This is a genomic window from Aureimonas frigidaquae (assembly GCF_001463905.1).
GTDB lineage: Bacteria > Pseudomonadota > Alphaproteobacteria > Rhizobiales > Rhizobiaceae > Aureimonas > Aureimonas frigidaquae.
This window is the reverse complement of record NZ_BBWR01000008.1, coordinates 110,504-337,435: the sequence shown is the minus strand read 5'-3', so window position 1 is coordinate 337,435 and position 226,932 is coordinate 110,504. Positions and strand designations below refer to the sequence as shown.

The window sequence follows — 226,932 nt, the reverse complement described above, 5'->3', positions numbered from 1 at the left end:
CGGCACGACACTCGGCATCGCGGCAGCGGCTGTGCTCGGCTCCATGCTGATAGGCGGCTGCCTTGGCCTCGTGGCAGGCTACTCGCGACGCTGGTTCGCGCAGGGTATCATGCGCCTCGCCGACGTCATCATGAGCTTCCCATCACTGTTGCTGGCCCTGATCGTCCTCTATCTATTGGGCCCGAGCGTTACCAACCTGATCATCGTGCTGGCCATTACGCGGGTGCCTATCTATCTACGCACCACGCGGGCAGAGGTGCTGGAACTGCGCGAGCGCATGTTCGTGCAGGCTGCACGGTCGATGGGGGCAGGTCACGGACGGATCCTGTTTCGTCACATTGCCCCGCTCACGATACCGACGCTTGTAACGATCGGTGCGATTGATTTCGCCGCGGTAATACTGGCGGAATCAGCGCTGAGCTTCCTCGGCCTCGGTATTCAGCCGCCGGCCTTCACTTGGGGCGCCATGGTCGCCACGGGACGCGGCTACCTCCAGACGGCGTGGTGGATCGCCTTTTGGCCAGGACTGATGATCATGCTGACGACGCTTTCGCTCAACATCGTCGCAAGTTGGGCGCGCGTGGCGTCCGATCCACACCAGCGCTGGCGCCTGCAATCGTTGAGGAGAGCGCCCAGATGACGTCGATCAGTCCTCCAGTTCTGGAGATCCGCGACCTGACCGTGGATTTTCTGTCGGACGACGCCCCGGTGCGCGCGGTGGACGGGGTCAGCCTCTTTGTGAATCGGGGCGAAACGCTGTGCATCCTGGGCGAAAGCGGATCAGGCAAGAGTGTCAGCTCGGCCACCGTTCTCGATCTTCTCGACATGCCGCCGGCAGAGATCGTGTCCGGGCAAATTCTGTTCGAAGGGCGGGACTTAGCTGAAATGACGTTCGATGAGCGACGGCAGATCAACGGCCGCAAGGTCGCGATGATCTTCCAGGACCCCCTCGCCCATCTCAACCCGGTCTATACCATTGGCGCGCAGATCTGCGAGGTGTTCCGCGCGCACCGCATCTGCGATGGCGCCGAAGCCCGGCGGCGAGGGTTGGAGCTTTTGAAGCGTGTCGGCATTCCTGACCCGGAAACGCGCTTCGACCGCTATCCGCACGAATTCTCGGGAGGCCAGCGCCAGCGCATAATGATCGCCATGGCGATTGCCCTCGAGCCCTCCCTGTTGATCGCCGATGAGCCCACAACCGCGCTCGACGTCTCCATCCAGGCACAGATCCTCGAGCTGCTCCTGGATCTCCAGCGAGAGTTCGGAATGGCGCTCGTGATGATCACACACGATCTCGAAGTTGCCGCCGCGATGGCCGATCGCGTCATCGTCATGCGGCGTGGTCGTATCGTCGAGAGTGGCGAAGCCCGTGATGTCTTCACTGACCCGCGCGACGACTATACGCGTCGTCTGATGGCTGCCATCCCGTCGCACGACGTTAATGATGGTCGTCGGTCGACGGTGCCTGCAACAGAAAATCTTCTTGATGTGCAGGGGCTCACCAAAGTCTACCAGATGACCAGCGGCATTTTCTCCCCGCCCCGCAGCGTGGCCGCCGTGGAGGGCGTATCGTTTCAGGTCGGACGCGGCGAGACACTTGGAATTGTCGGCGAGTCGGGATCGGGCAAATCCAGCGTGGCGAAGATGCTTATAAGGCTCGTCGAACCGACTGCCGGGCGAGTGTTGCTCCACGGCGCCGACATCTACGCCCTCGAAGGGGCGGATCTCATGGGCCTGCGTCGAAAGGTGCAGATGGTCTTCCAGGATCCGTACAGTTCGATGAACCCGCGCATGACCGTTGAAGCGATCATCTCGGAGCCCTGGCGCATCCATGGCGATATCCTACCCAGGAGTCGGTGGCGCGGCCGCGTGCACGAGCTCCTCGACCTGGTCGGACTGAACCCGGACTGGGCAACCCGCTACCCGCATCAGTTCTCCGGAGGCCAGCGCCAGCGCATCGCGATCGCGCGCGCGCTCGCTTGCGACCCCGAGCTCATCATCTGCGACGAGGCAGTTTCAGCGCTCGACGTGTCGGTACAGATGCAGGTGATCGATCTCCTGGCGAACCTTCGGGACCGGCTTGGCCTCGCCTACGTCTTCATCACCCATGATTTGCCGATCGTTCGAAACTTCGCCGACCGGATCATTGTCATGCGCGGCGGGAAAGTTGTTGAAACAGCGGAGACGCAGACGCTCTTCACCGCGCCACGTCATGATTACACAAAATCTCTGCTCTCCTCCTCACCACGGCCAAAATGGGAACGAATGAGAGAGCAGGCGTCGAACGCTTCCTGACCGCCTTCATTGACACACGCGGTCAAGCAGCCTGCCGATAGCGATCGGCTGCAAAAGGGAGTGAGTGCGGGAAACCGACTCACCGGAGCGTAGAAGAGGCAGGGCCTCGCCACACATCCGCGCCAACCGATTTTAGAAGCCATACGAGATCATCGTGGACACGCTCGAAAGCAGTTGGTCGAGAAATCCCTACTTCAGCACAGCTGCGATCGCATATGCTGCCAATCGCGCGGTAGTTACAAGTTGGTCGAGGCTGTGTCCGTTGCGAGCCTTTGCCGATAGACCGAACATGGTAGTCGCCACAAAATCGACGATGCTGGCGGCGCTTTCCGGATGGCGTGCCGTGACAAAGTCCCGGATCTCCGCTTCCGCTGCAATGTTGTAGGCTCGGGCTGCTTCACGGGCCTCGGCATCGTTGCATCGCGTCCCTTCGACGACGAGGCAACCGGAAGCTTCTGGATCTTCGGCGTAGCGGCGTGCGGCCTCCTCCAGGAGCGCTGCAAGGCACTCGGCCACAGATCGATCAGATCGCAGGATGTCGGCTAGGGGTACAGCACGGGTTATCGCGTAACGGTCAAGAACGCGGCCGTAGAGCCCGAGCTTGCTTCCGAAGGCCGAGTAGAAACTCGGCGGATTGATGCCGAGCGCATCTGTCACGTCGGCCACGCTCACAGCGTCGTAACCACGGGAATGGAACAATTCTCCGGCAATCACGACAGCTTGTTCCGGATCGAAGCGACGGGGACGGCCGCGCGGACGTACTGTTTTTGTATCAGACACTAAATAACTCGTTGACAGTCATAGCTCGTTTATTTATGTAGCTCTTCATACATTATTTTTAAAGGGTGCGAAATGGCTACCTTCGGTGACAAAACCGTCTTGGTGCTCGGCGGAAGTCGGGGGATCGGCGCTGCGATCGTGCGACGCTTCGCAGCTGATGGCGCTGCCGTCACTTTCACCTATGCAGGCTCGAAGGAGGCAGCCAAGCAGTTGGCTTCGGAAACTGGGAGCAAGGCGGTGAGAACCGACAGCGCCGATCGCGACCAGGTGATTGCGACAGTCCGTGAAAGCGGACCAATTGATGTTCTCGTGGTGAACTCGGGCTTCGCGATTTTCGGGGATGCCCTTGATCAGGATCCGGACGAAATCGACCGCCTTTTCCGGGTCAACGTGCACGCGCCTTACCATGCGTCAGTCGAGGCAGTCCGGCAGATGCCGGAGGGTGGACGAATTGTCGTGATTGGTTCGGTGAACGGTGACCGCATGCCCGTCCCCGGCATGGCCTCTTACGCGTTGAGCAAGTCAGCCCTTCAAGGCCTTGCCCGCGGACTTGCGCGCGACTTCGGTCCCCGAGGCATTACGATAAACATCGTGCAGCCGGGACCGATCGACACTGACGCCAACCCGGCGGACGGTCCGATGCGGGATTTGATGCATAGCTTCATGGCTCTGAAGCGCCACGGGCGACCCGATGAGGTTGCCGCGATGGTCGCGTGGCTGGCAGGGCCTGAAGCTGGCTTCGTGACCGGCGCGATGCATACGATCGATGGGGCCTTCAGCGCCTAGACCTCGCATTGGCGGATCATCGCCTCGTTTTGTTCGGCCGACGCCTTTGGTGCAGCGACGTTGGACGTTCCCAGTTGATGTACCTGTCCGTTACGGCGGCCGTGATCTGGGCCTAGATCGTGACGCGCCACACCAGCTAAGACGTAATGGTCGATAGGTTTTGACCCCTTCCAGACCACTGCAAGCTGCACGGGGTCGCCAGAAAGCGGACATCGGCGCGCCCGCAATGCTGTTATGCTGGATCACGCCGTCGCGTTGCCGATGAGCGCCCTTAAGCGCTCGGCGTCCGCAGGGCTAGCGGGGTTGTATACGATCATGCCGAGTTCGGGCCGCCCCTCGACCGCGAAGGACGAGAACTCCAACTCTAGCGAACCTGCTTCCGGGTGGTGGATGCGCTTTACGCCCTCGCCGTGTGCGACTACGTTGTTGTCCTGCCACAGCGCCTCGAACTCGGGGCTTGTCCGGCGAAGATCTTCGATGAGCGCCGTTGCTTCAGCACTGCCGCTTGCCCCCGCTCGAGCCACGTCCGCCCGAAACGCGCCCACCACGAAGCGAGCGACGCTTTCCCAATCCTCCTGCTTGGCGCGGATGCGCGAACTGCTGAACATTAGACGCAGGATGTTGCGTCCCTCCCTCGGCAGCTTGGAGTAATCGGTCAGCAAAGCGGCGGCAGCACGGTTCCAACCGACCACGTCCCACATCGCTGTCTTGATGATGGCGGGACTGAACCGCATCGCGTCCAGCACGCGTTGCAGCCGCGGGCTGACGCCATCGACCGGCTGGTAGCTTACCTCCGGCGGGCGGCCCAAACCCAGCATATAGAGATGTTCTCGCTCGGGTGCGGTGAGCATCAGCCCTTTGGCGATCCGATCAAGCACGTCGGCCGACGGAGCGCCGCCGCGCCCCTGCTCTAGCCAAGTATACCACGTCGGACTGATATTGGCACGCGCGGCGACCTCTTCGCGGCGAAGCCCAGGCGTGCGACGTCTGCCGCCGACAAAGCCAAACGATGCTGGGTCGAGGCGGGTCCGCCGATCGCGCAGGTAAATGCCGAACTCGTTTGTCGACTTTTCAGGCATGACCGGTCCTGTTGAAATCTATACCCCGATAAGATCACTACTTTAACATGCTGAAGTCCGCAGCGACATTCCTCCCCTCAAACAGGAGGTTTTCGTGCGCGTCTTCTTGACCGGGGCAACCGGCTTTATCGGTTCCCGTATACTGCCTCAACTGCTCGCCGCCGGCCACCAGGTGATCGGCAACGCTCGATCCGAGGCTGGCGCCCGTCGGTTGGAGCAGGCTGGCGCCGCTGTGCACAGCGGCAACCTTAGCAATCCGGAGAGACTCGCCAAAGGCGCCGAGACTGCCGATGCCGTGATCCACACGGCGTTCGATCACGATTTCTCGCGGTACGCCGAGAATTGCGAGAAGGATCGGCGTGTCATCGAGGCGATCGGCGACGTGCTCGTTGGGTCGGATCGACCCCTACTCATTACCTCGGCCATCGGCATGGGGAGCCCTGGAGTCGGGCAGTTCGCGCGTGAGGACGTGCTTGACCGCAGCCACCACATGCCCCGCATCGCTAGCGAGCTCGCGGGTTTGACGGTCGGGGAGCGCGGCGTCTCCATGGCGGTCGTTCGATTGTCGCAGGTCCACGATCCAGTAAAGCAGGGGCTGGTCTCGCCCTTGATAGCGCTTGCTCGGCAAACGGGCGTCTCGGCTTATGTCGGGGACGGTAGCAACCGTTGGTGCGCCGCCGCCGTCGAGGACGTCGCCCGCCTGTACGTGCTTGCGCTGGAGCGACATGAACCCGGTGCCCGCTGGCACGCAGTGAGCGAGGAGGCCCTTTCCTTCCGCTCTATTGCGGAGGCGATCGGCAATGGGCTGAACGTGCCGGTCACTTCATTGACGGAAAGTGAGGCCAAGGAGCATTTCGGGTGGATGGCGGGCTTTGCGGCCTTCGACATGCCTGGCTCGGGTGCTATCACCCGCGAACGGCTCGGTTGGGTGCCCGAAGGTCCGACACTCTCAGAGAACCTCGCGAAGATGGACTACTCCGCTACTCCTGCCTGAAGGCAAAGCAGCAACCTCGCTCTGAGCTGCCGGCATCGAACCAAGTCCGCCAGAACTCGGCGGCAGCTTCGAGATCGCGGGTCCATAGAGCAATATGTGCAAGTCGCATGAAGTGGTCCCCTCAGGTGTTGGAGGTGGTCGCGGCCCGGGCGCAGAGCGGCACGACGAGCAGGAGACCAGCGAGGAGCCAGAACGACGTCGCAAGCCCGACGTGCTGGGCCACGAAGCCGATCCCGGCGGGACCGACGAGGATCCCGGCGTAGCCGACGGTGGTGATCGCGGCGACCGCGAGCCCGGAGGGCATGGCCTTCTGCGAGCCCGCAAGCCGGAAGAGCACGGGCACGATGTTCGACGCGCCGAGCCCGACGAGGACGAAGCCCGCCAGAGAAAGCCAAGCCGCCGGCGCGGCCAGAACGACACCCAATCCGAGAACGGCCGCGATCCCGCCGAACAGGATCGTTCGACGATCGCCGAGGCGAGCCGTCACCGCGTCTCCCACGAGACGGCCAGCGGTCATGGCGATGGCGAACAGCATGTAGCCGAGCCCGCCCTGCGCCGTCTCGACGAGGCCCGCTTCCGTGATGAGGAGCGCGCTCCAGTCGAGGACGGCGCCCTCGACGAGGAAGGTGATGGCGGCGAGCGCCGCCAGGAGCAGGACGATGCCGCGCGGCAGCGCGAATAGCGGCCCTTCGCCCGCCTGGGCGGAGCTCAGGAGGCCCGGCCATGCAACTATCATGGCGAGCGCCATCGCGGCCGAGGCAAGCATGGTGGCGGCGAGAACGCCCATCGCCGCGGACAGTAAGAGGGTCATCAGCGTCGCACCAAGGAACCCGCCGATGCTGAAGAGGGCGTGGAAGCCGGACATCAGCGGCGTTCCGGCCGCCTTCTCCACCTCCACGGCGTGGATGTTCATCGCAACGTCGATCGAACCGAGCGAAGCGCCAAAGGCGAGAAGGGCAAGGCCCAGCGTCAGTGGCGTGTCGGCCACTGCCAGGATCGGCAGAAGGACCGCCAAGCCGAAGCCGCCGACGAGGATGACCGGGCGACTCCCGTAACGAGCGCTCATCGGCCCAGTCGCCAGCATGGCGGCGACCGAGCCGAGGCCGATACACAGAAGCAGAAGCCCGAGCGTAGCGTCGTCCACACCCAGCCGGGTCTTGGCGAACGGCACGAGCGGCGCCCAGCAGGCGATTACGAATCCCGCCACGAGAAACGACAGTCGTGTGGCGAGGCGGGAGCCCGGCCGATCGGCAGACAACATTGAAAACTCCGGAGAATGACGGCTTAGGCCGGTTGCACTTGCGCCGGGATGGCACGCAGCATCGTCGCGCCGGCGTCGGACAGGGACTGGACCTCGCCGTCCGGAGCGTCGGGCTCGACCACGATCGCGCCGACCTCAGCAACATCGGCCACGCGGTGACGAGCGCTGGTGCCCAGCTTCTCCGTCGTCGCGAGAACGAGGGTCTGGCGGCTTCGCGCCAGCAGGATGCGCTTGAACGTGCCGTCGTCGAAGTCGTGGACCGACAGACCGTTGATCGGCGAGATCGCGCAGGCGCCGAGAAAGCATCGGTCGAAGGTCATGCGCTCGACCTGCGTCGTCGCAGATGCGTCGACGCAGCCGCCGACCGGAAGGTTCACTTCCCCGCCGACCATGATCAGCCGAAGATCCTGCCGGGCGATCACCTCCGCGGCGATGGGGATGGAGTTCGTGACCACGGTCACGTCGGCGTCTTCGGGCAGGTGCCCGACCAGCGCGAGGTTCGTGCTGCCGCTGTCCAGGAACACGAGTTGGCCTGCCCGCACCGTCGAGGCGGCGAAGGAGGCCAGAACCTCCTTCCTGCCACGGTCCTGATGGATGCGCTCGGTCAAAGGGGCCGTCGCCGGCGTGACAGGCAGGGCGCCGCCGTAGACGCGGCGACACCGCCCCTGCGCGGCGAGCGCGCGAAGGTCCCGGCGGATGGCATCCTCGGAGATCGAGAACTCCGCAGCCAGCGCGGGGGCCGAAACGGCTTGTCCGGCTTCGAGCCGGCCGGCGATCAATTCGCGTCGGGCGATGGGTAGGTCTACGGTCATACCCTTCTATATCATGAACAAACGTGCACGCAAACAAGCTAAATCGTGCAAGAGTGTGAAAAAAGTTAATTCTGATGTAAGCGGTAGAGCTTCGTTGGGTGCTATCGTGCAAAATCAATGATCAGCGTGGACTGGGCGCCACTGCCGGGCGGTGCCGGAAAGCGTGGGACTTCTCAGCCTCGGCTTGCGAGGACGGCCGTCGAGGATCATCGAATTGAGAATGGTCCATGCGGGTTCTCCTCGGCCTTGATTGGCTAGGAGAGAAACGCTGTCGACCACTGGCAGCGAAGGGGCCGGAAGCGGACCGGCAACTTCCGGTTGGTAACCGTAGGAAGCTGCCCTGCCTAATACGACCCCCTTGAAGTTCCTCCATCTGCTTGGCGTGCTAATAGCCGACGTCGCGGTCTTCCTGCGTTCCCACCTCGCAGCTTTTTGCGAATGTCCTGTAGTATCTCAAGTTCAGTCTCCCGAGACCATTAGGTTCGGGGTCTTGGCAACGTATCGATCATACGCCGTCAAGCCTGACGCAAACATCGTTCGTGGAAGACGCCGTTGCGACAGGCGGTGTCATGCCGAACCACGATCACGAGGACGTATTTCGCTTATTTACGCAGGGTATGTGAAAAGCGCTAACACCCATCGTATTGGGAGTTCAAATCGGTAACATTTGGAGTACGGCCGCGTTGACTCGTCTACTCTCGCTTCCCGCTTGATCCGGCGAGACGTGGATATTGCTAGGCGCTGCCGGCCAGCACCGCCGACCCGACACGGCCGATATCACCGTCGTCCGTATCGCTTGCTCCGCCAACGCCGACGGCACCCACGATATGGTCTCCGAACTTCAGGAGTACCCCTCCATCCAGCGGAATTCCATTCGGAATGCAAAGGAGAGCAAAGCGACCCTTCCCTTCCACGACATCCTGAAAATCACGTGTGTCGCGTCGGAACAGAACGGCTGTGCGTGCCTTCAGCGTTGCGATTTCCACACTGCCTACCTGAGCCATGTCGTCGCGCTGGAGATAAACGAGGTGTCCGCCATCGTCCACGATCGCGATGACGATACGCAAACCGCGCGAGCGGGCTTCGGCTTCGCATGCGGCGGCGATGTCCTTCGCGGCGTCGAGTGTCATTGCAGGCTTTGTGGTCAGCATCGCAGGTTTCCGTGTTGATGTTCGGTTCGTTCGCTTTCACAAGCGTTTACGCATATCGGCAATGGGCATGTCTGCCTGTGCGCCGCCGGCGAGTTCGTCCTCCACATGCACCCGGATGATCTCGTCGAAAGAGTTTTCCGCCTTGAAACCTAGGTCTTGCGCGCGCCGGGCATCGAAACTGCGCGGCCAGCCGGAGATTATCCGCGCGACATCCTCGTCCCTTTCCTGGCTGATCAGGTCGACGGCACCGCCGCCGGCATAGCGGCCGAGCGCGGCGATCTGGTCCTCGACCGAGGCAGCCAGGCCCGGCATGGTCAGCGTCCTGCGTGTGCCGAGGCGCGCCGTGTCGAGTTCCGCGGCATGAACCAGAAAGGAGACTGCCGCACGCGGGCTGGCAAACCAGTGCCGTACGGTCTTCTCCACGGGCAGGTTTGCCGGCAGTCCGATCAGAGGTTCGCGCAGGATGCTGGAGAAAAAGCCGGAGGCAGCCTTGTTCGGTACGCCCGGCCGAATGGTGATGGTGGGAAGGCGGATGCCGATGCCGTCCAGTATGCCCCGCCGGGAATAATCGGCCAGAAGAAGCTCGCACATCGCCTTCTGCGTGCCGTAGCTGGTCTGCGGCGTCAGGCATTGATCGTCCGAAATTACATCGGGCAAAGGGCTGCCGAACACGACGATCGATGACGTGAAGACAACTTTCGGGCAATAGGGTGCAGGGGCGTTTCGGATCGCCTCGAACAGCGCACGCGTTCCATCGAGATTGACCCTGTACCCTTTTTCGAAATCGGCTTCCGCCTCGCCCGAAACGACGGCCGCGAGATGGAAGATGACGTCCGGCCGCCGCGAGATAAGCGCCTCCGCCACGCCGGGCTGCGAAAGGTCGGCCGCGCTACTTTCCACGCTTCCGTCGAAATGAGGCTCCTTGGGCGCGACGACGTCGGCCAGCATCAGGCCGGAAATGGACGTCTCACACAGCGTCCGCTTGGCGATAAGCGCTCGTGTCAGCTTCTGTCCGAGCATGCCTGCGGCACCGATGATCAAGATTTTCATGCGATCGCATCCCCTTTTGCCCTGTTGCTTTTCCGGACGGGATCGGCGCCCGGGGATTTCCCGCCGTCAACAGCCTTCGATGTGTCGTGAATACGTCGAATGTGGTCGGCAAAGGCGGCCGATACGGCCTGCGGGTTCCGCATCTTCAGCGCACGCACGATAAACGCGTGGTCTTCCAGGCTCTTCTCGATCGCGCCGGGCTGCCCCATGGCAATGCGACGGTGGTCGAGCATGTAGGTGTAGAGATCGACGACGAAGTCGGCCAGGAGGCGGTTGGGCGATGCGTAATAGATAGCCAGGTGGAACTCCCGATCGCAGATCAGGAAGCGTACCGGGTCGTTGCGCGCCTCCGTCTGGGCGGCGATCGAGTTTTCAAGGCGCATAATATCTGCCTCGCTCAAGTGATGCGCGGCATCTCCCACGACGGCGGTCTCCACCAGCAGGCGCGCCGCATGGACCGCCTCCAAGCTGTAGCCATTGATGGACGAGGCGTTGGTGACGCCGATCCGCTGTCCACTTAACTGCACATCGTCGCCGGTGACGCGTGTTCGCGCCCCTTGCGAAATATGCACGATGCCTTCCTCGCCCAGTTGCTGGACAGCACTGCGTACCGTCGCTCGGCTCACCGACAGCATGGATGCAAGATCGCGCTCGCTGGGAAGCTCGTCCCCGATCTGCAGGATTCCCGACGCGATCATGGAGACAACCTTCTCGTAGACCATGTCCCTGGCCGTCGGTTTTTGGATCGTCTCGCGAAGCGGAGTGAGAGGAGCAGACATTGATCACCAACTGGACTGATATAAAAACCAGTTACCCTACTGTATCGAACCTGTCACGTCCCTGCTTTCTTGCCAAGGCTGGTTCTCAGTAAGGTAGTGATAGCCAAATCAGCGCAAACGCAGCAATTCACACAAGAAATTGCTGCATGGCACACAGGACAGAAAAATTCCTCGGGAGCCGGACTGGTTCACTAAAAATACCAGTTGACAAGCATTTTGCCCAACCGTAGCGTTTGGTCACAAGGGCGGGAACCAACCTGCCCGGATGGTCCGAAACGGTCGGACCGGGCTCTGGGAGGGATCGGCATGCTGCATAAAAGCGCGGTTTCGCGTGCGCCTGGCCATGTCGATCGTTCGTCATGAACGTCGCCGCTCGGATAGGTGCCGGACACGACACGCAAAGTGTCCTCGTGGCACAGGGAATAACCAAGTCGTTCCCTGGCGTGCTCGCGCTGGACAATGTCGACTTCTTCGTCCGGCCGGGCGAAGTGATGGCCCTGTTGGGCGAAAACGGGGCGGGCAAGTCGACCCTCATCAAGCTGATGGCCGGCTTCTATTCCCCCGACGCGGGGTCGATCCTGGTGGACGGCATGGCACTTGTGGCCGATCCTGCCGCGGCACACCGTGCGGGCGTCGCCACGATCCACCAGGATGCCCATCTGGTGCCCGCCATGTCGGTGGCCGAGAACATTTTGCTCGGCCGGTGGCCCACAAACGAATTCGGATGGATCCGGCGCCGGGACCAGAAGGCGCGCGCCGCGGCTGCGCTGGCCCGCGTGGCTCCGCATCTTAGCCCGTCTACCCTGGCTGGGCGGCTGTCTTCGGCGGACCAGCAGCTCGTTGAGATAGCAAGGGCGATTTCCGAGGACTCCAAGGTCCTCATCATGGACGAACCGACCACATCCCTGTCCCCACCCGAAATCGACCGTCTCTTCGAGGTCGTAAACGACCTGAAGAGCAAGGGCATGGGGATCGTCTTCGTTTCCCACTGGCTAGAGGAAGTGTTCCACATTTCCGACAGGGTCACGGTTCTGCGCGACGGCAAGCTGGTGGGGTCTCGTCCGATCGCGGAACTGGACCACGACACGGTCATCCGCATGATGGTCGGCCGCGAGGTCCGGGCGACGGAAGTACCCAAGCGGCCCATCGGTGATGTCGTTCTGCGTGTGCAGGACCTCTCGCGCGAGAACGTGCTGGAGAACATCTCGTTCGAGGTGCGTGCCGGCGAGATCGTCGGCATGGCGGGCCTTGTGGGTGCCGGGCGGTCGGAGGTGGCGGCCTGCATCTTCGGCATCGACCCTTATGACTCCGGCACCGTCGAGTTGGCCGGTAGGACCGTGCGCCCGAACGATCCGAGTTCCGCCATCGGGGCCGGTATCGGTCTTGTTCCGGAAGATCGACGGCAGCAGGCACTGGTCGGCCTTCTCAGTGTCCGAAGCAATGTCACGCTGAGCCTCCTGGACCAGTTCTCGACATTCGGTTTCCTGTCCATGGCGAAGGAAAGGATGATCGCGGATCGGGAAATCAAGGCCCTCTCCGTCAAGACATCCTCTCCGGCCACGCGAGTGTCGACGCTATCAGGTGGAAACCAGCAGAAGGTGGTTCTGGCGCGATGGCTTGCGCGCAAGCCGAAGCTGCTGATCCTCGATGAACCGACGAAGGGTATCGACATCGGCGCGAAGGCGGAGATCAGCGAGTTGATCCTGCGGCTCGCCGAAGGCGGCATGGCAATTCTGCTCATCAGTTCGGAACTGCCCGAAATCCTGACTCTGACCGACCGCGTCCTGGTGATGCGCTCGGGCCGCATTTCCGCTTCGCTGGATAAGGCCGAAGCGACGAGCGAAGCCATCATGAGCTTCGCCACGAAGGGATGAAGTGCGGGACCCCGCACGACGCGTTAAAGAAACGGACCCTGCACGAACCCTGACCGGGCGCGCGAGGGCATACCGGGGAAAATCTCCCATGCTGGAAAACACGGCAATGTCGCAACCCCTAGCCAAAAGACAGCGTATCGGTGGGTGGCTCGGCCGCATCTCCGTTATCGATTTGGTGCAGAGTCTCGGACTCATGGCGGTCATCCTGCTGGGAAGCGCTGTCATGTCCGTGCTCAGCCCAGTCTTTGCCACGACACGCAATATCGAGAACGTGCTGCAGTCGGCAACTATCATAGCCGTGGTGGCGATCGGCCAGACCTTCGTCATCCTGGTGGCCGGCATCGACCTCTCGGTTGCATCTGTGGTCGTGCTGTCTTCTGTGCTTGCGGTCGGCCTGGTCCAGTTTCAGGGCCTGCCTCCGGAAATCGCGCTCGTGCTGGCACTCGCCGCCGGAGCCTGCATAGGCCTCCTCAACGGACTTGCGGTTACCAAACTTCGTATACCTGCGCTCATCGCTACCCTGGCTACGATGACCATCGCGCGCGGCCTGGCCTACATCTACTCGGGCGGAACCAATATCGCGCCAGTGCCGAACATGTATGTGCAACTCCAGGCCGGCCGCGTTCTGGGCGTGCCGGCGGTGATCGTGCTGACGCTGGTTCTGGCGGCCGTAGCGCAAATCGTGCTCTCACGGACGCGGTTTGGGCGCTCCGTCTACGCCACGGGCGGCAACCCCCTCGCCGCCCGCCTTGCCGGCATTAAGACCGAACGTGTGGTCATTCTGTGCTTTATGATCTCAGGCTTGATGGCCGCCATCGCGGGACTTCTCATAACCGCGCGGTTCGAGGCTGGCGCGGCGACGGCCGCACAGGGGCTCGAGCTTGCCGTCATTGCAGCCGTCGTCATCGGCGGGGTCAGCCTGTTCGGCGGCGAAGGCAACATGGGTTCGATGCTGCTTGGCGTGCTTTTGCTCGGCCTGGTGCAGAACGCTGTGAACCTCTTGAACGTGCCGCCAAACTGGGACTCGGTCGTCAGCGGTTTGGTCATCGCCGCCGCCGCTGCGCTGGACGTCTATCGCAGAAGCTACATGGAGGCCGGCATGCGCAAGAAGGTCATAAGCAAGAAGGCGGCCGCCGCCACAAGCAAGCCGAACTGAGAAACCGTTTCTGGACGCGTCCCTGCCAAGTATCCGGGGGCCAACGGGACAGGTATGTCTGCAAGAGATTGAAAATCTAACGGGAGGTTATAATGGGTTTTCTTAAAACGACGCGTCGCATATTCCTCGGTTATGCTGCCGGGGCCGCTTTGATGATCGGCGCGGGCGCGGCGGCCCCGGCACTGGCGCAGGACAACGTCCTGGACGGCAAGACGCTGGCCTACATCGCCTTTGGTCTCCAGTACGAATATCAGGTCACGCTGGTCGACCACGTCAAGAAGCTCGCTGCGGACAAGGGCATGAGCATCCAGGTCTACGACGGCAAGGGCGACGCAAGCACTCAGACGACCCAGTTGCTGGATGTGATCAGCAAGCAACCCGACATCATCTTGCTCAATCCCGTTGATGCCACGTTGCTGCAAGGTGGCGTGCGCAAGGCCAACGAGGCCGAGATTCCCCTGTTCATGCTCGAGAACCTTCCGCCCGAAGGCGAATGGGTCGCCTACAACACGTTCGACGACGTAGCGGGTGGCTCGGCCGCGGCAGACGCGGTCGCCAAGGTCACCGGCGGCAAGGGTCGGGTCCTGGAAGTGCGTGGCGCCATCGGCTCCGGTCAATCGGAAAAGCGCTACAAGGGTTTCCACGACCAGATGGATGCGAAGTACCCGGACATCGCCATCGATACGCTCAAGGCGGAATGGACTGCGGAGAACGCGCAGACCCTGACTGTCGACGCCTTCACACGGGACCCGAACGTAGCGGCCATCTGGGCGCACAATGACGAGATGATCCGTGGCGTCGTATCGGCCTTGCGGCAGATCGACCGCCTGAAGCAGCCGGGAGAGGAAGGCTATATCCCCATCATCGGCTTCGACGGCACGCCACTTGGCCTGCAGCGCATCCGCGAGGGACTGCAAGAGGCGGATGTGGGGCAAAACCCGTTCTCCATGGGTACGTCCATCGTAGGCGAAATGGAAAATCATTTTGCGGACCGCCCTGTGGCGAAGGAAACCCTGATCCAGCCCGTGATGATCTGGAAGGCCAATGTCGACAGCCCGGAGAACTGGGGCAACATGGTTAAGTAACGATAGCCGACGACGAGGCGCGCCACGTCGGCGCGCCGACCCCCCAACTCACCTGGAGAAGCAGCTTGTCCCTTACCGAACCCGTCGACCACGCCTTTAACATGCGGCTCATCAGCCAGAGCGATCAGGGCGGCCGCGCCGATGGCATACAGGTCATGGTGGAAAACGGTTTCGCCTATGTCGGACACCTGTTCAGCGGCGGCTTTTCGGTCGTGGACGTACGCGATCCCAGGAATCCGAAACCCGCAGGGTTCCACCCTGCCCCGCCCAACACCTGGAACGTGCATCTTCAGGTCGCGGATAATCTTTTGCTGGTGATCCACGGCAAGGATGTCTTCGCGGACGCGGCCTTCGCGGACGAGGCCAGCTACTACAAGGCCGCCGCGGGCAGCGCCCTGGGCACCGTAGCGCCGAAGGCCGAACGCGATTGGGACGCGGGGCTTGCCGTTTACGATATCTCGACGCCCGGCCACCCACGCCGTATCGGCTTCATGCCGGTTTCGGGCGGTATCCACCGCATCTGGTTCACGGGCGGTCGATGGGCCTACGTCTCTGCCTTGCTGGACGGCTATACGGACTTCATCTTCATGACGGTAGATATGTCCGAACCGGCCAACCCGCGGGAAGCCGGGCGTTACGCCCTGCCCGGTATGCACCAGGCCGCAGGTGAAACGCCGAGTTGGCCCCCCAGCCGAAAATACGGGTTGCATCATGCGATCGTCAGCGGTGACATCGCTTGGGGTGCATGGCGCGATGCCGGGCTGGTGGTGATGGATGTGGCAGATCGTGCCTCGCCGCAGCTGATTACCCATGTGAACTGGTCGCCCCCGTTCCAGGGCGGCACGCATAACTGCCTGCCTTTAACCGAGCGCGGTCTGCTTGTGGTGCTGGATGAGGCGGTGCTGGACGATTACGAGGACGGTTTGAAGAACATCTGGATCTTCGACGTGAAGAATCCTGCCAATCCCTTGCCGCTTTCGACCCTGTGCGCGCCAGCGGACGCTCCTTACCCGACGAAAGGGGCTCATTACGGACCGCATAACTTGCACGAGAACCGCCCCGGAAGTTTCGTCAGCGATACGCTCATCTTCTCCACCTGGCAGAATGCCGGCGTTCGGGTTCACGACATTTCCGATGCCACGCAGCCCCGTGAAGTCGGCGCGCTGGTGCCCGCGCCGCCAAGGCAGATGATGGACAAGCGGCCCGGCAAGAAGCCGATCATCCAGAGTTGCGACATCTTCGTAGCGGCCGATGGGCTGATCTACGTCACGGACTACAACGCCGGCCTCTCCATCATGGAATACCAAGGCTGAAGCCCGGCACATCGAATTAGAAGGGAGTGCAGCATGCAATTATTCGGCTCTTACGACGTCGTCGTGACCGGCGCCGGCTCGGCCGGCATCGTGGCAGCGATCCGTGCCGCCCGCGAAGGCGCATCGGTGCTGCTTGTGGAAGGAACCGGCTTTCTAGGTGGTCTCATCACGGGCGGCCGCTTGACTAAACCGACGGGATTGATCAATTCGCCGGTTTTCCACGAGATGCTGGATCGCTGCGTCGGGTATAAGGGCGCCGACGGCCGGGTTCGCGAAAGCTACTGGGGTAAGTATACCGGTACGTTCGATGCCGAAGTCATGCAGCGCGTAATCATCGAGATGGTGGAAGAAGCGGGCGTCGAGGTGCTGCTGCGCGCAAGCGTCGTCCAGACCGTCATGCAGGACGACGCAGTGTGCGGTCTTATCGTGCGCGCCAAGTCCGGAGAAAGTCTCGTGCTGGGCAAGGCATTCGTGGATGCGTCCGGCGACGGCGACGTGGCCGCCCTTTCGGGAGGACACTTCAAGCTGGGCCGAGAGGCAGACGGGCTCACCCAGCCAATCACCTCATACTTTCGCGTGCTCAATGTCGACGTTCCGGCGCTGATCGCCGATTGCGAAGCCCATCGCGACGACATGTGGGAAGTTGTGTATCCCGCCGAGGCGACACTCAACGAAGACTTCGCCATGGCCGTTCTACTTACCGGCTTTCAGCAGCGCATCAAGGACAAGGTGCGTGAGGGGTTCGACTGGATCATCCCGAAGGATCACATCACGATGAAGACCGGTTTGATGCCGGGCGAAATCAGCGTCAACGTGACCCGCTACCAGGGCAACGGCCTTAACGACCGCGACCTGAGCCGCGCGGAGATCGAGATCCGCAAGCAGGCCTACTGCGCGTTCGACTTTCTTCAGCGGTATGTCGGAGGATTCGCGGATGCCATCTTCCTGGAAGTCGCTCCCAAGCTGGGAGTCCGCGAAACGCGGCGCATCGTAGGCGCTTACGAGATCACCGAGGCGGACGTGCGGGGCAATCGCCGTTTCGAAGACGGGATCGGCTTGTGCAACTCGCCCGTCGACGTGCACGAACCGGGCGGAAGTCGGGCGATCATGGATCATGTCGGCGTGGGCTACGGCATTCCTTATCGGGCGATGATACCTCAGGATATCGACAATCTCATCATCGCCGGGCGCTGCATTTCCGCAGACGCCATCGCCTTCGGCTCCACACGCAACGTGCCGGCCTGCACCATGACCGGCGAAGCCGCTGGCATCGCAACCGCATTGGCTGCCGGACAAGGCCAACGAACGAGTGGAATTCACGTTTCGCAGATCCAGGCTCGGCTGCGGGAACTTCAGGTTTGGCTGGGCACCCCGGACAGCGACGTCCCAGCTATACTAGCGACGACGACGGGATCGGTATCTGTTGAAGCTACTCACTTGTAATAAGGAGCGACTGCGGTAACCAGCAGCCCATAGTGACAGGGAGTAACCGGAGCATTCGTATCCGCTGAACGAAGACCAATTAAGGTCACCCAGTCATCTGCGAAGCGTGCGTATCGCCTCGTGCTCATATGGCGGGAGTGATCGAACTGGCTCGGGAACACATAGTCTTCGATAGAGCCCCACGAGGGCTGCCGCTGCGGGCCGACAGCGGACTGACCGGTTTCAGCTAAGAATTAAGGAAAGCGGCCGTTCAGCAACCGACCCCAAGTCGGCCAGTCGGCGGCACGCAGAACCATAACGAAAGCGGACACACCAATTATGCGGCCAATCCGCTTGAACAGGGGCATACAAGCAGCCAGCGGCATGTCCGTGCTCGCGGAGTAGTGGTTGGACCGACAAACTTATGCCAGGGCCACTTTATTGTCATTGACAGATGTAGCGATGTGGATGAAGTCTTAGTCCCAGTAGGCAGCATACCATTCAGCGGTTTCTTACACTTCCCACGGAGTGCTGGCCGAAAGGAACCTAGGCGACCAAAGTTGGTCCTTATCAAACTGTCGACAGCGCAGCTTTGCTTGCTATTGCAAGCAGTCTTCGGAGCACATCAAGCATTCTGCATCGCGTATCGAGGCATCGACACGTAAGAGGGGGCCGTAATGATTCGTCTTGCTCTGATGTTCGTTTGTGGCTTGATGTTGACCACGCCAACGCAAGCACAGTCGCGCTATTCCGATCAGGAAGTAAGCGATTCCTACATATATCTGCTTGGCCGTCTTTTAGTAGCGAGCCGCCAGCAGCTTGACTTCCAGGAAGGCTTTCACTGGAACCAAATCGTTCACCGCAAGCCCGGTGCGGTGGACTGGCCAAACCCCAATCTCGACGTTGCCTATTCCGAGGCTTGGGTCGCAGTTGACGAGACAAGCTGCACGATTGTCGGCGTGCCGGAGATCAAGGACCGCTACTTCACGGTACAGTTTCTGAACGGATGGGGCGAGACGCTGGCCAACATCAATGAGCGGGTCTTTCCAAATAAGCCGTACGGAGAGTTCGCCGTCTGCCTCAAAGGCGCGTCCGTCGATCTTCCCACAAATCTGACGGCGCGAATTGATCTGCCCGTCAAGGTTTCTCGTGTTCTCTCCCGTGTTGCCCTTGGGGATGACTGGGACGCAGCCACGGCCCTCCAGCAGCAATTCACCCTGACGACGACCGGGTCGCCGTTGCTGCCTGAGATGCCGACAACCCCAGTGCTCGAACCTCAGGAACTTCCTGGTGTCGAAGCTTTCGAAGCGGCCGCTGCGGCCCTCGACAGCGAACCCGACCTCAACCCGGGTTTGGAGCCTCTCACGAACACGGCTCGTGCGATTGGGGAAGCCGTGAAGGATCCGGTGGAGCGTCAGCGTATCGATGGAATTATTCGCGAACGCGCGCTATCCGACTTTGCTAAGGCGGGTCCACCGATCGGCCACGGCACGGTCATGAACAACTGGGCGCGTCCGGCAACCATTGGCGTCTACGACATCGACTATCTTACGCGGACTTTGGTGAACTACGGCGGGATCTGGGCCAACATCGCCCCAGAGGTAGTTTATTACCGAGCCAGCATAGATGCCGACGGTGCGCACCTAACGGGCGACAATGCCTATTCCATGACTTTCCCAGCGGACGCCCTGCCAGCGCGGTTCGCCAAATACTTTTGGTCGGTGATCGCGGTCGACACTCAGCACTTCCGTGTGCTTCCGAACCCGACGGGACGGTATCTCTTGAACGCCGAGACCAAGCCCGAATACGGGTCGGATGGATCGCTCACCCTCCATTTTGCTGCCGAGAAGCCGGACGGTATTCCGGACGGCAACTGGCTGCCGACGCCGCGCGGCTCCGTCTACCGCCTTACGTTCCGCTTCTATGGCCCAATCGACGGCGTCTCCAATGGCACATACTGGCTTCCGGCCGTGACCAAGGTGAACTGACCAGAATTTGCTGAACCGGCCCGCCGAGGAGAAGGCACCCCCATGATCCCGACACACGTCAATCGACGCACCCGCCATTCTCCAGTGCTCGCCACCGCCGTTTTGCTGGCTCTGATGCCGCGAGCCTTTGCGCAGACCGACCCGCTGCCTTCGTGGAATGAGACCCCGGTCAAGCAGGCTATCGTTGATTTCGTGCGCGAGGCTACGACGGAAGGGCAACCAGGCTTCGTCCCCACCGACGAGCGCGTGGCGGTGTTCGACATGGACGGCACCCTGGTTCCCGAACGACCGGTTCCGCTAGCGCTTGTCCCGGTCCTGGACGACATCCAGCAGGCGGTCGAGGCAAAACCTATGCTAAGAGACAGGCCTGCCGTCGCCGCCTTGCTGAAAGGCGACGTCGCAACGCTGCATGCGGCGGGCGAACAGGGCATCGTTGATCTAGTCGCGGTGACGACGGACGGCAGGACCACGGAGGAGATCGTTCAGAACGTCCGCCCGCTGATCGAGGGGAAGACGGCCGAGAGGTTCGGTGTTCCCTACTCGCAGGCCGTCTACCAACCGATGCGCGAGGTCCTTGCTCTGCTGGAGGCAAACGGCTTCACGAACTGGATATGCAGCGGCAGTCCGCTCCTCATCACTCGTGAAGTGTCGCAAGGCATGTTCGGCATCCCGCCTGAACGCGTCATGGGCAGCCATGTCGGCACGCGGCTCGACGAGCGCGACGGTCGAACCGTCCTTCTATTCGACGGGACGATCGGGCGATTGAACGACGGCGAGTTCAAGCCTGTCACCATCAGCCTCGCAATGCCGACGCGCCCCGTCTTCGTCGCCGGCAACGAGGGCGGACGCGGGGACATCGCGATGATGCGTTGGTCTAAGGATCGAGACGGCGCGAGCTTCCAGCTATTAGTCAACCACGACGACGCCGCCCGTGAGTTCGAATACGCCGAACCGGACGAGTACTCGCTAAACGCGGCGCAGCGGTACGGCTTTCACGTTGCGAGCATAAAGCATGACTGGAAGACCGTCGTAGGCACGGTTGAGGGAGAACAAAAATGACGCGTCTCGCACTCGTTCTTGCATCCGTCCTCGTTGGGTCGTCCACGCTCGCCGGTGCTGCCGGATTGAACCCGCAACCGCTGCCGCCTTCGCCGAATTTTGCAGCGGCTATGCCGCCCGGTCCGGACGCGCGCGTCAAGATCACCGAAGCCTACGTGCGGGCCGTTGTTCGGGATGCGTACTTCTGGGCGTGGCCGATCATCAACATGCACAACCGGCGTGGCGCGATGGCGCCCATCGAGGACTTTGTGAGGGCTGGTCCTGCCCCTTCCGCACCGCTGAACAGGCTGGCGATGCTTACCGACTACATCGCGGCCGACGAGCGGATCGTCGCCTGCCCGAACCAGGACGTGGTCTATGGTGTCGGCTTTATGGCGCTGGAAACGTCACCCGTCGTTGTTCAAGTGCCGGATTTCGGCGATCGCTTCTGGATTTATCAGATCGTCGATGGGCGAACCGACGGTTTTGCGACGCTCGGCAAGATGTACGGCACCACTCCCGGCTTTTACCTAATTGTCGGCCCTGACTGGCATGGCGAGGTGCCCAAGGGCATCAAGCAGGTCTTCCGCTCTTCGACACAAACGGCCTTCGTCGGGCCGCGTCTGTTCATGGACGATACGCCGGAAGATCGCGCTGCCGTGCAGCCGCTTCTGCACCAAATCATGGCCTATCCCCTCGCCGAGTTCGACGGCACAATGAAAGAAACAGACTGGTCAAAGATCCCGGTTCTTGAGCAACAAGAAAAACAAAGCGAGGGGGAAACCCAATGGGTCTTCCCCGAACGGTTCATCGACCAGTTACCGGAGGCGCTGCGCCTCGTGCCGCCGCTGCCCGGTGAAGAGGCGCGGTATGCACAGGTCTTAGCGGTCGTGGAGGCTGCGAAGGGCGACCCGGCTTTCCGAGCAGCGGCAGCAGAAGCCGCGCAGGAGGCTGAGCGCGAGCTGGTTGCGCCGCTTTTCGAATTCCGCAACTACGGCATTTCCTTGCCGGATCATTGGACCACGATCGCCAATGGCGCGGCCTTCGGAACCGACTATTTCACACGCACGGCTGCCGCAAAATCCAATATCCTCGTCAACACGACGCTCCAGGCGCAGTACTTCTACCAAGACCTTGATAAGGCGGGCGACCGTCTGAACGGCACCAATGGCTATTCCATCACCTTTGCAAAGGATGCCCTCCCGCCGGTCGAGGGGTTCTGGTCGCTGACCCTCTACAACGACCAGCACCTGTTTGCACCCAACGAACTCGGCCGCTATTCACTCGGCACCAAAAACAAGACGTTGAAGTACAACGCCGACGGTTCACTGACCATCCACGTACAGGCCAGGTCGCCCGGTGCCGACCACGAGGCGAACTGGTTGCCGGCGCCGGGCAATGCGGACTTCTCACTCTACTTACGTGCATATTGGCCAAAGACGCCGATCATCGACGGTTCATGGACGCCTCCAGCTGTCGAGCGCCGAGGCTGACGACGATGGTGCAAGTGATCCCGAATGTGATTTGAGAGGCTCGGCAAATGCTGAAGCTACCCATGTTCGCCGTGTGGTCAGCCGTAGCACTGGTTTTAGCCGTAGGTGGCTCTATTCCGGCGAGTGCCCAGTCCGCTGATGAACTCGCCAAGAAGCTCGCCAATCCGGTAGCCAATCTGATTAGCGTGCCAATTCAGAGCAACTTTGACTACGGTGCGGGGTTTTCAGAAAGCGGTTTCGCATACACCGCCAATATTCAACCTGTGATCCCGATCCCCCTCAACGACGACTGGCTTATAATCTCACGGACGATCATTCCGATCGCCTACCGTGATTACGTGCCGGACGGCGACGTCGGCGGTCTCGGAGATATCAGCGCAAGCTTCTTCCTTTCACCGCGCGCACCGAACCCGAGCGGACTGATCTGGGGCTTCGGGCCGATATTCCTTCTTCCTACTGCGACAGACGATGTCTTAGGATCCGGAAAATTTGGCGCCGGTCCTACGGGCGTTCTTGCGCTACAGGATGGCTCTTGGACGGTTGGTGCATTGGCAAACCATCTGTGGTCAGTGGCTGGCAGCAGCGGCCGACAGGATGTCAGTCAGACGTTTCTACAGCCCTTCGTGTCCCGAAGCATTGGCGGTGGGCGAACAATATCAGCGAACACCGAAGCAAGTTACAACTGGATCGACGGGCAATGGACGGTGCCTATAAACCTCGGCGTGTCCCAGATAATTAGGGTAGGCGAGCAATCAATAAGCTTTCAGGTCGGCGGCCGTTACTATGCTGAAGTGCCAAGAGGCGGGCCCGAATGGGGGTTTCGAACGAGTCTTACGTTTCTGTTCCCACAGTAAGTCTCAGACCCTCATCGCTCCAGGTAATGGGCTACGCCAATCCATATGCATCATCGTCGTTCCCAATCTTAATTAGAAACGTGCGACGACCCCGAGGATGGGCCCATGCTGAATGACGTCGAATACAAAGCCGTCGCCGTTGCTGTAGTCCACTCCGAGTGCGCGGTAACCTAGGACCGAAGAGAAACGGTCGTTTATGCGGTAACCGAGCCCGGCGGCCACGTCCCAATCAAGGTCGGCCTCGCCTGCGCCAACCAGTCCCCAACCCGTCATGTAAAGCCGCGGGGTGAAATCGTATCTGCCACGGATCCCGGCCAAACCGTCGACCCAGGTGTCCCCATCTGAAACGGTGCGACCGTCGAGAAGCCCGCCATAAAACGACAATTCGGTATCGACCGACCAGAGCCGGGCTCCGATGGCGACATCCAGGAACCCTGCGTCCGATTTGGCGATGGTGTATCCGCCACCGAGCAGACCAGCGAATGTCGTCGACTTGGCGTTGATAGTGCCGGCCAAAATACCGAGCGGCGTCGTCGCGTCGGAAGAAACCTTGCCATACTGAAGGTCGTTGAAAAAGCTAAAGTTGCCGTTGCGAGCCTCGGCAATCGACATGAAACCAACATCAAAGTTCTTGAGAATATCGGTGAAACTCTCGTTGACCTCAACGACTGGCGAGCCAAACTGCGCAATATTCCCATCCAAGCCCGCGACCCAAAGGTAAGGGGAGATGGCGAAACTCCAACCCTCATGTTCAGTCAAATAAGTCACTGGCGCCATCGGTGCTACGGCATCAGCTGCCATAGCTGTACCCAACCCGCCGGCTGCCAGCAGAATCCCGAGTAACAAAGCTTTCATGCCGGCCCCCAACTGCTTAGGCAATGACTGTGCCAGCTCTCGTGCGCGAGCAAGCTGAGCGTATGTCAGCTTTTAAGGGTCGGCAATCCCAATACAGACATTCTGCTTCCCACCCCGTTCAAGCCATAAGGCTCGTCTGGTTCGGAGCCGACAGCGGACTGACCGGTTTCAACGAAGAGGCGGGAAAGCGGCCGTTCAGCAACCGACCCCATGTCAGTCATTCATCTGCTCGTGAGTAGTCCCTGAAAGCTGCCAATCGGTTGACTTCGCCTCTGGCACAATTGGAGCGGAGAGCGGCATGTCCGCTTCTAATGACATGCTGCATTCTCTTTGGGCGTCTCAGCTCTCAATTAGTTGTGACACGCTTCGGTCAACTGCAGTCGCGAATTAGCCTGACTGCGTATCCGCCGCTTAAAGCCAATACTTTCATGTTAGCTCAGCTTAGGAGCCGGTGTGATTAGGCAAAATTTTCTGTAATGCTCGGCAAGATTGCATCGCATCGATGGGGGCAAGATGTTGGACGACGAAAACCGCCGCCTCATAATGGATCGGCTTGGCGGGGCGGTGGATGAGCTCGTAGCGGACTTGTACTCAGACACCGCAGGCGGTGTCAGTATGGTGCAGGAAGCCGAGATCACGTCGCGATTGTGCCAGCGCCTGGAAGACAGGCTGGATAACTCGCAGGTAGGAGAATATGTCTTTCGAGTAATAGCCCAGTCATTGCCGGATCGCGGCCCAAACTCGATGGAAAAGCTTTTCGGCGCGGACCTTTTCCTGTCGATCTCGCTCGATGGAGCTGACGGCTTTGACAAAGGCATTTTTATCCAGGCGAAGTATGACCGCAACATCGACCGGACGGAACTGAAAGATGCTTGCCGCCGTATGGAGGCATTAGCAGAACGCCAAGGCGTTTACGTCTGGGTGTATGAACCTGATGGCGTCAAAGTGCTGTCATCGCACCAGGTGGGTCAGATGAAGCAAAACTCTCTCACCGGAATCCAACCACGGACGATGACCGGTTTCACTGGGCGCATCTTGGATTGTTATGCGGGCAGTCGAGCTTGGGGAATTCCGTCTACTGGAAACCGACGCAAATTGGTCGCTGAGCGTCTACTTCAATCGAGAGCGAGCAATCTCCTGGACATCAAACTGAAGAAAAATCGATGCTAACGACCGAAACGCCCGGTCGCCCTGACGGATAAACACCATGCTTGTCGATATTTTTGCTCGCCGATACGAAGGGGTTCAGCTTCGTGCAGCGTATGAGGAGCGGGACATTCGCCTGCTTGTCCAATCGTTCCGCATCCTGGCGGAGGACCTAGCGCCCTATTACCTGGATGGCCAGGAGAACCCTGCATCCGTCAGTTTCTGGACGACGCTTGAAAGCAGCCTGTCACGCGAACTTGGCGTGAAAGAGCTTTCCCAACACTGGTCGTCCTATACCACCAACGGGCGATTACAGACGTTCAAAAATACCCTGCTTTCGGTCTGCGAGAAGTGGCTGACCCAGCCCCCTGCCGGTTCACCAGATACCCACTTAAAAGAGCGCTTGAGCCTCATCGAACTTGGCTTCCGCGCAAAGGAAACCGAAATTGCAGCAATGAATGCGAGGGATGTAACGGATGGCGAGAAGCTACTTGCCTCGCTCACCCGCCCGGGACTGAGAGTGCCTGGAAATCCGGAAGACGGTGCCCGCGCTCGACGCGCTATGCGAACAAACGCATTTCAAACCGCTGTAGACGAACTGAACACTCGCGTCCGCCAAGCCAGATACCCTTTGAATTACCATAACGGCTTCATTCAGATAGTGACCGACGATCTGGTGCAGATCGAGGTTGAGACCCCCTTTTGGTCTCTCCTGACAGCCCCACAATGGCAGAACGTTGATATCGACATGAAAGAGGCGCTCGACCTCCGCGACAATGACGGCAGGGACCCTGCTTTTTATGCGGCACGAGCGTTGGAAAGCACCATCAAAATCATCTCCGACACCAAAGGATGGACGCACGGAAAAGAGAGGGGTGCCCACAATTATATTGATAACCTCTGTTCTAAGACAAATGCCTTCATAGCCCCTTGGGAGAGCGTATCGATCAAAGACTTCTTCACCCACGTTCGAAATCCATTCGGGCATGGGGCTGGTAGCTCAATCATGCCGTCGCTGACGAGACCACAAACAGAATGGGCAATCGAGTTCAGTATGAGCTGGATAAAGAACCTAATCCGGCGCATGTAGTGGTGCATGTCGGCTTCCGTATCTCCGCAATTGGCGCTTTCCTGAAGGAAACAAAGCGGCGGCTCTCAGGCGATGACGCCTATTGCTTCAACGGCAGACATGAGGGCGCGCTGCTGTCAGACTACAGCACATATTCCAACGTCGCCTTTTACACTGATGCCGTCCAATACCGGACAGTCTCCTTCCCACCCCATCGAAGCCATTTATGGCCCGTCTGGTTCGGGGCCGACAGCGGACTGACCGGTTTCGACGAAGAATTGGGGAAAGCCGCCGTTCAGCAACGACCCCATCGCGGTCGTTCGGTGTGCTTCCATCGCCGCCGGAAACCTGCCGTTCCTGCAGCGCCGTCAAATGGCAGACTTAGGGCTGGAACCCGAAGGATTGTTTCGGCGAGGCGATCGCGCGCGCAGAGCGCGGGTGCAGCGACCTCGTCTTTTGGAAAGGCCATGTGGCGATCCTCAGACCGCGTTACCGCGATCCATGCCAATGGCCACACAATGACGGTTGCCCGCGGAGCGCTCGACGAAGCGATCCGCTGCATTGGCGTGGACTTTGGCGAGCCGACTGGGTGGCGGCGGGTTTAAGGCGCGTCACGCGGCTGGGCTCTAGCAGTTGTCACTTGGCAAATGATCTTCGCTCGGCGGCCTGGAAAACCAGATGATTGCGATGATCGTGCCAATGGGGGTGAAGAAGGCGACGAGCTGGAGCCAGCCAGACCGGTTGGAATCGTGCAGGCGGCGGGCGCTGATCGACAGGAGCGGCAGGAACAGGACGAGGTAAAGGATTGTAGCGAATATATCGGGCAGGCGGAGAAAACCGACCAGGAAGAAAAGCACGACATAGAACAGCATCGCGTACCAGAATTCCGACCGGCTCGCGCGATCACGGAAATTCACGTAATTGGCAAAGAAGCGCTTCACCGCCTCGACAAAACCGGCCGGTGCCGCAGGCGGACCGAACCGATTGGGGCCTTCCGGCACACGGTAGCGCAGGAACAGAAGCGGTGCTGCCAGAAGCAGCAGCAAGATGACCCAGTGCCATATGGATATGCTCACGGTCTCTCCTCACAACCGGGCCGCGCGGACAAATGTGCAGCGATCGAGAAACCATGAATAAAGGCTCGGCGCGCCGAACAGAACCCAATGGGGGTCATTCTTGGGGGGGGTAGCTCGGAAGCCGCCGCTGATGGCGATCGTTCGTTTCAAAAGCGTGCCTAATGACCCCAATACGTCAACGTCCGCAACTTGGGAGGTGCTGCACAATCGCTAGCGCAGCTGCCTCATTGAATTACCCGCAACGTTCCCATCTCAACTTCGGGCATTTGTGCTCTTCATAAAAGTTGGCGTGTTTTCACGTTGTGATTGGCGCCTTGGAATTACAAGTTCCGCCGGGCGATGGCGGGGAGAGTGCTGACGATCGTCTCTTCCTCATCGACGGAGCCACCCGAGTTCCTTAACGGGACGCAGCAGTTCTTTAGGGTGATACAGTCGGACAAGCCTTGCACAAAACTCGCGGAAACGCCGTGCTGCATTACATGGAGCCGGGTTCGACTTGGAGAGTTGAAGCCGGCTCCAATTTTTGAAGACCTAGTTTAGGCAGCCGCAGCTGGCTCAGCGATTCTGATACTGCAGGATTAGGTCAAGAATTGCAGTGCCGACGCGAGCTCCGTGCTCACCGTCGCGCCAACCTCTAGCGCCGCCAGGATATCGCTCGCTGCTTCCAGCTCCACCGGACACCTGCTGCAGCTCATCTTGGGAGATCGTTCTCATCCGTAGTTCCTTTCGTTGACGCATGTGAAGATACGGACGAGCGACTGCTGAGCTATCGTACAAGTGTACAGCCGCTTTGACGTGCGACAGCGTGGGCTGCCTGTCACGCGACACCTCGTCTGCGATCGGAACGCCATGACGGCAACTCCCGTTGGCAGGTAATCCACTAGGAGCCTGCCAATGACCAGCCCGTCCCGCCTAAAGCCCAACCATCCCGACTATGTTCTGGAGTGTGAAAAGGCGATGGATTTCGCCTTTTACGAGGTTGGATACCTTGCTGAAGCCGCCGGCTGGACTCCGGAAGCGGTAGATGCCGCAATGCTGAGCCTAGCCAAGAACAGGTCCAAGGCGCGCAAGACGCACGTGAAGACTGACGCGGCGGTGAGATTGTTCAGTCCAGACCCATAAGTCACTGGTTAACCATCCTGCCTTTCGCCCTGCGCTACGTGACCACGAATGCAACTAGCCGTTGCTGGCGGCGTGTTGGCGAGGCGCGTATCCTCGCAAAATGATTGACCCGCCCCACCTCCCGGAACATCACCCTGATTACGTTTTCGAGTGCGAACAAGCGCTCGAGCAACTGGTGAACGCCATCGGCGACGACGCAATCGCTGCTGGCTGGCACGATGCTGCAGTGGATACTGCTTTGCTGATGATCATTCGGGAGCGGGTCTTCGGCCGAATTTAAGATGTCCGTGCATCCGCAAAGCCGATCTGAAAATGCGATGGGACGTCAGGTGACGCCCCATTGAGAGACTAGCCCGCTGAAACAGTTGGCCGCCTCTCGGTGCTCTTGGGTCGCGGCTTCGGTCCGGGCAGCAATCCCTCTTTTTGAGCATGCTTGCGCTGCAGTTTGCGCGCTCTACGGATCGCCTCAGCCTTTTCCCTAACGCGCTTTTCAGATGGTTTCTCGTAAGCGCGCCTCGCCTTGAGTTCGCGAAAAATACCTTCGCGCTGCATCTTTTTCTTGAGCACACGAAGTGCCTGATCGACGTTATTGTCCCTGACGATGACCTGCAAATTTTCTCCTGAATAAGCGCCAAACGCTTTGTCAACGCGAGACGACGGCCGTGTCGCGTACGAGGCAAATGGTCATTTTTGCGATTTGGGAAAGTGTGGCTGCAAGGTTGGGTGATTGCAAACGGATCTAGGCTGCCCGTATGTCTCGGAGCAGCCTCGACATATGTCACCCGTGCCAAGATGCCGCCATTGCTGATTTAGATCTACGGCTTATATTTTGATTCAGCAACCATTGCATCCGGGTTTTCCACGCAGTTGCGTGACTAGATCAAGTACCCGGCGTGAAAGCTCCAATGAGAAACCTAATCGATCAGCGACATCTCGCTGAGAGCTTGTTTCGTCCGATCGCAAGTTCGAACGGCGCGAGCTCAATTTCCGTCGCTTCTGCTACAGTTCAGGTTGGTGACAAGAGCGCAAGGTTAAGGGTATTGCGCTTAGCGGCTGACGCCGAGGAACGTGCCCGCAAACGTCAACCTAGGTGAGCCGGGCGCCTACTTGGCAGCTGGACTGGTGGCGATCGATCACTCTCGTGGGCTTGGTGGCGACTTGCGTTCTGGCCAGCCAACTGATGGCCATCTCCTGATACCGAAGAAGAGGTCGACAGATGCCGAACCCGGCAACCAGGTTAGCAGCACTACTGAATAGACTGCGGCAGTCACAGGGTGCGGGGCTGTTTCTTTCGGCTATTGAGCAGCGGGATATGAATGCGCTCGCCAGCCTTCATGAGAGTGGAACGATAACGCTCATTGGAGGTCCTGGAGAGGACACAACTGTCCTGCTCGCCGCGGTCAGCCCACCAGCGAACTGACTGACAATTAATCGCGGTTAAGCCCAGGTATCCGCGATAGCATGTTACAGCGTTTGGAGAAGCGACATGACAGGTTTTCATTTGAAGCCAACGATACACGCCCATTTGCATGTCGTTGTGAGTGGTCCGCGCTATCTATTTCCACCAATCAAAACCACAGAGAAAAGTATACCGGTGCGCCAGCGCATGGAGCGCATGGCGCGGGAAGACGAAGCCAACTGCTTGCCTACCCCGAACCTTACTTAAGGAATATTCCTATGATGGCTATGACCCGACAATTCTGCCTCGACCGTGCTGATGAGTGTCATCTCGCTGCCAAGAGGGCCGTGCTGGCAGAGGTTAGGCATAAGTTTATTGTGGCAGAGACGAATTGGCGTGACATTGCCACGAAGGCTGTGGATCTTAAAGGTAGACTCTCCAGCAAAGCTGACAAGATCGGGTAATTTGTAACATGCAGTCCATTTCGGAGGTTTGAAACTCCGCTCGGCTGCTATTCGCTTTCATCAACGGCGGCGTTTGCATCGCCAAGTTGTTTGCTATCCGCTGGAGAAATCTGCTTGCCACCTTTCTCAAGGTGGTCCTGATGTCAAGACGTCAAGTTGAATCACTGTGTCGAAGATCCCCACGATCCTGTATTTATGAGTGCTCTTGGGGATTGCGGCCTTAAGCAGCAACGAGCTCACACGAGGCCATGATGGATTACGAGGCGCCCGCGGAAGTGACATGGAGGGGTGGCCGCTCACGGAATCCCACGGCACTGAGGCGCAAGTCGTTTCCGCATCTGTGGCAAGCGGTGCAGTTCGTCATAGGAGATAAGACAGAACTGCGGGGGATGTGCCGCATACGGTCTAAAGGCGTCAGCTACACGGGGGAAGCAATCGAAGCCTTGTACGCTCGATTTGATTTCCCAGATCGGCAAATCCAACATATCGTTCCGTCCGGCTTCATGGATCGGATGCTAGGGGCTGGAGTTCCGAAATACCGCTTGCTTAAAGACAAGGATAGTAGCTGGTCGGTGATGTGCATCAATACTGAGCTGCCAGTTGAGATCAACGGGGTCCGTATGACCCGTATGGGCCTCAAACAAGCGGAAGAAATGCTCAGGGTTTTGAACGGCCCAGGGGAAGCCGACATGCTGGCACTGGGGCCATGACCCACAGATTTTAGCGCTGGCACCGTCGCTTCATCAAATTCTTACGCTATTATTTCCCGCTCTATGTGATGAAGCCTGGTTGTAGGTTACGTTTTCATCACCACATAACCTCCAGGCGTCGAAGAAGAGTCTTGGCCAGCTACTTGGCCCAGAACCAGCCTCCGGCACTTCCGCCTACTGGAGATCCTCCGATGTTCGGCTATCGAGGCGGTGAGTCGAGCGACACAGTCGTTCGCAAACGCGAGTATATGGTGGACGCTATGAAGCGCTGGCCATTTTTAACTCGATATGATGTCACGACCATTCACAACCAGCAACAGCTCGCAACTTTAGTGAGAGATCGTTCAGGTCGGTCCAAAATCCACACTGATCGCGAGGTCAATGACTGGATGATTGGTAAGACCTTCTAGCTCGCATGACGGTGCATTCCCGACAGCAAGAGCAGCTTGTGCAAAAGCTGCGGTCGGAAATTGTTCGCCTTGGAAGTCATGATCAACAGATGGCGAGCCGTTTTAAAAGACGGATGTAATGTGTCGAGCGCCGATCGCGTGACGGCTGCTAACTGAAAGATATGTCATGTCCACGAATTTCATCTCTTCGGACAACGGTAAACAAAACAGCTCCTATGAGGGCGATGCCATTTCCCGCCCCGACCAGGAGGCGAAGTCCAACGAAGAAAGTGTTCTGCCTGCACTACGAGAACGCGACAATCTGGGCGGGCAATCGGTTGATAGAGACATGGTTCCTGGCTGTCAGAGCGACAATATCAGGAAGGAAGGGTTGGTCGATACCGAGACGTCTAAACCCAAAAAGGACTTGAGGCTTTCCGTAAGCGAAGCCTTTGGTATCGACGAACGCAATCTTCATCAGAAGCATGATGACGGATCTCTGGCGCGTGCTGTAGCCGATCTCGATTGACCCTGCTGCAATCGATCGGGAGTCTGAGTCAGATACTCAATCTAGCGAGGCCTAGCATTGTGAAGCGATCGACCTTTCTACTCGATAGTTGGCATAAGCGCGTTTCTGCGGCCCTTGCCAGCTCCATCTCGACCCACTCAGCATCCGAGGAGTTGCCGCTCAAAAGCTGGCACTCTGCCGCTGGGCGACCTCATCAGGCCTCTCTCAAGGCGCTGAGGAAAAATTCTCCTGCGATAGCTGCCGGCGCCGAATTTGGCCTGACCCAACATCGGTCGGTGCACGGCCAGCGCGCCTATCGCCTGTATGTTCCCGCGTCGGCCCCACCTGGGCCGCGACCACTTTTGATCATGCTGCACGGATGTACCCAGAATTCTAAAGACTTTGCTTTGGGCACGCGCATGAATCAGGTTGCGGAAGAGAAGGGCGTAATTGTCGCCTATCCCGAGCAAGCGCGTTCTGCCAATATGTCTTTATGTTGGAACTGGTTTCAGCCGACTGATCAGGCCCGTGGTTCAGGTGAACCGGCGATCCTGGCGAGTATCGTAGCTGAGATCATGCATGAGCATGACATAAACAGCCAGAAGATATTTGTGGCGGGGTTGTCAGCTGGTGGAGCGATGGCCGCGGTTCTCGGCGAGACATACCCTGACCTTTTTCAAGCCGTGGGAGTTCATTCGGGACTGCCATACCGCTCAGCCCACGATATCGCCTCTGCAATCTCCGCAATGCGAATGGGTAAGACGAGCGGCGTTGTGAAAAACAGTATCCCTAAGATCGTTTTTCATGGGGCTAACGATGGGACCGTCCATCCCGAGAATGGCGTTAACTCAGCCGGCTTGGCTGAGGCTTCTGAGGTCAATGTTGAGTGCGGTACTTCAAACAGCAGACGTTACGTGCGAACGACGGCCCGCAAGATTGGTGAGGTTCCTGCCGTCGAGCATTGGAGCATTCAACATTTGGATCACGCTTGGTCAGGCGGTGACCCCAGAGGGTCATTCACGGACGCGCTTGGGCCAGATGCATCGCGTGAAATGATACGTTTTTTCCTTGATCGCGAATAAGATCAGAACTCGTTCGCTATGCTATGGCCAATCCGAGGCTCATAGCACAGCATTCTCTCTATGATCTTCCTTTAGGTTTTTTCTCTACCTGGAGTTCGAGTCCAGCCGGGATTGGAGGACGGACAGTTGAAGCAGAAACGATTTACGGAAGAGTAGATCGTCGCGTGTGTCGTGCTAGCACGAGGCGGGTGCGAAGGCGGCCGACTTGGCCCGCAAGCACGGTGTCAGCGAGGCGACGCCGTATAACTGGAAGGCGAAGTATGGCGGCATGGACGTGTCCGGTGCCAAACGCCTGAGGGCTCTGGAGGACGATAACGCGAAGCTGAAGAAGCTGCTCGCCGACCAGATGCTGGAAGCCGCGGCGCTTCGCGAGCTTCTGTCAAAAAACCGGTAGGGCCGCCGGTAAGCGCGAAGCCGTCGCGCATCTGCAGGCCGTCATGGGCCTGTCGGAGCGTCGGACCTGTTCCTTCGTCAGTGCCGATCGCAAGATGGTCCGCTACAGGTCATGCCGCCCGCCAGAGACGGATCCGCGCGGCAAGCAGCGCGACCTCGCCAACGAGCGGCGACGCTTTGGCTATCGTCGCTTGTTCATTCTGCTGCGACGAAAGGGCGAGCCGTCTGACATTACCGCATCTATCGGCTCTACCAGGAGGAAGGGCTGGCGGTGCGCAAGCGCCGGGCGCGGTTACGGCGTAACAGAAACATCCGAAGCTCTAATCGCCACTGAATGAAGGTTCAGTGGTACGTCAGACGAACAGATAAAAAGCGACCGACCCGTTAGATCGCGTGCGGGCTATAACGAGCGTCGCAACGATCAGCTCGCATCTTGACTGGGAGAAGAACGCGAGGAGACTTGTTGGCGCCTTGATAACCGGGCTGAGGCAGAACCCATCTGCTTAAGGTGCACACTTAGAGCATTGAACCGCCAATGTCCGCCTTGCTGATCCTGATTCACAAAACAGTCAGTCCGCAAACCACCCCAACATAGCCAGCGCAACCCATTGTTCCTCATGCCAATAGCAGCCACCCGCGCTTTTGTCGGATGGCCGCCCAATGTCATATTTCGGTTCGTTCGGCCAAGAGCAGTGCGTCCTCTACGTCAACGCCCGGATAGCGCACTGTGTTCTCAATCTTGGTGTGACCGAGCAAGATCTGCATGGCGCGTATGTTGCCCGTCGCCCGGTAGATCATTGATGCCTTTGTGCGACGAAGCGAGTGGGTTCCAAACTCCTCCGATCGCAGACCAATCGCAGTCACCCATTCGTCGACCAGGCGCGCGTACTGTCTAGTGCTCATGTGGCGGGAGTGATCGACCCGGCTCGGGAACGCATAGTCTTCGATGGAGCCTCCACGGCGCTCAAGCCAAGCTAGAAGGCTGGCTCTGACGTCGCTGGTGATCTCGAACTGGACCGGCCTTCCCGTCTTTTGCTGAACGACGATTGCGCGAGTACGAATCTCTGGCCCAGCGACGACATCGCGGATCCTGATTTTGACTAGGTCACAGCCACGAAGCTTGCTGTCGATTGCTAGATCGAACAGCGCTCTATCCCGAATCCGTCTTTCGCGATCGAGGAAAAAGCGAATTGCCCATATTTGCTTCTGAGTGAATGGACGCTTGGTACCGACCTTCTTGCCTGCATTCCAGGCTGCATGCTCGCGGATAGCGTCGTCGAATCGAGAATGGCCCATTTGACTTCTCCTCGGCCTTGATTGGCCAGAAAAGAAACGCTGTCGACCACTGGTGGCGAAGGGGCCGTAACCAGACTGTCAGGTATTTGGCGGAGTTTGACGGAAAGCTGCCGTTCGACAATCGCTCTCATGTGTGTCGTTCCGTCTTAGGAGAGGGGATCCACCGTACAGTTTGTCACTCTCTTGACGAGATTATTGCGACCAAATTGTCAGTTATCCTCGGACGTGGCCGGATCTTGTCCATTCCGACAATCGATGTAGGCAAGGCAGCTGGCTGGCAAGTGAGACTGGTCCGCTTAGGGAACCGTTGATCCCGCATCGATGACCCAGCCGGCACCGTTCACGTGCACGGCCTTGTCGGACAGCAGGAACGCAACGGTTTCGGCCACGCTCTCTGGCGGAATTGGTTGGTTGTGTCCCGCGCGCTGGATGCTGCGCCCTGCTTCAAAAGCGCGTTCGTCGATGGCGTGGATCATCCGCGTATTCACGGGGCCAGGTAGAAGGGCGTTCACACGGATCGTTGTACCGGACATGTCGAGTGCGGCACTGCGCGTGAGACCGAGCACGGCATGCTTCGCGGCGACGTACCCGGCCAGCCCCGCCCGTCCCCTGATGGAGGAAGTGGAAGCAATGTTCACGATCGATCCGGAGCCCCTGCTTCGCATTCGCTTCAAGCCGTGGCGCAGGCCAAGGAAGACGCCACGTATGTTGACAGCGAGGACGCGGTCAAACACGTCCTCCGGATAGCTGTCGATCGGCGCGAAGGCCCCCTCGATACCCGCATTGTTGACGAGCATGTCGACCGGACCGAATTCAGCCTCGGCCGTATCGAGCGCGGCCGACCAGTCGTCCGAGCGGGACACGTCCGCTCGTATCGCTTGCGCCCGTCCGCCGAGGGCGACTACGGCGCGGACGGTTTCGTCAGTCGCCGCCGTATCGATATCGACCGCCGCGATGGCCGCGCCATCCGCCGCAAGGCGCAGGGCGATGGCGCGGCCGATCCCGCCGGCCGCTCCTGTGATAAGCGCGGTGGTCACGGCACGAGCCGCTTGACCAGCCGCCGGTCTTCCTTGCCGAAGCCCCCGGCGTAGACGTCGGACACCATGAATTGGGCTGAGAGCACCTCAGGCTGCAACTCGGTCAGGGGATCGAACTCCGACTCATGCAACTTCAGTTCGATGCGTCCCCCCGCCGGTGCGCTGTAGGGAAGTGGGAACGCACGATAGACCACGTCGGCGTAAGCGGTCTCGGGGCGCTCGGGATGGGGAATGCGACGCACGTGGATTTCGCCATGCGGCTGCTCTTCGCCATCGACAAGCCGGACGACGGGGGTTGAGGCGTCGGGGGTGAAGGAGAAGTCCGCAACCGGTCGCGTACGTCGATTGACCCAACCCGAGATCGAGCCGTTTTCCTTTTCGTCGAAGGCGAATGTGCAATCCTTCTTCGTGTAGCCGAACAGTTCGCGTCCTGCGGCGATGCCCATAGGGTCCGAGCAGAACATATAGAGGTGGGTCTGGGCGAATAGCCCCTCGTAGCGGACAGCGGTCGTGACCATCAGGTCAAACATTCGGCCATTGTGATAGGAGAGCGTGTGCCCTGGAGAGGCCATGAAGCGGAACGCGACGCGATCATTTACGAGCTCGAACGGCGTGTGCGACAGGAGTTCACGCAGCTTGGCTTCGTCGACCTTAGTGACAACCTCTAGGTTTCGCAGGGTGCACTCCCATTCCAGTGGATAGGCAGGTGCGTAGGGCGGCATGACGCCGCTGTTGTCGTGCATCTTGTAGTTACCGAACATTTCTGGCTCCTTCGGTTAGGGGGTAGTGGACTGACGGAACGGGTCACGGCCGCCCGCAAGGATGGATGGATCGACGTCTTTGATGTCCGTGACGCCGCACAAGGCCATGGTTATGTCGAGCTCGCGATGGATGATCTCCAGGCAGCGGTGCACACCGGCTTCGCCCATGGCGCCGAGACCGTAGAGAAACGGCCGCCCGATATAGGCTGCGTGCGCGCCCAGAGCTCTTACGCGCAGCAGGTCCTGCCCGGAGCGGATACCGCCATCCATGTGAACCTCGGCCTGCGCGCCGACGCGCTCCACGACCGCCGGAAGCGCACTGACGCTCGACGGGGCGCCGTCGAGCTGGCGGCCGCCATGGTTCGAGACGATCACCGCGTCGGCGCCGTGGTCGATCGCCGCCTGTGCATCGTCCGGGGTCATCACGCCCTTGACCACGAGCTTACGGTCCCACAGGCCTCGCAGCCAAAGGACATCCTTCCACGACAATGTCTGGTCGAACTGCTGAGACACCCAACCCGCTAGCGACGAAACGTCGTCGGTGCCCGCGACATGGCCGACGATGTTGCCGAACGTGCGCCTTTTGGTGTTCGCCATGCCCCAACACCACCGGGGCTTCGTCGCAAGGTTGATTAGGTTCCTCAGGGTCGGCTTGGGCGGTGTAGACAGGCCGTTCAGGATATCCTTGTGGCGCTGCCCCTGGACCTGGAGATCGACGGTCATGACCAAGGCGGTGCAACCGGCCGCGTGTGCCCGCGCAACCAGACGCTCGATGAAGGCGCGATCCTTCATGACATAGAGCTGGAACCAGAACGGCGATCGCGTGGCCTGCGCAACGTCCTCGATCGAGCAGATCGACATGGACGACAAGGTGAAGGGTACCCCGAACCGTTCTGCGGCGCGGGCCGCGAGAACCTCGCCATCCGCATGCTGCATCCCCGTCAGCCCTGTGGGCGCCAATGCCAGCGGCATCGTGACGGGCTGGCCAAGGATGGTGCCGTTCGTCTTCCGATCGGAAATGTCGATACCCACGCGCTGGACAAAGGTGAGGTGCGCGAGATCACGTTCGTTCGCCCGGTATGTCGCCTCTGTGTAAGCTCCGGCATCGACATAGTCGTAGAACATGCGCGGCACGCGCCGGCGCGCGAGCTGGCGTAGATCATGGACGCAGGTGATCATTTCGGGTCGGCTCATGAATTCTCCCCGCGATATGGATCGACCATCCGATCAGCGCCCCGTCAGCGCGAGGCTGAACCAGGGGACGAAGATGATGACGATTGTGAAAGCCAGATAGCTCAGGATGAAGGGTATGATGGCCCGCATGAACTCGGAGAGCGGGGTCCTGGTGATCGTGCACGTTGCGAACATGATCGTTCCGACGGGCGGAGTTATACCCCCCAGATGCGCCATCAGCACAAAGATCACCCCATAGTGCACAGGATCGACGCCCAGTTCGGTTACGACCGGCAGGAAGATGGGCCCCAGGATAAGGATGAGCGCCGTTCCGTCGATGAAGGCCCCGGCGATGAGAAGGAGCAGACCGACCAGGAGAAGCATGAGATGGGCGTTAGCCGTCAGTCCCAGCATCGCTTCCGCAACGGTTTGTGGTACGCGCTCGAAGGTCAGGATCCAGCTCAAGGCGGCCGAAGCCGCGAGGATCAGCAGGATCGCAGAAGTCGCCACGACCGTCGACTTAAGCGCGGCGAGCACCTGACGCCAGTTGGCCTCGCGGTAGGCGATGACGCAGGCAGCGGTGTATATGACTGCCACGCTGGCGGCTTCGGCGGGCGTGAAAACGCCGCCACGAATGCCGATGATAACGATTGCCGGCAGCAGGATCGCAGGCAATGCTGCAACGAACGCCCGGCCCAGAGGGATGTCCGGCGGGCCTTCTTGCGGCGGCTCCCAGCGATTGCGCCTGCTTGTGACCGACGCCTGGACCATCAACATCGCCGCCAGGAGAAAGCCGGGGATGATCGCACCGGCGAAAAGCTGGCCGATCGAGACATTGGTTACGAAGCCGAAGAGGATCAGGCCGATCCCCGGCGGAATCATCGGAGCGATAAGAGAGGTGACGGCAGTCAGCGCCACGGAGTATCCGCGCGGATAGCCGCGCCGCAGCATTTCGGGGACCATGATCTTGGCCTGCATGGCCGCATCGCCATTCGACGAGCCTGACATGCCCGCGAGGAGCGTGCTCAACGCGACGTTCGTCAGGGCCATGCGCCCCCAGAAGCGCCGTGTCAGAACACCTGCAAACGCCATGACCCGACGGCTGATGCCGGAAATGTTCATAAGCTCGCCCGTCAGGATAAAGAGCGGCACCGCGATCAGCGGGAAGCTCTGCGTTCCGACGATCAGCCTTTGTGCGTAGATCACGTCGAGTACCGCCGGTTCGAACAGCACGTAGACCAGCGACAGCATGATCAGGATCAAGCCGACAGGAACGCCAAGCAGCAGCAGGACGACGAACAAGATTGCGATATAGCCTAGCATGGTCAGACCTCGCCTCGCATGAAGCAGACGCGAAGCAGGCGACCAAGATACGATAGGCTCAGCAGCCCAAAGCCAATGGGCAGCGCCATGTACAACCAGCGTGCCGATATGCGGAGCGAGGGGATCTGATTGCCGGAGCGCTCGACCAGGCTAATGCCGATCCGGCAAAGGTAGATGGCCGTTGCCAAAAGCAGCGCGTATCGGGCCGTCACAACCACCCGGCGCAGCCAAACGACGGGAACCCTGTCGATCGCGTCGATGCCCATATGGGCCCCGTCGCGTTCCGCTACGATGAGGCCCAGGAAGATCAGCCAAGCGAATAAGAGCGTCGAGATATCGTAGGAAAAGACCATTGCACTGTTGAAGCCGTATCGCATGACGACGGCCGTAAAGACGATGACGACAATTGCGAGAAGCGTAAAGATCGCTACGGCAGTGATCGCGCAGACGATGGCGTTCTCAATACGGTTCAGCCAGCGAATGGCTCCGCGTTCGGTGTTCATGGCCTGATGTCCCGTGGATAGGCTGCGGACGTGCAACGCATGCGCACCGCACGGGCCGATGGCCCGTGCGGTGCGCAGGCCGTTTCTATTTGCCGTCGATCACGGCGCGGGCGCGGTCGTAAAGCCCCGGCGTCCACTCTGGGAAGGACTCGGCGATGGTCCCGGCGCGTTCGGCGAAGGCTGCGCGGTCCACGTCGTTGATAATCGTCATTCCGTTCTCGCGCAGCGTGGCGATTCCGGCCTCGTAGCTAGCGATCGAAGCGGCCGACATTGCGTCGCACGCAGCGTCGGTCTCCGCCTGGAGGATCTCCTGATGCTCTGGACTCAGCCGGTCAAACTGCGCCGCGCTGATGACGAGCGGCACGACATCCTGAATATGATTGGTCTGGATCAGGAAACGGGCGTGCTCATAGTGGCGCTGGTCAATGATCGACAATGGAGGAGCCTCCGCTGCGTCGATCACCCCTTGTGCGAGTGCGGAATACACTTCGGGCCAGGGAATGGGCGTGGGCGACCCGCCCATCACGCGCTCGACCATCTCGGTGTAGATGGTCACCGGCTGGACACGGATGGCCATATCCTTCGTATCGGCCGGGGAGCGCGCTTCCCTGCTTCGGGTGTAGAGGTCGCGTGTTCCATAGTGCAGGTAGCACAGGACCCGTAGATTGTTGCCCAGCACCTGCTCATTGAGCTCCTTGACGAGATCCGATCCGATCAAGCGCTCGACGTCTTCGATTCCGCCGTACATGAACGGATAGACGAGGATTGAGTAGTCGGGGACGTAATCTGCCAGATTGCCGGCCTGCACCTGTCCCATGAGATCCGCGCCGAAGGACATCTGCTCGACCAGTTGCGCACTTTCGCCGAGCTGCCCTGACGGAAACAATTCGATGCGAACCTCTCCGTTCGTGCGCTCGCGGATGCGATCGGCCAATGCCGCAGCCTCGGTATGAACGAAGTGCGACGCTCCGTTCATGTGCGCGAAGCGGATAACCTCCTCCGCTTTCGCAGCGCCGACGCAACCCATCAGCGCCGCAGCGCAGGCAACGATCTTTCTTCTCATATCCGGCCCTCCCAACCCGTATAATAGAGCGTAGGTCTATTGTACATTGCACCCATTGTGCAATAGGGAAGTGGTGGGCAGTTGGATTCCTCCTCGGGGGCGAACCGGCGAGACCCCGAAGGGAGCGAGTATTGGACGCCAATCAGACCACCAGCCTTTCCGACCAGGTACGCGCACGGCTCCATGATCTTATTCGAAGCGGCGCCGTGCAGCCGGGCGAACGCCTCGTCGAGTTGCAACTAGCCCGTGTCTTCGGCGTCAGCCGGTCGCCCGTTCGGCGTGCGCTCGCCCAAATGGAGGCCGCGGGTCTGCTAACGTCGCAGGGACGTCGGGGGTATCTCGTTCGGGGTGAGGCACGACCCGCAGCCGGCGTGGGCGCCCATCTCGACGACATCAGCCTCGACCAGTCGCGTCAGTGGGAGCGCATCTACACCTCCGTCGAACAGGAGGTCCTGACGCAGATGCTGTACCAGTCGGTTAAGATCAACGAGGTCCGGTTAGCCGATCATTTCGAGGTTAGCCGCACGGTTACCCGTGACGTGCTTGCGCGTATGCATGGCCTCGGCCTCATTGCAAAAAGCCGCAGTGGCACTTGGATCGCGGGTCGACTTACAGAGGATTGGATACGCGATCTTTTCGAGTTGAGACAGCTGCTGGAGCCGCGAGCACTGATGCTGGTCGCTCCGAGACTTAGGTCGCCGCAATTGGAGCAAGCTGAGATCCGGATACGCGATCTGCTTCGCAACGATTTAGTGGACAGTGACAAATTCGACCAGATCGAGCGTGACCTCCACATCGACATCCTCGGAGGATGCCCCAATCGAGAAATAGTCATGGCGCTGAAGCGAACGCACGTGCTGTTCGCACCCACGCGGCATCTGTTTGATCCCGTACTCGGCATTCCGCTATCGCAAATCAAGGACGCCCTCATTGAACACCTCGAAATCCTGGAGCAACTGCAGAACGTGAATTGGAACGTTGCGGCCGACCAACTGGCATCACACCTGATAGGTGCCATGGATCGATGGCTAGGTAGGCTCGAACAAGCAGGTCCGCGCTGCGTCATCGCGATGCCGCCATATCTGTCAGCAGCAAGTTGAAGTGCACCGGGTTTGCCGGACACGATTGGCTCAAGTTTGGCGGTGATAGCCAGCGTGTCTGTCATGGAGTTAGTACGCTTCATCAAGATCTCGGATGCAGATGACGAAGCTTCCGCCATAGGATGTTCGACCATCTTTAATAAAACGGCATCTGGCACGGAGCGTGAAAGCGTGTCAGGCTCGCCACGATCATCGACTCCCGTCGTCCAGACGGCGCCATGTTGGTGACCCGCCTTAATTGGCTTGGCCGCTACACGCGTGTCTGCTTGTGGCAAGACAGGATTAATAGTTGCCGTGCGCCTAATGACTGACCTGATGGCATTCGCGTGACGTTCCGTCCGGTCCGCTTTAAGCATACCTCAAGAGGACCATTCGATCCCGAACACGAAACTGGGACAAAGCTGCTTTGCGCCCATCTTAGCCGTTCGGATTGATCCCGCGCGATCCTGAAACCTGCCGCTCGTGAACTGAGTTCGGAACGGCGGTCAGAGCGACTGGCGTTGGGACAAAGCGGTCTTTATCAAGGAATGTGCTCAACGGGAGCTTGCTGTCGCTGGGCTGACATTCCGCGTCCGCCCGTTCGGCAGGGTATTGGCGACAGACAGCACCTGGGAACCCGCGGCGCACAGCTAGGCCGCAATCGCGCGATCCTCTTCGAACGTGAACGCGCGAGGCGTTGCGACGGCATGCCCCGCAAAATTTCGCGTGATCTCGACAGCCATCAGGCTGTCTCCAGGGAAGGCTGGGCTCAGTTCCAAAGTCAGGTAATCGAACAGAGCGCGCTCGTGGACCGCGATAATGACCTGCCGATTCATGCCTTTTGCCAATGTCCGCAGCAACGCTGCAAACTGCGCCGTGTGGACATCATCCATGGACTGAACGGGATCGTCGAGCACCAGCCAAGGCATCCGCACCGGCACCGAGAGATGAAGGGCCAAAAACAGCGTCAGCGCAGCGGTATTTAGATTGCCCTGACTGAGCATCGCTCCGGGGGATCCGGAAGCCTTGCCAGACCGATGCAATGTTTCCAAAATAGCTTCGACCTTACCGCCGGAACCCGTCGGCAGTCGAAACGCCGGCACAAACTGCTCGGACGGGGCCAGCCGAACAAACAAATCGCGCCAGACCTTATTCAGCGACCTGCTGAAAACCTTCTTCACGATCTTCGAGCGGACCGCATCAGCGGCTGCCGATACTTTCTTCGCGTGCCCCCTGCTGATCTCGACCTTCTTGAGCGCCTTTTCGACATCGGTCAGTCGCTTCCGATCGCGGTCTCGCTCAGACTGCAATGTGCGCAGCTTCTCCAAGTCGCGAGTGCGGCTATCCAGTTCGGCGATCGCTTCGATGCGAAGTGAGCTCACCCGCTCGGCCGCTGCTATCTTAGCTTCGGTGGCCCGAGCGGCTTCATTGAGTGCGTCTTCTATTTGGGGATACCCGCTTGGCGATTGACCCAAGGCGGCCTGGACTGCGGTTTCGATCTCGGGGAGCATCGATACCGACAGTTCGTCACGGCGCCTCGCAAGCACCAAGGTGTGGCGGGCGCTAGCAGATGCGGCGAGCAAGCGGACGCCTTCCTGAGCGACCGCCTCAAGATACCGCAGTTGCTGGATCAAATCAGCCATCTGCGACTTGCGGACCGTATGCGCCGCAACATCGTCAGGGCTCAGTTGGCCATTGCCCGCACCCAGAAGGTCGCGCTGCGCTGCGGATAAGCGTGCGCTTTCTTCCGCTCGTGCGGTCGCAAGCGCCTGCAAACGACCAGCCTCGCTGGTGAGAGACGCGATCTTGGCCGCGATATGTGACGATAGCGGTCCGACGTCCTGTTGGGCGAAATCACGATCGCAGACGGGGCATGTCTCGCCGTGAATATGCGGGACGACCCCGGCCAGTGCCGTGGCGAGCGATCTCGCATCTTCCGCAGAACCGGCTAGGTCTTTGTTCAATTCCTCGATGCGGCTCGTGGAGCGCTGCACGACGGCGTTTAGCTTCTCGATGTTTTCGGTGGCCGCTGCGTGTGTGGCGAGGAGCGATTCCAAGCGCGTTTCTTCGCCCGCGGCGCGGCGCAAAGCTTCGCTTCGGGCCTTTTCTGCTCCATCGTCCAGCGACGGTACGTCTGAAAAGGCCGACCGCGCAGTGTCGATCGCTCGATCCAGTGCATTCCCCGTTCGCACGTCGGATCGCCAAGCAATGAATGAATTGGACGCGGCTTGGTCGGCTCGCTCTTTCTCAGCAAGATCGCGGCTGGCATCTTCCGGGGGCAGCGACTGCCACCGCTCGAGCAATCCCCGCAGTTCCGAACGCTGCCGGCTGAGGTCGCTCAGGCCGCGATCTTCGTCCTGCGCCGATCGAATATCGGCACGCATCGCGCTCAGATCGGTCTCGTCCGTGACAATCAGTGGTGTGTTGCCACCGACATTACTTTGAATCTCGTTGATTCTGGCGCGACGAGCCTCGGCCTCCGTTGTAGCTGCAGCGATGGCGCGATCCGTCTTGTCTACCTGCTCCTGCAACGATGTATTCAACATCTCCGCACGACGGTAATCTGGCGCGATCCGGCGAACGCGCGTCACGTTGAACGCCGGGTCCAGGCCATCAACCAAGGCATCTAAAGGATCGAGGCCGAGCAGTTCTTTGACGAACAGCGTCAAAGGCGACGTGCTATCGGCCTTCTGGTCGTCATAGATTTCGAGCAGGCGACCCAACGTCGCTTGGGGCAGATAGCAACGCTCCGCGAAGAAGCGGCCATCACGCGCATCGAGCAATGGCGTTGGCGTAAAAGTCCCGTCGTTGAACTCCAGGGTGCCTTCTGTCCGTCCACCCTCGCAATGCGGTGCCGAGGTAGCGAGTGAAATCATACCGCCGCCAGTATCCAGCGTAGTCAAGTACGATTTGTAGCCCTCTCCATCCGCCGCCAGGTGAGCAATTTTTCCCGTGAGGCCCAGTTCGAGCGCGGATAGCACACTGGTCTTGCCCATACCGTTGGTGCCGTGAACGAGCACAACTTGAGCATCGAGCGGGATCACGACCTTGCCACGCAGACTCCGGAAATTCTCGATGATCAGGCTCTTCAGCCGCGGACCGGTCATTGCCCGTCTCCTTCGTCATCGAGGATAACCTTGACGCTGGTGGTGATATCGTTCGCCAGCACCGCTTCGACGGCAGCTTTCCCGCGAGGTGCCGCGGCCACGAAGGCATCCATCAACGGAGCCTTGGCAGTGTCTGGAGTGACTGCGCGCAGATCGCCTTCCCAATCAAGCATGGTGTCGACGGCCGTAGGCTGTGTCAGCGGCAGAAGGATGGATAGCCAGTCGCGCACGGCCTCGACCGCATCAGGCCCTGCCGGTGCGCCGACGGGGAGGACACGACAAACCCGGCTTATGGATTGCACTGTCTCCGAGCGTGGTTGCCCCGATGTCAGCACGGCCGTAACAGGCCGTCTTGAGCGCTGGACATCGAGGGCGCGAGTGAGCGCCAAGACTTTCCGAATAACAGCTTCGTCGGCGGTATCTCCTCGTAACTCGATGACGATCACGAGGTCATTGGCTCGCTCGCCAGCGACGAGAGCGTAGGTGAAATCGAACGATTGCGAGCCCACTTTGAACGGCTTCGGCAGCGGCTTGTAGCCGCCCTCTTGGGTTAGGATGTCGACGACGCGATCACTCGTACTCACAGTCCGACCTCCCCGCGAAAGCGATCACGGAGGTCCTCAAGATCTGCTGCCTCCGAGAGCATCGGGCCAAGGGCGATATAACGTGGGCCAATCGAGCCGTCTCTTCGATCTCCGCTTGGGCTTCGTTGCTGACGCTCAGCGACGCGTCCGGAGCATATCACCACCGCATCGCTATCTGCTTCATCAAATGCTCCGCAGTCCAAAAGGTTGGTGATGTTATCGTCGTTGGCGGCAAGGAACACGCGAGCGCTCGCGCCGGAGGAAGTTAGGCGAAGTGCCCCCGATCGCGGGTCTGCGGGATCGTCTACGGAACTCGTCCAGGCAATAGCCTCTTCGAGGCCAACCAGCCCGAGCGCGACGGCGGCCTCCCGTTGGCCGGAACTCTTGAGCGCGGGCTTGCCTTGCATGAGATGTGCAGGTTGGTCGTCCAACGGAAAATAGCGTTGGACTCCGGCGGCGCTCGTACCATCCTGCAATTGATGTCGTGCCCGGGCCAAACCCGCCGCAATCGCTCGTGCTAGGCTGAGGCGATCCCCGTTACCAGCGTCGGCGACACGGTCGCGCAGTACCTTGATGCCCGCTGAAATCGCTGTCCGGGCAGCCGCGTCGAGATTCGGGGCATGGGCGTCGCTGGCGAGCACCTCAAGTTTGGCAGCGAGGACATTCAGCACGAGCGCCAAGAGCAGAGGCTTGGCATATGCCTGCAGCCGCGCTTCGCTGCAGATACTATCCCGATGCGCCTCGTATTCTTGCTGACCGTAAACAACGATGAGTAGGTCTCGCTGGTCGTCGCCGATCTTATCGGCTGAAAAGACAACCGGCGTTGGCGCGTCCGTCCACTTCCAACCATTCTGCTGATTCACCTTGGCGAAAAGGTGCTTGATGTTCTCGTCTTGCGCAGACATCCCGATCATCAACGTGCGCTTGGCTTGAACAAGCGCGTGGAGCTGATCGCGAACGATCGTGAATCGATTATCAGCGTTCCACCCGGTAATTTGGGCCGAGCGCGCGATCAGGAGGGGACGATATGTACCCTCCTCGGCAATTGCCCTCAAAGCGCAGCCGTGGAATTTGTAGAGCTTCGCCGCTGCGGCCGGATTGCGGAGATCTTGGCCGGTCACCGTGATCCGGTAGAAGGTCTCGTCATATCCGAGTTCCCTCATGGCGGCTTCGAGGAGCCCATCCCAATTTGCCGTCGCCAGATCGGTGACGGCCCCCTCAAGCGCCAGCACGCCTACAGCTAGATGTTCAGCATCGGCTTCTTGCGCCGCGAATGTTTCGGGGAAATCGAGGCCATCCCATAGAAGATAGTCCAATGGTTCACCGGAAATTTCGACCGACAAGACTGCAGAATATTGGCTCCAGAGCCGGCCAAGAATGGCCTTTATGCAGGCCCACTGACCGCTGGGGACGGTAAAGTCGATCTGCGCGCGTTCGGTCGCGTCAGGAGCGGCCATGTCGATGATCTTGTTAAGAGCGACGCGGTAGCCGCAATCAGCGTGCGCCGTCACTTTGCTTCGCAAGAATTCTATCAATTTCGCGAGCACGCCATCGAGGCCGATAACGCGGTCTCTTGAGATGCCCGAGCCAAGCCAAAGCGCATAGGAACCTTGGGCAATGCCAGTTCCAAGGCTCGAATATTGGCCATCGAGAAGTACAAGCGTATCTTTGATCGAAATAGACGCAGCAGGTGACAAGCGCGATTCTCCCAAGCCCCAGCGGCGACGTTATTGCATCGCGGAGCCGGTTGCCTACCAATTCTTACGCAAGAATGAATAGTGCGATCGTGTGTCGTCGGAGGCGGGCGGTGGCTCACGCGGCGGCTACTACCGTGACCCACGCCCTATGTTTGGAACCGGGCGGTTTCCAAACAGGAACCACCTGACAGTGCGTTGCGACCGAAATAGGCAGCATTGTCAAACGGGAAAGTCATACGAGCCGACGGTGGGTTCCAGCAAAAGCTGCCGGTCACTTCAACGATGCCACATCTCTCAATTTGGTCGGCAGCCGACGCTTGCCAGCAGTGCTCAATGACGGCGGCTTTCACCTGTCGACGACCAGAAAGCGGCCAGCCCGGTTTCGGCCCGTCTTCGCCTGTCCTTCGGATCCGTCAGTCGCATCCTCACCGGTGCGTTTTGAGTGTGCCTTTCGCAGACAGCGCCATCCGCGGTCATCCAAGTATGCGGACGACACGTAAAAAGGACCGAAGGCCGAGAGACTACCCAAAGCGGACCGAGCCATGATTGTCCTCGAGCATGTCTGGTCGAGACCTTCATCGTTGAGCGAAATTTCGCAAAGCTGGCCCGATGTCCGCTTCCAGGAATTTGAAGGCGTGCCGTGTCCGACCGAGATGGGGGCGCAATGCTGACGACGCATATCGCTCCCCGCAGTGTCTCGGACGATGAGGTGCCAAGCGAGGCCCAAATTGCGGTGATGCTGATCGCAATTTCGGAGATTTTGGTGTCGTCGGTGGGACTGGAGCGGGCGAAAACCGAGCTCGACAGGATCGTTGAGGGCATTAGAGGCCGGATGTGGATGAGCTCGGTGGAGGGTTCGATCCACTGATACTATAATACCTCCAGTTTTCGATCTTGAGACAGGCACCGGGCTGAGGCTAGGGTCTGCATCAAGATCAGCCAAGAGAAAAGGCGGGTCGAGTGGTCCGGATTTCTTACGTCTGGAGAAAATGCCATACTATACGTTATGGAACCAAAGTTAAAAGTCAAAACTTTTGTCTGGCTACTGCACATGGTCGCTTGTTTACGTCGAATATCTGGGACTCAATCCACCACGAGGGATTTATACGGTCGATGTAGAACTGCAACATAGACCCTTTACGTTCGCCAACGATCAATGTGTCAGTAATTTCTACGATACCCCAGGACTCCGTCTCTGAACCGTATCGTGGGTTGTAGTCTACTTTGGTGATCCGCTTGCGGCCGTAGTCGACCGTTATGTCCTGGTAGATGCCTTCTCGAAGGGCGGAGTTATGTGCAGCGCATCGAAGTTGGACAGTCTCAGCAACAGCAGTTGTGGCTGAAGCGAGCAGCAGTGCGGGAAGCAGGTAACGCAACATGGTCTGGGAGTGGTCCTGATGATTAGAATTGGCGTGTCTTTAAGCGGCAATTACGTTTTGTGTCGGCAGTCCCCACCGTTTCTACGGTGGAATTATATCGATCGAGCCGGATACTGAGGCCTCCGCCTTTGGGATGGGCTGCTATGATTTCCGCGTCAGTGGCACGGGTGATGCGGTAATTCAGTTCGAAGCTACGGTCGTGGAGAACCACGCTCCAGTAAATGATGCCGTCGTTGAGACTGATATCGAAGTTCTCCCACAGCTCCGAGCTGGGCACCGAAACGACCGACAGGCATTGCAAGCGAATAATGTCGGCCGATGCCGGTGATGCTAAGCCTATCATCACCAGCGGTAGCAGGTAGCGAAGCATGGGCCGGTCCTGGAGGTGGGTCTGGACCTGGATCAGAGCACGCGCAGCGGGCGATTTCCAGCGGTAGTTGCTACTGCAATGGTGGAATTGGCTCTTGAAACAGGCTGTTTCTATGTAGGAGGTACTATTACATAAAAAGTGCAAAATTTTTTGGCGGCGTGTGTCTCTCCATTGCGCCCAATACCACAGCAAAAACAACAGTTTAAGGTGTACTCCTTCCCCCTTCCGGCCCCGATTGGGCCATGGGATAACAGATTTGCCGGTGGGGAGGGCCTCACCGGGGGGCAGGCCGAGGGCCTTAGCCTCTGGCCATACCTGCGACCTTTGCTAGCCCCGCGCCTTGAGCGCACCGGCGAAGCTATGCCCACCGGCAAGGTTGTTAGGCTCTAACAAAACGGGGTTTTGAAAATGAGCGGTTTCACGGGAACGGAAGCGGTCAAGCGTCTGGCAGAGAAGACCGGCAAGGTGCAGGTGCAGATGACGGCGCTTGTCCTCATGGCCAAGTTGAAGGGCAAGACGAACAAGGCAATCCGGCTTGGATTGGGCGACAACTGCCCATCATGGATTTCCAAGGTCTTCACCATGGCCGACAAGATCATGGCCAGCGCGATCTCCTCGCCTGAAAAGCAGGCCGAAATCGGCGACATGAGGGTCGCCGCGGCCGAAACGGAAGTCGTCCGCCTCATGGAAGCGCACATGACGGCGCTTGGCGTCGGCAACTCATTCGAGAAGTACGGCAAGGTTTGCCACTTCGTCGCCGAATGCCCCAACTCGATCGCTCTTCTCAATCCTCCGAAGGATGAGGACAAGCCAGCGGAAGCCGCACCGGCTGCCGAGACTGTTACGGAAGCCGCGCCGGAAGGGGCAGTCGAGGCGGCCGATGAGCCGATCGTCGGGGTGGACCTTATCATGCGCCAGATCGAGGGCCTGTCCGACGCCGAGTTGCTGGAGCTGTCCAGCCGCCTGCAGACGATGATGATCGAGCGTAACGAAACCGCTCAGCTGATGGCGGCCTAAGGGCCACCATCACCGGAAGCCACCCGATCGGGTGTGCTTCTGCGCGTCTTTCATGACGCGCGCCTCTAGTCGGTTCTGAGCGCCTCCTCTTAGTGGCGCGAGCCGCTGAATTTCAAAATCTGATCGAGGAGCAGGTCATGAGCCTGAACGAGAACGTGCGCCATTCATCCGGCGGCCGGGTGCTGGTCGACACCACGCAGACACCAATGGCGCCGCAGTACCGTGGCCGGTCGATGTACCTGGCCCGCCTGCGCGAGAGCCACGACGACATGCTGGGCTCGGGTCAGGCGTCGAAGGATTGGTGCTCCAACACCCAGATCCACACACTCGGCCAGGAAGAGGCGCTGGCGCGTGTTTCGGCCTCGCGGAGTCCGATGTACCGCGAACGCCCCAAATCGCCGCCAGTGCGGCTGTATCGGCCCAAGGATCAGCTTTCAGCTGAGCACCACAGCCTGTTTGCGGTCGTGGACCGGCAGACGGACGTAGTTCTGGCCCGGGTCAGGGGCTCGCTGGAATGGGTGGGCCGCGAGGCTCGCAAACTGGTCGCTGCCTACGGCGCCCGCATGGCTGACGTTCGTATCGTTCTGGAGACCGAGCAATGATGGTGCCCTTCTTCCTGCTGCTGGCGGTCGTTCTGGCTCTGGCCGCGCTGGTGCCCCAGCGTGAGACCGACATCACCGCCGGCGGGTTCGTCGCGCTGGTCGCGATCGTCTTCGCCAACATGGGCTAGGGCGCCTGCGCCTGCGCCAGAAGGTGCGCGCAAACTATCGATTTCCCGATCCAGATGCAGTGCCTTCGCCTCGCCTTGGGTTTTGAGCGGGCGCGGGCGCTGGGTCTGGCCCCGACTTCCTCGAAAATTTGGAGGCTCAAGCCATGCAGATCACTCCCGACGTTCGCCTCAATATGCTTCGCGATGCCAGAGCTCTAATCGTGAAAGGCTGGACACAAGGCGAGTATGCCCGAAACAGTGAAGGGTTGGACGTTACGCCGTCGTCGGATGAGGCCGTTTGCTTCTGTGCCCTTGGTGCTTGGCATGCCGCCGCTGATGAACAAGGCTTCGATCTTTCCGTCACCAAGCGGGCCAACAAGATCCAGCATCTGGAGAAAGAGCTGAGCGAGCTCTTCAGCATGACAGACATTGCCGAATGGAACGACAAGCCAGGACGGACCAAGGAACAGGTCCTGGCCCAATTCGACGCCGCCATTTCGGCCAGTATGCCGGTGAGGGTCGAGGATGGAGTATTATAGTATGTCGGACCTAAGTGTCTGAAATCATTCACTTTTTGCACTATTATATATAACTTCTTTCTTCTCTCCCCCTCGGGATACGCGGAAGAGTTAAAGGGACCACTATTTGTTTCACAACTGCTTCCGTGGGATTTTTAGGTACTATAATACTAAAAATACCATAAGGAAACGAGTTGAGCACGGATTGTGGTCCCTAGAACTAGGAGACCCTCATTGGCCCGACCCAAGCGCCCTCTGGCCGAACGCATCGATCGCCTTGCCGAGTGGGATGAGAACCATCACCACCACGTCTGGACCGGCTCCACCCACCACGGCAGGCCCAGACTCAAACCCGAGGACAAGCACCCGGTCCGCATCCTGCTCCAGGTGGACGATCCCCGCCTCTTTGTCAGGCGTGTCTGTAGCCATCCGCTCTGCATCAACCCGGACCACTTCAAGGTCCAGGTCACCTACGACCGCAAGTACGACGACCGCCCGCCCCCGGTCTGGGTCGATCCAAGAACCAGCGACAGCGACAGCTTCACGCCGCGAGAGCTGGAGGAGATCCAAGAGACCGTCCAGTTCCTGCTCAAGGACGAGGGCACGTTCGAGGAGCTGACCGAATACCACTCCGAGGAAATGCGTCAGGAGATCCACAGACTATGGATGCACAAATCTTCGCCCACGCAGCTCACCAAGCCATAGGCCATCGCCGGCGATACACCGGCGAGCCATACATCCAGCACCTCGCCAACGTCGCAGCTCTCGTCGGCGACGACCCGCTCGCCATCCAGGCCGCCTGGCTGCACGACGTCCTCGAAGACACGCAGGTCCAGATCGACGACCTGATCCTGTTCTTCGGCCCGATCCTGACCCGGATCGTGATCGAGCTGACCGACACGCCGCCGGCACCGAACCTGAACCGCCAAATGCGCAAGGCCGCTGACAGAGCCCGCCTCGCCGAGGCTTCCTCGACCGCCCAGACGGTCAAGCTCGCCGACATGATCGACAACATCCCCTCGATCGCAATCCACGATCCCGAGTTCGCCCGCGTCTACCTTGCCGAAAAGGAGGCGCTTCTCCCATGCCTCCGGCGCGGGCACCCCACACTACAGGACAGAGCCCATGAAACCCTTCGAAAGTATTCAGCAAGTATTTGCTATCGTATTCAAGGGCTTGCAAAGTCAACAATTCCGCCAGTCACGGGACCCCGGCGTGGGATGCCTCTACCGCCACAACGACCTCAAATGCGCCGCGGGGCACCTGATCCCCGACGACCTCTACGATCAGCACATGGAGAACCAGGGGTTCGCGGACCTGTGCGAGGCTTTCCCTGACGTCCAGCAACTGATCCCGACCGACGAACTGCAGAACTTCACAGCCAAGCTGCAGAGCATCCACGACAGCAACACCAATCCCAAGGAAATGGAGCACGACCTCCGTATCCTCGCCCGCCAGCACGACCTGACGGTCCCCCTCCCCTAACACCGCCACCAAATCCTCCCCGCCCTCTATCACGGGCGGGAATGCCCGTGTCAGCACGGAGCATTCGCCATGCAGACCCAGAACCCTGTCGGCCTCTTCTTCTTCCGTCATCACAACATCTACGGCGCCCTCGATCAGCGCTTGTTCTACACCGAGGACTCCCGCCGCGACGTCGAACAGAGCGTTCGCGCTCATCTCCTCGACCCAGATGCGCCCCTGATCGAGGTCAAGGCCCGGGACGGTGTCGATATCAACACCTTGCTCGAAGAGGTCAGGACCCCGCTCACCACGCCCTGGGCGGAACACCAATTCTTCATGCACAACTACGACCGCTGGGTGCTCCACATGCCGACCCTGTCGGTTAAGCACCCCGGCCTCGTCTCCTACTACCAGAGCGAGGAGAAGCGCGGCCGCAACATCCGCACGCCCATCAAGCCGGGTCGCTACCTGAAGAAGTTCTTCGGCGAGCTCCTCGACGAGGAAACGATCCAGAGCCTCGCCATCGAATGGGAGACCTGGGCGACCCCGCCAGAACTGAACGTCACCCAGGACGCCGACGAGATCGAGACCGTCTACCGGGACGGGCCGCACTCCTGCATGGCCTACAGCGCCAGTCACTTCGAAGGCTGCTGCCACCCTGCCCGCGTCTATGCAGGACCGGACCTGGCCATCGCCTACATCGGCCCCAAGAACGACGCCGCGGGCCGCGTAGTCGTCTGGCCCGAGAAGAAGATCTACTCGACGATCTACGGCGACATCCACCGCACGAAGGCGGCCTTGCATGCCGCCGGCTACAAGGAGATCGAGAACAACGAGGAGTTCGACGGCGCCCGTATCCGCTCGATCTACGATAGCCGGCTCGGCTGTTACGTCGTGCCTTACCTCGACACCCACGACTACGCCGAAGACGCGGGTCAGTACCTCGTCCTCGACGACAGCGGAGGCATTCACTGCCGCTGGACGAACGGCACCAATGTGGAAGATCCCGAGCCGTCGTCCGATTGCGACGAGTGCGGCGACAACACGCCGGACAGCAATCTCAGCTACGTCCGCGACCACGGCGAGTTCTGCCCGCACTGCGTCGAGACCTACACCTTCCTCTGCGACGAGACCTTCAATCGTCATCACACTGACGAGCGCAACGAGGGTCCGCAGGAGCAGGAATACGGGCCGGACGCGAACACCTTCTACTGCGATGCGACCGACACCTTCTACCTCGCCAGCACCCGTCACCCTCACCGCCGGACCTACTCCTCCGTCGCGATGAGCAACGGCGAGACGTGGGTCGACTTCCACTTCGACGCCCACGGCTACCACGACGCCGTGACCGGCGAGAACCACCCCTACACATCCGAAGAAGAAAGGCTGGCGGCATGAACACCGACGAGCGCACCATCATGTCCATGTTCAGCTACATGCGGCCCACCGAGAGCAAGCATGAGCAGTTGTTCGTCGACCGGTTCCTGACACCGCTCGGCTTCAAGCGGGACCGTTTCCAGAACCTCTTCCTGCAGATCGGCGACAACCCCAACATCCTGTGGTCGTCCCACGTCGATACCGTCCACCGCCACGACGGTATCCAGACCATGCACTACGATGGCCAGGCCCTGAGCCTGTCCAAGAACGCCAAGAAGCGCTCGACCTGTCTGGGCGCCGACTGCACGGCGGGTGTCTGGCTCATGACCGAGATGGTCCGCCACAAGATCCCCGGCGTTTACATGATCCACCACGCCGAGGAGTCCGGCTGCGTCGGATCCTCGGCCCTGGCCGAGGACTGCCCGGAGTTCTTCACCGGGATCGAGGCGGCCATCGCCTTCGACCGCATGGGCTACCGATCCGTCGTCACCCACCAGTGCGGCGGCAAGACCGCCTCCGACAACTTCGCCTGGAGCCTCGCCCACGCCCTCGACTTGGACTACCAGCCCGACGACGGCGGGGTCTACACGGACACCAACGAGTATGCCGAGCTCGTTCCGGAATGCACCAACATCTCGGTGGGCTACTTCAACCAACACACCCAGGGCGAGGTGCAGGACGTCCAGTTCCTGATCCAGCTTCGTGACCAGCTGCTGAAGGCCGACTTCAGCAACCTCGTCATCGAGCGCAAGCCAGGCGACAACGGCTTCACCAGCTACAGGTGGAGGCGCCCCAAGTCCACCACCCCCATCTTCGCCGACTACGACGGGATGGAGGGCTACTGCCGAGCCTACCCCGAACTCGCCGCCCAGCTGCTCGAAGCCTACGGCTGCTCCGAACGCGACTTCGCTGACAATCTCTACGACCTGTACGGCGAGGTCGCGTGAGCTACCTCCTCGTCACCATCCTCATCGGCGGACTGCTCCGTGACTTCGAGCCCGTATCCACGGTCTGGGCGCCCACCCCCTCGGGGCTGGGCCTCAACTTCGTGTACGGCCTGCTTGTCGTCTACCCGGTCGCAGTCTTCGCCCTCTGCCTCTCCTACTTCACGGGTGGACTATGAACCTCGCCAACGTCCAACGGACGATCGACCTGCTTCGCACTCTGCCGCCGGAGGGACCCCGCTTCGAAATGAACTTCTTCGTGGTGGTCGGCAACAACCGCGGCGTCCATCGAATGGTCGACCTTCCCAAGCAGCCGACCTGCGGAACGTCGGCCTGCATCGCCGGCCACATCGCCCTCGCCTTCCGTGACGAGCTGCCCCACGACGGCAGCATCTCCGACGCAGCCGGCGACTTCCTCGGCCTGACCGACGTCCAGCGCACCCACCTGTTCATGGGGTACTTCACCGACAAGCGGATGGACGACATCACGGTCGACGAGGCCGTCGAAGCTCTGGAACAGATGGCGGGCTTATAACTGCTTCCACTATCTACACGCAAACCCTTCAAGCCGCTCGACCACGTTGCCCGACCGACACGGATTGTAGGAGCGCATAGGGTCCGAGAAAGGCTCGACCCTTATTGTCCGATATCGAACTGTACATTCAGACCCACAAGAATTTGCCATCGTGGGTTGCCGACACCTTCATTAAAGACTGTGTACTGCGGCTCGATGAAAGCGTTAAGTGTCGTATGCTCGCTTGGCTTGAACACCTTGCCTATACCGAGGCCAACCGGGACGAAATAATCCCCCGTGTCCAAATCAAAATTCGCTGTAGCGGTCGATCGCAGATAGAAACCATCCTTTAAGTTGTAATTTATGACAGGCTCAACGGTTAGCAGAGAGACATCGTCTCGGTCGCGATCGCCAGCGAACGAAGCTTGGTAAGTGACAAGCGCGCCCAAAAGCCCCCACTTTTGCGGTGCGATCGCAACGCCTGCAGCGCCAGCTTGCCACTTTCCTGCTCCGAGGCTGTCATCCGTAGCGGTTGGAACTACGAGCAGTGGACCAGCGCCGAACGAAACCGTCTCACCTGGAAATAGCAGGATGTCGAGAAGCGTTAGATCACCGAGCCCAGTTTCATACCCAGATGGGAACTGCGGTGCAGTTGCAATCGGCAAGGTGTAGCGAAACAACTGCGGCTGTCCGAAGAAGTCGGCCGGGATCAATCCACGCAGGAGAAACGCATTGCTCTGCCGTCCTCCCAGCCCGACGATGTCCGGTGTATAGAAGTTTTGAAAGTTGAGCGTAATCTTTGGCGTTAGTGGATTATTCGCCGCATTGACATCCTCATGGGCCTGAGCCTGAGCCTGAGCCTGTCCGCTTGCGAAGCAAATAGCAAGGCTGACCAATGCAGAAAGACCAGCAATGGCTTTGGTTCGCGCGCAGCTTCCGCTCATGTTCACTCTCTTCATCTCCACCCAACGAGGCGAGGCAAACTGCTGCATCGATTTTGGAACAAATCTGCTATAGTTGATCTTAGATTTCAGCGCACAATAATGCCGTGGGAGAAAACGATTTCAGCCCACAGCAAATATCGCATCAACGCTACATCTGTATACGGAAGTTTAGCAAGGAAAAATATTTTGACGTCTCCCACTTACAACGTCGATTTTTCTATGCCCTTATCCGAGGGATGCGTGATTATCAGCCCCTATAAAAATCTCGGAGAATGGGAATGCGGAAGCGCTTCATCAGCCTTGGTATGGCGCTTGTTGTTGCGGAAGGGGCGCTCCTTGCCCCTGCCGGAGCTCAGCAAGCCGACCCGCCGAAGGCAGTCTACGACACCAGCGCCTTTGAGTACTGGCACCTCAACGGAGAGACGTTGAAGGAAGGCCTTCCCGCTCAGTCGAAGGAATTGGATGACGCCGTTAGAAACTACGCCTACACCCTGGCCGTTCAGGCCACAGTGTGGGGCACACCAGCGGTGACGCTGTACGGTCTCCGCTATAATGACGCTCTGCGGGAAGGCGCGAACGCAAAGCCAAACGCTTTCTGGCGAATGGAAGACGTTTCCACACCAGAGCTTTCCGAAAAGTCCGGATACGTTTCGCCGAATGTGAATACGGTTTATGGGTTCGGCTTCATGGATCTCGGTCCAGAGCCAATAATTCTTACCGTGCCGAACTCCAACGGTCGATATTACATGGTCGAGATTCTCGACATGTACACTAATGCATTCGCCTATGCAGGCGGCGTTGCGACAGGCTATGAGGGTGGCACATTCGCGCTAATTGGCCCAGGATGGAAAGGCGACCTGCCTGCTGGGGTGAAGCGCATTTACTCCCCGACACGTTGGGTGATGCTCCAACCGCGTGTTCATATCAAGAACCCCTCTGATCTAGAAGGGGCACGGGAGACGCTCAGCGCAATCACGGTCACCGGTACATCTGAGTATCTGGGCAAAGAGCCGCTCGCGCCCGTCGATTACGACTACCCGGTACCGGAATACAGTGACCCAAAACTCCCGGTAAGCATCAACAGTTTCAAGGATCCACTGCAATTTTGGGAGATTCTCTCGAACGTTATCAACGAAAATCCGCCGCCTGAGGCCGAGGTGAAAGCGCTGCTCCCACTGTTCGCCCCACTGGGGTTGGAGCTTGGCAAGCAATGGGATCGTTCGAAGGTCAATCCCCTATTCCTAGACGCGATGAAGCAAGCGGCGGAAGAAATTAGCACGAAAACCCTGCCAGCATTCCCCCCGGGCGGACTACGGAACGGCTGGAACTGGTTCTGGCCGTCGACAGGCAATTTTCGTACCGACTATTTGAACCGCGCACTGGTTACCCGCTGGGGATTGAGCGGTAACACCCTTGAGGAGGCGATCTATGTTGGCTTGTTCCTCGATAGCGAGAACCAGCCGACTATGGGAGAGAACAAATACACAATCACATTCCTCCCGCCGCCGTTCAAAGAGCCCGGTTTTTGGTCCTTCACAATGTACGATGCATCAAACCTGTACACGGTTCCCAATCCCCTGAACCGCTACACGTTGGGCAGCGACAACGACCTGATTACGAACGATGATGGTACGGTCACGCTGTATCTGCAGCACGAGTCGCCAGGCAAGGATAAAGAGGCCAACTGGTTGCCCACGCCGGCGTCAGGCCGCTTTCTTAGTGGCATTCGTGCATACGCTCCCGACCAACAGCTGATCGAAGGGGTTTATGATCGAGCGATCTACGACCTTCCGCCCGCGATAAAAGTCGAGTGAATACAAGCCTGCTTCGCAAGCGTACAATTTTCTGCCAGAAAGGTCGGAGCCTAAGCTCCGGACTTTCTGGTTTTCTGTACACAAGGGTGGTCGCTGCGGCGTCACGGTAATAGCAAGAGCGAGCCGCACTCGTAAACGTGCCTCGCCCGCCTTAGAAACCTTAAGCTGCGTTAAAAGTGCGCCACTACGCCCAATATTGGACCATGCTGAATGACGTCGAATACAAAGCCTTCGTTATTGCTGTAGTCAACGCCGAGTGCTCGATACCCGATTATTGAAGAAAAGCGCTCATTAATGTGAGATCCCAGTCCTGCTGTAACGTCCCAGTCGAGATCGGCTTGCCCAGCACCGACTAATCCCCATCCAGTCATATACAACCGTGGGGTGAAGTTATAATTGCCACGGAACCCAACTAGCCCATCTATCCAAGTGTCGCCGTCTGACACTTTCTGACCGTCGAGCAGGCCGCCATAAAAGGTTAGATCCGTATCCACAGACCACAGCCTGGCGCCAACAGCAACGTCGATAAACCCTGCTTCTGAGCTCGCGACCGTGTAGCCTGCTCCTAACAACCCAGCAAACGTGGTAGACTCGGCATTTATGCTAGTTGCGAGAATACCAAGCGGCGTCGTCGCGTCGGACGAGACCTTACTGTATTGTAGGTCATTGAATATGCTGAAATCCCCTTTGCGAGCCTCTGCAACGGACATGAACCCAACGTCGAAGTCTTTTAGGATGTCGCCAAAGCTCTCATTCACGTCGACAACCGGCGATCCAAACTGGGCCATTTTACCGTCGAGACCAGCAACCCACAGGTACGGGGAGAACGCGAATTGCCAGTTATCGCGATCTGTCTTGTAGGTCACCGGAGCCATCGGCGCCACTACGTCGGCAGCGTTCGCAGTTCCTATTCCTAGCATTCCTACGATCAGTGTCGGAAATATTGCCCTCATGCCCACGCCTCAAAAAAGTTGGGGTTTCTGCTCAGGCTAGCGAAGGCTGCAGCCACCACTAATGGTATGCTGTCCCTGAGATTGTATGGTCGTACTTCTCGACGGACACGTCAATGACTAGAGTAGAGTGCGCTCCAGCTCCCGTTGCCCCAAATAGACCGTTAACCTGATCACCCTATACAATCCGCGTTTCGAGGGCGAAGCAGCAAGCGTCGTGCCAGCCCGGCGCTAACTGCGGAGGATGAGCCGCCGCAGCTGTGGCAACAGGCTTGCCCCTCGAAAGGAGTGAGAGCTGATGGTTATGCCATTTGTGATCACGATTACTGTAAGGAAAACCCGGAGTGGCTGGCGTGCCAAACTCCGGGTTGCATTCCTGAACATGTAGTCGAAATGGGGTCGGGTGTTAGCGCACCCGGCCTCACTCCTGTAAGATAGCCCCAGCCATTGGGGATATCAAGCGATGACCAAGACCCCTAGCGAAATCATAGCCCGCGCATTGTGCCAAACGAAGGCCTTGCCCGAGAACACCCGCTTCGAAGGTCGATCTATGTGGGAGAGCTTTCTGCCCGAGGCAGACGCAATCCTGACGGCCCTGACTAAGCATGGATACGTGGTCGAGAAGACCACCTAACCACCACCCCATTCCAAAGCCAACCCTGCCCCTGGAGGAGCCACGATGAAGCTCGCCCCTATTCCGACGCTGAACATTCCGTTCGCCGATGACGGCGCCAATCACCTCACCACCGATGACACCGCTACGCTCCAGTCGGCACTCCTCATCGCGGCCGAGAAGTTTGAGGAGAATGCGAAGGCTTTCCGACGCTACCTTCCAGCCCCCGATGAGCATGCGGTTATGAACATCGATCGTACCACAGCCATGCGGCTCGCCGAGCAGTTCGACAAGCAAGCGAACGAAGCCCGCGACCTGCTCGACGCCATCCACCAGGGCAACGGCCTGATCATTCTGAACGTCCAGCCCGAGGAGGATGACCTTGCAGCTGCAGCCTGAACTGACCCTCCGCGAGCTCGCCGTCCACCACCGTGAGCTCGCCCTCGACCACCACTGCCGAGCTCGGGCCAACAACTGCCCCGAGCATGCCGAGCTCGCGGTGATCCACCTGCGTGAGGCTGAGATCCTGGAAGCCTCGCTCCGCTAAAGCCTTATCAGCTCCGCGCGTTTCCAGCCGCGCATCGTCTTCTCGCTCCAGACATGGATGGTGAGATCTCGGCTGCCGCAATTGCTGCAGACGAACTGCACATCGCTGATCACCTCAACCCATGGCTTCTTCCGACGCAGCGTATCGACACGCAGCGCGCCCTGACGTGGGCATCTCATGCACACGACGACCAGGCACAAGTCCTTCCCAACCATATCCGCGATGCGATCCATCGCCGAACAAATAGAGAACACTCAACCATGCGACAAGTCGCTACCCTCAGCCGAGTAGCTGCATGCCCTGACCTCGCCCCCGCCAGCACATGGCGGTGGCGGGACCGGTATGGCAAGCCCTACCACCCGAGCGAGATGGAGACGCGCCACGTCTTCTTCACCCTGCGGATGATCTGGAACCACACGATGCCGCGCGGTGCGCGGCTTCACCCCTACCGCCCCTACAACTTCGGCCCGTTCTACTCCCGCGACTATTTCGCGAAGGCGATCGAGGCCCTGGTGCCCGAGCTCGAACGCCGTGAGGACCTGAAGGCCTCATGGCAAGCCGACCTGCAGTGGATGCAGGACTGGCTCGCGAGACAGCGCCCCCAATTGGAGCTTGCAGCATGACCATCTCCCTGAAAGGCGTCGTCGTCCGCTTCAGCAAGCTGACCAAATACACGGTCGTGCGGCTGACACCGAGGATGACAGGACTGGCCGCCGACCTGATCCTCTCTCACGAACATGCCAAGGACCTGGAGGACCGGCTGCGCAAGGAATACTCGCACCTTGAAATGGAAGCCGCGCTCTGCGTCTGGGAGGAGCTCAACCAACTCACGGACCGGAAGCAGCCGGAAGTCTGCCGGGTGCGGGAGAACATCGGATCAGTCGAGCTGCGACACGCTTCGATCGAGATCGGGAAGCGCGCGCTGGAGATCTACGACCAGCTCGATCAGGATCTGCTCGACGGCATCGCCTACGACTGGGAGTTCATTCCGGATGTGGTCGACATGATCGACTGGGAGCAATTCCCAAACGGTCATCTGCCACCAGCAAAGCCGGCGGCGGACTCGCTGCGTGAGCGGTACACGCTGAAACAGTGGCGGTGGGGCGTCGAAGCTGCGCTTCAACCATACGCCCTAAAAATGGAAGACCTCGGCCTGGAAGAGACCGAGGTCAGGAAGCATGCCAGGGACACACCGGACGCGAAGGTATTCGTGGCCTGGTGGGTCGAGAAATACGGGCTCGACCGCGCGGCTTAGTGCGCGGTCGTCTTCCGCTTCCAGCCCCGCTGCCGGAACTTCGGCAGCTTCTCGTCGCTCTCGACGCCGTACTTCACCATCTCAGCGCGCAGTTTCATGTAGTCGGCGATCAGCTCGTTCTGCTTGTTGATCGTCGCCTTCTCGCGCGCATTCATCACCGCCTCGTGGATAGCGTCCAGCTCATCCATCGACCGGTCCGTGAAGTCTAACGACTCTCGCTTGGCCATCATTGTCATCTCCAGCAATTCAAGGTCTCCTTAATGGTTCAAAATCGCGTTCGTGTCTATCTCACGGAGGTGGTCACCCATAGCTTCGTCATCGATCAACCGACAGACGACGACGAGACTCTGGCGGACGCCGCAGACGGCGCCTTCACCCACTGCCTGGCCGAAGAACTCGAAGGCTACAATGTGGCCTACAACGATCGGACGTTCACACACGCCGAACCCGCATAGAAATCAACTCGCACTATAATACCCAACAGACAGCCCGTTCAAATTGGAACAACGGAGCGCCAATACAATACCTGCGGACGATCAATCTGAAAGGTATCGCCCATGACCCCAGCCAAATCCAGCTCATGCTGGAGATCCAGACCAGCTCAATGCCGATCATCAAGGGACCGGCGCTGCGAACCCTTGCATCCCTGCGCGGCTCCGGCTTCGTGCATGAGCGAAACGTAAAGCAAACGGAGTTCTCGCCTTGATGTCCGAAACAGTTGACCGAACGATGCAGCACTACTGGGTCGCGATGCGTGGCTTACAAAGCGCCAAAAGCGACGGAAGGCTAGATCGATATGTACGAGGGCATTTCAGCCTCGCCCTGCGATTGGAGAAGGATGTGAAACTCCGCAGACGACTCCTTGCCGCTTTATCACAGTCCCCAGTCGATTGATGAACAATTCCCGTGGTCACAGCGCTCCCGGCTAACGATTGCAGCTCAGCTGGTGCCGGTGGTCCGCAGCCGCCTTCTTGGACAGCGCATCAGTCCACGAGTTGCAGAATGTGCTGGCGCACGTACCATCAAGCAGGCTGTCGAATACGAGTAAATCTAATGTACGAAGGCGTCAGTCTCCGCGACTACCAGATCGCCGACCTCGCCTATTACATGGCGAGCCCGAAATGCCTCAACCTCAGCGACCCCGGCACCGGCAAGACGCCATCGGTTTGCGTCATGCAGTGGTGGCTATGGTCCCAGAAGGGCGTCGGCACCGTCTGGGTCATGCCCAAGTCGCTCCTCAAGAAGAACAAGGATGAGCTCCACCGCTTCACCGATTTCGAGGACGACGAAGTCGTGATCGTCGACGGGCTGAAGCCACTGTCGCCACCGCAGTTCAAACTAATTGAAAAGCTGCGGACTTGGCGGGGCACCAGCAAGTTCGAGCCATACAAGAGTGAGAAAGTTACGCTCCGAACCCTGCAACGCCTCCAGATTGTGGACGACGCATGCACGGTCGACGAACACCGGGCCGCCGCCTACGGCAAGATCCCTCCCCAACTCGTCAACCCGGGACGAGCCAAAGTCTTCCTCATGGGCTTCGACCGGTTCGCATCGGACTGGAACAAGCTGCCCTCCTTCGTGAAGGCGGTCCACGTCGACGAGATCCACAAGGGCTTCAAGCGCGACAGCTCCCGTCGCACCCAATCCTTCTACCGCTGCATGGAGCGGATGGACTGGTTCATCGCCATGACCGGCACGCTCGTGAACGGCCGACTGGACTCGGCCTACCCCGCAGTCCGGGTGATCGAGCCCCGCTACTACCCATCCTACAACAGCTTCTACTACTACCACGCGGTCGAGGACCCCTTCACCGGGAAGCTCGATCACTGGCGCAATCACGAGAAGCTGTCGGAGATCTTCGGCCGCCACGGCATCCGCCGGACGTTCGAGATGGTGTACGGGCCGGAGGCCAAGGTCATCATCCCCGAGTACGTCCAGATGAACGCCAAGCAGCGCGAGATCTACGACAAGTTCGAGACGGACGCCCTCGTCGAGCTGGAGAAATTCTACCTCGACGGGACCGAGCCCGGCACCTCGTTCATTCGAGCTCGCCAGATCATGGAGCACCCCAACCACTTCCCGGACCTGTCCGATCCGGAAAGCGACCGAAAGGTCGACATCATGCCAGGTGAGCGCTCAGGAAAGGAGGAAGCGCTCGACATCCACTTCGAAGACCACGAGCGCACCGGCAAGCCGCTCATCGTGTACGCCGCACTCGTCCCGCAGCAGGAGGCCATCGCCAAGCTGGCCATGAGCTACGGCCTGAAGGTCGGCATCCTGAACGGTAAGGTCTCGACCAAGGAGCGCGGCCGGATCGACGAGGATTTCCGGGCCGGGAAGCTTAACTGCATCATCGCCTCGCCGGCGGTGGCCGACGTCGGCTTCAACTGGCAGTTCTGCGGCGACCAGGAGGTCGATCACATGATTTTCGCCTCGCTGGACTTCCTCGACACTACCGTCCTGCAAGCCTACCGGCGCGCAATCCGAGGCAAGCGCAACACGCCGCTCCGGATCACGGTCCTGCTCTACGAGAAGTCGCTCGATCGACGCATCACCTGGATCATCTACGATAAATCGTTGAACGCCCACAAGGTCGACAACACGCAGCCGGTCCTGAAGCTGTTCGAGCACAACACCAACAACGAGGAGGATGAAGACCTCCCGGCCGGCATCAAGGAGGCCGCCTGACTTAGGAAATCAATATACGCGGTATTATATTACAAGAACACGAGGCCCGGTGTAATAACCGGGCCTTTTGCTTATCTCAAGCTCACCGCACGACGGTGAACAAGAACCAGAATAGGAACTGACACATGACCGGTATTGACGCAGCAATCCAGGCAGCCCAGGCCGCAGCAGCTAACGTCGCCCCCGCACAGACGGGTACGGCAGTTGCTCCCGCCGCAGCCCCGTCTGCTATCGCTGTCCCGCAGGCTGGCGCCCCGATGGGTCTCCAGGATGCGATGAACGGCACCCATGTCGTCGACGAATGGCTGAAGGTGAACGAGCACGGGCTCGCCATCGGCACGAACAAGCCGCTTCTCGAAGACGTAATCGTCACGCTCGACATGAGCGAGATTGCCTACACGGAAGCCGTCAAGTTCGGCAACCCGGCGACCTACGAGAAGACTTACGACCGCCAAGTCGCAGTGTCCGGCAAGCCGTGGCCGCAGGCCCTGATCGACGCCCGCAAGGTTGCTCCAAACGCCTTCCCCTACAAGTCGGCGGACCTGACCTTCGAGCTGGTTGACGACCTGGAGCTGAAGAACGTGACGATCGAGGCCGGCACGGCCCTTGGTCACTCGCTCTCCACCACGGGTTGGAAGGAGTTCGCGAAGTTCGTGAAGGCTCTCCAGAAGGCCGGCATCGATCCGCAGACCGCCGAGGTGAAGATCAAGGTGGGCTACAAGGAGCGCACCGGCAACGGCAACACCTGGGGCGTCCCGACCTTCGAGCTGCTTAAGAACTAAAGTTATTCCAAGAATAAATAGCAGTACGAGGGCTGGCCCCGGGCCAGCCCTTTTTCTTTGCCCTGATCCAGAGTGCAACAGCGGTCACTTACGTGCGCTCAGTTTAGTAACGACAGCAGGATAGCCAATGCGAATTGAACTTCTCGGTGCCCAGGCAGAACTCCTGGGCGATCCGCACCTCGGCCGCCAGTTCATCAATGGCGTGCCACTCCACCGGCGAAACGACCGGGAAGCATCCGTACTGGCAGACTTCAAGGCCTCTCTCGCGAAAGCGGGGGAGGTCGATCTGCATGTGTGCATGGGCGACCTCTTCGACAAATGGTACGTGCCGTACACTACCATCGCGACTGCTGCCCTCGCCTACCTGGAGGCAGCTCGCAGCGCACCGGGCTGCACCTTCATCATCCTCGCCGGCAACCACGACGTCTCGCGCGACATGGAGAAGAAGGGCGGCTTCGATCTCTTCGCGATGATCGTGGCCTCGGTCCCGAACATCGTGATCGTTCGAGACAAGCCGCACTACGAGGTTTTGGACGACGGCACCGCCGGCTTCTTCCCCTATCACCTGACCGAGACTGCCGCCTCGCTCATCACCCAGCCGCTCGACGCAGCCTTTGGCCACTGGGACACGATCTTCGGCGACGGGAATATGATCCCGACGAAAGAGCTCGCCGACATGGGGTGCGCAACGGCCTACACCGGCCACGTCCACCTGCCCGAGCGGTTCAAGCGCCACAACGTCGACGTGGTCGTCGTCGGATCGCTGCAGCCCTACGCCCACGGCGAGGACCATGGCGAGATGTACGTCACGCTGACCAGCGATGCCTTGGAGGGTCGTGACCTCGCAGACAAGTGCGTCCGCATCCAGCTGAAGCCAGGCGAGGTCTTCGACCAGACGGTCGATTGCCTGCAGCTCACCTTCAAGCGCCCAGAGACCACCGCCACCGAAGAGGTCGAGGTGTCGATGGGCGATTTCAACATGGCCGCGCTGTTCGCGCAGGCCTTCGACGAAGAGGACGTGCCGGAGAAGATCCGCACCGCCCTTCTCACCAAGTTCGAAGAGGCACGCGTTAAGGAATGAACGTCTCCCCCGCACAGATCGAAGCAGCCATGGACGAATGGCTGTCCACCCCCAGCCTGACCGCTCCGGAGAGCATCATGATCCGGACGCTGAAAGAGGCCCTGAAGAAGGGCGTCGACGAGTTCCGGCTGTGCGCCAAGCACATCTCCGACCTTATGCCGAACACCGTTCAACCCGCAATCGAGAAGGCCCGCACGCAGGGTCTCTGTCAGGAGTGGCCCAGTGCTTAAGACCCTCGAATATTCCGTAACCTTCCCCTCCACCGGACGAGCCCTTGAGGGCTCGTTTCATTTTGAGCGGGGCTTCGGCGCCATCGTTGGCCCGAACGAAGCGGGCAAGTCCGTCATCCTGGAGATGATCCGGTTCTGCCTCTTCGGCACCGCCGCCCTGCGCGGCCAGACGTCCGACTACAAGACCCTGAAGGCCGCCCTCACCTTCCAGGTCCGCGACGAGACGTTCAAGGTCGAGCGGCGGATCGCCTCGGCCAAGCTCCTGCGCGACGGCACCGAGGTCACGAACGGCGTGAAGGCGGTCAACACCAAGGTCGCCGAGATCCTTGGCTTCGGCATCACTGTCTTCGACGTGGCCTGTGCGGCGAACCAGGGCGACATCGAGAAGCTCGGCGCCATGAAGCCCACCGAGCGTAAGCAGATGGTCGACAGCGTGATCGGCCTGTCGGTGATCGACGACCTGACCGCCTGGTGCAGCAAGGAGGCTCTCGGCCTCTCCCGCATGATCGAGGGTTTGGAGCGCGGCCTCCAGGAGCCGAAGGAGCCGGTCATACCGAAGGGCTACCGGCTGTCGGCCGAGCTGCAGCCAGTGATCGTCGAGCTGAACCTCCAGCGCGACGAGCTGAACCAGATCGACGGCTGGCTTGCCCAGGAGAAGACCGCGCCGGTCGAGCCGAAGGCCACCGTCGAGCACACCGTCGAGCAGCTGGAGGAGCAGATCGAGCAGGCGCAACGGGTCGCCGCTGCTCGGAAGGAACTCGGTTCCCTCCCAGAACCCACCGAGTTCGATCCTGCTTCCTTCGAGCATGAGCACGACGCCTACGATCTGTGGCAGGAGCGCAAGGCCTTCCTTCGCAACCACCCGCGGTCCATGACGGCCGAGGCGATCGCCAAGGCCGAGGCCGAGTACCAGACCCACCAGGAGTTCCGGTCGCTCGATCTCTTGCAGGGCAAGTTCGACGCCCTGACCGCATCGAGCGCGCAGAATTGCTGCCCCTCATGCAACCACACCTGGCCGGTGGAGCTGGCCGAGCTCGACAAGCTGGAGGACCGCCTGGAGGTGGCCCGTGACGCCGTTGCCGGTAAGGAGCGCGTCGACGAGCCGGACATGCGTCAGGTTGCGCTCGCCAAGAGCCAGCTGGAGGCATGGGACAAAGCTGCCGACAAGTGGGGACGCCTGAAGGACGTGCCCGAAGCTCCCGAGCCGCGCTTCACTCGGCGCGAGCTGGCCCATATGCAGGTGGCCAAGGATGCCCAGTCCAAGCGACCAGGTCTGGAGGCGATCATCGCCGAGGGTGGTGGAGATCCTGTCGAGCTCAACCGGCAGCTGCGTGAGCGGCTCTCCTACGAAGCTGCACTGAAGGCTTATAGGGCCGCCGTGACCGAGTACGAGGCCTATGTGGCCGAGCGCGCGGTGAAGGTGGAGCGGGCCAAGGAGCTCCGGCCCAAGGTCGCAGACCTTCCGGACCTTTCGCAGAAGCTGTTCGAGGCCACGGCCTACGAGGCCGAGCGTGTGCGTTACGATGCGGACCTTGCCGCCTACGTCGAGCGTGTGACCGAGATCGCCGCAACGCAGGCCGAGGAAGAAGCCTACCGCAAGGGCAAGGCTGCGCTGATCCTCCTGCGCAAGCTGGTCAAGCAGCACCTGATCCCGTCCCTCAACCGGGTCGCAAGCCATCTGATCAACCAGATGACCGGTGGCCAGCGGCAGAAGGTCGAGGTCAGCGACGAGTTCGAGATCATGGTCGACGACCAGCGGCTCGACACGCTGTCTGGCTCCGGCAAGGCAGTGGCCAACCTGGCTCTGCGGCTGGGTCTGGGCCAGGTCCTGACCAACGGTCAGCTGTCCGTCTTCCTCGGTGATGAGATCGACGCCTCCATGGACAAGGACCGTGCCCAGAATACCGCTCTTACACTAGAATACCTGAAAGAACGGATCTCGCAGATCCTGCTTGTCAGTCACAAATACCCTTCAGCCGACTACTACATCGAGCTGGGGAAAAATGAAAAGCAAGTTGATTGACGAGCAAATCCGGGAAGAGTTGAAGAAGTCGGGCGGCAACCTATCGCGTGTCGTTCGAGTTCTCAGCATACCTTTCTACAACGTCGCGAGCCGTTACGGCCAAACAAATATTGGAAGGCTTGCAAGTTGGCCTTCCAATTCACGGAAAGACTTCTGTTGTCGCGGAGGTCAGGCAATTGGCTGACGTGCTCTGTCCCCGCACCCTAGCGATCCGTTGGGGCGTCTCTGAACGCCACGTACGCAACATGATCGCCCGAAATGAGATCCCCTCGTTTCGACCGGGCGGCAAACTTCTTCGAATTAGATTAACTGACGTGGAGGCCTACGAGTGCCCGATTGGAAAATACAGCGATACCGAGGAAAGTTCGCGCTTGTCTTCGAAGCAAACGGAAAGCGCCAGCGACACACGCTCGGCACTTCTGACGCGCGCGAAGCTGAGCAATTTGCGCCATCGCTCTACGCCGAGCTGAATAGGCCTCTGGGCAAGTCAGTACGCGCGCTTTGGAAGGGGTTCGAGGACGCCCGACAAGGTCGTGCGGTGCTGGAAACAATGAAGCACACCTACAAGGCTCTGGATTCTCGCTTCGGTGATATGGAAGGTGATTGCATCACTTTGGCTGATTGCCGGGCCCACACCCAAGCCAGGCGTAAAGCCGGCATAAAGGATGGCACAATCCATACTGAGCTTGGGCACCTTCGTATGGTCCTACTATGGGCTGAAGGGGAAAAACTGATCTCTGCGGCTCCAAGGATCGAGCGGCCTTCGAAGCCTGCCCCAAAGGACCGTCACCTGTCACGTAGCGAAGCAGTGCGACTGATACGAAGTGCAAAAGCGGATCATGTCAGAACAGCGATTCACCTGCTGCTGGGTACCGGCGCACGCGTTTCAGCCATTCTAGAACTGACTTGGGAGCGGGTCGACTTTCAGCGAAGGCAAATCCATCTCCGCGATCCCGATGACAAGGTGCGTCGCAAAGGTCGTGCGGTTGTTCCAATGACCGACACTTTGTTTGTTGTCTTGAAGCAAGCCCGGGCTGCAGCCATGACGGATCACGTGATCGAGTGGGCAGGCAAACGGGTTCGAACAATCAAACGCGGCATCTCGAGTGCAGCGCGTGCGGCAAACGTTGAAGCCGTTACCCCTCACGTGTTTCGACATACTGCGGCTGTGTGGATGGCAGAAGGAGGTACTCCCATGAGCGAAATCGCACAATACCTCGGGCACTCCAACACGTCGATGACAGAGAGAGTTTACGCACGCTATTCGCCTCAGCATCTCCGAGGAGCGGCATCCAATCTTGAGCTAGAGCTAACGTAGTTCCCGGTAGGTTCAATGAACCTCAAAGCGTTCCGAAAACGACCCAAGATAGCCTCAGGTTCAAATTTATAGGTTACCGCTTCCCCAGAATAAATGGCATTACATGATGGTTACTTCATTGACATCGTAGGGGTCACAGGTTCAATCCCTGTCACGCCCACCATTCGATCCCCCCCTTTTGTTCGCAAGCAGCAACCGCGGTTGGGCGGACTGCAGTCGTCAGCGGCTGAGATCATACAGCGCGGTCGCAATCACCTGAGCACGATCACGTCGTGCATCTGCAGTGCTCGCGCGGCTGTAGACCAGCGTCAGCTTCGGTTCGGCGCGTGACCGGAAGAATGTCGTGACGATGCCACCGGTCGTCTCAGTGGATGTCGTGTCCCATCGTGCTCGAAAGGCGGCGGTGGCGATCGTGTCCTCGGCGGTTGGCTGAAGATCGACAGACCCGCCGCCAGTGATGTGACACATCGGGATATCCGACGATACGACCAGCGCGTAACCCGTTTCCTCGCCTGCTGCGATCCTGAAGTAGCGATTGCCGCGTCGAAACTCTTCCGGTGGAAGCAAGGCAGCCGGAAGGCTGTCGGTTTCAGAGATGAGCCCTCCAAGATCGACGACGGCGAGGAAGGGTGCGAGGCCATCGGTCCAGCTCGCAGGTTCCAGGATCCAATGCTCACAGGCGCGCAGTGCACCTTCGAGGCCCAGTTGCAGGCGATCGCTGCCGGACTGTGCCGAAGCGCCTGAGACCGTCAGGAGCGAGACGACTGTTAACGCTCTCATGGATATCATGCGCTTGCACCTGAACCGGGGAGACAAAGCTGTGCTCAAGAATGAGCAGACGGGTTTGGTTGCGATGACCATACGCGACTTTTGAAAAGGCCCCACCCTCGCCTATCGCGAATCGTACAGCCTCATGGAAGTATCCCGGACAGGATCGATGCGGAGCTGGCGATGGGCATTCTCGACGGACTGATGGGCCATGGGTCGATTGTGGATCCGGCCAAGCTGGCGAAGCACATGGACGGCGTTCTGATCGAAGGTGAGACTGTTCGGATGTCCTATCGCGTGATCCGGGACTTTTTCGTCTTCACGCAGAAACGCTTGATCCTGGTCGACGTTCAGGGGCTCACCGGCAGCAAGGTCGATTACACCTCGATACCATATCGCGCCATCACGCGCTTTTCGGTCGAGACGGCCGGCACGTTCGACCTCGATGCGGAGCTGAAGATCTGGGTTTCCGGATCCCCTCAACCGGTGTCGAAGACATTGAAGAAGGGAACGGACGTTCGCGGCATCCAACGGGCGCTTGCTCAAGGTGTCTTGCTATGAAGCCTGCCGGCAGGGCCTAGGATCGCGTACGGCTTGTGCCGTCTTCGACCTGGCCCGTTCACACCTTGGCATAAGCGCTTGAAGCGGAGCATCTGTCAGTCGATTGCCAGGCCGCAGGACCATCGCGGTCATGCTTTATGGCAGCAGAAAGGCTGACAGCATATCGTCCCTCTTTTTCGTGACCCAGGCCTCGGCACCATCCTTTCCCAGGTTGGGGTACGCGGTCGCGGCAAAGTTGCCCCATGCGTCCCGGTATTTCAGCCAGACCCTTTGAACGTTCTGAATATCGGCTTTCGTCACCGTGCCGTCGAACGCGTCATCGGGCAGAGCCTGCACGGCCTTGTACGTTTTGTTCAATTGGGCGTCGGCGGCCTTCAAATCACGCGATCCGAGGTTGGGCATGTTGCCGCTTTCAAGCTGCTGCAGCATCTCCACGAAATCCTTGTCCTGGAGGCGCTCCGCGTCGATGACGAATTGCTGGGCCGCCGTGCCGTCCATGCTGATCTCGTGTTCCGCGCGTTCGGTCGACCACTGAGCCTGGGCAGACTTCAGGGCATCGAAGCTGGCCGCGGCCGGGCCGGATAGGCGTGACGCGAAGTTGTCGAGGAAGGTTCGATTGTTCTGGTCGTCGATGCGCTGCTCATGTGCCGCGCAGGCGCCGCCCGCCACGCCGCTGGTGATGTTATCGCACCAGGAATAGTCGGAACCGTTCCAGGACGATTGCTCCTTCTCGAGCAGGTTGGCGACCCTGGCATCGTATTCCGCCGGAGCCGCATCCGCTTCGCATGCAAGACGGATCGCGTATTTCAGGTTGCGCTGCGCGCCCACGCCATTGGCATAGATGGCGCTCAGCATGTCCCTGCCGGAGAAGCCCATTGCCTGGTCTGCATCATCCCGACCCAGTTGGGAAAGGCGCAAAGGCGCGCCTGCGCCGGATCGGCGGGACGTCCAATTCCGTAGAACAAGGCTTCGGCATCACACCCTTCGAGCGACTGCATCTGCGCCTGCGTGGGCTTGTCCGTTGCCGGCGGCTCCACGGTGGAAACGGCCTGGCACGCCGCTGCCGTCTGCGGCAGCGAACCGGGCTCCGCGCGCGCGGACGAGGCAAGCGCGACGGCTAGAACGAGCCCTGGAAACAGTGCACGAGACATTCCGGCTTCGATGCTCATCGATCCTCCTTTGCATTCTTGAGTTCTCATCACATGGCGGCGATATCCGTATGATGACAGCCAACCGCGTCACCGTCACAAGCGGCTCTATGCACTGCCTGATATGCACCCCGCTTTATGGGGCGATTGCGTAGAGGGGCCCGGTCACGGAGCCGTCCGTTGGAAGGCTTTGCCCATCGATCAGCTGGAAGATGCGTTTTCCCAGAAAGAACGGTGCACCCCACACGAAGGCGGGGCTGTCCGGCTGCGCCTTGACCGCCAGACTGTCGGATGCACCAACATTGTTCGCGCGCTGCGTTTGATAGTTCCCGACCTTGAAGGTCATCGGAATGGTCGCCTGGTTCCGCCCTACCATAGTCGCGTCAAGCGTGGCTGTCGGCTGCAGGCAATAGCCCGCGGTCTTTATCGGACAGGTGGGGAGTTGGTCGTCCGCAAACGCGTATGTCGCCGTGCCGGAATCGATGTAGCTGCCGGGATAGGTGCGGCCGTCGTAGAGGGTCGTGAAGAGCCCGTTGGGCCCGAGCATCAGGCGCTGCGCCGAACCCAGCCGATTGTTGTCTGCCGTCTCGACCCCGAGCGTCAGCGTACCCTTTACCGCCGCCGCACCGCCGGCAGGGGCGTCGGGAAATTCGAGGACGATGCCGTTGCTGTGCACGTTGAAGCGCGTCACCGGATTGGGGAGCCGGTAGGCCTGGTCGACAGAGCCCTCGAGTGGCGCGCAACTTAGCGCGTCGCAGGTATAGATGAGCGGCATCCGCGCGCTCGCGGTACAGGCGCCCGTGCAATCGAAGGGGCGTATGCCAATGCCCAAGGTTCCGTTTGACGTCGGGGCGCTGGCGGATGGCGGGCAATCGTCCGGTCGCGGACGTGTCGCATCGCCAATCACCTGGATCGGCAGTTTCTGTGCGCTCATGCCGCCCAAGGTCAGATCGGCATGGACGACGCCACCCCAGGCCCGGCTGCTGACGAAGTGCAGGCACTCGGCCAGGGGCTTTTGGTCGGGCCCCAAGGCGTCGGGCAGTGTGAAGCCGGCCGGCAGCGCAGAGGCCTGAAGCCGCAGGCCGGTCGAGCCGGTATCGATCATCACGTCATCGACGGTCACGCATTGCGACGTTCCGGGCTTGCAGATTTTGACGCTCACCAGGATTCGGTTGAAACCGCCATGCGGGGGCAGGCCCATACGGACCGGTACGACGTTTTCCGCCGCCCCCGCCGTTCCGGGCAGGAGGATGCAGCCGAGCCACAGAAGGACTGCGCCCAACGCGGCGCGGCCAGGAACCCTTTTTAACGAATGCGCGAGGCCTTGGAATTTTCGGAAGCTGAAAGCTGCTGCCAGCGGTCGAATACCGTGATTGATCGCGCGCACGCGCATCGCCTCCCATGCCTGTCCGCACCGAACTTCAATCGGAACTCACACACTACCGGGGGGCGAAGCCCCCCGGCAACGCTGCATTGAACGAACCCGAAAGTATTCTATCGCGCGTCTGTGACAGAGCCGATGGTCATTGGCCTGGGAGTGGCCAAGCAGACCGCGATCAGGCTGAGGCAATCGCCTTCTCGATGTCGTCCGACGTCTGACCCGTCAGATCCTTCGGGATCTCCCCGATCAGAACGTCCTTCAACTTGGCATGGTAGTGCTTCCGCATCTCACCCAGGGCGCGCGGCGCCGCGATGACGATGAGGCCGCTCAGCTTGCCCGTGACGGCCTGCTTGTTGAGAAGCTCCACCACCCCGGACACGAAGCCATCTTCATCCTGGGTATTGTCATCGGGGTTTGCCGAACTGCTCGCATGGCCCTTCCCGCCACTCTTGTTGCTCGTATCCACGGAGCCCAGTTCGAATGCACTCAATTTGGGGTTCGCCTCATCGCCGGTATTGCGAAAGACGCTAAGCTTGGCGCCATCAACGACGGCGACCGTGGCACCGTTGGAAATCTTCATGCGCAGTCTCCTGTAGGCTGGCCGTCGTGTTGCGGCCGATCCTACGCTCAACGCCCAAACCCGCGTTTGGATGCTCACTACAGGATGCAGCGTGGCGCAGATCGGTGATAGCTCGGCGGATGACCGATCTTGCTTCTGCGGACTGCAGACATGAGCGCGTCGTGAAAATCATATAACCCGTCGACAGATTACCTCGTTCGACGGAGTGGTTCATCCTATCGTGTGACACCGCTTTCCTTATGCGTTGTATGATGACGCCGCGCGGCCCGATACGGTTTCTCTGTCAATCTGGCGGAGAAGATCTCATTCACGCATTGCCGTTACATGACCGTGGCCTGTCGCAGCAGCCCCTGCGCGGCCCCTACGATGCCATCGTCGTCGGGAGCGGGGCGGCGGGCGGCGTCGCGTGTCATGAGCTGACCCGCGCAGGACTGCGCGTTCTGGTGCTCGAGGCAGGTTGGGAGCCGACCTCCCCGCGCGCCGGCATCAATGCGCCCTCTGCCAGGATCGTCTCCACCATCACCAATGGGCTGCGCCATCGCGCCATCCCGCCAATGCTCAACACATTGGGCATGAAGGCTCTGTCAGCCTTCGGCAGGTTGCGGCAACCCGTCCAGTCGCGGTGCTTTGCCTGGAAGCTGTCTCCCGGGTCGCTGGTCGATGATCGCGACTGCCCGTATGAAACCGCGCCGGGCACGGAGTTCAACTGGTTCCGCTCCCGCCAGCTCGGCGGCCGGATGACGGTGCCGGGCCACGGGCGGCAATATTATCGCCTCGCCCAGACCGATCTGGAGGGTGATTCCTATGGCCGGCCCGCATGGCCGTTGGAGCATGCGGAGCTCGATCCATGGTACGCGGGGATCGAGGAGCAGCTGCGTCTGCGCGGCGGGGACGACCTGTTCGCCTTCGTGCCGGCCAGCATGCTCAGCTTCGTCCATGCGCCGACGCCGGACGAGGCGGAGACGATCGCGGCGCTGCGTGATCGCTCGCCATCCCTCTGGCCGATCCTCGGGCGCTATGCGCCGCCCCTCGACTGGATCGCGATGGCCGCGAAGACCGGGCGCCTGACCGCGAAGACGGGGGCCATCGTCGACCGCGTGTCCATGGACGGCAGCGGCAAAGTGACAGGCGTTCGCTGGATCGATGGCCGGACCGGTCAGCGCCAGGCGGCCGAAGCGCCGATCGTGTTTCTGTGCGCCTCGGCCTTCGAGTCCACGCGCATCCTTCTGATGTCGCGTGACCCTTTAGTGCGGGAGCGGGTCGGCCTGCATTCGGACGCCCTCGGGCGCTTTGCCATGGACCACGCCGTGGCGAGTTGCGCCGGCTATGTGGCTGCCCGCCGCGCGGATGCCGCTGCCGAGGCCGAGCACGGCCGCTGCATCTACGCACCGGCCATCGCGCGCACGCAGGACCCGGCCACCGGCGAGCGGCTGGAGAGCCCGTTCGGCATGCAGCTGCATCGTCAGCCTGCGGGACGCGACCGGTCGCGCATCGACATTGTCGGCTTTTCGCCGATGCGCCCGGATGCGGAGAATCGCGTGCAACTGTCCGCCCGCAAGGACAGGTTCGGAATCCCGGTTCTCACCATCGCCTGCCGCTACGGCAATGCGGACCGCGCCATCGCGCATGAGATGCTTGGGAGCGTCCGGCAGGCAGCGGAGGCGCTTGGCCTCGATGTCGAATATCTCAGCCGCGACATCGCCCCTCCGGGGACAGGCATCCATGAATGCGGCACGGCGCGCATGGGCGCCGATCCCTCGACATCCGTTCTCGACGCGCATGGCGAGTGCTGGGATGTGAAGGGGCTCTATGTGACCGATGCAGCCGCCCTGCCCTCGCTCGGCGCGCAGAATCCGACATTGACCATCATGGCCCTGACCGCACGCGCCGCGGCGCATGCCGTGTGCGGGCTGAACGCGCGACCCGCGGAGGCGGAGCGCGCACCGGCGCTGGCACTGAACTAGCGCGCGATCCCTCTGGCGACCCGGCGCATCACCGCCGAGGGATAGGTCATGCCCAGGTTCACCACGCAGGTCCGGTCCAGTATGTCGAGCGTGCGCAAGCACATGTCCTTGTCGTACCGGATCTCCCGATTGGCCCAGGCCCATGGGTTAAACTTCGGGTGGGAGGTGCGCTGCGCCAGAATGGGCTCCCAATTGGTGTAGACATGCTTGGAGCTGTCGCGCAGGCGGTTCCAGACCCCGCGGCGACCCTGCAGCTGGACGGCCGCCTCCTTTGTCGGGGCAAGGATAGTTAGGCTGACGGCGTTGTCCGCGTCGTTATGCGGCGTCACGCGGAACTCTGAACTGCCGGACAGGATCTCTGCCATCATGGCTCTGCGTCGGCGCATGCGCTCCAGCATCGGGCCGAGCTTGCGCAGCTGCACCGCCGCCATCGCGGTCTGGATCTCGGTGACCTTGTAATTGACGCCGATGATGGACGGCTCCGACAGCCCGCCCTCATGATCACGAATGAGATCGCCAAGGTCGTGATAGCCGCGCGCCCGGACGAAATAGCGCTCATCGCTGGTCAGGACGGCGCCGCCCTCCCCGATGTTCATGTTCTTCATCTTGTTGAAGCTGTAGGCCCCGAGATGACCAATCGTCCCGAGGTGCCTGTCCTTGTAGCGCACCCCAACGGCCTGGCAGGCATCTTCGATCACCAGCAGCCCATGCCGGCTGGCGATCCCCATGATCGCGTCCATGTCGCAGGGCGCGTTTCCCATATGCACTGGCATGATGGCGCGCGTGTAGGGCGTGATCTTGGCCTCGATATCGCCCGGGTCGATGGTCAGCGTCTCGTCGATGTCGACGAAGACCGGCACGGCGCCGACCATGACGACGGCCGTGGCCGTGGCCATCCAGGTATAGGCGGGAACGAGCACTTCATCGCCGGGTCCGATTTGCGCGGCTGCCAGGGCAGAGATGAGCGCTGCCGTGCCCGAGCTGACGGCCAGCGCATGCGTTGCACCGGTCGCCTGCGCCAATCGCTTTTCGAAGCAATTGGTGTACCGCGCCTGCTTGCCGTAGCGGGACAAGTGCCCGCGTGCGATCGCGCCACCGGCGGCGATCCATTCTCCCATTCCGATACGTGGCACGCACTCTCCTTCGGCAAAGCTGCCTGTTCGGTTCAGGCAGGTGACACCATGCCTGACCCGTGCCGATCGCCACACGGGAACTTGCGTCCCGCCCTTCGGTAATTAGGCGTAGGAGCAACTGTCGCCGCCAGCACCCCATCCGTGCGACCGGTGCCAGGCCGCGCAGGATTAGGCCGGAATCATGGTGGGGCGGTGGCGCAAAGCGAAGAGAATTTGCTTGTGGCTGGAGATGCGGCGATCGGCCATGGCCAGAGCGCGGCCGGGCACCTGGCGCGCGTCAGCTCAAGACGATACCGCCGTCCACGTTGAGGGACTGTCCCGTGACGAAGGCGCTGTCGTCGGAGCAGAAGAAGGCGACGGGGCCGACCACGTCTTGCGGATCGCCGATCCGCGCTGCCGCCGTCTTGTCCTGCCAGGCCTTCCGCACGGCCATGTCGTCGAGGTTGACCCGCCCCATATCGGTCAGGATGATGCCGGGGCAGACGCAGTTGGCCGTGATGCCGAAGGGGCCGACCTCCTGCGCCAGGACCCGCGTGAACCCCATCACGGCGGCTTTGGAGGCGGAGTAATGGGCCTGTTCGGGGGCACCGTGCTTGCCGCCGATGGACGAGATGTTGCAGATGCGCCCGTAGCCTTGCGCCTTCATGATCGGCAGCACGGCCTGCACGACCAGGAACGTGCCCTTGGCGTTCACGTCCATGACGCTGTCCCAGTAATCCTCCGGGCAGGTTTCCACGCTCGCGGCTCGCAGGATACCCGCATTGTTGACGAGGGCATGGATGGCGCCGTGCTCAGCCAGCGCGTCGCCCAGCATCCGGCGCACGGCGTCACGGTCGGAGACGTCGGCAAGAAGCTCCTGGACGCCAGCGCCATGAGCGCGTGCCTCTGCGGCCGTATCGGCCAGGGCACTGGCCTGCGCGGCGATATCGTTCAGCGCCAGGTCGAAGCCCCGCTGCGCGAGGCCCAGGGCGATGGCCCGCCCGATACCGCGGCTTGCGCCGGTGACGAGGGCGATGCGTCGTGTGTCGGACATGATGTTCCCTTCGCGGTGGCGGTCCATCAGGACAGGGCGCCCTTCAGGGCGGGATAGAGGGCGCGGTAGCGCTGGTAGAGTGCTTCGTAGCGTTCCGTCTCCGCCAGGCGGGGCTCGATACTCGTGCCGGGCCGGACCATCACGCCGATCCCCTCGTCGATCGAGCCGAAGCGGCCGGCGCCGTAAGCAGCCAGGACGGCCGATCCGGTCGACGGCGCGTCCGGCGATGCCGGGATGCGCACCGGCAGGCCGGCGGTGTCGGCGTGGATCTGCATCCAGATCGGCGAGGCGGTGGCGCCGCCGCCCACGGTGATTTCCGTTGAGGCGTAGCCGCCGGCGCGGAAGGCATCCAGAATGGCGCGGGTGCCGAAGCCGATCCCCTCCATGATGGCGCGAAAGACGTGATGCGGCTCGTGCGCCAGCGTCAGCCCCACGATGGCGCCGCGGCTGAGCGGATCGGTATAGGGCGTGCGGTTCCCCTGGAAGTGATCCTGCACCAGAAGCCCGTCGGCGCCCGGCTCCAGCGCTGCTGCCTTGGCATTCAGCGCCGCAAGGTCGAGCGAGCCGCCGCAGAAGCGGCGCAACCAGTTGATGATGGAACCGGTCGAGGTCTGGCCGCCTTCGACGATCCAGCGGTCCGGATAGACGATGTCGGGATAGGCGCCCCAGACGCCGGGCGCATGCAGCGGCGCCTGCGTCACGCCGAACTGGAGATGCGAGGAACCGGTGATCAGCGCGAGTTGGCCGGGCTGTGACACGCCAAGGCCGATCATCCCGATCAGCGCGTCGGCCCCACCCTGGACGAGCTTGACGTGCGTCCGGAGGCCGAGGGCCCGCGCGGCGGCGCTGGTGAGCGTGCCGATGACCTGTCCTGGCGCGACGACGCGGGCCGGCCACTTCTCTTCCAGGTCGGCAAGATCCAGCGCCTGCAGCATGCTCCGGGCCCAGCCGCCGTTGCGGCTCGAATAGTGCCAGCGCAGGCCCGCATTATCGAGGCTCGCGCAGCGTTCCCCCGTCAGCCGCAGCGTCAGGTAATCCTGATACTCGCAGATCGTATGGGCGGCGGCGTAGATGGCGGGCTCGTTCCGCCGCAGCCAGAGCGCCTTGGGGATCATCCACTCGGCCGAGACGGGGCCATGGCCGGCGCCATTGATGGCGAGCGCGCTGTCGCCCGTCGCCAGGACGGCATCGGCCTCCGCATGGGCGCGCACGTCCATCCACAGGAGTGCCGGGCGCAGCGGCCTTCCCTCCGCATCCAGGGCGACGACGGTACAGCAGGTCGTGGCGCAGCACATGGCCTCGATGCCGGCGGGATCGATGCCCGCATCCGCAATGGCGCCCGCCGTCGCGGCGACGAGAGCGTTCCACCAGTCTTCCGGCGCCTGCTCGGCACGGGCACCGGCCGAAAAGGCGGTTTCGTACGCCACCGCCTTCTGCCCCAGGCAATGCCCCGACAGATCGTAGATGCGGGCACGCAAGCTTTCCGTCCCGCCGTCGGCGGTCAGGTAATAGGCCATCTGTTCCTCCCCTGTGGCCGTGCGATGCGGGCCTTCAGCCCAGGTTGCGGAAGGCCTCCAAGGCCTTGCCCGCATAGATCACCGCCGGCCCTCCCCCCATTTCAACGGCCACCTCCAGCGCCTCGACAAGCTCGGCTTCCGAAGCGCCATGCCGCCGCGCCCCGTCCAGATGGAACAGGATGCAATCCTCGCAGCCCTTGGCAACGGCGATCGCCACCGCGATCAGCTCCTTCTGGGCAGCCCCGAAGGCTCCGGCGGTGCTGGCCTGCCGGCTGACCGAACCGAATGCCTGCATCAGGGCCGGGCTGGCCTTGGCGAAGGCGGCGAGGCGGGACTTGGCGGCCGACAGATCGGCTTTCGCATCAGGCATGGGCAGCTCCCGTCAGAACGATATCGGCCAGTTCACGCGGCGCGTCCCATTGCGGCATGTGACCTGTCGGCAGGAAATGGCTGGCAACGCGGAAGGGAAGGTTCATGGCATCCTGTGCATCCACGATCCGATCCTGCGTTCCGAAAATGGCAGAGACCGGCACCGTCACGGACAGCGTGTCCAGCGCGCGGAGAATATCCACGCGCTGCCGGCCGTCCTGGCTGGTGACGAGCGGCGCCAGCGCCAGCAGGCGACCGGCCTTCAGCTGCGCCGCCATCTGGTCCAGCGCGGCGGCCGACAGGGCGCCGCCCTTCGGGCCGAGAAGGCGCAGGAGATGCGCCACCTCCCCCGCGCTCTGCGCCTGCGCCATGCCGAGCACGAAGTCCGCGCCGATCCGCGCGCCGCAGCCAGCCGGCGTGATGAGGACGAGGCGCTGCAGCCTGGTGCGCAGGCCCTGGGCGGCTTCCACGCAGGCGACGGCGCCCAGACTGTGCCCGACAAGGGTCAGCGGCCCGGCAAAGGCTGCCGCAAGATCGGTCACCGCCTGCGAAAGGGCCGCGATCGTCCCCCCCTCGGCCTGCGTCGCGCCATGGCCGGGCAGGTCGAGTGACACGGCGGTGTTGCCGGACCGCGCAATGGCAGAGGCGAGCTGCGCATAGGCGGTGCGTTCCCCGGCAAATCCATGAACGAGCAGGTGGACCCGCCCGCCCGTTCCGGCAACGCTGTAGGCGATGCGCCCGGCCGGGCTGTCGATCCAGCGGGTACCCTCGCCGGCCGCCACGGCCGACACGCCGTTCGACGCCGCCAGTTCGACATCCCGCGCCTCGATCCGCCCGCGCCGCCCGGTCCCCTCAAGGTTCGACAGGGGAAGGTTCGCGCGGCGGGCCAGGCGCCGGGCGAGCGGTGTGGCCCGGATGGCGCCGGATGTGGCCTGGCGGGGTGCCTCGATCTTCGCCGCCGCCGCCGGGGCGGCGGCCACCACGGTGGGTTGCGGCGCCTGTGCCGCGCCGTCCACCTGCCCCTCCACCTCGGCGATGGGCGCACCGACCGGCAGGCGCTCGCCGGCCTGGGCGAGAATTCGCAGAAGGCGGCCTTCATAGAGGGCGGGAACTTCGGCGACGGTCTTGTCGGTCTCCACCTCCAGGATCGCGTCGCCGCGCCCGTAAGTCGCGCCTTCGGCCAGGAGCCAGCCGGCGATGACGCCTTCTTCCATCGTCTCGCCCAGCTTGGGCATGCGCAGGATGGAGACTGCCGAGGGCGCATCCGCCACGGCCTCGTCCTCGGCCTCGGCCGGCGGCGGGGCGGCATCGGTCCAGTCGGCGGGGTTGGCAACGCTCGCCTTGGCGATGGGCTGGCCGACGGCGACGCGGTCGCCGGGACCGGCCAGCGCCGTGTCGATCACGCCGTCGCCGAGCGCCGGATACTCCACCACCGTCTTGTCGGTTTCCAGCTCCAGGATCGGCTGGCCGCGCTTGAAGGGCTCCCCCGGGGCCACGAGCCAGCCGACGATCTCTCCCTCGTCCATCGTTTCGCCGAGGCGCGGCATGGTCAGGGTCAGCGTGCTCATGCAGCGATCCTTGAGCGCAGCATCCGCCGGGCCGTGTCGGCGATGAGCCCGGCCCCGGGCACCGAGCCCGTCTCCAGCACCGGCGAAACCGAGATCGGGATATCCTCGCCGGCCACGCGCAGAACGGGCTCGTTCAGAAAATCGAAGCATTCCTCGGTGATGCGCGCCGACAGTTCGGCCGCCACGCCTGCCGTCATAGCCCCTTCGCTGACCACCATCACGCGGCCGATCCGCTCGACATGCGGCCGGATCGTTTCGAAATCCAGGGGATTGAGCGTCCGCAGATCGATGACCGTGGCCTCGATCCCCTCTTTGGACAGGCTCGCCGCCGCCTCCAGCGCGTAATGGAGCTGGCGCGAATAGGTGATGATGACGAGATCGTCCCCCGACCGCCGGACGGCGGCCTCCCCCCAGGGGGTGGGCGCGGCGGACAGGTCCACCGTCTCCTTCATCGTATAGAGCGCCTTGTGCTCGATGAAGACAACCGGGTCGGGCTTGGTCAGCGCCATGCGCAGGAGGTGATAGGCGTCGGACACCGTCGCCGGCATGGCCAGGCGAAGGCCGGGCGTATGCATGACATAGGCCTCGAGGCTCTGGCTGTGCTGCGCGCCGGCCGAGCGTCCCGTGCCGCCCTGCGTACGCAGCACCATCGGCACGCCGATCTGGCCGCCGAACATGTAGCGGATCTTGGCGGCCTGGTTGCCGAGCTGGTCCATCGTCATGCCGATAAAGTCGACATACATGAGTTCGGCCACCGGCCGCAGGCCGGCCATGGCCGCCCCGACGGCCGCGCCGATGATGGCCGGTTCGGAGATCGGCGTATCGATGACCCGCTCCGGCCCGAATTCGCGGATGAGATCCTTGGTCACGGCATAGGCGCCGCCATAACGTCCGACCTCCTCGCCCATGATGATGACATCGGGATTGTCGCGCATGGAGTCGATCAGCGCCTGACGCAGAGCGTCGCGGTAGGTGAGTTCCTGCATTGCCATAGCTCGCTCCAGCCTTTCAGTCAGACGCCAGGACGCGGTCGATGCGGGTCCGGACGGGTTCCGGCTCGGGTTCGTCCGGGGCGTAGACGTCCCTGAACATGGACGACAGAGGCGGCTCCGCCTGGCCAACGGTAAAGTCGATCGTGGCGTCCATTTCGCGGTCGATCTCGGCATCCAAGGCGTCGAGCTCACCCGCTTCGGCCAGCCCGCTGTCCAGGAGCGCGCGGCGGGCGTGAAGCACCGGGTCCTTCTGGCGGCCGGTCTCTTCCTCGGCGGCATCGCGATAGGGGGATTTGTCCTTCCGGGCATGGCCGTAGAAGCGATAGCAGTCGATCACTAGGAAGGCCGGCTGCCCGTTGCGCGCGCCGTTGACGAGCCGTTCGGCCGCATCGGCGACGGCTTCCACATCCAGCCCGTCCACGGTTTCGGCCGCCAGGCCGAAGGCCAGGGCGCGCTCGTGCAGGCTGGTATTGGCCGTCGCCTGGTCGATGCGCGTGCCCATGCCGTACTGGTTGTTGATGCAGACGAAGACGCAGGGCAGTCGCCAGAGCGCCGCCATGTTCATGCTTTCGTACAGGATGCCCTGCCCGGTCGCGCCATCGCCGAAGAAGGCGACGGAAACATTCGGCTTCTTGTGATGGCGAATGGCGAGCGCGGCCCCGACAACGGCCGGAATACCGCCGCCGACGATCGCATTGGCGCCCAGATGGCCAAGGCCCATGTCGGCAATATGCATGGAGCCGCCCTTGCCGTGGCAGTAGCCCGCCTCCTTGCCGCCGATCTCGGCCATCATGCGGGCCGGGTCGGCGCCCCGCGCCAGGAAGATGCCGTGCCCGCGATGGTGTGTGGTGAAGGTATCTCCGTCCCGCATGGCAAGGCAGGTGCCCGCCGCGGCGCTCTCCTCTCCTATGGACAGGTGCAGCATGGAGCCGGCGGACTGGCCGCGCACGAAGAGCTCGCCCACCCGCTCCTCGAAGGTGCGGATACGCCGCATGGTATGATAGAGCTGCCGAAGCCGGGAGTTCGGCCGGGCCGCCGCGGCGGTGCTGGCCTCGATGTTCATCATGCGTGGCTCCGTCGATTACAGAAGGTTGAGCTTGGTGCTGCGCGACACGATCGCCACGGCAACGAGGATGATGACGCCCTTCACGATGGACTGGATGTAGGTGTCCATGCCCATCAGGTTCAGGCCGTTGTTGATGACGCCGATGAAGAGCGCGCCGAAGAAGGTGCCGAGCACCGTCGCCGTGCCGGGCCGCAGCATGGTCATGCCGATGAAGACCGTCGCCAGCCCGTCCAGGAGGTAGCGCTCGCCCGCATTGGGCTGGCCCGAGCCGAGGCGCGCGGCGAGCAGCGTTCCGGCCACCACGGCAAAGAGCGAACAGACGACCAGCGCGGCCGCGCGGTAGCGCTTCACCTGCACGCCCGACAGTTCGGCGGCCTTCTGGTTGCCGCCCACCGCATAGACGTACCGCCCGAAGACCGTCCGTTCCATGACGAACCAGGCCAAGAGCACCGCGCCGAGCATGAAGAAGGCCAGCACCGGAATGCCGAGGACGCGCCCCTGGCCGAGCCAGAGGTAGGATGCCGGCAGGCCGCCATAGATGGCGCGCCCGCCCGTCATCAGGAAGTTGATGCCGAAGAGGATCGAGCCGCTGGCGAGCGTTGCGATGAGGGACGGAATGCCGATCACCGTCACGAAGAAGGCGTTGAGGCAGCCGACCACGAGCCCCGCGCCGATCCCGGCCAGGAGTGCCAACGGCAGCGGCACGCCCGCCACGAGAAGCAGCGGGACGAGGACGCCGGCCAGCCCCACGGTGAAGCCGACGGACAGGTCCATCTCCCGGGCGGCGAAGCCGAAGGTCAGCCCCGCGCCGACGATGGTGAGCATGGAGATCTGCTGTGCGATGTTCAGAAGGTTCTGCGAGGTCAGGAACCGGTCGACGCCCACGCTGAACAGAAGGAACATCAGGATCAGGACGACGAGCGTGCTGTAGCGCTGCACATGATCCTTGCGCACGAGGCCGAACAGCCTGTCATGCGAGGGCGCTGCCGTCGTGGAGGCCGAACCGCTCATGCTGCAACTCCTGAAATGGCGGTGATGAACTGGCTTTCGGAAAAGTCCCGCGCGGCGATCTGCGGCCCCGGCCGCTGCCGCACGAAGGGCACCACGCGGTGCGCCACGGATTCGATCTCCAGAAGGTCGGACGAGGCGATCAGAATACCGACGCCCTGGGCGGCGAGGCGCCGCATCTCGGCATAGATTTCCGACTTGGCGCCGATATCGACGCCTTCTGTCGGCTCGATGAAGATCATGACGCGGTAGCGGTCCGCCGCGCCATAAAGCCATTTGCCGATGGAGATTTTCTGCTTGTTGCCGCCCGAAAGCTCCCGCAGCGTCTGGCGCGAGGAATAGGCCTTGACGTTGAGAAGCGACATCACCCGGCGCGCTTCGAGCTCCTCGCGGCGCGGCGACAGGACGCCGGCCCCCAGCGTTCCGTGCTGCGGGTGGACCATGGCGAGGTTTTCCCGCAGCGTCCATTCGCCGATCAGCGCATATTCCATGCGATGGTCCGGCACGAGCGCCACGCCGGCCGCCTGCATGTGGCGCGGCGGGCCGGGCCGCACGGATTGGCCGGCCACGGACAGCGCCGCGCAGCGCACGCCGACGGGGTTGTGCAGCGAGCGCGCAAAGCCGAAATGCCCCGCGCCCGTCAGCCCGATCAGCCCGACGATCTCGCCGGCATGGAGCTTGAAGTCCGGAACATGCACATGGCCGGCATGCCAGTCCCGCACCTCCAGGACGACGTCCCCCTCGGCCGCTCGGTCGGGGCTTGCTGCACGCAGGCCGGCGCCACCGCTGCGCCGCAGCATCAGTTCGACGAGCTGCTCCTCCGACAGGGCATCGGCCGGCTCGGTACAGATATGGCGCCCGTCCCGCAACACGGTGATGCGGTCGGACAGGGCTTTGATCTCGGACAGGAAATGGCTGATCAGCACCACGCCGACGCCGCGCTCCGGCAGCATGCGGATGATCTGCCAGAGCTGCTCCTTCTCGCGCGCGGGCAATGTCGCGGTGGGCTCGTCCAGGATAACGAGGCTCGGGCTGCCGCGCAGCGCGCGCACGATCTCGATCACCTTCCGGTCTGCCATGGGCAGGTCCGCGACGGGCCGGGCAAGGTCGATCTCGACCCGGGGGAACCAGCGCCGCATCAATTCGTCCGCCTGCCGCATCAGCGCGCCCTTGCGGATGACGACGCCGGCCAGCCGGGGCTCGAAGCCGAGCATGATGTTTTCCGCGCCGTTCAGGCCCGAAACCAGGCTGCCTTCCTGGCTGACATGCGCGATGCCCTGCACGAGCGCGTCATGCGGGGATGCAAGCCGGACGGGCTTGCCGCCGATGGCGAGCTGGCCGGATGTTGGCTGCAGGCTGCCGCCGAGTATGTTGACGAGGGTGGACTTGCCGGCCCCGTTCTCGCCGATCAGGCCGTGCACCTCGTCGGTCCGGAACGTGGCGCCGACCCCGTCCAGAGCGCGCGTGCCCGGAAACTGCATGACGATGTCTGTCAGCCGTACATCCATCCCGCACATGCTCCCGAAATGGCCGTTGCGATAGGCAGGCTCCGCCCGGTCGTCCGGGCGGAGCCGCACGAGGTGTTACTTCAGGTATTCCTGGCAGTTCTGCTTGGTGATCAGCGGCGCATCCATGTAGACCGTCTTGGTGGGGATCACTTCGGCGGCAGGCTTGCCGTCGACGACGATCTCCTGGATCCAGTCGGCGATCTGCCCGCCCATCTTTTCGAAGGGCTGGGACACGGTGGCGATCATCTGGCTTTCCGGCTTGCAGACTTCGGCGATGGCCTGCGGGTGACCGTCGATGCCGATGACCTTCACATCGGTCAGGCCAGATGCGTTGAGCACGTTGACGACCGCCTGGGCCGGCTCGTCCCAGGGCGCCCAGACGGCGTTGATCTCGGTCCCGAAGCGGGCCGCGAAATCTTCCATCGTCCGGGACGTGTCTTCAAAGAAGGCGCGGTAGTTGATGTTGTGCTCGGCCAGCACCTTCACGTCCGGATATTCCTTCAGCACCGCCTGCATGACATCGCCGCGCTTGCGGGTGCCGTGATGCTCGGCCATCCGGTAGAAGATGAGATTGCCCTGTCCGCCCATCTGGTCGAGCAGATAGACCGAGACGTCGGAGGACATGGCCCAGTTGTTGGTCGTCACGTCCACGACGACACCGTCCACATAGCCGGAATCGGCCGCAAAGACGGGAATGTTGGCGGCCTTGGCCGCATCCAGCGCCGCGCGGCTGGCGCGCAGGTCCGCCATGGTCATGACGATGGCATCGACGCCGCGGCTTGCCGCATCCTGAATGTTGGCGGCCGTCGTCTCGCCCGATCCGCCGCTGTCCAGGTAGCTGACATTCCAGTCGGACTTGCCATTCTCGGCGATCCAGGCTTCGAAGCCCGCCTTGACGCGCTGGTCGGACTGCGCCGCCGCGTTCGAATGGACCATGGCGATTTCCAGCGCCTGTGCCGTACCGGCTGCGCCCACCATCAGGGCAGCGAACGAACATGCGCCGACGACACCGAAAATTCGGTTCTTCATCTCAAAACTCCTCCCGAGCCAGCTTTCTGGCATGCCCGACCGGTTGCTGGTCTGGGCGTCGTCCCATCGACGCTCCGAAACTGCGCCGATGCATTACACTTGTCAAGCGGCGTTACATTTGTCACGTTCGCTGCGGAGGAGAGGTTTCATGTCCAGCGTTGAAGGGCGATTGATCGAGGACGATGTCCTGATGGCGCGGGCCGCCTGGCTCTATTATGTCGGCGGGCTGAACCAGGAGGCGACGGCAAAGCGGCTCGGCACGACACGCGCCCGGGTGAACAAGCTCCTGTCGGATGCGCGCGAATCGGGGCTGGTATCGATCACGATCAACTCGACCAATGTCGGCCTGCTGCCGACCGAGGAAGCGCTGCGGGACCGCTACGGCCTGGATTTCTGCATCTGCACGCCGGCCCTGCGCCAGGATCCCGGCCATGCCGGCGATGACGCGTTCCTGGCGCCCTTCGCCTTTCGGGCGGTCGGCACGGCGGCGGCGACCCATCTGCGCCGGCACCTCCTCGACAATCCGCACGCCGTGGTCGGCACGGGCTGGGGCCGGACGCTGGAACAGATGACGTTGCAGATGGCCGGGACCGTCGCGCCGAAGGCGCGCTTCATCAGCCTGATGGGCTCACTCACCGCCAACTCGGCCTACAACCCGTTCGAGGTGGTCCATTCACTGGCCAAGTCGTCGGGCGCGGAGGGCTACGTTCTGCCGGCGCCCTTCATCGCCGATACGGCGGAGGCCCGGCAGATCCTGATATCGCAGCAGTCGGTGCAGATCGCCCTGCAGCTCGCGCGGCAGGCCAGCATGGCCTACATCTCCCTGGGCGAGCTGCACGAGGATTCGCTGCTGCGCCGCCAGGGCATGATCACCAGCGCCGAGTTGCGGGAGCTGCACGATCTCGGCGCCGTGGGGGATACGAACGGCCTGTTCTTCGACGCACATGGCGCGGCCGTCGACCACCCGCTGAACCGCCGCACCATCGGCATGGGGCTGGAAGATCTGCGCGCCTTTCCCACCGTCGCGCTCGTGGCGGGGCGCTCCAAGGTGCAGGCCGCACGCGGCTTTCTGGCCAGCGGCATCGCCCGCGGGCTGATCATCGACGGCGATACAGCGCTGGAACTGGCCGCCATGGCCTGAAACTGGGCATCAAACGCGGCCTTACGGCCGAACCAGTGCCTCGTAGAAATGCGGCTGGCGCATCAGGACGAGGTCCTTGCGGCGGACGACATGGGTCGGGTACGGCCCGCCGACATGGCGCGTATCGACCGCGCAGGAGACGAGCGGATCATTGGGCCCCGCGATCGCCTCCTGGCGCGGAAAGGCGAAGGTATCGGGACCGAAGACGCCGCTCAAACCGGGATAGCCTTCTTGCGCGTCGACGACGTTGGCGAAGGCGAAGTAGCAGTTGTTCTCTCCGCCCCGCACGCGATACTGGTGCCAGTGCATCGGATCCGGCCCGGTGGGAATGGGGTCCGGCTGGGTGATCTGCGTTCCCGCGTGGGCGGCATGGAACCGGCCCTTTACCGCCGCCGGGCAGGCCAGGATGTCGGCGCCCCGCAGGGCCAGAATGCGGCCGGCTTCGGGAATGCTGGCATCGAAGCCGACGAGAAGCCCGATCCGGCCGAAATCCGTATCGACGCAGACCCAGTCTTCCCCCGCACTGGCCCAGGCTTCGTCCTCACCTGTCAGGTGGATCTTGCGGTACAGGACGGGCGCCTGTCCGGGCCGCAGGCAGGCCGCGCTGTTGTGGAAGAGCGCGCCGCGCCGTTCGGCAAAGCCGAAGACGAGGCACAGCCCGTCCTTGTCCACCGCCGCCTGCAGCGCGGCGAAGGCCGGATCGCTGCAATCCACGGCATGGGCGGCTGGGTCCTTCAGGCCCGTCAGGCAGAGCTCCGGCAGGACCAGGAGGTCCGCGCCGGTGGCGCTGGCACGGCCGGCCAGCTCCAGCATGGAGGCAAGGTTGCCCGCGATGCGGTCCGTTGGCGCGAACTCTGCCACCGCAAGCCGTGCGGGGCGCCCGTCCGGCATCGGCTCGTGGCCATAGAGGCCGAAAAAGTCCCGCGGGTTCCAGGCGAAAGTGTTGGTCATCAGCTCGGCGTAGAGCTCGGGCCTGCGCCGCGCCATGATCGGCTCGCCCCACAGGGTCCGCGCGCGTGCGCGGGCCGGATCGATTTCGGCCAGCACATATCCGTCGCCCCGGTCGAGACAGGCGAGGATGTCGCCTTCGGGGCCGATGATGCAGCTTCCGCCGGAAAACTGGACGCCCCGCTCGAGCCCCCAGCGATTGCTCTCCACCAGGTAGCAGCCATTCTCGAAGGCGCGGTTGATCCAGTAGGGCGCGGGCGTGCGCTCGGCGAGCCAGTTGGAAATGTGGCAGATGACATCCGCGCCGCCCAGCGCCGCCAGCCGCGCCGTTTCCACGAAGTGGATATCCATGCAGATGAGCAGGCACAGCCGGCCCAGCGGCGTCTCGAACACCTGGTGGCCGAGATTGCCGCTGGCGGCCCATTTGGGCTCCGAAATGTAGGGATGCGTCTTGCGGTGCGTGCCGATCACCCCCTGCGGCCCGATCAGGACGGCGCTGTTATAGTAGAGGTTCGTCGCCGGATCGACCTCCGGCATGCCGACCAGCAGATAGACGCCGCGCTCGGCCGCCAGTTGTGAGAAGCGCTCCGTCGTCGGGCCGGGAACCGGCTCGACATGGGGCGCGACCTCCTGGCGGTCGTGCCAGCAATAGCCCGTCGTGCCCATTTCCGGCAGGACGATCAGGCTGGCGCCGTCATCGGCGGCATCCCGCGCCAGCGCCAGCAGCGCGGCAAGGTTGCGCTCCTTCATGGCCAGTTGCGGCTCGAACTGGACGGCGGCTGCCGTGAAGCTGGCGGGCATGGGATCGACCTCCGTCGTGTCAGCGCGGCGTGCCGGCGATGGTCTTCAGGACCGAGGCGCCCAGCGTGTATTTGGGGTCCACCATGTTGCCGAGGCGGATGCGCCCGCACTGGGTCAGCAGCATGTAGGCATCGACCTCGTCGAAGCCGAAATCGGCCGCCATCCAGCGGATAAGCTCGCGATAGGCGCCGCGGGCCGCGTCCTCCATGGGCCGGGCCGAGCCGATCGTCATGTAGAAGCGGTCATTCTCCAGCCGGGGCGAGCGGATCGTCCAGCCCTTGATCAGGTCGACCTGCACCGTCGTGACCGTCGGATGCTCGATGGCAACGCCGCACAGCTCGCCATCGCCCTGCGCCGCATGGCAATCTCCCAGGTAGAGATAGGCCCCTTCCGTATTGACCGGCAGGTAGACGACCGCACCCGGCGCCACGTCCGGAAGGTCCATGTTGCCACCGTAGTAATCCGGCACGAGCGATGAGATGGCCTCGATCTCCGGCGCGGTGCCGATGGTGCCGATGAAGGGCTCGTATGGCAGGGTGATCCGCTCGTTCCAGACGACGCCGCCCTCGGGCGTGACGTTCAGCTTGCGAACGGTCTCGGGCAGCGGCGCGGTCAGCATGGCGGTATCGGCCGTGGGGACCAGTCCGCCGAATTCGGGCATGATGACGGTGGTGCCGACCGGCTGGGGCCCGCGCGGAACGACGCTGTGGATGTAGACCGCCAGGCAATCGCCCTTCTGCGCGCCGTTCACATAGATCGGCCCGTTCTGCGGGTTGAGATAGGGAAAGTTCAGGATCTCGCTCGGGCGGTCCGTCTCGTGCCGGATCTTGCCTTCGAAGGCGTCATGCGTTTCGGCCACGATGACGGCGCCCGGATCGACGGTCAGGACGGGCTTGGGGAACGGGCTGTAGACGTAATGATAGGTGCCCTGCTCGGCCTCGGTGATCGTGTGGGTCTGTCCGGCCTTGCCGCGCGCAACGCCTTTCTTGGCCATGATGGAATCGTCGAACCAGCTCATTGGATCCTCCGTTTGGGTGGTTTCGTTGGAAAAGGGTCAGACCGCCAGGAAGCGCCGGACGGCGGCGCGGTCTTCCAGGACGTGCGGGGCGATCTCGTCGGTGATGCGGCCCTTGTCCATGACGTAGCAGCGCTGCGCCATGATGCGGATCATGTCGATATTCTGCTCGACGAAGACGATGGTGACGCCCGTCGTCGCGTTCAGCTCCACCATGATGCGGGCGATATCCTGGACGATGTTGGGCTGGATGCCTTCCGAGGGCTCGTCCAGCAGGATCATCGAGGGGGTGCCCATCAGCACCCGGCCAATGGCGAGCTGCTGCTGCTGCCCGCCCGACAGCGTGCCGGCGCGCTGCCCGCGGCGCTCCGCCAGGATGGGGAAGTAACCGAAGATCCGGTCCATGAGGTCCTTCGGCGCGGCGCGGCCGCTGATCGATTGCCCGACAAGCAGGTTTTCGAGCACGGTCATGCGCGGGAACACGTCACGCCCCTGCGGAACGTAGCCGATGCCCAGCCTTGCGCGCCGGTTCGCGCCCAGCCTGTCCACAGACTGGCCGCGATAGGCGATGGAGCCCTTGGCCGTCGCGATCAGGCCGATCAGGCTCTTCATCAGGGTGGACTTGCCGACCCCGTTGCGGCCGATCACGGCGACGATCTCGCCTTCCCGCACATCCATGTCCACGCTTTGCAGGACCGGCTTGCCGCCATAGCCGGACCACAGCCCGCGCGTCGTCAGTATGGAGCCGTCAGTCATGGCTCTCTCCCAGGTAGATGGCGGCGACCCGCTCGTCGGCGACGATCTCGTCGATCGTCCCCTGCGCGAAGATCTTGCCGAAGTGGAGCACGGTCACGCGCTGGGCGATCTGGCGCACGAAGGCCATGTCGTGTTCGACGGCCAGCACGGTGACACCCTCGCGGTTCAGCGCCTGGACCATCTCTCCGGTGGCGAAGGTCTCGTCGGGCGTCATGCCGGCCGTGGGCTCGTCCAGCAGCAGGAGCTTGGGCCGCAGCCCGACCGCCATGCCGATTTCAAGCCACTGCTTCTGGCCGTGGCTGAGATTGCCGGCAAGCTGCCGGTCAGCCTGCGAAAGGTTCAGGAACTCGAGGAGACGGTCCACCTCCTCGCCCAGATGCGCCGGGGCATGGTGATCCTGCAGGGCGATGACGAGGTTCTGGCGCACGCTCAGCGCTTTGAAGATCCCTGGAACCTGGAACTTCACGCTGATGCCGCGGCGGATGCGGGCGAAGGGCTTGGCACTCGTGATGTCGTGCCCGTCGAAGTGGATCGAGCCGCCGCTCGGAAGATGCTCGCCCAGGATCAGCCGGAAGAAGGTGCTCTTGCCGGCCCCGTTGGGGCCGATCAGGCAGTGCACCTCGCCCGCCGGCAGCTCGAAGTCGACCTTGTCGGTGACGTGCAGGCCACCGAACCACTTGTCGAGTGCGCGTGTTTGCAACATGGCCATTACACCTCCTCCCGCGCCTTGACCTTGCGGCGCAGCCGCCCGGAAAACAGGGTTGCCAGGCCAAAGATGAGGCCATTGGGTGCGGCCAGCACGGTGACCACCAGAAGTGCGCCCATGACCACGAGTGCATACTGGCTGCCATGCACGGTGAGCGCCTGGAAGCCGACGAGCACGGCCAAAGTGCCCAGAAGCGTGGTCGTCAGGTCGCTGCGGCCGCCGACGGCGACCCAGACGATCGGCAGCGAGGCCGCCGTCATGCCCATCGAGGCCGGGGTGATGTAGTTGCCCCAGGACGTGTAGAGCACGCCCGAGAGCCCGGCGAGCGAGGAGCCGATCACAAAGGCGACGAGCTGATACCGGCGGATGTCGTAGCCCAGCATTTCGGCCCTTTGCGGATTTTCGCGGATGGCCACGAGGACGTTGCCAAAGCGCGAATTCACCAGCATCCGCAGCGCCAGATAGACGATCACGAGCAGCGCCAGCGTGAGGTAATAGAGCGGCACGTCCGGGTAGAGGGCGATGTCGCCGCCGAACCAGGGCACGGTCAGAGACGGCATGCCGCCCATCCCGTTGAAGCCGTTCAGCCGCGCCGCGCCGATGCGCCATTCCGGGCCCGCCGTCTGGGCCATGAAACGCTCCAGCACCAGCGTGATCGACAGGGTGACGATGCCCAGGAAGACGCCGCTGATCCGGCCGAAGAACAGGAAGTAGCCCAGGATCGCCGCAAAGAGCGCCGACACGCAGACCGCCGCCAGGAGCGAGAAGAGCGTCAGGCCGTAAGCATCGCCCAGATTGATCGACAGGACGCCGTAGGCATAGGCCGCGACCCCGAAGAAAGCCGTCTGGCCGAAGGAGAGCGAACCGCCATAGCCCCAGATCAGGCTGAGCCCCAGCGCCATGAAGAGCCAGTTGAAGAAGTAGACGTTGTTGCCGACATCGTAGCCGTCCGCAAAGAGCGGATAGGCGCAGGCGGCCGCGACGACCAGGGCAAAGAGGCTCCAGAAGCCAGGCCCCTTCCCGAGCGTCTGCGGACCTTCGAGGAGGGCGATCCAACGGGGTTTGGAAGTGGAAGCGGTCACGTCAGGCCCTTTCCCGCAGGATCCAGCCGGAGATACCCCGCGGCAGGACCCGGATGACGATGATCACGGAGACGAGCAGCCCGATCTGGCCGGCCAGCTGCCCCTGCCAGGATGTCAGCGCCGCCTTCACGATGCCGAGGATCGCCGCTGCCGGCGCCGTGCCGAGGAAGATGTCCGCGCCGCCGACCACGACGGTCACGAAGGCCTCGACTACGAAGGCGCTGCCCATGGTCGGCACCAAGGTCATGGTCGGTGCGTAGAGGCCCCCGGCCAGTCCGGCCAGCGCCGCGCCGAGGCCGAAGGTCAGGCTGTAGACGACGCCCGTATTGACGCCGAGCGCCCGGCTCATATGCGGAACCTGGATCGTGGCGCGCGCCAGGAGCCCGAACCGTGTCTTGGTGAAGACGAGCCACAGGACGGCCAGAAGCGCCAGCGCCGAGCCCATCAGGACCAGCCGGTAGAGCGAATAGGAATAGGGCCCCACGGTGAAGCTGCCGAGCGGCGTGCCCGTCCCCGGCATGGTGGAGCCGAGCAGGATAAGCGTGCCTTGCGTTGCCATCATCGAGATGCCCCAGGTGGCGACGATCGTGTCGAGCGGACGGTCATAAAGGTGGCGGATGATGAGACGCTCCAGCACCATGCCGACGAGCCCGGCCACCACGGCGCCGGCCAGGATGGCCAGCGGCAGGGGCAGGCCCATGCGGGCGGCGCTGGCGGAAACATAGGCCCCGCACAGGATGAACTCCCCATGCGCGAGATTGATGACGCCCATCATGCCGAAGATGATCGCAAGACCGCAGGCGGAAAGGACCAGGAAGGCGAAGGCATCGCCCGCCTGATAAAGGAAGCTGAAGGCGGCGTAGAGGACGTCCGTCACGAAGCGTCTCCCGGATGGAAGGGAAAAAGGTGCCGGGGCTCCGGCGCCGCCCAGGGGCGGCGCCGGGTCCGGAATGGATGCCGGGATCAGTTGGCGGCGGGCGGAGGATTGCTCGGCGTGTACTGGGCGCTCGGATCGGACTTGGTCAGATCGCAGCCGGCTTCACCGAGCCAGTAGGGCTTGATGTTCTCCCACGAGGTCGGGAAGCTGATCGAGTGATCCTCGTTGACCTTGGCCAGGTAGATATTGTGCGACATGTGCTGGCTCTTGGGGTCGAGGCACACATTGCCGGACGGTCCGTCGAAGCAGACATCCCCCTTCGCGATCACCTTGCGCAGCTCTTCCCGGTCGGTGGAGCCGCCGGCCCGCTCGACCATGATCTTGTAGAGATTGAGCGCGATGTAGGAGTTCGCCGCTTCCTGGTTGATGTAGGGCTCGTCCGGGAACTTGGCCTTGAACTTTTCCACGAAGGCCTTGCTGGCCGGGGTGTCGACCTCTTCGATGTAGTTGGTCGTCACGTACATGTTGGCGAGCGAGGGCGGCGTGAAGCGCTTGTGCTCGTAGCCCTGGCCCACATTGACCGACGAGGCCATGGGCAGGTTCAGGTTGGCGGCGGCGGCCTGCTCGTAATAGGAGGCCTGCGCCGTGCCGACCAGGAGCGTCACGACGACGTCGGGCCGGGCGTTCTGGATGTTCTGGATGGTCTGCGAGAACTGCGACACGCCGAGCGGGATGAACTCCTCGCCCACCATCTCTCCACCGTTCTCGGCCACGATCTTGCGCACCCATTCGGCCGAGATCTGGCCGAAATTGTAGTCCGCCGCGATCGTGTAGATCTTCGGGCCGTATTCCTTGATCATCCAGGGTATGAGCGTGGAAAACTGCTGCTCGGGAACCGCGCCGGTGACGATCATGTTGGCGTCGCAGACGCCGCCCTCATACTGGTTGTTGTAGAAGGCCAGCCCGTCGAACTGGTTCACGATGGGGCGGTACGCCTCCCGCGAGGCAGAGGAGAAGCCGGCGAAGACGACATCTGCCTTGTCGCGCTGGAGCACGCGGCGCATGAACTCCTGGTAGCGGGTATTGTCCGACTGCGTGTCGTACTCGATCAGCTCGATCGGACGCCCGGCAATGCCGCCGGCAGCGTTGATCTCGTCCGCGGCCAGCTCGATGGCGTGGACCTTGCCGATGGTGGCGGCGGCGAAGTCGCCGGACTGATCCTCCAGAACGCCCACCTTGATGGGCTCCTGAGCGAAAGTCGGGGCGGCAAGCATCGTGCCGAGCGCCACTAGGGCGCCGGTTGCGCATGTCCTCATTGAAACACCTCTTTGGGTCAGACTGTCGTTTCCGCGCCGGCCTAAAGGCCTGTCGCTTTCGCTTCGCGGTCGGCTTGCGTCGTGCAGCGTTGGACGACGATTTCGCAGTATGTCTCGATCGGCACCCGAGCCTGCATGGCCAGGCGCCGAAGCTTCTGGAAGGCAGCATCGTCGTCGAGCCCGTCCATCCGCATGACGAGCGTGACGGCCTTGATGACGTGGCGCCGCTTGCGGCGGCGCATGTCCAGCTCTTCCACCGTTGCCTCCAGGCTGAGCCGGCGCTCATGCTGGCAGGCCGCAAGATACAAGGCGGAAAAGACGGAACCGGAATGGATAGGCTTGGGCAGGAAGGCTGCCGTGCCAAGGTCCACCAGCAGGCGCAGGCGGCTCGGCGCTTCGACGCCGATGAGGCCGATCACCGGCATGGGCGGAGCGGCATTGTCCGGTCCGAGCCGCAACTGCCGCAGGTCGGGCAGATCACCATCCACGAAGACGATGTCACCCTGCGGAACCATGGGTTGCAGACCGCCCTCGGCCAGCGAAAGCCGCGCGACATGCATGCCGAACTTCGGCAGCATCGTGCCGAGCGCCGCCATGGCGCGCTCGTCGGCGGTCGCCACATGGGCGCATTTGCCGCTGAAATTCTGGATCGGACGCACCTGGCTCATGATACGACCCTCAGGCGCGGACGACCGCGCGGCAGCGCAAGCCGGCTCGTCGTTTCGACAAGGTAGGGATCCGGCTTCATCGGCTCGGCGGCCTCGAAAAGGATGTCGAACTGGCCGTCCGCCCGGGACAGGCCGATCCGGGGGGTCAGATGCGCATGGAGCGTCGCCGGATCGAGCCAGACGGCGCCCTGTGGCGCATCCAGTCGTTTGCGCGGCGCCGCGTCCCGTACGGCGGCGATGTCGTCGGTGCCGGCCGCGGCAATCGCCTCGGCCAGGAGCCATGTCGCCAGATAGGCGGCTTCGGCCTCGGCCGAGACGGCAGGACCGGATGGATAGGCCGCGTCATAGGCCGCCACGAAGGCCGCGTTGCGCGGCGTCCTGATCGACGCGAAGTAGACGCTCGCGCTGACATGCCCGTCCCGCGCGGTGGGATCGATCGCCAGGAGTTCGGGTTCCGACAGGTTGCAGCTTGCGATCGGGAAACGCTGCGCCTGGTCGATCCCGCGCGCCCGGCACGCCGCCCGGAAGCTCTCGAAGAAGGCATAGGCCGAGCGGCCGATCAGCGTGTTGAAGACGACATCGGGCTGATGCTGCAGGATCGCGTCGATCACGTGATCGAGGTCCGTATCGCCGACGGGAAGGTAGTGCTCCGCCAGGACCGTGCCGCCGCGCTCCGACATGGCTTCGCGCATCACGCGGTTGCTTTCCCAGGCCCAGATATAGTTGGAGCCGACGCAGAAGACGCGGGTGGCATGGCGGGCGACCAGATGGTCGATCAGCGGCATCATGTGATGGTTGGGGGCCGCACCCGTGTAGATCACGTTAGAGGCGCTCTCGAAGCCCTCGTAATGCGTCGGGTACCACAGGAGCGCGTCGCGCTTCTCGACGATGGGGATGATGTCCTTGCGGCTCGACGAAGTGTAGCAGCCCACGACATGCCGGGCGCCCTGGTCCAGCATCGCGCCGATGGCCGGCGCATAGGCGGAAAGTTCGCTGCCGGGATCGGCTTCGATGGGGGCCAAGGCAAAGGCGAAGCGCGGATCGCGGTTGATTTCGTCACAGGCCAGGAGGGCGCCGTTGCGCATGGTCCGCGCGACAGCCCCGTAGGACCCCGTTGACGAGAAAAGTATACCGACCGGGTAGGTGCGCATGACCTGCCAAACCAAAAATACCCCCGCGCCGAAAGGCCGGGAGGGCTCCGATGCCCAGACAACAAGGATTGATCAGCTGGCGATATAATAGGCAACGCTGCCCATCGCTTAATTATTATGCTTGCGCAGCTTGGCGCAGATGTCAAGCGCTGATCACGTCGCCTTCGGCGCAAATAGACACGTCATCCCCGCAGCGCCGCGAAGGCCGCATCCAGAATTTTCTGCGCATCGTCGGGTTCGGTGAAGCCGCCATCCACAAGTCCGTTGCGCCACCCGTGCCAGTAGGCGCGCGAAACCTCGGACAGAATGCAGGGTTGGCCACTTAACCCGTCGAGGTAGCCACAAAGAACATCGCCCTCATCCAAAGAGCGAAACTCCGCAACTGAGGTGACGGGTTGAAATAGCTGCATGGGCAATCGTCCCCTTCTCAAATGGGATAGCGGTCCGTGCCGGGGGTTTCACCCACCCCCTGGCGACCTCACAATAAACCCGCGGCCGCATCATCCGCACCCGGCGCCCCGACGCGCCCGGGCTCGGAACGGTCGCCTGTTCAACCAAACGAGGTCCCTTCATGAACCATACACTTGCACAAATTTCGACCGAAACGGATTTGCACCCGGCGCCCGCCGATCCGTCCTCCTCCAAGACACCGCCGAGCCGGCGCGTCCGTTCCACCACGCGGCCCGACAGCTACGTGGCGCGGCTTGCGGTCAGCGATGCCGTGCGGGACGACGCCTTCGACGTTCGCTACCGCTCCTATGTAGCCGGCGGCCATATCCAGCCCAACGCGGCAGAGCGCTTCCGCGACAAGTATGACGACATGCCCAATGCCAGCACGATCGTCATCTACGATGGCGCACGGGCCATCGCCTCGGTGCGAACCTGCACGCTCGCCCGCGGCACCGACCTGACCTCGCCCGCGCGCGATGCCTTCCGGGACGAGGTCGATGCGCTTCTGGCAAAGGATCCTTCCGGTCCCTTCTCCGGCCGCGGCATCGAGGTGACGCGGCTGGTGCGCAGCCCGGAAGCCGAGAACAACCAGGGGCTGGTCTTCCTTCTGTACCGCATGGCCGGTTACGTGGCGCTCTGCGCGCACAGCCAGGTGCACCTGGCCTGCGTGCGCAGCAACCACGCACCCTTCTATCGCAGGCTCGGCTACGAGCCGGCATCGGCGCTCAAGCCCTATCCGGGCCTTAGCTGCCCGATGATGCTGATGGCCAGTGACCGCGCACGCTACGACAAGGTGCGTCAGGCCGTCCCGGCCATGGATCCCCTGGCCGGCTCGACCACCAACCTCGACGGCTTCTTCAAGGGCGAGGCGATGATTCTGTCGCTGAAGGGAGCGTGACATGGATACCATCCTCATCATCATCCTTGCCGCCGTGCCGCTCGCATCCTTCAGCTGGGGGCTGCAGAAGCACTTCCGCTCGGAAGGCGGGATGCCCCCCGGCATGCGCGCGCTGACCATTGCCAGCACTCTTGCGGCACTGCTTTTCCTGACCCTGGTCCTGCAGCGAACGGTCGGCGCGGTGGACCTGGCGGTCTTCGCGCTTCTGGCGGGGGCTGCGAGCGCACTGTTCTGGTGGGCGGTGGCGACCACCCGCCGCAAACCGCCGCAACTGGCCCATTCCCGGTCGGACCCCGATTCCCTGCACGAGGAAGGGCCCTATGCCTTTGTGCGCCATCCCTTCTATCTGTCATACTGCCTGTTCTGGCTCGGCTCGGCCGTTGCGGCGGGTGGCTTGCAATGGCTTGTCGCAGCCGTCCTGATCCTGTGGTATTTCGCCATTGCAAAGGCAGAGGAAGCGCGGTTTCTGAATACGTCGATGGCGGCGTCCTATGCCCGGTACCGACATCGCACGGGAATGATCGTTCCAAGAGTACACAGGATGCTGCGGCGGTGACGGGTTGGAGTTCTCTGCAAACACGAAGACGGGAGGGCGCAGCCATGCTGCGCCGCCTCATACGCCTCAAACCGCCGACCTCCCGCCAGGACAATGAAACTCTCCGCGACCAGGCGATCCTGCTCTTCTATCTGTCCTTTCTGTTCGCGGCGACGGGCAGCGGAAACGTCCTCTTCATCGTCCTGAATTTCCGCCCCATGGAGCGGCCGATCCTGCCGCTGATGGGCGCCGCCATTCTGGCGATCTACGGCTTCATCCTGCATGCGGCGCTGCGCTGGCGCCGCAGCAGCCGGAGTTACGACTATCTGCGGCGCGCCTGCTGGCTCTACGCCATGCTCGGCATTGCCTGGGGCGCGCTCATCAATGCCCTCAGCTATTACGGAACGCTCGACCGGCACGCCCTCATCATCGGCCTTGCGCTCGGGGTCATTTCCACACCGATCATCTGCGTACCGGCGATCGTCGCCTTCAGCTTCTTCCTGCCCGTTGCGGTCCTGTCGGTGCTGGCCATCACAGTTCTCGGCATGGTGGATTCCATCACGGGCGTCGCCTTCGCCTCCTATACGCTCTACGCGGTCGTCGGCATCATCTGCACCAATGCCGCTTTCGACGGGCGCTCCAGGGCGCAGGCGGCGCTGCGCCGCGAGGTGGCGACCGTCAACATCTTCCTGCGAGAGTACCAGCAGGGTTCTTCGGACTGGCTGTGGGAAACCGATGCTCTCGGCCGCATGCGCGTCGTCCCGGCGCATCTGAAGAGCATCGTGCGGCAAAGCGGCACCCGGCCGGTGGATCAGCGGCTCGACACGATCTTCCGGGCCCGCCTGGACGTGGCCGCCCATCCGGAGCTCCAGCGTCAACTGCAGGAAGGGCGCGCCTTCCGCGACCTCACGGCGACGGCGCGCAGCGACGGGCGGCAACGGTGGTTCTCGCTCACCGGACATCCGGTCTATGGCGATGACGGAAACATCGTCGGGTTTCGCGGCATCGGGCGCGACATTACCGAGCGATACGAGGCCGATCTGAAGCTCGCCTATCTGGCGCGGCACGACGGTCTGACGGGCCTTCTCAACCGGAAGGCTTTCGTGGCAGAGATCGAGGCCGCCTGCGCCCAGGCCCGCAAATTCGTCCTTGTGACGATCGATCTCGATGACTTCAAGACCATGAACGACACCTATGGCCACCACCTGGGCGACGAACTCCTGGTGACGGTCGCCGCCCGGATCGGGGAGGTCCTGCGCACGGGGGACGCAGCCGGGCGCCTGGGCGGCGACGAATTCGCCATTCTGTTGATGGATCTGGACCTCGATGCCGGCTACGGCGTCGCGCAGAAGCTAGCCGAGCGGGTCGCCGAGCGCATGGCGCTGAATGGCCGCAACCTCAAGACCAGCGCCACCTTCGGCGTTGCGGCCCCGGAATCCGATACGCCGGACGCTTCGCGGCTGTTCTTCATGGCTGATCTGGCGCTCTACAAGGCGAAGGAGGACGGCAAGGCCAAGGCGCGCCGCTTCACGCGCGAACTGGAGGACGAGTACCACGCCCGGCTCCTGCAGGAAGCGGACCTGGCCGAGGCGATCGAAAACGGCGACATCACCGTCGTCTACCAGCCCATCGCCGACCTCTTCACCGGCCAGGTCCTGTGCCTGGAAGCCTTGGCGCGCTGGACCCATCCGGAGCGCGGCGCCGTGTCGCCGGCCAGCTTCGTGCCGGTGGCGGAGGCGAGCGGCCTGATCGACCCATTGGGGGAGCTGATCCTGCGGACCGCATGTGCGCGCGCCACCCAATGGCCCGACCGGCTGCAGGTCAACATCAACCTGTCGCCGCAGCAGCTTGCCAGCGGGCGCTTTCCCACTGTCCTGGCCGACATCCTGGAGGAAACGGGCCTTGCTCCCGCCCGCGTCGGCATCGAAATCACCGAGAACATCTTCGTCGATTTCTCACGCTCGGCGCTCGAGCAGCTCGCCGCCATCAAGGCCCTGGGCGTCCGCCTGGTGCTGGACGATTTCGGCACGGGCTATTCCTCGTTGAGCTACCTGCGGACCATCAGCGTCGACGGGTTGAAGATCGATGCCAGCTTCCTGCGCCAGCTTCCGGACCGGAAGGTGGAGGCGATCATTCGGACCGTGACCCGGCTGACGGCTGATCTGAACGTCCATCTTGTCGCCGAGGGCGTGGAGAATGCCATGCAACTGCAATGGCTTCGCCAGAACGGCATCCATTTCGGACAAGGGTTCCTGCTGGGCCGCCCGCGGGAAGACCCGCCGCTCGACCAGATCGACATTCTGCCCTGACATCCGCCCCGCGGGCTTTACGGCGCATCGTCTCACCCTCCAAACTGCCGGTTGTGGAATCAACCGATTCAGAGAGGATCTTCATGTCACGGCTTCATGCTTGCCTATGTTCGACGGCTTGCGCCATCCTTCTGGCTGCCGCAGGGCAGGCGCAGGCCGACACGGGCGCCTCGCGCCTGGATGAGGTTCTGGAGCGCAAGGTCCTGAACATCTGCACGACAGGCGATTACCGGCCCTTTTCCTATCGGCCGGACGGCGCGAACGACTTCGTGGGGATCGACATCGATCTCGGCCGCGACCTTGCACAATCCCTCGGCGTCGAAGCCGTCTTCATCCAGACGCGGTGGTCCGATCTCATGGCGGACTTCAAGGCCAAATGCGATATCGCCATGAGCGGCATTTCCGTCACCCTGCCGCGCCAGCGCGAGGCCTTCTTCTCGGACATGTATCTGGTCAACGGAAAGGCGCCGATCGTGCGCTGCGAGGATGTCGGACAATATCAGACGATCGAGGCAATCAACCGCCCGCAGACGCGGGTCGTCGTCAATCCGGGCGGCACCAACGAAACCTTCGCCCGCGCGCGGCTCGGCGATGCGCAGATCGCCCTGTTTGCGGACAATCGCGTGATCTGGCAGGAAATCGCCGAGGGCCGCGCCGATGTGATGGTGGCCGAATCCGTGGAGGTGATGCTGCAGGAAAAGCTCCATCCGGGCCTGTGCGCGGTCAATCCCGACCAGCCGCTCCAATATGGCGAGATGGGCTTCCTGCTGCCCCGGGGCGATGGCGTCTTCAAGGCCTATGTCGACCAGTGGCTGCACCTGACCAAGGCCTCCGGCGCTTTCGAGGCGATCTTCAACGCCAATATGCGGTGAGCCTGCAGGCTGCCCTTTTCGGAGCGAAAGCCGGCCTTGCGCGTTGCACCTGTCCAACGGAGACTTGCGACATGGCTGCACCCAAGAACCTCGCCCAGTTCCGCATCGAGCCGAACGACAACGGCGAGACCGCGCAACTGCATATTGAGGATGACGGCGGAAACACCCTCGAGCTGACCGCCACGCGCGACCAGCTCGACCTTCTGGCCGATACGCTGGACGAGATGCTGTCCGAAACCGAGGAAGCGGACGAGCTGTAAGGAGACGGCCATGAACACGACGAAGTTCACGGACGGATCGAACGACCGTCCCAAGAACGCCCCGATCGGCCAGACCGGCGAAGGCCTGCCGGACGATAGCAGCACCCCGGTCCAGGTGGACGAGAGCGAGGTGGAACGCGTGCGCCGCAAGCTCGTCGGCGATGGCGGCGAGGACGAGGCCGAAGGCCACCCGTCCTGACGCGTCGGCGCTATGACGCAACCGCCGGTCGGGCGACACCCCACGGCGCCAGGCACGATGCGATGCTCGCGGCCACGGCCGCATAGGTTTCCTGGCGGGGCGCGGTGCTCCGCCAGACCATGGTGATATCACGCACCGGCGCGCCCGATGCCAGCGGACGGGCCAGGACGAGCTTCTCCCGCAGGACGTCCGAGCGCACATAAAGGGCCGGCAGGAGCGTGATGCCCAGCCCCGCCGACACCATCAGACGCAGCATGTCGAGCGTCGTGCCGGAATAGTCGCCGGCGATCACCGCCCCGACCGAGCGCGCCAGCGCGGCGATGGGACGGTTCAGCCCGTGCCCCTGCTCCAGGGTCAGGATGGTTTCCCCGCGAAGATCGCCTGGCACGATACGGTCCCGGCTGGCCAGGCGGTGATCCGCCGGCACGACCACATGCAGCGGCTCATGCAGGAGAGAATAGGTGACGACCTCTCCGTCCGCCGGCGCTTCGGGCAGAAGCAGCACATCGTGCGAACCGTCGAAGAGGTTGCCGGCAAGCCGGTCTGCCGGGGCTTCCCGGACTGCAAAGCGCATGTGCGGAAAAGCCGTCCGAAGCTCCGGCATGGCCAGCGACAGGACATAGGCCCCGACCGTCGGCTCGACACCGAAGGTCAGCGTCGCCCGCGCCGTGTCCTGGCCCTCGTCGCGGGCGATATCCTGAATATCCGCGAGCTCGGCCAGGACCCGGCGCGCCCGTTCGGCAATGCGCGCGCCCGTCGGTGTCATCAGGACGCGGGTGCGGCTGCGCTCCACCAGGAGCGTGCCGAGCCGTTGCTCCAGTTCCTTCACCTGCATGCTGAGGGTCGGCTGCGTCACCCTGCACAAACGGGCCGCATGGCTGAAGCTAAGCGTATCGGACAGGGCGACAAGGTAGCGTAGCTGCTGGAGTGTGAGCATCCCATGGTCTTATAGAGCGCATCTATAAGACACAACGGCACTTTCGATTTGCCTTTATGCTGCCCGCATGGATGCTGGTGTTCGATCTGACGGAACAAGGCATCGCGGTGGGATTCGCCCTCTACATCCTGTTGGCCATCCCCCTCGCTGCGGCCCTCGTCGCGCGGCCGGTCATGATGCGCTTTCCGCGGGCCGGGGGCATGGCGCTCGGACTTGTGCCGGCCGGGCTCATGATCGCTTTTGCGGCGCTGGGCGCGAGCGGGCCGCAGGCGGCCTCCATCGAATGGGTGCCTTCGCTCGGCGTGTCCCTGTCGCTGCGGCTTGACGGCTTCTCCCTGCTTTTCGCTCTGCTCATCACGGGCATCGGTGCGCTCGTCGTCTTCTATGCGGCCGCCTATTTCGCGCAGGCGCCGCGACGGACGGCCGGCAACTTCATCACGCTCATCTTCGCCTTCATGGCGGCGATGCTGGGCACGGTCCTTTCGGACAATCTGATCCTCGCTTATGTCTTCTGGGAAGCGACGAGCCTGATCTCCTACCTGTTGATCGGGTTCTCGTCAGAGGATGCGAAGGCGCGCAAGGCCGCGCTCCAATCGCTCATCGTCACGGCGGGCGGCGGCCTCGCCCTCTTTGCGGGGATTCTGCTGATCGGGCGGGTGCTCGGCACCTATGATCTGTCGCAGATTGCAACCCTTGGGCCCGAGCTGGCGGCATCCCCCCTGGCGCCGGCAATCCTCTGCCTGTTCCTGATCGGCGCGTTCACCAAGTCGGCGCAGTTCCCGTTCCACTTCTGGCTGCCCAATGCCATGGCAGCCCCCACACCGGCCTCCGCCTATCTTCATTCGGCAACGATGGTGAAGCTCGGCGTCTATCTTCTGGCGCGGCTGGACATTCCCTTTTCTGCCATGCCGGCCTTCGGACCGATCCTCATCATCGTCGGCGCGGTGACGCTTCTCGTCGCAGTGTTGCGCGCGCTGACGCAAGGGGGCTTCAAGGCCATACTGGCGCATTCGACGGTCGGCTCGCTCGGGCTCCTCGTCCTTCTCATCGGGCTCGACGGGCCGGTGGCAAGCCTTGCCGTGGTGCTCTTCATCCTGGCCCATGCGCTCTACAAGGCCGCGCTCTTCTTCTGTGCGGGCACGGCCATCCACGCCACCCATGCCGCCGATATCGCCGCCATGCGTGGGCTGGCCCGGCCCCTGCCCTGGACTGCCGCGGCCTGCGCCCTCGCCGCCGCGTCCATGTGCGGCCTGCCCCTGCTGATCACCTTCCTGGCCAAGGAAACCATCTTCGAGGCGCTCCTGGACGGCGGCGCGCACGCGCTGCTGGTTGCGGCCGTAGTCCTCGGCAATGCGGGTTTCGTGATGATCGGGCTGACGGCGGCAGTGCGCCCCTTCCTGGCGGGCTATGGCCAGCCAAGCCACACGCACCACAGGGAAACATTCGGCCTCGTCTTCGGGCCGATGGTCCTTTCGGTGGCGGGCCTCGTCCTCGGCGTTGCGCCGGGCCTTGCCGCGCCGCTGGTCGCATCGGCCACGAGTGCCCTCATCGGCGTCGAATTTTCCTTCGCGCCCGTGCTCTGGCACGGCGTCACGCCCGTCCTTGGCCTCAGCCTCCTGGTTCTGGGCCTGGGCATCGCGCTTTTCGTCGCCTGGCCGCGTGCGGTCATGATCCTCGGCCGCCGGCGCAGCGTGGACCGCCTGCTCGGCGATGCCGGTTACAACGCCCTCTTCGACGGCACGCTGGCGCTGGCGCGCTGCGCGACACGCATGCTGCAGAATGGCGATCAGCGCCGCGCCACCGGCATCGTCATCCTGGCCGTCATCGCCATCGCGGCCGGGACCCTCCTCTTCTCGGGCACCGCGCCACGCCTCGATACGTCCATGGGAGAGCTGCGGATTCTCCCCACTGCCATTCTGGCGCTGATGCTGGCGGGCGGGCTGGCGGCCGTTCTGACGCGCTCGCTGATCGTCTCCATCGTGGCCATGGGGATGATCGGCTTCGGATCGGCCATCCTCTTCCTCGTCAATGGCGCGCCGGACTTGGCGCTCACGCAATTCTCGGTCGAGGTGCTTGTTGTGCTGATCCTGACAGCGCTTCTCCTGCGCGCGCCGATCCGCGTCTGCGCAACGCGCAGCAGTGGCGAACGGCGCTTCGACGCCGTCCTGGCCGGCGGGTTCGCGCTCCTGGTCTTCCTGGCGCTGGCGGCCCTGCCTTTAAGCCCGCTCGATCTGTCCCTCTCGCAATTCTACGGCAAGGTCAGCTACGAGGCCGCCTTTGGCCGCAACGTCGTCAACGTCATCCTGGTCGATTTCCGCGCACTCGACACGATGGGAGAGATCGCCGTCATCGGCTTTGCGGCCATCGGCGTGTGGGGCATGCTGCGGCGGCGCACGGCCAGCCGAAAGGGGCCTGCCCGATGAACTCGCTCGTGCTCTCGGCCCTGTCGCGCATTCTCTTCGGCATGCTGATGGCGGCTTCGCTCTTCATTCTGTATCGCGGCCATAACTTCCCCGGCGGCGGCTTTGTAGGCGGACTCATGGCGGCTTCGGCCTTCTCAATACTGGCCCTGTCCGATGGGCCGTCGGCCGCGCGGGCCGCGCTGCGCCTGCACCCCATCTCCATCCTCGGCTGCGGCCTGGCGCTTGCGGTGGCGAGCGGCGTGCCGGGCCTTCTCACGCAAGGCTCTTACCTGACGCATTGGTGGCTCCATCTCGGGAGCTTCCACACCGGCACGGCGCTAATTTTCGATATCGGGGTCTATCTCGTCGTCGTCGGGGGCGTCGTCGCCATGGTCCTGCGCTTCTACGAGGATGATGCGGCATGAACCTCGTCTATGCGCTGGTGATCGCTGGCCTGTCCGGTTGCGGCGTCTATCTTCTCCTGTCGCGCCATGTGGTGCGCATCATCATCGGTGTTGCCATCCTGTCGGCGGCGGTCAATCTCGTCATCCTCTATAGCGGGCGGATCGTCAGCGGCGTTCCGCCCGTCATCGCTGCCAATGGCGCCACGCTGGGGGCCGAGGCGGCCAATCCGTTGCCGCAGGCGCTGATCCTGACCGCCATCGTCATCGGCTTCGCCCTGACCGCCTTCGCAGCGGCGCTGGCCCTCCAGATCCTGCGCTCCACCGGCACGCTCGACATGCGCGATCTGCATGATGCCGAACGTCTCGGCAGCCCTTTCGACGTTAAGGACCGGTCGTGATCTCCGGCTTCGTCTTCGGCAACGCCATCCTGTGGCCGGTGCTCATTCCCCTGGCGGCCGCAGCGGCGACGGCCATCCTGTGGAACCGGCCGGCCCTGCAGCGGATCGTTTCGCGGTCCGCCGCCGCCGGCCTGTGCGCTGCCGGGCTTCTGCTCTTGTGGCAGGTGCTGGACCGGGGCGTCGTGGCGGTGCAGTTCGGCGCCTGGGCCGCGCCCTTCGGCATCAGCTTCGTGGCCGACCGGCTGGCGGCCGCCATGGTGGCGATCACCGGCATCATGGCGCTTTCGACCATGATCTTCGGCATGGCGGATATCCGTCGGCGGGAGGAGCGCGCCGGGTTCCATCCGCTGCTTCAGGGCATGCTGGCCGGGGTAAATGGCGCCTTCCTGACGGGCGATATCTTCAATCTCTATGTCTGGTTCGAGATCATGCTGATCACGGCCATGGGGCTCATCGCTATCGGCCGCACGCGTGCGCAGCTCGACGGCGTGCTGCGCTACGCCGTCCTGAACCTCTTTTCCACGCTCCTGTTCCTGATGGCCGTCGGCATGCTCTACGGCGTGGCGGGCTCGCTCAACATGGCGGACCTTGCCCTGCGCCTGCGCGGCGAAACGCCATCCTTCACCTTGGCCGTCAGCGGCATTCTTCTCTTCTGCGGCTTCGGCATCAAGGCGGGCTACTTCCCGCTCTTCTTCTGGCTGCCGGCCTCCTACCACACGGCGTCGATCACGGTGGCCGCCATCTTTGCCGGCCTTCTGACGAAGGTCGGCGTCTATGCCTGTTTCCGCGTCTTTACGCTGATCCTGCCCATGGAGGTTTCGGGGCTCGGTCCGGCCATGGCGGTGGTGGCGGCCGGCACGATGATCTTCGGTGTCTTCGGTGCAGCCGTGCAATGGGACGTGCGGCGGATCCTGTCCTTCCACATCGTCAGCCAGATCGGCTACATGCTGCTCGGCCTTGCGCTGGCGACGCCGGCGGCCCTTGCGGGCGGCATCTTCTACATCGTCCACCACATCATCGTGAAGGCGAACCTCTTCCTGGTGGCCGGCGCCATGCACCGCGCATCGGGCAGCTTCGATCTGCGCCGCAGCGGCGGGCTCATGCGCAGCCATCCTGCCCTCGCCGCCCTGTTCCTCGTTCCCGCTTTGTCGCTCGGTGGCATACCGCCTTTGTCCGGCTTCTGGGCGAAGTTCCTCGTCCTCGACGCAAGCCTGCGCGCGCAGGCCTATGCATTGGCCGGGGCGGCGCTCGCCACAGGGCTTTTGACGCTCTATTCGATGAGCAAGATCTGGTCGGAAGGGTTCTGGAAGCCCGCGCCAGCCTTCCGCCGCAGGGTGCGCACGGTGCCGGCGCCCTTCTACGCCGCCATCGCGCTCCTGGCCGCTCTGACGGTGTGCATGGGTCTTTTCGCAGAGCCCTTCGTCACCTTCGCGCACGCGGCGGCCCGGGACCTTGCCGACCCGACGCCCTATATCGAGGCGGTCCTTCGCATGAGGCTCGGCCGATGAACCGCACGCCAATGTCCCGAACAATCGCCGCGCTCGGCCTCGGCTGCATCTTCCTGAGGGAACTCCTCCTGTCCTCCATCGCCGTGGCGCGGGCGGCCTTTGCCCGCCGGCCCGAGACGCGGTCGGCCATCGTGGCCGTACCGGTGCGTCTGAAGACGGATCACGGCATCGCCATGCTGGCCAACATGATCACCCTGACGCCGGGGACATGCTCGCTCCATGTCAGCCCGGACCGGCGCTGGATCTATGTCCATGCGCTGGATGCGCCGGACCCGGAAGCCCTCGTCCGGGATATCTCCACCACCTTCGAAGCCCGCATCGCCCGGATCGAACCATGAGCCTGCAGCTGGATGCCATCGCGGACATCGTCACCGGCGGGCTCGTCGCCTTGCTGGCGGTTCCGCTCGCCATGACCTTCTGGCGCATGGTGCGGGGCCCAAGCCTGGCGGACCGTTTCGTGGCCGTAGACATGCTGACCGGGATCGCCGTCGCCATCGCGGCGCTGACGGCCTCCCTGACGGCTCGGCGCGAATTTCTGGATGTCGCCATCGGCATCGCGCTCATGTCCTTCGTGGCCACCTGCGCCTTCGCCGCCTTTCTGGAACGGAAACGCTGATGCCGATCCTGTCGCTCGCGGCGCTTGCCTGCCAGATCGTCGGTGCAATCTTCATCTTCGCCGCGGCGCTCGGGCTCATCCGCTTTTCCGATCCCTTCCAGCGCATGCATGCCGCCACCAAGGCCGGAACGGTGGGGGCGATCTTCACCGTCCTCGGCGCGATCCTGTCCTTGCAGACGGTGGGTGCCACCATCGTCGGCCTTTTCGTCATCGCCTTCCTGATCCTGACCGTGCCCATTGCCGGCCATCTCCTCGGCCGCGCCATCTACGTATCGGGGGGCGACATGCAGGGCCTTGCCGGGCCGGACGCGCTCGACGGCGTCCTGCCGCGCCAATCCCAGCCACTGGAAAACCGGTCCGGAACGGAGCACCACGACGCCTGATCGGCAAAACGTGATTGTCCCTGACCGAATGATTGCTGGCACAATCGCTCCGACTGGAACTTGGGAGGGGATACCAGTGCCGCAATTTGCCCTGTTCGCCATGGCACTTCTGCCCATCGCCATCGTGCTCGTGCTGCTCGTCATCCTGCGACGCTCGGCCAAGCTTTCCATGCTCGTGGCCTATGTCGTCACGGTGGGTCTGGCCATGGCGGTCTGGGGGCTCGACCTGTCCGTGGTGGGCGCCGCGACGGTCAACGGCCTGGTCACCGCCCTGGCGCTGCTCTTCATCATCTTCGGGGCGATCCTCGTCCTGGAGACGGTGCAGGAGAGCGGGGCGGTGCGCGCCATCCGCGATGGCTTCACGGCGCTGTCCCCCGACCGGCGTGTCCAGGCCATCATCATCGCCTGGCTCTTCGGCTCGATGATAGAGGGCGCCTCCGGCTTCGGAACGCCGGCGGCGGTCGCCGCGCCGCTCCTCGTCGCCATCGGCTTCCCGGCCATGGCCGCGGTGCTCGTCACGCTCATCATCCAGTCGACACCGGTGTCCTTCGGCGCGGTCGGCACCCCCATGCTGGTCGGCGTGACGACGGGCCTGTCGAACAATGAAGGCGTCGCGGCCAGCATCGCGCCGGTCTCCCTGCCCGAATACATCGTCATGCTGGCGGCCAATGTGGCGCTCGTCCATGCGCTGGTCGGCTTTATCATCCCGCTGATCATGGTGGGCATGATGACCCGCTTTTTCGGCGCGAACCGATCCTTCCGCGACGGTTTCGCCGTCTGGCCCTTCGCGCTCTTCTGCGGCTTTGCCTTCACCCTTCCCTATTACCTCGTCGCGCTCCTGCTCGGCCCGGAATTCCCATCGCTCCTCGGCGGGCTGATCGGCCTTCTGATCGTGGTGCCCGCCACGCGGCGCGGCTTCCTGCAGCCCACGACGAGCTTCGAGTTTCCCAAGCGCGCCGGCTGGAACGAAAGCTGGTTCGGCACGCTCGCACCGGCGCAGCTGCAGGCGGACGCGCCAGGCACCCGCCGGATCGGACTGCTGCGGGCCTGGTCGCCCTATTTCGTCATCGCGGTGCTGCTCGTGGCCACCCGCACGATCGATCCGTTGAAGGCGGCGCTGACCTCGGCCGCCGCCACGCTGTCCTTTCCCGACCTCTTCGGCTCCGGCATCAGCGCCAATGCCGAACTCCTCTATTCGCCGGGCACGATCATGATCGTCACCTCGCTCATCGCCTTCTTCGTCTTCGGCATGAGCGCGAAGGCCTATGGCCGGGCCTGGAGCAATTCGGCGCGCACCATGGTGGCGGCGGCGCCGGCCTTGCTGATCGCCGTCCCGATGGTGCAGGTCTTCCTGAATACGGGGCGCGGCAGCCTGGATTCCATGCCCCTTATCCTTGCGGAAACGACGGCGGGCGCCACCGGCGCCTTGTGGCCGCTCTTTGCGCCGCTGATCGGCGCCCTCGGCGCCTTCATCGCTGGCTCGAACACCGTTTCGAACATGATGTTCTCGCTCTTCCAGTTCTCTGCGGCCGAGCAGATCGGACTGACAGGCCTTGCCACGATCGGCGTCGTCACGCTGCAGGCCGTGGGCGGCGCGGCCGGCAACATGATCTGCGTCCACAATGTCGTGGCGGCCTCGGCCGTGGTCGGCCTGACCGACCGCGAAGGCGATATCATCCGCATGACGCTGATCCCCATGGCTTACTACACGCTCCAGGCCGGGCTCATCGGCATGGCGCTGATCGCCGGCGGCCTGTGGTGGGCCCTCGCCGCCATCTGGCTGGCAGTGGTGCTGGCCGGCATGTTCGCCAATAGCGGGCGCAGTGCGCGGTTGCAGAGCGCCTGAGCGGCCCGCCGCTTTGCAAGCGTGATGCAATCTGCCGCAGGGCCGATTGCGGGCATTTGCGCGGTGGCGCACCATCTCTCGGGCATGGCTGTTGTGACGGTATGGTATGACGGGTCCTGCCCCCTCTGCAGTCGGGAGATCGCGCTGATCCGGCGGCTCGACCGCCGTGGATCGATTCGCTTCGTCGATGTGGCGCAAGCCGGCCCGGCCGCCTGCCCGATCGGGCGCGAGGCGCTTCTTGCACGCTTTCACGCCATGGAGAACGGACGGCTGCTCAGCGGCGCAGAAGCCTTTGCGGCCATGTGGCGTGCCGTACCGGCTCTTCGCCCCTTCGGCCGGCTCTTCGCCCGCCCCTTCGCTCTCATCGTGCTCGAGCGCCTCTACCGCATGTTTCTGCGCCTGCGGCCCGGCCTGCAACGGCTGGCGCGCAAAGGGGAGCCAAGGCGATGAGCAAGCGCGAAGACAATAAGCCCGGCCGCGCGGTGCCGAGCGGGCGGCTGTCGCGGCTGGGGCAGTTCGGCCGGCTGGCGGGCGGCCTGGCCGGCGGCATGCTGGCGGAGGGCGCCCGGCGGCTTGCCGACGGGCAGCGGCCACAGATGCGGGATATGCTTCTGACGCCGGGCAACCTCCTGCGCGTGGCCGACCGCCTGTCGCATCTGCGCGGAGCCGCCATGAAGCTTGGGCAGATGATCTCCCTCGATGCGGGAGATGCTCTGCCGGCAGAGCTTTCGCAGATCATGGCGCGGCTGCGCGCCAGCGCCGACCCCATGCCGCCCGCCCAGCTCGAGCGGGTGCTGACCGCCGAATGGGGGCGGGAATGGCGCCTGCGCTTCCAGCGTTTCGACGCCAGGCCCATTGCCGCGGCCTCGATCGGGCAGGTTCACCGCGCCCGCACGCAGGACGGGCGCGATCTGGCGATCAAGATCCAGTATCCCGGCGTGCGCGACAGCATCGATGCCGATGTCGACAATGTCGCCACGCTCCTGCGCGTCTCCGGCATCCTGCCGCCGACGCTCGACATTGCACCGCTCCTGGCCGAGGCCAAGACCCAGCTCCACGAGGAAACCGACTATCGGCGCGAAAGCGCGCAAATGGAGGCCTATGGCCGCCATCTGTCCGGCAATGACGCCTTCGTCGTTCCCGTTCCGGCGCCCGATTTCACGACCGACAACGCCCTTGCCATGTCCTATGTCGAGGGTGTCCCGATCGAGTCGATGGCCGAGGCCGCGCAAGGGGAGCGCGACCGTATCGCCGGGCTCCTCATCGAGCTGGTGCTCGATGAACTCTTCCGCTTCGGCATCATGCAGACCGATCCGAACTTCGCGAACTTCCGCTACCAGCCGGACAGCGGCCGGATCGTTCTCCTGGATTTCGGGGCGGCGCGCCCCGTCGCGCCGCAGACGTCGGAGGCCTATGCCAGGCTTCTGACCGCCGCCCTTGCCGGGGACCGCGCCGCGGTCCGGCGGGCTGCCGTCGAAGCCGGCTTCCTCGGCGAGGCGGCCGTGCGGCGGCACGGGGCGCTCGTCGACCGGATGATCGACATCATCCTTGCCGAGACGTCGCGCCCGCAACCTTTCGACTTTGCGGATCGGCGCTTCCTGGCCGTCGTGCGCGAACAGGCCGCTTCGGTGGCGAGCGTCCGGGAATCCTGGCACATTCCGCCGACCGATACGCTGTTCGTGCAGCGCAAGATCAGCGGCATGGCGCTACTGGCGGCGCGCCTGCGCGCAAGAGTCGATGTGCGCCCTCTGGTCGAGACGCGGCTTGGAACGGAACGCGTGGCCGACTGACGACCCCGTTCCCTCAATGCACCGCCAACCGCCCGCGCCCACCCTCCCCGCCGGGGATCGCCGCCAACAGCGCGCGCGTATAGGAATGCTGCGGATCGGCGAAGAGTTGCGCCGTGGGGGCGATCTCCACGATCCTGCCGCGCTGCATGACGGCGACCCGGTCGCAGACCTGCGCCGCCACATGAAGATCATGAGTGATGAAGAGCATGGCGAGGTTCAGCCGCGTCTTCAGAACGGCGAGTTCCTTCAACACCTGCGCCTGCACCGTCACATCCAGTGCGGAGACGGCCTCGTCGGCGATCAGCACTTCCGGATCGAGCGCCAGCGCGCGGGCAATGCCGATGCGCTGGCGCTGGCCGCCGGAAAAGGCGTGTGGCAGGCGGGAGCTGGCCGCCGCCGACAAGCCGACCAGTTCCAGGAGCTCGGCTGCCCGCGCCAGCGCCTGGCGGCGGGGCACGCCCCGCGCCATCGGCCCGTCGGCGATCGACAGGCCGACAGGCCGCCTTGGGTTCAGGGAGGCGTAGGGATCCTGGAACACCATCTGGATGCGGCTGCGGCCCTGCCGCAGGGCAGCGCCGGACATCTGCGTGAAGGAGCGGCCGGACAGATGGATGGTGCCGGCATCGGGCTCGACGATCCGGGTGACCAGCTTGGCGATGCTGGATTTGCCCGAACCCGATTCCCCCACAAGGCCCAGCGTTTCGCCGCGGCAGATGGAAAAGCTCACATCGTCGACCGCCAGCACTTCGCGCATCGGCCCCATCAGCCCGGCGCGTGTCCGGTAGGTTTTCCGCAGCCCCTCGACCTGCAGGGCCACATCGGCGCCCCGCGCCAGCGACGGCGCGGCGGGCACGCCCGTCGGCACGGCGGCCAGGAGCGCGCGCGTATAAGGGTGCTGCGGCACCGAGAGGACCTGCGACACCGGCCCCTCTTCCACCACGATGCCGCGCTGGAGCACCAGGACCCGATCGGCGATGTCGGCCACCACGCCGAAATCATGGGTGATGAACATCACCGCCGTGCCGCGCCGCCTCTGTATGTCGCGCATCAGCTTGAGGACCTGGGCCTGCGTCGTCACGTCGAGCGCGGTGGTCGGCTCGTCCGCGATGATGAGATCGGGCTCGAGCGCCAGGGCCATGGCGATCATGGCCCGTTGCCGCTGCCCGCCCGAAAGCTGGTGCGGATAGGCGTTCAAGAGGTTCTCGGGATCGGGAAGATGCACTTCCCGGGCAAGGTCCAGGCATCGCGCGCGGCGCTCGGCCGGCGTCAAAAGGTCATGCGCCTCGAAGACTTCGGCGATCTGGTCGCCCACCCGCATGGACGGGTTCAGCGCCGTCATCGGCTCCTGGAAGATCATGGAGATGCGGGCCCCACGGATGCGGCGCATCTGGCCGGCATCGGCCTTCAGAAGATCGATCCCGTCATAGATGGCCTGCCCACCCTCCACCGCGATGACCTTGGGCAGAAGGCCCATGAGGGCCTGGGCGCAGAGCGATTTGCCGGAGCCCGATTCCCCCACGATGCAGACGATTTCATCACGCCGCAGCTCCAGGTCCATGCCTTTGAGGGCAAACTCCCTGTCCGCGCCGATGGGAAGGCGCAGGCTCAAATCCCGGATCGATACGACGCTCGTCTGGCTCATGCTCAATACCCCAGTGCAACACCGTCCTTGCGATGGTCCGAAGCGCCCCACAGGACGCCACGCTCCCGGTCGATCCAGATGGCCTGGCAGCCGCCGAGCGGTGCGTCGGCCCAAAGCGTGTGGTGCCCCCGCCGCTCGAGCTCCTGCCAGACCGTCTCCGGTATGGTCGTCTCCAGCGTCAGCGCCCCGTCCGTATAGAAGGTGCGCGGCTGATCGCTGGCCATCTGGACGTCCAGCCCATGATCCAGGATCTGCGACAGGATGTGGACGTGCCCGAGCGCCTGGTACTGCCCGCCCATCACGCCGAAGCTCATGACAGGCCGGCCGTCCTGCAGCACCATGGCGGGAATGATCGTGTGGAACGGCCGCTTGCGCGGGCCGATGACATTGGGATGGCCCGGCTCCAGCGAAAAGCCGCAACCCCGGTTCTGGAACAGGACGCCCGCCTCCGGCGCATAGAGCCCGCTGCCAAAGGCAAAGAAGATGGAGTTGATGAGCGACAGCGCGTTGCCATCTGCGTCCACCACCGTCACATAGACCGTATCGCGGTGCACGGGCATGTCGAAGCGCTCGGGCGGCGAGGCCCGGTCCATCCGGATCTCGGCGCGCAGCGCATCGATGAACCGGTCGGACAGAAGATCGTCGGCCGACAGGCGCATATGGTCGGGATCGGCGAAGTACAGGTCCCGCTGGCGGTAGGCGGCCTTGGTCGCCTCTGCGAAAAGGTGGATCCGGTCCGCCTGCGACAGGTCCGGCGCGGCAAGGTCGAACCCGTCCAGAATCCGCGCGATGATCAGCGCGGCGAGGCCCTGCCCGTTGGGCGGGCACTCGACGAGCTCGTAGCCGCGGTACGGGGCGGAAATGGGCGCCGTCTGCGTGGCGCTGTAGCTGGCGAAATCCTCCAGCCTGTGCAGCCCGCCCAGGGCCTGCAGCGTCTCCACCATGTTGCGGGCCACGGGGCCTTCGTAAAAGGCGCTGCGCCCCTCGCGCGCAATGGCGTCCAGCGTTCGCGCAAGGGCCGGATTGGCGATCCGCTCGCCGATGGCGGGGGCGCGGCCCTGCGGCAGGAATTGCGCCTGCGTGGCCGCATCCGTGCTCAGGCGGTCGGCATAGCGGGCCCAGTCGAGCGCCACGCGCGGCGTGATGACGAAGCCCTCGCGCGCGGCCGTGATGGCGCGTTCCAGAATGCGCGGCAGGCCGATCCGGCCATAGCGCGCGCTGAGCTGGCACCAGGCATCCACGGCACCTGGAATGGTGACCGCATGGACCGAACGGTCCGGCACGCTTGCAAGGCCGAGCGCGGCAAGGTGCTCGCAGGTGGCGGCGGCGGGCGCCCTGCCCGATCCGTTCAACGCGACGGGCACCCCGCCGGCCGGGCAGTAGAGCGCGAAACAATCCCCGCCGATGCCGGTCATGTGCGGATCGACCACGCCTTGCAGCGCCACGGCGGCCAGGCCGGCATCCACGGCGTTGCCGCCCGCTTCCAGGATCGCCAGCCCGGCGAGCGTCGCCTCCGGATGCGAGGTGGCGATCATCGCCTGACCGGCCACCGCCACGGACTTTCCGGGCTGCATGAAATCCCGCTCGATGATGGTTTGGCCGATCATGTCGTCTCCTCAAGGCGTGACGCCGCCGCGGCGTCGCAGACGACGGTGACGTCGCCATGCAATTGCAGGAACGAGGCCGGGCACGCAGGGCCGACAGGTCCGTCGAAGGCCCGCGCCAGACTGTCGGCCTTTCCGGCCCCGATGGCCAGAAGCACGATCGAACGCGCCTCAAGGATCGTGCTTATCCCCATGGTCACCGCATGGGTGGGAAGCACCGCGCCTTGCGGAAAGTCGCCGGCATTGGCGCGGCGGGTCGATTCCTCCAGCCGCACGATGCGCGTGCGGCTGTCACGCGCGGCGCCCGGTTCATTGAAGCCGATATGGCCGTTGCGCCCGATGCCGAGGAGTTGCAGCCCGATGCCCCCGGCCCGGGCGATCTGCGCCTCGAAGGCGTCCGGCGCCTGTGGGTCCGGCAGGTGGTAGCGCCCCGGCGCCATGTCCACATGGTCGAAGAGGTGGCGGCGCATATAGCTGGCGAAGCTGGACGGATCCTCTGCCAGCAAGCCGCAATATTCGTCGAGATTGAAACTCTCGGCCTCGGCGAAGCTCAACCGGCCCTGCACGAAGCGCTCGCGCAGCGCGGCATAGACGGGCACCATGGTGCGCCCCGTCGCAAGGCCGAGAACGGGCCGGCTTTCCCGCGCCAGATACGCCGCGATCCTCTCTGCCACATGCGCATCGGCCAGCGGCGCGTCGGGCATGACGAGGATGCGGGGGCGATGGGTCGCAACAGACGTGTCGATGCGTTCGCTCATGGCCGCCCCACCCGTGCGGGCTCGACGTTCAGGAGCTGCGCGCGCAACAGGTCCTGGCTCTGGCCGATCGTGCCGAGCAGCCCGGCCCGGCGGCCGAGCGTGCTGATCACGCATTCCGGCGGCGTCGGTGTGGCGAGCGCGACAAAATGGCGGATCATATCCACGAGTTCCTCCCGCTCCCCGATACTGCCGCCCATGACCACACGTTGCGGGTCCAGTATCGCACAGGTGGCCACGATCCCGAGCGCGATCTGGCGGGCCGCCTCGGTCAGGACGGCCGTGGCGATGGCATCCCCCTTCTGGCTGGCGGCGAAGATGTCACGCATCGTGCTTCCGGGCGCGCCACCCGCGCCCTCGTAGCGCTCGCACAGGGCAATGCTGCCGACGCTGCGTTCGAGCACGCCGGCGTGAAAATTGCGGGCGTCGAAAGCATCGCCGCCGATCGGCAAGGTCGCAACCTCTCCGGCCGCGCCGCGCGCGCCGGACAGGATCCGCCCCTCGTTGATGATGCCCATGCCGATCCCCGTGCCGAGGGCAATGAACACGAAACAGGCAATGTCGCGCCCCTCGCCCTGCCACATTTCTCCCTTGGCGGCCATGTTCACATCATTGTCGACCCGCAGCTCGAAGCCGAGCTTCTCCCTCAGGTCGTCCTCGATCGCATAGCCGTTCATGCCGGCGATGTTGGGCACCATGAAGAGCTTGCGCGCGGCCTTGTCGAAGGCCCCGGGAATGCCGATGGCCCCGGCGGCGATGCGATCGCGCGATTGTCCGGCCATCTCCGTCAGCCGCCGGCAGCACTCCACGAGCTGGTCGGCGAAGGCATGGGGCCCGTCCTGCGTGGTCGGCACTTCCAGCTCCGCCAGGACGCGGCCTTTGGCATCGGCCAGGGCGGTGTGGATCTTCGTGCCGCCCACATCCGCCCCGAACAGAAGCGCGCGCGACGGGGCCAGTTCATAGACGGCGGCGCTGCGGCCGACCGTACCGGAGACGCGGCCGGCCAGCGCCAGCCAGCCGTCTTCCTCCAGCTCGCGGAACACATCCGACATGGTCTGCTTGGACAGGCCGGACAGGCGAGCCAGTTCTGCGCGGGAGACCTGATCATTGTCCATTGCCGCCAGGATGACCGCCCGCTGGATCTGCTGGCGCGAGGAAAAGGTCTGATGGGCAAGGATCATGAAACACCGGCTTAGTTCGCACGCTGGACAAACTATCGGGAGAAGTGACCGGGTCAACCGAAAATCCGCAGTTCGCAGCGGCCTTTGGACAAAAATTCGGAAATGTTAGTTCGCGAACTTTACAATTGCCGCTGCGTATAGTTCGCTACCGCAGATTGAGCCATGCTCCGCGAGAGGGACGATGACGAAGACCGTGCGAACGCTTTCCATCCTGGCCGCCATGATGCTGGCCGGCATGTCCTGCGCCAGCGCAGCCACGCTGCGGGTTGCCTTGCAGGACGATCCCGATGCGCTGGACCCGGCCCAGGGTGGCACCTATACGGGCCGCATCGTCTTCGAGGCACTGTGCGACAAGCTCGTCGACATCGATGCCGAGCTCGGCATCGTGCCGCGGCTCGCCACCGCCTGGCAGTGGAACGATGCCAATACGGAGCTGACGCTGACCCTGCGGCAGGGCGTCGTCTACCATGACGGCACCCCGTTCGACGCCCAGTCCGTCAAAGCCAATATCGAACGCATGAAGAGCCTTGCGGAATCGCGCCGCAAGGCGGAACTGTCGCCGGTGACGGAGGTCGTCGTCGTCGATCCGCAGACGGTGACTCTGAAGCTCGACGCACCCTTCGCACCGCTCCTGTCGGTGCTGACCGACCGGGCGGGCATGATGGTATCGCCCAAGGCGGCGGAGGCGGCGGGCGACGGCTTCGCGGCCGCGCCCGTCTGCTCGGGGCCGTTCAAGTTCGTCTCACGCAGCGCGCGGGACTCCATCGTGGTCGAGAAATTCGCCGATTACTGGAATGCCGATGCGATCGGCTACGATCGCGTGGAATATCTCATCCTGCCCGATTCCACGGTGCGCCTGTCGCGCCTGCAGGCGGGGGATCTGGATGTGGCCGAGCGTATCTCTCCCACCGATCTCGCGACGGTGCAGGGCGACGACCGGCTGGCGATCCACCAGTCGCCGGGGCTTGGCGTATCGCATCTCTTCATCAATATGCGGCCGGACACGGGCGGCCCGCTCGCCGAACATGCCGAGCTGCGTCAGGCGCTCGAAGCCTCTCTCGATCGCACGGCCATCAACCAGGTGGCCTTCAACGGCGCCTTCACGGCCGACAATCAGATGCTCACACCGCTGAGCCCCTTCCACAGCCCGAACCATCCCATGCCGGGGCGGGACATCGCCAAGGCAAGGCAGCTGATCGAGGCGACGGGCGTGCCCGCGCCGACGCTCGAGATCACCTATGAAAACTCGCTGACCGATGGGCGCGTGGCGCAGATCATCCAGGCGATGGTCGCGGAAGCGGGCTTTGCGGTGGAGCTACTGCCACTGGAAACCTCGTCCGCGATCGAGCGCTACCAGGCCGGCAATTTCCAGCTCTATATCGGCAACTGGAGCGGCCGCGCAGATCCCGATCCGACGCTGAACACCTTCTTCAGCACCACCGGCAGCCAGAACCTCAACGGCTACGACAACGCAACGGTGGACACCCTTCTGACAGAGGCGCGGCAGGCCGTCGGCCAGGAAGAGCGCATCGCGCTCTATGAAAAACTAACCGGCATCCTCCTGACCGATCTGCCGACCATCCCGCTCTATCATCCGTCCTGGATCTATGGCGCCAAGGCGGACATCGAAGGCATCGCCATCTATCCGGACGGGCTCCTGCGCCTGACCGGCGTCAAGCCCGCCAACTGAACGGCTCCATCACGGCGGTGCGGGACTGGACCCGCCCCGCCACCGACCCGGCTTCTGCGACAAGGCCCCTGGCATGGCGATGCTGAACTTCATCCTGCGGCGGCTTCTGGCGGCGGTCCCGACGCTGCTGATCCTGTCGGTCTTCGTCTTTCTGCTCTTGAAGCTCCTGCCGGGCGATCCGGCGCTCGCTTTGGCGGGCGAAGACCGCGACCCGGCCGTGATCGAAAGCATTCGCGCCAAATACGGGCTGGATCAGCCCCTGCCCGTCCAGTACGTGACGTGGCTCGGCAACCTCCTGCAGGGTGATTTCGGGACCTCGATCCGCACCCGCCTGCCAATCGGCGAGATGCTTTTGCAGCGCCTGCCGGTCACGCTGCAACTTTCGCTCCAGGCGATCCTCATTGCCATCGTGATCGGCGTTCCGGCCGGCGTCTACGCCGCCATACGGCGCGGCAGCATCGCCGATGTGGCCGTCACCACCATCGGGCTTGCCGGTCTGTCGGTGCCGAGCTTCTGGCTCGGCATCATGCTCATCATGGCCTTCGCCGTTTCGCTCGGCTGGCTGCCGAGCGGCGGCTTCGTTCATTTCACGCAGTCTCCGCTCGACAATCTGCGCCATACGATCCTGCCGAGCCTTGTCCTCGGCACGGCGGCGGCGGCCATCATCATGCGCCATACCCGCAACTCCATGCTGACGGTCCTGCGCCAGGATTACGTGCGCACCGCGCGCGCCAAAGGGCTGAAGGAGCGGGTCGTCATCCTGCGCCATGCCCTGCGCAACGGTCTGACCCCCGTTGTCACCACGGGAACGCTCCATCTGGGTGAGCTCCTGTCCGGTGCGGTGCTGACCGAACAGGTTTTCGGCATACCCGGCTTCGGCAAGATGATCGTCGATGGCGTCTTCAGCCGGGACTACGCCGTGGTGCAGGCCGTCATCCTGTGCTCGGCGGCGATCTTCCTCCTGCTCAGCCTGATCGCCGACATCCTCTATGTGAAGCTTAGCCCGAGGCTGCAACCATGAGTCTCTCGGCAGACCCGGCCGCCCTTCCCCCTGCCGCCGCGCGCGGCAACGCCTTCTGGCGGCGCGTCCTGACCCAGCGCAGCGCGGTGATCGGCCTTGTCATCATTCTCTTCTTCGTGGTGCTGGCCGTCTTCGCGCCGCTGATCGCACCTTACGATCCGCTCGCCTCCGACTGGCTGAACGTGCGCAAGGCACCGTCGGCCCTGCACTGGATGGGAACGGACGATCTGGGGCGCGACATCACCTCGCGGATCATCTATGGCGCGCGCGCCTCGCTGCTCGCCGGCCTGATCGCGGTCGGCATCGCCATCCTGGCCGGGCTGCCGCTCGGCCTGATCGCGGGCTATTACGGCGGCTGGGTCGATACGATCATTTCCCGCTGCACGGACGCGCTTCTGGCCTGCCCGTTTCTGGTCCTGGCCATTGCGCTCGCCGCCTTTCTGGGCGCGAGCCTCGAAAACGCGATGATCGCCATCGGCATCTCCGCCATGCCCATTTTCATCCGGCTGGTGCGCGGCCAGGTGCTCACCATCAAGCACGAGGATTTCGTCACCGCGGCCCGCGGCCAGGGCATGCGGGACCGCAGCATCATCCTGGCGCATATCCTGCCCAACGTGGTCACGCCCGTCGTGGTGCAGGCCACCATCACCATGGCCGTCGCCATCCTTGCGGAGGCGAGCCTCGCCTTCCTGGGCCTCGGCCAGCGGCCGCCCGCCGCCTCCTGGGGCAGCATGCTGGACGTGGCGCGCCAGTTCATGACCGACGCGCCCTGGATGTCCGTCTGGCCGGGCCTGGCCATCGTGACCATCGTCCTCGGCTTCAACCTAGCTGGCGACGGGCTGAACGATGCCATGAACCGCAAGGACTAGCGCCCGGAGTTGCAATCTCACTTGCCCTCGTGCGGCATGTAGCGGGCCAGCGCATGGGCAAGCTTCGGCACGGTCAGCGTCTGCAGCCAGACCCGGCCGGGGCCGGTCAACTGCGCCAGGAAGAGCCCGTCCCCGCCGAAGACGACATTGCGCACGCCGCGGATTGTCGTGATCTCGAAGGAGACGCCATCCTCGAACATGCCGACATGGCCCGGATGGACGGAGATCGTCTCGCCGGCGGCAAGGTCGCGCACCACCGTCTCACCGCCGAGTTCGACCCAGGCCGTGCCGGTCCCCGAAAGCTTCTGCAGCACGAAGCCATCGCCGCCGAACATGCCGGCGCCCAGCGATTGCTGGATGCCCGTGGACAGGACGACACCGTCCGTTCCGCACAGAAAGCCGTCATGGTGGATCAGGCAGCCGCGTGCGCCATGCAGCGGCACCTCATGAATGGCACCCGGAACGCGGGCGGCGAAGGCGACCGACCCGCCGCTGCCACCGGCCTCGAACTCGGTCAGAAACAGCCCGCCGCCGGAGACGGCCCGCCCCACCGCGCCCCAGAAGCCGCTGCTGCCAGCCGCCGCCGTGGTGGTGCGCATGTCGATCGTGCCCTGCATCCAGGACAGTTGGTCCGGCTCGGCGACGACCTTCTCGCCGGGCTGCAGGTCGAGTTCCAGAACGGGCAGCGTGGTTCCGGTCAGGGTAGCCTTCATAGGGGTGCGCTCCAGGGAGTGGGTCAGTTCGCGGTGTATCGCTTCGTCAGTTCGTCCGTGCGCGCCAGCGTCATGGCGAGCACGCAGGCCTTTTGCGCCGCATTGGCGCCGCTGCCGGAATTCCATTCCGCAACGATCAGGTCGAAGGCGCAATTGGCATCTCGGAAGGCGATCCAGGCTCGCTGTGCCGCACGCAGCTCGTCGTGCCAGGATGTCTTGTCCGCCGGGATGTCCTGCGTGGCGTCGATGTAAGCACCGGCCTTGGCATAGGCGGCGTTCAGCGCCGCGTCGGCTGCGGTGTTCGCATCGTTCAGGCAATTGTCGAGTTCGTACCCGCCATACTGGTCGCAATCTGTCGACGGCGCCCATTGGGCCCGGGCCGGCTGGGACCACGCGCCGACGGCCATCAGCACCAGGCCGGCCCCCGCGAGAGAGAGGATTTTGCTGCGCATGAACCTGCCTCATGAAGGATGGACGGTTGACGGGAGCAAATTATGGAGCGGCACAGGCGGCCCGGAAAGGCCTCCCGTTCACAATGTCATGCCGCCTCCGCCGCCCGTGCGACCCGCCGGGACAGGTGGACGCCGGCCAGCATGCAGCGCACGGAGCCGCCGGCCAGCTCGATGGTCGCGACATCGAGCGCCAGGATGGGCAGAAGCGCTTCGACTGCCGCCCGTTGGTCCGGCCGCAGGGATGCCGCCGCGCGGGACGACATGGCCAGGAAGCGCCCATCGCGCCCTTGCAATTCCAGCGCATTGCCGGCGAAATCCTGGATCTGCCCGTAATCCAGGGCAATGACACGGCGCCCCGTTTCCTCCAGCCGGGCGACGATCTCCGCGCGGCGGGCTGGATCGTGAATCGTATCCAACCCGACCAGAGCGAGCTCGGTGCCCACGCACATCACGACATTGGTGTGGTAGATGAGCCGCCCGTTCGGATCGGCCGCTTCGAAGAGCATGGGCTCGAAGTTGAAATGCGTGCAAAAGCGCTCCAGCGCGACATCGTTCGTCCGGTTCGATCGGGCCGCATAGGCGATGCGCCCGATATGATCGAGGACCATCGCCCCCGTCCCTTCCAGGAACACTTCGTCCGCTTCCAGGCCGGAATAGTCGATGACGTCCTGAACCCGGTAGCGTGCCTTCAGCATCTCGATCACGTCGGCGCGCCGCTCGCGCCGCCGGCTTTCGTTGAACATCGGGAAGATCGCGACATGCCCGCCCGAATGGGTCGAGAACCAGTTGTTCGGAAAGACCGAGTCCGGCGTCTGGCGGGTTTCGTCCTCGAACAGGTGGACGCTCACGCCGGCTGCGCGCAGGCGCTCGGCCATGCGCGTGACCTCGTCGAAGGCGTCTGCCGCGATCTCGCCGGCCGTGCGGTGCCCGTCGCCCGACTGGAAGACGTTGTCCGCCTCGGTCTCTGGATTGGGGGTGAAGTGGTGGGGCCGCACCATCACCACGCTGGCCGGAGCCTGGATTGCGAAACCGCGCATGGGGGAAACTCTCATCTGTCTGTCCTGGCCTCGTGCTGCGAGGATAGTTTGTCGTTCTGTCGGCTCAAACGCCTATGCTATGCATTTTCGCAGGCTGGAGCCGCCAGACTGCGCGGGCAAAAGGAGCAGATTGCATGGTCGCACTGGATGATCTGGACCGGCGCATGATCGCCATCCTGCGCTCCGACGGGCGCGCCCCGATTTCCAAGCTGGCCGCCATGCTGGGTGTGACGCGCGGGACGGTCCAGGCGCGGCTGGACCGGCTTCTGGACAGTGGCGCGGTGCTGGGCTTCACCGTGCGTGTCCGGCAGGACCATGATCACGACGCGATCCGCGCCGTCATGATGATCGAGGTGGCCGGCAAGTCCACCAGCGCCATCATCAAGCGCCTGCGGGGCCTGCCGGAACTCCACTCGCTCCACACGACCAACGGCGCCTGGGACCTCGTGGCCGAACTGCGCGCCACCTCCTTGCCGGACTTCGACCGCGTCCTGCGGGAAGTCCGGCAGATCGACGGCATCCTCAACAGCGAGACGAGCATCCTCCTCTCCTCCGTCTGAGACGCGAAACACGCCAAGCCGTCAGTCCGCCTGGCGCGCCAGAACGCCGAGCGCGGTGGTGATGACGCGTGCGACGGCGAGCGCGCCCATGCCATCGATATCGCGCTCGGGCATGAACTCGACGAAGTCCATGGCAGCGATGCGTCCACGCTGTGCCGCGCCGCGGATCAGGTCCACCGTCTGGTCGTAGCTGAGGCCGCCGAAGGAGCGTGCGATCACGCCGGGCACGATGGAGGGGTCCAACGCATCGGCATCGATGCAGATGATGATCTCGCTCCCCTGCGGTATGGCCGCCAGCGCCGCCTCCACGCCCTCACGGTGCAACTGGCGCGCCGGCACGAAGGTGACGCCCCAGGCGCGGGCGGCCTCGTAATCCTCTGCCGCTGCGGAGCCGATGCCGCGCGCGCCCACCTGCACGATCCGCTCGATATGAGGCATTTCCGATGCCCGCCGCATGGTCGAAGACAGGCCGAGCCGCTCATCCATGTGCTTGTCTCGCCAGTCGATATGCGCGTCGATCTGCAGGATCGTGTAGCGCTTGTTCCCGGGCGCCTCCCCGAGCGCCTGGATCATCGGGATGGGGATGGAATCGTCGCCGCCCAAGAGCACCGGAACCGCCCCGCGCGCCACGACGCGCGCCACCGCCTGGCGGATCGCCTCGCGGTTGCCTGCGGCATCGGCCTCGTCGAAGGGCAGGTTGCCGCAATCCACCGCGCGCCGGCCGGCATCGGGAAAGACCGGGCCGCCGCTGTCGAAATCGTAGCGGTCGATATTGGCCGTCAGCGCGGCGGTGGCCTGGCGCAGCGCGTCGGGCGCGTTGCGGCAATAGGCGCCGACCGCGCGGTAGGGTGTCGCACAGGGCGCGCCGATGAGCGCGATGGGCGCCGTCAGGGCGGACAGGTCCGTGCAGGCCTCAAGCCCCAGGAAGGTGGAGGTGCCGGCCGCACCGAACAGGGCGCCGAGATCGGGATTGTGGGTCATGAATTCCAACGTCGATGATGGGAAGGCGGTCAAGGTGCGCGCACTCAGGCGCGCAGGTAGCCGGCCCAGCGCGCCTGGGCGAGCTGGAACAGGAGGACGAGCACCAGCGTCATGACCAGGTAGATCCCGGCCGCGGTCACATAGGGCTCGAACATGATGTAGTGATTGAGCGTGATGTTGCGGGCGACGCCCGTGACCTCCAGGAGCGTCACGGTGCTGGCGAGGGAGGTTGCATGCAGCATCATGATCGTCTCGTTGCCGTAGAGCGTCAGCGAACGTGTCAGCATGGCGGGGATGAGGATGCGCCGCGCCCGCGTGAGCGGCGACATGCCGTAGGCGCGGGCGGCCTCGATCTCGCCCGGCGGCAGGTGCCGCAGCCCGCCGGCGAAGATTTCGGTCGTATAGGCGGTGGAATTGAGCACGAAGGCCAGGATCGCGCAGATGAGCGGGCTGGACAGCCACGGCCACAGAATGCTCTCCCGGATCCACCCGAACTGCGCCAGCCCGTAATAAATGAGGAAGAGCTGCACCAGAAGCGGCGTGCCCCGGAAGATGAGCGTGTAGAGGGCGATGGCATTGCGCAGCACGCCATTCTGCGCGTTGCGCCCGAGCGCGAGCGGCAGCGCCAGCACGAAGGATATGGCCAGCGCGCTGAGCGTCAGGATGAGCGTCAGCCGCGCTCCGGTGGCGAAGAGGCCGAGATTGTCGCCGATAACGTCCCAGCTCATCGGCCCAGCACCTTCACGCCGGCCTCGAAGCGCCGGGCGATACGCGTCAGGACCCAGAGCGAGAGGGCGGTGAGCGCAAGGTAGAAGGCGCCCGCCAAAAGATAATAGGTGAAGGGCTGGCCCGTCGCCTCCGCCGCGCCGCGCGCCCGGAACATGACGTCCTGGAGCCCGAGCAGCGATACGAGCGCTGTCGCCTTGGCCAGGACCAGCCAGTTGTTGGTGAAGCCCGGCAGGGCAAGCCGGGTCATCTGCGGAACCTCGATGCGCCAGAAGATCCGGAAACGTCCAAGGCCATAGGCCCTCGCCGCCTCGATCTGGCCCTTGGGAATGTTCATCAAGGCGCCCCGGAAGGTCTCGGCCATATAGGCGCCGAAGATGATTCCGAGCGTCGCCGCGCCGGCGACGAAGGGGCTGAACTCGACATAGGCATCGATATCGAGCGCCAGCAGCGCCTCGTTCAGGAGGGCGGGAAGCGAGTAGAAGACCAGGAGCATCATCACCAGATCCGGAATGCCCCGGACGAGCGATGTGTAGAGCGCGGCGGACCAGCGCAGCGCCCGTGACGGGGACAGCTTGGCCAGTGCCGCCGCAATGCCGATCAGGACGGCCAGGACGAGCGACAGGAACGCCAGCGCCAGGGTGATCCACCCTGCCGCCAGCACCGACACGACATAGCCGGCCTGCATGGCTTATTCCTCGCCGAAATACTTGGCGTCGAGCGCGGCGAGCGTGCCGTCCTCGCGGATCTTCGCCAGGCCGGCATTGATCTTGTCGACCAGCTCGCCATTGCGGCGGTTGATGGCGATGGCCACGCCCTCACCGAATTCCGGCGCATCGGCACCCGTCAAGCGCGGGCCGACCAGTTCGAAATCCTGTGCGCCCGCCCCCTTCAGGAAGCTGTGCGTGATCTGCGCCTCGTAGCTCATATGCAGGTCCGCACGGCCGGCCGTCAGTTCCAGATAGGGGGCGCTGCCGCCGTCATAGCGGCGGATGGTCGCCTGCGGATAGGTTTTGGTCACGTAGGCATCCATCGGCGTGCCGGTCTGCACGGCAATGACCTTGCCGGCCAGCCCTTCGGGCGAAACGTCCAGATCCGCGCCCTTGCGGGCGACGAAGCGGAAGATGGGCCGGCTGTAGACATCGCTGAAGGCCATGATCTTGCGGCGGGCTTCCGTCACGGTGAGCTGCGAGATCAGGGCATCGTACTTGCCGGCCTGCAGGCCGGGGATCATCCCGTCCCAGGCGGCCGCGATGATATCGCAGTCGAGCGCGGCCGCCGTGCAGACGGCGTCCATCAGCTCGATGTCGTAGCCGACCAGCTTGCCGTTGGCGTCGACGGATTCGAAGGGCGGAAAGGTCGCGTCGGTGGCGATGGTCACGGTCTGCGCATGCGCCGGCATGGCCAGTGCCGCCAGTGCAATGAGGCTGCTGCCGATGAGGGATGTAAAACGGTTCATGGAACGTGTCTCTCTTCTTGTGGAAGGGTGGAGCATGCGTTTCGACGCCGGGCCCAAGCGCCGAAATCCCTGTGCCGGGCGCCGCGCTCAGGCGTGCAGGCGGCCGGCGAGAAACTGTTGAAGGCGCGGGCTTTGTGCGCGGGAGAAGAGGTCGTCCGGGGTTCCCTCTTCCTCCACCGTGCCGGCGTGCAGGAACATGACGCGCGACGACAAATGCCGCGCAAATCCCATTTCATGCGTGACGACGACCATGGTGCGCCCCTCCTCCGCCAGCGCCTGCATGACGCGGAGCACCTCGCCCACAAGTTCCGGGTCGAGGGCGGAGGTCGGCTCGTCGAAGAGCATGACGTCGGGCTCCATGGTCAGCGCGCGGGCAATGGCCACACGCTGCTGCTGGCCGCCCGAAAGCTGGCTCGGGTAACGATCGAGCATGTCCGGCCGAAGCCCGACCTTTTCCAGGTTGCGGCGCGCCCGGTCGACGGCATCCCGGCGCGCCAGGCCGAGCACGCTGACGGGCGCCTCCACCACATTGTCCAGGATGGTCATGTGCGACCACAGGCAGAAATTCTGGAACACCATGGCCAGCCGCGCCCGCATGCGCTGCAACTGCGCGGGCTTTCGTGCGCGGAGCGTCCCGTCGCGGCGGTCGGGGATCAGTTCGAGCGCCTCTCCGTTGACGCTGATCGTGCCCGCATTGGGCCGCTCCAGAAGGTTGATGCAGCGCAGGAAGGTGCTCTTGCCCGAACCGCTGGATCCGATGATGCTGATGACATCGCCTGCGGTGGCGGACAGGTTGATGCCCTTGAGCACCTCCGTTTCGCCGAACCGCTTGTGGATGCCACGGATGTGAAGCTTGTCCATGGACCTGTCCGCCAGAGGGTCTGTCCGCCCGCCGCTCAGGCGGGCGGCGGCACGATCGTCCAGAGCGTCACGCAGGGCTCGCTCTCGGACGGGTTGCGCCAGGTGTGGGGAATCTTCGGGTCGAAGCTCAGCGTATCGCCCGATGTCATGTGGTAATCCTCGCCGCCGACGGAGATGTCGAGGCAACCGCTGATCACATGCACGAGGTCGAGGTCCGCACGCAGCGAATAGGGCTCCGGCCCCGAGCCGCCGCCCGGCGCCACGACGGAATGCAGCGCCATCATGTGCTCGTTGCCCACGCCGCCGATGATCCGCTCGCGCATGCCGATGCCGCCCAGATTGATCGGGGCCCCCTCTCCCGCCTTGACGAAACGCGTCGCCGGCGGATCGAAGATGGCGCCCGGGCGCACGTCGAGCGCGTCGCAGATGCGCAGGAGCGAGGCGATGGACGCCTGGACGAGATCCCGCTCGAAGCGGCTGAGAAAGGATTTGCTGACACCCGCGCGCTCGGCGACCGTGTCGATGGAAATCCGCTTCTGCAGGCGAAAGGCGCGGAGCCGGGCACCGACATTGAAGCCGTTCGGCGAACTCGTCGCGGATGGGTCCGCCGTGTCCGCTCCGCTCTCGAAGGGCTTTTCTCGCGCTACCATGAGTGCCTCAAGCTGTTTCTCTACAGGCAACATTATCGATTCCGATGCGCGAGAAAAGCCTTTTGTTGTCGAGTTTGGGAAGAAATCGAAGTTGCATAATGGGCAACCAGATTTGTGCCCACTGAAGATGCAACCTGCCGCCCGAACGCGCAGAGCAGTGGGCTTCCGCAAACGCAGATCGGGCCGCGACGCTCCTCCAGCATCGCGGCCCGATTCGGTCTGTCCCTGAAACGGCGTGTCAGGCCGCGGCGCGCAGCAGCATGCCGAACAGGTCTCGCGGCTCGTCCGGATCGGCCAGAAGGTCGAGGTCCTCGTAGAACTGCGTTCCGTGAAGCCGGTCCCGCACGAAGCGCAATGCGGAGAAGTCTTCCGTTGCAAATCCCACGCTGTCGAACAGCGTGATCTCTGCCGGATCGGCGCGCCCGGCGTCCAAGCCGGCGATGACGCGCCAGAGTTCGCGGACAGGGTAGTCGGCCGGCAGCTGCTGGATCTCGCCCTCGATCCGCGTCTGCGGCGGATACTCGACGAAGATCTGCGCGCGGCGCAGAATGTCGGCGTGCAGTTCCGTCTTGCCCGGGCAATCCCCGCCGACCGCATTGATGTGGACGCCGGCGCCGACCATGTTGTCGGTCAGGATGGTGGCATATTGCTTGTCGGCCGTCACGGTCGTGACGATATCGGCGCCTTCCACCGCATCCTCCGCACTTGCGGCAACATGGATATCGAAGCCGAGGCCTTTCAGATTGCGCACGCACTTCTCACTCGCCGTCCGGTCGATATCGTAGAGCCGGAGCCGGTCGATGCCCATCAGCGCCTTGAAAGCCAGCGCCTGGAACTCGGCCTGTGCGCCATTACCAATGATCGCCATGCAACGCGCGCCCTTGGCCGCCAGGTGCCTGCCTGCCACGGCGGAGGTCGCCGCCGTGCGCAGTGCCGTCAGGATCGTCATTTCGGTCAGCAGCAGCGGATAGCCGTTGGACACATCGGCCAGGACACCAAAGGCGGTGACGGTCTGACGGCCGTCCCGGGTGTTGCGCGGATGGCCGTTCACATATTTGAAGCCGTAGGCCACGCCGTCGCTCGTCGGCATCAGCTCGATAACGCCCTCCGCGCTGTGCGAGGCGACGCGCGGCGTCTTGTCGAAGGATTCCCAGCGGCGGAAATCGTCTTCCACATAGGCGGCAAGGCCCGTCAGAAACGCCTCCACCCCGATGGAGAGGACGAGCTTCATCATATTGTCGACGCTGACGAAGGGGACGATGTTGAGGTTCGGCTGCATCAGAAGCTCCGGGTGGGACGGTCGAGGATGCGGCGGCCCAGAAGGCTCGCTGCAAGATCGACCATGAGGATCGCGGTGCGCCCGCGCTCGTCGAGGAAAGGGTTCAGTTCCACGAGGTCCAGGCTGACGACGCGGCCGCTGTCGTGCAGCATCTCCATCGCCAGATGCGCCTCGCGGAAGGTGGCGCCGCCGGGCACCGTCGTGCCGACGGCCGGCGCGATGCCGGGGTCGAGAAAATCCACGTCCAGGCTGACGTGCAGGAGCCCGTCGGCGGCGGCGACCCTGTCGAGAAAGCCCTTGAGCAGGGCGGCCATGCCGCACTCGTCCAGCGCGCGCATGTCATAGGCCTCGACGCCCGCATCGGCCAGCGCCGCGCGCTCGGCAGGGTCTACGCTGCGCAGGCCGATCATGCAGACATTGGCCGGCGGGATGGCCGGCCCCTGCGCCGGCAGCGCATCGCCGAAGCCGGGGCGCCCGGTCGCATAGGCCATCGGCACGCCGTGCAGATTGCCGCTCGCCGTCGTCTCCAGCGTATGGAAATCGGGGTGCGCATCCAGCCACAAGACGAAGAGCGGCCGGTCCTCGCGCGCGGCATGGCGGCTCAGGCCGGCGATGGTGCCGGCCGAAAGGCTGTGATCCCCGCCCATGAAGATCGGGAAGCCACGGCCCGCCGCCCCTTCCGCCGCATCGGCGATGGCCGCGTTCCAGGCGCGGATTTCGCCCAGATGGTGGATGGCGTCGTTGGCGTGGGCAACGGGGTCCACGGCGCCGATCCGCACGTCACCCAGATCCTCGACCTCATAGCCGAGCCCCGACAGCGCCGCCGGCATGCCCGCGGTGCGATAGGCGCTCGGGCCCATCTCGCAGCCCAGCCGCCCGGCCCCGTCCTGCACCGGAATTCCCAGAATGACGCAACGTTCGCGTTTCAATGATGCCCCCGGCCTGCTCGTAAAGACCGGAGCTTAGCGGCTCGCACTGCGCGGATTGAAGGGCATGAACGCGCATTTCAGATGGCTGAACCATGCGCTTTGTAAGGTATAATCGATCATTCTGTATCCCGACGCGCGCCGGCTCTGACGGCGCAGCGGCTGCCGCGGCGCAGCATAGGTCGGCATGGACGGGAGGGTTTGGGCAGACTAAGTTCGGGCCAACGTGTGGCAAAGGGCCGCCGGAGCGTCGGTACGGGAGGAGCGCGCCGACACCCTGAGAATTCCCCTTTGCCGCCGGCAGCGATCGGGAGGATGGCTTGCAGGCAGAAATGAACCAGCATGTCGCCGTGGTGGAAAATGCCCTGGCACGGGGCGGTGCCGCGCGCTCGGCGCTCGTCGCCTCCTGGCAGCGTTCCATGAACCTCCATCGCCTGCGCCCGGAAGCCCGGACCCCGCCGCACCGCCTCGGCGCCTGGGAACTGGCCCGCATTCGCGAACCGCTGGAACCCTTGATCGATGTCGCGCAGGATACGCTGGACAGGCTTTACATGGCGGTCGGCGGCATTGGCTGCTGCGTCCTCCTGGCCGATCCGCAGGGCATCCCCGTCGAGCGCCGCGGCGCGCCGGCGGACGATCGGACCTTCGAGGATTGGGGCCTGTGGACAGGCACGGTCTGGAGCGAAGAGGCGGAGGGCACCAACGGCATCGGCACCTGCCTGGCCGAGGAACGCGCCGTCACGATCCACCGCGATCAGCACTTCCTGACGCGCAACACGCTTCTGAGCTGCACCACGGCGCCGATCTTCGACCATGAAGGACGCCTGGCCGCCGCCATTGACGTATCGTCCTGCCGGTGGGACCTGACGGCGGAGTTCGCCCAGTTGATCGCCCTGTCGGTGGGCGAGGCTGCGCGGCGGATCGAGACGGACCACTTCCGCGCCGTCTTCGCGCAGCATCGCATCCTCGTCACGCCGGCCTCGGACAAGGGTCCGGGCGGGCTCATCGCCGTGGACGGCGACGACATGGTGGTGGGCGCGACACGCGGCGCGCGCCTGGCGCGGGACATGTCGGCGCTCGGCGAAGGGCGGCCGCTGCCGGCATCGCTGGCGCTCGGCCAGGCCGAGGAGGGCTTCGACGCGGCCGAGCGCGCCATGCTGCTGCGGGCCCTCGCCCGCCATGGCGGGCAGGTTTCGGCTACGGCGCGCAGCCTCGGCGTCAGCCGCGCGACGCTGCATCGCAAGCTGAACCGGCATGGCATACGGCGCGGCGCCTGACGCCGCCTTTGCGGGCGAAGCTGTCGCAGCTTTGCGACAGTGTGCACCGCAGCTTTGCCGGACCCGGCATGACAGGGCCGCATTGGACGGCCACATTCGGTGCCTTGCCGCCTGACGGCAGGCAGTCTTCGGGAGGAAGAACATGAACAAGATCGAATTCTACCGCACCCACAAATCCCCTTACGCCGAGTCCTACGGCAACTTCATCGGCGGCAAGTTCGTCGAGCCGAAATCGGGCCAGTATTTCGACAACACCTCGCCGATCAACGGGCAGGTCCTCTGCCGGGTGGCGCGCTCCAATGCGGCCGACGTGGAAGCCGCGCTCGATGCCGCCCATGCCGCCAAGGATGCCTGGGGCCGCACCAGCCCGGCCGAGCGCGCTTTGCTCCTGAACCGCATCGCCGACCGTATGGAGGAGAAGCTCGAACTCCTGGCCCGCGCCGAAACCTGGGACAACGGCAAGCCGATCCGCGAGACGACCGCAGCCGACCTTCCGCTCGCCATCGATCACTTCCGCTACTTTGCCGGCGCCATCCGCGCGCAGGAAGGCGGGCTGTCCGAGATCGATCACGACACGGTGGCCTACCATTTCCACGAGCCGCTCGGCGTGGTTGGGCAGATCATCCCCTGGAACTTCCCGCTGCTCATGGCCTGCTGGAAGCTCGCCCCCGCGCTCGCCGCCGGCAATTGCGTCGTGTTGAAGCCGGCCGAACAGACCCCGGCCTCGATCATGCTGTGGATCGAGACGGTCGCCGATCTTCTACCGCCAGGCGTCCTCAACATCGTCAACGGCTTCGGCCTGGAAGCCGGCAAGCCGCTCGCCTCTTCGCCGCGCATCGCCAAGATCGCCTTCACGGGCGAAACGACGACCGGCCGGCTGATCATGCAATATGCCAGCCAGAATTTGATCCCCGTCACGCTCGAGCTCGGCGGCAAGTCGCCCAACATCTTCCACAAGGACGTGACGGCCGAAGACGACGATTTCTTCGACAAGGCGATCGAAGGCTTCGTCATGTTCGCCCTGAACCAGGGCGAGGTCTGCACCTGCCCCAGCCGCGCCTTGATCCACGAATCCATCTATGACCAGTTCATGGAGCGCGCCATCAAGCGCGTCGAGGCGATCGTGCAGGGTGACCCGCTCGATCCTGCAACCATGATCGGCGCGCAGGCATCCAGCGAACAGCTCGAAAAGATCCTGTCCTACCTCGACATCGGCCGCCAGGAAGGGGCTCAGGTCTTGACGGGCGGCGGCCGCGCCGAGCTGGCGGGCGATCTGTCGGCCGGCTACTATGTGAAGCCGACCGTCTTCAAGGGTCACAACAAGATGCGGATCTTTCAGGAGGAGATCTTCGGCCCCGTCGTATCGGTCACCACCTTCAAGGACGAGGACGAGGCGCTGTCCATCGCCAACGACACGCTCTACGGCCTGGGCGCCGGCGTATGGAGCCGCGACGGCAACCGCGCCTACCGCTTCGGACGCGCCATCCAGGCCGGCCGCGTCTGGACGAACTGCTACCACGCCTATCCGGCTCATGCGGCCTTCGGTGGCTACAAGCAGTCGGGCATCGGCCGTGAAAACCACAAGATGATGCTCGATCACTACCAGCAGACCAAGAACCTTCTGGTCAGCTACAGCCCGAAGAAACTCGGATTCTTCTGATAACAGGCGGCCCGGCAGGTACGCAGCCTGCTGGGCCGCTCCCTTTTGAAGGAAGGCACTCCATGAACAAGGTCACCGCAACGCCAGACGCGCTGGCGCTTCTTCAGGAGATCATGGCGGATCATGGCCCCGTCCTCTTCCACCAGTCCGGTGGCTGCTGCGACGGCTCCTCCCCCATGTGCTACCCGCAGGGCGACTTCATCGTCGGGGATCATGATGTCCAGCTAGGAGAGATCGGCGGCGCGCCCTTCTATATCAGTGCATCGCAATTCGAGGCCTGGAAGCATACGGACCTGACCATCGACGTCGTGCCCGGGCGGGGCGGCATGTTTTCGCTCGACAATGGGCGCGAACGGCGCTTCCTGACGCGCTCGACCCTTTGCGCCGTGCCCGGGGCGGCCTGAGCGGGGCGGCCTGAGCGGGGCGGCCTTCGATCAGGCGCCACCTTCCATCTGCCCGCGCCGCCAATAGGCCATGGCCAGATGCTGCTGGCGCTTGAGCCCGCGCCGCTTGCGAAACTCGGCCCGCAGCGCCGTATAGGCCGTAAATTCCGTGCCGCTGAAGGCAAAGACGCTGGCGCCCGCCGGCGGGCCGTTGAGTGCGGCCACCGCCTCGCACAGGCGCGTGCAAAGGCCCGCCGGAACGCCCCGGCGATACAGCCAACGCACCCTTATGCCGGCCGGTCCCGGCAGGGCGATTTCGTCGGCTTCGTCCTCCACCTCGATCAGCGCATGGCCCTGCGTGGCGGCCGGCAGGGTCTCCAGTGCGCGGGCGATGGCCGGCAACGCCGTTTCGTCGCCCGCCAGAATGACCCAGTCGGCCGGCGGCACCTCGCCCCCGCCCGGGCCCATCATGCCGATCGGCGCGCCAAATTCGCTTGTCGCCGCCCAGCGCATCATGCGCCCGGCCGGCTCGTGCATGACCACATCGATCGCCACGCGCCCCTTTTCCGGCTGGACATGGCGCAGCGTATAGGTCCGCAGGTCCAGGCGGTCGGGCCCCTCCGGCCAGACCGGCAGGGCCCCCGGCCCCGCATGCGGCCAGATGGGCGCCCTTCCCTGCGGCGGCAGGAGCAGGCGGACATGCCATCCGCCGCGGCTGAAGCGCGTCAGGTCGCTCCCCTCCAGCCAGATGCGGCAAAGGCGCGGTGCAACCCACTCGCGCCCCGCCAGCACCATCGGCCGCAAATGCGGCAGGACGGGCGAACCCGCGCCATCGCCCGTCCAGACGACGGAGGCCCGGTCCGTCCCGGGCCAGTTCTGGGCCTGATAGGCAATCAGACCTTTCAGAATGCCAAGATCGCCCGCATCCGCCGACGTCACCGTGACGGACACCCGCCCGCGCTCCAAGTGGAACTCAGCACTCGCCAGTCCCATGATCATGCGTCCCGCCGCGCGGTCGAACCCGTCCGGATAGGCTCTGGCCAGATGGCGTAGAAAGCCTGCGCCATCGCCGATGGCGATGCCGGTGGTCGCGCGCAGAGGGGACCCATCACTTAACTTGTCCATGCCGCTCCACTATTGCGGCGCGGCATATGAGGTCAAGCCGTGCCCTTGCAGCGCCGGTGGATTGGACAAGCGGCAGCGTTTGTGGTGGATGCACCGATCAGGTGACATGACGAATGTGGGGTTTCGATGCGGCGGCTGACGGCCATTCTGGCATTCGCGCTGGCGGCGTTCCTGGGGAATGCTCACGCAGCACCGCGCAGCGATGTCGTGATCGGAATGAGCATCGAGCCGGCCGGGCTCGATCCGACCGTGGCAGCGCCGGTTTCGATCGGACAGGTCGTCTGGCAAAATCTCTTCCAGGGGCTCGTGCGCATTGCTGAGGATGGGTCCGTGCGGCCGCAACTGGCGAGCGACTGGACCATCTCTCCCGACGGGCTCACCTACCGCTTCACGCTGCGCCAGGGCGTGACGTTCCACAATGGCGCGGCCTTCTCCTCCGCCACGGCGCGCTTTGCGCTGGAGCGCGCCCGGGGCGCGGATTCGGCCAACCCGCAAAAGCGCTTCTTCGAAACGATCGAGCGTATCGAGACACCCGATGCCGCGACGCTGGTACTGCACCTGACGCGCCCGACCGGCAATCTCCTTTACTGGCTGGGATGGCCCGCCGCCGTCATGGTGGAGGAAGGCTCCGCCGCCACCAACCGCACGCAGCCTGTCGGCACCGGCCCGTTCCGCTTCGGCGGATGGACGGCCGGTGACAGCGTGCGGCTCGTGCGCTTCGATGGCTATTGGGATGCGGCGTCCCGGCCGGCGCTCGACAGCGCCACTTTCCGCTTCATCAACGATGCGCAGGCGCAGATGGCGGCGCTCCAGTCCGGGCAGGTCGATGCCTTTCCGGAATTCGCCGCCCCCGAACTCTTCGGCAGGCTGGAGGGGGATGCCGGCTTTACGACCGTCGTCGGCAATACGGAACTGAAGGTCGTCGCGGGCATCAATGCCCGGCGCGCCCCCTTCAACGACCCGCGCGTGCGGCGCGCGCTCATGATGGCGGTGGATCGGCATGCGCTCGTCGCCGGTGCCTGGTCCGGCTACGGCACGCCCATCGGCAGCCACTACACACCGAACGATCCGGGCTTCGTCGATCTGACCGGGACCATACCCTACGATCCGGCCGGCGCCCGCGCGCTCCTGGCGCAGGCCGGTCTTGCCGACGGCTTCGAGGCCACGATCAAGACGCCGCAAATGCCCTATGCCACCCGTTCCGCAGAGATCCTGCAGGCCTTCCTGGCCGAGATCGGCGTGCGCCTGACGATCGAGCCGACGGAGTTTCCGGCCGCCTGGGTTGACCAGGTCTTCACCCGGCACGATTTCGACCTGACCATCGTCGCCCATGCCGAGCCCATGGACATCGATATCTACGCCCGGCCGAATTATTATTTCGGTTACGCCGACGCAAATTTCGACAGCCTGATCGAACAGGCCGAAACTGCCACCGATCCGCAAGCCCGCGCAGCCTTTTACGCGGAAGCGCAACGCAAGCTTGCCGGGGACGTGCCGGCGCTCTTCCTTTTCGTCATGCCCAAGCTCGGGGTCTGGCGGGCCGGGCTGGACGGTTTCTGGCACGACGAGCCGATCCCCTCCAACGACCTGACAAATGTGCGCTGGGTGGAATGATCGGCATCTGGGCCCTGGCTGCCCGGCGCCTCATCGGCCTGGCGCTGACGCTTCTGGCGGTGTCCTTCCTCGTCTTCGCGCTGACATCCGTCCTGCCGGGCGACCAGGCCGCCATCATGCTCGGCACCTCTGCCACGCCTGAAACGCTGGCGGCGCTGCGGGCCGAGCTGGGGCTCGACCAGCCCATGCTCTGGCGCTACGCCGCCTGGGCGGGCAAGGCCGTCACGGGGGATCTCGGAACCTCCGCCACCTATGGCATTCCGGCGTCCCGGCTCATCCTCGAGCGCCTGGCGGTCACGGGGCCGCTGGCGGCCCTCGCGCTGGCGCTGGCGCTGTGCCTCGCCCTGCCGCTCGCCATGCGGGGCGCCCGCGGGGACCGCGGTGCGGAGCTTGCTGGCACGCTGGTGGCGCAAACGGGCATCGCCCTGCCGAACTTTTTCATCGGGCTCATCCTGATCCTCGCCTTCGGCGGCATCCTGCCGGTGGGCGGCTTTGCAGGGTGGTCCGCGATCGGGCCGGCGATCCTGTCGCTGATCCTTCCGGCCGTGGCGCTCGCCCTGCCGCAGGCGGCGGTGCTTCTGCGCCAGGCGCGCGCCGCCCTGAAGGTGGCATGGCACGCCGATTTCGTGCGGACGGCGCGCGCGAAGGGCCTAAGCGAGCCGGCCATCATGCGCCGGCATGTCCTGCGCCATGCAGCCGGGCCGATCCTCGCCTTGATCGGGCTGCAGCTATCCTATCTCGTTGCGGGCGCCGTCCTGGTGGAGAATGTCTTCGTGCTGCCGGGCCTCGGCCGCCTCGCCGTCCAGGCGCTGCAACAGCGCGACATCGTCGTCCTGCAGGCCTGCGTCCTGTTTTTCGTCGTGCTGGTCATCCTCGTCAATGCGCTGATCGACCTCGTCATCCTGGCCTTGGATCCGAGGCAGCGCGCATGAGCCGGCTGACCATCGGCGCTGTGCTTCTTGGCCTTATTAGTGCGGCTGCCCTCCTGTCCCTCGTCTGGACGCCCGCAACCGCACCCCTTGCGCTCGACATCGCCAACCGGCTGTCGGCCCCCGGGCCGGGGCATGTGTTCGGAACCGATCAGCTCGGCCGCGATACGGCGTCTCTCGTCATGCTCGGCGCCGCCAACGCGCTCGTCATCGCGGTGCCGGCCATGCTGATCGCCATGCTCATCGGCTCGGCGGCCGGCATCTGGTCGGGCGTGCGGGGCGGCTCCGGCGCGGCGCTCGCCATGCGGGCGCTGGAGATCCTCTTCGCCTTCCCGCCCGTCCTGTCGGCCATGCTTCTGGCGCTGACGCTGGGGCCCGGCCGGACGAGCGCCATCCTGGCCATCGGGCTCTTCGCCGCGCCTGTCTTTGCCCGGGTGAGCGCGGCGGAGGCGCGGCGCATCATGGCAAGCGAACATGTGCTGGCCGCCCGCGCGCTCGGCGCCGGCCCGGGCCGCATCCTGCGGGCGCATGTCCTGCCCGCCCTCGGCGGGCTGATCGCCGTCCAGGCCTCCATCCAGTTCGGGCTCGCCATACTGACGGAGGCCGGGCTCGGCTATCTCGGGCTCGGGACGCCCCCGCCCTCGCCGAGCTGGGGGCGCATGCTGGCCGATTCGCAGACCTATTTGCAAAGCGCGCCCTGGCTGGCGCTCACGCCGGGCATGGCCATCGCCATATGCGTGCTCGGCGCAGGCCTTTTGGGTGACGGGCTGGCGGCGCGGCTGGATCCGCGCCGCGCCCGCACCCGTACCCGTACCCGCAGGGGCTGACGGTTCAGGCGCCCGGCAGGAAGACCGTATCGGCGGCATCGAGCGCGCGGCGGATGCGCGTCACGTTGAGGCTCTCGTCCGGGGCGCAATTGTCATAGGTCAGAAGCTCGCCCGCCCGGATGGGTCGCGTCACGCGGGAATGCTCCGCAAGGCCCAGCGGCAGCGCGCGGCGGGCTCGCCCGTCGGCCCAGGTCAGCGCGTAGCCGCGATAGTCTTCCATGCCGATGCGCGCCAGGATCTGCCCGGCGGCCAGATCGCGCTTGGCGAGCGCACCGCATTCGGCGACCGGCCGATCCAGAGGGACCATGTCCGGCCGCCCGTACATGACGGCCCGCACGGCCGACAGGGGCGTCTCCAGGCTGGTCAGGTGGAAGGGCCGGGTCAGCGTGAAGCAGGGGCCGGGCCCGACTTTCAGATCGGCCATGCGTTCGATGGCCCGCTCGTGCCGGGGCTTGACCACGCAGAACACGCCGGGCGCCACGCCCTTGCCGATCGTGTAGTCCACGCGCCCGGCGGCCGACAGGATGCCGCCATCCTCCCGCGTGCAGAGGATCTGCGCCAGGTTGTCGAGCGTCGCGGCGGGGCCGTGCATGCCCGGCACATCGGGCAGAAGGCCCGTGCAATTGGCGATGGCCGTCATCTCGACCATCGTCTTGGAGCCGTCCACGAACTCCACCAGAATGCGCGCATTCATGTTGCGGGCACGCGCTTCCTCTTCGAAGTCGGCGGGCACGGCGTTGAAGTCGAGCGCGTTGTTCTTGCCCTTGCCGGCCGCCACGATATCCATGCCGAGCGCCTGCGCCAGGGCGATGAGCTCCAGCGTGGCGGCCGGCTCGTCGCCCGCCGAACCCGTATAGACCACGCCCGCCTTGCGCGCCTCTGCCGCAAGGTGCCGGCCGACGGTGATGTCGGCCTCCACGTTGAGCATCACGATATGCTTGCCGTTGCGGATGGATTCCAGCGCCAGGAGCGTGCCGATCTCCGGGCTGCCCGTCGCATCCACCACCACGTCGATCCGGCCGGCGCGCGTCAGGGCCGTCAGATCGTCGGTGATGGCGATGCGCCCCGCCTCGATCGCCTGGTCGATCCCCGCATCCGTCGTCACGATCGACCCGGTATCGGCACTGTGCCCGGCCATGGCGATGGCTTCGAGCGGGCGGATGGGTCGGCTCGCCGCAATGGCGCCGATCCGCACGCCCGGCATCAGGGCGGCCTGGACGACGATGTCCGTGCCCATCTGGCCCGCGCCGGCCAGGCCGATGGTCACGGGGCCATGCCGCTGCGCATGTGCGGCAAGCTCCGCGGCAAATCCGATTGCGTCGATGCGTGTCATTCAGGCGCCTTCATCTGCGGATGGCCGCTCGCTCGGGTGCCATCGTCGTTTCCGTTCTGTCTATCGCGAATCGCTTGGCGGCGCGACCTCACGGTGTCACCGCACGCGGTCACCGCGGCCTTGCCCCGTCATCGTGGCGAGGATGAGTTGCACATCGCCAAGGAAGGTGGCGCGGCGGGCATAGGCCCCGTCGATTTGCGCCAGGCGCTCGGGCTCGGACATGTCCACGCCTTGCACCTGCGCCGGCCCGGTAATTCCCGGGCGGACGGCAAAGACGCCGCGCTGGCGCCGCGCCTCGATGAGCTGCGTCTGGACCGGCAGGCAGGGCCGCGGGCCGACAAGGCTCATGTCGCCGCGCAGGACGTTCCAGAGCTGCGGCAGTTCGTCCAGCTTCCAGCGGCGCAGGAAGGCGCCGAGCCGGGTCACGGCCGCACGCGGCGTTTCGTGCGATGCGGCCGAGACGGTTCCCGCCACCATGGTGCGCAGCTTGTAGCAGGTGAAGACCCGCTCGCCGCGCCCGACACGCGGCTGGCGCAGAATTCCCGGCCCCGGCGTGTCGAGCCGGACGGCCAATGCCAGGATGGCGATGAGCCATCCGCTCAAGATGAGACCAAAAAGGCTCGCCGCGATGTCAAAAACACGTTTCATGCGCCAAGCGATTGCCGCAAAGCCCCATATTGGGCAAGGAGTAAAAGCAGTTCCAAGTTGCAACCGGAGACATCGCGGTTCCGCACATGCGCATACTCGTCACGGGTTCCACGGGCTTTGTCGGACGCCGGCTCGTCGAACGACTGGCCGATGAAGGGCACGACGTCCTCATCCTCCTGCGTGAGGATGGGGTTGCACCCGATTCGCGTGCGGAAATCCTTCATGCGCCGCACGATCTGGCGCGTCTTCGCTACCAGGAGGATTGGCCGGAAGGGCTGGACATCGTCATCCATCTGGCCGCGCTCAATCCCGAACGGGGCGATGCAGCCATGGACGATGCCGTTGCACTCAAGCGCGCCAATGCCGAGGGAACGGCCGCCGTGGCGCGCGTGGCCGCGCGCATGGGGGCGCGGCGCTTCGTCTTTGCCAGCACGGCCAATGTCCATGCCATGAACGGCGACAAGCCGATCATCGAGGATGACCGCCCGCAGCCCATGGACCCCTACGCCGCCTCCAAGCTGGAGGCGGAGCGGCGCCTGCGCGCCGAGCTGGAGGAAACGGGGACGGACTTCACCATCCTGCGCCTGCCTGCCATCTACGGTCCGGGCGGACGCGGCGCCATCGCCAAGCTGGAACGGCTGGCCGCCACCCGCCTGCCCCTGCCGCTGCGCAGCGCCCACAACCGCCGCAGCGTCCTGGCTGTGGACAATGCGGTGGAGGCCATGATCGAGGTCATGGACCATCCCATGGCCGCCGGGCGCACCTTCCTTCTGGCCGACAGCGAGCCCGTCACCATGGCCGAACTCGTGGCCGGCATGCGCGCGGCGCGCGGACGCAAGCCGGGCCTCGTCCCGCTGCCGGTGCCGCTCCTGCGCTTCCTGGCCCGGATCACCGGCCGCAAGGACATGGCCGACAGGCTCTTCGCCGCCTTCGTGGTGGATACGTCGAAGATCCGGCTGCGCACGGGCTGGCGGCCGCGCCTGACCACGCAGGAGGCGCTTGCCCTGTACGGACGGCAGGAGGACACAGAGGCATGAGTGCGCATACACCGGTCGATCCGGCCAAGATCGAACGCCAGAAACGGCTGGAGGAAACGCTGCGGGAGAACCTGAAGCGCCGCAAGCTCCAGGCGAAAGCCCGCAAGACGGGGTCCGCCCCTGCCGATCCGGATGATGCGCCGGAGCCGGACGCGGACTGATTCGTCTGCCGCAGGGCGTGATTCGCCCGCGCGATGCGGAATGTGATCATCGCATTGATTCAAAGCATGGACTTGCGCGTGGCCTGATTTTAGAAACCCTCTCACGAAGGAGTTTCGGATGATCGACTATCAGAGCCACTTCAAGTCCGCGATCGAAGCCCTGCACGCCGAAAAGCGCTACCGGGTCTTTGCCGATCTGGAGCGCATCGCGGGCGAGTTCCCGAGCGCCATCTGGCGCCATGACGGGCAGGCCGAACGCATCACCGTCTGGTGCTCGAACGACTATCTGGGAATGGGCCAGAACGAGAAAGTGGTCGATGCGCTGACGGCAGCCGGCCGCAGCATGGGCACGGGCGCGGGCGGCACGCGCAACATTTCCGGCACGAACCATCCGCTGGTCGAGCTGGAGCGCGAACTGGCGGACCTGCACGGCAAGGAGGCCGCGCTGGTCTTCACCTCCGGCTTCGTGTCGAACGAGGCGTCCATCTCCACCATCGCGCGGCTGCTGCCCGATTGCCTGATCCTGTCGGACGAGCTGAACCACGCCTCGATGATCGAGGGCGTGCGCAAGGCGGGCGGCAAGAAGCAGATCTTCCGGCACAATGACGTGGCGCATCTGGAGGAGCTTCTGGCCGCCGCGGAGCCGAACCGCGCCAAGCTGATCGTCTTCGAGAGCGTCTACTCGATGGATGGCGATGTCGCGCCCATCGCGCAGATCTGCGCCCTGGCAGAGCGCTACAACGCCATGACCTATATCGATGAGGTCCATGCCGTGGGCATGTACGGCGCGCGCGGCGGCGGCATCAGCGAGCGGGACGGCGTGGCCCACCGGCTCGACGTCATCGAGGGGACGCTCGCCAAGGCCTTCGGCGTCCTGGGCGGTTACATCGCCGGATCGCGCGACGTGATCGACGCCGTCCGCTCCTATGCGCCGGGCTTCATCTTCACCACGGCCCTGCCGCCTGCCCTTGCGGCTGCGGCCACGGCGTCGATCCGCCATTTGAAGGCGTCGGGGCTGGAGCGCGAAGGCCAGCAGCGGCAGGCGGCGCGCACCAAGCAAGTCCTGTCGAGCGCCGACCTGCCCGTCATGCCCTCCGATACGCATATCGTCCCGATCCTGGTGGGCGATGCGGAGCTGTGCAAACAGGCGAGCGACCGGCTTCTGACGCGGCACGGCATCTATATCCAGCCGATCAACTACCCGACGGTTCCGCGCGGGACCGAACGCTTACGCGTCACGCCCACACCCCTGCACGGCGATGTGCTGATCGACACGCTGCGCGATGCGCTGGTCGAAACCTTCCAGGCGGTCGGCATCCCCTTCGCCACCGAACGGCGCAATCTTCCGCAAGCGCCGGCGCAGGCAACCCCGCTCTTGGTGTCGAAGGCCGGCGGTTAAGTTTCACGGTCCTCAAGGCTTCCGGCGGCGTTCAGGTGGCGGACAGGGCATGGATTCGATAACGACGGCGCTGGTCCTGCTTCTGGCCGTGGTGGTCAGCGGCCCGCTGACGCGGGCGTCGCCCCTGCCCGTTCCCCTGCCTTTGGTGCAAATCGGCATCGGCGTCGGCATCGCCATGAGCGCCGACCTCAGTGTCGTGCTGCAGCCCGAAGTGTTCTTTCTCCTGTTCCTGCCGCCGCTGCTCTTCCTGGATGGCTGGCGCATCTCAAAGGAAGGCCTGTTCCGCGATGGCGCGACGATCCTGGCGCTGGCGCTGGGCCTCGTCGTCTTCACGGTTCTGGGCGTCGGGCTGTTCATCCACTGGTTGATCCCGGCCATGCCGCTCGCGGTCGCCTTCGCGCTGGCCGCCATCCTGTCGCCGACCGATCCGATCGCCGTCTCGGCTATCGCCAACCGTGTGCCCATTCCCAAGCGCCTGATGCACATTCTGGAGGGTGAATCCCTCCTCAACGATGCATCCGGCCTGGTCTGCATGCGCTTTGCGGTGGCGGCCGCGCTCACCGGCAGCTTTTCCCTGATGGATGCCATCGGCACCTTCGCCTGGCTGGCCGCCGGAGGCATCGCCATCGGCGTCCTTGTCGCCATGGCGGTCATCTACACCAAGAACTACGTCTCGCGCCGCTATGGTGAGGAAACCGGCTCCCAGATCCTGATCAGTCTGCTCATCCCCTTCGCGGCCTATCTGGCGGCCGAGCATCTGGAGAGTTCGGGCATCCTGGCGGCAGTGGCTGCCGGCATCGCCATGAGCTTTGCCGAACAGCGCGGCCAGACGGCCGCACAGACCCGCATCCGCCGCGCCTCCTTCTGGGACACGGTGCAGTTCAGCGCCAATGGCGTCGTCTTCGTGCTCCTGGGCGAACAGCTTCCGCGCATTGCCGACGGTGCCGCCCGGGCCGTGCGGGAAACGGGGCATCTGGAGCCGATCTGGCTTCTCGTCTACATCGTCGCCATCAACGCGGCGCTGATCGGGCTGCGCTTTCTGTGGACTTTCCTGTCGCTGCGCTTCACCCTGTTGCGGGCCGCGCGCCGGGGTGTCACGGTCCATGCGCCGAGCCGCCGCCTGGTGGCGGCCACGGCCCTGGCGGGGGTGCGCGGCGCCATCACCCTGGCGGGCATCCTGACGCTGCCGCTGACCATGATGGACGGCACCCCTTTTCCCGCGCGCGATCTCGCCATCTTCCTGGCGGCGGGCACGATCATCGTATCGCTGCTGATCGCCAGCTTCGGCCTGCCAGCGCTTCTGAAAGGGCTGAAACTTCCCCCGGAGCCCACCCATGCGGCCGAGGAAGACCATGCCCGCAACCTGGCCGCCAGGGCCGCCATCCATGCGATCGAGGCCTTCCAGCACGATCTGGGCAAAGGCCGCGCGGATGCCGATCTGTATGCCGAGGCGGCCGCCCGGGTCATGGAACTCTACCGCCTGCGCCTCGACCATGCATCGCAGACGGGCGAAGCGGCGGACCGCGTGCGGCGGGCCGACGATATCGAGAAGGCCCTGCGGCTGGCCGGCATCCAGGCTGAGCGAGACGTCTATTTCAGGCTGTCACGCGAGCGGCGGCTCGATCAGGATACGTCCCGCAAGCTGGTGCGGGAGATCGACCTTCACGAGACGCGCCTTCTCGGCTCCTGACGGGGCATCAGCCGCGATGCCCGCCGCCCTGCCCATCCTCGTCCTGGCCGCTCGCCTCCGTATCGCGGGCGGCGGCGGGCAAGGCGCCCTCGGCCCGGGCGGCGTCGGAAAGGGTCGACGGCCGGCGCGGCAGGCGCCGCGCCAGGAACGGCACCAGCAGCGCAATGCCGACGAAACGCACCACGTGATGGGCGGCCACATAGGCCGGATCGATGTCGAACTGGTAGGCGAGCACCGTCAACGCCTCCAGCGCGCCGGGCGCATAGGCCAGCGACACGCGGCCGATATCGAGCCCCAGCGCCCAGATGGCGACAATGCCCGACAGGGCAGACACCGAAATGCCGATGGCGAAGGCGCCGACGGAGGCCGGTAGAAGCTGCGGCAGGACGGACCGGTCTTCCCGGCGCAGGCGCGAACCGATCAGCGCCCCGATGGAGATGAGCGCCGGCACGGCCACGACATCGGGAACGCCGGCCGAGACGATATTGGCCCCGTGCAGGACGGCGCTGCCGATCAGCGCGCCGAGGATCAGGCCGCCGGGAACCCGGCTGAGCACGCCCAGCCAGGACAGGACGGCACAGACGGCAATCATCAACGGGTAATCGAAGGGCCCGCCGGGTGCCGCGCCGCGCCCCTCCGCCACCACGTCACCGCCCTCCAGCCAGCCGAGCAGCGGCACCAGGCAGGCGATCAGGAAGAACAGGCGGACCGTCTGCAGCACGGTGATGCGTGTCATGTCCGCGCGGGTTTCCGACGCCGCCGCCAGCACGAAGGACAGAGCCCCCGGCAGGGAGGAAAACAGCGCCGTCTCGCGGTCCCATTTGAAGACGCGTTCCAGGAAGAACATCGTCGCCAGGCAGACGAAGACGACGCCGATCATCTGGATGGCGAAGGACAGGGGCCAGATGGCGAGTTGCCCGATCACGGCCGGCGTCACGCCCGAGCCCGCCTGGACCCCCAGGATGAAGAAGGTCAGATCCCGCAACCGGTTGGGCATGACCACCTGGAAACCGGCCAGGACAGCCGCGAGCGTCGCCAGCATGGACCCCAGGAGCCAGCCGGCGGGCAGGCCCGCCGCATGCGCCACGGCGCCGCCGAGCGCTCCGATGATAAGCGTGATGAGAAAGCGGACCGGCCTCGGCAGCCGGTCGGTCTTGTGGCTGAAACCCGTCACGCCGCCTGCTGCACCCAACGGGCAATGCGAGAGGCCGCCTCCTCCACCTCGTCCAGCCGGCGGTGGTAGCAGGCGCGCAAATGGCCGGGTGCGCCCGGGCCGAAGGCGGCCCCCGGCGCCAGGCCCACATTGGCCTCGTCCACGATGCGGATGGCGGTGGCGCGCGCATCCGGGTGCCCGTCAATGGCAAAGAAGGCATAGAAGGCGCCAGCCGGCGGGATCATCGACACGCGATTGGTCGCCAGCAGCGTTTCGCAGAAGATCTCCCGCGCCTTGCCGGCCCGCGCGATCTGCTCGGTCACGAAGGTCTCGCCCTCCGTCAGCGCGGCGACGGCGCCGCGCTGAATAAAGGTCGCCACGCCGGAGTTGGAGTACTGGATCAGGTTCTCGATCACGTCGCCGAATTCGGCCGGCGCCTCGATCCAGCCGATGCGCCAGCCGGTCATCGCCCAGTTCTTGGAAAAGGAATTGACGAAGATCACCGGGTCGCCCGGATGCATCACGTCATGGAAGGACGGCGCCCGCCCGCCTTCGTAGTGGAAGCGGGAATAGATCTCGTCGGCGATGATGAATGTGTGCGTCTCGCGGGCGATCTGGAGAATCGCGCGCAGGGTTTCCAGATCGGCCGTCCAGCCCGTCGGATTGTTGGGCGAGTTCACGAAGATGGCCCGGCAATGCGGCGTGACCTTGGCCCGCAGCGCCTCGATGTCGAGCGTCCAGCCGGCATCGGTCGGCTGCAGCAACACTTCCACCGCACGCGCATGCGACAGGTTGGCGGCGGCGGCGAAATTCGGCCAGAGCGGGCCGACATGGACGAGTTCGTCGCCCTCTCCGCCCAGCATGGCAATGGCCGTCTGGATGGCATGCATGCCCGAACCGGTCACGAAGAAGCGCTCCGGCCCTTCCGGGTAATCGTAGAGCGCCTGCGTGTAGCGCGCGAGCGCCTCCCGCAGCTCGGGAATGCCGCGTTGCCAGGTGTAGAAGGTTTCGCCGGCCTCCAGGCTGCGACGGGCCGCATCGGTGATGAAGGACGGGGTCGGCATGTCCCCCTCTCCCACCCAGAGCGGCAGGAGGCCGGGCCGGCCCCGCGCATAATTGATGAGTGAGACGATCCCGCTCTCCGGCGCGGCGAGCGCGCCCTTCCGCAGGCGTGACAGATGGGTCATGACACGTCGATCCCGTAGCCGATGAGGCCTATCCGACAGGCCCGGTCGCGGTGCGGGATTGCGCTATTGTGGGCCCGTCGTCAAGGCCGGAGGGGGGCCGCGGCGCTTGCCGCGGCACCCGTCATGCGCCGGTATGAGGGCTTTAGAAATCGGTTCCGGGAATGCGGCCCGACCCCGGCGTCGCGCCCGGGCGGTTGGGATTGCCGGCCGCCAGGATGTCGCGGATTTCTTCCAGGAGCTTTTCGTCACGCGGGACTTCGGCCACCTCGGCGGGCTTGGCCTCTTCCTTGCGCTTCAGGCGGTTCATGCCCTTGACCACCATGAACAGCACGAAGGCCACGATCATGAAGTTGATGAGCAGCGTCAGGAACGCGCCATAGGCAAGCACCGGGCCCTGCTCGCGCGCCTGGGCAAGGCCGGCTGCCGTCACATTGCTGCTGAGCGGGATGAACAGGTTGGAGAAGTCGACCCCGCCCCCGGTGATCAGGCCGACGATGGGCATGATGACGTCGGCGACGATGGAATTGACCAGCCCCGAAAAGGCCGCACCAATGATAATACCAATGGCCAGGTCCACCATATTGCCCTTGAGGGCAAATTCCCGGAACTCCTTGAGCATTGACTATCCCCTCTCGATCATCGGGCTGCGGACACGGCCCCGTGATGCACGACAATGTTCAAGCCTTCCGGCAGATGCAACTTCAAATTGAACGGAGGCGGAAAGCGATGCCGCTTTGCCACGTGCGCGAGTTCAGGTAGAACGGCGGGACTCTGGCGTAAGCTGCATGAGGACACATGGCGGGCCATTCCATCGTCATCGATCGGGCAATGTTCGACGATGCGCTCATCTCCGACGAACTGGCGGAGCTGAATTCTTCCATCATCTCCTTCCAGAAGACCCGCCCAGGGCCCTGGGATTTTCCGGAAGAGGTGGTCCGCCAGGCGCGGCGCGAGGGCAAGGGCGTCTTCCCACCCTACCGCGCGGACGAGAATGCGCGGCTGATCGTGCTGCGCGGGCGCGACGGCCACGAAATTCCGGCACGGATGATCGTCCCCACGGGGCGCCCGGCGCGTGGAACCTACCTGCATCTGCATGGCGGCGGCTGGGTCTTTGGCGAGGCGATCGAACATGATGGCGCGCTGCGCCAGCTGGCGGAGGCGACGGGCCTCGTCACCCTGGCCATCGACTACCGGCTTGCGCCCGAACATCCCTTCCCGGCAGCGCCGCAGGATTGCGAGGACGTGGCGCTCGCCCTTGCGGCCGGCGCGATCGACGGCGCACCCACCGGCTTCCTTGCCATCGGCGGCGAGTCGGCGGGCGCGCATCTGGCCGTCCTGACGCTGATTTCCTTGCGCGACGGGCATGGCATGACGCCCTTCCGCGCGGCCAATCTGAATGCCGGCTGCTATGATCTGTCTCTTACGCCCAGCGTGCGCAACGCGGGCGAAGAACGCCTCGTTCTCAATACGGACGACGTGAAGGAATTTGTCATGCGCTTCGTGCCGGAAGACCGCCCCTTGCGCGATCCGGCCGTATCGCCCCTCTATGCCGATCTTTCCGGGCTGCCGCCCGCGCTCTTCACCATCGGGACGAAGGACCTGCTCCTCGACGACACGCTGTTCATGGCATCGCGCTGGACGGCGGCCGGAAACATCGCCGACCTGTCGGTCTGGACCGGCGCCTGCCATGTCTTCCAGGCCTTCGAGCGCAAGGCGGGTGAGACCTCCCGCCGGGAGATGGCCCGCTTCCTGTCCCGCGCCGCCGACACGGCGCTTGCCGCCACGGGCGAGCCCCGTTGACGCCCCCCATGATCGCGGACGCATGATGACCCGAGACGACACCATCTACAAATTGCTGCCGGCCGCTCTGTGGCAGAAGGCGGTCGATGCCGGCCAACTCGATGGTGCGCCGGTGGACCTCCAGGACGGCTTCATCCACTTCTCGACCGCCACGCAGCTGCGTGAGACGGCCGACAAGCATTTCGCCGGCCAGGCCGATCTCATCCTCCTTGCGGTGGATGCGCGCGCGCTCGGCTCCGAGCTGCGTTGGGAACCCTCCCGGGGCGGCGCGCTTTTCCCTCATCTGTATGGTCCCCTGCCGCTTGCGGCCGTGCTCGATGCGCGCCCGGTCGAAACGCTGCAGGACGGCCGCCATGTCTTTCCGGAGACTGTCCGATGAGCGTCGCCTATCGCTGGGCAAAGCCCCTTCTGTTCAAGCTGGATCCGGAACGCGCCCATACGCTGTCCATCCGCGCCTTGCAGTCGGGACTGGTGCCGAGGGTAGAAGCGCCGTCCGATCCACGCCTGCGCGTGAGCCTGGCGGGTCTGGATTTTCCCAATCCTCTGGGGCTCGCTGCCGGCTATGACAAGAACGCCGCCGTGCCCGATGCATTGCTGCGCCTGGGCTTCGGCTTCGTGGAGGTCGGGACGGTCACCCCCGTCCCCCAGGAGGGCAATCCCAAGCCCCGCATCTTCCGCCTGCCGGAAGCGGGCGCGATCATCAATCGCCTCGGCTTCAACAATGAAGGCCATGCGGATGTGGCCGCCCGGCTGAAGAAGCGGGTCCGCAAGGCGGGGATCGTCGGCGTCAATATTGGCGCGAACAAGGATGCGACCGACCGGATCGCCGACTATGTGGCCGGCATCCACTGTTTCGCGCCGCTCGCCAGCTACCTGACCATCAACATTTCGTCGCCGAATACGCCGGGCCTGCGCAACCTGCAGAAGGGCGGCGAACTGTCCGAGCTTCTGGACGCGGCTTCCGCCGCACGGGACGGCGCCGCGGCGCTGGCGGCAGTCCCGCCCTGCCCGATCTTCCTGAAGGTTGCGCCCGATCTCGACCTTGCGGAGATCGGCGCCATCGCCGACGCGGCAAGGAAGTATCGGCTCGACGGGCTGATCGTCTCCAACACGACCGTCTCGCGCTACGGGATCGAAGGGCGTGCCCATGCGCTGGAAGCGGGCGGCCTGTCCGGCCGACCGCTGATCGGGCGGTCCAGTTTCGTGCTGGCGGCCTTCCGCAAGGCGCTCGGGCCCGATTATCCGCTCATCGGCGTCGGCGGGGTGGAAAGCGCCCGTACGGCGCTGGCCAAGATGGAGGCCGGGGCCGATCTGGTTCAGCTCTATACCTCTCTCGTCTATGCCGGGCCGCGCCTGCCGCTGCGCATCCTGAACGGGCTCATGCATTATCTCGACAAATCGGGCGCGCCGAACCTGAAGCGCATTCGCGATACGCGCATCGACGAGATCCTGCAGCGCGGCCCGCCGCCCGCGCAATAGGCCTGCCCGCCACGCCCCCGCTCGTTCACCACCCGGCCTATGATGCCCGGTTCGAACCCGGCCATCGCTTTCCCATGTCGAAATTCTCGCGCATCGCAGAGATTCTGGCAGAGGACGGCATCGTCGGGCCGGCCGGCTTCCACCCGGCCGTACCGGCGTCCGAAAGCTGGCTCGAGCGGGCGCATGATCCGGCCTATGTCCAACGCATCCTGACGGGCACTGCCACGCGGGCCGAGGAGAAGGCCATCGGCTTTGCGGTGGATGCCCGCGTGACGCAGCGATCCCTTCATGCGACCGGTGGCACGGTGGTGGCCGCCCGGCTCGCGCTGGAACATGGCCTTGCCTGCAACACGGCCGGCGGCAGCCATCATGCCGGCCCGCATGGCGGCGCGGGCTTCTCCGTCTTCAACGATGTCGCCGTGGCGGCCGCCACGCTGATCGCCGATGGTGATGTGCAGCGCTGCCTCGTCTTCGATTGCGATGTGCACCAGGGCGACGGGACGGCGCGTATCTTTGCGCAGGACCCGGCGGTCTACACGCTGTCCATCCACTGCGCCCGCAATTACCCGACCGACAAGGCCACGTCCGACCGGGACGTCGCCCTGCCCGACGGGGTCGTGGATGCAGCCTATCTTGCGCTGCTGCCGGCCCTGTTGACGCAGTCGTTTGCGGCCGCCGCCCCCGACATCGTCTTCTACAATGCCGGGGTGGACCCGCATATGGACGACCGGCTGGGCCGCCTGTCCTTGAGCGATGGCGGGCTTGCCGAGCGTGACCGGCGGGTCATCGGCTTCTTCCGGGAGCGTGGCATCCCGGTGGTGGGCGTGATCGGCGGCGGCTACAGCCGCGATATCGACGCTCTCGCCCGCCGCCACACCATCCTGCACCGCGTTGCGACGGAGTTCCGCTAGGGCCTGGAGGGACCTACCGCGAAACGCGCAGCAGGAGCACGCCGAGCAGGGTGACGAAGGAGGAGCAGATCCGCCGCCAGTCCATGCGCTCGCGCAGGACCAGCGTCCCGATCAGCACGGCGAAGACGATCGAAATTTCGCGCAAGGCCGACACCATGGCGATGGGCGCCTGCGAAAAGGCCCAGGTCACGAGCGCATAGGCGATGAAGGAGACCGGCCCACCCAGATAGAGCGTGCGGCCGGGATGGCGGATGGTGGCCGCCAGCGCCTTGGGCTGGCGCACCGCGATGACGATGGCCAGGAGCGCGGCATTCAACGTTGCCGATGCGCCATAGAAGGAGAAGCTGTTGCCGGCCAGCCGTGCGCCGACCCCGTCATTGAGCGAATAGGTGGCGATGATGACGCTCGTCGCAAGCGCCCAGAACAGGCCCGCCCCGGTCAGGCTGCGGCCGCCGCGCCCGGCAAAGACGAGGCTCATGACCCCGCAGGCGATCAGAAGCACAGAGCCGCTCTGCAGCGGCGAGAGCACTTCCCCGATCAGCACCGCGCCGGCCACCGCCGTGATGACGGGCGCCGCGCCGCGCGCAATGGGATAGACCTGCGTGAAGTCCGCGACGCGATAGGCGTTGAGAAGGCAGATGTAATAGAAGGTGTGGATCAAGGCGGAACTGACCACGTAGGGCCAGCTTTCCGCGGCCGGCAGGCCGAACCACAAGATGGCCGCGAGGCCGAGCGGCACGCCGCCCAGTGCCACGCCGAAGGCTCCGGCATATTTGTCGGACTGCGTCTTCAGCATGGCGTTCCAGGTCGCATGCAGCAGCGCCGCGCAGAGCACTGCCGCAAAGACGAGCGGTGTCATGTCAACGCTTTCCCATCTTGGCAAAGCGCGAGATCAGGAAGATCGGCACCACGATGACGGCGCCCAGCAGGAAGTAATCGAAGGCCCGGTTGAGCGAACCGAAGACCGAGAACCAGAGATAGCGGACGAAATCCACGACCCAATCGACCAGTTCCATCGGCCGCAGGTCCAGCCAACTCATCAGGATGCCGACCAGAAGGGAGATGATCGCCAGCTTGACGATGACCGCCAGCGGCGAGCCGCCGAGGAAATTGGAAACGGAACCCGACATCGGCAACCTCTCAGGGCGGGGCAGGCTTTTCCGGCCGGTGCCGGCAGCCCATCATAGCGCAGCGGACGGCCGTGGCCATCCTCGTGCCCCGCAGTTAGGCGCCCCGTGCGGCGCTGGCAAGGCGGATCAGTCGAGCATGGCGATCAACGTATCGATGCGGTCGGCTTCGAAGGCCGGCTTGTCCCAGCGCAGGCGCGACACGCGCGGAAAGCGCATCGCCACGCCCGAACGGTGCCGCGGGGAGCGCTGCAGCCCCTCGAAGGCGACTTCGATCACCAGCCCGTGGCCCGGCTCGGCCCGCACCGCGCGCACCGGGCCGAAGCGCTCGGTCGTATTGTCGCGCACATATTTGTCGAGCTGCTTCAGCTCCGCATCGGTGAAGCCGAAATAGGCCTTGCCGACGGGGACGAGCTCGGGCGCATCGTCCGGACCGCTCCAGACGCCGAACGTGTAGTCGGAATAGAAGCTGGACCGCTTGCCATGGCCGCGCTGCGCATACATCAGCACCGCGTCGATGACATGCGGATCCCGCTTCCACTTGAACCAGGGCCCTTTCGGCCGCCCGGCCAGATAGGGCGAATCGACCCGTTTGAGCATCACCCCCTCGATGACCGGATGGGGCGGCGCCATGCGCAGCTTCTCCAATGCGTCGAGATCGGCATAGGCCACGTTGGGCGACAGGTCGAAGCGCGTCGGATCGAGCCGTTCCATGAAGGCCTTCAGCCGCGCGCGCCGCTCGGCATAGGGCAGCGCGCGCAAATCCGTAGCGCCGTCCTGCAGAAGGTCGTAGGCGCGCACGAAGACTGGGTGCTTCTTCATCACCGCCGCGCTGACCGCCTTGCGGTTCAAACGCTGCTGCAGGTCCGAGAAGGTCCCGGCGACAATGCCGGCCGCGCCCTCGCCGCGTGCCGCAAGGCCGGGTGCGGCAGCCCGCGCGACGAGCAGTTCCCCGTCGATCGCGCCCTCATAGTCCATCGCATCGATCAGATCGGGAAAGGCTGCGGAAATATCGTCCCCCGTGCGGGAATAGAGCCGACGGCTGCCGCCATCGCTCGTCGCCTGGACGCGGATCCCGTCCCATTTCCATTCGGCGGCATAGAGTTCGGGATCGATCCGGGGATAATCCGGCGCCTCCAGCGCATGCGACAGCATGACCGGGCGGAACGGCGCCAGCGCCGCCGAGACGGGCTTGTCGGCGCGCCCCTCCAGCCAGGCGAAGAGCCCGGCATAGGGTGGCCGCAACCCGTGCCACAGCTCCTCGATCTCGGTCACGTCCCGGCTGCCGAAATCGGCCAGCGCCTGCTTGGCGAGCCGGGCCGAAACGCCGATGCGCATCGACCCCGTCACGAGTTTCAGAAGAGCGTAGCGGCCGGTGGAATCCAGCCGGTCCAGCCATCCCTCCACCAGGCGTGGCCCCTCGCGCCGGCTGGCCGTCTCCAGCGCCGCCACGATGCCGGACAGGGTCAGGGCCTCGTCTCCCGCATCCACATCCGGACCCGGCCAGACGAGCGCGATCGTCTCTGCAAGGTCCCCGACATAATCGTAGGAGTAGCCGAACAGGACCTCGTCCATCCGCTCCGTCATGAGCGCCCGCAGCATGGCCGGCTTGACGCTGGAAATATCGAGCTCCCCCGTCAGCGCCGCCAGCGCGTAACCGCGCTCGGGGTCCGGCTGGCGCCGGAAATGATCCACCAGAAGCCGCAACTTGCCGTTCCGGCTCGGCGTCAGGAGCAGACGATCCAGAAGTTCGGCAAATTCTTCCATGCGCGCTGCGCCCTTCCCTGCCCGGCTGTCCCTTTTCGGGAAACTAGGGCCGGGACGGCCGGAGCGGTAGGCTGCCTGCACGCGCCAGCGCCACCATTCCGCTGATCCGCATTTTTCAACACGCAGGAACGATCATGGATACTCTACCGATCCGCGAATGACTTCTTTATGTCTTGGAGGGTGGCAGACGCGACCACCAAAACCGCCCCGCATTGGATGACGCATGGACGACGAGCAGACAGAGCCCAGGCTGAGAGGGAAACACCCGATCGAGGATCTGATCTACGACCGGTTGGTCGACGCCATCATCGACAAGCACCTCCGGGCCGGGGAGCATGTCAACGAGGTCAAGCTGGCGGAAGCCTACGACGTGCCCCGCTCCAGGGTGCGGCGCGTCCTGGAGCGCCTGCGCGACGAGGATGTCGTGGTGTTCGAGCTGAACCGTGGCGCCTTCATCAGCCGTCCGACGGTGGAGGAAGCACGCCATGTCTATGAGGCGCGCCGCGAACTGGAACTGATCACCGTCCGGCTGGCCTGCGAAAGGGCCGGCCCGGCCGACCTCGACCGCCTGCGCGCCCATCTTCGCGTCGAGCGCGATGCCTTCGATAAGCACGATCCCGGCGTCAATCGAATCGCCGGCGAGTTCCACTACCTGATCGCATCGATCGCCGGAAATCCCGTCATCGAGAAGATGCTGGCCGTGCTGATACGGCGCGGCGTGCTCATCCAGTCCGTCTATGAGCGCAAAGGCGGCATCTTGTGCCTAACGCATGAGCATGAACGCATGGTGGAGCATATTGCGGAGCGCCGCCCGCAGGATGCGATGGACGAGATGCTCCATCATTTCGAGCATATTCTGGCGAGCCTCGACCTGTCGGAAACCCGCCGCCTGGAAGCCGATATCTACGAATTTCTGCGCGACTGACCCTCCGCCCCGGGTCGACTGGCCGCAGTAAAACGCGGTTTGGCACGCGCCTTGCAACTCCCTCAGATATTGCACGCAATCATGCTGGCAATAGTGGAACGGGTTGTTGCAATGGGAAGTTCGACACTGCACCGGGACCTGATCGGCTACGGATCCGCGCGTCCGGGCGGGCGGTGGCCGAACGGCTCGCGGCTCGCGATCAATGTCGTCGTCAATTACGAGGAAGGGTCCGAACGGTCCTTCGCCATGGGGGATCCCGACCAGGAAGCGATGACGGAATGGGGAAGCTACCCCTTTCCCAAGGACATCCGGAACCTGGCGATGGAGTCGATGTACGAATACGGCTCACGCGTGGGCATCTGGCGTATCCTCGACGCCCTGAGGGGATCGAACATCCCGTCCACCTTCTTCGCCTGCGCGGTCGCCTTCGAACAGAACCCGGAGGTCGCCCGGACCGTGGTGGCCGACGGCCATGAGGTCTGCAGCCACGGTTACCGATGGGAGGAAGTCTTCCGCCTGACCGAGGAGGAGGAGCGCGAGCATATCGCGCTGGCCGTCCAGTCCTTCGAGAAGACCTGTGGACGGCGTCCGGTGGGTTGGTATTGCCGGTACGGGCCGAGCGTGCGCACCCGCCGGCTGATCACCGAGGAAGGCGGCTTCCTTTACGATTCCGATGCCTATAACGACGACGTGCCGTATTTCGTCGAAGCGGCCGGGCAGCGCCGTCTCGTGGTGCCCTATACCTGCGACGTCAACGACATCCGCTTCTGGAACGCACCCGGCCTCGTGCAGGCGGACGATTTCTACCTGTACATGAAGGAGACCTTCGAGGTCCTCTATGCCGAGGCCGCGACCGGCCCGCGGATGATGTCGATCGGCCTGCACCCGCGCATGATCGGCCGCCCGGGACGCATCCGGTCGCTGAAGCGCTTCTTCGACTTTGCCGGCCACTATGCCGACGTCTGGTTCGCAACGCGCGAGGATATCGCCCGGGCCTGGCTGGAACGCGAGGATGGCGGCGATGCATGAGATCGTCGCGGCCCCGATCAGCGCCCATGCCTTCGAACCTTTCGGAGACGTGCTTCTGGAGGATGCAGGCTCGCTGACGCCCTGGAACGGTCGATCGAGTGCCGAGGGCGTCCTCGAAAAGCTGGCGGCCGCCCGGCCGGCTCATGATGGGCGCCACGTCCTCACCCTCCTCGAGCGCCACGTCCATTCGACGCAGGCTTTCTTCCCTCTCGATCCCGAACCCTATCTCGTCGTCACCGCGCCCGATGGGCCGGAGGGTGGCCCGGATCTGCAAGGCCTCGTCGCCTTCGTCGCCCCGGCGGGGGCGGTGATCCAGTACCGCCCCGGCGTCTGGCACGCACCCATGACGACACTGGGGCGCAGCGGCCGCTTCGCGATGCACGTCTTCAAGGACGGCTCCGATGCCGATTGCGAGTTCCTGCCAATTCCTCCGGCCGCGGTGCGGCTGGAGGCTGCCCAGCGCGCACATGTCCCGCATCCCGAATCCGGACCGGCGCCGACCTTTCCCACCACACTCATCAAGGAGTGACTGTCGATGCGCATGAAAACATGGTCATCCACTTTGTCCGCCATGGCGCTCTGCCTGGTGGCGGCAACGTCCCCCGCACTGGCCCAGACGGCGAGCGAAACGCTCATCGTGGCGGGTCCCCGGACACCGGAGTCTCTCGACCAGGAATATCCGCCGACCGAAGCGGGCCACGAGGCGCGCCGCAACATCTTCGAGCGGCTTCTCATCTACGGCATGAAGGCCGACGAAAGCGGTGCGCAGGTCGAGGACTTCTCCAAGATCGAAGGCGCGCTTGCAGAAACCTACGAATTGTCGCCCGATAACAAGTCGATCACCTTCCACCTGCGCAAGGGCGTGAAGAGCGCCGCCGGCAACGAGATGACCGCAGACGACGTCATGTGGACGTTCGAGCGCGGCTGGAACATGAAGGCGACGTTCCACTGGTACATGACGCAGATCCTGAAGATCGAGAGCTTCGACTCCTTCCAGAAGGTCGACGATTACACGGTCAAGGTGACGATCCCAAAGCCGTCGCTGCTCCTGGCACGTCTGTGGATCAACAACGATCTCGGCATCATCGACTCCGCCGAGGCCAAGAAGCACATCACGCCCGAGGATCCCTGGGCGGCGCGCTTCCTGTCGACCGACAGCGCCTCCTTCGCGCCCTATCACATCGCCAAATTCTCTCCCGGGCAGGAGGTGATCTACGAATCCAACCCCAACTACTATCGGGGCGAAGCCAAGCTGAAGAAGATCATCTTCCGCGAGATGCCGACCTCGTCCAACCGCGTCGCCGCGCTCCAGGCCGGATCGATCGACGTGGCCGAGTGGCTGACCCCGCGTGAGATTTCGCTGGTCGAGAAACTGCCGACGGTGAAGGTCTGGAAGGTCTTCGGCAACTACACGCACCGCCTGGAAATGAACAATTCCATGGCGCCCTTCGACAAGGTGGAGGTGCGTCAGGCACTGAACTACCTGGTGCCGCGGCCCGAGATCGAGCAGAGCGTGTACATGAACACGGCGCGCCCGACCAAGAGCCCCGTGTCGGAAATCTACCCCGCCTACAGCGAGGCGGCCTTCGCCTATGACGACAATCTCGACAAGGCCAAGGAACTGCTGGCGAAGGCCGGCTATCCCGACGGCTTCAAGACCGAACTCGGCTATCGCACAGGCGAGCCCCTGGAAGAGCAGATGGCGGTGGTGCTGAAGACATCCTTCGCACGGGCCGGCGTGGAGCTCGAACTGGTGAAGCTGCCGGCATCGAGCCTGGTGGAGCGCTACTCCAAGGGCACCATGCCCATGTTCTTCATCCGCGACATGGCGATCGTTCCGGATGCGGCCTACGTCGCCAACCTGTTCATCAACAGTCAGTCGATGGTGAACTTCTCGAAGTACAAGAACACGGAAGTCGATGGGCTCATCAACAACGCGCTCACTTCGACCGACGAGGCCGCCCGCGAGGCCGACATGAAGAAGGTGCAGGACATCGTCGTCCAGGAAGCGCCCTGGGTCTTCCTGTTCAATCCGGGTTACCAGCTTGCCGTCAGCAGCAAGGTGAAGGGCTTCTCCTGGTACACGCCCAACAGCAACAACTGGTACGACTTCAGCAAGTAAGCTGGAGCCCGATCCCAAGCTAGGCCCGGCCGGGAGCCCTTCCCGGCCAGCTTCCCTGCCAACCCGCAGACGCTCACGATCGCGGAGATCCCCGATGTTCATCGCAGCCCGCAAAGGGTGGCAAATCTTGCCGCGCAGCCTTCAGATCGTCCTGGCACGGCTGGCGCTGGTGATACCCCAGATGTTCGGCGTCCTGTTCGTCACCTTCTTCCTGATCCGCCTTCTGCCCGGCGATCCGGCCGTGCTTCTGCTCGGCAACATGGCGACGCCCGAGGCCGTGGCGCAGCTGCGCGACAGGCTGGGCCTGAACGACAGCATCTGGACGCAGTTCGTCACCTATTGCGGCAATGTCCTCAACGGCGATCTCGGCATTTCCATCTTCACCTCCAATCCGGTGACGGTCGATCTGATGGAGCGCGCGCCCGCCACGCTGGAACTGATCTTCTACGCCATGATCCTGACCGTCCTCATCGGCGTGACGGTCGCCATCATCTCCGTCGTGCGCGCCGGCGGCCCGGTCGACATCGCATCCCGCGTCTACGGGCTGGCGGCCGGCGCCATTCCCGATTTCTGGATCGGCCTGATCCTGGTCTACGTGTTCTTCACCATGCTGGGCTGGGCAGCGCCGCCCTTCGGGCGCATCGACGCGCTCCTGAGCGCACCACCCTACGTGACCGGCTTCTACACGATCGACGCCCTGCTGGCCGGCGACATGGAGGCCCTGCGATCGGCGGCCGGCCGGCTGGTGCTGCCGGTCATCACCATCGCCATGGTCAATGCCGGCGCCTTGATGAAGATGACGCAGAGCATCTTTGCCGGCGTGTGGCGCAGCGATTTCGTGCGGCATGCGCGCGCCTGCGGCGTGCCCGAACGGGTGATCGTGCGCGCGGCGCTGCGCAACAGCCTGCCGCCCATCATCACCATCGTCGGCTTCCTGGTCGGCTTCCTGCTGGGCGCCGCCGTCCTGGTGGAGACCATCTTTTCATGGGGCGGCCTCGGCCAATATGCCGTGCAGGCCGTGATGAGCAGCGACTACCCGGCCTTGCAGGGCTTCATCCTCGTCGCCGCGGCCTTCATCCTCATCGTCTACCTCGTCGTCGACATTCTCTACGAACTCGCAGATCCGAGGATCAAGGTATGAACATCGTTCCCGTGCCGCTCCGGCGACCGGCGGCAATCGTCGGCCTTTCGCTGCTCTTTCTGCAGATCGTGGCGATCCTCTTCGCCCCGGCCTTGAGCCCTTACGACCCCGTGCAGGCAGATCCCCTCGCCTCGCTCATGCCGCCATCGCCCGAACACTGGTTCGGGACCGACATCAACGGCATGGATGTCCTGTCGCGGATCATCTACGCCACGCGGATCAACCTTCTGATCAGCGTCTCCTCCGTCCTCCTGGCCTTCGTCATCGGCGTGCCGCTCGGCCTGCTGATCGGCTATTACCGAGGCCTTCCCTCGAACCTCGCCATGCGCCTCTTCGACTTCATCCAGGCCTTCCCGATCTTCGTTCTGGGCATGGCGCTGGTTTCGGTCATGGGGCAGGAAATCTGGAATGTGGCGATCGTGCTTGCCATCCTGTTCATTCCGATCTTCGCCCGCCTGATCCGCGCCGAGATCCTGTCGCTGCGTGAACGCCCCTTCGTGGCAGCGGCGCGTTGCAGCGGTGCCACCGATCTCGACATCATGTTCCGGCATCTCCTGCCGAACGCGTTGATGCCGGCCATGGTGCAGGTCTCCATCTCGATCGGCATGGCGATCCTTCTGACCGCCGGTCTGTCCTTCATCGGCGCCGGCGTTCGCATGCCGGTGCCCGAATGGGGCCTGATGGTTTCGTCCGGCGCGCAGCAGATGATCCTGGGCGTGTGGTGGGTCTCTCTTTTTCCGGGGCTTGCCATCGTCATCGCCGTCCTCTGCTTCGCGCTTCTGGGCGATGTCGTGCGCGACCTGCTCGACCCGACCAAGGCCGCCCGCACCGGCGGCGATCCGGCGCTGCTGCCCCTGGACCTGCCGATGGGAGATGGCCGATGACCACGCCCGCCCTGCACAAGGAGCCGGCGCTCCTGAAGATCGAGGGCCTCAACGTCGCGGGCCTGTCCGATGCGGGCGAGCGGCCGATCCTGCGGGATTTGGATTTCGAGCTGCGCCGCAACGAAATCCTCGGCATCGTGGGCGAAACAGGAGCCGGCAAGTCGATCCTCGCCCGGGCCATGATCGATCTTCTGCCCCCGGGCGTTCGCCGCACGAGCGGCGAAGTCTTCCTGCGGGGACGGCCGATCAGCCAGCTCACCGATCGTGAACGCCGCGCCATGCGCGGCGGCGACATCGCCCTGATCGGCACCAACGCCAAGGCGCTGCTGGACCCGGTCGAGATGGTCGGCAAGCAGGTCGTCCGGGTGCTGCGCAGCCACCGCCGCATGTCGCGGGGGGAAGCATGGCAACGTGCGGTGGAACTTCTGGCCAGCGTCGGGATCGTCGATCCCGAGCAGCGTGCCCGGGCCTATCCGCACGAGCTTTCGGGCGGCATGGCGCAGCGGGTCGTCATCGCCATGGCGCTGATCACGGAACCGAAGATCGTCCTTGCCGACGACGCCACGCTCGGCCTCGACGCGACGGTGTCGGTCCAGGTCCTCGACATGCTGGTCGACCGCGCCCGCACGCTCGGCGTCTCCGTCGTGCTCATCACCCACGATCTCGGCATCATCGCGCATTATTGCGACCGCGTCGCCATCATGCGCCAGGGCCGCATCGAAGAGATGGACAAGACGGCCGCCTTCCTGGCCGGCCCGCAGACGAGCTACAGCCGCGAACTCCTGGAGGCGGCGAAAGCCCGTCCGGTCCCGGCGCTGCGGCGGACCGGCAGCCAGGACGCGCCGCTCCTGGCGGTCCGCAACCTCACCAAGCTGTTTGCCGGCAGCAGGCCGGGCGAGATCGTCCGCGCAGTCGATGATGTCTCCTTCGACATCGCCCGTGGCCAGACGCTCGCGCTCGTGGGGGAAAGCGGCTCGGGCAAGACGACGATCGGCCAGTGCCTGGTGCGGCTGATCGAGAGCACATCGGGGCAGATCCTCTTCGACGGAGAGGATGTCACCAAGGTTCCGGAAGGCTCCTTCCGCAAGCTACGCCGGCGCGTGCAGATGGTGTTCCAGGAGCCCTATGTCGCCCTGAACCCGCGCTGGCGGGTGCGCCACCTCGTCGACGAGCCGCTGCGCATGCTGGAGCGCATGCCCTCTGCCGAACGGCTGAAACGCGTGCACCGCGTGCTCGAACTGGTGAACCTGCCGAGCCGCTATGCCGAGCTGTTCCCCCATGAGTTGACGGCGGGGGAGCAGAAGCGCGTCGGCATGGCACGGGCGCTCGTGACCGAGCCGGATTTCGTCATCTTCGACGAGCCGACGACCGCGCTGGACATCCGCGTCCGCGCCCAGATCATCGATCTCGTTCGGGACCTGCAGTCGCGCATGGGCCTGTCGGCCCTTTTCATCACGCACGACCTGAATTCGGTTCGCTCGCTCGCGCATGATGTCGCGGTGATGAACCGGGGGCGCATCGTGGAGACGGGGTCCATCGACGACGTGTTCCGCCAGCCGCAGGATCCCTACACGCGCAAGCTCCTGTCTGCGGAACTGGCCGTCGAGCATGAGGCAGCGGCCCACGGGGTCGCTGTATCCAGGGTGGAGGTCACAGGATGAGCGACGCAACCATACTCGTAACCGGCGCTTCCGGCCTGATCGGCCAGCGCCTCCTGGCCCGGCTCTTGGCGGATGGCCGCGCGGCGCTCGGCATCGACATATCCCGCAAGGCCGGGCATGTGCCGGTGGAGATCGCGGATGTGGCGGACATCCACCGCCTGCACGCGCTGGCGTCCAGGGCTGGGGTGACGTCCGTCATTCATTGCGGCGCCGTCTCCGGCCCGATGGTGCTGATCGACAATCCCTACGGCATCGTGCAGGCGAATGTCGTCGGCACGGCAAACATGCTCGAACTCGCGCGCATCCGGGGCATGCGGCGCTTCGTCTTCTGTTCCTCGACAAGCGCCTACGGGCCGACGCCCGAGCCGGGGCCGGGTGCCTCGGCCATCCTCGAAGACGCGCCGCTGCGCCCCTCCAGCGTCTACGGCGCCACGAAAGTGGCCGGCGAACAGCTTTTGGCAGGGTACCGCAAGCAGCACGCGCTCGACGCCGTGGCGATCCGCCTGTCCTGGGTCTACGGCCCCGGCCGCACGACGGACTGCGTCATCCGCACGATGATCGAGGATGCCCTGGCCGGCCGGCCGACGCAGCTGCCCTATGGCGGCTCCTTCCCCCGGCAGTTCATCCATGTGGACGATGCCGTGGACGCGCTCATCGCAGCCCATGATGCGCCCGCCTGCCCGCGCAGCGTCTACAACGCCACCGGGGGCAGCTTCCTGACGATCGACGCCATCGCCGGCCTGGTCGAAAAGCAATTTACGCAGGCGCGGATCGAGGTGCCCGAAGGCCCCGACCCGCTCGACGATTACCAGCACCGCTTCGACATCACCGCCATCGCGCAGGACCTCGGCTTCGTTCCGTCCCGCACGCTGGACGAGGGTATCGCCGCCTATGCGGACTGGCTCGCGCACCGCTGACACGATGACAATGGAGACGAGCATGCAACAATTCGATCTGACCGGGCGCACCGCCCTTGTGACCGGCGGCAGCCGCGGTATCGGCGGCGCCATCGTCGAACTCTTCGCCGCCCAGGGCGCGAAGGTCGGCTATTGCCAGTATGGCGACGATGCGAATGCGGCCGACCTGGCAGCGCGCATGGCTCAGAAGGGAACGCCGGTCTTCCACACCATATGCGACGTTTCCAGCCCGGCCGATGTGGAGGCCTTGGCAGAATGGAGTGCCGAAGCGCTCGGTCATGTCGACATTCTCGTCAACTGCGCGGGCATCGGCGGCGACCTTCCGTTCGAGGATATCTCGCTTCAGGACTTCGACGCCGTCATGGGCGTCAATCTGCGCGGGACCTTCATGGTCACGCAGAAATTCTATCCGGCAATGGCGGCGCGCGGCTGGGGCCGGATCATCAACTTCGCATCGCAGCTCGCTTACAAGGGTGCGCCGGGCCTGACCCATTATTGCGCGGCCAAGGCCGGAATCGTCGGCCTGACACGCTCGCTCGCCTATGAAGCGGCCCCGAAGGGCGTCACCGTCAATGCCATCGCCCCCGGCCCTGTCGAAACCCATATCCTGATGGGCCTCAGCGACGAATGGCGCGCGATGAAGAAGGCGCAACTGCCGATCGGCCGCTTCGGGCGCGTCGACGAGATCGCGCCGACCGCGCTTCTTCTTGCCTCGGAGGCCGGGTCCTTCTTCATCGGCCAGTCCCTGTCGCCCAACGGCGGCGACGTCCTTCTCTAGCCCGCACGGAAGTTCTTCATGTTCGATATGGTCATCCGCAACGGAACGGTCGCCACGGCGTCCGATGTCTTCAAGGCGGACGTCGCCATCCGCGACGGACGCATCGTCCAGGTGGGCGAAGCGCTGGGTGAGGCGGCCAAGGTCATCGACGCGGCCGGCCGGCTGGTCCTGCCGGGTGGCATCGACAGCCATGTCCATCTGGCGCAGCCTTCCGGCGACGGCATCGTCATGGCCGACGGCTTCGAGAGCGGGACGCTGTCGGCGCTATTCGGCGGCAACACGACGGTCATGCCCTTCTGCCTGCAGGAAAAGGGCAGCTCCCTGCGTGAGGCGCTGACGCAGTATCATGCCCTTGCGGAGGGCAATTGCTACACCGACGTCTCCTTCCACCTCATCGTCTCGGACCCGACACCTGCCGTGCTGGGGCAGGAACTCCCTGCCCTCGTCGCGGACGGCTACTCCTCCTTCAAGGTCTTCATGACCTATGAGGGGCTGCGGCTGAACGATGCGCAGATCCTGGAAACCATGGATGTCGCGCGCCGCACCGGCGCGCTCGTCATGGTCCATTGCGAGAACGAGGATGCAATCCGCTACCTGATCGGCCGCCACGAAGAGGCCGGGACCGTCGCGCCCAAAGCCCACGCCACGACGCGCCCCGTCGTCGTGGAGCGGGAGGCGACCCATCGTGCCCTGTCGCTCGCCGAGGTGGTGGATGTGCCGGTGGTCATCGTCCACGTGTCCAACGGCGCGGCCATCGAGGAAATCCGCGCGGCACGCGCGCGGGGCCTGAAGGTGATCGGCGAGACATGCCCGCAATATCTGACGCTGACGGCGGACGATCTCGACGGAATGGATTGGGAGGGCGCCAAGTTCGTCTGCTCGCCACCACCCCGCACGGTGGAGGAGCAGGCCAATTGCTGGCGCGGCCTGGAAACGGGGTTGTTCGACCTCTACTCCTCGGACCATTGCCCCTTCCGCTACGAAGATGACAAGGGCAAGCTGAACCCGAAGGGGCGCTTGAGCTTCCGGCACATTCCGAACGGGATTCCGGGCGTCGAGACGCGTCTGCCGATCCTGTTTTCGGAAGGGGTGATGACGGGCCGGATCGACCTGCCCCGCTTCGTCGCGCTGATCGCCACGAACCACGCGCGGGTCTATGGCCTGGAGAAGAAGGGTTCGATCACCGTCGGCAAGGATGCCGACATCGCCATATGGGACCCGAACGAGACGCGCACCATCCGCCATGCGGAGCTTCACGACGGGGCGGATTACACCCCCTACGAAGGCCTCGAGATCAAAGGCTGGCCGACGACCGTCATCTTGGGCGGCAAATGCATGGTAGAGGACGGCCAACTTGTGGGCGCCAAGGGCGATGGGCGCTATCGCAGCCGCACGGCGCCGTCCATGCCGACCCACGCCCGGTAGGCGCGCAACGCGGCGCTGCCGGCCAATCCGGTCACAGCGCCGCGACCACCGGGCCCCGCGTCATGCGGGCGATCATCTCGGCCCGGCGGCGCTTCAGGTGATAGCGGGCGGTAAAGGCGACATCGGCATCCATGTTGGGCTGGCCGGTAACCCATTCCAGGTAATCGGTCGGCACCTCACCCAGGCGGCTACCCTTGTGCTTGCCGAAACGGAACTTCGCCAACAAGGCAGGCTCGGTCGACACGCGCTCGGCCCGCTCCAGGAAATCCGCGCCATCCTGGCAGCGGGGGCCGAGCTCGCCCGCGATGCGGCGCAGGAGCACGGCCGTGCAGAGCGCGTCATAGAGGGCGCGGTGCGGGTGCAGGCCTTCTAGCTGGCCGCTCACCTCCGTCAGGTCGAGCGGCAGATACTTCACCAGCGACTGGAGCCCGTGGGACCGCACCGCCGGAAAGGCCCGCAAGGCGAGCTTGTAGGTGCAAAGCCAGCGGCCGGTGAAGCGCAGGCGGTCACGATCGAAGCTGGCGCGCTGGGCAGCATAGGTCCCGATGCCTTGCGTGAAGGCGGGAGCGGCATCGGCAAAGCGCGGCGCGCCGGCCAGCATCTCGTCGGTGATCCGGTGCACCCGCCGCGCATGTTCGTTGATCGGAATGCCGGCCGGATCGACGAAGCTCTGCATGGGGTTGAAGATCCGCCCCGTCGACAGATCGAGATCGACCGAGCCGATCTCGATCACCGCATCGTCCTGAGCACGCGGCTGGCCGGCCGTCTCGGTATCGATCACCCGGACGATCATGTCGGGCGCGGCGGCAAAGAGCGACAGGGTTTGGGGAACGGGCGGGAAAAGATCATCCATTGCGCCGCACAGAATGATCCTCCGTGCGGCGCAATTCAAGCAGAATCAACCGCCTACGACGAGGGCCTGGAAGAAGGTCGGATCCTCCGCCTCGAAGCCGCGCTGCTCGGACGAGAAAAGATAGAGCCGCTTGCCGCGCTGTGTCGCCATGCCGACCATATTGCCGAAATTGGCATTGCCGGCATTGGTGGGGTTGGCGGCGTCATAGGCGCGCTCCTCCTGCTCGGCCAGGTAGTTGCGGCCGATAAAGGCGGAGAAGCCGTCCGACAGCGGGCGGATTTCCGCGCGCAGGCGCTCCCCGGTCGTCTTTTCGACCAGCAATGCGCCGCCTTCGAGCTGCGCCACGGTGCAGGTGTGGCGGCCGACAAGCTTCGCGCCCTCGTTGAGGAAGCCGTAATAGTAAACCGAGCAGGGCTGCTTGCCCGTCACCGCGGTGCTGCCGGGCGCCGTCAGCTCGTCCGACGGCGTGCCGGCGACGAGCTCGCTGAAGGACAGGGCGACATCGCGGACGGCATCCACATCGGCAACGCCGGAGGGCTCGGGCTTTTCCAGAATGGTCTGCGCGATCACCTGCGGCAGGCCGGTCACCTTGCGCTGGTCTGCCGGATCGAGCAGCGAGAGCGTCGCCTCGCACTCCTCGCTGCACTGGCCGCCGAAAGGCGCGGCGCGGCCGGCGCCGGTGCCCCGATCGCCGGCGGCAAGGCGCGCTTCCGTCCCGCGGCCGGGCGCGACGCTCGTCGCCAGATCGAGCGGGCCGGACAGTTGCACCGCCTTGGACTGCTTGTCATAGACGCACAGGACCGAGCGCACATTGGTCGTGTCCTTCTCCATGCCCGTCATCAGGGCCATGCCGTAGGATTCCGACCCGAAGGGATCGACCACGATGGCGGGGGATTCCAGCGTCTGCGCGCCCTGCGCCAGGCACTTGTCCTGAACGTCTGCGCGGAACGCGTCCCAGGCCTCGTCACTGGCCGCAAAAGCACCCTGCGCGCCGAAGAGCAAGCCGCATGTCACGGCCGAGCCCATACCCATTCCACGGAAAACCGAAGCCAAGCCCATCTTTCCCCCAATCTGTCGCCCATGCGGGTCGGTGCATGCTGAACATGCCTGCCATGTCGCCCCTGTGGCCCCCCTTTGCAACCCTGTCGCGGGCGGCCAGTTCCCGATCTCGATGCCATGACGGCATGGCAATGTCTTGACCTTCACGCCCGATAACGGCTTCTGTAGGTGCCAGCTTACGTTAACGTCAATCATAGGACCGACGATGCCGCTGCCGACCATCATGAAGGATCGCGTCCGTCTTCCCGCGATCGCCGCGCCGCTTTTCATTCTGTCCAATCCCAAGCTGGTCCTGGCGCAGGTGACGAGCGGAATGGTCGGTGCCTTCCCGGCCCTGAACGCCCGCCCCCCTGAATTGCTGGATGCCTGGCTCGACGAGTTGGCGGCGGGAATCGCGGCGCATGACGCGGCCCATCCGGACCGGCCGGCGGCCCCTTATGCGGTGAACCAGATCGTCCACCGGTCCAACACGCGGCTCGACAAGGATCTGGTGTGCTGCGTCCGGCACAGGGTGCCCATCGTCATCACCTCGCTCGGCGCGGTGGAGGAGGTGAACGCCGCGGTGCATTCCTATGGCGGCATCGTGCTGCACGATGTCATCAACGACCGCTTTGCGCACAAGGCCATCGAAAAAGGCGCCGACGGGCTGATCGCCGTGGCTGCCGGTGCGGGCGGCCATGCCGGCGCACTGTCCCCCTTCGCGCTCGTCCAGGAGATCCGGCGCTGGTTCCACGGTCCGCTTTTCCTGTCGGGCGCCATCGCCACGGGCCGGGCCATCCTGGCCGCCGAGGCCATGGGCGCCGACGGCGCCTATATCGGCTCCCCCTTCATCGCCACGCCGGAAGCCAACGCCTCGGACGCCTACCGCCAGGCCATCGTGGACGGGCATGCGGAGGATATCGTCAGCTCGAACTATTTCACCGGCGTCTCGGGCAACTATCTGCGCGCCTCCATCCTCGCCGCCGGCCTGGACCCGGACGCCCTGCCACAGGCCGACAAGACCAAGATGGACTTCGGCGCGGCCGCCGGTGACAAGGCCAAGGCCTGGAAGGACATATGGGGCGCCGGCCAGGGCATCGGCGCGGTGGACGCCATCGTCCCCGCAGCCCAGCGCGTTGAGCGCCTGATCCAGGAATACACAGAGGCCCGCGCAAGCCTGTGTTCGAGCCGCGGATAAAAAACGCCTTTCGATGAAATCCGGCTTGTACAAACCGGCAGGAGCTTGTATCAGGGCGCCGTTCCCGCAAGGAATAAAGCCGCTTTAGCTCAGTTGGTAGAGCACATCATTCGTAATGATGGGGTCGCGTGTTCGAGTCACGCAAGCGGCACCACAAAACCAGGAATTGAGCTGGTTTTGTGCGCTTCCGGCGAACAGCTCCCGCACGAATTGAGCCAGACCGAGCCGCGCTTCTGCTGGACACAGCCGAACCGCTTTGTGACTGTTCGCCTCTGCGCCGCGCAGCCATCGAGAAGCCATGAGAGCCGTCGGGGACGGCGAAGCTGTGATCCGGCTGGACATGGCTGCATCCGACGCGCAAGAGGCGCAGATTGCCCGGTCTGTCGAAGACATTCGCATGGTGCTGAAGGCCGTCGATCAGGGCGGCTACAGCCGAGGTCCGTATGAAGGACCGAGCCGGTTGCCAGCGCTATGCAGTTGACGTCGCTTGCCATCATGCGGGACGCCGCCAGCACCGCGCTCTTGCACCTTCATCCTGGCCCGCAGAGCCGGCCAGGATGTTTCGTGTCGCCCGTGCTGCGCTCCGCGTATCAACCGCCGTTGGTGCGGCTCAGGCGGTAGCGGTCGAGGGAGACGGCGCAGATGATGACGAGCCCCTTCACGATGTATTGCCAGACATCGGAGACGCCGACCAGGATGAGCCCGTTGGACAGGACGGCGATGATCAAGGCGCCGATGAGGGTTCCCCAGATGGTGCCGACGCCGCCCACGAAGCTCGTGCCGCCCAGGATCACCGCCGCGATGGCGTCGAGTTCGTAGGACTGGCCGAGTTGCAGGCCGTTGGCGGCCAGGAGGCGGGTGGTCGACATGACCCCGCCCAGGGCGGCCAGGAGGCCCGAGGTGCAGTAGACGAAGAGCAGCACCACCCAGACCTTGATGCCCGCCAGCTTGGCGGCCGCCTCGTTGCCGCCCACCGCATAGATGCGCACGCCGAGGACCGTGAAGCGCAGGATAATCCAGGAGATGAGGATGACCGAGAAGGCGATCACGGTCAGCCAGGAAATGCGGAAGAAAGCATCGCCGCTCAGCCAGGCATAGGAAAGATCGGGGTTGAAGACGGTCTTGTCGTCGCCGATGACGCGGGCCAGCCCGCGTACGGCCGTCAGGGAGCCGAGGGTGACGATGAAGGGTGGCAGCTTGGCGAAGGCGACCAGCGCGCCGTTGATACCGCCGAGGACGAGCCCGAAGGCCAGCGCGGCGGGTACGCCGAGATAGGCCATATCGGGGTTGAGGGAGACCATCACGGCCACGACGGCCGATGCCGCCAGGATCGAGCCGACGGACAGATCGATGCCGCCGGTCAGGATGACGAAGGTCATGCCCGCAGCCAGCACGGTGTTGATCGACACCTGCTGCAGGACGATGGACAGGTTCTGCACGCTGAGGAACCGCCCCGTCGACCAGGCGTCGACGAGGTTCCCCGACTGCACGTAGCCGCTCATGATCTGGAAGGCGATGCCGATCAGAATCAGGATCGGCAGCATGCCGAGCGCCTGGAAGGACGCGCGCAGCGCCTTGCCACGCTTGGCCACAGGCTGATCGTTGGTGATGATCGTCATGGTGTATCCTCTTGCAGGGTGCCGCGCCCCGTCGATCCCGTCGCGATCGAGATGATGGCCTCGGAGGTGATGTCATCGCCGCGAACCTCGCCCTCGATGCGGCCATCCCGCATGACGACGACGCGGTCGCTGATACCGACCAGTTCGGGAAGATCGCTGGAGATGACGAGAATGCCGACACCGCTTTCCGCCAGCGCCTCGATCATTTCGTAGATCTGGGACTTGGCGCCGATATCGACGCCGCGGGTCGGCTCGTCCAGGATGATGAGCTTGGGTTTGGTCTGGAGAAGGCGCGCCAGGAGCACCTTCTGCTGGTTGCCGCCCGACAGCGTGCCGACCTTCACCTGCCGGTGCGCCAAAGCGATGCTCATATCGGCAATGGCCTTGTCGGTCCGCGCCCGGGCCTTCTGCGCATTCAAAAAGCCGAACGGCCGGCTGTCGAGCCCGATCGCCACGGTGTTCACGTTGGAAGACGCGCTCATGTCGAGGAAAAGCCCGTCATGCTTGCGGTCTTCGGTCAGGTAGACGATGCCCGCCCGGATGGCGTCGAGCGGCGAGGCGATGGCGACGTCCCTGCCCTCGATCGCAAGCGTGCCACCGACACGTCGCTCCATGCCGTAGATCAGCCTGGCAAGTTCGGTGCGTCCGGCACCCACGATGCCGCCGAGGCCGAGCACCTCCCCACGGCGCAGCTCGAAGGATACGCCCCGCACCTTTGCCCCGTCGCGCAGGTCGTTGACGGACAAGAGGACCGAACCGGCATGGCGCTCCAGCGCACGATCCTTCTGGTAGAAGCTCGTCAGATCCCGGCCGACCATCATGCGCACAAGGCGCTCCTCGGTCAGTTCGGAGCGAAGAATCGATCCGATGTATCGCCCGTCCCGCAACACGGTGACGCGATCGGCCAGCGCATAGACTTCATCCATGCGGTGGCTGATATAGATGATGGCGAGCCCCTCGGACCGCAGGCGGTTGACGACCGCAAAGAGGCGCTCGCTCTCACGCGCCGACAGTGATGTGGTGGGCTCGTCCATGACGAGGATCCGGCAATCCGCCAGAAGGGCGCGGGCAATCTCGACCTGCTGGCGCTGCGCGAGCGACAGCGTGCTGACCTTGTCCGTCGGCTGAAAGTCCACGCCCAGCTTGTCGAGGACCGACCGGCAGGCCGAAATGCCCGCCTTGCGGTCCAGGAACCCATGGCGGGACCGCTCGCGACCGAGCAGCATGTTGTCGGCGACCGTCAGGTTCGGCGCGAGGGCGAGCTCCTGGTAGATGATGGAGATGCCGATGGCCTGCGAATCCGCCGGCCCACGGATCGCCACCTCCCGCCCCTCCACCTCGATCGTGCCGGAGGAGCATTGATGCGCGCCGGACAGGACCTTCATCAGGGTGGACTTGCCGGCTCCGTTTTCGCCCATCAGGGCATGCACCTCGCCGGGATAGATGTCGAGATCGACGCCCGCGAGCGCGACCGCCTGGCCGAACGTCTTGCGGATCCCGCGCATCCGGAGAAGCGGCGAGGCTGTTTGCGGGGTCTCAGATCGCATCGCTGACGGCATGGCGTCCCTCGTGGATGACGGTTCCTTGGAACCGCCGCGCGAGCGCGGCGGCGACGGGGTCACGATTGCCAGACCGGTCCGTCCGGAAAGCGGTGTTCGGCAAGGCTGGCGGGCTTGATCTCGATGGAGAAACCGGGCGCGGCGGGCAGCATGAACCGCCCGTTGCGCATGGTGATCGGGTTCTCGAAATGCTCGTGCAGATGGGCGACATGCTCGATGAACCGCCCTTCGCTGTCCCCGCTGATGGCGATGAAGTCGATGAAGGACAGATGCTGGATATATTCGCACAGGCCGACGCCACCGCCATGCGGGCAGACCGGAATGTCGAACTTGGCGGCCATCAGCATGACGAGCAGCGCCTCGTTGAGCCCGCCCAGCCGGGCGACGTCGAGCTGGCATACGTCGAGCGCGCCTGCCGCGAACATCTGCTTGAACATGATCCGGTTCTGGACCTGCTCACCGGTCGCCACCCGGATCGGAGCGATGGCGTCCCGGATCGCTTTGTGGCCGAGAATATCGTCCGGGCTGGTCGGCTCCTCGATCCAGTAGGGATCAAGCTCGGCGAGCCGGCCCATCGCCTCGATGGCAACTGGCACCTCCCAGATCTGGTTCGCATCGAGCATCAGGACGCGGTCGGGACCGAGCTCCTCGCGGAAGATGCGGCCGCGCCGCAGATCGTCCTCGACACTCGCCCCGACTTTCTGCTTGAACGCCTCGAACCCCTCGGCCCTCGCCTCTCGGATCAGCCGGCGGATCTTGTCGTCATCATAGCCGAGCCAGCCGGCCGCCGTCGTATAGGCAGGAAAGCCCTTCTCCTCGAGCAGGCGCACCCGCTCGGCCTTGCCGGCCGCCTGCGCCTGCAACATGCGCAAGGCCTCGTCCGGCGACAGGACGTCGGTGACAAAGGTGAAGTCCAGGCAGGCGACGAGCTCTTCCGGGGTCATGTCGGCGACGAGCTTCCAGACGGGCTTGCCCTCCTGCTTTGCCCACAGGTCCCAGAGTGCGTTGACGATGGCCGCCGCCGCCAGGTGGACCGCCCCTTTGTCCGGGCCGATCCAGCGCAGCTGGCTGTCGCCGGTCAGCGATTTCCAGAAAGCGCCCATATTGGCGGTAATGGTGGAGAACTCCACGCCCACGACGAGCGCAGAGAGCGAGCGGACGGCCGCGACGACGATCTCGTTCCCCCGGCCGATGGTGAAGCTGAGGCCGTGCCCGGTCAGCCCGTTCTCCAGCTCCAGGATGACATAGGCCGCCGAATAGTCGGGAGCCGGGTTCATCGCGTCCGAGCCGTCGAGCTGGCGGGACGTCGGGAAACGCAGGTCCGTGACGTCGAGCCGCGTGATGCGCCCCCCGCGCGCGGCGCTGCGTGTCGGCGCGCCCGCGGCATTTTCGTCCCGGCCGCTCGCCCCCTGCCCGCTGGCTGCACCCTTCAACATGGTCATCGATTATCTCCCAAGGCCGGCGCGACCAGGCTGCGCGCGACATGTCATGTGTTGGACGAGTATCCGCCATCCACGGGAAGCGCGGTCCCGGTGATGAAGTCCGATGCCGGGCTGGCCAGGAAAACCGCCGCGCCCGCCAGGTCGTCCGGCTTGCCCCACCGCTTCTGCGGGGTACGGTTCAGGACATTCTCGTCGAGCCGCGGGATCTGCACCTTGGCGACGGCGGTCAGATCGGTTTCGATCCATCCGGGCAGAATGGCGTTGACCTGGATATTGTCCTCGGCCCAGGCCTGCGCGAGGGACTTCGTCATCTGCACGATCCCGCCTTTCGCCGCGGCGTAAGGGGCGGCGCGTGCATTGCCGAAGATCGACAGCATGGAGCCGATATTGATGATCTTGCCGCCGCCGGAGCGCGCCAGATGCGGATGGGCAGCGACGGAGACGATGAAGGCGCTCGTCAGGTTCACGTTGATGAGGCTGTTCCACTCGCTGAGCGAATAGTCCTGCGGCAGCTTGCGCTCGTTGGTGCCGGCATTGTTGATCAGGATATGCAGGGCGCCATGCTCGGCCATCACCGCATCGAGGCCGGATGCCACCGACCCTTCGTCCGTCACATCGACCTCGACGGCGGAAACCTTCACGCCCAGTGCGGAAAGCCGTGCCTGTGCGTCCTCGTTGCGGTCCTTGCGGCGACCGAAGATCGCGATTTCGGCGCCTGCCTTGGCAAGACCCGTCGCCATGGCAAGGCCGATGCCGCCATTCCCGCCGGTCACCACGGCCACACGCCCACTCAGATCAAACATGATGCTTCCTCATTCCAGGCAGGTGGGTGCCGGTTTACGGCCGGCACCCGTTGCAGCGAAGGCTCAGCCGCCCCAGCCCTTGTACTGGTCCACGTTCTCACGGGTGACGAGCTTGGGCGTGACAAGCATCTTGGGTTCGGCGACCGGCTTGTCGTTCATCAGGTCGTAGCCCATCTTCACGGCCGTGACGGCCATGCCATAAGGGTCCTGGCTGGCGGACGCCTCGATGAGCGTATCGGACTTCAGGGCTTCGACGATATCGGGCGCACCGTCCACCGAGGTGATGATGATGCCGTCGCGCTTGAGCTGGCGGGCGGCGAGATCGCTGCCGATGGCCTGCGGATCGCAGCAGGTGAAGACGCCCTGAATGTCGGGGAAGCGGGTCAGATCCCCCAGCATCACGTCCATGCCACCGTCGCGCGAGCTCTTGCCGTCCTGATTGTCGGACAGGATGGTGATGTCGGGATACTTTCCGAAGACTTCCTTGCAGCCGACGACGCGGTCGATCACGCCGGAGTTCTGCGGGCCGTTCTGGATGATGACATTGCCCTTGCCGCCGATCTTGTCGGCGATGTACTGGCAGGCGATGGTTCCGGCCGCGACGTTATCGGTGGTGACGATCACGTCGGCATTGTCGACGCTGTTGTCCACCGCCAGGACCTTGATGCCGGCAGCCTTGGCCTTGGCCACGGCGGGCTCGATGGCCTTCGGATCGGCCGCGCTCATGACGATCATGTCGACGCCGGCGGCGATGTAATTGTCGATCTGCTCGACCTGCTTGTTCAGGTCACGCTCGAAGCCGAGCGCCGTCACCTTCACATTGGGGTTGATTTCCTTGGCCGCATGCTCGGCGCCGGCCGCGAGGGCAACATAATACGGGTTGCCGAGCGAGCCGACGCTGATCCCGACGGATGTCAGTTCCTTCGCCTGCAGCGGGCTCGTCGCGAGAACGCAGCCAACGAATACAATTGCCGGTTTCATCATCTCAACTGCTCCTCTTGGGGTTCCCGCAGGCGGTCATCACCGGCGGGTTCTGCCTGCACCAGGCAAGAACTTCAGGGCTGCCATCCGCGCCGCCGCCATGATTGGGCGGGCTGTCGCACGGGGGTGGCTCCATTACGGGGTGGGCAAGGTCTCGGCGTCGGGCTGCCGTGGCATATCCTGCTCGAGCCGGCGACGGGCTGCGTCGGTTCCGGCCTGATCGATCTGGCCGGAGGGCGACAGAAGGACGCCGAACACCGTCTCGGCCACACTGGCGGTCAACAGACCTTCCCGGATATCGCGCAGCACGGCGTCCTGGCTGCGATGATGGGGGCGTCCGTAGCCACCGCCGCCGGACGATACGGAGACGATCGTCTCGCCCGGCTGCAGCCAGACGCCCGTGCAGGCGGGCTGCGGCGTAAGCTGCCCGTCGCGACCGCGCTTGAGGGCCTGAGCGGGTCCGCCCGTTCCGCCCCCCAGCACGCCTTTGGCGACATTGATCATACCGTCGGCATTGTAGAAGACCTGGATCGGCGATGCCTCGGCAGGACCGAATTCGACCCGGATCGACGGTGCGCCGCATGTCTGGCCCGGGCCCGCCGTATCGGGAAGCAGGCGCCGCTCATGGATCGCAACTGGGTAGGCGAGTTCGTCCACTTCCACGCAGTCGTGGCGGCACAGGCCCCCATTGCCGACATGGATCAGTGTCAGCCAGCCATCGTGCTTGGGCGTCGCGGCGCCGCCGCTGATGCCGAGGTGAACCTGGTTGACGAAGGAGACATCGTTCTGTCGCGGATCGCGGCCCGAAATGACGCCGCCGGCCGGGGGAAAGATCGGCCCGCCCTCGGCCATGCCGTAACCCGGCGAGATGATCGCCAGGGCACGCTGCACGGGGCTGGCCACGCGATCGGCCAGGTTGGTCGTCGCCACCGAGCAGCTATAGGGATGCGTCGGGATGCCGACCACGCAGTTCTGCCGCAGATCCACGGTCAGACGCCGGAACGATCCGGCATTGGCCGGAATGGTATGATCGCCCAGCGCGTTGAAGATGCCGACGAAGGCCGAGCTGCGGGCCGTCCCTTCCGTCAGGTTCAGGCCGCAGGGAAGGCAGTCGGGATTTTCGGTCAGATCGACATGGATCGTCCCCGCATCGGGATCGACCTGCACGCCGACCGTCACGAGGATACCGTCCTCGGCGCCGGGGAAGGGATCGTGCATGCTGTGAACGCGCGCGTCACCCTTGTTCATCTTGCCGATGGCGGATGCGATGCGGCGCTCGGAATAGTCGAACCAGGCTTCCACATGGGCGTCCAGCCGGTCCCACCCGACCTCGCCCCCGAGCGACAGGAGCTCCCGCTCGCCGATCCGCACTGCGCCGAGCGAGGCGAGATAGTCGCCCCACCAGATTTCCGGCACGCGGATGCGCGCCTTGCACATGCGCACGATATCGTCGATGTCCTTGTAGTCCCTCTGGATCTGGACCGCCGGGAAGATCAGCGCGCCTTCCTCGTAAACATCCACGGCGCTGCCGATATAAGTGGTGGGCTTGGAGTTTCCGCAATCGGCCTGATGGGCCTTGGCAAGGACGGTGAAGCGGTGGACGCCACCATCGTCGAAGACCGGCACGACGAGGCAGTGATCGGCCGCATGCGAGTTGCCATGATAGGGGGAGTTGTGGAGGAACGCGTCCCCCTTGCGCATGTCCGGATGCATTTCCTTGACGTAGCGGGCGATCTCGTCCGGCCCTGACATCACATGCGCCGGAAGGCTGATCGCCCCTGCCACGAGCCGGCAGTCCGCCGTCAGCACCACGCAGGAGAAGTCGTGACCGCTGTTCAGAACGCCCGAACGTGCGGTTCGGAACAGCGTATTGGCCATCTTGCGGGCGATGCTGTCGATGCGGTTGGCGAGGATCGCCATCTCGATCCCGCGGTCCTGGTTGGTCGACGTCATATCACATTCCCCCGTTCAGGCTGACGAGCAGGCCGCCACCGATCGTCCGCTTCACGACCGCGCCGGGATCGATGACCGTCGTGGCGAAAGGAGACTCGACCAGGGCCGGGCCCGCGAAGGTTTCCTCGCTCGGCATCGTGTCGGTGCGATAGACGGGAACCTGCGTCCATCCACCGTCGCGCAGGAAGATCGGCCGGCGGTGGTGCTCGGCGGTCTGTGCGCCGCGCTCTTCGCTGAAGACATGCTTTTCGCGCAGGCGGCACCGGACATAGGCCCGCCATGCGATCACCTCGATGCCCGAATGGTCATCGCTGATCTGGAACAGTGTGCGATGCTCGGCGTGGAACGCCTCGATCAGCGCGTCCAGCGTCCCGGCCTCGTCGAAGTTGGGATTGCGCACGGGAATTTCGATTTCCCAGATCTGCTTGGGGTAGCGGGCTTCCACCGCGAACTCGATCGAATGATCGATCGCGCCCTGCCCGTATTCGGCTATGAAAGCTTCGCAGTCGGCGCGCAGCCCGGCGATGATGGTGCTGGCTTTGGCGGGATCGAACCGGTCGCTCGTCATGTAGCTGACGCGCGTGAACTCTCCGTAGAGTTCCGACATCAGTGCACCCACCGCGCTCAATGTCGCTCCCGTTTCCGGGATCAGGACGCGCATGCAACCGAGCCTCTGGCCGACCGCGACCGCGTTGAGGCCGCCGGCTCCGCCACCGCCGATCAGGACGGCACGGGACGTGTCCACGCCCTGGTTGACGGCGATGGTCTCGATCGCGCCGACCATCTTTTCCGTCGTGAGCGACATGACGGCGAGTGCGGCCTCTTCGACGCTGACACCCAGCCGGGCACAGACTTCCCGCTCCAGCGCCGCGCGCGCCGCAGCCACATCCAGCTCCATGCGCCCGCCCAGGAAGAAACGCGGGTCGATATGGCCGAGCACGAGCGCGCAATCGGTGACGGTGGGCTTGTCGCCCCCCCGGCCGTAGCAGACCGGGCCGGGCGTGGAGCCTGCGCTCTGCGGACCGACATGCAGGAGCCCGCCTTCGTCCACCCAGGCGATGGAACCCCCGCCGGCGCCGACGCTCGTCACGTCGACCGAAGGGAAGCCGGTCATGTGCCCCTGGAAGGGCTGGCCGATCCAGCTTTCCTTCGTGCGGGGGATCCGCCCCTGCCGCACGATGGACACGTCGTAGCTGGTGCCGCCCGTATCGGCCACGATGGCAAAGTCACTGCCCGCATCGCGCTCGGCATAGAAGCGGCCCGAAACCGGGGCCATGGCCGGACCGGAATTGAGGGCGTGGATCGGCGCAGCCGCGACGACGGCGGAGTCCATCACGCCGCCCTGGGAGGTGACCATCAGAAGCCGGCCTTTGAAGCCGCTGGCCGCCAGGCGGCTGCGCAGCCCGGTCAGATAGGCGTTCATCGTCGGCTTGAGCGAGGCGTCCATACAGGCCGAGGACGCCCGCCGATACTCGCGAAGCGTAGGGTTGAGCTGATGCGAGAGCGTGAAGGGAACATCGGGAAGGATCTGCCCGATCAGCTCGCCCAGGCGGCGCTCATGCGCATCATTGGCGATGGACCAGAGAAGGCACACACCGATCGCCTCGATGCCGTCGGCCTTCAGCTTGTGCAGCAGCGCGACCGTGGCGTCTTCGTCGAGCGGCACGTGCACCCGGCCGTCGGGCCCCATACGCTCGGTGATCTCGTATGTGTCGGCGCGTGCGATATAGGGTTGCGGATAGGGCTGGGAGAAGTCGAAGGGGTCCGAGCGCCCCCCTTCCCGTATGACCAGCACGTCGGGATGCCCGCGGGTCGTCAGAAAGGCCGTCCGGGCCACATTACCGGTGAGCACGGCATTCAGCGAACGGGTCGTGGCGTGCAGGAAGGTCGTCACCTGTGACAGGAGCTCCTGGCTGCTCTTGCCGTAATGTTCTGCCGCAACCGCCACCGCATTCAGGATGCCCTCGATGGGATCGTGCGGCGTGGTCGAACTCTTGAAGATGAGAATCCGGTCGCCATCCTCGACCGCCAGGTCGGTGAAGGTTCCACCCGTGTCACAAGACATTCTCATTCGTACATTCCTTGAGCATAAGTACAATTCATATGCACATGACGCCATAGCGCAGTCGGGAGCGACTGCCGGCGCACATCGATCAATCAAGAACCGCCCCTGAAAACTACTGACTGAAGCGATTCTGGATTCAACGCGCACAGATACTGACAGGCCGGAAGCTTATCTTCCGGCTAGCGCAATTTCTGTTTTGTTTTTCATGCAATTGTTGGCAGGTGATTTCAATTCATCTGCCGTAATCGAAACGTCACCTAAATTTGAAAGGCCGTCAAGAAGGATAATTCCAGAAAATGCGATAAATGATCAAAAAGCGAAAAATGTCTCAGCGATTTCAAAGACAGGCTTACAAAAGAATCTGCTCTTGGTTGCCCGTACCGCCTTCGCATGCATATTATTCACAGGCGGGACGGCAGCTCGCATCGCAGCGCAGCAACTGCCGGGAGGGCTGGCTTGGATGGGCAAAGCAACGGTTACGCCGGACCCCGTCGTCCGACTCACGCTCAAGGACACGGTCTACGAGAAGCTTCGGGACCTGATCCTGAATGGCGGCATCGAACCCGGTAAGAGCGTGACGATCCAGAGCCTGGCCGATGCTTTCGGGGTCAGCCCCATGCCGATCCGCGAAATCCTGCACAGGCTCGTCGCGGAAAAGGCGCTGACGCTCATCGAGGGGCGTTCGGTCGGCATCCCCCGCCTTACCGTGGACCGGCTGGCGGATCTGCGGCGTGTGCGCGTGGAACTTGAATCCATCGCGACAGGCTGGGCCATCCGCCATCTGAACGCTTCCGACTTCCAGCAGCTCAGCGAGGCAATCGACCGGATGGACGCCGCAATCGCGCAGGGGGACCGCGCGGGCTATGTGTCGGCGAACCGGGCCTTCCACTTCACCATCTATAATTGTGGAGGCTCCCCGTCCCTCCTGTCCATCATCGAAACGCTCTGGCTCCAGATCGGCCCATATTTCAGCCTTCTGGACACGAGCGGAAACTGGAGCATGGCGAACGGACACCACCGGGACCTTCGCGATGCGCTCATGCGCAAGGACGTCCGGGCGGCGCGGCGCGCGCTCCAGGCAGACATAGAAGGCGGCATGGGCGTTCTGCACGAGATGCTGCTGGAGCGCAGACGCACCCTCGGAGCTTGAGGCCGGCGCACGGGCCGGATGCACCATGGCCTCAGCCATGGTGCATCCGTCGAACAGCGGGAGCGGACAGCATCGCACCCTTTGCCACTCGCCCGCCCCTTTCATTCAAGACCGCGCCGCTAGCCGATCAGGCCGATGGCGCGCCCCATGCCGCCGGTCGCACCCTTGAACTTGTGCGGAAGAAAGATGAACACGGCCCCGCGAACGGGCAGCTCACCCAGATTGGTCAGGTTCTCGGTCGCGTACATCCCGCGCCCGAGCGCCGCCCAATGCGGCGTGTTGTCGTCCTGCATGGCGCCGATCCCGCGACCATCGATGCCGATATGCCGAACGCCCTTGTCGAACAGATATTCGATCGCCTCGGCCGTCGGCGCGGGGTGCGAGCGGTCGTAGGCAAAACCTTCGGGCAGTGGCTTGTAGTGGCGGTCCGACCAGTCGGAACGGAACAGAACGATTTCGCCGGGCTGGAAGGCGCCATTGTCCTGCGCCCAGCTTTCCAGATAGTCGCGGGTGATCCACGGGCTCTGAGCCAGATGGGTCTTCTCCCCCTTGGGGGCGGCCTCGACCAGGGGGCGCACATCCACCACGACGGCCGGCCCGATGAGCCGCTTCAAGTCGAGCTGCTCAATGGTGATCGAGCCATGCTCCGTCGCGTGCGGCAGGCCGGTCTCGAGCGCCGGAGTGAAATGCGAGGGCGCGTCGATGTGGGTTCCGGTGTGATCGTCATGGATCTGGACATATTCCAGGAACATGCCGCGTGGGTCGGTATAGGTGTTGAAGAGATACTGCGCCATGCGCTGCCCTTCGGGCGGCGAGCAGGGCATATCAGGCCCCGTCGTCACCGAAAGGTCGACGATCCGGGCTTCCTGCAACACTTTCCACAACTGTCCTGATGCGCTCACGCTTGCGTCCCCTCGGTAGCCGATCAATGGCCGGCCAAGTATGAAACTGCACCGCGAGTTGTCAATTGTTTCTCGTATGAAACTACGCGAAACTTCACGCCGCTACGCATTATGGATGCGCGCGCGCCTTGCTACCCTTCTCCGGCCTCACCGGCGCTCAGGCGCTGGCGCAGAATATCGCGCAGGGTCTGCGCCAGGTTCGGCGTGGCGCTGGAACAGGTGATGAGCAGACGTGCCGGCGCGCCGCCGGTCGCCAGATAGGCGTGCTCCATCGTACTGTCGAAATAGGCGCTGTCCCCTGCCTCCAGCACGCTGTCCTCATAGAGCGACGTATGCAGGGTGATCGCCCCTTCGATGACATAGATGAACTCTTCCCCGACATGGCTCCAGAGCCCGTCGATCCGCTCCATCGCGTCGGCCTTCACATCGACGATCATCGGAACGATGCGCTTATGGGCGATGTCGGTGCAGAGGTAGACGTACTTGTAATTGTCGTCCTGCATGGTCAGCCCGTCTTGCCGACGGTTGATGCTGCGACGCCCCGTGACTCTCGGTTGAATGTCGTTCTGTGGATTGGGCGCGATGAGATCGCCGATCTCGATATCGAGGCCCGTACAGAGCTGGATGATCGTCTGGTAGGAGGGGGAGATCAGGTCGTTCTCGATCTTCGAGAGGGTCGATTTCGAAATGCCCGTCTTCTGCGCCAGGTCGGCCAGCGTCCAGCCATGATATCCCCGCCTCTCACGCAGCACCTGTCCGATCACCGGGAATTCCCGCGGGCTATTGCCGCCCCCATTGGAACGCTTTCGCTTGTCCATACTCTCACTCTGGTTTCACATCGGGTGCGGGGACGCCGGCAACGGCCCGGTGGGCGCGCAGCACACCATGCAACGCAACCCTACCCCTGCGCCACCCCGCAGATCAGCATGGCTCATTGAGAATCGACCCCGCCTGCATGCGCTGACCGGTTGGAATGGCCCTGACTTGATTGACAAGCCATCAGTTGCACAGCCAAGTACATGGACAAAGACATGTCGGCGGACCGACGCCGCAGAAGGACAGGAGGGGCGAACATCGGAATGCGTCGCGTCTGGCTGCCCATACTGGTTCTTTTCTGGATCTCTCCCGCGCAGGCTGTGCCGGGCGCACGGGACAAATCCGCCAGCCCCGCCACCGAGTTGCCCGCCGCCCTGGAGCCCCTGCGCTTTGCCCAGCGTCGAAGCTGCAAGGCGGTCAGCACGTGCCGGGAAGCCGTGGAAATGTGGTGCGCGGGCTATGCGCGCGCCGATGGCGACAATGACGGCATCCCGTGCGAAAACGTCTGCCGCTCCAAGGCGGAGGTGGACGAGATCCGTGCGGAAATCGGCTGCTGACCCCCGCACGCCGCCTCCGATGCCCGGCATGACGTGTCGGCTCTAGCTGCGCAGTCCTGGCGCTTCCTGGCCCGTCCGCGCGACATATTCGGTGTAGCCGCCGCCATAAAGGTGCGGCCCGTCCGGGGTGAGCTCCAGGACGCGGTTGGACAGGGCCGCCAGGAAGTGGCGGTCATGGCTGACGAAGAGCATGGAGCCCTCGAAGCGTTCCAGCGCTTCCACGAGCATCTGCTTGGTGGCGATGTCGAGGTGATTGGTCGGCTCGTCCAGCACCAGGAAGTTCGGCGGGTCGAACAGCATCAAGGCCATGACGAGGCGCGCCTTCTCACCCCCCGACAGAACGCGGCATTTCTTGTCCACATCGTCGCCGGTGAAGCCGAAGCAGCCGGCCAGGGCGCGCAAGGGGGCCTGCCCGGCCTGCGGAAAGCTGTCCTCCAGCGATTGCAGCACCGTGCGCTCGGCGTCGAGCGATTCCATGGCGTGCTGGGTGAAGTAGCCCATCTTCACGCTCGGGCCGCGCGTCACGGTGCCCGAATCGGGCTCCGATGCGCCGGCGATGAGTTTGAGGAGCGTCGACTTGCCGGCGCCGTTCACGCCGAGCACGCACCAGCGCTCGCGCCGCCGCACCTGGAAGTCGAGCCCCTCATAGATGACGCGTGCGCCATAGCGCTTGTGCACGCCCTTCACGCTCGCCACGTCCTCGCCGGAGCGTGGCGCCGGCTTGAACTCGAAGCGCACCGTCTGTTGGCGCTTGGGCGGCTCGACGCGTTCGATCTTGTCGAGCTTCTTGACCCGGCTCTGCACCTGCGCGGCGTGGCTGGCGCGCGCCTTGAAACGCTCGATGAAGGCCACTTCCTTCGCCAGCATGGCCTGCTGGCGCTCGAACTGCGCCTGCTGCTGCACCTCGGCAATGGCGCGCTGCTGGCGGTAGAATTCGTAATCGCCCGAATAGGAGGTCAAGGAACCGCCATCGATCTCGATGATCTTGTTGACGATGCGGTTCATGAACTCCCGGTCGTGCGACGTCATCAGCACCGCGCCGTCGAAGCCCTTGAGGAAGCTTTCGAGCCAGATCAGGCTTTCGATATCCAGATGGTTGGATGGCTCGTCGAGCAGCATGATATCGGGCCGCATCAGAAGGATCTTGGCCAGCGCCACGCGCATCTTCCAGCCGCCCGACAGGGCGCCGACATCGGAGTCCATCATCTCCTGGCTGAAGCCGAGGCCGTCCAGCACCTCGCGGGCGCGCCCGTCCAGAGCGTAGCCGTCGAGTTCGTCGTAACGGGCCTGCACATCGCCGTAGCGCGTGATGATCTCGTCCATCTCGTCCGCGCGCGCCGGATCGGCCATGGCCGCCTCCAGCTCCGCGAGCTCGGCGGCCAGCGCGCTGACCGGCCCCACGCCGTCGATCACCTCCACGACCGCGCTGCGGCCGGCCATGTCGCCGACATCCTGGCTGAAATAGCCGATGGTGACGCCGCGATCGACGGAAACCTGCCCTTCGTCGGGCAGTTCCTCGCCGGTGATCATACGGAACAGCGTCGTCTTGCCAGCGCCGTTCGGGCCGACGAGGCCGATCTTCTCACCCCGCTGCAGCGCCGCCGAGGCTTCGATGAAGACGATCTGCTTGCCGTTCTGTTTGCCGATGCTCTCGAGGCGGATCATGCGTCTGTTCCGGGTGATGGGGTGATCAGACCCGCGTCAAACCATTCCCCCGGCCGCCGCGCAAGGGCGCGGCCGGGCTCCGCGCCGGGTTGTTGCCGCCGGGCGACGCTTGGTGCATCTGTTCAAGGACCCTGTGGAACGACCGGATGGACGGGTGGGACATGCGCGACAAGATCGACCGGATCGATGCGAAGATCCTGACGGAGCTCCAGAAGGACGCCTCCCAGTCGCAGCGGGACCTGGCCGACAAGGTGGGCCTGTCGCAGAATGCATGCTGGCGGCGGATCAAGCAGCTGCAGGAATCCGGCATCCTGCAGGGCCAGGCCGCCCGGATCGACCGTGAGGCCATCGGCCGCGGGCTGGTCGTCTTTGCCATGATCCGCACACGCAACCATTCGGCGGACTGGCTGAAGCGCTTCCGGGCGCATGTGACGTCCATCCCGGACATCACCGATTTCTACCGCATCGGCGGCGATTACGACTACATGCTGAAGATCGTCACCACCGACATGAAAAGCTATGACGAGGTGTATCAGCGCCTCATCGAGAAGCTCGAGTTGGAAAACGTGACCTCCTACTTCGCCATGGAAGCCATTCTTGAGAACCGTCCGCTGGAAATCTGACATGTTGTCAAAATGATCGTCATATTGGCAATCGTTCGATCATATTTCTCGATTCTTTCCCGCCCTGCCCTGAATTAAGATCAAACTTCGCTGCTACCGCGCGTAATCTCCCCAGATCGATTAAGCGGTTGGGAAGGCGTTGCGCGATGGGGATTTTGGCAGAGTTCCGGGATGGTCTGGCAGGCGATGACGCGATTGCGCGCCTGCGCGGCGGGCTGATCGGCAACGGGGTCGAATTCGACGGCGGCTTCGGTCCGCGCCGTCTTCTCTATGCCGATTATGTCGCATCCGGGCGCGCGCTCGCGCAGGTCGAGGAGTTCGTGCTCCGGCAGGTCCTCCCCTTCTACGCCAACAGCCATACGGAAGCCTCGCACTGCGGCGGCACCATGACACGGCTGCGCGGCGAAGCACGCGGCGAGATCGCCCGGCTGACCGGCGCCGGGGCCGATTGCCACGTCGTCTTTACCGGCTCGGGCGCGACGAGCGGGATCAACCGCATCGTCGGCCTTCTCGACATTGCCGGCCAGCGGGCAGCGGGGCGGCGCGTCACCGTGCTGATCGGCCCCTATGAGCACCATTCCAACATCCTGCCCTGGCGCGAAAGCGGGGCGGAGGTGGTGGAGATCGCCGAAGCGAGCGATGGTGGCGTTGACCTTACGGCGCTGGATTGCGCGCTTCAGGACTGCCGTGGGGCGGATCTGGTGGTTGGCGCCTTTTCGGCCGCCTCCAATGTCACGGGCATGCTGACTGACGCGGGTGCCGTGACACGCCGCCTCAAGGCGGCGGGCGCGCTGGCACTGTGGGATTACGCGGCCGGTGCGCCCTATCTGCCCATGTCCATGGGCGCGGGCGACGCGGCGCTCGACGCCATCGTCTTCTCGCCGCACAAGTTCCCCGGCGGGCCGGCGGCATCGGGCGTCATGGTCGTGCGGGACACGATCGTGCGCCGCGCCACGCCGACTGTGCCGGGCGGCGGCTCGGTCACTTTCGTATCGCCCTGGCGCCACGCCTACAGCCAGCGCGTGGAAGCGCGCGAGGAAGCCGGAACCCCGGACATTGTGGGCGATATCCGGGCGGCCCTGTGCCTGCTCGTCAAGGAAGCGGTGGGCGAGGATCGGATCTGGGCGCTGGAGGAACGCCACCGCGCGGCGGCGCTCACCGCCTGGTCCGGCCAGCCGGGCATCGAGCTTCTGGGCCAGCGCCCCCATGCCCGCGCGCTGCCCATCTTCTCCTTCCGCATCCGCGATGGCGAAGGGCGGATCGTCCATCATCAGATGTTCACACGCATGCTGAGCGATCTCTACGGCATCCAGGCGCGCGGCGGCTGTGCCTGCGCCGGCCCCTATGCGCACCGCCTGCTCGGGCTCGACCGGGCGGCATCGGACGCGCTCTTCGATGAACTCGAGGCCGGGGCCGAGACGCAGAAGCCGGGTTGGGTGCGCCTGAACTTCAGCTACCTGCACAATGATGACGAAGCGCGCCGCATCATCGAGGCGGTGCTGGATCTGGCGCGCCGCGCCGCCGACCTTTCGGCACTCTACGAAGTGGACAAGCGGACCGCCCGCTTCCGGCCGAATGCGCAGGCCTGCGCCTCCGCCGCGGCGTAAGCCATCGGCGCCGGAAAGCTGAGCCCCCAAACGAAAAGGCGCAGAACAAAACGCTCCGCCGCCGGTTCCGGCGATGAACCGGCGCGGGGTGCGGCACGCATGATGCTGTCGCCGCCGGTGGATCAGGGCGGCGAGGTCGACCATGGCCGAAAGGCAAGAACTTCTGTTCGGAGCACTGCAGAACTGCTTCCATCTCTGCGTGGACATGCAGCGCATGTTCGCGGAGGAAACGGATTGGCACGCCCCATGGGCCGCGCGTGTGACACCGCGGATCGCACGGATCGTGGCGCACCGGCCGGAGCGCACCATCTTCACGCGTTTCGTGCCGGCGCAGCACGCCGGGCAAGGCCAAGGCACCTGGCGCCGCTACTATGAGCGCTGGAGCACCATGACGATCGATCGGCTGGGGGCGCCGATGATCGACATCGTCGAACCTCTGGCACGCTTCGTTCCGCCGGCCGCGGTGCTGGACAAGACGGTCTACTCGCCCTGGCTCGACGACCGGCTCGATCGCATGCTGAAGGCCGGCGGCGCCGAAACGCTCGCCATCACCGGCGGCGAAACGGATGTCTGCGTTCTGGCCGCCGTGCTTGGGGCCGTCGACCGCGGGTTTCGTGTCATCGTCGTCAGCGACGCGCTTTGCAGTTCCTCCGACGAGACGCATGATCGCCTGATGGATCACTATCGCCAGCGCTTCGGCCAGCAGGTCGAAACGGTGGATACGCAAACGCTCCTGGAGGCCTGGGCCTGAGGGCCGCTTCACGGCGCGATCACGATTTTGCAGCCGCCTACCGAATGCCGCGACGGGTTCCTATCTCCCGCCAGCGAACGATAATGCTCCTGAGGAGAGAGCGATGAGCATGAATGATGACGAACGACGTCTGATCGAGGGCCTGTTCACCCGGCTCCGTTCGGTCGAACGGGACGCTTCCCCGCGGGATGCGGAGGCGGAAGGATTCATTCGCCAGCAGCTTTCGGCACAGCCGGCAGCCCCCTACTACATGGCGCAGACCATCATCGTGCAGGAACAGGCGCTGGAGGCGGCACAGGCACGCATCCAGGCGCTGGAAGAACAGTCACGCCAGGCCGGACAGTCCGGCGGGGGCGGCCTTCTGGGCAGCCTGTTCGGTGGCGGCCAGCGTCCCGCCGGCCAGGGATCGGGCCGCGAAGGCGCGGCCATGCCGGCCGGCTCGCCCTGGGGTGGACGCGGCGCACAGGGCGGCCAGCCTCAGGCACAGCCGGCGGCCCCGCGCCAGGGCGGCGGCTTTCTGGCCGGCGCGGCGCAGACCGCTGTCGGCGTTGCCGGCGGCATGATGCTCGGCTCGATGCTGGGCAGCATGTTCGGCGGCGCCGGTGAAGCCCTGGCGGGCGAGGCCGGCGAGGCCGTGGACGGCGTCGCCGAGGATGCCGGCTTCGACGGCTTCGACGATGGCGGGGACCTCGGCGGCTTCGACGATATCTGACGCACAGGCAAGCACCCCCGCGGCGCGGTCACGCGTGCCGCCGGGGCCAGCGCCCGCGGTCCCAGTCAGGCCATCTGCAGCATCGAGACGGTGATCCATTGCGCGTTGAGGGCCGGCTTGGCCGAGCCCTCGATCTCGACCGACGCGTCCCATGTCGACTGAATGGTGACGGCCCGCTCCACGAGCCCCTTCAGCCGGAAGCTTCCGCGCACCCGTGCGCCGGAGCGGACCGGCGACAGGAAGCGGACACGGTCGAAGCCGTAATTGACGCCGACGGTCGAGCCCTCCACCCCCGGCATCGCATCATAGGCGAGCCGCGACAGGAGCGAGAGCGACAGGAAACCGTGCGCGACCGTGCCCCCATAGGGCCCCTCCGCCCGCGCGCGCTCCACGTCCACATGGATGAACTGATGGTCCAGCGTCGCATCGGCGAAGCGGTCGATCATCGCCTGATCGACGGTCAGCCAGTCAGACAGGAACGTTTCCCCATCGATCAGGGCGCGGTAGGATTCGAGCGGCATGAGCCGCTGGCGCAGCCGATCCTCCGATGTTTCGGGCATGGTCGGTTCCTTCCGCTGTATGGTCGCGCAGCGGTCGGGTCCGGCCACGCGCCGCAGACCTATGCCCCACCCCCCGCACGATTGCAAAGCCCCGACCGGGGTAGGCTTTCCGGACATGCGGCCTATCTAACGCGCCGAGCCCCAACCAGACCCGAAAGTGACAGGAAGAGATCATATGTGCGGAATCTGCGGCGAAATCCGCTTCGACGGCAAGATGGCGTCTCCGGAGCGGATCGAACGCATGGGCAACTGCCTGGCCCCGCGCGGCCCCGACGGCGCGGGTCAGGTCGTGCGCGGGAATGTGGGCCTTGGCCACCGCCGATTGAAGATCATCGATCTGTCCGAAAAGGCGCAGCAGCCCATGGTCGATCCGGACCTGGGGCTGACCCTGGCCTTTAACGGCTGCATCTACAACTATCCGGAGCTGCGCGCCGAACTGTCGGGCATGGGTTACCGCTTCTTCTCGCATGGCGATACGGAAGTCATCATCAAGGCCTATCATGCCTGGGGCCCGGACTGCGTGAAGCGGTTCAAGGGAATGTTCGCCTTTGCCATCCATGAGCGCGACAGCGGGCGCGTCATGCTGGCGCGCGATCGGTTCGGCATCAAGCCGCTCTACCTGTCGCAGACGCCGCAGCGGCTCTACCTTGCCTCCTCATTGCAGTCGATCCTGAAGACGGGCGATGTCGATACGTCGATCGACCGTGAGGCGCTGCATCATTACATGACGTTCCATGCGGTCGTTCCCGCACCGCTCACCATCGTGAAGGGCGTGCGCAAGCTGCCCCCGGCGACCATCCGGCTGATCGAGCCGGACGGCGCCTACCGGGACGAGGTCTACTGGCAGCCGCGCTTCGGCCTGCAGCCGGGCGACGAGGCGATGACGCCCCAGGACTGGCGCGACGCCGTCCTGGAAAGCCTGCGCCAGGCGGTGGAGCGCCGCATGGTGGCCGACGTGCCGGTCGGCGTCCTTCTGTCGGGCGGCGTCGATTCCTCGCTCATCGTCGGGCTCCTGGCGGAAGCCGGGCAGACGGGCCTCAGCACCTTCTCCATCGGCTTCGAGGACGCCAATGGAGAGGTCGGGAACGAGTTTGTCTATTCCGACCTGATCGCCCGGCACTACGGCACGCAGCATCACAAAATCTTCGTGCCGGGCAGCGAGCTCATGGAGCATCTGCCGGGCGCCATCGCCGCCATGTCGGAGCCCATGGTCTCCTACGACAATATCGGCTTTTACCTTCTGTCCCGTGAAGTCGCCAAGCACATCAAGGTCGTCCAGTCCGGCCAGGGCGCGGACGAGATTTTCGGCGGCTATCACTGGTACCCACCCATGGCCGGAGCCAGCGATCCGCTGAGCGCCTATTCCGGGGCCTTTTTCGACCGGAACGATGCCACGCTGCGGAGCCACCTGTCGCCGCAATGGCATGCGGAGGGGGATGTCAGCCGCGATTTCGTGCGGGATCACTTCGCCATGCCGGGCGCCGAGGATCCGGTCGACAAGGCCCTGCGCCTCGACAGCCAGATCATGCTGGTGGACGATCCCGTCAAGCGCGTCGACAACATGACCATGGCCTGGGGGCTGGAAGCCCGGGTTCCCTTCCTGGACCATGAACTGGCCGAGCTGGCCGCGCGTGTCCCCTCCGCCGAGAAGCTGAAGCAGGGCGGCAAGGGCGTTCTCAAGGAAGCGGCCCGGCTGGTGATCCCCTCGGAGGTGATCGATCGGCGCAAGGGCTACTTCCCGGTGCCGCAGCTCAAATACATTTCCGGACCCTATCTCGACATGGTGCGCGGCGCTCTGACCAGCCAGAAGGCCCGGGAGCGGGAACTGTTCCGACCGGAATATCTGGACGATCTTTTCGCCCATCCGACGGATCGCATCACGCCGCTCCAGGGCTCGGAGCTGTGGCAGGTGGCGCTTCTGGAAATGTGGCTGCAGGCCCAGGAGATCTGAGGCGATGAGCACGGACGATCACGGCCGGGCAAAGGCCGGTTACGAGCGGCGCTTGAAGCGCATGCGCAATTATGCGCGGCCGCAGGGCAATGCCCCGGACGGGACGCCACAGGCGGATGCCGAGGTCGAGTGCGGATGGGGCCGGCTCATCTTCGCCCAGACCTTCGAGGATACGACGCATCTGACACGCCGCATGAACGAGGAAGGGCCGGACCGGCGCGACATCGCCTTCTATGTCCGCGATCCGCATGTCCTCATCAGCCATGCCCCGCAGGAGCTCTTCCTCGACCCGTCGCACACATACCGGCTGGACCTGACGATCTACCGGCCGAGCCGAAGGCGGCCGAGCGGCTTTGCCGTCCGCCGCCTCGCCTCGCCGTCCGATGCGGCCGAGATCAACCGCATCTATCAAAGCCGCCGCATGGTGACGGTCGATCCGGATTTCTTCTGGAGCAACCGGGACAGCCGCCACCTCACCTGGCTCGTGGCCGAGGACGAGGCGACGGGAGCGATCCTCGGCACGGTGACAGGCGTCGACCACCGGCGCGCCTTCGAGGATCCGGAGGCCGGCTCCTCGCTCTGGTGCCTGGCGGTCGATCCGCAGGCCCAGCACCCCGCCATCGGCGAGGCGCTGGTGCGCCAGCTTGCCGAGCATTTCCAGGCCCGTGGCGCCAGCTACATGGACCTGTCGGTGATGCACGACAATGCGCCGGCCATCGCCCTCTATGAGCGCCTCGGTTTCGTGCGCGTTCCCTATTTTACGGTCAAGCGGCGCAACCAGATCAATGAGCAGCTCTTTACCGGCGCGGGCGATACGTTCGACGCGTTCAACCCCTATGCCCGCATCATCGTGGACGAGGCGGCGCGGCGCGGCATCGCCGTGGAGGTTCTGGACGCACCCGCCGGCTTCTTCCGGCTGACCTATGGCGGCCGCAGCATCCGCTGCCGCGAAAGCCTGTCGGAACTGACATCCGCCGTCGCCATGTCGATCTGCGACGACAAGGGCGTCACCCGGCGGCTGGTCGAAGGCGCCGGGGTCAACGTGCCGGCGCAGATGCTGGCCGGGGACGACGGGGATGGCACTGTGGAGGCCTTCCTGGCCGAGCACGGATCGATCGTCGTCAAGCCCGCACGGGGCGAGCAGGGCCGCGGCATCGCCGTCGGCGTCGAAACCATGGATCATGCACGCACGGCGATTGCCGCCGCGCGCGAACAGTGCGAGCGGGTGCTGATCGAATCCTGCTTCCAGGGCGACGATCTGCGCCTGGTGGTGATCGACTTCCGCGTCGTCGCGGCGGCGGTACGTCGGCCGCCGGTGATCGTGGGCGACGGGCGCCGCAGCGCGCGCCACCTGATCGAGCATCTGTCGCGCCGCCGGTCCGCCGCCACGGGGGGCGAAAGCCGCATCCCGCTGGATGGCGAAACGGAACGCTGCGTCCAGAAGGCCGGCTACGCGCTGGACGACGTCCTGCCGGAAGGCGTCGAGCTGAAGGTGCGTGGAACGGCCAATCTGCACACGGGCGGGACCATTCACGATGTGACGGGCATCGTGCATTCCCAACTGGTGGAGGCGGCCATCGCGGCAACGCGCGCGATCGACATCCCGGTCTGCGGCATCGACTTCATGATCAAGGATCCGCGCCTGCCCGATTACGTCTTCATCGAAGCGAACGAGCGGCCCGGCCTTGCCAATCACGAGCCGCAGCCCACCGCCGAACGGTTCGTCGACCTGTTGTTCCCCATGTCGATCCCGGCATCGGCCCGCAAGGCGCGCGAGCGCCGGCGCACCCGCGGCCGGTGACGCCCGGCTCTGGAGGCTTCCTTGATTTGGCGGTAGAGGAAGCATCACGCATGAACATTGCGCGGCCCCGCGCAAGGCGAAACACCAAAGCGAACGAGCGGACCGACGTGCCACGGCTTTCCATCGACAGCCATTACCTGACAGACCAGCTCAGGGCGCTCCTGAAGATCCCAAGCCCGACGGGATACACGGATACGATCGTACGCCACGTGACGCACGAGTTGCAGCGGCTCGGCCTGCGGGTGGAGCTCACACGCCGCGGCGCCATCCGGGCGCTGCGCCAGGGCAGCCGCCGCGCTTCGGCGCGGGCCATCGTCAGCCATGTCGATACACTCGGCGCGCAGGTCAAATCCCTGAAGGACAATGGCCGGCTCGAAGTCGTGCCCATCGGAACCTGGTCGGCGCGCTTTGCGGAAGGCGCGCGCGCAACGATCTTCTCCGATACGGGCGCCTATCGCGGCACCATCCTGCCGCTCAAGGCCTCCGGCCACACTTTCAACGACGAGGTGGATCACCTGCCGATCGGCTGGCCCTTCGTGGAACTGCGCGTGGACGCGCTGGCGCGCGACCGGCGGGAGCTGTCGCGGCTCGGCATCGAGATCGGCGATATCGTCGCCATCGATCCGCAGCCCGAATTCCTGGACAACGGCTTCATTGTCTCCCGCCACCTCGACAACAAGGCCGGGGTCGCCATCATGCTGGCGGCCATCGAGGCCCTGGAGCGGGAGAATGCCGTCACCCCGGTCGACATCCACTGGCTCTTCACCATCGCCGAAGAGGTCGGGGTGGGCGCATCCTCCATCCTGACCCCGGACATCGCATCCATGGTGGCGGTAGACAACGGCACGACGGCAGCGGGGCAGAACTCGTCGGAGTTCGGCGTCACCATCGCCATGGCCGATCAGACGGGGCCTTTCGACTACCATCTGACCAAGAAGCTCGTCCGCCTGTGTCACGATGAGGATATCCGCTACCAGAAGGATATATTCCGCTACTACCGCTCGGATTCTGCTTCCGCTGTCGAGGCCGGCCACGATGTCCGCACGGCGCTGATCGCCTTCGGCGTGGATGCCTCGCACGGGTGGGAGCGCATCCATGTCCATGCGCTGCGATCGCTCGCCGAGCTGATCACCGCCTATGCGACATCGCCGGTGGAGATCGAGCGGGACCGCAACCTGCATGCCGGGCTGGAAGGCTTCACGCGCCAGCCCACCGCCCAGGCCGCGCAGGAGCTGGCCGAGGATAGTGAGCTGGAATAGCGCCTAAAGGGCGCCGTCCACCCGGCCAGGGTGGGTGAAGATCTCGAATTCCTCCCCCCGCGCCACGGCAATCAGCGTCACCCCCGCCCCTTCCGCCTCCCGCACGGCCAGTTCGCTCGGAACGGAAATCGCCGCCAGAAGCCCGCAACCCATGACAGCCGCCTTCTGGACGAGCTCCACCGAAACGCGGCTCGTCAGGGTCAGGAACCCATGCGCGGGCGCGATGCGCTGACGCGCCAGATGGCCGGCGACTTTATCTAGCGCATTGTGCCGGCCGACATCCTCGCGCACCACCAGGCAACCGCCATCAGCCGTATGGAAGGCGGCCGCATGGACGGCGCGTGTCTGGCGGCCGAGGAGTTGCCCCTCCGCCATATCCGACATGGCCTTCACGATGCGGCGCGGATCCAGGCGCAGGGTCGCGCCGATTGCCGGAAGCGCCGGGCGGGCGAGTTCCAGGGACTCGACGCCGCACAACCCGCAGCCGACGGGCCCGGTCATCTGCCGCCGCCGCGCCACGTACCCTTGCGCCCGCTCCGCAATCAGCCGGACCTGGCAGTCGACGCCCCCGTCCGAGGCGACGATTTCGACCGCCTCGATCTCGTCCGGGCGGTCCACGATCCGCTCGTTGAGCATGAGCCCGATCGCCATGTCTTCCAGGTCCTGCGGCGTCGCCATCATGACGGCGTGGGTCGAGCCGCCGACGCTGATCGCGACCGCCTCTTCGGCCGGGAGCGCGCGCGCACGCGGAACGAAGCTTCCGTTGCAAAAGGCCAGTGCAACCACCGTGTCCGCTGACGCCATGCCCTAAAATTCCTTTCCCGACTGCGGCCGGTTTACCTCACATTGTGATCACACCGGCGTGTTCAATCGCGCCGCGACCGCTTATGAGAGGACCATGGCGCAAAGGCGCCCCACCGATCCCTCATAAGCGCGGGTGCTGCGTTGAGCGAATCCTTCCTGGCGACCGAGTTTGCCGCACTGCTCCAGGTCCTGTTCATCGACATCGTCCTGGCGGGCGACAATGCGGTCGTCGTCGGCATGGCGGCCGCCGGCGTCGATGCATCGATCCGCCGCAAGGTGATCTTCTGGGGCATTGCCGGCGCCGTCGTCCTGCGGATCCTCCTGGCCCTCGTGGCGGTGGAGCTGCTCGCCATTGTCGGCCTGACGCTGGCGGGCGGCATCCTGCTCCTCTGGGTCTGCTGGAAGATGTACCGCGAAATCACCGCGGGCGGCCATGGCGAGGATGCCCTGGCCGACCAGGCCGCCGTGCCGCAGAAGAGCTTCAAGCAGGCCCTTCTGCAGATCATCGTGGCCGATATTTCCATGTCGCTCGACAATGTGCTGGCCGTCGCCGGCGCGGCGCGCGACCATATCGAGGTTCTGGTTGCCGGGCTCCTGATCTCCGTCGTGCTGATGGGCGCCATGGCTACGCTGGTCGCCCGGCTACTGAACAAATATCGCTTCATCGCCTGGATCGGGCTCATCATCATCCTGTTCGTCGCCGTCCGGATGATTTACGAGGGCTCCCAGCAGGTGGCGTGCGCGGGCATCCTGCCGGCCCTGTGCCTGCACTGATCCCGCCCGCCGCCAGGGCATGGCGCGAGCTTTGGGGTATGGACATGGTGGACGAGCTGGACAGGGTCGAAGACGCGATCGCGGCCATTGCGGCCGGTGAACTGGTCGTCGTCGTCGACGATACGGACCGGGAAAACGAGGGTGACCTGATCATGGCGGCGTCCAAGGCGACGCCGGAAAAGATCGCCTTCATGATCCGCCACACGAGCGGCATTCTCTGCGTTCCCATGACGGGCGAGCGTGCGCAGCGGTTGAACCTGCCGCCCATGGTCGCCAACAATCTCGACCCGATGCGCACGGCTTTCACCGTGTCGGTAGATTACCGCGTCGGCATGACGACGGGCATCTCGTCCGAAGAGCGCGCCAGTACGGCGCGGGCGCTTGCCAACAACAACATCGCCCCGGGCGATTTCCTGCGCCCCGGCCATATGTTCCCGCTCATCTCCCGCGAGGGGGGCGTCCTGACGCGCAGCGGCCATACGGAAGCGGGGACGGACCTCGCCCAGCTGGCCGGGCTGGAGCCCGTCGGCGTGCTGGCGGAGGTCGTCAACGATGACGGGACGGTCAAGCGCCTGCCCGAGCTCATCCTCTTCGCCCGCGAGCATGGGCTGAAGATCGTCTCGATCGAGGATCTCATCTCCTATCGCATCCGGCGCGAAAGCTTCGTGACCTGCGTGAAGGAACAGGACATGATGATCGGCGGCATGAAGGGCCGCATCCGCATCTACGAGACGCCGTTCGACGATATGCAGCATGTGGTCGCCCTGTTCGGGGACGTGCGCTATGCCGACAAGGTGCCGACCCGCATCCACCGCGAGCAGCCTGTCATGGATCTGTTCGGACATATTCGCGGGTCGCAGACCTGGGTCGAGAACGCCGTGGACGCCCTCAAGGACCGGCCGCACGGCATTCTGATGCTGCTGCGCACCAGCGAAGCGGATGATTTCACCCCGCCAGAGCATGACAGCGGGGCGCCGGAAGACGGCGAGCGCCACGGCAGCGCTCGGGCCCGGATGCAGCGCTGGCGCGAAATCGGCGTCGGCGCACAGATCCTGCGGGATGTCGGCGTACGCTCCATCCAGGTGATGGCGACGCACGAGCGCTCCTATGTCGGCCTGACCGGCTTCGGCATCGAAGTCGCCGGGACGATCCTGCTGCCGGATTGAAAGCCGCGGGGCGCGGCAGGCGGTCAGTGGATCGCCTGCGCCCGTGTCTCCACCTTCAGGGCGACGGTCGCCAGGACGGCGATGAACAGGAGTGCGGCGAAGAAGCCGACCGCCACCGGGAAGCCGAGCCCGATCAAGGGCGCCATCGCCGTCGGGGCCAGAAGGCCGCCGAGCCGCGCCATGGCGCCGGCCGTTCCCATGCCCGTGGCGCGGATCTGCGTCGGATAGAGTTCCGGCGTCCAGGCATAGAGGGCGCCCCAGGTCCCGAGCAGGGCGAAGCTCATCAACAGGACGGCGAAGGTGACGATGCCCGGCTGCAGCGTCACGGCGAAGAGGAAGCAGCCGAGGCACGACAGGATCAGGAAGCCGATCAACGTTTCGCGGCGGCCCCAGCGCTCGACGCCATAGGCGGCGAGCGCATAGCCGGGAAGCTGCGCCAGCGCGACCAGGATCAGGAAACCGTAGCCGCGCAGGAAGCCGAAGCCTTCCGTCGCCAGCCTGCCCGGCAGCCAGGTGAAGACACCATAATAGGCCGAGGAGACGAGCAGCCAGATGGCCAGGATGCAGAGGCTCCGACGCAGATAGGGCGCCGAGAAGATGCCCCCGCCCCCGACCGGCTGCGGGTCGCGGCGGACGGGCTTGTCGAGCCGGGCCTGCCCGTTGGCCACCAGCACCTTGTCGAAAACCTGCCGCGCATCATCGTCGCGCCCCGTATTCAGAAGGTAGCGGGGTGACTCGGGGATCCAGAAGCGCAGGAAGATGCCGATGATGGCGGGAATGGCTGTCGCCAGGAAGATCAGGCGCCAGGGTTCGGCCGCGCCGTAGCTGTTGGCGGCCCAGGCGACGATGGCCACCGCCACGGTGCCGACCGCCCAGAACCCTTCCAGCATGACCAGCCAGCGCCCGCGGCTGCGGGCCGGCAGGAACTCGGCCATCATGGCGTAGTCCACCGGCAGCGTGCCGCCCACCGCCAGTCCGACCACGAAGCGCAGGGCAAGGAGAATGGCGAAATCCGGCGCGAAGACGGAGGCCAGGCTGAACACGGCATCCAGCGCCACGGTGAAGATCAGGATCCGGCGGCGGCCGTAGCGGTCGGCGAGCCGCCCGAAGGCATAGGCGCCGATGAGCATCCCCAAGAAGAAAGCCGTGCCCGTCTGCAGGGCCTGCGGCACGGTCAGGCCGAAGCTGGCCGCGATGGAGGGCGCGGTAAAGCCGACGGCGATGACCTGCATGGCATCCGCCGCCCAGACCAGGCCGAAGACCCCGAGGAGCCGCCGCTGGAACCGCCCCGTTCCGGCCCTGTCGAGAACCTCTTCGACACCATAGCCCGGGCTCCTGCCCGCAGATGAGCCAAGACTTGTGACTGCACTGGCCATGACCTGCCCCCATACGCCCCGCACGACACCTTATGACGCCGACGCGCGCTCAAGGAAAGAGGCTTCAGCCGGTGCGCTCGCTGTGGCGCAGCCGCAGGCCCGCCGCGCGCTCGGCCGACAATGCCCCGTGGCAGTGCGGGCAGGAGACGCCGGGCTCGTATTGCGGCGACAGGCGGTCTGCCTCGCTCAGGGCCTCGCCGCAACCGAAGCACGCCGCATAGGGCGCCGGCACCAGCCCATGGCCCACCGCGACGCGGTTGTCGAAGACATAGCAGTCCCCGTCCCACAGACTGTCCTGCGGCGCGACATCCTCAAGATATTGGAGGATGCCGCCCTTCAGGTGGAAGACCGATTCAAAGCCGCTTTCCAGCATGTAGGCGGATGCCTTCTCGCAGCGTATGCCCCCCGTGCAGAACATCGCCACCTTGCGGTGGCGCTGCGGGTCGAGCGCCTGCGCGACGAACTCCTTGAACTCGGTGAAGCTGTCGATGCCAGGGTCTACCGCGTTGCGGAAGGTGCCGATCCGCGTCTCGTAACGGTTGCGCGTATCGATCACGAGAACCTCGGGATCGGCGATGAGGCCGTTCCAGTCCGCCGGCGCCACATAGGTTCCGACCCGGCGGGAGGGATCGGCCTCAGGCGCGCGCAGCGTGATGATTTCGGGCCGGATGCGCACTTTCATGCGGCGGAAGGGCTGGGCATCCGCATAGGAGAATTTTACCTCGCCCCGGCGGATCTGCAAAAGGTCGTCCAGCGCGTCGACCACCCGGTCGAGCGCGTCAGCGCTCCCGGCGATCGTCCCGTTGATGCCCTCCCCCGCGATCAGCAGCGTTCCGCACAGGCCATGCGCGCGGCACAGATCCAGGAGGGACCCGCGCAGACCCGGAAGGTCGTCGATGGACACGAAGCGGTAGAGGGCGGCGATCTTGTACTCCATGGCCGGGAGTTGGCAAAAACCCGACGGATTGACAAGCACCTTTCGTCCGGGCGCTTGACATGTCCGCCTGTGCAGCCGACCCCTCACCCATGGCAGATGAGCTTGAACTCGACATGGAATTCGATCCGCGGATCGGCGCCGCACAGGCGCTCGCCCCCGGCATCCTGCGAATCGTGGCGCCCAATCCTGGCCCCATGACCTTCCGCGGCACCAACAGCTACGTGATCGGTCAGGACAGCGTCGCCGTGGTCGATCCCGGGCCGGACAATGCTGATCATCTCGCCGCGCTCCTCGACGCCATCGATGGGCGGCCCCTCGGCGCGATCCTCGTGACCCACTGCCATCTGGACCATACGGGCCTGGCGCCCCGGCTCGCCGCGCTGACGGGCGCCCCCATCTGGGCCGAAGGGCCGCACCGCTCCGCCCGCAGCCTGGAGGAAGGCGAAGCCAACGCGCTCGATGCGGCGGCGGACCGGTCCCTGCCCATTGCCCGCCGGCTGGCGGATGGGGAAGTGTTCCACCTCGGCGGCGAGCGGTTCGAGGCGGTGGCGACACCGGGCCATGTCGCGAACCATATGGGCTTCGCCTTACCCGACCGGGGCATCCTCCTGTCCGGCGATCATGTCATGGGCTGGGCGACGACGCTCGTCGCGCCGCCGGACGGATCGATGGCCGATTACATGGCTTCCCTCGACAAGCTTCTGGGCCGCGCCGAAACCCTGTATCTGCCAGGGCATGGCGGGCCCGTCTCGCAGCCACACCCGCTCATGCGCGGGCTGCGCGCCCACCGTCGCATGCGCGAGCGCGCCATCATCGAGCGCCTGGCACAGGGCGACGAGACGATCCCCGCCATCGTGGCGGCGATCTACCGGCAAACGGATCCGCGCCTGCTCGGCGCCGCGGCGCTGAATGTCCTGGCGCATCTGGAGTTCCTGGCCGAGCGTGGCCTTGCCGCACCGCATGGCGCAGCGGGGCTGGATGCGCGCTGGCAGTTGACGCCGCGCGAGCCCTGATCACTCGTCCACGGTGCCGCTCTGGGCCTGCTCCATGGCGGCGTCGAGCCGCGTCAGGAAGCTTTCCACGAAACGCCTGTTCTGGCCGAGATCGCGCGGCAGATCGCGCGAGTGGGAGCGCAGATCGACGAAGGTGGAGCCTTCGTCCTCCTGGATGCGGATTTCCACATCGCTCGGAAAGCCGAAGAGCGGCGCCCTGGCAACGGCGGTCAGCGTGTAGTCGCCGGCATCGGTGACCGCGAAGCGGTCATAGGCATCGTTCACATCGAAGCTCGAGCGCAATGTCGGCCGCGGCACCGCGACCGTTCCCTCGACGCCGAGGTCGCCTTCGGCGGGCAGCGGCAGGGCCGTGGACTGGACGATCTCCACCTCCCAGCCAAGATCGTCGGCCACCTGCCGGCTGGCGCCATAGACATCGCGCGCGGTGGCGGGAAATTCGCGACCGAGCAGGACCGAACCGCCAATCTGTGTATCCGCGGTATCGAAGGCGACCATATTGGCCGTGCGGGCGGAGTTGCCGCTCGGATAGGCCATGGCCATGAAGGCGCCGATGACGAAGGGAACCGCCACGACGAGCCCCAGGAACAGGGCCGCCAAGGCCCTCCCGCCGCCGTAGCTGCCGCGGGACCAGACGCGCAGCAGGGCATAGAGCGACAGGATCAGGCCGAGGCCGAGAAGCCCGCCCGACAGGGCGATGACCGTGGCGAAATCCCCGCGAGAGGACAGGTCCATCCGGAAGAAGAAAAAGCCCGTCACGAGCAGCGCGCCCGCAAAGGCCGCCAGCCGGAAGGCCCAGTCGGCGGCCTTGACCCGCCTGCGGAGATAATGCCCGCCCAATCGTCCGCTCCGCCTGTACAATGCCTCGATGCCGGCCGCGCCGACGGCCTGAAACTAGCGCGCGCTGATTTAAGATTTATCCACCCGTGGATATAGGCCCACGGCCCCGGGTCTTGGACGGAGCGGCCGCTCGCACGGCCCGCTCCAGCCGGATCGCCGCCTGCGCGGCTGCCAGCCTGGCGATCGGCACCCGGAAGGGCGAGCAGGACACGTAGTCGAGGCCCGCCTGTTCGAAGAAGGTGATCGAGGCGGGATCGCCGCCCTGTTCGCCGCAGACGCCAAGCGTGATGTCGGGCCGGGTCCGACGCGCCTTGTCCACGCCCAGCACGATGAATTCGCCCACGCCCTCCACATCCAGCGTCTGGAAGGGATCGCGCTCGATGATCCCCTCCCGCTGGTAGGTCGACAGGAAGTTGGCCGCATCGTCGCGCGAAATGCCGTAGACCGTCTGGGTCAGATCGTTGGTTCCGAAGGAAAAGAAGTCCGAGACCTCGGCGATCGTGTCCGCCCGCATGATGGCCCGGGGAAGCTCGATCATGGCCCCGACATGGTAGGAGACGCTGCGGCCCTTCTCCTGCGCGACGGCGGTGGCGATTTCGTCGATCCGCTGCTTGACGAAATCGAACTCGCGGCGCAGCCCGACCAGCGGCACCATGATCTCCGGCACGACATCCTTGCCCTTGCGCCCGCCGGCTTCGATCGCCGCCTCCAGGATGGCGCGGGTCTGCATCTCGACGATCTCCGGGTAGGAAATGGCGAGCCGGCAGCCACGATGGCCGAGCATGGGGTTGAACTCTTCGAGCTTCTCGATGCGCGCCCGCAGGCTCGCCTCCGCAATGCCGAGCCCGGCGGCGGTTTCGGCGATTTCGGCGTCGCCCTTGGGCAGGAACTCGTGCAGCGGCGGATCGAGCAGTCGGATCGTCACCGGCAGTCCGGCCATGATCTCGAACAGCTCGACGAAGTCAGAGCGCTGCATGGGAAGCAGCCTGTCCAGCGCCTGCCGCCGGCCGGCCGCATCGCCCGCCAGGATCATATCGCGCATGACGCCGACGCGCCCGCCTTCGAAGAACATGTGCTCCGTGCGGCACAGGCCGATGCCCTCGGCGCCGAAGGCGCGCGCGGCGCGCGCTTCGATGGGGGTTTCGGCATTGGTGCGCACGCCCAGCCGGCGGGCCCGGTCCGCAAATTCCATCAGCGTCGCGAAATCGCCCGTCAGCATGGGCCGGCGCAGCCGCGCCGCGCCCAGGATCACCTCGCCCGAAGCACCATCGATGGTGATGGCCTCGCCCTCGTGCACGGTGATGCCGCCGGCCGTCAGCGTCCGGGCCGCCATGTCGATCCGCAGCGCGCCGGCGCCCGTCACGCATGGCTTGCCGATGCCGCGCGCCACGACGGCCGCGTGGCTCGTCGTGCCGCCCCGGATGGTCAGGACACCTTCGGCCACATGCATGCCATGGACGTCCTCCGGCAGCGTCTCGTTGCGCACCAGGATGACCGGCCGCCCTTCGCCGACCAGCCGAATCGCGTCATCGCCCGTAAAGGCGACGAGCCCCGTGGCCGCCCCGGGAGAGGCCGGCAGGCCGCGCCCGATCACATCGGCCGCCTCGCCCCGCTCGATGGTCGGGTGCAGCAATTCGTCGAGCGACATGGGATCGACCCGCAGAAGGGCGTCCTCTTCGCCGATCAGCCCGTCCCGGACCATCTCGACGGCCACCCTGACCCCTTCGGCGACGCTCCGGCGCGCCGGCCGCGACTGGAGAAGGAACAACTCCCCGTCGCCGACCATGAAATCGACCTCGCAGGCATCGGCGATATGCGTCTCGATCCGGGCGACATAGTCGGCAAGGGCGGGCAGATCGGCCGGGAAGGAATCATCGTCCTGCGCCTGCGCCAGGTCCAGCACCTGTTCCTCGTGCCGGATCAGGCTGGCATATTCGCGCCCGCCCACCCGGAAGCTCCCGGTCAGCCGGGCCTTGCCGGTCGACAGGTCGCGCGAGAGGGCGTGGCCGGTACCGGACTTTTCGCCCCGTTCGTTGAAGATCATGGCGTGGACCGTCACCGCCAGGCCGGAATTCTCCGAGATGGCGTGGGCTGCCCGGAAGGCGCGCGCCACGGGGCTGCGCCAGCTTGCGAAACAGCCCTCCACCACTTTCAGCAATTGCTCGAAGGGCGTCTGCGGCAGGGCTTCGCCCAGCTCTTCCTCGATGAAGGCATGGTAGCGCGCGATCAGCGCGCGCCACTCGTCGGGCGTGGCGGGCTCGTGCGCCCCGCCCCAGCCGAGGCGGCTGCGCTCGGCATCGGCGATCTCCTCGAACTCCGCCGGGTCGGCGGAGAAGACGAGGCTCGCAAACCCTTCGATGAAGCGGCGATAGGCGCGAAAGGCGAAATCGAGATCGCCGAGCTCACGCGCAAGCGTCTCGACGGTCCGGTCGTTCAGCCCGATATCGAGCAGCGTATCGGCAAGCCCCGGCATGGGCGCGCGGGCGCTGGGCCGCACCGCAAGGAGCAGCGGCTGCGCCTCTCCGTCGAAGATGCGGCCGGTCACGCCTTCCAGCCATTCGACCATGGCGAGGATCTCCGCCCGCAGCGCCTGGGGCAGTTCCCCATGCGCAGGGGCGCTTTCGCGCCAGGCCACCGTCGATATGGTGAAGCCGGGCGGCACAGGCAGGTCCAGCCCCGCCAGCAGCGCGAGGTTGGCCCCCTTGAAGCCGAGTGACTCGGACGGATCCGCCGTCCGGTCGGCCGCGCCCCTGTGGAATGTGAAGCACTTCCTCGTCGCCATTGCCCTGCCCTGCCGGCTCAACTCCGGTCGGCGTATGTCCGGTCAGCGATGCGCCTCGATCACCGCGGCCATTTCGTTGGCCGTCATGGCACCGGCATAGCGGTCGCCATTGATGAAGAAGGTCGGCGTTGCGGCCACGCCAAACTCGTCCTGGCCGCGCTTCTGCACCTCCATCACCTTGCCCTGGAGCTCGGCATTCTGGAGGCAAGCGGTGAACTGTTCCTGCGACATGCCGGCCTGGCGGGCAATGGCCAGAAGCTCGACCGACGCGTTCTCCGCCATGGCCCACTGGCGCTGCTGATCGAAGAGCACGTCGACCATGGCTGTGCGGCGATCCTCCGGCACGCAGCGCGCCAGCATGAAGCCGGCAAGCGCGCGCGGATCGAAGGGGAACTCGCGCAGGACCAGCTTGGCGACGCCGGTGTCCAGATAGTCGGCCTTGATGGCGGGATAGGCGTTGGCGTGGAAATCGGCGCAATGGCTGCAGGTGAGCGAAGCATATTCGACAATGGTGACCGGCGCATCCGGATTGCCGATGACGATGTCCGGCAGGGCGCCGGGCGCCATGAGCGCGGCGGTGTCGACGCTGCCCTGCGATTGGGGCGCTGTCGCCGCCGATGCATCCGTCTGGCGCGTGGCCGCCGGCGCTTCCTGGGCAAGGGCAACGCCGGTGAAGGCCGGGGCAGCGGCAAGGATGGCAGCGCCGGCCAGCATGACGGCGGCCAGCCGGCCCTGAACGGTCTTACGCGAAATCGGCATGCTCGTCTTTCCTTTGACGTCGGTTCCCTGTCGCCCTGCAGCTAGGCGACAAACTGCGCCGTTGTTAGGGCACTCTGAGGATGCGTAAGGACAAATCACCGACAAATCAAACGTCGTTGGCGCGATTGCGCCCCAGAACGCAGGCACCGTAACGCTCCAGCGCCCGGCGCAGGCGCGGATTCTCGATATTCTCGACCGACCTTGCGATGGCACGGGTCGCCTGTGCATCCGGTGGCTGCCATTTGGGCTTGCGGCTTTCCTGCACGCGGGCGACAGGCCGCTGCACGATGCGGATCCGATCCACGGCATGGTAGCCGAAGAAGCCGTTCACCCGCTGGACGATCTCCCCCGCCTCATGCTGCAGGCGCAGCACGAAGGCGCCCTCGCAGGCGATGACGAGCTGGGCGGGCTGGAAGGGCGCATCGTCATAGGGGCGCGAGGGCCAGGCCAGGCGTTCGGGCCGGGTGGCGTCCGCAAGGCGCGGACCGACGATCTCGGGCCAGGCCGACAGAAGGCCGAGCGTCATGCCCGCCTTGCGGGCGAGCACCGGTTCGATGAGCTCGGCCATCAGTTCGCCGACCTGCCGTGTCGGCGGGCGGCGCGGCGGCCGGGCCATCAGCCCCGCCCGATGGCGAGCTGCCGCGCCTGCCGACGGTCCCGCCGGTGCAGTGTCGTCAAAACGATGCTCATGAAGCCGAAGATCACGATCACCATCCATTCGTTCAGAAGAACGCCGTGGAAGGAACCATAGCTGAAGACGAGGAAGACGAAAACGAGCGATGTTTCACGCAGGAGGACATCGCCCGAGCGGATGACCGTCGCATACAGAAACGCCAGGAACGTTCCGAGCAAAAGGACAAGCCCGACAAGGCCGCTGTTCAGCGCTTCGTCCACCACCAGATTGTGCAGGTGGGTATACTGCCCGACGGCCTGCGCATTGGCGCCGGCCCGCGCGGCGACCGTCTCCATCTTGCCGACATGGCCGATGCCGATCAGCGGATGCTCGGTCCAGACGTCCCAGGCCGCGCTCCACATGGCCAGGCGCACGTCCACCGAGCCGGAGGCGACGCCCGTCGTCTCGTAGCGCTCCACCTCCACGATACCGTCCTGCGCGCGCTGCGAGACGATGCCGGCCACCGGCACCAGGGCCGCCCCTGCCACGCAGACGCCGAGGGCCAGCGCTGCCATGGAGCGACGGTCCCGGAAGTTAAAGGAGTTGCGCCACATGTGGTACAGGTCGAAGAGGCCCATCAGCGGATAGATGCCCCAGACGGCGCGCGTCTGCGACAGGAGCGCCGGCACCAGCGAAAGATACAGCCACCAGCGGCCATTGGGCAGGATGCGTGGCGCGCGCTCCATGGGCAGCCGCGCAATGAGGCCGACCGCCCCGGCCACGAAGCCGAGGATCGCTTCGTTCCGGCCGAGGCCGACGCGCATGCCCGTCAGCCAGAACTCCACCGGCGTCGCGACCATGAGCGCGATGACGCCGAGCCGCGCGCCCAGGATCAGCGCATCCAGCGGCCGGCGGATCAGGAACAGGCCGAGCGGCAGGAACACGCAGGCCAGTTCGATCGAGGCATAGGACAGGATGCGGTTGCTTTCCACGCCGTGGCCGCGCAGGAGCGTGAGCCCGATGGACCAGAGGCAATAGGCGGCGAGGAGGCCCGTGAAGACCGGCGGCGCCATGCGCCAGCTCCGCGGCCGAAGGACCGCCAGCACCACGCCGCTCACCGCCAGAAGCCCGAACAGCGCCTTGCCGAGAGAAATCAAAATGCCGATCAGCGCCATGGCGAGCGCCAGAATGATAGGATCGACCCGCCGGCGCAGGAGCATGAAGCGCTTGAAGCTCATGGGCGCCCCCGGACGGCCGTCGCCAGACGGGACACGAAATCCTTTGCGCGGAACCGCAATGTGGGCAGGCGCTGCCATGGCTTCAGGCGGAACGCACCGTAGCTGCGCCCCTCCATCGTCAGGCTGCCATTGGTCAAGGGGTTCAGGCCGACGCCGTCCGGCTCCACATGCCGCACCCGGATCCCGTGCGCCCAGCCGCGCTCCAGCGCGACATCGTAAGGCAGGGTCATGGGCCGCAGGGATCGCAGCAGCCGCTCGGCCGCCGTCCGGTTCACCATATAGGCGGCAGAGCCGCCCGTCGGGCCGAAGGCGGCCCGGCCGAGCTTCAGCCCGCCGGGCAGGCTGCGCTGCGGCACCAGGCGTGGCATGCGGTAATTGACGAGCTTGACGAGATCCCAGTCGTCCACCGACAGGATCGCGTCCCGCAAGCTTGCAAAATCGGGCGTCGGGGCGGCGTCGTCCTCGAAGATGACGGCAATGTCGGCATCGCTCGCCAGGAAGGTTTCGAACACGCGCAGATGGCTGGCATAGCAGCCATACTCACCCGGCTGCGGGCGCTTGCCATGATCGCGCCGGAAGCCGGCCTCGTCCAGGAGTGCGGCCCGTTCGGCCTCGCCCGCCGCGCGCCCATCGACCGCGGGAACGCGGATCAGGTCAATCCCGGCGCGCTCGGCATCCGCGCGGATGGCTGCGAGCCGATCGCCGGACCGGTCGAGATTGATGACATAGTGATGGATCCGCACGCACCGGCACTTTTCTGGCTCAGACAGTCTGCGGTCCGATGAACCCTGTACCGGCGCGAGTCAAGGGGCGGCAGGCTGCCGCAGCGCCGGGCCCGAAGCGTTGCGGCCGGGCGGCAAACTGGGCTAACCCTGCCCCCACCACCGATGCGGCGATCGCATGGGTTTACACGTCAACAAAGCGCGATGCGACAGACCCCGCCAGAAGCCGCCCAACTCCTTGCCTGGTACGACCGCCATGCGCGGCGCCTGCCCTGGCGCGTCGGCCCTGCGGAGCGGGCCGCGGGCGTGATGCCGGACCCGTACCGGGTCTGGCTGTCGGAGGTCATGCTGCAGCAGACCACCGTCGCGGCGGTGAAGTCCTATTTCGAAACCTTCACCCGTCGCTGGCCGAGCGTCGAGGCGCTGGCCGCCGCGCCGGAGGCCGACGTCATGGCCGCCTGGGCCGGCCTTGGCTACTATGCCCGCGCCCGCAACCTCGTGGCCTGTGCCCGGGCCGTCACCGCACGGGGCGGGGTCTTTCCCGGCAACGCGGCGGGGCTGCGGGACCTGCCCGGCATCGGCGATTATACGAGCGCGGCCATCGCCGCCATCGCCTATGACGAGCCCGTCGCCGTGGTCGATGGAAATGTCGAGCGTGTGGTCAGCCGCCTTGCGGCGTTGGAGACCCCGCTGCCGGCGGCCCGCCCGGCCATCCGGCACAGGATGGCGGACCTGACGCCCGCGCACCGCCCGGGCGACTTCGCCCAGGCCATGATGGATCTGGGCGCCACCATCTGCACGCCGCGCCGCCCGGCCTGCGGCATCTGCCCGGTCATGGAGGGTTGTGCCGCGCGTGACGGCGGCGATCCGGAGCGCTTCCCCATCAAGGCGCCGAAGGCGGCCAAGCCGCACCGTGTCGGCGCCGCCTATGTGGCCGAACGTGTCCGCGACGGGGCCATCCTTCTGCGCCAGCGGCCTGGCAAGGGGCTTCTCGGCGGCATGGCCGAGCCGCCCATGACGGGCTGGACGGCGCGCCAGGACGGCGCAACCGATCTGTCGCAGGCGCCCTTCCCCGCGCCATGGCGCATAGCGGGCGCGGTGGAGCACAGCTTCACCCATTTCCACCTGACGCTCACCGTCTGGCATGCCGAAGTGGGCGACGCGCCCGCCGGCGAGGGATGGTGGGAGCCGGTCGAAACCATCGAGGGGGCAGCGCTGCCCACGCTCATGCGCAAGTGCCTCGCGCGCGCCCTCGCCTGAGGCGCGCGGCCGACCGGTGTTAGAAGCCCGCCATGCGGGCGCGAACCTCCTGCCGCAGCTCGTCGATCACCCGCAGGCGGCCGCTTTCCCGGACATGCCAGAACGTCCAGCCATTGCAGGCCTCCGCCCCCTGGACGCGGGCGCCGATGCGGTGGATGGATGCCGCCTCCTCACCCACCGCCACGGTTCCGTCGGCGCGCACCAGGGCGCTGTACCGGCCCTTGGCGTCGGTCAGTTCCGTGCCCGGGGTCAGAAGGCCCGCCTCGATCAGGGCCGTGAAGGGTATGCGCGGCTCGGCCCGCTTGCCGGCGGAGATGCGGATGGACAGGCTGTCCAGCGGCTCCACGGCATCTATGCGGGCGGTGGCCGCCTCGATGTAGCTTTCCTCGCGCTCGATGCCGACGAAGTGCCGCCCGAGCCGCTTGGCGACCGCACCCGTGGTGCCCGTGCCGAAGAAGGGATCGAGGATCGTATCCCCCGGCTTGGTCGACGACAGGATCACCCGCGCCAGGAGCTGCTCCGGCTTCTGGGTCGGATGGACCTTGCGACCCTCCTCGTCCTTCAGCCGCTCGCCCCCCGAACAGATGGGGAAATGCCAATCCGAGCGCATCTGCAGATCGTCGTTGGCCGCCTTCATCGCTTCGTAGTTGAAGGTGTAGGACTTGCCGTCCTTATCGCGTGAGGCCCAGATCATGGTTTCGTGGGCGTTCTGGAACCGCCGGCCGCGGAAATTGGGCATCGGATTGGCCTTGCGCCAGACGATGTCGTTCAGGAGCCAGAAGCCGAGATCCTGCATGATCGCGCCGACGCGGAAGATGTTGTGATACGAGCCGATCACCCAGATCGTGCCGTTCGGCTTCAGGACCCGGCGGGCGGCCAGGAGCCAGGCCCGAGTGAAGCTGTCATAGGCGGCGAAGCTCTCGAACTGGTCCCAGGCGTCGTCGACGGCATCCACGCGGGACTGGTCGGGCCGCGTCAGCGCACCGGAAAGCTGCAGATTGTAGGGCGGGTCGGCGAAGATGGCGTCGACGGATTTCTCGGGCAGCATCTCCATGCGTGAGATGCAGTCCCCCTTGATGATCCGGTCTAGCCATTCCTGATTTCCGCGTTGGGGTTGCACTTTGGATGCAAGACGCGCATTCGACATCGGATCACCACGGTTGAAACGCAAAACTGAACCGACGTCATGGTTATCGAACGGGGTAAACAATCCATGAAGCGCCACCCGAAAATTGCCGGGCTGGTCGTTCGGCTCGGCTGACGCGCAAGGAGTTCCACGAGCGGCATGGCCCTTTCTCTCATCATTTTCGATTGCGACGGCGTGCTCGTCGATTCCGAGATCGTCGCGGCCGAGATCGAGGCCGAGAAGTTCGCCGAGCTCGGCCTGGAGCTGAGCCCGGGCGAGATCGCGGAGCGCTTCGCCGGCCTGACGCTGGCCCGCATCGTGGAGATCCTCACGGAAGAGACGGGCGTCCGCTTCCCGGACAATTTCGTGGATACGATCGAGCGCGAAAGCGATCGGCGGCTGGCCAAGGTGGCGACCATCCCCGGCGTGCACGAGATGCTTGACCGCCTCGACCTGCCGCGCTGCATCTGCTCCAATTCCATGGGCAACCGCCTGGAACTCATGCTGCGGCCGGCCAAGCTGTGGGACCGGTTCCGCCCCTATGTCTACCCGGCCCGGGAGGTCGGGACCAAGCGGGGCAAGCCGGCGCCGGACGTCTTCCTGCATGCCTGCGCACAGTTCGAGGTCCCCCCGCACGAGGCCATCGTGCTGGAGGATTCCGTCCACGGCGTCGCGGCGGCAGTGGCGGCAGGGTGCCGCGTCGTCGGCTTTACGGGCGGGCGGCACACCCACACCGGCCATGCGGATTCGCTGACCGAGGCCGGGGCGGAGACGGTGATCAGCCGGCTCGCCGATTTCCCCGCGACGGTCGAGGCTTTTTCGGACTGGGAACGCGTCTGACGCGCGGCGACGCCGGCCCGTGGCCCGCCCGAAGCGGCGTGGCCACGGGTTGCGGCGCTACTGGTCGAAGCCGGCGGTGACGCCTGTCTTGCCGGCCTGCGGCACGGTGATGCCACGATCCACATAGGTGAAGGTGCTCGGCCCGCCGGGGGCGATGGCGACGCTCACGCTGCCGGCGCGGGAATAGAGCTGCCCGCTGGCATTGGTCGCCTTGACCCGCAGCGGCAGCGTCACCTGCAGTGGGCGGGAGGTGGCCGCCGGCACGACGCGCCCGGCAATGCCGACATCCATGGTGATCTGCCCGTTCTCGATCTGGCAGGAGCGCGTCACATCGGTGATGGAGGCGATATAGGCGTAGTCGGGCCCGCTTCCCGGCCGCAGCACGGCCATCGTGTCCGGCAAGGTGATGCTCGGGCAGTCACGCGGGTCCACGGCCGCCATGGCGACCGCGCCCGGGCCGCTGCCACCCGATCCGGTCGACGAGCAGGCGGACAGAATGGCGAGCGTGCCCGCCAGGGCGATGAAACGAAGCGGGTGGGCGGTCGACATGCCAATCCTCCAGGTCTGCCGGGCCGCGCATGCTGCGATTCGCCCCGCCTTCAGGCAAGCATCGATTCCACGCCCCAGCCACACTGTTCAACCCCGATCGGAGGCATGGGCCGGCATTCCCTGTTGGAACAGCGCCAAGCATTCGTGTTAGAGGATGCAGCAAGATGTGCGGGCGGGGCGTTTGACGCTTCTGTATGCAGCATGGGAGACAAAGTGAGATACATCAGTTCGCGGGGGCAGGCGCCCCGCCTCGGTTTCGCCGATGTGCTTCTGGCCGGTCTCGCCAGCGACGGCGGCCTCTATGTTCCGGAAGAATGGCCCGTGATCGACGCGGCCACCATCGCGTCCTTTGCCGGGCGGTCCTATGCGGATGTCGCCTATACGCTGCTGCGGCCCTTCGTCGGCGGCGAGATCGCCGATGCCGACCTGCGCCGCATGGTGGACGAAGCCTATGCCACGTTCCGCCATCCGGCCGTGGCGCCGCTCGTCCAGACGGACGGCAACACATTCGTCCTGGAGCTTTTCCACGGGCCGACGCTCGCCTTCAAGGACGTTGCCATGCAGCTCCTGGCGCGGCTGATGGACCATGTCCTGGCCGAGCGCGGCCAGCGCGCCACCATCGTGGGCGCAACCTCGGGCGATACGGGCGGCGCGGCCATCGCGGCCTTTGCGCAGTCCACCCGCACGGACATGTTCATCCTCTTCCCCAAGGGTCGGGTCTCTCCCGTCCAGCAGCGGCAGATGACGGGTCACGGCGCGCAGAACGTCCATGCCCTGGCGCTGGAAGGCACGTTCGACGATTGCCAGTCCATCGTGAAGGCCATGTTCAACGATGCGACCTTCCGCAGCGACATGGCCCTGTCGGGCGTCAACTCCATCAACTGGGCCCGGATCATGGCCCAGATCGTCTATTACTTCACTGCCGCCGCCAGCCTCGGCGCGCCGGCGCGCCGCGTGTCCTTCACGGTGCCGACCGGCAATTTCGGCGATATCTTCGCCGGCTACGGCGCCAAGCGGATGGGCCTGCCGATCGAGCAGCTCGTCATCGCGACCAACGCCAACGACATCCTGGTCCGCACACTCGAAACGGGCGTCTACGAGACGCTCGGCGTGGCGCCGACCTCGTCCCCGTCCATGGACATCCAGGTGTCGTCCAACTTCGAGCGCCTGCTGTTCGAGGCGAGCGGCCGGGACGCCAGCCTCGTCACGCGGCTGATGCAGAGCCTGGCCCAGTCGGGCCGCTTCACGCTTCCGCCGCAGGTGGCCGCCGCCATCGCGGCCGAGTTCAAGGCCGGCCGCTCCGGCGAGGCAGAGACGGCGCAGACCATCCGCAGCGTCAACGACACGCGGGCCTACCTTCTGGATCCGCACACGGCCGTCGGCATGGGCGTTGCCGCGGAGCATGCGGGCCAGGAGGCGATGATCGTGCTCGGCACCGCGCATCCGGCCAAGTTCCCCGATGCGGTGGAAGCGGCCTGCGGCATCCGCCCTGCCCTTCCGCCAACCCATGCGGACCTGATGGAGCGTGACGAGCGCTTCACCGTCCTGCCGAACGATGCCGAGGCGGTGAAGGCGTATATCGCCCGGCACAGCCGTGCGGCCCTGGGGGCCGCCGCATGAATGTCGAGATCACGCGGCTGTCCAACGGACTGACCATCGCCACCGAGCACATGCCCAAGCTGGAGAGCGCGGCCCTGGGCATCTGGGTCAAGACCGGCGCGCGCGACGAGACGGGTGGCGAACACGGGATCGCCCACCTTCTGGAGCACATGGCCTTCAAGGGTACGGCGCAGCGCAGCGCACGCCGCATCGCCGAGGAGATCGAGGATGTGGGCGGGGAGCTGAACGCCTCGACCAGCGTGGAGACCACCGCCTATTACGCCCGCGTCATGCGGGACGACGTTCCCCTGGCGCTGGACATATTGAGCGACATCATCCTGGATTCCCAGTATGACGAGGGCGAGCTCGAGCGCGAAAAGCACGTCATCCTGCAGGAACTGGGCGCCGCGGAAGATACGCCGGACGACATCGTCTTCGATCACTTCCAGGCGGCCGCTTACACGGGCCAGATCATCGGCCGGCCGATCCTCGGCACGCGCCAGAGCATTGCCTCCTTCTCGCGAGAGGATATTCGCGGCTATCTGAACCGCAACTACACGCCGGACCGCATCGTGGTGTCGGCGGCCGGGGCCGTGTCGCATGCGGAGGTCGTGGCGCGGATCGAGGCCGCCTTCGGCAGCCTTCCCGCCGCGCAGGTCGCGGCGGCGGCAACCACCGGCGATCTGGCCTCCTATACGGGCGGTGACTTCCGCGAGGAGCGCGACCTGGCCGATGCGCAGATCGTGCTCGGCTTCGAAGGCCGGCCCTATTATGCGCGGGACTTCTACGCATCGCAGGTTCTGTCCATCATCCTGGGCGGCGGCATGTCCTCGCGCCTTTTCCAGGAAATCCGGGAAAGCCGGGGCCTTTGCTATGCCGTCTCGGCCTTCCACTGGAGCTTTGCCGATAGCGGGATCTTCGGCATCCATGCCGCCACGGGCGAGGAAGAGCTCGCCGAGCTTGCTCCCGTTATCGTGGACGAATTGATGCGCGCGGCCGAGGGGATCACCGAGAAGGAGGTGAACCGCGCCCGGGCACAGATGCGCTCCAGCCTTCTGATGAGCCAGGAAAGCCCGGCATCGCGCGCGGCGCAGGTGGCGCGGCAGCTCATGTTCAACGGTGCGCCCATCGAAAACGGCGAACTCCTGGATCGCCTGGCCGCCATTTCGGCCGACCGGCTGGCCGATCTTGCCGGCCGGACCTTCCTCGGCTCCCGCCCGACGCTGGCCGCCATCGGCCCGGTCGGGCGCCTGCCGACCATCGATGCATTGACGGACCGCCTGCGGGGCGATGCCCCGGCCGGCGGACGCCTGGCGTCGTCACGCTGAAAGCGCGTGCAGGGCGCCCGGCATGGCCTTACTCGACTGGATTGCCCGGGGGTCCGGGCCGCGCCTGGAGGGTGACGGCATCGTCCTGCGCCTTCCCGTGGCGCAGGACTATGCCGCCTGGGCCCGGCTGCGCCAGGAGAGCCAGGAATTCCTGACACCCTGGGAACCGGCCTGGACGCAGGATGAGCTCAGCCGCCGCGCCTTTCGCGAGCGGTTGATCCGCTACCGCATCGAGGCGCGGGAGCGTTCCGGCTACAGTTTCCTGATCTTCCGCGATGGCGGCACGACGCTGTGCGGCGGCCTCTCGCTCGGACTGATCCGGCGGGGGGTGGCCCAATCGGCGACGCTGGGCTACTGGATGGGCGAAGCCTTTGCCGGTCGCGGCACGATGAGCCGCGCGGTGCGCCTCGTCACTGTCTTTTCCTTCGAGGTGGAGGGGCTGCACCGGCTCGAGGCGGCGTGCCTGCCCTCGAACGAAAGATCAGGGCGCCTGCTCCGAAAAGCGGGGTTTCGCCAGGAAGGCTATGCGCGAAAATACCTCAAGATCGCAGGCCGATGGGAAGACCATCATCTATATTCGCTGCTTGCCGAAGATTGGTCTCGATCCCGGCGCACTCCAGTCAGCGGCACCGGGCGGTGATTCCCGTGCCGACGCCAGACATACGCATAGCCAAGGGGCCTAACCGCAGCTTCATGTCCGCCATTCGCACCTTCCGCCGGGCCATCCCCCACCTTTTCGGGATCGTCCTGGCGCTTCTGGCCCTGATCGGCACGGCGGCCGCGCTGGAGCCGGTCAGCATCGGCCGGGATACCGTGGCCGTGGATCTGATGCCCGCCGTGGAGCTGCACCACAGCGACGGCAACAATTTCCAGGTCTCCACGGTTCCGGGCGCCGACGGCATCGTGCGGCGGATCGAGGTCGAATCCGTTTCGGCCAACCCCACGGGCAACTGGGCCGTCTTCGCGCTGGCCAACAATGCCGATACGCAGATCGACCGGCTGGTCGTGGCCCCGCATTTCAAACTGTCCGGCTCGGGCGTGGTGTGGCCCGATCTCGGATCGCGGCGCATCGCCGCCATCACCCCGTCCGAGGGCTTCACCCTGGACCGTCAGGACAGTTCGGAAGCCGATCTCTTCCTGGTGACGCTCGATCCGGGCTCCGTCATCACCTTCGTGGTGGAGCTATCGTCCGACCGCCTGCCGGAAATGCGGCTCTGGGAGCCGAACGCCTACAAGGATACGGTGAATGCCTTCACCCTGTATCGCGGCATCGTGCTCGGCATTGCCGGCCTTCTGGCCGTCTTCCTGACCATTCTCTTCGTCGTGAAGGGCTCGGCGGTGTTCCCGGCCACGGCGGCGCTCGCCTGGGCGGTGCTGGCCTATATCTGCATCGACTTCGATTTCTGGCAGAAGCTCGTGCCCACCCAGCCGGGCCAGGAAAGCCTCTGGCGGGCGGGAACGGAAGTCGCCATCGCCTTTACCCTCGTCGTCTTCCTGTTCGCCTATCTCAGCCTCAACCGATGGCACAGGGCGCTGTCGGCCTTCACCATGCTGTGGCTCGCGGGGCTGGCAGGGCTCGGCGTCCTGGCAGCCTTCGAGCCGGCCATCGCCTCCGGCATCGCCCGCATGTCGATGGTCGGCATTGCCGGCGTCGGCGCCATCCTGATCCTGATCCTGTCGGTCAAGGGCTACGACCGCGCCGTCATGCTGATGCCGACATGGGCGCTGATCTGTGCCTGGCTGACCGCCGCCGCCATGACGGTGGAGGGCCGCATCGACAACGACATCATCCAGTCGGCTCTCGGCGGCGGCCTCGTCCTGATCGTGCTCCTGTTCGGCTTCACGGTCATGCAGCACGCCTTTGCGGGCGGCACCGTGGCGCCGAGCCCGATATCGGACATGGAGCGCCGCTCCCTGGCGCTGGCCGGCACGGGCGACGCCATCTGGGACTGGGACGTGACGCGGGACCGGATCTTCGTCGGCAACGATACGGAAGAGACGATCGGCCTGCCAATCCGGACCATGAACGGACCCGCGCGTGACTGGCTTCCCATTCTCCACCCGGACGACAGGGACAGGTTCAAGGCAACGCTCGATGCGATCATCGAGCATCGCCGCGGCCGCATCTCCCAGGACTTCCGCGTGCGCGGTGAAGATGGGCATTACCACTGGATGAACCTTCACTCCCGCCCGGTCCTCGGCAGCGACGGGGAGGTCGTGCGCTGCGTCGGCACGCTCAAGGACGTGACCGGGCGGCGCAAATCCGAAGAGCGCCTGCTCCACGACGCGCTTCATGACCAGTTGACCGGGCTGCCCAACCGGGAACTCTTCATCGACCGCCTGGAGGCGATCTCCGCCTTGTGCGGCGCGCAGGTCGAGCTGCGGCCGACGGTCTTCGTCATCGATATCGACAAGTTCGGCCGCATCAACGACGCCTTCGGGGTGGTGACGGGCGATACGGTGCTGCTGACCGTCGGGCGGCGCCTCAAGCGCGTGCTCAAGCCGCAGGATTCGCTCGCGCGGCTGGATGCGGACCGTTTCGCCATCATCCTCAACTCGCGCAGCGACGTGTCGGAGGTGGCGGCCTTCGCCGAATATCTGCGCGGCGTCATCCGGGCGCCGATCGGCTTCACGGATACGGAAATCCACCTGACGGGATCGATCGGGCTGACGGGCTGGACCGACGGTGCCGGGCCGGAGGAACTCCTGAAGGAGGCCGAGCTCGCCATGTACGAGGCCAAGCGCCTCGGCGGCGACCGGATCGAACCGTTCCGCCCCTCCTTCAAGACGGTCAGCTCCGGCCGGCAGGAGCTGGAGGCCGACCTTCGGCGCGCCTTCACGCGGCATGAGCTTCACGTCTACTTTCAACCCATCATCCGCGTGCGGGACGGCGTCACCGCCGGCTTCGAGGCGATTCTGCGCTGGGAGCATTCCAAGCGCGGGCTCGTGCCCGTCGAGGAAGTGCTGCGCGTGGCGCAGGCGAGCGGCCTGATGGAGCAGCTCTGCCAGTTCGTCCTCGACGAAGCGGCCCGGCGCCTCAGCGACTGGCAGCAGATCCCCGGCCGCGGCGCCCTGTTCGTCTGCGTCGATATTCCGAGCGGCCAGTTGCTGCGCCAGGATCTCGTCAACGATGTCGCGCTCGTCCTGAAGCGCTACAAGCTGCCCCCCGAAACGCTGCGCATGGAGATCACCGAAACGCGGGTGATGGAGAATCCCGAGCGCGCCGCCAAGGTTCTGGAACGGCTTCGGGCGATGGGCGTGGGCCTGACGCTGGATGCGTTCGGATCGGGCCAGTCCTCCCTCTCCTACCTCATGCGCTTTCCCTTCGATGCCCTGAAGATCGACCGCGCCTTTTTGAGCGACGAGCGGCGGGAGGAGCGGCTGATGATCTACGAATCCATCGTCGCCATGGCGCACCGCCTGGACCTTGTCGTCATTGCCGAAGGCGTCGAGAAGGCGGCGGACGCCGACAAGATCCGTCAGTTCAAATGCGACTACATCCAGAGCCGCGTCCACTCACCGCCCGTCACCGCCGAAGAAGCGCGCCGTCGCCTGCAGGAACGGGGCTCCGAACGCAAGCCGGCGCGCATCCGCCGCAGTGTCTGAGATGCCCGGCATTGGGCCGGCGACGGAATGTCCCGTCTTGGGCCGGCGCTCAGGCGTGGCCGGCTTCGCTCGCCAGGAAGGCGGGGTTCACCCCCATCTTGGCCAGAGCGCGCTCGTACCGGATTTCCGGGCGCGTCTCGAAGACAATGTCGAAATCCGCCGGGCATGTGAGCCAGCCATTGGACGCGATCTCGCTTTCGAGCTGGCCGGCCGACCAGCCCGCATAGCCGAGCACCATCATGGCCGCACGGGGGCCAAGGCCCCGCGATATGGCCTTCAATATGTCCATGGTGGGCGTCAGCGAAATGCCGCCCTCGACCGGGACGGTCGATTCGGAATCGTAGTCGTTGGAATGCAGGACGAAGCCGCGCCCGCTTTCCACCGGTCCGCCGACGCCGACGAGAATGTCGCGTCCCTGTTCCGGCAGGCGGATTTCATCCGGGCTGGAAACGATCTCGAGCTGCGTGAGAAGGGTTGGAAAGCTCATGCTCTGCGGCTTGTTGATGACGAAGCCCATGGCGCCATTGTCCGAATGCGCGCAGATATAGACGACGCTCCGTGCAAAACGATCGTCTTCCATGCCGGGCATGGCGATGAGGAAGAAGCCTTCGAGGGATGTTCCAGCGTTCGATATGGCCATGACGTGCCCTGTGTCCATGACGACAAGATAATGGAGCGGCGATGAAATTTCACCCATTCGCAGCCCTGCTTTTTGCCCTGGTTTGCGCGCCTGCGCATGCGGCCGGAGGCCCGAATGCCGCCGTGGCGACCACGCCGGAGGTGACGCTGCGGCTGGCCGTGCGCAAGCCCGATGCCCAGGGACGGCTGGAGGGCGCCGTGGTGATCGACCTTGCGCCCGGATGGAAGACCTACTGGCTGGGACCGGGCGAAGCCGGCCTGCCGCCCCGGCTGGATTTCTCCGCCAGCCGGGGCCTTTCGGCACCGCCCGTCATCTCCATGCCCGTGCCGCACCGGACCGATGTCGGCGGCGTCGACAGCATCGTCTATACCCAGCCCATGGCCATCGCCTTCACCACTGCGGTGGCGCAGCCGGATGCCGTCCTGGATCTCGACCTCATGATCGGCGTCTGCCAGGACGTCTGCATCCCCGTCCAGGCGCATCTGGAGCGCGATCTCTCAGTGCCGCCGGGCCTGTCGGAGGCAGCGGCCGTCTCGGCAGCCTTCGACGCCCTGCCGCAGGAGACGGGAGCCAAGGCACAGGCGCGCCTCGTGGGCGAGGATCTCGTCCTGTCGCTCGACCTGCCCGCCAATGCCGGGGCCGCGGCTGCGCAGCTCTTCGTGGCGGCGCCCGCCGGCTGGCAGTTCGGCCCGGCCACGGCCGCGCGCCAGGATGGGGGCCACACCATCCTGACCGCGCCGGTCCTGGCGCGTCCGCAGGCCGCGCCGAAAGCTATCGTGGCGGATATCCTGGTGGCGGCGGGCGAATTCGCCCGCTTCTTCCGGGCCCAGACCATCGACATCGGCGCCGGCGAACCGTAGATGAACGGCGCCACAGGCCGCATGAGGCCGGTACACACAGGGGCACGACATGACGATTGCTATCGGCGAGAAACTTCCCGAGGTCACCTTCCGCGTCAAGACGGATGAGGGCCCCAAGCCGGTCACGACGGACGACGTCTTCAAGGGCAAGACGGTGGTTCTGTTCGGCGTTCCGGGCGCCTTCACCCCCACCTGCACGATGAACCATCTGCCCGGCTATCTGGAACTCAACGATGAGATCCGCGCCAAGGGCGTGGACACCATCGCCGTCGTCTCGGTCAACGACCCCTTCGTCATGGGCGCCTGGCAGAAGGCGACGGAAGCCGGCGACCGGATCCTGTTCCTGGCCGACGGCGGTGCGGATTTCGCCCGGGCGACGGGTCTCGACATCGATCTGACGGTGGCCGGCCTTGGCGTGCGGTCGCGCCGCTATGCGATGATCGTCGATGACGGTGTCGTGCGCACGCTGCACATCGAGGACGCGCCCGGTCAGGCGGAAGCCTCCGCAGCCGGCGCAATCCTGGCCGAACTCTGAGCGGATCGGGCCGGCGGAGCCTAGCCGGCCTTTGCCCGCTTGAAGGGCTCCATGCCCTCGCGCGCCAGTTCGTCGGCCCGCTCGTTCAATTCGTGCCCGGCATGGCCGCGCACCCAGTGAAACGCCACGTCATGCACCTGGCGCAGCCGGTCCAGTTCCTGCCATAGCTCGGCATTCTTGACCGGCTGCTTGCCCGACGTCTTCCAGCCATTGCGCTTCCAGTTGTGGATCCATTGCGTGATCCCGTCTCGCAGATATTGCGAGTCGGAATGGATATCGACGGCGGACGGGCGTTTGAGCGCCTCCAGCGCCCGGATGGCGGCCATCAACTCCATGCGGTTGTTGGTCGTCGGGGCTTCGCCGCCCTTCATTTCCTTGCGGGCATCGCCGAACAGAAGGATGGCGCCCCATCCACCCGGGCCGGGATTTCCAGAGCAGGCGCCATCGGTATAGATTCCCACACGCCCGGTCACGCCTGCACCCCCCCGCGGTAGCCAAGGTCGGCGACACTGTTGATCTGCCGGTAGAAGCGATTCTTGCGCAGATATTCCCGAGGGTCCTTCTTGGTGACGAAGGACGATTCGGCCACGTGGATCCAGTCGTAGAGGCGCGTCAGCAGAAAGCGCATGGCCGCGCCCCGCGCCAGGACCGGTATGGCGTCGAGCTCGGCCACCGTCAGCGGGCGCACCGCCGCATATCCTTCGATCAGCCCCTGCCCCTTCGTCACGTTGAAGGCACCATCGGATTCGAAGCACCAGGCGCCCAGGCAGATGGCGAGGTCATAGGCGAGAAGATCGTTGCAGGCGAAGTAGAAGTCGATGACGCCGGACAGCGTCCCGCGCAGGAAGAAGACATTGTCGTTGAAGAGGTCCGCGTGGATGACGCCGGAGGGAAGATCCTTCGGCCAATGCGCTTCCAGGAAATCGAGTTCCTGGGCGATCTCGGCCGCAAGGCCCGGCTGGATCGCCTCGGCACCACTCTCGCAGCCGGTGAAGAGCGGGCGCCAGGCATCCACCGACAGGGCGTTGCGGCGCGGAATGTCGAAGCCCGCGCCCTTCCTGTGCATGTCGGCCAGCGCGCCGCCGACCTGCCGCGCATGATCGGCGGTCGGCCGGCGCGTCCACATGCCTTCCAGAAAGGTGAACAGCGCTGCCGGGCGGCCTGCCAGGACGCCGAGCCTGTCGCCCTCGCGCGGCTGGACCGGCAGCGGGCAGGACAGGCCCTGCGCCGCCAGATGCTCCATCAGCCCGATGAAGAAGGGCAGATCGCCCGGGTCCACCCGCTTCTCGTAAAGGGTGAGGATGAAGGTGCCCCGGCTTGTGCGCAGGAGGAAATTCGAGTTCTCGACCCCTTCCGCAATGCCCTTGTAAGAGAGGAGTTCGCCCAGATCGTAGCGGCTCAGAAACTGGATGAGATCGCCTTCGGCGACTTCGGTATAGACGGCCATGTATCAAGCGACTCTTTGCGGTGCCGGGCGTGCCTGCCCGTTGACGAATGCCATGTCGTCCTGCGTCAGGGGAACATCCCGAATGGCGCGCATGACGGGGAAGTTCTCGTCCTCAACCGCTGTCTGAACGAGTTCGAGCGTTACATCGAAACGCTCCCGCAAGGCGTTGAGAATATCGTCCGTCAGGATTTCCGGCGCGGAAGCGCCGGCCGACATTCCGAGCGTCTGCCCGCCGGAAACATCGTCAATCGGCACCTCTGCCCGGCCCTGGACCAGGAGCGCGCGGGCCGCCCCCGCCCGCTCGGCCACCTCGACCAGGCGGCGCGAGTTGGAGGAGTTCGGCGCGCCGACGATGAGGAACAGATCGGTTCCGGCCGCTGCCGCCTTGACCGCATCCTGGCGGTTGGTGGTGGCGTAGCAGATCGATTCCGACGATGGCGCCTGGAGGTTCGGGAACTTCGCGCCGAGCGCGGCGAGGATACCGGCCGTATCGTCCACCGACAGCGTCGTCTGCGTCACGAAGCCGAGCGCGTCGGCATCGACCGGCTCGAAGGCGGCCACGTCCTCTTCCGTCTCGATCAGATGCACCGTGCCTTCCGGGAGTTGGCCCATCGTCCCGATGACTTCCGGATGCCCGCGATGCCCCACCAGCAGCACGTGACGGCCCAGCCGCACATGGCGCATCGCCTGCTTGTGGACCTTGGACACGAGGGGGCAGGTCGCGTCGAGATAGAGCATCTCGCGGCGCTCGGCCTCTGCCGGAACGGATTTCGGCACGCCATGGGCCGAAAAGACGACGGGCTGTCCATCGTCCGGAATGTTGTCGAGTTCCTTGACGAAGACGGCGCCCATGTTGCGCAGCCCTTCCACGACATATTTGTTGTGGACGATCTCGTGCCGGACATAGACCGGCGCGCCATATTTCTTGAGCGCCAGGACGACGATCTGGATGGCCCGGTCCACGCCGGCGCAAAAGCCACGCGGCTCGCACAGGCGGACGGTCAGCTTGGGCTTCTGGGCCGCTTCCACGTTGACGATTTCCTAATCCTGTTGTCGGGCCGGTCCCTCCGCTAGAAAGGGATGCGTGGCCATCATGTCAAGTCAGCAGGCCGCGGCGGCGCCACTGCGACACGACCATGACGGCCAGCATCACGGCCAGCGCAGCGGCAATGCCAAACCAGGTGATCGCATATTCCAGATGGTTGTTGGGCATCGTCACCACGGTCTGCCCGCCAACCGGGTAGCCGCCGGGCGCCGCCCCTTCCCCCGCATCGATGGTAAAGTCGAGGAGCTGCGCGCCCTCAGGAAGGTCGAGCCCGACGGCCATGTCCGGGATGCTGCGCCAGAAGAAAACATCCTGCTGCGGATCATTGTCCGGCAGGAAGAAGCCGCCGGGCTTGTTGTGCTCCGCATTGCGGGCAAGGCCGGTGACGGCAACCTGCCCCTCCACCTGGCCCGCCGCCCGGCTCTGTGGATCCTTCAGGGCATAGGGCACGAAACCGCGATTGACGAAAACGGCGTATCGGCCGCCCTCGACCACGAGCGGCGTGAAGACGTTCCAGCCGGCCGTCCCCTGCCGGGTCGACAGGAAGGTCCGCTCCGCATCGTGGATGAAGCGCCCCGTCAGGGTGACGGGGCGGTAATCGATGTCACCCGTCTGCGCCTCGGCCGCCACGATCTCGTCGATCGTGGCGGCAGGCCCGTGGATGCGCGCGTCGATATGGGCGATGAGCCCTTCTTTCCAGTAGAGGCGCTCCACCTGCCAGGCGCCGAGGCCGATCAGGACGGCAAGCGCCAGGCACCCGCACAGGAGCGCCGACCAGAAGCGGCGCGGCGAAAGCGGGGCGCCGTCCTGCGGCGGCGCGTCGTCCATGCTGTCAAACTGCCGGTCGCTCACGCTTGGGCTTCCTTGCCTGTCGAATCAGTCGTCGCGAATGCCGGTCGTGCCGCCGACATCACCATCATGGCCCGCTCGCCTGCCCAGCGGCCTGAACCGCGATCGTGGCGCGAGAATGATGGCCGCACCCTCATATGCGAAAGGGGCCGCCAGGTGGCCGCCCCTTTGCGAGAGATCGTTGCTCCGCGGCCCGCGTCAGGCGCCGTGGATCGGTGCGCCCCAGCCGCCCCAGACGTAGATGGCGAAGAAGAGGAACAGCCAGACCACGTCGACGAAGTGCCAGTACCAGGCTGCTGCCTCGAAGCCGAAATGCTTGTGCGGCGTGAAATGGCCACGCACCGCGCGCAGCAGGCAGACCGCCAGGAAGATGATGCCGACGATCACGTGGAAACCGTGGAATCCCGTCGCCATGAAGAAGGTCGAACCGTAGATCGAGCCTGCGAAGGCGAAGGGCGCATGCGCGTATTCGATATACTGGACGAAGGAGAAGATGACGCCGAGCACGACCGTGAGCGCAAGGCCGGTGATGAGGCCCTTCCGGTCGTCTTCCAGCATGGCATGGTGCGCCCAGGTGGCCGTCGTGCCGGACAGAAGAAGCGTGATCGTGTTGAAGAGCGGCAGGTGCAGCGGATCCAGCACCTCGATGCCGGCCGGCGGCCACTGGCCGCCAAGGGCCTGGGCGCGGGCCACCTGATGCACTTCGTTCGGGAAAAGGCTGGCGTCGAAGAAGGCCCAGAACCAGGCCACGAAGAACATCACCTCGGAGGCGATGAACATGATCACGCCGTAGCGCAGATGCAGCGACACGACCCGCGTGTGGTAGCCTTCCTGGCCTTCCTTGATGCAGTCCGACCACCACGCATACATGGTGTAGAGGACGATCGCGAGGCCGAAGAAGAAGATCCAGGGTGTCGCCAGGTTCACGCTGCCGAAGCTGAAGTCCAGCCCGTTCAACGACCGGAACCAGGCGACCGCACCGAACAGCAGGAAGAACGATCCGACCGAGGCCACGAAGGGCCAGGGGCTCGGTTCAAGGACGTGGTAATCGTGGTGCTTCTCGTGCGTGTCTGCCATTTCGCGTCCCGCTTCTCAAGGTGCCGCCCTCCCTACGGGTGGACCCGGCTCCGAATGTGAAATCCCCTCGCGCGCCGGAGGTTGCCGGCGCGTTCTGATCTTTACAACTGGTCCTGCGACCCGCCCCCGTCCGACGGCGCCTGCGCCACCGGCGCCGACGGAGTGTCCACCGGGAAGAAGGTGTAGGACAAGGTGATGGTCGGCGCGTCCTTCAACTCTTCCTGTTCGAGAAGTGCGGGATCGACGAAGAACACCACCGGCATCTCCACTTCTTCGCCCGCCTGCAGCGTCTGCTCGTTGAAGCAGAAGCAGTAGAGCTTGTTGAAGTAGGCTCCGGCCGACAGCGGCGTGACGTTGAATGTCGCCACCGCCGTGACCGGATGATCCGCATCGTTGCGCACCCGATAGGTCACCTGACGCACCTCGCCGAGCTTGACCTGGACCTGACGCTCGGTCGGCTGGAAGCGCCAGGGCACGCCTGGCGATGCGTTGGAATCGAAGCGCACATGGATCGAGCGGTCCGAAACGCCGACCGGGCTCGCCGCTGCCCGCTGCGTCGTGCCACCATAGCCCGTCACCTGGCAGAACAGGTCGTAGAGCGGCACGGAGGCATAGGCTGCGCCGAGCATGCCCAGCGAAAAGGCCAGGCAGCCGAGCCCGATGCGCCGGCCGCGCCGCCGCGCCAGGCCGACCCGGTCCGGCACGCCCGCGCTCATAGCTGGCTCCCCATCTTGATCATCGCCACGATGTAGAAGATGGCGGCGAGGACGGCGAGGAAGACCCCCATGGCGATGGAGCGGCGGCGCTGCGCCTTGCGCTCGGCATCGGTCAGTCGAACATGTTCGCGCGCCATGATCAGAAGCCCCCCACGCCGACGAAACGGGTGACGACACCCTCGGCCAGAAGCAGCATGAAGAGCGTGAAGAGGTAGATCAGCGAGAAGCGGAACAGGCCCTTGGCCGGCAGCATTGCCGTGTCGGCATCGTCCATCCGCAGCACCTTGTAGCCGTGGCGCACGAAGTTCAGGCCGAGAAGCGCGGACACGATTCCGTAGACGGGCCCGGCATAGCCGAGCATCCAGGGCGCGACGCCGACCGGTGCCAGGATCAGGCTGTAGGCAAAGATCTGCCGCCGCGTGGCCGCACGGCCCGCGACGTTCGGCAGCATGGGAATGCCGGCCTTGCCGTATTCCTGCATCTTGAAGAGGGCGAGCGCCCAAAAATGCGGCGGCGTCCAGAGGAAGATGATGAGGAACAGGACGAAGCTTTCGAGCGAGATGCCGCCCGTCACCACGGCCCAGCCCACCATGGGCGGGAAGGCGCCGGCGGCGCCGCCGATGACGATGTTCTGCGTCGTCGAGCGCTTCAGCCACATCGTGTAGACGACAGCGTAGAAGAAGATCGTGAAGGCCAGGAACGCCGCCGCGAACCAGTTGGCGACAAGGCCGAGCGTCAGCACCGACAGGATGGACAGGGACAGGCCGAAGGCCAGCGCACCCTCCGGCGTGATCCGGCCGCGCGGGATCGGGCGGCGCGCCGTGCGCGCCATCAACCGGTCGATATCGGCATCGTACCACATGTTCAGGGCGCCCGAGGCACCCGCCCCGACGGCGATGGCGGCCAGCGCGACGAGCGCCAGGAAAGGATGAATCGATCCGGGGGCCAGGACAAACCCCGTGACGGCCGTCAGCATGACCAGCGACATGACGCGCGGCTTGAGCAGGCTGATGAAGTCTCCGGGCTCGGCAAGGCTGACGCCCGGCCGCGCGGCGATGTCGGAGCTGAAATCGGTTGCGCTCAATGAACTGACCCTTGTCTGTTTGAAACGGCCCGGACGGAAACGATCGGGACGTTCTGTGTCGTCTGCCGGCGCCGATGCCGGCACGTGGTCGAGGGGCGGGTCTCCCCGCCCCTCGACGGAACCGTCAGCGGATCCGCGGCAGCTCTTCCCACTGGTGGAACGGCGGCGGCGAGGACAGCTGCCACTCCAGCGTGGTGGCACCCGGACCCCAGGGGTTGTCCCCCGCCAGGCGCTTGGCGCGGAAGGCTTCGTAGACGCCCCACAGGAAAATCAGGATCGACACGCCGGACACGTAGGAGCCCATGGAGGACACGAAGTTCCAGCCGGCGAAGGCATCCGGATAGTCGGCATAGCGGCGGGGCATGCCGGCGGCGCCCAGGAAGTGCTGCGGGAAGAAGACCAGGTTCACGCCGATGAACATGACCCAGAAATGCAGCTTCCCGATGAACTCGCTATACATGTAGCCGCTCATTTTCGGGAACCAGTAGTACCAGCCCGCGAAGATACCGAAGACGGCGCCGAGCGACAGCACGTAATGGAAATGCGCCACGACGTAGTAGGTGTCGTGCAGCACGCGGTCCATGCCGGCATTCGCGAGCTTGACGCCGGTCACGCCGCCCACGGTGAAGAGGAAGATGAAGCCGATCGCCCAGTACATGGGCGTGCGGAACGTCATCGAGCCGCCCCACATGGTCGCGATCCAGGAGAAGATCTTGATGCCCGTCGGAACGGCGATCACCATGGTCGCGAAGACGAAGTAGCGCTGCGTGTTGAGCGAGATGCCCGTCGTGTACATGTGGTGTGCCCACACCACGAAGCCGACGACGCCGATGGCGACCATGGCATAGGCCATGCCCAGATAGCCGAAGATCGGCTTCTTGGAGAAGGTCGAGATGATGTGGCTGACGATGCCGAAGGCCGGCAGGATCATGATGTAGACTTCGGGGTGACCGAAGAACCAGAACAGGTGCTGGTACAGGATCGGGTCGCCGCCGCCCTCGGGCGAGAAGAAGGTCGTGCCGAAGTTGCGGTCGGTCAGCACCATGGTGATGGCGCCGGCGAGCACGGGCAGCGACAGCAGCAGGAGGAAGGCCGTCACGAGCTGCGACCAGGCGAAGAGCGGCATCTTGTGCAGCGTCATGCCGGGAGCGCGCATGTTCAGGATGGTGGTGATCATGTTGATCGCGCCGAGGATCGACGAGGCGCCGGACAGG

General features: G+C 64.5%; 219 protein-coding genes, 1 tRNA gene and 4 pseudogenes (2 of these 224 only partly in view). 116 read left to right on the top strand and 108 right to left on the bottom strand.

Translation table 11 applies throughout. From position 1 onward, the window contains the following. Together AUL30_RS09830 and AUL30_RS09825 are read left to right on the top strand one after the other, a co-directional pair. Positions 1-640, top strand: the 3' portion of a protein-coding gene (locus tag AUL30_RS09830; protein WP_062227677.1) for an ABC transporter permease. Its footprint begins 287 nt before the window's first position; only the last 640 of its 927 coding nucleotides appear in the window; its start codon lies beyond the left edge, outside the window; its stop codon occupies positions 638-640. Next, positions 637-2,295: an ABC transporter ATP-binding protein gene (locus tag AUL30_RS09825; protein WP_062227676.1), complete on the top strand. Its 1,659-nt coding sequence runs from the start codon at positions 637-639 to the stop codon at positions 2,293-2,295. The genes AUL30_RS09830 and AUL30_RS09825 overlap by 4 nt, the downstream gene beginning before the upstream one ends. Before the next feature lie 189 nt (positions 2,296-2,484). On the opposite strand, the gene AUL30_RS19345 is transcribed toward AUL30_RS09825, so the two are convergent. Continuing rightward, entirely contained in the window at positions 2,485-3,075 is a 591-nt protein-coding gene (locus tag AUL30_RS19345; protein WP_083507812.1) for a TetR/AcrR family transcriptional regulator, read from the bottom strand. A 72-nt stretch (positions 3,076-3,147) separates the two neighbouring features. Between AUL30_RS19345 and bdcA the strand changes: the two genes are divergently transcribed. Next, complete coding sequence (gene bdcA, locus AUL30_RS09815) at positions 3,148-3,861, top strand: SDR family oxidoreductase (protein WP_062227674.1); 714 nt, start codon at positions 3,148-3,150, stop codon at positions 3,859-3,861. 242 nt (positions 3,862-4,103) lie between these two features. Here the strand turns inward: bdcA and AUL30_RS09810 are convergent, their stop codons facing one another. Continuing rightward, complete coding sequence (locus AUL30_RS09810; RefSeq protein ID WP_062227673.1) at positions 4,104-4,940, bottom strand: helix-turn-helix transcriptional regulator; 837 nt, start codon at positions 4,938-4,940, stop codon at positions 4,104-4,106. A 94-nt stretch (positions 4,941-5,034) separates the two neighbouring features. On the opposite strand from AUL30_RS09810, the gene AUL30_RS09805 reads away from it, so the two are divergent. Further along, on the top strand, positions 5,035-5,934 hold the full coding sequence (locus tag AUL30_RS09805) for an SDR family oxidoreductase (protein ID WP_062227672.1): 900 nt from the start codon (positions 5,035-5,037) through the stop codon (positions 5,932-5,934). A gap of 121 nt (positions 5,935-6,055) precedes the next feature. Here AUL30_RS09805 and AUL30_RS09800 read toward each other — a convergent pair whose 3' ends face one another. From AUL30_RS09800 to AUL30_RS09780, 5 genes are all read right to left on the bottom strand, one after another. Beyond that, positions 6,056-7,195 (bottom strand): MFS transporter, encoded by a 1,140-nt coding sequence (locus AUL30_RS09800; RefSeq protein ID WP_157070033.1) that lies wholly within the window; start codon positions 7,193-7,195, stop codon positions 6,056-6,058. Between the two features lie 23 nt (positions 7,196-7,218). Next, a complete protein-coding gene (locus AUL30_RS09795; RefSeq protein WP_062227671.1) occupies positions 7,219-8,007 on the bottom strand; it encodes a DeoR/GlpR family DNA-binding transcription regulator in 789 nt (262 codons plus the stop codon). A 734-nt stretch (positions 8,008-8,741) separates the two neighbouring features. Then, complete coding sequence (locus AUL30_RS09790; RefSeq protein ID WP_062227670.1) at positions 8,742-9,158, bottom strand: GlcG/HbpS family heme-binding protein; 417 nt, start codon at positions 9,156-9,158, stop codon at positions 8,742-8,744. A gap of 36 nt (positions 9,159-9,194) precedes the next feature. Beyond that, a complete protein-coding gene (gene denD, locus AUL30_RS09785) occupies positions 9,195-10,208 on the bottom strand; it encodes a D-erythronate dehydrogenase (protein ID WP_062227669.1) in 1,014 nt (337 codons plus the stop codon). After that, on the bottom strand, positions 10,205-10,930 hold the full coding sequence (locus tag AUL30_RS09780) for a FadR/GntR family transcriptional regulator (protein ID WP_083507811.1): 726 nt from the start codon (positions 10,928-10,930) through the stop codon (positions 10,205-10,207). The genes denD and AUL30_RS09780 overlap by 4 nt, the downstream gene beginning before the upstream one ends. 467 nt (positions 10,931-11,397) lie before the next feature. On the opposite strand from AUL30_RS09780, the gene AUL30_RS09775 reads away from it, so the two are divergent. The 9 genes from AUL30_RS09775 to AUL30_RS19340 all read left to right on the top strand — a co-directional run bounded on the left by AUL30_RS09775 (position 11,398) and on the right by AUL30_RS19340 (position 23,210). Beyond that, entirely contained in the window at positions 11,398-12,861 is a 1,464-nt protein-coding gene (locus AUL30_RS09775) for a sugar ABC transporter ATP-binding protein (RefSeq protein ID WP_244490778.1), read from the top strand. A gap of 88 nt (positions 12,862-12,949) precedes the next feature. Then, positions 12,950-14,017, top strand: coding sequence for an ABC transporter permease (locus tag AUL30_RS09770; protein WP_244490777.1), 1,068 nt, complete (start codon positions 12,950-12,952; stop codon positions 14,015-14,017). A gap of 92 nt (positions 14,018-14,109) precedes the next feature. Then, on the top strand, positions 14,110-15,102 hold the full coding sequence (locus AUL30_RS09765) for a sugar ABC transporter substrate-binding protein (protein WP_062227667.1): 993 nt from the start codon (positions 14,110-14,112) through the stop codon (positions 15,100-15,102). Between the two features lie 101 nt (positions 15,103-15,203). Then, on the top strand, positions 15,204-16,415 hold the full coding sequence (locus AUL30_RS09760) for an LVIVD repeat-containing protein (protein ID WP_062227666.1): 1,212 nt from the start codon (positions 15,204-15,206) through the stop codon (positions 16,413-16,415). Positions 16,416-16,448: 33 nt separating this feature from the next. Continuing rightward, positions 16,449-17,858: an FAD-dependent oxidoreductase gene (locus AUL30_RS09755; RefSeq protein WP_062227665.1), complete on the top strand. Its 1,410-nt coding sequence runs from the start codon at positions 16,449-16,451 to the stop codon at positions 17,856-17,858. Between the two features lie 656 nt (positions 17,859-18,514). Beyond that, on the top strand, positions 18,515-19,825 hold the full coding sequence (locus AUL30_RS09750; RefSeq protein ID WP_062227664.1) for a DUF1214 domain-containing protein: 1,311 nt from the start codon (positions 18,515-18,517) through the stop codon (positions 19,823-19,825). Between the two features lie 42 nt (positions 19,826-19,867). Next, the gene (locus tag AUL30_RS09745; RefSeq protein ID WP_062227663.1) at positions 19,868-20,884 is read left to right on the top strand and encodes a haloacid dehalogenase-like hydrolase; all 1,017 of its coding nucleotides are present in this window, start codon (positions 19,868-19,870) and stop codon (positions 20,882-20,884) included. Beyond that, positions 20,881-22,356 carry a DUF1254 domain-containing protein gene (locus AUL30_RS09740; RefSeq protein ID WP_062227662.1) on the top strand — a complete coding sequence of 492 codons (1,476 nt, stop codon included), beginning with the start codon at positions 20,881-20,883 and terminating at the stop codon, positions 22,354-22,356. The genes AUL30_RS09745 and AUL30_RS09740 overlap by 4 nt, the downstream gene beginning before the upstream one ends. Before the next feature lie 47 nt (positions 22,357-22,403). Further along, positions 22,404-23,210 (top strand): transporter, encoded by an 807-nt coding sequence (locus AUL30_RS19340; protein ID WP_244490776.1) that lies wholly within the window; start codon positions 22,404-22,406, stop codon positions 23,208-23,210. A 72-nt stretch (positions 23,211-23,282) separates the two neighbouring features. On the opposite strand, the gene AUL30_RS09735 is transcribed toward AUL30_RS19340, so the two are convergent. After that, positions 23,283-24,065 (bottom strand): hypothetical protein, encoded by a 783-nt coding sequence (locus AUL30_RS09735; protein WP_062227749.1) that lies wholly within the window; start codon positions 24,063-24,065, stop codon positions 23,283-23,285. 513 nt (positions 24,066-24,578) lie between these two features. On the opposite strand from AUL30_RS09735, the gene AUL30_RS09730 reads away from it, so the two are divergent. The 3 genes and pseudogenes from AUL30_RS09730 to AUL30_RS20100 form a co-directional block, all read left to right on the top strand. Further along, entirely contained in the window at positions 24,579-25,235 is a 657-nt protein-coding gene (locus tag AUL30_RS09730) for a hypothetical protein (protein WP_062227661.1), read from the top strand. Positions 25,236-25,272: 37 nt separating this feature from the next. Next, entirely contained in the window at positions 25,273-26,301 is a 1,029-nt protein-coding gene (locus AUL30_RS19925) for an AbiJ-NTD4 domain-containing protein (RefSeq protein WP_062227660.1), read from the top strand. A 388-nt stretch (positions 26,302-26,689) separates the two neighbouring features. Next, positions 26,690-26,885, top strand: a pseudogene (locus AUL30_RS20100) (peptidase P60); the annotation flags it as partial. 21 nt (positions 26,886-26,906) lie between these two features. Here AUL30_RS20100 and AUL30_RS09720 read toward each other — a convergent pair. Further along, positions 26,907-27,356 (bottom strand): DUF805 domain-containing protein, encoded by a 450-nt coding sequence (locus AUL30_RS09720; protein ID WP_062227659.1) that lies wholly within the window; start codon positions 27,354-27,356, stop codon positions 26,907-26,909. Between the two features lie 894 nt (positions 27,357-28,250). Between AUL30_RS09720 and AUL30_RS09715 the strand changes: the two genes are divergently transcribed. Then, a complete protein-coding gene (locus AUL30_RS09715) occupies positions 28,251-28,478 on the top strand; it encodes a hypothetical protein (RefSeq protein WP_062227658.1) in 228 nt (75 codons plus the stop codon). Positions 28,479-28,826: 348 nt separating this feature from the next. Here the strand turns inward: AUL30_RS09715 and rpsU are convergent, their stop codons facing one another. Further along, positions 28,827-29,090: a 30S ribosomal protein S21 gene (rpsU, locus tag AUL30_RS19330; RefSeq protein WP_083507810.1), complete on the bottom strand. Its 264-nt coding sequence runs from the start codon at positions 29,088-29,090 to the stop codon at positions 28,827-28,829. Between the two features lie 1,499 nt (positions 29,091-30,589). Here rpsU and AUL30_RS09695 point away from each other — a divergent pair. From AUL30_RS09695 to AUL30_RS19725, 4 genes and pseudogenes are all read left to right on the top strand, one after another. Further along, a complete protein-coding gene (locus tag AUL30_RS09695; RefSeq protein ID WP_062227654.1) occupies positions 30,590-31,051 on the top strand; it encodes a hypothetical protein in 462 nt (153 codons plus the stop codon). Positions 31,052-31,627: 576 nt separating this feature from the next. Continuing rightward, positions 31,628-31,969 carry a hypothetical protein gene (locus AUL30_RS09690; protein WP_062227653.1) on the top strand — a complete coding sequence of 114 codons (342 nt, stop codon included), beginning with the start codon at positions 31,628-31,630 and terminating at the stop codon, positions 31,967-31,969. 59 nt (positions 31,970-32,028) lie between these two features. Further along, entirely contained in the window at positions 32,029-33,030 is a 1,002-nt protein-coding gene (locus AUL30_RS19320) for an extracellular catalytic domain type 1 short-chain-length polyhydroxyalkanoate depolymerase (RefSeq protein WP_244490775.1), read from the top strand. A 181-nt stretch (positions 33,031-33,211) separates the two neighbouring features. After that, a pseudogene (locus AUL30_RS19725) lies at positions 33,212-33,721 on the top strand (transposase); the annotation flags it as partial. Positions 33,722-34,086: 365 nt separating this feature from the next. Here AUL30_RS19725 and AUL30_RS09680 read toward each other — a convergent pair. The 7 genes from AUL30_RS09680 to AUL30_RS09650 all read right to left on the bottom strand — a co-directional run bounded on the left by AUL30_RS09680 (position 34,087) and on the right by AUL30_RS09650 (position 40,579). Beyond that, on the bottom strand, positions 34,087-34,719 hold the full coding sequence (locus tag AUL30_RS09680) for a tyrosine-type recombinase/integrase (RefSeq protein ID WP_062227652.1): 633 nt from the start codon (positions 34,717-34,719) through the stop codon (positions 34,087-34,089). 296 nt (positions 34,720-35,015) lie between these two features. Then, on the bottom strand, positions 35,016-35,756 hold the full coding sequence (locus AUL30_RS09675) for an SDR family NAD(P)-dependent oxidoreductase (RefSeq protein WP_157070031.1): 741 nt from the start codon (positions 35,754-35,756) through the stop codon (positions 35,016-35,018). Beyond that, a complete protein-coding gene (locus tag AUL30_RS09670; protein ID WP_062227650.1) occupies positions 35,753-36,517 on the bottom strand; it encodes an acetoacetate decarboxylase family protein in 765 nt (254 codons plus the stop codon). Before AUL30_RS09670 ends, AUL30_RS09675 begins: the two co-directional genes overlap by 4 nt. 15 nt (positions 36,518-36,532) lie before the next feature. Then, positions 36,533-37,696, bottom strand: coding sequence for an alpha-hydroxy acid oxidase (locus AUL30_RS09665; protein ID WP_244490774.1), 1,164 nt, complete (start codon positions 37,694-37,696; stop codon positions 36,533-36,535). 48 nt (positions 37,697-37,744) lie between these two features. Then, on the bottom strand, positions 37,745-39,013 hold the full coding sequence (locus tag AUL30_RS09660) for a TRAP transporter large permease (protein WP_062227648.1): 1,269 nt from the start codon (positions 39,011-39,013) through the stop codon (positions 37,745-37,747). A gap of 2 nt (positions 39,014-39,015) precedes the next feature. Next, a complete protein-coding gene (locus AUL30_RS09655) occupies positions 39,016-39,516 on the bottom strand; it encodes a TRAP transporter small permease (protein ID WP_062227647.1) in 501 nt (166 codons plus the stop codon). Positions 39,517-39,601: 85 nt separating this feature from the next. After that, positions 39,602-40,579, bottom strand: coding sequence for a TRAP transporter substrate-binding protein (locus AUL30_RS09650; RefSeq protein ID WP_083507808.1), 978 nt, complete (start codon positions 40,577-40,579; stop codon positions 39,602-39,604). A gap of 131 nt (positions 40,580-40,710) precedes the next feature. Here AUL30_RS09650 and AUL30_RS09645 point away from each other — a divergent pair, with 131 nt between their 5' ends. Further along, entirely contained in the window at positions 40,711-41,679 is a 969-nt protein-coding gene (locus AUL30_RS09645; RefSeq protein WP_062227645.1) for a GntR family transcriptional regulator, read from the top strand. A gap of 629 nt (positions 41,680-42,308) precedes the next feature. Here AUL30_RS09645 and AUL30_RS09640 read toward each other — a convergent pair. The 3 genes from AUL30_RS09640 to AUL30_RS09630 are packed head-to-tail and all read right to left on the bottom strand — an operon-like array spanning position 42,309 to position 47,046. Next, positions 42,309-44,765 (bottom strand): AAA family ATPase, encoded by a 2,457-nt coding sequence (locus AUL30_RS09640; protein WP_062227644.1) that lies wholly within the window; start codon positions 44,763-44,765, stop codon positions 42,309-42,311. Continuing rightward, complete coding sequence (locus AUL30_RS09635; protein ID WP_062227643.1) at positions 44,762-45,349, bottom strand: hypothetical protein; 588 nt, start codon at positions 45,347-45,349, stop codon at positions 44,762-44,764. Before AUL30_RS09635 ends, AUL30_RS09640 begins: the two co-directional genes overlap by 4 nt. Further along, positions 45,346-47,046 (bottom strand): SIR2 family protein, encoded by a 1,701-nt coding sequence (locus tag AUL30_RS09630; RefSeq protein WP_083507807.1) that lies wholly within the window; start codon positions 47,044-47,046, stop codon positions 45,346-45,348. The genes AUL30_RS09635 and AUL30_RS09630 overlap by 4 nt, the downstream gene beginning before the upstream one ends. 664 nt (positions 47,047-47,710) lie before the next feature. On the opposite strand from AUL30_RS09630, the gene AUL30_RS09625 reads away from it, so the two are divergent. Then, positions 47,711-47,914: a hypothetical protein gene (locus tag AUL30_RS09625; protein ID WP_062227641.1), complete on the top strand. Its 204-nt coding sequence runs from the start codon at positions 47,711-47,713 to the stop codon at positions 47,912-47,914. Positions 47,915-48,447: 533 nt separating this feature from the next. On the opposite strand, the gene AUL30_RS09620 is transcribed toward AUL30_RS09625, so the two are convergent. Further along, complete coding sequence (locus tag AUL30_RS09620; protein ID WP_062227640.1) at positions 48,448-48,795, bottom strand: hypothetical protein; 348 nt, start codon at positions 48,793-48,795, stop codon at positions 48,448-48,450. A 465-nt stretch (positions 48,796-49,260) separates the two neighbouring features. Between AUL30_RS09620 and AUL30_RS09615 the strand changes: the two genes are divergently transcribed. The 11 genes and pseudogenes from AUL30_RS09615 to AUL30_RS09570 all read left to right on the top strand — a co-directional run bounded on the left by AUL30_RS09615 (position 49,261) and on the right by AUL30_RS09570 (position 55,359). Then, positions 49,261-49,812 carry a hypothetical protein gene (locus AUL30_RS09615; RefSeq protein WP_157070029.1) on the top strand — a complete coding sequence of 184 codons (552 nt, stop codon included), beginning with the start codon at positions 49,261-49,263 and terminating at the stop codon, positions 49,810-49,812. 137 nt (positions 49,813-49,949) lie between these two features. Then, positions 49,950-50,414: a hypothetical protein gene (locus AUL30_RS09610; RefSeq protein WP_157070028.1), complete on the top strand. Its 465-nt coding sequence runs from the start codon at positions 49,950-49,952 to the stop codon at positions 50,412-50,414. Further along, the gene (locus AUL30_RS20205; protein ID WP_280137393.1) at positions 50,411-50,542 is read left to right on the top strand and encodes a hypothetical protein; all 132 of its coding nucleotides are present in this window, start codon (positions 50,411-50,413) and stop codon (positions 50,540-50,542) included. The genes AUL30_RS09610 and AUL30_RS20205 overlap by 4 nt, the downstream gene beginning before the upstream one ends. A 143-nt stretch (positions 50,543-50,685) precedes the next feature. After that, on the top strand, positions 50,686-51,060 hold the full coding sequence (locus AUL30_RS09605; protein ID WP_062227637.1) for a DUF6197 family protein: 375 nt from the start codon (positions 50,686-50,688) through the stop codon (positions 51,058-51,060). Positions 51,061-51,273: 213 nt separating this feature from the next. Further along, the gene (locus AUL30_RS19720) at positions 51,274-51,744 is read left to right on the top strand and encodes a hypothetical protein (RefSeq protein WP_157070026.1); all 471 of its coding nucleotides are present in this window, start codon (positions 51,274-51,276) and stop codon (positions 51,742-51,744) included. After that, positions 51,702-52,049, top strand: a pseudogene (locus AUL30_RS20285) (HD domain-containing protein); the annotation flags it as partial. The gene AUL30_RS19720 and the pseudogene AUL30_RS20285, both read left to right, overlap by 43 nt. Before the next feature lie 115 nt (positions 52,050-52,164). After that, positions 52,165-52,524, top strand: coding sequence for a hypothetical protein (locus AUL30_RS20090; protein ID WP_062227634.1), 360 nt, complete (start codon positions 52,165-52,167; stop codon positions 52,522-52,524). A gap of 69 nt (positions 52,525-52,593) precedes the next feature. Next, positions 52,594-53,901 carry a hypothetical protein gene (locus AUL30_RS09585; protein WP_062227633.1) on the top strand — a complete coding sequence of 436 codons (1,308 nt, stop codon included), beginning with the start codon at positions 52,594-52,596 and terminating at the stop codon, positions 53,899-53,901. Beyond that, positions 53,898-54,827 (top strand): zinc-binding metallopeptidase family protein, encoded by a 930-nt coding sequence (locus AUL30_RS09580; RefSeq protein WP_062227632.1) that lies wholly within the window; start codon positions 53,898-53,900, stop codon positions 54,825-54,827. The genes AUL30_RS09585 and AUL30_RS09580 overlap by 4 nt, the downstream gene beginning before the upstream one ends. Continuing rightward, entirely contained in the window at positions 54,824-55,003 is a 180-nt protein-coding gene (locus tag AUL30_RS09575; protein ID WP_062227631.1) for a hypothetical protein, read from the top strand. The genes AUL30_RS09580 and AUL30_RS09575 overlap by 4 nt, the downstream gene beginning before the upstream one ends. Next, on the top strand, positions 55,000-55,359 hold the full coding sequence (locus AUL30_RS09570) for a hypothetical protein (protein ID WP_062227630.1): 360 nt from the start codon (positions 55,000-55,002) through the stop codon (positions 55,357-55,359). The genes AUL30_RS09575 and AUL30_RS09570 overlap by 4 nt, the downstream gene beginning before the upstream one ends. A gap of 101 nt (positions 55,360-55,460) precedes the next feature. Here AUL30_RS09570 and AUL30_RS09565 read toward each other — a convergent pair whose 3' ends face one another. Then, positions 55,461-56,282: a hypothetical protein gene (locus tag AUL30_RS09565; RefSeq protein WP_062227748.1), complete on the bottom strand. Its 822-nt coding sequence runs from the start codon at positions 56,280-56,282 to the stop codon at positions 55,461-55,463. 278 nt (positions 56,283-56,560) lie between these two features. On the opposite strand from AUL30_RS09565, the gene AUL30_RS09560 reads away from it, so the two are divergent. Beyond that, positions 56,561-58,096, top strand: coding sequence for a DUF1254 domain-containing protein (locus tag AUL30_RS09560; RefSeq protein ID WP_062227629.1), 1,536 nt, complete (start codon positions 56,561-56,563; stop codon positions 58,094-58,096). Between the two features lie 170 nt (positions 58,097-58,266). On the opposite strand, the gene AUL30_RS09555 is transcribed toward AUL30_RS09560, so the two are convergent. Next, positions 58,267-58,971 (bottom strand): hypothetical protein, encoded by a 705-nt coding sequence (locus AUL30_RS09555; protein WP_306302736.1) that lies wholly within the window; start codon positions 58,969-58,971, stop codon positions 58,267-58,269. Between the two features lie 754 nt (positions 58,972-59,725). On the opposite strand from AUL30_RS09555, the gene AUL30_RS09550 reads away from it, so the two are divergent. From AUL30_RS09550 to AUL30_RS09535, 4 genes are read left to right on the top strand one after another with little or no spacing between them, the layout of a single operon-like run. After that, entirely contained in the window at positions 59,726-60,058 is a 333-nt protein-coding gene (locus AUL30_RS09550) for a hypothetical protein (RefSeq protein WP_062227627.1), read from the top strand. Continuing rightward, positions 60,036-60,206 (top strand): hypothetical protein, encoded by a 171-nt coding sequence (locus AUL30_RS19715; RefSeq protein ID WP_157070024.1) that lies wholly within the window; start codon positions 60,036-60,038, stop codon positions 60,204-60,206. Before AUL30_RS09550 ends, AUL30_RS19715 begins: the two co-directional genes overlap by 23 nt. Positions 60,207-60,259: 53 nt before the next feature. After that, the gene (locus AUL30_RS19710) at positions 60,260-60,829 is read left to right on the top strand and encodes a hypothetical protein (protein ID WP_157070023.1); all 570 of its coding nucleotides are present in this window, start codon (positions 60,260-60,262) and stop codon (positions 60,827-60,829) included. Next, positions 60,826-61,461 (top strand): hypothetical protein, encoded by a 636-nt coding sequence (locus AUL30_RS09535; RefSeq protein ID WP_062227624.1) that lies wholly within the window; start codon positions 60,826-60,828, stop codon positions 61,459-61,461. The genes AUL30_RS19710 and AUL30_RS09535 overlap by 4 nt, the downstream gene beginning before the upstream one ends. On the opposite strand, the gene AUL30_RS09530 is transcribed toward AUL30_RS09535, so the two are convergent. Further along, positions 61,458-61,649: a hypothetical protein gene (locus tag AUL30_RS09530; protein WP_157070021.1), complete on the bottom strand. Its 192-nt coding sequence runs from the start codon at positions 61,647-61,649 to the stop codon at positions 61,458-61,460. The genes AUL30_RS09535 and AUL30_RS09530 overlap by 4 nt on opposite strands. A 72-nt stretch (positions 61,650-61,721) precedes the next feature. On the opposite strand from AUL30_RS09530, the gene AUL30_RS09525 reads away from it, so the two are divergent. From AUL30_RS09525 to AUL30_RS19295, 8 genes and pseudogenes are all read left to right on the top strand, one after another. Continuing rightward, the gene (locus tag AUL30_RS09525; RefSeq protein WP_062227622.1) at positions 61,722-61,916 is read left to right on the top strand and encodes a hypothetical protein; all 195 of its coding nucleotides are present in this window, start codon (positions 61,722-61,724) and stop codon (positions 61,914-61,916) included. Positions 61,917-62,514: 598 nt separating this feature from the next. Continuing rightward, a complete protein-coding gene (locus AUL30_RS09520) occupies positions 62,515-64,149 on the top strand; it encodes a helicase-related protein (protein ID WP_062227621.1) in 1,635 nt (544 codons plus the stop codon). A gap of 125 nt (positions 64,150-64,274) precedes the next feature. Beyond that, the gene (locus tag AUL30_RS09515) at positions 64,275-64,931 is read left to right on the top strand and encodes a hypothetical protein (protein WP_157070019.1); all 657 of its coding nucleotides are present in this window, start codon (positions 64,275-64,277) and stop codon (positions 64,929-64,931) included. Between the two features lie 127 nt (positions 64,932-65,058). Next, a complete protein-coding gene (locus AUL30_RS09510; protein WP_062227619.1) occupies positions 65,059-66,012 on the top strand; it encodes a metallophosphoesterase in 954 nt (317 codons plus the stop codon). Further along, positions 66,009-66,242 (top strand): hypothetical protein, encoded by a 234-nt coding sequence (locus AUL30_RS09505; RefSeq protein WP_062227618.1) that lies wholly within the window; start codon positions 66,009-66,011, stop codon positions 66,240-66,242. Before AUL30_RS09510 ends, AUL30_RS09505 begins: the two co-directional genes overlap by 4 nt. Further along, positions 66,235-68,265, top strand: a complete 2,031-nt coding sequence (locus tag AUL30_RS09500) for an AAA family ATPase (RefSeq protein WP_062227617.1) — start codon at positions 66,235-66,237, stop codon at positions 68,263-68,265. The genes AUL30_RS09505 and AUL30_RS09500 overlap by 8 nt, the downstream gene beginning before the upstream one ends. 47 nt (positions 68,266-68,312) lie before the next feature. Then, positions 68,313-68,579: pseudogene (locus AUL30_RS20280) on the top strand (hypothetical protein); the annotation flags it as partial. Between the two features lie 14 nt (positions 68,580-68,593). Then, a complete protein-coding gene (locus tag AUL30_RS19295) occupies positions 68,594-69,583 on the top strand; it encodes a tyrosine-type recombinase/integrase (protein ID WP_083507801.1) in 990 nt (329 codons plus the stop codon). A 219-nt stretch (positions 69,584-69,802) separates the two neighbouring features. Here the strand turns inward: AUL30_RS19295 and AUL30_RS09495 are convergent, their stop codons facing one another. Continuing rightward, positions 69,803-70,372 (bottom strand): hypothetical protein, encoded by a 570-nt coding sequence (locus tag AUL30_RS09495; protein ID WP_157070018.1) that lies wholly within the window; start codon positions 70,370-70,372, stop codon positions 69,803-69,805. A 162-nt stretch (positions 70,373-70,534) separates the two neighbouring features. Between AUL30_RS09495 and AUL30_RS09490 the strand changes: the two genes are divergently transcribed. Next, positions 70,535-70,912 carry a PH domain-containing protein gene (locus AUL30_RS09490; protein ID WP_062227615.1) on the top strand — a complete coding sequence of 126 codons (378 nt, stop codon included), beginning with the start codon at positions 70,535-70,537 and terminating at the stop codon, positions 70,910-70,912. 135 nt (positions 70,913-71,047) lie between these two features. Here the strand turns inward: AUL30_RS09490 and AUL30_RS09485 are convergent, their stop codons facing one another. The 4 genes from AUL30_RS09485 to AUL30_RS09470 all read right to left on the bottom strand — a co-directional run bounded on the left by AUL30_RS09485 (position 71,048) and on the right by AUL30_RS09470 (position 74,021). Beyond that, on the bottom strand, positions 71,048-71,767 hold the full coding sequence (locus tag AUL30_RS09485; RefSeq protein ID WP_192843044.1) for a lysozyme inhibitor LprI family protein: 720 nt from the start codon (positions 71,765-71,767) through the stop codon (positions 71,048-71,050). Then, entirely contained in the window at positions 71,761-72,081 is a 321-nt protein-coding gene (locus tag AUL30_RS09480; protein ID WP_062227613.1) for a hypothetical protein, read from the bottom strand. The genes AUL30_RS09485 and AUL30_RS09480 overlap by 7 nt, the downstream gene beginning before the upstream one ends. A gap of 115 nt (positions 72,082-72,196) precedes the next feature. Beyond that, positions 72,197-73,447, bottom strand: coding sequence for a DUF3443 family protein (locus AUL30_RS09475; protein ID WP_192843043.1), 1,251 nt, complete (start codon positions 73,445-73,447; stop codon positions 72,197-72,199). Positions 73,448-73,616: 169 nt separating this feature from the next. After that, positions 73,617-74,021, bottom strand: coding sequence for a host attachment family protein (locus AUL30_RS09470; protein WP_062227611.1), 405 nt, complete (start codon positions 74,019-74,021; stop codon positions 73,617-73,619). Positions 74,022-74,335: 314 nt separating this feature from the next. On the opposite strand from AUL30_RS09470, the gene AUL30_RS09465 reads away from it, so the two are divergent. Then, positions 74,336-75,985 (top strand): GMC oxidoreductase, encoded by a 1,650-nt coding sequence (locus AUL30_RS09465; RefSeq protein ID WP_062227610.1) that lies wholly within the window; start codon positions 74,336-74,338, stop codon positions 75,983-75,985. Here AUL30_RS09465 and AUL30_RS09460 read toward each other — a convergent pair. From AUL30_RS09460 to AUL30_RS09415, 10 genes are all read right to left on the bottom strand, one after another. Continuing rightward, a complete protein-coding gene (locus tag AUL30_RS09460; RefSeq protein WP_062227609.1) occupies positions 75,982-77,118 on the bottom strand; it encodes a DegT/DnrJ/EryC1/StrS family aminotransferase in 1,137 nt (378 codons plus the stop codon). The genes AUL30_RS09465 and AUL30_RS09460 overlap by 4 nt on opposite strands. Positions 77,119-77,395: 277 nt before the next feature. After that, positions 77,396-78,151, bottom strand: coding sequence for an SDR family NAD(P)-dependent oxidoreductase (locus AUL30_RS09455; RefSeq protein ID WP_062227747.1), 756 nt, complete (start codon positions 78,149-78,151; stop codon positions 77,396-77,398). 26 nt (positions 78,152-78,177) lie between these two features. Beyond that, complete coding sequence (locus tag AUL30_RS09450; RefSeq protein ID WP_062227608.1) at positions 78,178-79,668, bottom strand: FGGY-family carbohydrate kinase; 1,491 nt, start codon at positions 79,666-79,668, stop codon at positions 78,178-78,180. A gap of 34 nt (positions 79,669-79,702) precedes the next feature. Next, entirely contained in the window at positions 79,703-80,038 is a 336-nt protein-coding gene (locus AUL30_RS09445; RefSeq protein ID WP_062227607.1) for a carboxymuconolactone decarboxylase family protein, read from the bottom strand. After that, positions 80,031-81,605, bottom strand: a complete 1,575-nt coding sequence (locus AUL30_RS09440; protein WP_062227606.1) for an alpha/beta fold hydrolase — start codon at positions 81,603-81,605, stop codon at positions 80,031-80,033. The genes AUL30_RS09445 and AUL30_RS09440 overlap by 8 nt, the downstream gene beginning before the upstream one ends. Continuing rightward, positions 81,602-82,597, bottom strand: coding sequence for an alpha-ketoacid dehydrogenase subunit beta (locus AUL30_RS09435; RefSeq protein WP_244490773.1), 996 nt, complete (start codon positions 82,595-82,597; stop codon positions 81,602-81,604). Before AUL30_RS09435 ends, AUL30_RS09440 begins: the two co-directional genes overlap by 4 nt. Before the next feature lie 16 nt (positions 82,598-82,613). Then, the gene (locus AUL30_RS09430) at positions 82,614-83,663 is read right to left on the bottom strand and encodes a thiamine pyrophosphate-dependent dehydrogenase E1 component subunit alpha (RefSeq protein WP_062227604.1); all 1,050 of its coding nucleotides are present in this window, start codon (positions 83,661-83,663) and stop codon (positions 82,614-82,616) included. Between the two features lie 15 nt (positions 83,664-83,678). After that, entirely contained in the window at positions 83,679-84,674 is a 996-nt protein-coding gene (locus AUL30_RS09425) for an ABC transporter permease (RefSeq protein WP_062227603.1), read from the bottom strand. Continuing rightward, positions 84,671-86,179, bottom strand: a complete 1,509-nt coding sequence (locus AUL30_RS09420) for a sugar ABC transporter ATP-binding protein (RefSeq protein WP_062227746.1) — start codon at positions 86,177-86,179, stop codon at positions 84,671-84,673. The genes AUL30_RS09425 and AUL30_RS09420 overlap by 4 nt, the downstream gene beginning before the upstream one ends. A gap of 75 nt (positions 86,180-86,254) precedes the next feature. Further along, positions 86,255-87,208: a sugar ABC transporter substrate-binding protein gene (locus AUL30_RS09415; RefSeq protein WP_062227602.1), complete on the bottom strand. Its 954-nt coding sequence runs from the start codon at positions 87,206-87,208 to the stop codon at positions 86,255-86,257. A gap of 148 nt (positions 87,209-87,356) precedes the next feature. Here AUL30_RS09415 and AUL30_RS09410 point away from each other — a divergent pair, with 148 nt between their 5' ends. Then, positions 87,357-88,349, top strand: coding sequence for a sugar-binding transcriptional regulator (locus AUL30_RS09410; protein ID WP_062227601.1), 993 nt, complete (start codon positions 87,357-87,359; stop codon positions 88,347-88,349). A 21-nt stretch (positions 88,350-88,370) separates the two neighbouring features. Here the strand turns inward: AUL30_RS09410 and AUL30_RS09405 are convergent, their stop codons facing one another. The 10 genes from AUL30_RS09405 to AUL30_RS09360 form a co-directional block, all read right to left on the bottom strand. Continuing rightward, positions 88,371-90,098 (bottom strand): nitrilase-related carbon-nitrogen hydrolase, encoded by a 1,728-nt coding sequence (locus AUL30_RS09405; RefSeq protein WP_062227600.1) that lies wholly within the window; start codon positions 90,096-90,098, stop codon positions 88,371-88,373. A 19-nt stretch (positions 90,099-90,117) separates the two neighbouring features. After that, the gene (locus AUL30_RS09400) at positions 90,118-91,116 is read right to left on the bottom strand and encodes an acetamidase/formamidase family protein (RefSeq protein WP_062227599.1); all 999 of its coding nucleotides are present in this window, start codon (positions 91,114-91,116) and stop codon (positions 90,118-90,120) included. 36 nt (positions 91,117-91,152) lie between these two features. After that, positions 91,153-91,869: an ABC transporter ATP-binding protein gene (locus AUL30_RS09395; RefSeq protein ID WP_062227598.1), complete on the bottom strand. Its 717-nt coding sequence runs from the start codon at positions 91,867-91,869 to the stop codon at positions 91,153-91,155. Continuing rightward, positions 91,862-92,578, bottom strand: a complete 717-nt coding sequence (locus tag AUL30_RS09390; protein ID WP_062227597.1) for an ABC transporter ATP-binding protein — start codon at positions 92,576-92,578, stop codon at positions 91,862-91,864. The genes AUL30_RS09395 and AUL30_RS09390 overlap by 8 nt, the downstream gene beginning before the upstream one ends. Further along, on the bottom strand, positions 92,578-93,657 hold the full coding sequence (locus tag AUL30_RS09385) for a branched-chain amino acid ABC transporter permease (protein WP_062227596.1): 1,080 nt from the start codon (positions 93,655-93,657) through the stop codon (positions 92,578-92,580). The genes AUL30_RS09390 and AUL30_RS09385 overlap by 1 nt, the downstream gene beginning before the upstream one ends. A gap of 1 nt (position 93,658) precedes the next feature. Beyond that, positions 93,659-94,534 carry an ABC transporter permease subunit gene (locus AUL30_RS09380; protein WP_062227595.1) on the bottom strand — a complete coding sequence of 292 codons (876 nt, stop codon included), beginning with the start codon at positions 94,532-94,534 and terminating at the stop codon, positions 93,659-93,661. A gap of 86 nt (positions 94,535-94,620) precedes the next feature. Further along, positions 94,621-95,808, bottom strand: coding sequence for an urea ABC transporter substrate-binding protein (locus AUL30_RS09375; RefSeq protein WP_062227745.1), 1,188 nt, complete (start codon positions 95,806-95,808; stop codon positions 94,621-94,623). Positions 95,809-95,891: 83 nt separating this feature from the next. After that, a complete protein-coding gene (locus tag AUL30_RS09370; RefSeq protein ID WP_062227594.1) occupies positions 95,892-96,518 on the bottom strand; it encodes an ANTAR domain-containing response regulator in 627 nt (208 codons plus the stop codon). Next, positions 96,515-97,669, bottom strand: a complete 1,155-nt coding sequence (locus AUL30_RS09365; RefSeq protein WP_062227593.1) for a transporter substrate-binding domain-containing protein — start codon at positions 97,667-97,669, stop codon at positions 96,515-96,517. The genes AUL30_RS09370 and AUL30_RS09365 overlap by 4 nt, the downstream gene beginning before the upstream one ends. A 182-nt stretch (positions 97,670-97,851) precedes the next feature. After that, on the bottom strand, positions 97,852-98,079 hold the full coding sequence (locus AUL30_RS09360) for a hypothetical protein (protein ID WP_062227592.1): 228 nt from the start codon (positions 98,077-98,079) through the stop codon (positions 97,852-97,854). A 161-nt stretch (positions 98,080-98,240) separates the two neighbouring features. Between AUL30_RS09360 and AUL30_RS09355 the strand changes: the two genes are divergently transcribed. The 6 genes from AUL30_RS09355 (at position 98,241) to AUL30_RS09330 (ending at position 103,192) form a co-directional block, all read left to right on the top strand. Continuing rightward, positions 98,241-99,017 carry an N-acyl amino acid synthase FeeM domain-containing protein gene (locus AUL30_RS09355; RefSeq protein WP_202814489.1) on the top strand — a complete coding sequence of 259 codons (777 nt, stop codon included), beginning with the start codon at positions 98,241-98,243 and terminating at the stop codon, positions 99,015-99,017. A 1-nt stretch (position 99,018) separates the two neighbouring features. Continuing rightward, positions 99,019-99,573, top strand: a complete 555-nt coding sequence (locus AUL30_RS09350) for a methyltransferase family protein (RefSeq protein ID WP_062227591.1) — start codon at positions 99,019-99,021, stop codon at positions 99,571-99,573. Between the two features lie 44 nt (positions 99,574-99,617). Continuing rightward, complete coding sequence (locus AUL30_RS09345; RefSeq protein WP_062227590.1) at positions 99,618-101,861, top strand: putative bifunctional diguanylate cyclase/phosphodiesterase; 2,244 nt, start codon at positions 99,618-99,620, stop codon at positions 101,859-101,861. Between the two features lie 83 nt (positions 101,862-101,944). Continuing rightward, positions 101,945-102,733 carry a transporter substrate-binding domain-containing protein gene (locus AUL30_RS09340; protein ID WP_062227589.1) on the top strand — a complete coding sequence of 263 codons (789 nt, stop codon included), beginning with the start codon at positions 101,945-101,947 and terminating at the stop codon, positions 102,731-102,733. Positions 102,734-102,804: 71 nt separating this feature from the next. Beyond that, a complete protein-coding gene (locus AUL30_RS09335; protein WP_062227588.1) occupies positions 102,805-102,993 on the top strand; it encodes a hypothetical protein in 189 nt (62 codons plus the stop codon). 10 nt (positions 102,994-103,003) lie between these two features. Beyond that, on the top strand, positions 103,004-103,192 hold the full coding sequence (locus AUL30_RS09330) for a hypothetical protein (protein ID WP_062227587.1): 189 nt from the start codon (positions 103,004-103,006) through the stop codon (positions 103,190-103,192). A gap of 10 nt (positions 103,193-103,202) precedes the next feature. Here the strand turns inward: AUL30_RS09330 and AUL30_RS09325 are convergent, their stop codons facing one another. Beyond that, a complete protein-coding gene (locus tag AUL30_RS09325; protein ID WP_062227586.1) occupies positions 103,203-104,129 on the bottom strand; it encodes a LysR substrate-binding domain-containing protein in 927 nt (308 codons plus the stop codon). Between the two features lie 77 nt (positions 104,130-104,206). On the opposite strand from AUL30_RS09325, the gene mbhE reads away from it, so the two are divergent. From mbhE to AUL30_RS09275, 10 genes are all read left to right on the top strand, one after another. Next, complete coding sequence (gene mbhE, locus AUL30_RS09320) at positions 104,207-106,552, top strand: hydrogen gas-evolving membrane-bound hydrogenase subunit E (protein ID WP_244490772.1); 2,346 nt, start codon at positions 104,207-104,209, stop codon at positions 106,550-106,552. Beyond that, positions 106,549-106,956 (top strand): MnhB domain-containing protein, encoded by a 408-nt coding sequence (locus tag AUL30_RS09315; RefSeq protein WP_062227585.1) that lies wholly within the window; start codon positions 106,549-106,551, stop codon positions 106,954-106,956. The genes mbhE and AUL30_RS09315 overlap by 4 nt, the downstream gene beginning before the upstream one ends. Then, on the top strand, positions 106,953-107,333 hold the full coding sequence (locus tag AUL30_RS09310) for an NADH-quinone oxidoreductase subunit K (RefSeq protein ID WP_062227584.1): 381 nt from the start codon (positions 106,953-106,955) through the stop codon (positions 107,331-107,333). Before AUL30_RS09315 ends, AUL30_RS09310 begins: the two co-directional genes overlap by 4 nt. Continuing rightward, the gene (locus AUL30_RS09305) at positions 107,330-108,841 is read left to right on the top strand and encodes a Na+/H+ antiporter subunit D (protein WP_244490771.1); all 1,512 of its coding nucleotides are present in this window, start codon (positions 107,330-107,332) and stop codon (positions 108,839-108,841) included. Before AUL30_RS09310 ends, AUL30_RS09305 begins: the two co-directional genes overlap by 4 nt. Positions 108,842-108,852: 11 nt before the next feature. Then, positions 108,853-109,179, top strand: a complete 327-nt coding sequence (locus AUL30_RS09300) for a Na+/H+ antiporter subunit E (RefSeq protein ID WP_244490770.1) — start codon at positions 108,853-108,855, stop codon at positions 109,177-109,179. Continuing rightward, positions 109,176-109,457 carry a monovalent cation/H+ antiporter complex subunit F gene (locus AUL30_RS09295; RefSeq protein ID WP_062227582.1) on the top strand — a complete coding sequence of 94 codons (282 nt, stop codon included), beginning with the start codon at positions 109,176-109,178 and terminating at the stop codon, positions 109,455-109,457. Before AUL30_RS09300 ends, AUL30_RS09295 begins: the two co-directional genes overlap by 4 nt. Then, positions 109,457-109,840 (top strand): monovalent cation/H(+) antiporter subunit G, encoded by a 384-nt coding sequence (gene mnhG, locus AUL30_RS09290; RefSeq protein ID WP_062227581.1) that lies wholly within the window; start codon positions 109,457-109,459, stop codon positions 109,838-109,840. Before AUL30_RS09295 ends, mnhG begins: the two co-directional genes overlap by 1 nt. A gap of 76 nt (positions 109,841-109,916) precedes the next feature. Then, positions 109,917-111,686: an L-lactate permease gene (locus tag AUL30_RS09285; protein ID WP_083507796.1), complete on the top strand. Its 1,770-nt coding sequence runs from the start codon at positions 109,917-109,919 to the stop codon at positions 111,684-111,686. A 63-nt stretch (positions 111,687-111,749) separates the two neighbouring features. After that, on the top strand, positions 111,750-112,136 hold the full coding sequence (locus AUL30_RS09280) for a thiol-disulfide oxidoreductase DCC family protein (protein WP_244490769.1): 387 nt from the start codon (positions 111,750-111,752) through the stop codon (positions 112,134-112,136). Then, entirely contained in the window at positions 112,133-113,476 is a 1,344-nt protein-coding gene (locus AUL30_RS09275) for an ABC1 kinase family protein (RefSeq protein ID WP_062227580.1), read from the top strand. The genes AUL30_RS09280 and AUL30_RS09275 overlap by 4 nt, the downstream gene beginning before the upstream one ends. Positions 113,477-113,489: 13 nt before the next feature. Here the strand turns inward: AUL30_RS09275 and AUL30_RS09270 are convergent, their stop codons facing one another. The 4 genes from AUL30_RS09270 to AUL30_RS09255 are packed head-to-tail and all read right to left on the bottom strand — an operon-like array spanning position 113,490 to position 118,658. Then, complete coding sequence (locus tag AUL30_RS09270; RefSeq protein ID WP_062227579.1) at positions 113,490-115,118, bottom strand: ABC transporter ATP-binding protein; 1,629 nt, start codon at positions 115,116-115,118, stop codon at positions 113,490-113,492. 2 nt (positions 115,119-115,120) lie between these two features. Further along, positions 115,121-116,725, bottom strand: coding sequence for a gamma-glutamyltransferase (ggt, locus tag AUL30_RS09265; RefSeq protein ID WP_062227578.1), 1,605 nt, complete (start codon positions 116,723-116,725; stop codon positions 115,121-115,123). Further along, the gene (locus tag AUL30_RS09260; protein ID WP_062227577.1) at positions 116,722-117,480 is read right to left on the bottom strand and encodes a glucosamine-6-phosphate deaminase; all 759 of its coding nucleotides are present in this window, start codon (positions 117,478-117,480) and stop codon (positions 116,722-116,724) included. The genes ggt and AUL30_RS09260 overlap by 4 nt, the downstream gene beginning before the upstream one ends. Beyond that, positions 117,477-118,658: an ROK family transcriptional regulator gene (locus tag AUL30_RS09255; protein WP_062227576.1), complete on the bottom strand. Its 1,182-nt coding sequence runs from the start codon at positions 118,656-118,658 to the stop codon at positions 117,477-117,479. The genes AUL30_RS09260 and AUL30_RS09255 overlap by 4 nt, the downstream gene beginning before the upstream one ends. Positions 118,659-118,839: 181 nt before the next feature. Between AUL30_RS09255 and AUL30_RS09250 the strand changes: the two genes are divergently transcribed. The 3 genes from AUL30_RS09250 to AUL30_RS09240 all read left to right on the top strand — a co-directional run bounded on the left by AUL30_RS09250 (position 118,840) and on the right by AUL30_RS09240 (position 122,238). Then, complete coding sequence (locus AUL30_RS09250; RefSeq protein WP_062227575.1) at positions 118,840-120,348, top strand: ABC transporter substrate-binding protein; 1,509 nt, start codon at positions 118,840-118,842, stop codon at positions 120,346-120,348. 79 nt (positions 120,349-120,427) lie between these two features. After that, complete coding sequence (locus AUL30_RS09245) at positions 120,428-121,369, top strand: ABC transporter permease (RefSeq protein WP_062227574.1); 942 nt, start codon at positions 120,428-120,430, stop codon at positions 121,367-121,369. After that, the gene (locus AUL30_RS09240; RefSeq protein ID WP_062227573.1) at positions 121,366-122,238 is read left to right on the top strand and encodes an ABC transporter permease; all 873 of its coding nucleotides are present in this window, start codon (positions 121,366-121,368) and stop codon (positions 122,236-122,238) included. Before AUL30_RS09245 ends, AUL30_RS09240 begins: the two co-directional genes overlap by 4 nt. A gap of 17 nt (positions 122,239-122,255) precedes the next feature. Here AUL30_RS09240 and AUL30_RS09235 read toward each other — a convergent pair whose 3' ends face one another. The 3 genes from AUL30_RS09235 to ctlX form a co-directional block, all read right to left on the bottom strand. Next, positions 122,256-122,951, bottom strand: coding sequence for an AIM24 family protein (locus AUL30_RS09235; protein ID WP_062227572.1), 696 nt, complete (start codon positions 122,949-122,951; stop codon positions 122,256-122,258). A 23-nt stretch (positions 122,952-122,974) separates the two neighbouring features. Further along, positions 122,975-123,403 (bottom strand): lysozyme inhibitor LprI family protein, encoded by a 429-nt coding sequence (locus AUL30_RS09230; protein WP_062227571.1) that lies wholly within the window; start codon positions 123,401-123,403, stop codon positions 122,975-122,977. An 86-nt stretch (positions 123,404-123,489) separates the two neighbouring features. Next, positions 123,490-124,440 carry a citrulline utilization hydrolase CtlX gene (gene ctlX, locus AUL30_RS09225; protein ID WP_062227570.1) on the bottom strand — a complete coding sequence of 317 codons (951 nt, stop codon included), beginning with the start codon at positions 124,438-124,440 and terminating at the stop codon, positions 123,490-123,492. Positions 124,441-124,574: 134 nt separating this feature from the next. Between ctlX and AUL30_RS09220 the strand changes: the two genes are divergently transcribed. Further along, positions 124,575-125,000, top strand: coding sequence for an Lrp/AsnC family transcriptional regulator (locus AUL30_RS09220; RefSeq protein ID WP_062227569.1), 426 nt, complete (start codon positions 124,575-124,577; stop codon positions 124,998-125,000). Positions 125,001-125,021: 21 nt separating this feature from the next. Here AUL30_RS09220 and AUL30_RS09215 read toward each other — a convergent pair whose 3' ends face one another. The 8 genes from AUL30_RS09215 to rocF form a co-directional block, all read right to left on the bottom strand. Continuing rightward, positions 125,022-125,981, bottom strand: a complete 960-nt coding sequence (locus AUL30_RS09215; RefSeq protein WP_062227568.1) for an arginase family protein — start codon at positions 125,979-125,981, stop codon at positions 125,022-125,024. Between the two features lie 44 nt (positions 125,982-126,025). Further along, the gene (locus AUL30_RS09210; RefSeq protein WP_062227567.1) at positions 126,026-126,709 is read right to left on the bottom strand and encodes an ABC transporter permease; all 684 of its coding nucleotides are present in this window, start codon (positions 126,707-126,709) and stop codon (positions 126,026-126,028) included. Next, entirely contained in the window at positions 126,706-127,395 is a 690-nt protein-coding gene (locus AUL30_RS09205) for an ABC transporter permease (RefSeq protein ID WP_062227566.1), read from the bottom strand. The genes AUL30_RS09210 and AUL30_RS09205 overlap by 4 nt, the downstream gene beginning before the upstream one ends. Before the next feature lie 3 nt (positions 127,396-127,398). Next, positions 127,399-128,166, bottom strand: a complete 768-nt coding sequence (locus tag AUL30_RS09200; RefSeq protein ID WP_062227565.1) for a transporter substrate-binding domain-containing protein — start codon at positions 128,164-128,166, stop codon at positions 127,399-127,401. Positions 128,167-128,253: 87 nt separating this feature from the next. Beyond that, on the bottom strand, positions 128,254-129,027 hold the full coding sequence (locus AUL30_RS09195; protein WP_062227564.1) for an ATP-binding cassette domain-containing protein: 774 nt from the start codon (positions 129,025-129,027) through the stop codon (positions 128,254-128,256). Between the two features lie 35 nt (positions 129,028-129,062). Continuing rightward, complete coding sequence (locus AUL30_RS09190; RefSeq protein ID WP_062227563.1) at positions 129,063-129,677, bottom strand: helix-turn-helix domain-containing protein; 615 nt, start codon at positions 129,675-129,677, stop codon at positions 129,063-129,065. Between the two features lie 238 nt (positions 129,678-129,915). Beyond that, on the bottom strand, positions 129,916-130,959 hold the full coding sequence (locus tag AUL30_RS09185) for an ornithine cyclodeaminase (RefSeq protein WP_062227738.1): 1,044 nt from the start codon (positions 130,957-130,959) through the stop codon (positions 129,916-129,918). Continuing rightward, complete coding sequence (gene rocF / locus AUL30_RS09180) at positions 130,956-131,885, bottom strand: arginase (protein ID WP_083507794.1); 930 nt, start codon at positions 131,883-131,885, stop codon at positions 130,956-130,958. The genes AUL30_RS09185 and rocF overlap by 4 nt, the downstream gene beginning before the upstream one ends. 329 nt (positions 131,886-132,214) lie before the next feature. Here rocF and AUL30_RS09175 point away from each other — a divergent pair, with 329 nt between their 5' ends. The 3 genes from AUL30_RS09175 (at position 132,215) to AUL30_RS09165 (ending at position 135,223) form a co-directional block, all read left to right on the top strand. Continuing rightward, complete coding sequence (locus AUL30_RS09175) at positions 132,215-133,159, top strand: GAF domain-containing protein (RefSeq protein WP_062227562.1); 945 nt, start codon at positions 132,215-132,217, stop codon at positions 133,157-133,159. 142 nt (positions 133,160-133,301) lie between these two features. Continuing rightward, positions 133,302-134,819, top strand: coding sequence for an aldehyde dehydrogenase (gene adh, locus AUL30_RS09170; RefSeq protein ID WP_062227561.1), 1,518 nt, complete (start codon positions 133,302-133,304; stop codon positions 134,817-134,819). Positions 134,820-134,881: 62 nt separating this feature from the next. Next, a complete protein-coding gene (locus AUL30_RS09165) occupies positions 134,882-135,223 on the top strand; it encodes a DUF779 domain-containing protein (protein ID WP_062227560.1) in 342 nt (113 codons plus the stop codon). A 30-nt stretch (positions 135,224-135,253) separates the two neighbouring features. On the opposite strand, the gene AUL30_RS09160 is transcribed toward AUL30_RS09165, so the two are convergent. After that, the gene (locus AUL30_RS09160) at positions 135,254-136,327 is read right to left on the bottom strand and encodes a siderophore-interacting protein (RefSeq protein WP_062227559.1); all 1,074 of its coding nucleotides are present in this window, start codon (positions 136,325-136,327) and stop codon (positions 135,254-135,256) included. Positions 136,328-136,453: 126 nt separating this feature from the next. Between AUL30_RS09160 and AUL30_RS09155 the strand changes: the two genes are divergently transcribed. From AUL30_RS09155 to AUL30_RS09145, 3 genes are read left to right on the top strand one after another with little or no spacing between them, the layout of a single operon-like run. Continuing rightward, entirely contained in the window at positions 136,454-137,941 is a 1,488-nt protein-coding gene (locus tag AUL30_RS09155) for an ABC transporter substrate-binding protein (protein WP_062227558.1), read from the top strand. Positions 137,942-137,946: 5 nt separating this feature from the next. Beyond that, positions 137,947-138,873, top strand: a complete 927-nt coding sequence (locus tag AUL30_RS09150; RefSeq protein ID WP_157070049.1) for an ABC transporter permease — start codon at positions 137,947-137,949, stop codon at positions 138,871-138,873. Beyond that, a complete protein-coding gene (locus AUL30_RS09145) occupies positions 138,870-139,697 on the top strand; it encodes an ABC transporter permease (RefSeq protein WP_062227556.1) in 828 nt (275 codons plus the stop codon). The genes AUL30_RS09150 and AUL30_RS09145 overlap by 4 nt, the downstream gene beginning before the upstream one ends. A gap of 4 nt (positions 139,698-139,701) precedes the next feature. Here AUL30_RS09145 and AUL30_RS09140 read toward each other — a convergent pair whose 3' ends face one another. Together AUL30_RS09140 and AUL30_RS09135 are read right to left on the bottom strand one after the other, a co-directional pair. Then, positions 139,702-141,030, bottom strand: coding sequence for an NAD(P)H-dependent oxidoreductase (locus AUL30_RS09140; protein ID WP_062227555.1), 1,329 nt, complete (start codon positions 141,028-141,030; stop codon positions 139,702-139,704). Positions 141,031-141,126: 96 nt separating this feature from the next. Then, positions 141,127-141,678 (bottom strand): sugar transferase, encoded by a 552-nt coding sequence (locus tag AUL30_RS09135; RefSeq protein WP_062227554.1) that lies wholly within the window; start codon positions 141,676-141,678, stop codon positions 141,127-141,129. An 86-nt stretch (positions 141,679-141,764) separates the two neighbouring features. Here AUL30_RS09135 and AUL30_RS09130 point away from each other — a divergent pair, with 86 nt between their 5' ends. The 4 genes from AUL30_RS09130 (at position 141,765) to AUL30_RS09120 (ending at position 145,965) form a co-directional block, all read left to right on the top strand. Then, the gene (locus AUL30_RS09130) at positions 141,765-142,715 is read left to right on the top strand and encodes an NAD-dependent epimerase/dehydratase family protein (protein WP_062227553.1); all 951 of its coding nucleotides are present in this window, start codon (positions 141,765-141,767) and stop codon (positions 142,713-142,715) included. Further along, the gene (locus AUL30_RS19705) at positions 142,712-142,876 is read left to right on the top strand and encodes a hypothetical protein (protein ID WP_157070014.1); all 165 of its coding nucleotides are present in this window, start codon (positions 142,712-142,714) and stop codon (positions 142,874-142,876) included. The genes AUL30_RS09130 and AUL30_RS19705 overlap by 4 nt, the downstream gene beginning before the upstream one ends. Before the next feature lie 118 nt (positions 142,877-142,994). Continuing rightward, the gene (gene hemA / locus AUL30_RS09125; RefSeq protein ID WP_407638274.1) at positions 142,995-144,275 is read left to right on the top strand and encodes a 5-aminolevulinate synthase; all 1,281 of its coding nucleotides are present in this window, start codon (positions 142,995-142,997) and stop codon (positions 144,273-144,275) included. 49 nt (positions 144,276-144,324) lie between these two features. Continuing rightward, positions 144,325-145,965: a Na+/H+ antiporter gene (locus AUL30_RS09120; RefSeq protein ID WP_062227552.1), complete on the top strand. Its 1,641-nt coding sequence runs from the start codon at positions 144,325-144,327 to the stop codon at positions 145,963-145,965. A gap of 7 nt (positions 145,966-145,972) precedes the next feature. Here AUL30_RS09120 and AUL30_RS09115 read toward each other — a convergent pair whose 3' ends face one another. The 3 genes from AUL30_RS09115 to mscL all read right to left on the bottom strand — a co-directional run bounded on the left by AUL30_RS09115 (position 145,973) and on the right by mscL (position 148,924). Next, positions 145,973-147,139 (bottom strand): AbrB family transcriptional regulator, encoded by a 1,167-nt coding sequence (locus tag AUL30_RS09115; RefSeq protein WP_244490767.1) that lies wholly within the window; start codon positions 147,137-147,139, stop codon positions 145,973-145,975. Continuing rightward, positions 147,136-148,305, bottom strand: coding sequence for a pyridoxal phosphate-dependent aminotransferase (locus tag AUL30_RS09110; protein WP_062227551.1), 1,170 nt, complete (start codon positions 148,303-148,305; stop codon positions 147,136-147,138). The genes AUL30_RS09115 and AUL30_RS09110 overlap by 4 nt, the downstream gene beginning before the upstream one ends. Positions 148,306-148,447: 142 nt before the next feature. Continuing rightward, complete coding sequence (gene mscL, locus AUL30_RS09105) at positions 148,448-148,924, bottom strand: large conductance mechanosensitive channel protein MscL (protein ID WP_062227550.1); 477 nt, start codon at positions 148,922-148,924, stop codon at positions 148,448-148,450. Between the two features lie 176 nt (positions 148,925-149,100). On the opposite strand from mscL, the gene AUL30_RS09100 reads away from it, so the two are divergent. The 4 genes from AUL30_RS09100 to AUL30_RS09085 all read left to right on the top strand — a co-directional run bounded on the left by AUL30_RS09100 (position 149,101) and on the right by AUL30_RS09085 (position 152,495). Further along, the gene (locus tag AUL30_RS09100; RefSeq protein ID WP_062227549.1) at positions 149,101-150,105 is read left to right on the top strand and encodes an alpha/beta hydrolase; all 1,005 of its coding nucleotides are present in this window, start codon (positions 149,101-149,103) and stop codon (positions 150,103-150,105) included. A 25-nt stretch (positions 150,106-150,130) separates the two neighbouring features. Beyond that, complete coding sequence (locus AUL30_RS09095; RefSeq protein ID WP_062227735.1) at positions 150,131-150,484, top strand: DUF952 domain-containing protein; 354 nt, start codon at positions 150,131-150,133, stop codon at positions 150,482-150,484. After that, positions 150,481-151,584, top strand: coding sequence for a quinone-dependent dihydroorotate dehydrogenase (locus AUL30_RS09090; protein ID WP_062227548.1), 1,104 nt, complete (start codon positions 150,481-150,483; stop codon positions 151,582-151,584). The genes AUL30_RS09095 and AUL30_RS09090 overlap by 4 nt, the downstream gene beginning before the upstream one ends. 74 nt (positions 151,585-151,658) lie before the next feature. Next, on the top strand, positions 151,659-152,495 hold the full coding sequence (locus AUL30_RS09085) for a histone deacetylase family protein (protein ID WP_157070012.1): 837 nt from the start codon (positions 151,659-151,661) through the stop codon (positions 152,493-152,495). Positions 152,496-152,508: 13 nt separating this feature from the next. Here AUL30_RS09085 and AUL30_RS09080 read toward each other — a convergent pair whose 3' ends face one another. The 3 genes from AUL30_RS09080 to AUL30_RS09070 all read right to left on the bottom strand — a co-directional run bounded on the left by AUL30_RS09080 (position 152,509) and on the right by AUL30_RS09070 (position 155,389). Continuing rightward, positions 152,509-153,354, bottom strand: coding sequence for a DMT family transporter (locus AUL30_RS09080; protein WP_062227546.1), 846 nt, complete (start codon positions 153,352-153,354; stop codon positions 152,509-152,511). Between the two features lies 1 nt (position 153,355). Then, a complete protein-coding gene (locus AUL30_RS09075; RefSeq protein WP_062227545.1) occupies positions 153,356-153,625 on the bottom strand; it encodes a DUF6460 domain-containing protein in 270 nt (89 codons plus the stop codon). Positions 153,626-153,751: 126 nt separating this feature from the next. Further along, positions 153,752-155,389 carry a cisplatin damage response ATP-dependent DNA ligase gene (locus AUL30_RS09070; RefSeq protein WP_062227544.1) on the bottom strand — a complete coding sequence of 546 codons (1,638 nt, stop codon included), beginning with the start codon at positions 155,387-155,389 and terminating at the stop codon, positions 153,752-153,754. 223 nt (positions 155,390-155,612) lie between these two features. On the opposite strand from AUL30_RS09070, the gene AUL30_RS09065 reads away from it, so the two are divergent. The 10 genes from AUL30_RS09065 (at position 155,613) to hydA (ending at position 166,271) form a co-directional block, all read left to right on the top strand. Continuing rightward, the gene (locus tag AUL30_RS09065) at positions 155,613-156,314 is read left to right on the top strand and encodes a GntR family transcriptional regulator (protein WP_062227543.1); all 702 of its coding nucleotides are present in this window, start codon (positions 155,613-155,615) and stop codon (positions 156,312-156,314) included. A 111-nt stretch (positions 156,315-156,425) separates the two neighbouring features. Then, positions 156,426-157,343: an allantoinase PuuE gene (locus AUL30_RS09060; RefSeq protein ID WP_062227542.1), complete on the top strand. Its 918-nt coding sequence runs from the start codon at positions 156,426-156,428 to the stop codon at positions 157,341-157,343. Further along, positions 157,336-157,872 (top strand): ureidoglycolate lyase, encoded by a 537-nt coding sequence (locus AUL30_RS09055; RefSeq protein ID WP_192843041.1) that lies wholly within the window; start codon positions 157,336-157,338, stop codon positions 157,870-157,872. Before AUL30_RS09060 ends, AUL30_RS09055 begins: the two co-directional genes overlap by 8 nt. A 6-nt stretch (positions 157,873-157,878) precedes the next feature. Further along, positions 157,879-159,465: an ABC transporter substrate-binding protein gene (locus AUL30_RS09050; protein WP_062227540.1), complete on the top strand. Its 1,587-nt coding sequence runs from the start codon at positions 157,879-157,881 to the stop codon at positions 159,463-159,465. A gap of 127 nt (positions 159,466-159,592) precedes the next feature. Then, positions 159,593-160,606 (top strand): ABC transporter permease, encoded by a 1,014-nt coding sequence (locus AUL30_RS09045; protein ID WP_244490766.1) that lies wholly within the window; start codon positions 159,593-159,595, stop codon positions 160,604-160,606. Then, complete coding sequence (locus tag AUL30_RS09040) at positions 160,603-161,490, top strand: ABC transporter permease (RefSeq protein WP_083507792.1); 888 nt, start codon at positions 160,603-160,605, stop codon at positions 161,488-161,490. The genes AUL30_RS09045 and AUL30_RS09040 overlap by 4 nt, the downstream gene beginning before the upstream one ends. After that, positions 161,487-163,151 carry an ATP-binding cassette domain-containing protein gene (locus tag AUL30_RS09035; RefSeq protein WP_062227538.1) on the top strand — a complete coding sequence of 555 codons (1,665 nt, stop codon included), beginning with the start codon at positions 161,487-161,489 and terminating at the stop codon, positions 163,149-163,151. The genes AUL30_RS09040 and AUL30_RS09035 overlap by 4 nt, the downstream gene beginning before the upstream one ends. After that, on the top strand, positions 163,148-164,068 hold the full coding sequence (locus AUL30_RS09030) for an NAD-dependent epimerase/dehydratase family protein (RefSeq protein ID WP_062227537.1): 921 nt from the start codon (positions 163,148-163,150) through the stop codon (positions 164,066-164,068). Before AUL30_RS09035 ends, AUL30_RS09030 begins: the two co-directional genes overlap by 4 nt. 22 nt (positions 164,069-164,090) lie before the next feature. Then, positions 164,091-164,846, top strand: coding sequence for an SDR family NAD(P)-dependent oxidoreductase (locus AUL30_RS09025; RefSeq protein ID WP_062227734.1), 756 nt, complete (start codon positions 164,091-164,093; stop codon positions 164,844-164,846). An 18-nt stretch (positions 164,847-164,864) separates the two neighbouring features. After that, entirely contained in the window at positions 164,865-166,271 is a 1,407-nt protein-coding gene (gene hydA, locus AUL30_RS09020) for a dihydropyrimidinase (RefSeq protein WP_062227536.1), read from the top strand. A gap of 31 nt (positions 166,272-166,302) precedes the next feature. On the opposite strand, the gene AUL30_RS09015 is transcribed toward hydA, so the two are convergent. Further along, entirely contained in the window at positions 166,303-167,124 is an 822-nt protein-coding gene (locus tag AUL30_RS09015) for an exonuclease domain-containing protein (protein WP_062227535.1), read from the bottom strand. 45 nt (positions 167,125-167,169) lie between these two features. After that, positions 167,170-168,177 (bottom strand): hypothetical protein, encoded by a 1,008-nt coding sequence (locus AUL30_RS19920; RefSeq protein WP_192843040.1) that lies wholly within the window; start codon positions 168,175-168,177, stop codon positions 167,170-167,172. A gap of 211 nt (positions 168,178-168,388) precedes the next feature. On the opposite strand from AUL30_RS19920, the gene AUL30_RS09005 reads away from it, so the two are divergent. Together AUL30_RS09005 and AUL30_RS09000 are read left to right on the top strand one after the other, a co-directional pair. Then, a complete protein-coding gene (locus tag AUL30_RS09005; RefSeq protein ID WP_062227533.1) occupies positions 168,389-169,360 on the top strand; it encodes an NAD(P)H-dependent flavin oxidoreductase in 972 nt (323 codons plus the stop codon). 78 nt (positions 169,361-169,438) lie between these two features. Continuing rightward, a tRNA-Thr gene (locus tag AUL30_RS09000) sits at positions 169,439-169,514 on the top strand. A gap of 436 nt (positions 169,515-169,950) precedes the next feature. Here AUL30_RS09000 and AUL30_RS08990 read toward each other — a convergent pair. The 7 genes from AUL30_RS08990 to AUL30_RS08960 all read right to left on the bottom strand — a co-directional run bounded on the left by AUL30_RS08990 (position 169,951) and on the right by AUL30_RS08960 (position 179,788). Continuing rightward, positions 169,951-170,979 (bottom strand): ABC transporter permease subunit, encoded by a 1,029-nt coding sequence (locus tag AUL30_RS08990; RefSeq protein ID WP_062227531.1) that lies wholly within the window; start codon positions 170,977-170,979, stop codon positions 169,951-169,953. Continuing rightward, positions 170,976-172,526, bottom strand: coding sequence for a sugar ABC transporter ATP-binding protein (locus AUL30_RS08985; RefSeq protein ID WP_157070010.1), 1,551 nt, complete (start codon positions 172,524-172,526; stop codon positions 170,976-170,978). The genes AUL30_RS08990 and AUL30_RS08985 overlap by 4 nt, the downstream gene beginning before the upstream one ends. A 71-nt stretch (positions 172,527-172,597) precedes the next feature. After that, positions 172,598-173,980 (bottom strand): enolase C-terminal domain-like protein, encoded by a 1,383-nt coding sequence (locus tag AUL30_RS08980; RefSeq protein WP_244490765.1) that lies wholly within the window; start codon positions 173,978-173,980, stop codon positions 172,598-172,600. A 44-nt stretch (positions 173,981-174,024) separates the two neighbouring features. Further along, the gene (locus tag AUL30_RS08975) at positions 174,025-174,783 is read right to left on the bottom strand and encodes an SDR family NAD(P)-dependent oxidoreductase (RefSeq protein ID WP_062227529.1); all 759 of its coding nucleotides are present in this window, start codon (positions 174,781-174,783) and stop codon (positions 174,025-174,027) included. A 63-nt stretch (positions 174,784-174,846) separates the two neighbouring features. Then, on the bottom strand, positions 174,847-175,764 hold the full coding sequence (locus AUL30_RS08970; RefSeq protein WP_062227732.1) for an ABC transporter substrate-binding protein: 918 nt from the start codon (positions 175,762-175,764) through the stop codon (positions 174,847-174,849). Between the two features lie 135 nt (positions 175,765-175,899). After that, positions 175,900-177,717 (bottom strand): hydantoinase B/oxoprolinase family protein, encoded by a 1,818-nt coding sequence (locus tag AUL30_RS08965; RefSeq protein ID WP_062227528.1) that lies wholly within the window; start codon positions 177,715-177,717, stop codon positions 175,900-175,902. Between the two features lies 1 nt (position 177,718). Next, positions 177,719-179,788, bottom strand: coding sequence for a hydantoinase/oxoprolinase family protein (locus AUL30_RS08960; RefSeq protein ID WP_062227527.1), 2,070 nt, complete (start codon positions 179,786-179,788; stop codon positions 177,719-177,721). 454 nt (positions 179,789-180,242) lie between these two features. On the opposite strand from AUL30_RS08960, the gene AUL30_RS08955 reads away from it, so the two are divergent. Then, positions 180,243-180,932: a GntR family transcriptional regulator gene (locus tag AUL30_RS08955; RefSeq protein WP_062227526.1), complete on the top strand. Its 690-nt coding sequence runs from the start codon at positions 180,243-180,245 to the stop codon at positions 180,930-180,932. 119 nt (positions 180,933-181,051) lie between these two features. Here the strand turns inward: AUL30_RS08955 and AUL30_RS08950 are convergent, their stop codons facing one another. Continuing rightward, entirely contained in the window at positions 181,052-181,834 is a 783-nt protein-coding gene (locus tag AUL30_RS08950) for a cyclase family protein (protein WP_157070007.1), read from the bottom strand. Positions 181,835-181,965: 131 nt separating this feature from the next. Continuing rightward, positions 181,966-182,598: a helix-turn-helix domain-containing protein gene (locus AUL30_RS08945; RefSeq protein ID WP_192843039.1), complete on the bottom strand. Its 633-nt coding sequence runs from the start codon at positions 182,596-182,598 to the stop codon at positions 181,966-181,968. Positions 182,599-182,913: 315 nt separating this feature from the next. Here AUL30_RS08945 and AUL30_RS08940 point away from each other — a divergent pair, with 315 nt between their 5' ends. Next, positions 182,914-183,207 (top strand): excalibur calcium-binding domain-containing protein, encoded by a 294-nt coding sequence (locus tag AUL30_RS08940; RefSeq protein WP_157070005.1) that lies wholly within the window; start codon positions 182,914-182,916, stop codon positions 183,205-183,207. A gap of 42 nt (positions 183,208-183,249) precedes the next feature. Here the strand turns inward: AUL30_RS08940 and AUL30_RS08935 are convergent, their stop codons facing one another. Beyond that, the gene (locus AUL30_RS08935) at positions 183,250-184,872 is read right to left on the bottom strand and encodes an ABC-F family ATP-binding cassette domain-containing protein (RefSeq protein WP_062227523.1); all 1,623 of its coding nucleotides are present in this window, start codon (positions 184,870-184,872) and stop codon (positions 183,250-183,252) included. A 161-nt stretch (positions 184,873-185,033) separates the two neighbouring features. Between AUL30_RS08935 and AUL30_RS08930 the strand changes: the two genes are divergently transcribed. The 4 genes from AUL30_RS08930 to AUL30_RS08915 all read left to right on the top strand — a co-directional run bounded on the left by AUL30_RS08930 (position 185,034) and on the right by AUL30_RS08915 (position 188,565). Continuing rightward, positions 185,034-185,495 (top strand): Lrp/AsnC family transcriptional regulator, encoded by a 462-nt coding sequence (locus tag AUL30_RS08930; protein WP_062227730.1) that lies wholly within the window; start codon positions 185,034-185,036, stop codon positions 185,493-185,495. 146 nt (positions 185,496-185,641) lie between these two features. Continuing rightward, entirely contained in the window at positions 185,642-187,102 is a 1,461-nt protein-coding gene (locus AUL30_RS08925; RefSeq protein ID WP_062227522.1) for an aminotransferase class V-fold PLP-dependent enzyme, read from the top strand. Between the two features lie 142 nt (positions 187,103-187,244). After that, complete coding sequence (locus AUL30_RS08920; RefSeq protein ID WP_062227521.1) at positions 187,245-187,853, top strand: cysteine hydrolase family protein; 609 nt, start codon at positions 187,245-187,247, stop codon at positions 187,851-187,853. A gap of 103 nt (positions 187,854-187,956) precedes the next feature. Further along, a complete protein-coding gene (locus AUL30_RS08915; RefSeq protein WP_244490764.1) occupies positions 187,957-188,565 on the top strand; it encodes a DUF2076 domain-containing protein in 609 nt (202 codons plus the stop codon). 65 nt (positions 188,566-188,630) lie between these two features. On the opposite strand, the gene AUL30_RS08910 is transcribed toward AUL30_RS08915, so the two are convergent. Then, positions 188,631-189,125 carry a MaoC family dehydratase gene (locus tag AUL30_RS08910; RefSeq protein ID WP_083507791.1) on the bottom strand — a complete coding sequence of 165 codons (495 nt, stop codon included), beginning with the start codon at positions 189,123-189,125 and terminating at the stop codon, positions 188,631-188,633. 175 nt (positions 189,126-189,300) lie between these two features. Between AUL30_RS08910 and AUL30_RS08905 the strand changes: the two genes are divergently transcribed. The 3 genes from AUL30_RS08905 to AUL30_RS08895 all read left to right on the top strand — a co-directional run bounded on the left by AUL30_RS08905 (position 189,301) and on the right by AUL30_RS08895 (position 194,136). Next, positions 189,301-191,076, top strand: coding sequence for an N-acetylglutaminylglutamine amidotransferase (locus AUL30_RS08905; protein ID WP_062227520.1), 1,776 nt, complete (start codon positions 189,301-189,303; stop codon positions 191,074-191,076). A gap of 4 nt (positions 191,077-191,080) precedes the next feature. Then, entirely contained in the window at positions 191,081-192,877 is a 1,797-nt protein-coding gene (ngg, locus tag AUL30_RS08900) for an N-acetylglutaminylglutamine synthetase (protein WP_062227519.1), read from the top strand. A 107-nt stretch (positions 192,878-192,984) separates the two neighbouring features. Beyond that, entirely contained in the window at positions 192,985-194,136 is a 1,152-nt protein-coding gene (locus tag AUL30_RS08895) for an osmoprotectant NAGGN system M42 family peptidase (protein ID WP_062227727.1), read from the top strand. A gap of 3 nt (positions 194,137-194,139) precedes the next feature. Here AUL30_RS08895 and fdhD read toward each other — a convergent pair whose 3' ends face one another. Next, the gene (gene fdhD / locus AUL30_RS08890; protein ID WP_062227518.1) at positions 194,140-194,940 is read right to left on the bottom strand and encodes a formate dehydrogenase accessory sulfurtransferase FdhD; all 801 of its coding nucleotides are present in this window, start codon (positions 194,938-194,940) and stop codon (positions 194,140-194,142) included. 141 nt (positions 194,941-195,081) lie between these two features. Here fdhD and AUL30_RS08885 point away from each other — a divergent pair, with 141 nt between their 5' ends. Together AUL30_RS08885 and ribB are read left to right on the top strand one after the other, a co-directional pair. Beyond that, positions 195,082-195,714, top strand: coding sequence for a TerC family protein (locus tag AUL30_RS08885; protein ID WP_244490763.1), 633 nt, complete (start codon positions 195,082-195,084; stop codon positions 195,712-195,714). Positions 195,715-195,758: 44 nt separating this feature from the next. Continuing rightward, complete coding sequence (gene ribB / locus AUL30_RS08880) at positions 195,759-196,880, top strand: 3,4-dihydroxy-2-butanone-4-phosphate synthase (RefSeq protein WP_062227725.1); 1,122 nt, start codon at positions 195,759-195,761, stop codon at positions 196,878-196,880. 23 nt (positions 196,881-196,903) lie between these two features. Here the strand turns inward: ribB and AUL30_RS08875 are convergent, their stop codons facing one another. Next, a complete protein-coding gene (locus AUL30_RS08875; protein ID WP_062227517.1) occupies positions 196,904-198,256 on the bottom strand; it encodes an MFS transporter in 1,353 nt (450 codons plus the stop codon). Positions 198,257-198,320: 64 nt separating this feature from the next. Beyond that, positions 198,321-199,193 carry an oxygen-dependent tRNA uridine(34) hydroxylase TrhO gene (gene trhO / locus AUL30_RS08870; RefSeq protein ID WP_062227516.1) on the bottom strand — a complete coding sequence of 291 codons (873 nt, stop codon included), beginning with the start codon at positions 199,191-199,193 and terminating at the stop codon, positions 198,321-198,323. Between the two features lie 89 nt (positions 199,194-199,282). Here trhO and AUL30_RS08865 point away from each other — a divergent pair, with 89 nt between their 5' ends. Then, entirely contained in the window at positions 199,283-200,206 is a 924-nt protein-coding gene (locus AUL30_RS08865; protein WP_062227515.1) for an MBL fold metallo-hydrolase, read from the top strand. Here AUL30_RS08865 and AUL30_RS08860 read toward each other — a convergent pair whose 3' ends face one another. The 6 genes from AUL30_RS08860 to AUL30_RS08835 form a co-directional block, all read right to left on the bottom strand. After that, positions 200,207-201,043, bottom strand: a complete 837-nt coding sequence (locus tag AUL30_RS08860; RefSeq protein WP_062227514.1) for a DUF1499 domain-containing protein — start codon at positions 201,041-201,043, stop codon at positions 200,207-200,209. Positions 201,044-201,119: 76 nt separating this feature from the next. After that, a complete protein-coding gene (ppdK, locus tag AUL30_RS08855; protein ID WP_062227513.1) occupies positions 201,120-203,825 on the bottom strand; it encodes a pyruvate, phosphate dikinase in 2,706 nt (901 codons plus the stop codon). Positions 203,826-203,867: 42 nt separating this feature from the next. Continuing rightward, positions 203,868-204,584 carry a DsbA family protein gene (locus AUL30_RS08850; RefSeq protein ID WP_192843038.1) on the bottom strand — a complete coding sequence of 239 codons (717 nt, stop codon included), beginning with the start codon at positions 204,582-204,584 and terminating at the stop codon, positions 203,868-203,870. A gap of 106 nt (positions 204,585-204,690) precedes the next feature. Further along, the gene (locus AUL30_RS08845; RefSeq protein WP_062227512.1) at positions 204,691-205,200 is read right to left on the bottom strand and encodes a DUF721 domain-containing protein; all 510 of its coding nucleotides are present in this window, start codon (positions 205,198-205,200) and stop codon (positions 204,691-204,693) included. Next, positions 205,200-206,435, bottom strand: coding sequence for an O-antigen ligase family protein (locus AUL30_RS08840; RefSeq protein ID WP_062227511.1), 1,236 nt, complete (start codon positions 206,433-206,435; stop codon positions 205,200-205,202). The genes AUL30_RS08845 and AUL30_RS08840 overlap by 1 nt, the downstream gene beginning before the upstream one ends. Continuing rightward, positions 206,432-207,178 (bottom strand): glycosyltransferase family 25 protein, encoded by a 747-nt coding sequence (locus AUL30_RS08835; RefSeq protein WP_062227510.1) that lies wholly within the window; start codon positions 207,176-207,178, stop codon positions 206,432-206,434. Before AUL30_RS08835 ends, AUL30_RS08840 begins: the two co-directional genes overlap by 4 nt. A gap of 183 nt (positions 207,179-207,361) precedes the next feature. On the opposite strand from AUL30_RS08835, the gene AUL30_RS08830 reads away from it, so the two are divergent. Continuing rightward, positions 207,362-208,417 (top strand): A/G-specific adenine glycosylase, encoded by a 1,056-nt coding sequence (locus AUL30_RS08830; RefSeq protein WP_062227509.1) that lies wholly within the window; start codon positions 207,362-207,364, stop codon positions 208,415-208,417. 19 nt (positions 208,418-208,436) lie between these two features. Here AUL30_RS08830 and AUL30_RS08825 read toward each other — a convergent pair whose 3' ends face one another. After that, positions 208,437-209,564 (bottom strand): site-specific DNA-methyltransferase, encoded by a 1,128-nt coding sequence (locus tag AUL30_RS08825; protein ID WP_062227508.1) that lies wholly within the window; start codon positions 209,562-209,564, stop codon positions 208,437-208,439. A 138-nt stretch (positions 209,565-209,702) separates the two neighbouring features. Here AUL30_RS08825 and AUL30_RS08820 point away from each other — a divergent pair, with 138 nt between their 5' ends. Further along, a complete protein-coding gene (locus AUL30_RS08820; protein ID WP_062227507.1) occupies positions 209,703-210,383 on the top strand; it encodes an HAD family hydrolase in 681 nt (226 codons plus the stop codon). Between the two features lie 57 nt (positions 210,384-210,440). Here the strand turns inward: AUL30_RS08820 and AUL30_RS08815 are convergent, their stop codons facing one another. Further along, positions 210,441-210,932 carry a hypothetical protein gene (locus AUL30_RS08815; protein WP_062227506.1) on the bottom strand — a complete coding sequence of 164 codons (492 nt, stop codon included), beginning with the start codon at positions 210,930-210,932 and terminating at the stop codon, positions 210,441-210,443. Between the two features lie 213 nt (positions 210,933-211,145). Between AUL30_RS08815 and thrC the strand changes: the two genes are divergently transcribed. Genes thrC through AUL30_RS08795 form a run of 4 tightly spaced genes read left to right on the top strand, consistent with a single transcriptional unit; the run spans position 211,146 to position 217,465 of the window. Beyond that, positions 211,146-212,552 carry a threonine synthase gene (gene thrC / locus AUL30_RS08810; protein ID WP_062227505.1) on the top strand — a complete coding sequence of 469 codons (1,407 nt, stop codon included), beginning with the start codon at positions 211,146-211,148 and terminating at the stop codon, positions 212,550-212,552. Then, a complete protein-coding gene (locus AUL30_RS08805; protein ID WP_062227504.1) occupies positions 212,549-213,859 on the top strand; it encodes a M16 family metallopeptidase in 1,311 nt (436 codons plus the stop codon). Before thrC ends, AUL30_RS08805 begins: the two co-directional genes overlap by 4 nt. 22 nt (positions 213,860-213,881) lie before the next feature. Further along, positions 213,882-214,499 carry a GNAT family N-acetyltransferase gene (locus AUL30_RS08800; RefSeq protein ID WP_062227503.1) on the top strand — a complete coding sequence of 206 codons (618 nt, stop codon included), beginning with the start codon at positions 213,882-213,884 and terminating at the stop codon, positions 214,497-214,499. 53 nt (positions 214,500-214,552) lie between these two features. Further along, positions 214,553-217,465, top strand: a complete 2,913-nt coding sequence (locus tag AUL30_RS08795) for a putative bifunctional diguanylate cyclase/phosphodiesterase (protein WP_062227502.1) — start codon at positions 214,553-214,555, stop codon at positions 217,463-217,465. A 49-nt stretch (positions 217,466-217,514) separates the two neighbouring features. Here AUL30_RS08795 and AUL30_RS08790 read toward each other — a convergent pair whose 3' ends face one another. Further along, positions 217,515-218,105 carry a YqgE/AlgH family protein gene (locus AUL30_RS08790; RefSeq protein WP_062227723.1) on the bottom strand — a complete coding sequence of 197 codons (591 nt, stop codon included), beginning with the start codon at positions 218,103-218,105 and terminating at the stop codon, positions 217,515-217,517. A gap of 41 nt (positions 218,106-218,146) precedes the next feature. On the opposite strand from AUL30_RS08790, the gene AUL30_RS08785 reads away from it, so the two are divergent. After that, a complete protein-coding gene (locus AUL30_RS08785) occupies positions 218,147-218,965 on the top strand; it encodes a protein-disulfide reductase DsbD domain-containing protein (RefSeq protein ID WP_062227501.1) in 819 nt (272 codons plus the stop codon). A gap of 49 nt (positions 218,966-219,014) precedes the next feature. Next, positions 219,015-219,500 (top strand): peroxiredoxin, encoded by a 486-nt coding sequence (locus AUL30_RS08780; protein ID WP_062227500.1) that lies wholly within the window; start codon positions 219,015-219,017, stop codon positions 219,498-219,500. Positions 219,501-219,520: 20 nt separating this feature from the next. On the opposite strand, the gene rnhA is transcribed toward AUL30_RS08780, so the two are convergent. The 9 genes from rnhA to ctaD all read right to left on the bottom strand — a co-directional run. Beyond that, on the bottom strand, positions 219,521-219,973 hold the full coding sequence (gene rnhA, locus AUL30_RS08775) for a ribonuclease HI (protein ID WP_062227499.1): 453 nt from the start codon (positions 219,971-219,973) through the stop codon (positions 219,521-219,523). Then, positions 219,970-220,947, bottom strand: coding sequence for a homoserine kinase (locus AUL30_RS08770; protein WP_062227498.1), 978 nt, complete (start codon positions 220,945-220,947; stop codon positions 219,970-219,972). Before AUL30_RS08770 ends, rnhA begins: the two co-directional genes overlap by 4 nt. A gap of 3 nt (positions 220,948-220,950) precedes the next feature. Beyond that, entirely contained in the window at positions 220,951-221,976 is a 1,026-nt protein-coding gene (gene ispH / locus AUL30_RS08765) for a 4-hydroxy-3-methylbut-2-enyl diphosphate reductase (protein ID WP_062227497.1), read from the bottom strand. Positions 221,977-222,043: 67 nt separating this feature from the next. Beyond that, on the bottom strand, positions 222,044-222,844 hold the full coding sequence (locus AUL30_RS08760; RefSeq protein ID WP_244490762.1) for an SURF1 family protein: 801 nt from the start codon (positions 222,842-222,844) through the stop codon (positions 222,044-222,046). A gap of 195 nt (positions 222,845-223,039) precedes the next feature. Next, a complete protein-coding gene (locus AUL30_RS08755; protein WP_062227495.1) occupies positions 223,040-223,918 on the bottom strand; it encodes a cytochrome c oxidase subunit 3 in 879 nt (292 codons plus the stop codon). 101 nt (positions 223,919-224,019) lie between these two features. Beyond that, on the bottom strand, positions 224,020-224,634 hold the full coding sequence (locus AUL30_RS08750; protein ID WP_062227494.1) for a cytochrome c oxidase assembly protein: 615 nt from the start codon (positions 224,632-224,634) through the stop codon (positions 224,020-224,022). Then, on the bottom strand, positions 224,631-224,771 hold the full coding sequence (locus AUL30_RS19915; protein WP_062227493.1) for a hypothetical protein: 141 nt from the start codon (positions 224,769-224,771) through the stop codon (positions 224,631-224,633). The genes AUL30_RS08750 and AUL30_RS19915 overlap by 4 nt, the downstream gene beginning before the upstream one ends. A gap of 2 nt (positions 224,772-224,773) precedes the next feature. Next, entirely contained in the window at positions 224,774-225,718 is a 945-nt protein-coding gene (cyoE, locus tag AUL30_RS08740; RefSeq protein WP_062227492.1) for a heme o synthase, read from the bottom strand. A 124-nt stretch (positions 225,719-225,842) separates the two neighbouring features. Continuing rightward, on the bottom strand, positions 225,843-226,932 hold the 3' portion of the coding sequence (gene ctaD / locus AUL30_RS08735) for a cytochrome c oxidase subunit I (protein WP_062227491.1). The gene runs 512 nt beyond the window's last position; 1,090 of the gene's 1,602 nt are visible here — the last part of the coding sequence; its start codon lies off the right edge, out of view; it ends in the stop codon at positions 225,843-225,845.

Excerpts from the sequence above, each read along its gene's own strand:
- AUL30_RS08965 (WP_062227528.1), bottom strand. The coding sequence starts at position 177,717 with ATGACGTCGACCAACCAGGACCGCGGGATCGAGATGGCGATCCTCGCC.
- trhO (WP_062227516.1), bottom strand. The coding sequence starts at position 199,193 with ATGGAGTACAAGATCGCCGCCCTCTACCGCTTCGTGTCCATCGACGAC.
- AUL30_RS08800 (WP_062227503.1), top strand. The coding sequence starts at position 213,882 with ATGGCCTTACTCGACTGGATTGCCCGGGGGTCCGGGCCGCGCCTGGAG.
- AUL30_RS09085 (WP_157070012.1), top strand. The coding sequence starts at position 151,659 with ATGTCGAAATTCTCGCGCATCGCAGAGATTCTGGCAGAGGACGGCATC.
- AUL30_RS09240 (WP_062227573.1), top strand. The coding sequence starts at position 121,366 with ATGAGTCTCTCGGCAGACCCGGCCGCCCTTCCCCCTGCCGCCGCGCGC.
- denD (WP_062227669.1), bottom strand. The coding sequence starts at position 10,208 with ATGAAAATCTTGATCATCGGTGCCGCAGGCATGCTCGGACAGAAGCTG.
- AUL30_RS09005 (WP_062227533.1), top strand. The coding sequence starts at position 168,389 with ATGCCGCTGCCGACCATCATGAAGGATCGCGTCCGTCTTCCCGCGATC.
- bdcA (WP_062227674.1), top strand. The coding sequence starts at position 3,148 with ATGGCTACCTTCGGTGACAAAACCGTCTTGGTGCTCGGCGGAAGTCGG.
- AUL30_RS09055 (WP_192843041.1), top strand. The coding sequence starts at position 157,336 with ATGCATGAGATCGTCGCGGCCCCGATCAGCGCCCATGCCTTCGAACCT.
- AUL30_RS09755 (WP_062227665.1), top strand. The coding sequence starts at position 16,449 with ATGCAATTATTCGGCTCTTACGACGTCGTCGTGACCGGCGCCGGCTCG.
- AUL30_RS09650 (WP_083507808.1), bottom strand. The coding sequence starts at position 40,579 with ATGAGAAGAAAGATCGTTGCCTGCGCTGCGGCGCTGATGGGTTGCGTC.
- AUL30_RS09610 (WP_157070028.1), top strand. The coding sequence starts at position 49,950 with ATGAGCCTGAACGAGAACGTGCGCCATTCATCCGGCGGCCGGGTGCTG.
- AUL30_RS09190 (WP_062227563.1), bottom strand. The coding sequence starts at position 129,677 with ATGGTAGCGCGAGAAAAGCCCTTCGAGAGCGGAGCGGACACGGCGGAC.
- AUL30_RS09430 (WP_062227604.1), bottom strand. The coding sequence starts at position 83,663 with ATGATGAACATCGAGGCCAGCACCGCCGCGGCGGCCCGGCCGAACTCC.
- AUL30_RS09355 (WP_202814489.1), top strand. The coding sequence starts at position 98,241 with ATGAACCATACACTTGCACAAATTTCGACCGAAACGGATTTGCACCCG.
- AUL30_RS09770 (WP_244490777.1), top strand. The coding sequence starts at position 12,950 with ATGCTGGAAAACACGGCAATGTCGCAACCCCTAGCCAAAAGACAGCGT.
- AUL30_RS09300 (WP_244490770.1), top strand. The coding sequence starts at position 108,853 with ATGTCCCGAACAATCGCCGCGCTCGGCCTCGGCTGCATCTTCCTGAGG.
- hemA (WP_407638274.1), top strand. The coding sequence starts at position 142,995 with ATGATCGACTATCAGAGCCACTTCAAGTCCGCGATCGAAGCCCTGCAC.
- AUL30_RS08935 (WP_062227523.1), bottom strand. The coding sequence starts at position 184,872 with ATGATCCGCCTCGAGAGCATCGGCAAACAGAACGGCAAGCAGATCGTC.
- AUL30_RS09515 (WP_157070019.1), top strand. The coding sequence starts at position 64,275 with ATGACCGGTATTGACGCAGCAATCCAGGCAGCCCAGGCCGCAGCAGCT.
- adh (WP_062227561.1), top strand. The coding sequence starts at position 133,302 with ATGAACAAGATCGAATTCTACCGCACCCACAAATCCCCTTACGCCGAG.
- hydA (WP_062227536.1), top strand. The coding sequence starts at position 164,865 with ATGTTCGATATGGTCATCCGCAACGGAACGGTCGCCACGGCGTCCGAT.
- AUL30_RS09130 (WP_062227553.1), top strand. The coding sequence starts at position 141,765 with ATGCGCATACTCGTCACGGGTTCCACGGGCTTTGTCGGACGCCGGCTC.
- AUL30_RS09735 (WP_062227749.1), bottom strand. The coding sequence starts at position 24,065 with ATGAAAGCTTTGTTACTCGGGATTCTGCTGGCAGCCGGCGGGTTGGGT.
- AUL30_RS09030 (WP_062227537.1), top strand. The coding sequence starts at position 163,148 with ATGAGCGACGCAACCATACTCGTAACCGGCGCTTCCGGCCTGATCGGC.
- AUL30_RS08755 (WP_062227495.1), bottom strand. The coding sequence starts at position 223,918 with ATGGCAGACACGCACGAGAAGCACCACGATTACCACGTCCTTGAACCG.
- AUL30_RS09250 (WP_062227575.1), top strand. The coding sequence starts at position 118,840 with ATGACGAAGACCGTGCGAACGCTTTCCATCCTGGCCGCCATGATGCTG.
- AUL30_RS09495 (WP_157070018.1), bottom strand. The coding sequence starts at position 70,372 with ATGATATCCATGAGAGCGTTAACAGTCGTCTCGCTCCTGACGGTCTCA.
- AUL30_RS09370 (WP_062227594.1), bottom strand. The coding sequence starts at position 96,518 with ATGAGCCAGGTGCGTCCGATCCAGAATTTCAGCGGCAAATGCGCCCAT.
- AUL30_RS09680 (WP_062227652.1), bottom strand. The coding sequence starts at position 34,719 with ATGGGCCATTCTCGATTCGACGACGCTATCCGCGAGCATGCAGCCTGG.
- AUL30_RS08940 (WP_157070005.1), top strand. The coding sequence starts at position 182,914 with ATGCGTCGCGTCTGGCTGCCCATACTGGTTCTTTTCTGGATCTCTCCC.
- AUL30_RS09315 (WP_062227585.1), top strand. The coding sequence starts at position 106,549 with ATGAACTCGCTCGTGCTCTCGGCCCTGTCGCGCATTCTCTTCGGCATG.
- AUL30_RS09070 (WP_062227544.1), bottom strand. The coding sequence starts at position 155,389 with ATGGAAGAATTTGCCGAACTTCTGGATCGTCTGCTCCTGACGCCGAGC.
- ctlX (WP_062227570.1), bottom strand. The coding sequence starts at position 124,440 with ATGCGCGGTTTCGCAATCCAGGCTCCGGCCAGCGTGGTGATGGTGCGG.
- AUL30_RS19925 (WP_062227660.1), top strand. The coding sequence starts at position 25,273 with ATGCTTGTCGATATTTTTGCTCGCCGATACGAAGGGGTTCAGCTTCGT.
- AUL30_RS09765 (WP_062227667.1), top strand. The coding sequence starts at position 14,110 with ATGGGTTTTCTTAAAACGACGCGTCGCATATTCCTCGGTTATGCTGCC.
- AUL30_RS09145 (WP_062227556.1), top strand. The coding sequence starts at position 138,870 with ATGAGCCGGCTGACCATCGGCGCTGTGCTTCTTGGCCTTATTAGTGCG.
- AUL30_RS09330 (WP_062227587.1), top strand. The coding sequence starts at position 103,004 with ATGAACACGACGAAGTTCACGGACGGATCGAACGACCGTCCCAAGAAC.
- AUL30_RS09440 (WP_062227606.1), bottom strand. The coding sequence starts at position 81,605 with ATGAGCACGCTGACCCTGACCATGCCGCGCCTCGGCGAAACGATGGAC.
- AUL30_RS20205 (WP_280137393.1), top strand. The coding sequence starts at position 50,411 with ATGATGGTGCCCTTCTTCCTGCTGCTGGCGGTCGTTCTGGCTCTGGCC.
- AUL30_RS08960 (WP_062227527.1), bottom strand. The coding sequence starts at position 179,788 with ATGAGAATGTCTTGTGACACGGGTGGAACCTTCACCGACCTGGCGGTC.
- AUL30_RS09535 (WP_062227624.1), top strand. The coding sequence starts at position 60,826 with ATGACCATCTCCCTGAAAGGCGTCGTCGTCCGCTTCAGCAAGCTGACC.
- AUL30_RS08985 (WP_157070010.1), bottom strand. The coding sequence starts at position 172,526 with ATGCGATCTGAGACCCCGCAAACAGCCTCGCCGCTTCTCCGGATGCGC.
- AUL30_RS08805 (WP_062227504.1), top strand. The coding sequence starts at position 212,549 with ATGAATGTCGAGATCACGCGGCTGTCCAACGGACTGACCATCGCCACC.
- AUL30_RS09605 (WP_062227637.1), top strand. The coding sequence starts at position 50,686 with ATGCAGATCACTCCCGACGTTCGCCTCAATATGCTTCGCGATGCCAGA.
- AUL30_RS09455 (WP_062227747.1), bottom strand. The coding sequence starts at position 78,151 with ATGTCCGACACACGACGCATCGCCCTCGTCACCGGCGCAAGCCGCGGT.
- AUL30_RS08925 (WP_062227522.1), top strand. The coding sequence starts at position 185,642 with ATGGGGATTTTGGCAGAGTTCCGGGATGGTCTGGCAGGCGATGACGCG.
- AUL30_RS08915 (WP_244490764.1), top strand. The coding sequence starts at position 187,957 with ATGAGCATGAATGATGACGAACGACGTCTGATCGAGGGCCTGTTCACC.
- AUL30_RS09230 (WP_062227571.1), bottom strand. The coding sequence starts at position 123,403 with ATGCGCAGCAAAATCCTCTCTCTCGCGGGGGCCGGCCTGGTGCTGATG.
- AUL30_RS19915 (WP_062227493.1), bottom strand. The coding sequence starts at position 224,771 with ATGGCGCGCGAACATGTTCGACTGACCGATGCCGAGCGCAAGGCGCAG.
- AUL30_RS20090 (WP_062227634.1), top strand. The coding sequence starts at position 52,165 with ATGAAACCCTTCGAAAGTATTCAGCAAGTATTTGCTATCGTATTCAAG.
- AUL30_RS09555 (WP_306302736.1), bottom strand. The coding sequence starts at position 58,971 with ATGGCTCCGGTGACCTACAAGACAGATCGCGATAACTGGCAATTCGCG.
- AUL30_RS09740 (WP_062227662.1), top strand. The coding sequence starts at position 20,881 with ATGACGCGTCTCGCACTCGTTCTTGCATCCGTCCTCGTTGGGTCGTCC.
- AUL30_RS08845 (WP_062227512.1), bottom strand. The coding sequence starts at position 205,200 with ATGGCCCGGCCGCCGCGCCGCCCGCCGACACGGCAGGTCGGCGAACTG.
- AUL30_RS09435 (WP_244490773.1), bottom strand. The coding sequence starts at position 82,597 with ATGGCAATGCAGGAACTCACCTACCGCGACGCTCTGCGTCAGGCGCTG.
- AUL30_RS09345 (WP_062227590.1), top strand. The coding sequence starts at position 99,618 with ATGCTGCGCCGCCTCATACGCCTCAAACCGCCGACCTCCCGCCAGGAC.
- AUL30_RS09510 (WP_062227619.1), top strand. The coding sequence starts at position 65,059 with ATGCGAATTGAACTTCTCGGTGCCCAGGCAGAACTCCTGGGCGATCCG.
- fdhD (WP_062227518.1), bottom strand. The coding sequence starts at position 194,940 with ATGGCGTCAGCGGACACGGTGGTTGCACTGGCCTTTTGCAACGGAAGC.
- AUL30_RS09550 (WP_062227627.1), top strand. The coding sequence starts at position 59,726 with ATGAAGCTCGCCCCTATTCCGACGCTGAACATTCCGTTCGCCGATGAC.
- AUL30_RS08910 (WP_083507791.1), bottom strand. The coding sequence starts at position 189,125 with ATGCCCGAAACATCGGAGGATCGGCTGCGCCAGCGGCTCATGCCGCTC.
- AUL30_RS09155 (WP_062227558.1), top strand. The coding sequence starts at position 136,454 with ATGCGGCGGCTGACGGCCATTCTGGCATTCGCGCTGGCGGCGTTCCTG.
- AUL30_RS09040 (WP_083507792.1), top strand. The coding sequence starts at position 160,603 with ATGAACATCGTTCCCGTGCCGCTCCGGCGACCGGCGGCAATCGTCGGC.
- AUL30_RS08930 (WP_062227730.1), top strand. The coding sequence starts at position 185,034 with ATGCGCGACAAGATCGACCGGATCGATGCGAAGATCCTGACGGAGCTC.
- AUL30_RS09695 (WP_062227654.1), top strand. The coding sequence starts at position 30,590 with ATGATGGATTACGAGGCGCCCGCGGAAGTGACATGGAGGGGTGGCCGC.
- AUL30_RS09800 (WP_157070033.1), bottom strand. The coding sequence starts at position 7,195 with ATGTTGTCTGCCGATCGGCCGGGCTCCCGCCTCGCCACACGACTGTCG.
- AUL30_RS09585 (WP_062227633.1), top strand. The coding sequence starts at position 52,594 with ATGCAGACCCAGAACCCTGTCGGCCTCTTCTTCTTCCGTCATCACAAC.
- AUL30_RS09195 (WP_062227564.1), bottom strand. The coding sequence starts at position 129,027 with ATGGACAAGCTTCACATCCGTGGCATCCACAAGCGGTTCGGCGAAACG.
- AUL30_RS09050 (WP_062227540.1), top strand. The coding sequence starts at position 157,879 with ATGCGCATGAAAACATGGTCATCCACTTTGTCCGCCATGGCGCTCTGC.
- AUL30_RS09060 (WP_062227542.1), top strand. The coding sequence starts at position 156,426 with ATGGGAAGTTCGACACTGCACCGGGACCTGATCGGCTACGGATCCGCG.
- AUL30_RS19710 (WP_157070023.1), top strand. The coding sequence starts at position 60,260 with ATGGATGGTGAGATCTCGGCTGCCGCAATTGCTGCAGACGAACTGCAC.
- AUL30_RS09025 (WP_062227734.1), top strand. The coding sequence starts at position 164,091 with ATGCAACAATTCGATCTGACCGGGCGCACCGCCCTTGTGACCGGCGGC.
- AUL30_RS09425 (WP_062227603.1), bottom strand. The coding sequence starts at position 84,674 with ATGAGCGGTTCGGCCTCCACGACGGCAGCGCCCTCGCATGACAGGCTG.
- AUL30_RS09640 (WP_062227644.1), bottom strand. The coding sequence starts at position 44,765 with ATGACCGGTCCGCGGCTGAAGAGCCTGATCATCGAGAATTTCCGGAGT.
- AUL30_RS19340 (WP_244490776.1), top strand. The coding sequence starts at position 22,404 with ATGCTGAAGCTACCCATGTTCGCCGTGTGGTCAGCCGTAGCACTGGTT.
- AUL30_RS08825 (WP_062227508.1), bottom strand. The coding sequence starts at position 209,564 with ATGTCGAATGCGCGTCTTGCATCCAAAGTGCAACCCCAACGCGGAAAT.
- AUL30_RS08770 (WP_062227498.1), bottom strand. The coding sequence starts at position 220,947 with ATGGCCGTCTATACCGAAGTCGCCGAAGGCGATCTCATCCAGTTTCTG.
- AUL30_RS09715 (WP_062227658.1), top strand. The coding sequence starts at position 28,251 with ATGACCAGCCCGTCCCGCCTAAAGCCCAACCATCCCGACTATGTTCTG.
- AUL30_RS09365 (WP_062227593.1), bottom strand. The coding sequence starts at position 97,669 with ATGCGCACCTACCCGGTCGGTATACTTTTCTCGTCAACGGGGTCCTAC.
- ppdK (WP_062227513.1), bottom strand. The coding sequence starts at position 203,825 with ATGGCGACGAGGAAGTGCTTCACATTCCACAGGGGCGCGGCCGACCGG.
- AUL30_RS09825 (WP_062227676.1), top strand. The coding sequence starts at position 637 with ATGACGTCGATCAGTCCTCCAGTTCTGGAGATCCGCGACCTGACCGTG.
- AUL30_RS08875 (WP_062227517.1), bottom strand. The coding sequence starts at position 198,256 with ATGGCCAGTGCAGTCACAAGTCTTGGCTCATCTGCGGGCAGGAGCCCG.
- AUL30_RS08990 (WP_062227531.1), bottom strand. The coding sequence starts at position 170,979 with ATGACGATCATCACCAACGATCAGCCTGTGGCCAAGCGTGGCAAGGCG.
- AUL30_RS09095 (WP_062227735.1), top strand. The coding sequence starts at position 150,131 with ATGACCCGAGACGACACCATCTACAAATTGCTGCCGGCCGCTCTGTGG.
- AUL30_RS08975 (WP_062227529.1), bottom strand. The coding sequence starts at position 174,783 with ATGTTTGATCTGAGTGGGCGTGTGGCCGTGGTGACCGGCGGGAATGGC.
- AUL30_RS09120 (WP_062227552.1), top strand. The coding sequence starts at position 144,325 with ATGGATTCGATAACGACGGCGCTGGTCCTGCTTCTGGCCGTGGTGGTC.
- AUL30_RS09450 (WP_062227608.1), bottom strand. The coding sequence starts at position 79,668 with ATGGCCTATTACCTGACCGCCGACGGCGGGACGGAAAGCTTGCGTGCC.
- AUL30_RS09260 (WP_062227577.1), bottom strand. The coding sequence starts at position 117,480 with ATGAGCGAACGCATCGACACGTCTGTTGCGACCCATCGCCCCCGCATC.
- AUL30_RS09760 (WP_062227666.1), top strand. The coding sequence starts at position 15,204 with ATGCGGCTCATCAGCCAGAGCGATCAGGGCGGCCGCGCCGATGGCATA.
- AUL30_RS09100 (WP_062227549.1), top strand. The coding sequence starts at position 149,101 with ATGGCGGGCCATTCCATCGTCATCGATCGGGCAATGTTCGACGATGCG.
- AUL30_RS09415 (WP_062227602.1), bottom strand. The coding sequence starts at position 87,208 with ATGAAGAACCGAATTTTCGGTGTCGTCGGCGCATGTTCGTTCGCTGCC.
- AUL30_RS09480 (WP_062227613.1), bottom strand. The coding sequence starts at position 72,081 with ATGAGCATCGAAGCCGGAATGTCTCGTGCACTGTTTCCAGGGCTCGTT.
- AUL30_RS19705 (WP_157070014.1), top strand. The coding sequence starts at position 142,712 with ATGAGTGCGCATACACCGGTCGATCCGGCCAAGATCGAACGCCAGAAA.
- AUL30_RS09660 (WP_062227648.1), bottom strand. The coding sequence starts at position 39,013 with ATGCTAGGCTATATCGCAATCTTGTTCGTCGTCCTGCTGCTGCTTGGC.
- AUL30_RS09730 (WP_062227661.1), top strand. The coding sequence starts at position 24,579 with ATGTTGGACGACGAAAACCGCCGCCTCATAATGGATCGGCTTGGCGGG.
- AUL30_RS09485 (WP_192843044.1), bottom strand. The coding sequence starts at position 71,767 with ATGCTGAGCGCCATCTATGCCAATGGCGTGGGCGCGCAGCGCAACCTG.
- AUL30_RS09075 (WP_062227545.1), bottom strand. The coding sequence starts at position 153,625 with ATGTCGGGTTCCGTTTCCAATTTCCTCGGCGGCTCGCCGCTGGCGGTC.
- AUL30_RS09665 (WP_244490774.1), bottom strand. The coding sequence starts at position 37,696 with ATGATCACCTGCGTCCATGATCTACGCCAGCTCGCGCGCCGGCGCGTG.
- AUL30_RS08790 (WP_062227723.1), bottom strand. The coding sequence starts at position 218,105 with ATGGCCATATCGAACGCTGGAACATCCCTCGAAGGCTTCTTCCTCATC.
- AUL30_RS08780 (WP_062227500.1), top strand. The coding sequence starts at position 219,015 with ATGACGATTGCTATCGGCGAGAAACTTCCCGAGGTCACCTTCCGCGTC.
- AUL30_RS09160 (WP_062227559.1), bottom strand. The coding sequence starts at position 136,327 with ATGGACAAGTTAAGTGATGGGTCCCCTCTGCGCGCGACCACCGGCATC.
- AUL30_RS09165 (WP_062227560.1), top strand. The coding sequence starts at position 134,882 with ATGAACAAGGTCACCGCAACGCCAGACGCGCTGGCGCTTCTTCAGGAG.
- AUL30_RS09520 (WP_062227621.1), top strand. The coding sequence starts at position 62,515 with ATGTACGAAGGCGTCAGTCTCCGCGACTACCAGATCGCCGACCTCGCC.
- AUL30_RS09220 (WP_062227569.1), top strand. The coding sequence starts at position 124,575 with ATGGTCGCACTGGATGATCTGGACCGGCGCATGATCGCCATCCTGCGC.
- AUL30_RS09035 (WP_062227538.1), top strand. The coding sequence starts at position 161,487 with ATGACCACGCCCGCCCTGCACAAGGAGCCGGCGCTCCTGAAGATCGAG.
- ribB (WP_062227725.1), top strand. The coding sequence starts at position 195,759 with ATGGTGGACGAGCTGGACAGGGTCGAAGACGCGATCGCGGCCATTGCG.
- AUL30_RS09275 (WP_062227580.1), top strand. The coding sequence starts at position 112,133 with ATGAGCAAGCGCGAAGACAATAAGCCCGGCCGCGCGGTGCCGAGCGGG.
- AUL30_RS09080 (WP_062227546.1), bottom strand. The coding sequence starts at position 153,354 with ATGACACCGCTCGTCTTTGCGGCAGTGCTCTGCGCGGCGCTGCTGCAT.
- AUL30_RS09560 (WP_062227629.1), top strand. The coding sequence starts at position 56,561 with ATGCGGAAGCGCTTCATCAGCCTTGGTATGGCGCTTGTTGTTGCGGAA.
- AUL30_RS09780 (WP_083507811.1), bottom strand. The coding sequence starts at position 10,930 with ATGGTCTACGAGAAGGTTGTCTCCATGATCGCGTCGGGAATCCTGCAG.
- AUL30_RS09375 (WP_062227745.1), bottom strand. The coding sequence starts at position 95,808 with ATGCTTGCCGCCCCGACTTTCGCTCAGGAGCCCATCAAGGTGGGCGTT.
- AUL30_RS09065 (WP_062227543.1), top strand. The coding sequence starts at position 155,613 with ATGGACGACGAGCAGACAGAGCCCAGGCTGAGAGGGAAACACCCGATC.
- AUL30_RS08905 (WP_062227520.1), top strand. The coding sequence starts at position 189,301 with ATGTGCGGAATCTGCGGCGAAATCCGCTTCGACGGCAAGATGGCGTCT.
- AUL30_RS09810 (WP_062227673.1), bottom strand. The coding sequence starts at position 4,940 with ATGCCTGAAAAGTCGACAAACGAGTTCGGCATTTACCTGCGCGATCGG.
- AUL30_RS08820 (WP_062227507.1), top strand. The coding sequence starts at position 209,703 with ATGGCCCTTTCTCTCATCATTTTCGATTGCGACGGCGTGCTCGTCGAT.
- AUL30_RS09750 (WP_062227664.1), top strand. The coding sequence starts at position 18,515 with ATGATTCGTCTTGCTCTGATGTTCGTTTGTGGCTTGATGTTGACCACG.
- AUL30_RS09525 (WP_062227622.1), top strand. The coding sequence starts at position 61,722 with ATGGTTCAAAATCGCGTTCGTGTCTATCTCACGGAGGTGGTCACCCAT.
- AUL30_RS08750 (WP_062227494.1), bottom strand. The coding sequence starts at position 224,634 with ATGAGCGCGGGCGTGCCGGACCGGGTCGGCCTGGCGCGGCGGCGCGGC.
- AUL30_RS09310 (WP_062227584.1), top strand. The coding sequence starts at position 106,953 with ATGAACCTCGTCTATGCGCTGGTGATCGCTGGCCTGTCCGGTTGCGGC.
- AUL30_RS09270 (WP_062227579.1), bottom strand. The coding sequence starts at position 115,118 with ATGAGCCAGACGAGCGTCGTATCGATCCGGGATTTGAGCCTGCGCCTT.
- AUL30_RS09745 (WP_062227663.1), top strand. The coding sequence starts at position 19,868 with ATGATCCCGACACACGTCAATCGACGCACCCGCCATTCTCCAGTGCTC.
- AUL30_RS09200 (WP_062227565.1), bottom strand. The coding sequence starts at position 128,166 with ATGAACCGTTTTACATCCCTCATCGGCAGCAGCCTCATTGCACTGGCG.
- AUL30_RS09090 (WP_062227548.1), top strand. The coding sequence starts at position 150,481 with ATGAGCGTCGCCTATCGCTGGGCAAAGCCCCTTCTGTTCAAGCTGGAT.
- AUL30_RS09350 (WP_062227591.1), top strand. The coding sequence starts at position 99,019 with ATGGATACCATCCTCATCATCATCCTTGCCGCCGTGCCGCTCGCATCC.
- AUL30_RS08850 (WP_192843038.1), bottom strand. The coding sequence starts at position 204,584 with ATGCCGATTTCGCGTAAGACCGTTCAGGGCCGGCTGGCCGCCGTCATG.
- AUL30_RS09210 (WP_062227567.1), bottom strand. The coding sequence starts at position 126,709 with ATGAGCTGGGACGTTATCGGCGACAATCTCGGCCTCTTCGCCACCGGA.
- AUL30_RS09335 (WP_062227588.1), top strand. The coding sequence starts at position 102,805 with ATGGCTGCACCCAAGAACCTCGCCCAGTTCCGCATCGAGCCGAACGAC.
- ggt (WP_062227578.1), bottom strand. The coding sequence starts at position 116,725 with ATGATCGGCCAAACCATCATCGAGCGGGATTTCATGCAGCCCGGAAAG.
- AUL30_RS09620 (WP_062227640.1), bottom strand. The coding sequence starts at position 48,795 with ATGCTTCGCTACCTGCTACCGCTGGTGATGATAGGCTTAGCATCACCG.
- AUL30_RS08795 (WP_062227502.1), top strand. The coding sequence starts at position 214,553 with ATGTCCGCCATTCGCACCTTCCGCCGGGCCATCCCCCACCTTTTCGGG.
- AUL30_RS08980 (WP_244490765.1), bottom strand. The coding sequence starts at position 173,980 with ATGACCATGTTGAAGGGTGCAGCCAGCGGGCAGGGGGCGAGCGGCCGG.
- AUL30_RS09405 (WP_062227600.1), bottom strand. The coding sequence starts at position 90,098 with ATGCCCGCCAGCTTCACGGCAGCCGCCGTCCAGTTCGAGCCGCAACTG.
- AUL30_RS09790 (WP_062227670.1), bottom strand. The coding sequence starts at position 9,158 with ATGCTGACCACAAAGCCTGCAATGACACTCGACGCCGCGAAGGACATC.
- AUL30_RS09670 (WP_062227650.1), bottom strand. The coding sequence starts at position 36,517 with ATGTTCGGTAACTACAAGATGCACGACAACAGCGGCGTCATGCCGCCC.
- AUL30_RS08840 (WP_062227511.1), bottom strand. The coding sequence starts at position 206,435 with ATGAGCTTCAAGCGCTTCATGCTCCTGCGCCGGCGGGTCGATCCTATC.
- AUL30_RS09795 (WP_062227671.1), bottom strand. The coding sequence starts at position 8,007 with ATGACCGTAGACCTACCCATCGCCCGACGCGAATTGATCGCCGGCCGG.
- AUL30_RS09445 (WP_062227607.1), bottom strand. The coding sequence starts at position 80,038 with ATGCCTGATGCGAAAGCCGATCTGTCGGCCGCCAAGTCCCGCCTCGCC.
- AUL30_RS09565 (WP_062227748.1), bottom strand. The coding sequence starts at position 56,282 with ATGAGCGGAAGCTGCGCGCGAACCAAAGCCATTGCTGGTCTTTCTGCA.
- AUL30_RS09135 (WP_062227554.1), bottom strand. The coding sequence starts at position 141,678 with ATGAAACGTGTTTTTGACATCGCGGCGAGCCTTTTTGGTCTCATCTTG.
- AUL30_RS09505 (WP_062227618.1), top strand. The coding sequence starts at position 66,009 with ATGAACGTCTCCCCCGCACAGATCGAAGCAGCCATGGACGAATGGCTG.
- AUL30_RS09395 (WP_062227598.1), bottom strand. The coding sequence starts at position 91,869 with ATGACTGACGGCTCCATACTGACGACGCGCGGGCTGTGGTCCGGCTAT.
- AUL30_RS09015 (WP_062227535.1), bottom strand. The coding sequence starts at position 167,124 with ATGGATGATCTTTTCCCGCCCGTTCCCCAAACCCTGTCGCTCTTTGCC.
- AUL30_RS09175 (WP_062227562.1), top strand. The coding sequence starts at position 132,215 with ATGAACCAGCATGTCGCCGTGGTGGAAAATGCCCTGGCACGGGGCGGT.
- AUL30_RS09690 (WP_062227653.1), top strand. The coding sequence starts at position 31,628 with ATGTCCACGAATTTCATCTCTTCGGACAACGGTAAACAAAACAGCTCC.
- AUL30_RS08970 (WP_062227732.1), bottom strand. The coding sequence starts at position 175,764 with ATGAAACCGGCAATTGTATTCGTTGGCTGCGTTCTCGCGACGAGCCCG.
- AUL30_RS09530 (WP_157070021.1), bottom strand. The coding sequence starts at position 61,649 with ATGGATGAGCTGGACGCTATCCACGAGGCGGTGATGAATGCGCGCGAG.
- AUL30_RS09360 (WP_062227592.1), bottom strand. The coding sequence starts at position 98,079 with ATGCAGCTATTTCAACCCGTCACCTCAGTTGCGGAGTTTCGCTCTTTG.
- AUL30_RS09580 (WP_062227632.1), top strand. The coding sequence starts at position 53,898 with ATGAACACCGACGAGCGCACCATCATGTCCATGTTCAGCTACATGCGG.
- AUL30_RS08920 (WP_062227521.1), top strand. The coding sequence starts at position 187,245 with ATGGCCGAAAGGCAAGAACTTCTGTTCGGAGCACTGCAGAACTGCTTC.
- AUL30_RS09470 (WP_062227611.1), bottom strand. The coding sequence starts at position 74,021 with ATGAAGATTTCCAACGGTGCCACGGTCGCCGTCGTTGATGGCGCCAAG.
- AUL30_RS09625 (WP_062227641.1), top strand. The coding sequence starts at position 47,711 with ATGCTGACGACGCATATCGCTCCCCGCAGTGTCTCGGACGATGAGGTG.
- AUL30_RS09295 (WP_062227582.1), top strand. The coding sequence starts at position 109,176 with ATGAGCCTGCAGCTGGATGCCATCGCGGACATCGTCACCGGCGGGCTC.
- AUL30_RS09205 (WP_062227566.1), bottom strand. The coding sequence starts at position 127,395 with ATGCAGGCCGGCTATGTCGTGTCGGTGCTGGCGGCAGGGTGGATCACC.
- AUL30_RS09655 (WP_062227647.1), bottom strand. The coding sequence starts at position 39,516 with ATGAACACCGAACGCGGAGCCATTCGCTGGCTGAACCGTATTGAGAAC.
- AUL30_RS09235 (WP_062227572.1), bottom strand. The coding sequence starts at position 122,951 with ATGAAGGCTACCCTGACCGGAACCACGCTGCCCGTTCTGGAACTCGAC.
- AUL30_RS09400 (WP_062227599.1), bottom strand. The coding sequence starts at position 91,116 with ATGAGCTGGTTCGACGATTCCATCATGGCCAAGAAAGGCGTTGCGCGC.
- AUL30_RS08865 (WP_062227515.1), top strand. The coding sequence starts at position 199,283 with ATGGCAGATGAGCTTGAACTCGACATGGAATTCGATCCGCGGATCGGC.
- mnhG (WP_062227581.1), top strand. The coding sequence starts at position 109,457 with ATGCCGATCCTGTCGCTCGCGGCGCTTGCCTGCCAGATCGTCGGTGCA.
- ngg (WP_062227519.1), top strand. The coding sequence starts at position 191,081 with ATGAGCACGGACGATCACGGCCGGGCAAAGGCCGGTTACGAGCGGCGC.
- AUL30_RS08785 (WP_062227501.1), top strand. The coding sequence starts at position 218,147 with ATGAAATTTCACCCATTCGCAGCCCTGCTTTTTGCCCTGGTTTGCGCG.
- AUL30_RS09570 (WP_062227630.1), top strand. The coding sequence starts at position 55,000 with ATGAACCTCGCCAACGTCCAACGGACGATCGACCTGCTTCGCACTCTG.
- AUL30_RS09110 (WP_062227551.1), bottom strand. The coding sequence starts at position 148,305 with ATGACCCATCTGTCACGCCTGCGGAAGGGCGCGCTCGCCGCGCCGGAG.
- AUL30_RS09410 (WP_062227601.1), top strand. The coding sequence starts at position 87,357 with ATGTCCAGCGTTGAAGGGCGATTGATCGAGGACGATGTCCTGATGGCG.
- AUL30_RS19715 (WP_157070024.1), top strand. The coding sequence starts at position 60,036 with ATGACCTTGCAGCTGCAGCCTGAACTGACCCTCCGCGAGCTCGCCGTC.
- AUL30_RS09490 (WP_062227615.1), top strand. The coding sequence starts at position 70,535 with ATGGGCATTCTCGACGGACTGATGGGCCATGGGTCGATTGTGGATCCG.
- AUL30_RS09245 (WP_062227574.1), top strand. The coding sequence starts at position 120,428 with ATGCTGAACTTCATCCTGCGGCGGCTTCTGGCGGCGGTCCCGACGCTG.
- AUL30_RS09390 (WP_062227597.1), bottom strand. The coding sequence starts at position 92,578 with ATGGCCATGTTGCAAACACGCGCACTCGACAAGTGGTTCGGTGGCCTG.
- AUL30_RS08815 (WP_062227506.1), bottom strand. The coding sequence starts at position 210,932 with ATGTCGACCGCCCACCCGCTTCGTTTCATCGCCCTGGCGGGCACGCTC.
- AUL30_RS08830 (WP_062227509.1), top strand. The coding sequence starts at position 207,362 with ATGCGACAGACCCCGCCAGAAGCCGCCCAACTCCTTGCCTGGTACGAC.
- AUL30_RS09325 (WP_062227586.1), bottom strand. The coding sequence starts at position 104,129 with ATGCTCACACTCCAGCAGCTACGCTACCTTGTCGCCCTGTCCGATACG.
- AUL30_RS09255 (WP_062227576.1), bottom strand. The coding sequence starts at position 118,658 with ATGATCCTTGCCCATCAGACCTTTTCCTCGCGCCAGCAGATCCAGCGG.
- mscL (WP_062227550.1), bottom strand. The coding sequence starts at position 148,924 with ATGCTCAAGGAGTTCCGGGAATTTGCCCTCAAGGGCAATATGGTGGAC.
- AUL30_RS09340 (WP_062227589.1), top strand. The coding sequence starts at position 101,945 with ATGTCACGGCTTCATGCTTGCCTATGTTCGACGGCTTGCGCCATCCTT.
- AUL30_RS08955 (WP_062227526.1), top strand. The coding sequence starts at position 180,243 with ATGGGCAAAGCAACGGTTACGCCGGACCCCGTCGTCCGACTCACGCTC.
- AUL30_RS09140 (WP_062227555.1), bottom strand. The coding sequence starts at position 141,030 with ATGACACGCATCGACGCAATCGGATTTGCCGCGGAGCTTGCCGCACAT.
- AUL30_RS09215 (WP_062227568.1), bottom strand. The coding sequence starts at position 125,981 with ATGACCCACAATCCCGATCTCGGCGCCCTGTTCGGTGCGGCCGGCACC.
- AUL30_RS09420 (WP_062227746.1), bottom strand. The coding sequence starts at position 86,179 with ATGGATGTACGGCTGACAGACATCGTCATGCAGTTTCCGGGCACGCGC.